A 188,951-nucleotide genomic window follows, 5' to 3' on the forward strand; every position below is an offset into this window, starting at 1 on the left:
TGGGAAAAGATCTCTAAGTCGCCGCGTCGTGCCTGATGGGGCCGACTCGTGAACACCCCACAGACACGGGAATCCCGTCCGATCGCAAGATCGGGCGGGATTTCTGCTTTTCCCGTGCGGGCCGCGCGGGCCCGCGCTCCCTGAGCGCGGGTCAGCGGCGGCGTCAGACCAGGGGCTTCGCGAAGCAGCGGCTGTTCGGGTAGTCGCGGTAGTGGCCGAACTTGGCGCAGGGCGTGTAGCCGCTGGACGTGTAGAGGGCTATGGCCTCCGGCTGGGCGCTGCCCGTCTCCAGGACCATGCGGACGCGGCCGGCGGCGCGGGCGTCGGCCTCCAGGGCGGCGAGGATGCGGCGGGCCAGGCCCAGGCCGCGGGCCTCGGGGATCACGTACATGCGCTTGAGTTCGGCGTCGCCGTCCGCGTAGCCGTGGTCGTTCTCGTCCTGGGTGCGCCAGCCGCCCGTGGCGACCGGCCGGCCCTCGGGGTCGTACGCGAGCAGGTAGAGGCCGTGCGGCGGGGCGAACATTCCGGCGTCCAGCGGTGTGACGTCGCCCTCGTCGCCGTAGCGGACGGCGTACTCCGCCTGGACCGCGTCGTTGAGTTTGACGGCGTCGGGGTGGTCATAGGGCGTGGGCTGGATGTTCATGCGGTCAAGTGTATATGTGTGCATGAGGGTGGTGTCGGTATTCTCCCGGGATGCTCACTGTGACGTCCGTGAATGTCAATGGTCTCCGCGCCGCCGCCAAGAAGGGCTTCGTCGAGTGGCTGGCCGGCACCTCCGCCGATGCCGTCTGCCTCCAGGAGGTCCGCGCCGAGGAGGCGCAGCTGCCCGAGGAGGTGCGCGCGCCCGAGGGCTGGTTCACCGTCCACGCCCCCGCCGCCGCCAAGGGCCGCGCCGGGGTCTCCCTGTACACGCGCCGCGAGCCCGACGCCGTGCGGATCGGTTTCGGGTCCGCCGAGTTCGACACCGCCGGCCGGTACGTCGAGGCCGACCTGCCCGGCGTGACCGTCGCCAGCCTCTACCTGCCCTCCGGCGAGGTCGGCACCGAGCGCCAGGACGAGAAGTACCGGTTCATGGGCGAGTTCCTGCCGTACCTGAAGGAGCTCAGGACCCGCGCCGCCGCCGACGGGCGCGAGGTCGTCGTCTGCGGCGACTGGAACATCGCCCACCAGGAGGCCGACCTCAAGAACTGGAAGGCCAACAGGAAGAACGCCGGCTTCCTGCCCGAGGAGCGGGAGTGGCTGAGCCGCGTCCTCGACGAGGGCGACGGCGGCTACGTGGACGTCGTGCGCGGGCTCCACCCCGAGCAGGAGGGCCCCTACTCCTGGTGGTCCTACCGCGGGCGCGCCTTCGACAACGACAGCGGCTGGCGCATCGACTACCAGATCGCCACCCCCGGCCTCGCCGCCAAGGCGGTCAAGGCCCACGTCGAGCGGGCCGCCACCCACGACGAGCGGTGGAGCGATCACGCCCCCGTGACCGCCGTCTACGAGATGTAGGCCGCCCCACGCGGTACCGTGCTCGGAATTGACGGGACCGGGTGGGGGCATCGTTGAGCGCGCGCATTCTCATCGCCGAGGACGACGAAAAGCAGTCACGGCTGATTCGGATCTATCTGGAGCGGGAGGGGAATTCCGTCCAGGTCGTCGCGGACGGCCGCTCCGCATTGGAACGCGTCCGATCCGTACGGCCGGATCTCGTCGTCCTCGACGTGATGCTGCCTTTCGTCGACGGCCTCGACGTGTGCCGCATTCTGCGCTCCGAGGGATCGGACGTCCCGATCCTGCTGCTCACCGCCCGCAGCACCGAGGAGGACATGCTCCTCGGCCTCGACCTCGGCGCCGACGACTACCTCACCAAGCCGTACAGCCCGCGCGAGCTCACCGCCCGGGTCCGCGCCCTGCTCCGCCGGTCCCGGGCGACCGGCGCGGCCGCCCGGGACGTGCTGCTGCGGGTCGGCGCGGTCGAGCTCGACACCGCCCGCTTCGAGGTCCGGGTCGCCGGCCGGCCGGTGGTCCTGACCTCGAAGGAGTTCTCCCTCCTGGAGGTCCTGGCCCGCGAACCGGGCCGGGTCTTCACCCGGGCGCAGATCATCGAGCGGGTCTTCGGCTTCGGCAGCGACGTCCTGGAGCGCACGGTCGACGTCCACGTCCGCAACCTCCGGCTGAAACTGGAGCCCGACCCGGCCCGGCCCCGGCACCTGGAGACCGTGTACGGGCGGGGATACCGCCTCTCCGAAGGAGAGTGACGGCGTGAGCTTCCGGCTGCGGGTCTTCTCGCTCGTCCTGCTCGTCGCCGTGGCCGCCAGCGGCGCCACCGCCTGGCTCACCCTGCGGCAGCTCACCGGACAGGTCCGCGAGTCCGCCGCCGCCGACCGCCAGTCCATGGCGGCCATCACCGAGGAGCTGCGCGCGTACGGCGCCGGGCACGGCACCTGGGACGGCGTCGCCGCCACCGTGCGCACCCTCGCCGAGGAGACCGGGCAGCGCATCCGGATCGGCACCGACCGGCAGGGCCAGATCGCCGACTCCGACACCCTCCTCGGCCGCGATCCGCGCCCCGGCGGCACCGCGCCCCCGCTGCTCGTCGACCCCAGGCCCCAGCTGGAGTTCCCCGCGGGCTGGGACGCCGCGTCCATGCGCAAGGTGACGCCCAACGTGATCGCGAGCTACACCTCCGACGTCTCCTACGCGGCCTGCCTGACCCGGCTCGGACAGCCGGTCACCGTCCTGCGCGGCAAGTTCGGCATGCCGGCCTTCCAGGACGGCGGGAAGGCCCCGGGAGGCGCACCCTGCGCCGGGACCGGCTCGGGCCCGCGCCAGGCCCACACCGCCGCGGCCGAGGCCTGCCCCCTCTCGGGGAGGGCCGGAACGCTCGCGTGCCTGCGCCGGGTCTTCACCGAGCGCACCGCCGCCGTCGCCCCCCAGCCGCTGACCGTGCGGCTCGGCGCCGTCGACGACGCCGGGCAGACCCTCGCCGCCGGCCCGACCGCGCTGGTCGCCGCCGGAGTCGCCGCCGCCGTCCTCGCCTGCGCGCTGCTCCTCGGCCGGGCCGTCCTCCGTCCCGTACGCGCCCTCACGGCGGCCTCCCGGGGGCTCGGCGAGGGCGACCTGGGCCGCAGGGTGCCCGCCTCCGGGCGGGACGAGATCGCCGAGCTGGGCCGGTCCTTCAACCGGATGGCCGGCTCCCTCCAGGACAGCGAGGAGCGGCAGCGCCGCCTCGTCGGGGACATCGCCCACGAACTGCGCACCCCGCTCGCCAACCTGCGCGGCTATCTGGAGGCGCTCCAGGACGGCGTCCTGGAGGCCGACGCCGAGCTGCTCGACTCGCTCCACGAGGAGGTGCTGCTCCAGCAGCGGATCGTGGACGACCTGCAGGACCTGGCGCTCGCCGAAGCGGGCGCCCTCACGTACCACCGCAGGCCGCTGGACGCGCGGGAGCTGGTCGAGGCCTGCCGGACCGCGCACAGCGCCCGGGCCGCGGCGGCCGGGGTCGCCCTGGAGGCCGTGGGCGCGGGCCCCGGCACCGTACGGCTGTACGGGGACCCGGACCGGCTGCGCCAGGCGCTCGGGAACCTCGTCGGGAACGCCGTGCGGCACACGGCCCCCGGGGGCGGTGTGCGGCTCGAACTGGACGAGCGGGGCGAGATGGTGCGGATCGCGGTCAGGGACACCGGCAGCGGCATCCCGGCCGCCGATCTGCCGCACCTCTTCGACCGCTTCTGGCGGGCGGACGCGGCGCGCGGGCGGGCCACCGGCGGCAGCGGGCTCGGGCTCTCGATCGCCCGGCAGATCGTGGCGGACCATCACGGGGCCGTCGAGGTGGCGTCCGAGGTGGGCGTGGGGTCCGTGTTCACGGTGGTGCTGCCGGCCCCGCGGGGCGGGGCCGGCGGCGGGGTGCGGGACTAGCAGGAGGAGCTCGCCCCGTTGTTGTTCAGCAGGCTGTCCTTGATCCAGCCCGAGACGCCCGTGCTGTTGTCTCGGACGTGCGACCACGTGCCGTTCTCGCCCGACACCCAGCAGTGCAGGGTGAGGCTGTGGCTCGCCTGGGCCTGGCCGTGCGAGACGCACTCGGTCGTCGGGCCCGAGCGGATGTTCACGTAGTTCGAGTTGGTGCTGCCGCCCGCGTTGTCCTTGTTGGACCAGCCGGGGTTGTAGCAGGCGGCGGCACCTTCCGGCGCGGCCACGGCCGCCGTGGCCGGCAGTACGAGGCCGCCGGTGGCCGCGACGGCGCCGAGGGCCACCGCGGCGAGCTTCGTCCGAAGACGCATCGATCTCTCCTGAACTCTTGGTCGTTCCCGCCGGGCGATGCGCCGGGCGGGCGGGCCGGTTCGTTCGAGTGCGGAGAAAGAATTGCCCGGAGGGGAGAAATCCTTCAATGGGTGGACGCGGTATCGGCTGCTTTTCGGCGGTGGGTTCAGGGCGGTGGTGGAGAAGTATTTCAGGACTGTTGCGCGGGAGTGCGGGAACGTCCTTTCCTCCTCCGGTCGCCGGGCCTCCGGAGCCCGTGACGGGCATGCGGAGAGAAAGGAATCGGCTTCCGTTCCGCCGGATTTCCCGATTCCGACTCCGGGGGAACGGGCGGGAAGCGGCCAACCCGCTCCGGGGCGGTGCCCGGACCAGGTTGGCCGCTTCCGGCGGGCCGCGCGTCAGGTGCCGGCCAGCGCCACCGTCGGTGCCAGCCGGCTCGCCCGTACCGCCGGATAGAGGCCCGCGATCATCCCGATCACCAGCGTCGCCCCCACCCCGGCCGCCGTCGCCCACACCGGGACGACCGTCGGCCAGCCCCGGCTCAGCGCGTAGGCGGCGGTGATCAGCGTCCCGAGGACGGTCCCGCCGAGGCCGCCGATCACCGACAGGAGCAGGGACTCCGTGACGAACTGGGTGCGGATCTGGCCCCGGGTGGCGCCGAGCGCCCGGCGCAGCCCGATCTCCGGGCGGCGTTCGAGGACGGAGATCACCATCGTGTTGCCGACGCCGACCCCGCCGACGAGCAGCGCGACCCCGCCGAGGCCGAGGAGCAGTCCGGTCAGCGCCGACTCGGTGGCCTCGCGGGCCGCGAGCGCGTCGGAGGGGCGGGAGACCTGCACCTCCCCGGGCTTCTCCGGGTTCGCCGTGGCCGGGAGCACCGCCCGTACCGCCGTGACGGCGCTGTCCTCGGTGCGGACGTAGACCGTCGAGGGATGGCCGTCGAACCGCAGGTACGTCCGGGCGGCCGGCCAGCCGACGAGCGCCGCGCCGTCCAGCTCCGGAGCGAGCGGTACGGGGTCGAGGACGCCGACCAGGGAGAACCAGCGGCCGCCGATCCAGACCCGGGTCCCCGGGGTGTACACGTCGAGCCGTCGGGCGGCCGTCGCGCCGAGCACGACCGCCGGGTAGCGCTCGGTCGCCGCGTCCAGCCAGCGGCCCCGGCGCAGCCGGCCGCCGACGGCGGGGAGCAGGCCGTCGTCCGCCGCCAGGACGGCGAGGGAGCCGGTGCGGCCGACGGCGATCCGCTCGTTGCGGTAGATCTTCGCGTCGGTGGTGCCGGTGGCGGCGACCTCGCGGACCGGCGGGATGCGGTCGATCATCGGGACCGCCTCGACGGGGAGGCGGGTCTTCTGCCCGGTCAGGGTGGCGCCGGGCGCGACCCGGAGGAGGTTGGTGCCGAGCGCGTCGAGCCGGCGGTCCACCTCCGCCTGGCCCGAGCCGGAGATGCCGACCACCGCGATCATGGCGGCGACGCCGATCGCGATGCCGAGCGCGGAGAGGAACACCCGCAGCGGGCGGGTGCGCAGCCCGGTGCCGCCGAGCCGGACGACGTCGGCGGGCCGCAGCCGGGCCGGCCGCAGGGCGGTGCTCCGCCGTCCGCCGTGCCGTCCTCGGGGGGCGGGGATCATCCGTGCGCTCCGATCGGATCCGTGGCGCTGTCCGCCACCACCCGGCCGTCGCGCATCTCGATACGGCGGGGGAGGGCGGCCGCGATCTCCCGGTCGTGGGTGATGACGACGACGGTCGTGCCCGAGGCGTGCAGTTCGCGCAGGAGCGTCAGGACGGCCGCTCCCGACGCGGAGTCCAGGTTCCCCGTCGGTTCGTCGGCGAGCAGGACCGCCGGTCCGCCGACCACCGCCCGTGCCACGGCGACCCGCTGGCGTTCGCCTCCGGAGAGCTGGTGCGGCAGGTGGTGGACGCGGTGGCTGAGCCCGACCCGGGCGAGGGCCGCCGCGGCCCGTGCCCGGCGGCGGCGCAGCGGGATCCCGGCGTACAGCAGGCCGTCCGCGACCGAGTCCAGGACCGGGACGCCGACGGCCAGGTGGAACTGCTGGAAGACGAAGCCGATCCGGGTGGCCCGCAGCGCGGAGACCTCCCGGTCCGTCAGCTCCGCCACGTCGTGGCCGTCGACCAGGACGTGGCCCGCCGACGGCCGGTCGAGGCTGCCCATCAGGTTCAGCATGCTGGACTTCCCGGAGCCCGACGGGCCCACGATCGCGACGAGTTCGCCGCGCCGGACGCGCAGGCTCACGTCGCGGACCGCCGCCACGCCGCCGGGGTACGTCTTCGAGACCGCCCGGAACTCCACCACGGCGTCGGGGGCCGTGTCCGTGCTCACTGGGGGATCCTCACCTTCAGGCCCGCGCGCAGCGCCGGGCCGCTCACCTCGACCATGCCGTCGGCGAAGAGGCCCGTGCGGGCGGTGACGAACCGGCCGTCCTCGGTCTCCAGGCCGTGGCCGCCCTCGGCGAGCGCGACCAGGGCGGCCACGGGGACGGCCAGGACGTTCTCGCGCTTCCTGCCCACGTACTCGACGGAGACCGGGCCGCTCTCCAGGCGGCCCAGGGAGCGCTGGTCGGTGATCGTGACGGTGACCGGGACCGTGGGTGCCGCGCCGCTGGTACCGCCGTCCCCCTCGGGTGCGGTCGCCTGCCTGCCGACCGAGGCGACCTGGCCCTTCACGGCCGTGCCGTCGGGCAGGCCGACGGTGACCCCGGCGCCGCGCACGGCCCAGGACGCCTCCTGGGCGGAGGCGTCGACGACGACCTTGCGGGTGGTGCCGGTGTAGCCGAGGACGTTCTCGCCGGCCGCCGCGCCCAGCCGGACGCTCGGCTGTCCGAGCCGGATGCGGCCGGAGGCGTACACGACGTCGCCGAGGCCGACCCGGCCGGTCTCGGGCAGGCCCAGGGACTTCTGCCAGCGTTTGACGGCCCGTTCGGTGCCGGAGGTGAACCGTTCGTCGACGGTGAAGCCGGTGTAGCCGAGCGCGGCGAGGTTGGACTCGAACTGGAGGACGTCCATGCCCCGGAGCGGCTGCGGGGGAGTGGACCGCGGGGGCGCGTCGGTGCCCCCGCCACCGCCCGTGTTCCCGCCTCCGCCCGTGTCCGTGCCGCCGCCCGTGCCGGTGGTCCCGCCCGAGGCCGTCCCCGTACCGCCGTCGGTACCGCCGTCCGTGCCGCCCTTGCCGCCGGCGCCCCCCGGCGCCGGCGGGGTCGGGTTCCCGGTGGTGTCCGGAGCCGCGGTCCCGGCCGTCGTGCCCAGTTCGCGGTACATCGGCAGGGTCCCGTAGAGCAGGACCACCGGCCGGTCGTCGACGCGGAGCAGGGTGTCCCCGCGCTCGGCGACGGTGCCCGGCTCCGGGAGCCAGGTGACGGTGCCGGACGCCTTGGCCGGCAGCGGGATCTCCGCCCCGTACCCCAGCGTGCCGTCCACCTTGGTGCGTTCGACCAGGGTGGCCCGGGTGACCGCGACCGTGGAGCCCGCTCTCGGCGGGGCGGCGGGGCCCTCGCCCCCGTCGCCGCCCAGGCCGAGCGCGCCGACCACGGCGACCGCCGTGACCACCACGAAGGCGGCGGTGACGAGGACGGTACGGCTCCGGCGGCGGCCCGGGGCGTGCGGGGGAGCCGTCCCCTCCTGCGTCGGCTCCACCTCCGCCCCGGCGGCCGGTGGGGCCCCGTCCCGGTCCTCGTCCCTGTCCGTGAACATCCCGCTCATCGCTCAGCCCTTGCCCGGGCCCTGCTCGACGGGGTCGCCGATGAGCGGCGCGCAGGTGCGGGCGGCCTGCTTGGCGGCGGCGGTGGTGGAGTCCCACTGGACGTCCCCGTACACGTTGCCGTCGGGCTCGGGGTCGGGGAAGTCGGGGGCGCCGTTCTTCTGCATGCAGTCGGCGTAGGCGAACTGGGTCTTGATCTGTTCGGGCGTCAGCTTGGGGGCGAGCCTGCGCTCGATCTCGGCGGGGACCGGCGGGTTGAGCGGGCCGCACTTCTCCGAGGCCTTGATGAAGGCCGGGTTCTTCTTGAGGGCTCCTGTGTCGCCGAGGTCGACCTGGCCGTTCGCGTCGGGGTCGGGGGCGTCGATGTGGTTCTCGCGCAGGCACTTCACATAGGCCCGCTTGGCCTCGACGTACGCGGCGACCTCGTCCTTGCCGCCGGCGTCGCCGCTCCCCTTCGTGGCCTTGCCCGTGCCGGTGGAGGAGGTGCCGTCGCCGGCCGTCGGGATCTTCCCGGCCCCGTCGCCTCCGCCACCGCCGCAGCCGGTCAGCGCGAAGGCCGTGACCGCCGCGGCGGCGGCCAGCAGCATCCGGTTCGTCCTCATCGGTTCTCCCGTTCCTCCTGTCGGGCCCGGCCGCGGGCGCGGCGGGTGGACCGACCGTAGGGCGGAGGTCATGAAGAACCGTTGAAGAACCTGTCAGGCGATCATGAGGGCGCCGCAGAGCCTCGGCATGAGGTCGCCGCAGGGCCTCAGGGGGTCTCGCGCAGCCGCCGGTCGAGGGCCATCGACAGCTCGGCCTCGACCACGCTCTTGGCGAGCGGGCGCAGTCGCCAGAGGTCGTCCCCGTCCGCGTGGGCGCGCAGGAGCGCGGTGAAGAGCTCGGCGAGGGCGTCGGCGTGTTCGCGGACGCGGGCGCCGGCCTTGAGGACCTCGGCGAGCGGGACGCCCTCCCGGACCAGGGCGGCGGAGACGTCGAGGAGGCGGCGGCTGATGTGGATGATCTCCTCGCCGTCGGTGAGGAGGTAGCCGAGGTCGAGCGCGGCGGCGAGGTTCTCGGCGGTGACCTCGCCGGCGAAGTGGTCGGCGAGTTCCTCGGGGGTGAGGCGGACCGGCTCCTCCTCGGAGGGGGCGGGGAGGGCGAGGACCTCGCGGACGTTGCGGCCGCTCTCGAAGGCGGTGGTGAGGTCGGCGATGCCGTTGAGGGTGTGGCCGCGCTCCAGGAGGGCGGCGATGGTGCGCAGCCGGGCGAGGTGGTTGTCGTCGTACCAGGCGATCCGGCCCTCGCGGCGGGGCGGCGGGATCAGGCCGCGTTCGCGGTAGAAGCGCAGGGTGCGCACGGTGATGCCGGCGGCGGTGGCGAGTTCCTCCATGCGGTACTCGCGGGGGGCGGGCGCGGGTGCGGGTGTGCCCTCGCCCGTGCCGCCGCCTGCCGTGTCGCGCGGGCCGTCCTGTGCGCCCGTCTCGGGACGTGATCCTTCTGCCACACCCGCCAGCCTATGTTGTACCGCCGGTAACTTTCCCTCGTCGTACCCCTACCGCTCGGTATGGAGCTGCTCTACAGTCCCGACTGTGCCAGTGATTGCTGGCGGAATCATGGCCGGGCGCACGGGAGGCGGCATGGCGAAGCACGAGCACGTAAGGGTGGCGGTGATCGGGTCGGGATTCGGCGGCATCGGGGCCGCCGTCCGGCTGCGCCGCGAGGGGATCACCGACTTCGTCGTCCTGGAGCGGGCCGACTCCGTGGGCGGCGCCTGGCGCGACAACAGCTACCCCGGCTGCGCCTGCGACGTCCCCTCCCACCTCTACTCCTTCTCCTTCGCGCCCAACCCGGACTGGCCCCGGACCTTCTCCGGGCAGCGCCACATCCGCGCCTACCTGGAGCACGTCACCGACACCTTCGGGATCCGTCCGCACCTCCGCCTGAACCACGAGGTGCTGAAGGCGCGGTGGGACGCGGAGACGCTGCGGTGGGAGATCGAGACCAGCGGCGGCAGCTTCAGCGCCGAGGTCCTCGTCTCCGCCGCCGGACCGCTCTCCGACCCGCAGATCCCCGACATCCCGGGCCTCGCGGACTTCCCCGGCAAGGTCTTCCACTCGGCGCGCTGGGACCACGACTACGACCTGCGCGGCAAGCGCGTCGCCATGGTCGGCACCGGCGCCTCCGCCATCCAGATCGTGCCCGAGATCCAGCGCGAGGTCGGGAAGCTCACCCTCTTCCAGCGCACGCCCCCCTGGGTCATGCCGCGCATGGACCGCGCGATCAGCGCCCCCGAGCGCTGGCTCCACCGCACGCTCCCGGCCACGGCCACCCTGCGCCGGGGCATCCTCTGGGGCATCCGCGAGCTCCAGGTCGGCGCCTTCACCAAGCACCCCAACGAGCTCGGCCTGGTCGAGAAGCTCGCCAGGGCCAACATCGCCCGGGCCGTCAAGGACCCGGAGCTGCGGGCCAAGCTGACGCCCTCGTACCGCATCGGCTGCAAGCGCATCCTGCTCTCCAACACGTACTACCCGGCCCTCGTCCAGCCCAACGTGGACGTCGTCGCCTCCGGACTGCGCGAGGTCCGCGGCTCGACCGTGATCGCCGCGGACGGCACCGAGACCGAGGTCGACGCGATCGTCTTCGGCACGGGCTTCCACGTCACCGACATCCCGATCGCCTCACGCGTCGTCGGCGCCGAGGGCCACACGCTCGCCGAGTCCTGGAAGGACGGGGTCCAGGTGCTGCGGGGGGCCACCGCCGGCGGCTTCCCCAACCTCGTGATGATCATCGGGCCGAACACCGGCCTCGGGAACTCCTCCATGATCCTCATGATCGAGTCCCAGCTGAACTACCTCGCCGACTACCTCCGCCAGATCGACGTGCTCGGAGGCCGGGCCGCCCTCGCCGTCCGCCCCTCCGCCGTCGGCGCCTGGAACCGCAAGGTCCAGTCCCGGATGGAGCGGACCGTGTGGAAGGCGGGCGGCTGCAACAGCTGGTACCTCGACGCCGCCGGCAACAACACCACCCTGTGGCCGGGCACCACGGCCGAGTTCCGGCGCGAGACCCGGCAGGTCGACCTCTCCGAGTACGAGGTGATCCGCGCGCCCAAGCCCGTCGCCCGCACCGCCCGGAAGAAGAAGGAGACCGCCACGTGACGCTCCAGAGCCTGCCCGCCCCCCGCGCGCTCACCGCCGTCTCCGCCGACGGCACCCCGGTGCACGTCGAGGTGTACGGCCCCGAGGGCGCGCCCGCCGTCGTCCTCTCCCACGGCTGGACCTGCTCGATCGCCTTCTGGGCCGAGCAGATACGGGCCCTCGCCGCCGACCACCGGGTCATCGCCTACGACCAGCGCGGCCACGGCCGGACCCCCGCGCCCGCCGCGACCGGCGGCGCCGGCTACTCCACGACGGCGCTCGCCGACGACCTGGAGGCGGTGCTCGCGGCCACCCTCGGCCCCGGCGAGCGGGCCGTCCTCGCCGGCCACTCCATGGGCGGCATGACGATCATGGCGGCCGCCGGGCGCCCCGCCCTCCGGCAGTACGCCGCCGCCGTCCTGCTCTGCTCCACCGGACCCTCGCGGCTGACCGCCGAGGCCACCGTCGTGCCGCTCCGGCCCGGCGGGACGCGCAGCCGGCTGACCGCGGCCGTCCTCGGCGCGAAGGCGCCGCTCGGCCCGGTCAACGCCGTCTCGAAGAAGGTCCTGAGGTACGCGACGATGGGACCGGGCGCGGCTCCGGAGCGGGTCGAGGCCTGCGCCCGGATCGTGCACGCCTGCCCGCGCGGCGCCCGCCACGGCTGGTCGCAGGTCCTGGCCGGGCTCGACCTCGAAGCGGGGCTGCGGGAGCTGCGGCTGCCGGTGGCCGTGCTCGTCGGCACCGCCGACCGGCTCACCCCGCCCGTGCACTCCCATGTGATGGTGGAGGCGCTGCCGCACTGCACGGGCCTCGTCCAGCTGGCCGGCATGGGCCACATGACACCGGTGGAGGCCCCCGAGGCCGTCACCGCGCAGATCCGTGAACTGACCCTCACGTACCTGGGCGCGAAGTCCGGGGAGCAGGAGAAGGAGAAGCAGGCATGAGCAGGGTGAGCCTGGAAGGACAGGTCGCGGTCGTCACCGGCGGGGCCCGCGGCGTCGGGGAACTCCTCGCCCGCAAGCTCTCCGCGCGCGGCGCGAAGATCGCGCTCGTCGGCCTGGAGCCGGAGCAGCTGAAGGAGGTCGCCGGGCGGCTGCACACCGAGGCCGACTGGTGGCACGCCGACGTCACCGACCACGAGGCGATGGCCAGGGTCGCGGCCGAGGTGAAGGAACGCTTCGGGAAGGTCGACATCGTCGTCGCCAACGCCGGTGTCGCGGCGGGCGGTCCCTTCGTCGACTCCGACCCGGTCGCCTGGCGGCGGGTCATCGAGGTCAACCTCATCGGCGGCGCCGTGACGGGCCGGGCGTTCCTGCCGGTCCTCATGGAGTCCCGGGGGTACTTCCTCCAGATCGCCTCGCTCGCGGCCATCACCCCGGCCCCGATGATGACCGCGTACTGCGCCTCCAAGTCGGGCGTCGAGGCCTTCGCGCACAGCCTGCGCGCCGAGGTCGCGTACAAGGGCGTGAAGGTCGGCGTCGGCTACCTCTCGTGGACCGACACGGACATGGTGCGGGGCGCGGACCAGGACGACGTGATGAAGGAGCTGCGGCAGCGGCTGCCGTGGCCCTCGAACCGCACGTACCCGCTCGGCCCGGCCGTCGACCGGATCGTGGCGGGCATCGAGCGGCGCTCGGCCCATGTGTACGCACAGTGGTGGCTGCGCGGGATGCAGTCGGTCCGCGGCTACCTGCCCTCCCTGATCGCCACGGTCGGGCAGCGCGAGATGCGCCGCTTCGAGCCGCGCCTGGGCTCGGTCTCCAAGGGCCTGGTGGGCGCGGGCGGCGCGGCCGACGAACAGGCGCGGGCCGAGGGTCCCTCCGTGCGGTAGCCGTCCGTAACTGATCGAAATGCGTGGAATGTTCGCCCGTGCAAGGCTGGTCGAGGCCCGAGGGGCACATCGCCCCCGGCCCCCCACACCCGTCGAGGAGTGAACTTCCATGGGCATGCAGGACCAGTTCAAGGACAAGGCCAAGCAGGCTTCGGACAAGGCCAGGCAGGCCGCCGGCAAGGCGAAGGACCAGGCCTCCCAGCGCGCCTCCCAGGGCCGCGAGCGGTCCGACGAGGAGACCCGCCGGGCCCAGCAGGAGGCCCAGGACCGCATGGACCTGGACTACGACGCCTGACGCCGGCCCGTCCTTGAGGAAGGCGCACCCGGAACACCGGGTGCGCCTTCGCGCGTGCCCGGGGACGATCTTGGCTCGTAACTCACGCGCGTCCGCCGCCGGATCTTCGTACCGTGGCGGGCATGGCCGTACTTGAGCGACTCCGACCCGACCACGCACCCGCGCTGCTCGCCTTCGAGCGGGAGAACCGTGCCTTCTTCGCCGCGCGCGTGCCCGACCGGGGGGACGGGTACTTCGCGGAGTTCGACGCCCGGCACCGGGAGCTGATCGAGGCGCAGGAGGCGGGCGAGATCCACTTCCATGTGCTCGTCGCCGAGGGCGGGGAGATCGTCGGGCGGGTCAACCTCGTCGACGTGGACGCCGGCGCGGGCAGCGCCGAGCTCGGCTACCGGCTCGCCGAGACGGCCACCGGGCGGGGGCTCGCCACCCGGGGGGTGCGGGAGGTGTGCCGGCTGGCCGTCGAGGAGTACGGGCTCAGCCGGCTGACCGCCTTCGTGGCCCTCGGCAACGACACGTCGAGCGCCGTCCTCGCCCGGGCCGGGTTCGGGGCCGTGGGCGGGGTGACGCTCGACGACGGCGAGCCGGGCACCGCCTACGAGCTGGATCTCGGTCTGGCCTCCTAGGGCCTGTCCGGCGGATCAGGGTCGGACAGGCCCTAGGGGTTCTCCGGCCTCGGGGGCAGTTTCGGGCGGGAGCGGTCCGGGAGGGACTCGTAGCCCGGGGGGCTCGCCGCCGGGGTCTCGTCGAGCAGCCGGAGGGCGACGTGGACCGCGTCGTCGAGCTGGGCGTGCCGGCCCTCGGCCCAGTCGAGGGGGGTGCGCAGGACCGCGAGGTCGGGTTCGACGCCGTGGTTCTCCAGGGACCAGCCGTACTCGGGGAACCAGGCCGCGTTCATCGGCACCGTGATCTGGGTTCCGTCGCCGAGCCGGTGACGGCCGGTCATGCCGACGACCCCGCCCCAGGTGCGCTGTCCGACGACCGGGCCGAGGCCGAGGAGCCTGAAGGCGGCGGTGATCATGTCGCCGTCGGAGGAGGTGGCCTCGTCGGCGAGGGCGACGACGGGGCCGCGCGGGGCGTTGGAGGCGTAACTGACGGGCTGGGCGTTCCGTGTGAGGTCCCAGCCCAGGATGCGGCGGGTCAGCTTCTCCACGACGAGTTCGCTGATGTTGCCGCCGGCGTTGCCGCGCACGTCGACGATGAGGGCCGGCCGGGAGACCTCCATGCGCAGGTCGCGGTTGAACTGGGCCCACCCGGAGCCGCCCATGTCGGGGATGTGGAGGTAGCCGCAGCGGCCGCCGCTGATCTCCCGTACCACCGCGCGCCGTTTGGCGACCCAGTCCTGGTAGCGCAGGGGCCGCTCGTCGACGAGCGGGACGACGGCGACGCGGCGGGCCCGGCCCTCGCCCTCGGCGGGGGTGAAGGTGAGCTCGACGGTGGTGCCGCCGGTGCCGGAGAGCAGCGGGTACGGGCCGGCGACCGGGTCCACGGGCCGGCCGTCGACGTGGGTGAGGACCGCGCCCTCGCGGATGCCGGTGCCGGCGAGCGGGGAGCGGGCCTTGGAGTCGGAGGACTCGCCGGGCAGGATCCGCCGCACGGTCCAGCCGGCCTCCCGGGGCACGAGGTTGACCCCGAGCAGGCCCATCGGCCGCTGGTAGTGCGGCGGTCCCTCGTTGCGGCGGGCGGGGGTGACGTAGGCGTGCGAGGTGCCGAGTTCGCCCATCACCTCGCGGAGCAGGTCGGCGAACTCGTCGGGGGACGCGACCCGTTCGACGAGCGGCCGGTACTGGTCGAGGACGGCCGTCCAGTCGACGCCGCCCATGCCGGGCTCCCAGAAGTAGGCGCGGACGATCCGGCCGGCCTCGTCGAAGGCCTGCCGCCACTCGGCGCCCGGGTCGATCTCGTGCAGGATGCGCCGCAGGTCCAGATAGACGGTGGAGTCGCCGTCCCCGGACTCGGTGGCCGGCACGGCCCGCAGCTCGCCCTCGTCGGCGACGACGAGCCGGGTGCCGTCGCCGCTGACCGCGAACCAGTCGAGGTCCTTGGCGAGTTCGCTCTTGCGGGCCTTGGTGATGGAGAAGTGCTCCAGGGTGGGCTTGCCCGAGGTGTCGGTCGGGTTGGCGAAGGTCTCGCCGAGCGCGCCCGAGATGGGCCAGCGCAGCCAGACCAGGCCGCCGCCGCTGACCGGGTGCAGCGCCGAGTACTTGGAGGCGGAGACCGGGAAGGGCGTGACCCGGTCGGGGAGCCCCTCGATCTCGACGGTGACCGTGCCGTCCGCGGTCTCGGTGTCGTCGTCGGCGGGGTCGAGGCCGCCGGCCGCCGGGCGCCCGTCGGGGAGCAGGGCGAACGGGGAGGGCGTGGCGGAGGAGAGCGGGACGAGGTAGGGGCGGCAGCCGAGCGGGAAGGACAGGTCGCCGGTGTGCACGTCGTACACCGGGTCGAAGCCGCGCCAGGACAGGAAGGCGAGGTAGCGGCCGTCCCGGGTGAAGACCGGGTTCTCGTCCTCGAAGCGCCCGTTGGTGACGTCGACGACGGTGCGGGCGCCGGGGCCGGAGATCCGGGCCATCTTGATGGAGCGCAGGGAGCGGCCGATGCCCGGGTGGGACCAGGTGAGCCAGTCGCCGTCGGGGGAGAAGGCGAGGTCGCGGACGGGCCCGTTGACGGATCTGATGAGTTCGGTGACCTCGCCGTTGGACTCCTCCGTCGCGTCGAGGAGGAGGAGCCGGCCGTCGTGGGAGGCGATCGCGAGCCGCTCGCCGTCCGGGTCGGCGATCAGTTCCTCGACCCGGCCGAGGTCGCCGGAGGCGAGCCTGCGGGGCGGCCGGTCGCCGCTGGCGCGCGGCAGGTAGGCGACCTCGACGGCGTCCTCGCCCTCGGCGTCGGTGACGTACGCGACCTGGCCGCCGCTGCCGAGCATCTCGGGGAGCCGGACCCGGACGCCGGGGGTGTCGATGATCGTGCGGGCGGGTCCGTCGCGGTGCGTGAGCCAGTACAGGCTGCCGCGCACGGAGACGGCGGAGGCCCGGCCGGTCTCGTCGACGGAGACCGCGTCGACGTGGTGGGCGGCCGGCACCTGGTAGGAGCGGCGGCCGACGCGCTGGCCGCCGAGGCGCACCTCCAGCCTGCGGGGGCGGGAGTCGGCGGTGAGGGCGTCGACGATCCACAGGTCGCCCGCGCACTGGTAGACGACCCGGTGTCCGTCGGTGGAGGCGTGCCGGGCGTAGAAGTCGTCGTGGTCGGTGTGGCGGCGCAGCCCGGTGCCGTCGGGCAGGCAGGAGTAGAGGTTGCCGACGCCCTCGTGGTCGGAGAGGAAGGCGATCCGTCCGCCGACGGCCATGGGGGCGTCGAGGTGGCCGCCGATGTCGGGCAGCAGCCGTTCCCCGTGGAGCCAGAGGCGGCCGGTGGCGCCGCCGAGGTAGCGCTTCCAGGCGGCGGGTTCGTGCGGCGGCTTCCCGGTGAGGAGGAGGCTGCGGCGCTCGCCGTCCTGGCCGGTGATCGCGGTGTCGTCGGTGACCGCTATGTCCGAGACGGGGCCCCAGGGCAGCCGGAGGCCGGGGGAGCCGTCGGTGGGGACGGTGTAGGCCCAGGAGTAGTACGAGAAGGGCTGTCCGTGCGAGGAGACGGCGAGGATGTCGGAGCGGCCGTCCTTGTCGGGGGGCGTCCAACCGCAGACCCGGGTGTCGGTGGAGCCCCAGTAGGTGAGGCGCCGGGCGGGGCCGCCGTCGATGGGGACGAGATGGATCTCGGGGTCGAGGCTGCGCCAGTTCGTGTACGCGATGTGCCGCCCGTCCGGCGAGAAGCGCGGGTGTCCGACCCGCGTCCGGTCGACGGTGAGGCGCCAGGCCCGGCCGGGGCGTTGGCCCTCGGGGGCGAGCGGGGCGATCCACAGGTCGTCCTCGGCGGCGAAGCACAGCAGGTCGTCGTGGAGGTGCGGAAAACGGAGATACGCGACGTCGTCACTCACCTGTTCATGCTTTCCGCGCGGAGGGGGCGCGGCAACTCGTACGTGTATGCGGACAGGGCGGGGAGTGTGGCCCAGGACACGTACGAAACGGTTTCGTTTCGCTGTGGGTCTGGGTATATCGTCGTGGTGTACGAAACCGTTTCGTTCGGATCGGAGACCGGCCATGGCACGCAGCAGACTCACTCCCGAGCGGGAGTCCGAGCTGTACGCGGCCGTGCTCGAACTCCTCCGCGAGGTCGGCTACGACGCCCTCACCATGGACGCCGTCGCCGCCCGCACCCACTCCAGCAAGGCCACCCTCTACCGCCAGTGGGGGAGCAAGCCCGAGCTGGTCGCCCGGGCCATGCGGCACAACAAGCCGGTCGACATCACCGAGATCGACACCGGCTCCCTGCGGGGCGACATCCAGGAGATGCTCGCCCTCACGGACGACTGCCAGATGGACAAGGACGCCGCGCTGATGCGGGGTCTCGCCCATGCCGTCCACACCCAACCCGAACTGCACCGCGCGCTGCGCGAGCTGCTCATCGAACCCGAGATGAACGGCCTCGACGAAGTGCTGCAACGAGCGGTCCGCAGGGGCGAGATCGACGCCGGGAACCCGGCGCTGAAGCTCGTCCCGCACATGCTGATCGGTGCGTTCATCGCCCGCCCGCTGATCGAGGATCAGCCGGTCGACCGCGCCTTCCTCAGCGCCTACTTCGACGCCGTGGTGCTCCCCTCACTCGGCGCCTGACCACCTGAAGCACCACCTCTCCACCTGACGACGAACCGCTCACGCCGTCGGGCCGGCTCCCCATGTCCTGTCCCGCCCCACAATGGGAGTACGCCCCCGTGGCCACGTTCCTCTACAAGCTGGGCCGCACCGCCTTCCGGCGCCGACGGCTCGTCGCCCTCCTCTGGGTGGCGCTCCTCGCGATCGCCGGCGTCGGTGCCGCCACCGCGCCCACCGCCACCTCCAGCTCCTTCTCGATCCCCGGCACCGAGGCACAGCGCGCCTTCGACCTGCTCGAAGAGCGCTTCCCGGGCGCCGGAGCCGACGGGGCCACCGCCCGCGTCGTCTTCAAGGCCCCCGAGGGCGAGAAGATGACCGACCCGGCGCACAAGGCCGTCGTCGAGGAGACCGTCTCCGCGCTGAAGTCCGGCTCGGACCAGATCGTCCAGGTCACCGACCCGTACACCGCGCACGCCGTCTCGCAGAACGGCTCCACCGCCTACGTCTCGGTCTCCTACAAGGTCAACGCCATGGAGCTGACCGACGAGACCCGCGACGCCCTGAAGCAGGCCGGGGAGAACGCGCAGGGCAAGGGGCTGACCGTCGAGGTCGGCGGCGACGCCCTCCAGACCATGCCCGAGCAGGGCGCGAGCGAGGCCATCGGCATCGTCCTCGCCGGCTTCGTGCTCGTCATCACCTTCGGCTCCCTCGTCGCGGCCGGGCTCCCGCTGCTCACCGCGGTCATCGGCGTCGGCATCGGCGTCTCGACGATCACCGCGCTCGCGAACGTCCTGGACCTCGGCACCACCACCTCCACGCTCGCGTCGATGATCGGCCTCGCCGTCGGCATCGACTACGCCCTCTTCATCGTCTCCCGCTACCGCTCGGAGCTCGCCGAGGGCCGCACGAAGGAGGACGCCGCGGGGCGCGCGGTCGGCACGGCCGGCTCCGCCGTCGTCTTCGCCGGACTCACCGTCGTCATCGCCCTGGTCGGCCTGGCCGTCGTCAACATCCCGATGCTGACGAAGATGGGCTTCGCCGCCGCCGGCACGGTCGTGATCGCGGTCCTCATCGCGCTCACCCTCATCCCGGCCCTGCTCGGCTTCGCCGGCGACAAGGTCGTCAGCCGCAAGCAGCGCAAGGGCACCGCCAAGGCGAGCGACAAGCCCAACGGCGGCACCCGCTGGGCCCGCTTCGTCATCCGCCGCCCGCTGATGGTGCTGATCGTCGGCGTCCTCGGCCTCGGCGCGATCGCCGTGCCCGCCGCCTCCCTGGAGATGGGCCTCCCGGACGACGGCGTCAAGCCGACCTCCACCTCCGAGCGCCGGGCCTACGACACGCTGTCCGACGGCTTCGGCCCCGGATTCAACGGCCCGCTGCTGGTCGTGGTGGACGGAGACAAGGCGACCGCCGACAGGACGGTCTCCACGATCAAGCGCCTCGACGGCTGGGCGGCGGTCACCCCGGCCACCCCGAACAAGGCCGGCGACGCCGCGATGATCACCGTGGTCCCGAAGGACCGGCCGTCCTCGACGGCCACCGAGGGCCTGGTCCACGACATCCGCGACGCCACCGGCGACGACGTCCTCGTCACCGGCGCCACCGCGATGAACATCGACTTCTCGCAGAAGATGAACGACGCGCTCGTGCCGTACCTGGCGCTCGTCGTGGGTCTCGCCTTCGTGCTCCTGACCCTGGTCTTCCGCTCGGTCCTCGTCCCGCTGAAGGCGGCCCTCGGCTTCCTGCTCTCGGTGGTCGCGGCCCTCGGCGCGGTCGTCGCGGTCTTCCAGTGGGGCTGGCTCGGCAGCCTCTTCGGGGTCGAGCAGACCGGCCCGATCATGTCGATGATGCCGATCTTCATGGTGGGTGTCGTCTTCGGTCTCGCGATGGACTACGAGGTCTTCCTCGTCACCCGGATGCGCGAGGCGTACGTGCACGGCGAGCGGCCCGGCGAGGCGATCGTGACCGGCTTCCGGCACAGCGCCCGGGTGGTCACCGCCGCCGCGGTGATCATGATCGCGGTCTTCTCCGGCTTCATCGGCATGGACGACCAGATGGTCAAGATGATCGGCTTCGGCCTCGCCGCCGCGGTCCTCTTCGACGCCTTCGTGGTCCGCATGGCGATCGTCCCGGCCGTCCTCGCGCTGCTCGGCCACAAGGCCTGGTGGCTGCCGAAGTGGCTGGACCGGATCCTGCCGAACGTGGACGTGGAGGGCGAGGGTCTCGCCGGGTCCACCGATGAGCCCGGTGTCGGGAAGCCGGACCTCGTGAAGGTCTGAGGCTCCCGGTCCTGAGGTCCGTACGCCGTCAGTGCGTCGTCATCGACGTACCGGCGGCGTACGTGTGCTTCAGGAAGCGCAGCAGGGCCGTGGTGTCGAACTGCACCACCGTCACCCCGTCGTCCTGGTGGAGCTCGACGACCGTCTGCACCCGGCCGCAGGGCCAGACGCCGATGTCGCCGCGGCGGGTCGGGGTGCGCATCCCCGTCTCCAGGAGCGCGCGCGGGAAGGACCACTCGACGGCGCCGGGGAAGACGAAGCGGACGGTCTCGGGGGAGAAGCCGGGGTCGTAGCGGAGGCCCACGGGGACGGGGCGGGAGAGGGGTGCGTCGCTGATGATCCGCCCCTTGGCATGGTCGTCGACTATGCGGTCATCTACGGCGGCCATGGTGACTCCTCACCTTTTATCCTCTTGTCTACCAATGTGTCACTCCTTCCCGGTGGGTGCGCGTCGCATGCGTGTCCGGTCGAGGGTGTGCGCGGAGTCACGTGCCGCCGTGCGCCGCCGTTCTGTGACCGATGCGCTCTTGCAAGCCCTTTGCAGGAGCGCCTTATCATTCCCGACGTGCATGTACCTGACGGATTCATCAACGCCCCCGTATCGGCCGCCGCCGGTGTCGTCGCCGCCGGCGCCGTCGCCGTCAGCCTGCGCGGAGCCCGCCGCGAGCTGGACGAGCGGACCGCGCCGCTCGCCGGCCTCGTCGCGGCCTTCGTCTTCGCCGTCCAGATGCTGAACTTCCCGGTCGCCGCCGGGACCAGCGGACACCTCCTCGGCGGTGCGCTCGCCGCGATCCTCGTCGGGCCCTGGACCGGCGTCCTGTGCATAGCCGTCGTCCTGCTCATGCAGGGCATCCTCTTCGCCGACGGAGGCCTCACCGCCCTCGGCGTGAACATCACGGTCATGGGCGTCGTCACCGTCGTCGTGGCCTACGCGCTCTTCCGCGGCCTGGTCCTCGTCCTGCCGCGCACCCGGCGCTCGGTGACCGTGGCCTCGTTCGTCGCCGCGCTCGTCTCCGTACCGGCCGCGGCCGCCGCCTTCACCCTCATCTACGCGATCGGCGGCACCACCGACGTCCCCGTCCCCAAGGTCCTCACCGCCATGGTCGGCGTGCACGTCCTCATCGGCATCGGCGAGGCCGTCATCACCATGCTGACCGTCGGCGCCGTGATCGCCGTCCGCCCCGACCTGGTGCACGGCGCCCGCGGCCTGACCGCGCCGCTCAAGCTCCGCGTCGACGGCGAACTGGTCGACGCCGCCCCCGCCGCCGCCCCGGCGGCCGGCGGCTCCCCGAGGAAGCTGTGGATCGGCGGCGTGGTCACCGCCCTCGTCCTCGCCGGCTTCGTCTCCTTCTACGCCTCCGCCAGCCCCGACGGCCTGGAGAAGGTCGCCGCCGACAAGGGCATCGACGCCAAGGTCGAGGACCACGCGGCCGCCGACTCCCCGCTCGCCGACTACGGCGTCAAGGGCATCGAGGCCCCCCGGCTCTCCGGCGGCCTCGCCGGCGTGATCGGCGTCGGCACGACCCTGGCCGTCGGCACCGGCGCCTTCTGGGTCGTCCGCCGCCGCCGCACCGCGGCTCCGGAAAGCGTCTGACATGGGTGCGGGGCACGCGCACAAGCTCTACCGGGACGTACGGTCGCCGGTCCACGAGCTGCCCCCGCACACCAAGCTCGCCGCCGTCCTCGGCTTCGTCGTGGTCGTCGTCTCGACGCCCCGCGAGGCCGTCTGGGCCTTCGCCCTCTACGCCGCGCTCCTCGCGGCCGTGGCGGCGAAGGCCCGGATCCCGGCCGGCTTCCTGCTCAAGCGGCTGCTCATCGAGATCCCGTTCGTGGCCTTCGCGCTGCTCATGCCGTTCGTGGTGCCCGGCGAGCGGACGGCCTTCCTCGGGGTGTCGCTGAGCGTCCCCGGCCTGTGGGGCGCCTGGAACGTCCTGGCCAAGGGAACCCTCGGCGTCGCCGCCTCCGTGCTCCTCGCCTCCACCACCGAACTGCGGGCCCTGATCCTCGGCCTCCAGCGGCTGAAGCTCCCGCCGCTGCTCGTCCAGATCGCCTCGTTCATGATCCGGTACGGCGACGTCATCACCGACGAGATGCGCCGCATGTCCGTCGCCCGCCGCTCCCGCGGCTTCGAGGCGAGGGGCGTCCGCCACTGGGGCGTCCTCGCCAAGTCCGCCGGCGCGCTCTTCATCCGCTCTTACGAGCGCGGCGAACGCGTCCACCTCGCCATGGTCAGCCGCGGCTACACGGGCACCATGCCGGTCATCGACGAGGTCACCGCCACCCGCGCCCAGTGGGCGTACGCCGCCGCGCTGCCGCTCACCGCACTCCTGATCTGCCTCCTGGGATGGACCCTATGACCGCCGCCCCCGCCCCCTCGCTGGACGTGCGCGGCCTCGCGTACGCGTACCCCGACGGCCACCAGGCCCTCTTCGGCGTGGACCTCACCGTCGGGCACGGCGAACGGGTCGCCCTCCTCGGCCCCAACGGCGCCGGCAAGACCACCCTCGTCCTCCACCTCAACGGCATCCTCACCGGCGGCGCGGGCACCGTCACCGTCGCCGGGCTGCCGGTCGGCAAGAAGCACATGGCCGAGATCCGGCGCAGGGTCGGCATCGTCTTCCAGGACCCCGACGACCAGCTCTTCATGCCGACCGTCCGCGAGGACGTGGCCTTCGGCCCGGCCGCCGCCGGAGTCCGGGGCGCCGCGCTGGAGGCCGTCGTCCGGCGGGCCCTGGAGCGCGTCGGCATGGCGGAGTTCGCGGACCGGCCGCCGCACCACCTCTCCTTCGGGCAGCGCCGCCGCGTCGCCGTCGCCACCGTCCTCGCCATGGAGCCGGAGATCCTCGTCCTCGACGAGCCGTCCTCCAACCTGGACCCGGCCTCGCGCCGCGAGCTCGCCGACATCCTCCGGACGCTCGACGTCACCGTCCTCATGGTCACCCACGACCTGCCGTACGCCCTGGAGCTCTGCCCGCGCTCGGTCGTCCTCAGCGAGGGCGTCATCGCCGCCGACGGGCGGACCGGCGACATCCTCGCCGACGAGGAGCTGATGGCCCGGCACCGCCTGGAGCTGCCGTTCGGCTTCGTGCCCGGCTCGGTGGCCTGAGGCCCCCGGAATCCGCCCCTCACCCGCCGCGTTGCACCATGGAGAGTCGGATCGGCGAGTGAGGAGTGGGGACGTGGACGTCCAGGGCACGGTGGCGGCGGGCTGGGAGCCGGTCAGGGACGCGTTCCTGCGCAACTTCGAGCAGCGGGGCGAGCGCGGCGCGGCGGTCGCCGTCCACCGCGACGGCGAGAAGGTCGTCGACCTGTGGGCGGGCGCGAAGGACGTCGACGGCACGGAGCCGTGGACGGCCGACACCGCACAGGTCGTGCGCTCGGCCACCAAGGGCGTCGCCGCCACCGTCCCCCTGCTCCTGCACCAGCGCGGGCTGCTCGACCTGGACGCCCCCGTCGCCTCGTACTGGCCCGAGTTCAAGGCGCACGGCAAGGACCGGGTGACCGTACGGCAGCTCCTCGCGCACCGGGCCGGCGTGCCCGTCCTCGACCGGCCCCTCAGCCTCGCGGAGGCGGTCGACCTGCCGACGGCGACGGCCGCCGTCGCCGCCCAGGCCCCCGTCTGGGAGCCCGGCACCGCCCACGGCTACCACGCCCACACCTTCAGCTGGCTGCTCTCCGGCCTGGTCCACCGGGTCACCGGCCGCACGATAGGCGGCTGGGTCGCCGAGGAGATCACCGGGCCCCTCGGCCTCGACCTGTGGATCGGCCTGCCCGACGCCGAGGCCCACCGGGTCGGCCGGCTCGGCCCCGTCGAGGAGATCGACCCGCCCGGCAGCGGCGCCCTCAGGCTCCGCCCCAAGCGCTCCGTCACCGAGGCCTACCAGGACCCGGCCTCCCTCACCCGGCGCGCCTTCGGGGTCATCGACCCCAAGCCCGACGAGAACGACCCCGTCTACCGGGCCGCCGAACTGCCCGGCTCGGCGGGCGTCGCCACAGCCCGTGCCCTCGCCCGCTTCTACGCCGCCACCCTCGGCCCCGTCGACGGCGCCGAGCGCCTCCTCGCCCCCGCCACCCTGACCCTCGCCCGCACCGAGGAGTCCGCGGGCCCGGACCGGGTGCTGCTGGTCGGCACGCGCTTCGGCCTCGGCCACATGCTGCACGGCCCGGCCTCCCCGCTCCTCGGCCCCTCCTCCTTCGGCCACCCCGGCCGCGGCGGCTCCCTCGGCTTCGCCGACCCGGACGCCGGGATCGCCTTCGGGTACGTCACCAACGGCATGCGGAAGACGGTCACCGCCGACCCGCGCGCCCAGGCGCTGGTGCGGGCGGTGCGGTCGGTGACCGGCTGAAAGAACGCCCCGACCGGCCGAAAAACGTTTCCCCGCAGGCGACTTGACATTGTGAGCGGCCGCCGGGCAGTTCCCCGGCCACCTGGCCGATACCGTGTGCCCGCTCCATAGACCGATGGAGCGGGCGCGGGGGTGCGTGGTGATCGACATTCCGCTGCGGCGGTCCGGACACGGGACGGTCCGGATCGCCGACAGCCGGCTCTGGGAGACGTACGGCAGCATCGGGCTGCTCTCCACACGGCGCGGACTCGCGCCCTGGCCGTACACCAACTGGGACCGGGCGGCCCGCCGTTCGCTGACCCGGGCCGAGGTGACCGTCCCGGGCTGGCTCGCCCCCCTGTACCGCGCCCGCGGCGGCGCGCTGCCGTCGTTCCTCCTCCCCGTCCCGTCCCCCTCCCGGGGCGACCTGACGGCCGGCCTCGCGGCACTCGCCGCCGTTCCCCCGGCCCGCGTCCGCGGAGAGCTGGAGCAGTGGTTCCCGCGGGGCGTCCCCGCCGAGGTGCGCCCCCTGTACGCCGATCCCCGCGCCCGCCTCGCCGAACTCCGCGAGTTCCTGCCCCGGTACTGGCACGCCGCCCTGGCCCCGTACGCGGCGCCCCTGCGGGTGGCCACGGAGGAGGACATCCTGCTGCGCGCCCGGATCCTCGCCACCCGGGGCCCGGAGCGGCTGCTCGGCTCCCTGCGCGGGCGGCGGATCACCCGTCACGGTGACATCCTGCGGCTGCACGTCGGCACCGCGGTGTACGCCCGGACCGCGGTCCCGGACATCTCCCGGCTCGTCCTCGTCCCCCTGGTGTTCGGCAAGGGGGCCCCGTACTCCGGGTCCGCACCGGACGGCACGACGGCCGTCGCCTACCAGGCCGAGGGCGCCGCCGTGCTCCTGGGGGAGAACCCGCCGCCCGGCCGGCGGGACGCCGCCGAGGGGCCCGCGCGCGGCGACCGGCTGGAGATTTTGCTCGGCCGCAGCCGTGCGGGCGTCGTCCGCGGCCTCGTGGCGCCCACCACCACCTCGGACCTGGCCGCGGCGCTGGGCCTCGCCCCCAGCACCGTCTCCGAGCACCTCACCGCCCTGGTCGCCGCCGGCGTGGTGCGGCGGCGCAGGGACGGCGTCCGCGTCCTGTACGAGCTGGACGGCCCGGGTGTCGCGCTGCTCCGGCACATGGACAGCAGGCGTAGGGTCAACGCGCCCGAGTTCTGAACCAGTTGAAGTCCTTTGAAAGCAGGAGGAATCGCATGACCACGGACGGCACGAGCGTCGTGAACGACACCTACGAGAAGCTGCTCGCCCTGCTCGACGAGCGCGGCGCGGCCTACCGGGTGATCGAGCACGCCCCCGAGGGCGCCACCGAGGCGGTCAGCGCGCTGCGGGGCCACACGCTCGACCGGGCGGCCAAGTGCATCATCGCCATGGTGAAGATCGGCAAGAAGGAGAAGCGCTTCGCGCTCGTCGTCGTGCCGGGCGACCGGCGCATCGACCTCAACGCCGTGAAGGCGCTGTACGGCGGCACGTACGTCTCCTTCGCCTCACCGGAGATCGCGGAGGAGCTCGCGGGCTCGCCGAGCGGCACGATCCTCCCCTTCGCCTTCGACGAGCGCCTGGAACTGATCGTGGACCCGGACCTGCTGGTCCACCCGGAGTTCTTCTTCAACGCGGCCCGTCTCGACCGCTCGCTCGCCCTCTCCGCCGAGGACTACCGCACGATCGCCGAGCCGCGCGTGGAACGGGTGTCGACCGTCTGAGCTCCGGGCTCAGGCCACGGACGGCGTCAGGGCGAGCACCATCCCGAGCCCGACCAGCACGGTCCCGATGACCTTGTTGAGCACGCTCTGCCGCTGCAGCAGCCGGGTGCGCAGGCTCTGGTTGGAGAAGAGCACCGCCGCCAGCGCGAACCAGACCAGGTGCGCGAGCGACATGAACAGGCCGTAGCCGATCTGCTGGAAGACCGGGGTGTCGGCGCTGACGACCTGGGTGTACGTGCTCAGCACGAAGAGCATGGTCTTCGGGTTGAGCGCGTTCGTCAGGAATCCGGTGCGCAGCGCCCCCGCCTTCGAGAGGCCGGCGTCGCTCGACAGGTCGATGTCCACCTGCGCCTTGGTGACGAACGTCTTGTAGCCGATGTACACCAGGTACGCGGCGCCGATCAGTTTCATCGCCGTGAAAAGCATCGGGGTCCGGGTCACCAGAAGACCCACGCCGAGCATCGTGTAGGTGACGTGGACGAGCACGCCCAGAGAAATTCCGACGGCAGCGAGAACGCCGGCGGTCCGCCCGTACAGATAACTGTTCCGGACCGTCATCGCGAAGTCCGCGCCGGGACTGATGACTGCCAGAATGGTGATGACCGCCACGGCGATTAGCTGACCCATATTCCCGTCTTCCCACTCGGGTGGTGAACGGACGCGGGGGGCGCCGTCGTGGCCGCCCCCCGCGCCGCACCGGACACTTACGGCTTGTGACGGTAGGTGATCACCAGGACGTCGCGCGAGGCCGGGACGGCGGGGTCCACCTGCTCGATGGGCGTGACGCCGTGGTAGACCCGCTCGTCGTTGACGAGCGCCACGTCGAGCGGGTCGGTGAGGGAGAACTTCTCCACCGGCTGCTTGTCCAGGTTGAAGACGGTGCTCTCGCCGCCGATGGCGTTCGAGCGGCCGATCATCGCCATCAGGACGAACGTGACGCCGTCGCGGTGGACGCCCTCGGGGGTCGGCAGGCCGACCTCCTCGCCGTTCACCTCGATGCGGAACTGGTGCGCCTCGATGTGCCAGCCCGAGTACGGGGCGAGCCGGCCGAAGATGTCGCAGCCCAGGGTCAGCAGGCTGTCCATGGTGCGGCCGCGCAGGATCTGGTCCTCGAACGGCTCGTAGTGCCGGGCCACGCCACCGTTGAGGTTGTTGTAGTCGAGGCCCTGGTAGTGCGGCTGGTGGGCCTCGACGTGGTAGTCGGCGCTCGCCCGGGGCGCGCTCAGCGTCGCGTGCCGGCGGCGCGGTAGCGCCCGCCGTCCGCCATGTATCCGTCGAGCGGCATGCGGGACCAGCTGTCGCGGAACGGCTCCAGGTCGTCGAGCGCGGTCTCGGAACGCCGGAGGAGGAGCGACTTCACCTTGTCGCCGGAGATCAGGTCGAAGCTCCGGGAGGAAAGCGATTCGCAGATCTCCTCGACGCCGGACTCGTACGACTCGGACGCGCGCTGCTGGGCAGCCATTTCTTCCCCCTGGTTCGAAAAGTGATCGTCGGCGGTATCGATCGTGGTATTCGGGCCGGAGGCGTGTCAAAGGCTTTCGGCCCTGGCCGAATGGCCGCGAGTCCGCGTTCTCTGGTCATTCGTCCATGAATTCCGTGAACAATGTGTTGCGAAAAGGTTTCACGGGATGCTGGGATCGCCCCATGGATCTCAGGAAGCGGTTCGAGGGGTACGCGGTACTGGTCACGGGCGCGGCGCGCGGCATCGGCGCGGCCACCGCCCGGCGGCTCGCGGCGGAGGGCGCGCGGGTCCTCGTCACGGACATCGACGAGGAGGCGGCCCGCGGGACGGCCGCCGCACTCCCCGGCGCGGTGGCACTGCGCTGCGACGTCGGCGACCGGGCGTCGGTCGACGCGGCCGTCGCCCACGCCGTGGAGACCTTCGGCGGCCTCGACGTCCTCGTCAACAACGCCCTCGCCCCCGTCGCCGCCGACCGGGACCGCTTCGAGGACGAACCCGACGAGGGCTGGACCGGCCAGCTCGACGTCACGCTCATGGGCGCGGTCCGCTGCTCCCGCGCGGCCATGCCGCACCTCGCGGCGGCCGGCGGGCGCGGGGCGATCGTCACGATCGGCTCGGTCAACGCGGAGGCGGACTTCGGCAATCACGCGTACAGCGCCGCCAAGGCGGGCCTCGCGTCCCTCACCCGCACCCTGGCGGGCGACGCGGCGCCGCGCGGAGTCCGGGTCAACCAGATCAACCCGGGCACGATCGCGACCGCGGCCTGGGCGGGACGGGAGGCCGACCTCACGGCCCTGGCCACCCGCGTCTACCCCCTGGGCCGCGTCGGCACCCCGGAGGACGTGGCGGCGGCGGTGGCCTTCCTGGCCTCCGCGGACGCCGCCTGGATCACGGGCACGACGCTCCGCGTGGACGGCGGCCTGCTGGCGGTGAACACCCACTTCGCGGAGGTGCTGTCCCCCTGACGGGATGTCGCGCCGCTCAGCCCGCGTGCAGCATCAGCCCGATCCCCACCACCATCAGGCCCGCCGCCGCGACCCTCGGGGCGCCGAAGCGTTCCTTGAAGAAGAGGGCTCCGATGGCCGCGCCCACGATGATGGAGGACTCGCGCAGGGCGGCGATCGGGGCCAGGGGGGCCTTCGTCTGGGCCCACAGGACGAGGGCGTACGCCGCGACCGACAGGGCCGCGCCGATCAGGCCCCGGGCCGCGTACGGGCGGAGCTGGGGGAGGAGGGCCGCACGCCGGGTCCACAGGGCGTACGCCGGGATCACGAGGCCCTCCAGGATCATCAGCCACGCGATGTAGCCCAGCGGGGTGCCGGAGGCGCGGACGCCTACGCCGTCGACGACCGTGTACAGGGCGATCGACAGGCCCGTCGCGCCCGCCGCCAGGAGCGCCGGCCAGTGCGGGCGGGCGCCCTTGCCCCGGATGCCCCACAGGGCGAGGCCGGTCAGGCCCGCGCAGGCCACCGCCACCCCGAGCAACTGCCGGCCGCCGGGCGCCTCGTGGAGGAGGACCGCCGCCAGGACGGTCACCACGAGCGGGGCCGTACCCCGTGCGATCGGGTACATCTGGCCGAAGTCGCCGAGCGAGAACGACCGCATCAGCAGGACGTAGTAGCCGATGTGGAGGAGCGCCGAGAGGATCAGGTACGGCCACGCCCCCGCCGCGGGCAGCGGTACGAAGCAGGCCACGGCCAGACCGATCAGCGCCCCGCCGCCGGAGATCAGCGTGAAGGAGAGGAGCTGGTCCTTGATGCCGTGCGCGATCGCGTTCCAGCCGGCGTGCGTGACGGCCGCGACGAGGACCGCGGCCGTGACGAGCGGGGTCACTCCGAGGGCTCGCGGACGTCCACCAGGGTGCCGCCCGCGTGCGCGACCAGCGTCTTCGGATCCATCGCGAAGACCGTGTGCGGGGTGCCCGCCGCCGCCCACACCACGGTGTGGTCGAGGATGCCCCGGTCGGCCAGGACCCGCGTCCGGGTGCGGTGCCCGAACGGCGGCACGCCCCCGATCGCGTACCCCGTCGTCTCCCGGACCGCCTTCGCGTCCGCCCGGGTGACCTTCTCCGCGCCCAGCTCCTCGCGCACCCGCTCGACGTCCACCCGCGAGGCGCCGTCCATCAGGACGAGGACGGGCACCCCGTCCGCCGCGAAGATCAGCGACTTCACGATCTCGGCGACCTCGCAGCCGATGGCCTCGGCGGCCTGGAGGGCGGTGCGGGTCTCGTCGGGGAAGCGGCGGATCTCGACGTCGAGACCCAGCTCCCGGAGGGCTGCGGCGAACTGGGGGTGGGCGGCGGAGGCGGTGTCCTCGTCAGGCGTCATGGCCCGCACGGTAGCGGTCGGTGTACGGGCCACGCGACAGGGTTCCGGAACCCGGTCACCCCGCCTTGAGGACCCGTGCGACGACCGGGCCCGCCGCGTCGCCGCCGTGGCCGCCCGCCTGGACGACGGCCGCCGCCGCGAGGTCGCCCGAGTAGCCGGTGAACCAGCTGTTGGACGTGGCCTGGCCGTCGATCTCGGCGGAGCCGGTCTTGGCGCCCTTGGGGGAGGGGACCCCGGCCATCGCGTTCGTGGCGGTGCCGTCCCGGCGCGTCGCCGCCGCGCGCATCATCAGCCGCAGCCCCGAGGCGACCTCGCCGGGCAGCGGCTCGGCCTTCGCGAACTCGCGGTCGTCGAGGTCCTGCGCGACCAGGTACGGCTGGAGGAACCGGCCGTTCTTCGCGGTCGCGGAGAGCGAGGCGACGTTCAGGGCACTCATCGTGATCTTGCCCTGGCCGATGTACGAGGCGGAGGTCTCGCTCCCGGCCGACTCGGGCACGGAGCCGTCCCACGCACCGACGCCGATGTTCCACTCCTGGCCGATGCCGAACCAGCGCCGGGCGGTCGCGCCGAGCGCGGTGTCCGCGACGTGCTTGTCGGCGAGGGGGCTGATCGCCTTGATGAAGGCGGTGTTGCAGGAGCGGCTGAACGCGTCGGTGAGGGTGGCGTTCGGGATGCTGAAGTCCTTGAGGTTGTGGAAGGTCCTGCCCCGCGACAGGACGTCCGGCGGACACTCGACCCGGCTGCCCGGCCCGGCCACACCGTGTTCCATCATCATCGCCGCCGTGACGATCTTCATCGTCGAGCCGGGGGCCTGCTGCCCCTGGAGCGCGGTGTTGAACTCGGTGGCCGGGTTGTTGGCCACCGCCCGTATCGCCCCCGTGGACGGCTCGACCGCGGCCACCGAGGCATGCCCGAACCCCTTGACCGCCTTCTCGGCCGCCGCCTGGACCCCCGCGTCGACGGTGGTCCTCAGGGTGCCCGGCTTCCCCTTCCGCAGGACGAGGAGCGGCGTGTCGACGGCGGCCTCGCCGCCCGACTCGATCCAGGTCTCGACGCCGGCGGTGCCGTCGACCTTCGACCCGTACCGCTTGCGCAGCTCGACCAGGACCGGCCCGAGCGAGGGGTACTTCGCCGCCGTCAGCTCCACGCCGTCGCGGTCGACGGCCTTCACCTCGGCGGTCTTCGCGACGCCCGTGCGCAGGGTGCCGGCGGCGGTCAGCTTCGGGTGGAGGACGCCCGGCCGCCACTTCACGAGCGGGCGGCCGGTGGTCTCGCCGCGCACCACGGTCAGTTCGGAGGCGTACGTCCACTCCTTGGAGACGTCCTCGTACGTGATCGTCGCCTTCACCGTGAACGGCACCGTCGCCCCGACGGCGGTCCCCGGCGTGATCACCGCCTTCGAGATCTTCCCGCCCTCGCGGTACGCCGCGACCGCGGGTCCCGCCGTGACCGGGTCGTTCGTCAGCTGGCCCGCCCGCTCGGGCTCCCCGGCGGCCCAGGCGGCCAGGAACTCCTTCGCGGTGGCCGTGACCTCGTCGGGAGTGACGGGACCGGTCTTCGGCGCGGCCTCGGAGCGGGTCCCGACCTCACCGCCCGTGACCCCGTTCCAGAGGTTGTAGCCCCCGTACCCGACGCCGCCCGCCACGACGACGAACACACCCCCGACGATCGCGACCTTGGCTCCGCTGCGCATGGCTGCGCCTCCCCTCCCCAGGTGGACCCACGAGTGAATCAGCGTCACCCGGGGAGTGTCGAGTCACTTCCGCCACATCTGTCAGACGTGGGGGTCGGTCAGAAGATCAGGTCGTAGGTGTTCCAGCCGCCGCCGACGAGGGAGCGGGAGGAGCCGGGGACGAGGCCGGACAGGGGCTTGTACACGCCCTGGTAGAGCCAGAGCTTGCCGTCCCTGTCCCGTGCGACGAGGTCGGGGCGATCGTCACGTCCGAGTTCGGCGGTGCCCGCGATCGCCGTGTACGTGTTCCACCCGCCGCCGACGCGCTGGCGCTGCTGGAAGGGCGGGGAGGGATAGGGGCCATAGCGGTTGTACTTCCACAGCACGCCGTCCTTGTCACGGCCCAGGGCCCCGTCGTGGGCGCCCGACATGGTCAGGGCGGTGTACGCGCTCCAGCCGCCGCCCACCCGCTGCCGCGGTCCGTACAGCGTGTTGTGCTCCGCCTTGTAGCGCCACAGCACGCCGTCCCTGTCCCGGGCGACCAGACTGCCGTCACCGACGCCGACGAGGGCCGTGTAGGCGTTCCAGCCGCCGCCGACCCGCTGCCGCGGAGCGAAGGGCGCGGAGGGCTTGCCGGTGCCCGCGTAGTACCAGAGGACACCCGCCTTGTCGCGGGCGACGAGGTCGCCCCGGCCGTCCGCCGTGGCGGTCGTGAGCGGGACGACGGCGGTGTACGCGTTCCAGCCGCCGCCGACGCGCTTCCGCGCGGCGAACGGACGGGAGACGTCGCCCGTGCCCTCGTACCGCCACAGCGCGCCGTCCTTGTCCCGCGCGTGGACGGCACCGCGCTCCGCCGCGGGGGGCGTTCCGACGACGAAGTCGAGCCCGAGCTTGCCACTGGCCACGGTCGCGCCCGTGCCGTCCGTCAGCTCGACCAGGACGTCCGGGCGGCCCAGGACGGCCGCGGTCCGGTCGGCGTCCAGGGTGACGGTGTAGGTGAGGGTGCCGGCGGCCGGCACCTCGGGAAGGTCGAGGGAGGGCCGGACGGGCGGATCCGGCAGGGACGGCGGGAAGTAGGGCATGTCCCACGCACACGCGCCGTACGAGACGCCGTTGACCGAGCAGGTGGAGCGGATCACGTCCTCGCTCACCGGCGAGCCGCCCGCCTCACCCTCCGCCAGCCAGGTGTCCAGCTGGAAGGACGCGGACACCGGCCCCTGGACGCCCGCCGGCAGTGTGGCCGTGAACCGCAGCGTCACCGGCCCTTCCTCGCCCGCCGGAACGGTCAGCCGGCCGCCCTCCTGGACGATCGTCCCGGCCTCGGCGGCCGTCCCGGCGGCCGCCGCCGGGGACGCGGCGAACGCCGCCGCCCCCCCGAACGTCACCGGCGCCAGGGCGGCGGCCAACGCCGCCGCCACCACGGCCGTACGCACACGCGTCACGGAAAACCTCCTCGCCCCGGATGCGGGACACCAGATGCCGTCGGAGGCGCGGACACGCCTCCTTCTTGCACCCGTTCGACCCCGTGACGTCGCGAAAGGTTGTACGGCACCTGGGCGAGAGCAGGACGTCAGCCCTGGGGCACCGCGATGAACGCCTCCCTGGGTATCGCGGGCGGCTTGAAGGCCAACGCGGCGGACGCGGCCGGGAACAGGTCCCGGTGGATCACCTTGGACACGGCCTGGATCGTGCCCACGCCGTAGTTCATCGTGCTGTTGCCGTCGGTGAGCACGGTGATGGTGTAGTCGTGGCCGCCGCCCGAGAACGTGCCGACGCTGTGCACGCGCCAGCCGCGCGTGGCGCGCTGCAGCCAGCCGTTCTTGACGTGCTTGGACACGACGGAGGGCGCGCCGGCGGGGGTCCCCCACCGCTGCGAGGTGACGACGTTCCCCATGAGCTTGAGGATGTAGGCGCGGGCGTTGTCGCTCAGCACGGTGTTCCTGGCGGTGATCAGCGAGAGCAGCCGCTGCTCGTCGGTGACGTTGATCTGGGTGAGCCCCCAGTAGCCGCCGGATCCCGGCACTGTCCGCGTCATGCCGGCGGCCGTCAGGAAGCCCTTCACCTTGGTGACGCCGAGCTGGTTCCACAGGGAGGTGGTGGCCGCGTTGTCGGACTTGGTGATCATGGCCGTGGCGAGGGTGGTCTCGCGCGAGGTCAGAAGCCGGTTGGTCTTCTTGGCGTCCCAGAGGAGCGTGGCGAGGACGGTCACCTTCACGACGCTGGCCGAGTCGTACGCGGTCGTCGCGCGCAGGGTGCAGGTGGTGTTCGTGGTGCGGTCGCGCAGGCCGACGGCGACGGTACCGGAGCGCGTGGCGAGGGCGGCGGTGATGTCCCGCTGCAGCTTGGCGGCGAGCCCGGCCTTGCCCGACGTGCAGCTGACCTGCGGCGCGGTGGCGGCGGAAGCGGGTGCCGCGCCCGCGACGACGGGTACGAGCATCCCGGCGGCGGCCACGGCCGTGAGCGCGCGGGCGCGCAGGGTTGTGCGGTGAGTCATGTGGGTCCCCCTGAAAACGAAACGAACGCGCCTTCGGCGCACTCGTCCTGCATGACTCCCGGTGGGTGCGGATGGTTGTACGAATCCATTGAGAAATCCGTTCGGGCCGCCGCGGGGCCGCCGACGGCAGACGAGAGGGCGCGACCGCCGGCCGCGCCCTCTCGTCTCGATTCGCCCGCTACACCCAGGTGTCGAGCCACATCCGGTTTCTCCACTGGTCCATCGGAATGGGGGAGCCGGTGTAGATGGGCCAGAAGTAGATGAAATTCCAGACGATGAGCAGGACGAGACATCCCGCCGCCACCGCGCCGAAAGTCCGGCGTCTTTCCGAGGAGCCGCGGGGGCCGATGATCGCGCCCAGCATCATGGCCACCGCCAGGCACAGGAAGGGCACGAAGACGACCGCGTAGAAAAGGAAGATGGTGCGTTCCTGGTAGAGGAACCAGGGGAGCCAGCCGGCCGCGATGCCGCAGGCGATCGCCCCCGCGCGCCAGTCGCGGCGGAAGGCCCAGCGCCACAGGACGTACAGGACGGCGAAGCAGGCGGCCCACCAGAGGAGCGGGGTGCCGAGGGCGAGGACCTCCTGGGCGCACTTCTCGGTCGCGGTGGCCGGGCAGCCGTTCGTGCCGGGCGCCGGGGACTCGTAGAAGTACGAGACGGGGCGGCCCAGGACGATCCAGGACCAGGGGTTCGACTGGTAGGTGTGCGGCGAGGTCAGGCCGACGTGGAAGGTGTACACCTCGGACTCGTAGTGCCAGAGGCTGCGCAGCCAGTCCGGGAGCCAGCCCCAGGTGCCGGCGCCGACCGCCTTGTCGTGGTCCTCGGCCCAGTGCCGGAAGTAGCCCTTGTCGCTGACCAGCCAGCCGGTCCAGGTCGCCAGGTACGTGGCCAGGGCCACCGGCACCACCGACACGAACGCCGGGACCAGGTCCTTCCTGATCACCGCGAGGTACGGGCGGACGGCGCCGGCCGTGCGCCGGCCGCCGACGTCCCACAGGACGGTCAGCAGGCCGAAGGCGACCATCACGTAGAGGCCGTTCCACTTGGTCGCCGCCGCGAGGCCGAGGGACACGCCGGCCGCGATCCGCCACGGCCGCCAGCCCAGACGCAGGGTCTCCGCGATCTCCGCGTCGGGCCGCAGGACGCCCTCCTCGTCCTCGGGGAGGGCGGCGGCGAGCCGCTTCCTGGTCCGGTCCCGGTCGAGGACGAGGCAGCCGAAGGCGGCGAGCACGAAGAACATCAGCACCTGGTCGAGGAGCGCGGTGCGGCTCATCACGAAGTGCAGTCCGTCGACGGCGAGCAGCAGGCCCGCCAGGCAGCCGAGGAACGTCGAGCGGAAGAGACGGCGGCCGATCCGGCACAGCATCAGCACCGACAGGGTGCCGAGGAGCGCCACCATGAAGCGCCAGCCGAAGGGCTCGAAACCGAAGAGCTTCTCGCCGACGCCGATCATCCACTTGCCCATCGGCGGGTGGACGACGTACCCGGGGTCCGTCGGCACCAGGACCGAGCCGGGGTCCGTGAGGATCGTCTTGTCGATGTCCTTCGGCCAGGCCCCCTCGTACCCCTGGTTGATCAGCGCCCAGGAGTCCTTGGCGTAGTACGTCTCGTCGAATATCACCGCGTGCGGCTTGCCCAGGTTCCAGAACCGCAGCAGGCCCGCGACCGCCGTGACCAGCAGCGGACCGCCCCAGGCGAGGAGGCGCCACAGCCGCTCGGCGCGGTCGGGGCCGATGCCGAGGAGCGACCAGGTGCGCTCGGAGGGCCGGGTGTACGAGGGGACGAGCCGCTCGCGCAGCCCGATGGGGGCGGTGTCCGGGGCGGGCGGCGTGTAGCCGAAGCGCCGCAGCCTCAGCTGCCACGAAGAGGGCTCTGCCACGGGCGCCGCCATGGGGTGCTGGCCCTCCAGGGCCTCGGGTGCGGTACGGGTCACCGCGCCATCGTAGGGAACGCGCCTGTGCGCGTCGCCTGTCCGGGCTGGGAGGATGGTCCGTGTGACAGGAACGCTGGTACTCGCAGGGACCCCCATCGGTGACATCGCGGACGCGCCGCCGCGCCTCGCCTCCGAACTGGAGAGCGCGGACATCGTGGCCGCCGAGGACACCCGGAGGCTGCGCGGCCTCACCCGGGCGCTCGGCATCCACACCACGGGCCGGGTCGTCTCGTACTTCGAGGGCAACGAGTCCGCCCGTACGCCGGAACTGGTCGAGGCCCTGGTCGGCGGGGCGCGGGTGCTGCTGGTGACCGACGCGGGCATGCCGTCCGTCTCGGACCCGGGCTACCGCCTCGTCGCCGCCGCCGTCGAGCAGGACATCAAGGTGACGGCCGTCCCCGGCCCGTCCGCCGTGCTCACCGCGCTCGCCCTCTCGGGTCTCCCCGTGGACCGCTTCTGCTTCGAGGGCTTCCTGCCGAGGAAGGCGGGCGAGCGCCTGGGCCGCCTGCGCGAGGTCGCGGACGAGCGGAGGACCCTCGTCTACTTCGAGGCCCCGCACCGGCTCGACGACACCCTCGCCGCGATGGCCGAGGTCTTCGGCGCCGAGCGCCGGGCCGCCGTCTGCCGCGAGCTGACCAAGACCTACGAGGAGGTCAAGCGCGGCCCGCTGGCCGAGCTCGCCGCCTGGGCCGCCGAGGGCGTACGGGGCGAGATCACCGTCGTCGTCGAGGGCGCCCCGGAGACCGGCCCCGCCGAACTCGACGCGGAGGAGCTGGTGCGCAGGGTGCGGGTGCGCGAGGAGGCGGGGGAGCGCCGCAAGGAGGCGATCGCCGCCGTCGCGGCGGAGGCGGGACTTCCCAAGCGGGAGGTGTTCGATGCCGTGGTGGCGGCAAAGAATGCGGACGCGTCGGGCCCCGGAAAGAGTAAAGGACTAACCTGAAAGGCAAAGCCGAACCCGGCGCCGGGACTCTTCGCAGGGCGCTTGGCAAGGGAAGAGCCAAAAGCCTTCCATGGTTCGTCCGCCGCTGATGCGCTCCGGCCCGAAAAGGCGTCCACTGATCAGTGGAGAGGAGCTGGCATGAGCGAGATCACCGGCACCGGCATATCCGTCGCCCATGAGGCGTACGCCTTCGCCTGCATGCGCTGTGGATACGGCTGGGAGCAGGCGTACGACATCGAGCACCACGTCGACGCCGCCGGCCATGAATTCGTCGTCTACAAGGCCGACGGGGAGCGGGTCCCGTCCCCGCTGTCCAGTCCCACCTGCATGAACTGCGGCGGCCACGTCGTCCGCATCATGCGCGCGGGGCAGGTGTCGTCGGTGCTCGACCTGATCGCCGCGACCGAGAAGCACCAGCACGGGGCGCGGGCGACGAAGCCCGTCTCGCCGGCCGGACCCATCGGCCAGGAGCTGACCGAGGACACCCCCGAGAAGCCGCCGGTGCCGCACCACTGGCACCTGTCGGACCTCTTCCACCGCAGGCGTCACCAGTAGGTCGCCGGTAGGTCACCGGTAACCCCGCGCGGCGGCACTCATGGCACTCGTACGATCGGGGCCATGAGTGCCAAGGACGCCCCGCCCCCGCTGCCCGAACCCCTCCTCGTGGAGGTCGCGGACTCGCACACCCACATGGACCTGCAGTCCGGGACCGTCGAGGAGGCCCTGGTCAAGGCCGCCGCCGTCGGCGTGACCACGGTCGTCCAGGTGGGCTGCGACGTGAAGGGCTCGCAGTGGGCCGCCGAGACGGCCGCCGCCCACGAGAACGTGCACGCCGCCGTCGCGCTGCACCCCAACGAAGCCCCCAGGATCGTCCTCGGGGACCCCGACGGCTGGTCCCGCCAGGGCGCCCGCGAGGGCGGCGGCGACGCGGCCCTCGACGACGCCCTCACCGAGATCGACCGGCTCGCCGCCCTGCCGTACGTCCGCGGGGTCGGCGAGACCGGCCTCGACTTCTTCCGTACGGGACCGGAGGGCATCGCCGCGCAGGAGCGTTCCTTCCGCGCCCACATCGAGATCGCCAAGCGGCACGGCAAGGCGCTCGTCATCCACGACCGCGAGGCCCACGCCGACGTGCTGCGCGTCCTGGACGAGGAGGGCGCCCCCGAGCGGACCGTCTTCCACTGCTACTCCGGCGACGCCGCCATGGCCGAGATCTGCGCCGCCAAGGGCTACTACATGTCCTTCGCCGGCAACGTCACCTTCAAGAACGCCCAGCCGCTGCGGGACGCCCTCGCGATCGCCCCGCTGGAGCTGGTCCTCGTCGAGACCGACGCCCCCTTCCTCACCCCGGCGCCCTTCCGGGGCCGCCCGAACGCCCCCTACCTGATCCCGGTCACCGTCCGGGCCATGGCGGAGGTCCGCGGCATCGGGGAGAACGAGCTGGCCGCCGCGATCGCCGTGAACACGGCCCGAGCCTTCGATTACTGATCCGTAACGGTTACACCATGTAGCCGGGTCGTCGTGGAGCGTGACCGGGGCCGGGACTAGGGTCCCGGCCTCGTGAGCACTTCCCAGGGCAGTCACCGAGCCGGACGGCGGGGCGCGGGCGCGACCCTGCCCGTGCACGAGCAGCCGACGCAGGCGGCACCCCTCGTCATCCCCGCCGTCGTGCCCGGCACCGTCCCCGGGCAGGGCTCCCGGGCCGGGGCCCGCCGTGCCGCCCGCCGCCGCAAGGCCTCCGGGAGCGCCGGAGCCGCCGCCGGAGGGCTGCGGAAGCTCGTCCCGCAGGCCCTCGTCGTCGCCTTCCTGGCCGGCGGCACCAGCGCCTTCGTCGCCGACGACAAGGCCGTCGAGCTCACCGTCGACGGCGTCCCGCGCACCCTCCACACCTTCGCCGACGACGTCGCCGAGCTCCTCGCCGACGAGGGCGTCGCCGTCGGCGAGCACGACATCGTCGCCCCCGGCCCCGCCGAGGCCCTGGCCAGCGGCGACGAGATCGTCGTCCGGTACGGCCGACCGGTCGCCCTCACCCTCGACGGGCAGCGCCGCCAGGTCTGGACGACCGCCGGGACCGTCGAGGGGGCGCTGCGCCAGCTCGGCGTCCGCGCGGAGGGCGCCTACCTGTCGGCGTCCCGCGGCGCCACGATCTCCCGCCAGGGCCTCGCCCTCGACGTCCGCACCGAGCGGGCCGTCACCTTCCTGGCGGACGGGCGCGAGCGGACGATCCGTACGAACGCCGCCACCGTCCGCGAGGCCCTCGCCGAGGCCGGGATCACCCTCTCCGGGCAGGACGTCACCTCCGTGCCCGCGGGCTCCTTCCCCCGCGACGGACAGACCGTGAACGTGCTGCGGATCACCGGCTCCCGGCAGGTGCGGGAGGAGTCCGTCCCGTACGCCGTCGAGCAGGTCCGCGACCCCCTGCTGTTCGCCGGCACCGAGGTCGTCGAACGCCAGGGCGTCCCGGGCGTCCGCCGCGTCACGTACAGCCTGCGCACGGTCAACGGCGTCAGGCAGCGGCCGCGCAGGACCGGCGAGGAGATCGTCCGCGAGCCCGTCAGCCGCAAGGTACGGGTCGGCACCCGGCCGCTGCCCACCTCCGTCAGCGGCGCCGACGGCCTCGACTGGGGCGCGCTCGCCGCCTGCGAGTCCGGCGGCCGCCCGAACGCCGTCGACCCCTCGGGGACCTACGGCGGGCTCTACCAGTTCGACCCCGGCACCTGGCGCTCCCTCGGCGGCAGCGGCACCGCCCAGAACGCGCCCGCCGCCGAGCAGACCTTCCGCGCGAAGAAGCTCTACGTGCAGCGGGGGGCGAGCCCGTGGCCCCACTGCGGCCGACGGCTCCACCGGTGAGTCCGCCGGCCGGGCCCGGGCCGGAACGGTGAGCCGTAGGTCGGCCGCACCCGGGCCCCGTAGGCTGTACCGGTGAGCACCACCACCGGCCCCGAAAGCCCCGACGCCCTCCTCGGCCCCGCCGACATCCGTGAGCTGGCCGCCGCCCTCGGCGTGCGCCCCACGAAGCAGAAGGGCCAGAACTTCGTCATCGACGCCAACACCGTCCGGCGGATCGTCCGCACGGCCGAGGTGCGGCCCGAGGACGTGGTCGTGGAGGTGGGTCCCGGACTCGGCTCCCTCACCCTGGCCCTCCTGGAGGCCGCCGACCGGGTGACCGCCGTCGAGATCGACGACGTGCTCGCCGCCGCGCTGCCCGCCACGATCGCCGCCCGCATGCCCGCCCGCGCCGACCGCTTCGCGCTCGTCCACTCCGACGCGATGCACGTCGAGGAGCTCCCCGGCCCGCCGCCGACCGCGCTCGTCGCGAACCTGCCGTACAACGTGGCCGTCCCCGTCCTGCTCCACATGCTGGAGCGGTTCCCGACCATCGAGCGGACCCTCGTCATGGTCCAGGCCGAGGTCGCCGACCGGCTCGCCGCGAAGCCCGGGAACAAGGTGTACGGAGTCCCCTCCGTCAAGGCCAACTGGTACGCCGAGGTCAAGCGCGCCGGAGCCATCGGCCGCAACGTCTTCTGGCCCGCGCCCAACGTCGACTCGGGCCTCGTCTCCCTCGTCCGCCGCACCGAGCCCCTCGCGACCAGCGCCACCCGCCAGGAGGTCTTCGCGGTCGTCGACGCGGCCTTCGCGCAGCGCCGCAAGACCCTGCGCGCGGCCCTCGCGACCTGGGCGGGCTCGCCGGCGGCGGCGGAGGAGGCCCTGGTGAAGGCCGGGATCTCGCCGCAGGCCCGGGGCGAGTCGCTGACGGTCGAGGAGTTCGCGCGGATCGCGGAGGCGAAGCAGCAGTGAGCGTCACCGTACGCGTACCCGCCAAGGTCAACGTCCAGCTCGCGGTCGGCGCCGCCCGCCCCGACGGCTTCCACGACCTGGCGAACGTCTTCCTCGCCGTCTCCCTGTCCGACGAGGTGACCGCCACCCCCGCCGGGGAGCTGACGGTCACCTGCGAGGGCCCGGACGCCGACAAGGTGCCGCTGGACCGCACCAACCTCGCCGCGCGCGCCGCCGAGCTGCTCGCCGCCCGGCACGGCATCTCCCCGGACGTCCACCTGCACATCAGGAAGGACATCCCGGTCGCCGGCGGCATGGCGGGCGGCAGCGCGGACGGCGCGGGCGCCCTGCTCGCCTGTGACGCCCTGTGGGGCCTGGACACGCCCCGCGACGTACTCCTGGAGATCTGCGCCGAGCTCGGCTCGGACGTGCCGTTCAGCCTGGTCGGCGGGGCGGCGCTCGGCACCGGGCGGGGCGAGCGGCTGACGGAGCTCCCCGTCGGGGGCACCTTCCACTGGGTCTTCGCCGTCGCCGACGGCGGACTCTCGACCCCTGCGGTGTACGGCGAGTTCGACCGCCTCGCCGAAGGCGTCGACGTGCCCGAGCCGGCCGCGTCCCCGGTGCTCCTGGAGGCCCTGCGCACCGGCGACACCACCGCCCTCGCGGGCGCCCTCGCCAACGACCTCCAGGCCCCGGCGCTCTCCCTGCGCCCCTCGCTGGCCGCGACGCTGACGGCCGGCACCGAGGCGGGCGCGCTCGCGGCGCTCGTCTCCGGCTCGGGCCCCACGACGGCGTTCCTGGTGAAGGACGCGGAGACGGCGGAGGCCGTCGCCGCGGCCCTCGTCGCCTCCGGCACCTGCCGCACCGCCCGCACGGCGACGTCGCCGGCGGCGGGCGCGACCGTCCTCTAGAGCTTGTTCTTGGAGATCCGGGCCAGGAGCAGGTTCGGGTCCGGGTTCTGCGCGGTGAAGAAGGCCGCGCTGTTCACGTAGACGGTCTTGGCGCGCACCGCCACGGAGGTGGGGTTGTCGAGGCCGTCCGCCGCGGTGAGGACGGTCTTGTGGGTGCCGTCGGGCCGTACGAGTTCCAGCTTGTCGTCCATGATCAGCGCGGCGAGGACCGTGTCGCCGTGTCCGGTGAACGCGAAGTCGTCGATGAAGGTCAGCCCGGTCGCCCGGGTCTCGACGGGGCCTGCGGTCCGGTCCTCCCGGATCGGGATGCGCAGCAGGGACGCCGTGGCGGTGTTGGACACCCAGACGGCGCCGTTGTGGACCTTGAGGCCGTTGGCGCCGAAGGGGATCTCGGTGGTGGGTTCGAGCGCGGTCCCGGTGGCCCAGGCCGTGGGCTCGCCGCCGGTCACCGGCAGGCTCCACACCGTGCCGAGCCCCGCGTCGGCCGTGTAGAGGGTGCCGCACTTCTCGTCGAGGGCGAGCCCGTTGGGGAAGGCGTTCGCCGGGAAGAAGCCGATCTGCTCCGGCTCGCCGCCGGGCGCGATGCGCCAGACGCCCGTCTTCTCCGTGCCGGTGACGTAGTTGACGTACAGGGTGCCGTCATGGGCGCGGGCGATGCCGGAGGCGACGGGCCCTCCGACGGGCGTCTGCCCGCCCGGCACGTCGGGCAGGGTGGCGACGGGCGTCGTGACGCCCTCCTTGGTGACGCGGGCGACCTTGTGGGCGAAGGCGAAGGTGATGTCGGCGGAGCCGTCGGGCTCCAGGGCGATGTTCTCCGGCGTCTCGCCGGCGCCGAAGTCGAAGTGGGCGACGATGCGGGGATCGGTGACGGTCGGATCGGCGGCCGACGCGGGGCCGGCGGCGAGCACGGTGAGGGCGGCGGTGGCGCCGGCGACGGCGGCCAGGCGCGGGTGTCTCGACATGGGCTTCTCCTCGGGGGTGGGGGTCCGAGGAGAAGATGACGGCCTGCCGGTCCGGGGGTCCGGCAGTCGTGGCCGGGAGGTCGCCCGCGTGGCCGACGGCATGGGGCCGGTTGGCAGGCGCGCGCGGGGCGGCGGACGTCCGTGGTCGCGCCCCCCCCGGGCCGCCGATGCCCCGTACTCAGCCGCCGGTTGAGTATCCGCGCCCTGACGGCGGGCCGGGCGGCCGCGGGACCGTACCCGTATGGGAATCAGCGCGCGTGAACTCGCCGCCGCCACACCGGCGACACGGGACCGGTACGTCGACCTGCTCCGGGTCGCCTCGCTCGCCGTCGTCGTCCTCGGCCACTGGCTGATGGCGGCCGTCACCGCCGACGGGCAGGTCGGGAACCTGCTCGCCGTCGTGCCGGAGCTCCAGGCGGTGACCTGGGTGTTCCAGGTGATGCCGGTGTTCTTCTTCGTCGGAGGCTTCTCGCACGCCCTCGCCCACCGCTCGCGCCCGCGGTACGCGGCCTTCCTGCGGGCCAGGCTCCAGCGGCTGCTGCGGCCGACGATGGTGTTCGCCGGGGTGTGGGGCGCCGCCGCGCTGGTGCTCCAGCTGACCGGAACGGACACGGGGCTCACCGGGGTCGCGCTGCGGCTCGTCACCCAGCCGCTGTGGTTCATCGGGATCTATCTCGCGATGGTGGCGTTCACACCGCCTCTGCTGCGCCTGCACGAGCGGTGGGGATGGGGAGCGTTCGGCGCGCTCGTGGGCGGGGCGGTCGCGGTGGACGTGCTGCGCTTCGCGGCGGACGTCCCCTTCGTCGAGTTCCTGAACTTCGCGTTCGTGTGGCTCGCGGTCCACCAGCTCGGCTTCCTCCGCGCCGACGGCATGATCCGCCGCCCGGCCCTGCTCGCCGGCGCGGGCCTCGTCGGCGCCGGCACGCTCGTCGCCCTCGGCCCGTACCCGCTGTCGATGGTCGGAATGCCCGGGGAGGAGGTGTCGAACATGGCCCCGCCGACGCTCGCCCTGCTCTGCCACGGGCTGTGGCTGGTCGGCGCGGTCGAGCTGCTCAAGGGCCCGGGCGCGCGGTTCGTGGCCCGCGCCGGGGTGTGGCGGACGGTGGTCGCCGCCAACGGGATCGCGATGACGGCGTTCCTGTGGCACCTGACGGCCATGCTCGGGGTGTACGGGGCGATGCTCGGCCTCGGCGCGGGGCTCCCGGCCCCGGCCTCCGCCGCCTGGTGGGCGCAGGTCCCGCTCCGGTTCGCGGCGGCGGCCGCGCTCACGGCCCTGCTCGTCGCCGTGTTCCGCCGCTTCGAGGCCCCGGTCCCGGCCGCCCCCGCGACCGGCGACGGCGGCCCTCTCGCAGCCCTCGGCATCACGCTCGCGCTCTTCGGTGTCCTGGGACTGTCCCTCACGGGCTTCGCCGGGCTCCTCGACGGCCACACGGCGACGCTGATCGCCGTCCCCGTCACGGCCCCGGTCGCCGTCGGCCTGGCCCTGGCGGGCTGGCTGCTCGTGGAGCGGGCCGGCCGGGGCTCCGGGGGCTGACGGCGGGCGCCGGGGGCGGGGCGCGCGGCGACGTACCCTAGGACGTCGATCGATCCCCCGTACAGGAGTCAACGTGGCCGTCAACCTGGTCAATGTCGAGGCCGTCAGCAAGGTGTACGGCACCCGTGCCCTGCTCGACGGGGTCTCGCTGGGTGTCTCCGAGGGGGACCGGATCGGGGTCGTCGGACGCAACGGCGACGGCAAGACCACCCTCATCCGGATGCTCGCGAAGCTGGAGGAGGCCGACACCGGCCGTGTCACCCACAGCGGCGGGCTCCGCCTCGGGGTGCTCACCCAGCACGACTCCCTCGACCCGGAGGCCACGATCCGGCACGAGGTCATCGGTGTCATGGCCGACCACGAGTGGGCGGGCAGCGCCAAGATCCGCGACGTGCTCACCGGGCTCTTCGGCGGGCTCGACCTGCCCGGCTTCGAGAAGGGGCTCGACACCGTCATCGGCCCGCTCTCCGGCGGTGAGCGGCGGCGCATCGCGCTCGCCAAGCTCCTGATCGAGGACCAGGACCTGATCGTCCTCGACGAGCCCACCAACCACCTCGACGTCGAGGGCATCGCCTGGCTCGCCAAGCACCTCCAGGAGCGCCGCTCGGCGCTCGTCTGCGTCACCCACGACCGCTGGTTCCTCGACCAGGTCTGCACCCGCATGTGGGACGTGCAGCGCGGTGACGTGCACGAGTACGAGGGCGGCTACTCCGACTACGTCTTCGCCCGTGCCGAGCGCGAGCGCATCGCGGCCACGGAGGAGACGAAGCGGCAGAACCTGATGCGCAAGGAGCTGGCCTGGCTGCGGCGCGGCGCCCCCGCCCGTACCTCCAAGCCGCGCTACCGCATCGAGGCCGCGAACGAGCTGATCGCGGACGTGCCGCCGCCGCGCGACACCAGCGAGCTGATGAAGTTCGCCAACGCCCGCCTCGGCAAGACGGTCTTCGACCTGGAGGACGTGTCCGTCACCGCCGGTCCCAAGGAGCTGCTCAAGCACCTCACCTGGCAGCTCGGGCCCGGCGACCGCGTCGGCCTCGTCGGCGTCAACGGCGCGGGCAAGACCTCACTCCTGCGGGCGCTGGCCGAGGCGGCCGTCAGCCAGGGCGAGAAGCAGCCCGCCGCCGGCAGGATCGTCGTCGGCAAGACCGTCCGGCTCGCCTACCTCTCGCAGGACGTCACCGAACTCCCCGCCACGCTGCGCGTCCTGGAGGCCGTCCAGCAGATCCGCGACCGCGTCGACCTCGGCAAGGGCCGGGAGATGACCGCCGGTCAGCTCTGCGAGCAGTTCGGCTTCTCCAAGGAGAAGCAGTGGACGCCGGTCGGCGACCTCTCCGGTGGTGAGCGCCGCCGTCTCCAGCTGCTGCGCCTGCTGATGGACGAGCCGAACGTCCTCTTCCTCGACGAGCCCACCAACGACCTCGACATCGAGACGCTGACGCAGCTGGAGGACCTCCTCGACGGCTGGCCGGGCTCCATGGTCGTCATCTCCCACGACCGGTTCTTCATCGAGCGCACCACGGACCGGACGTTCGCGCTGCTCGGCGACAGGACCCTGCGGATGCTGCCGCGCGGCATCGACGAGTACCTGGAGCGGCGGCAGAAGATGATCGAGGCGTCGGTGCCGACGCCCGCCGCCGCGCCCGCGCAGCAGAAGCCGGGCGTCTCCGCCGCCGACGCGCGCGCCGCCAAGAAGGAGCTGCAGAAGGTCGAGCGGCAGCTCGACAAGCTCTCCGACAAGGAGGCGAAGCTGCACGCGCAGATCGCCGACAACGCCACCGATTTCGAGAAGGTGGCGAAGCTCGACGCGGAGCTCCGGGAACTCGCGGGGGAGCGGGAGGAATTGGAGATGCGGTGGCTGGAGCTGGCCGAGGACGCCTAGCACCGGTCCCCCGGGACGCATAACGAGGGCATCACAGGCCGGTCCTCCCTTGGGTACAAGGGGCGGACCGGTCGCTTTTGCGCCATCGCGTGAGTGGTAGAAAGAAAACCCGTTCACGTCAAGGGGGAAACCGCTGATGACCCAGCCGCCCAGCAACCAGCCGCCGGGGGGCTTCGGATCCCCTCAGGACCCGAACCAGGTCCCCGCTCAGGGTCCGGGCATGCCGCCCGTGCCGCCCGTCCCGCCGCAGGCACCGCCGACCCCGCCCGCGCCGCAGTCCCCGCCGCCGGCCGCGCCGGGTCCGTACGGGCAGGCGCCGCAGCCCGGTTACGGGTATCCGCAGCAGCCGGGGCAGCCTCCGTACGGTCAGCAGCCGGGGCAGGCCCCGCAGCCCGGTCCGTACGGCCAGCCCGGCCAGCCCGGTCCGTACGGGCAGCCGGCGCAGCCCTACGGCTACCCGCAGCAGGGCCAGCCGGGCCAGCCGGGTCCGTACGGTCCGGGGGCACCTCCCGGGCCGCAGGGCCCAGGGGGACAGCAGAACCCCTACGGCGGCTACCCCACCCAGCCCATGTACCAGGGCGCCCCCACCCCGCCCCCGGCCTCCGGCGGCGGTCCGTTCAAGGGCCGCACCGGTGTCGTGGCCGCCGTGGCCGCCGCGGCCGTCCTGGTCGCCGCCGTCACGACCTGGGCCGTCGTCGGCGGGGACGACGAGAAGGACCCGGTCGCCAAGCCGACCGCCACGGCCACCTCCTCCGGCGCCCCCAAGCCCACCGAGTCGGTGGACCAGGGCGACGGCTCGGGCGACGGGGAGAACGGCGAGGAGGACCTCAACGCGGGCCGCCAGGCCGGCGAGGCGAAGATCAACTGGCTGCTCAAGAACAACATCGACCTGCCCCGCAACGGCTCCGACGTCTTCGGCCCGTGGATCGTCGGCGACACCGTCGTCAAGGCGATGTACAAGGGCGTCGACGGCTACGGCCTCAGTGACGGCAAGCCCAAGTGGCACGTCGACCTGCCGTTCGAGCTGTGCGCGGTCCCGCCGGAGCCCGCCGCCGACGGGACCATGGTCTTCGGCTACGCCGAGAGCGCCAAGGACGGCGCCAAGTGCACCCAGCTCCAGAAGATCGACCTCAAGACCGGCAAGGCCGGCTGGAAGAAGGCGATCCCCAAGGCCACGGGCCTCTTCGCGTTCTCCGACAACACCCTGGCCATCAGCGGCAACACGGTCACCGCGGCCGGCTCCAGCAGCGCGTACGGCTTCTCGCTGGCCGACGGGCGGCAGCTCTTCAAGGGCGCCACCACCGGCTGCAAGCCCTTCGCCTTCGCGGGCGGCAGCAAGCTGATCGCCGCCATGGACTGCCCGTCGGGCAGCACGAGCAAGAAGATCCAGGCGGTCGGCCAGGTCGACCCCAACACCGGCAAGCCGAAGTTCACCTTCCAGCTGGAGGCGAACTGGGAGGTCGACAAGGTCTACTCGGTCGATCCGCTGGTCGTCTCGGCCACCCAGCGCGAGCAGAAGAAGTGGACCATCTTCGCGCTCGACGCGAACGGCAAGCTCCGCTCGCAGATCCAGGGCGGCAACGACAAGTTCGCGCCCTCGTGCGGCGGCAGCTTCGTCATCTTCGGCAAGAACCTCCAGGGCTGCACGGGTGTCGCGGCCGACGCGAACACCTTCTACATGTCCACCGAGACCAGCTACGGCAAGCCCAACGAGGTCGTCGCCTTCGACCTGAAGACGGGCAAGGCCAAGTGGCGCTCCAAGGCGCCCGGCGAGCAGTCGATGACGCCGCTGCGGATGGAGGGCGGGCAGGTCCTGCTGTACGTGGACCCGTCGTACGACAAGGGCGGCGCCGTCGCCACCCTCGCCCCGACCGGCGGTGCGCCGAAGATCCTGCTCCAGCACCCGGCGGGGACCGCCCAGGTCGAGAGCAGCTTCTACAGCGCGGGTTACGCCTACGGCAGCGGCACCTTCGTGGTGGCGGCCGGACGTGTGTCGGCGTCCAACGACAAGGACGAGATGCAGGTCAAGACGATGATGGCCTTCAGCAAGTGAGGTACACGGACCGATGACGCAGCCACCCCCTCCGCCGCCGAACCAACCCCCGGACCCGCAGGGCGGCTTCGGCGCCCCGACGCCGCCGCCGCAGCAGCCGGACCCGGGGTACGGCTACCCGCAGCAGCCGCCGGCCCAGCCGGACCCCGGCTACGGCTACCCGCAGCAGCCGGCCCAGCCCGACCAGGGCTACGGCTACCCGCAGCAGCCGCCGTACGGCTACCCCACGGCGCCGCAGCAGCCCCAGCAGCCGCCGCAGTACGGCGGCTACCAGCAGCCTCAGCAGCCGGTCCAGCCCCCGTACGGCTACCCGACCCAGCCGCAGCAGGCCTACGGCCACCAGCAGCCCGTCGCGGCTCCGGCCCCGGGCGGCAAGAAGCTGTCGGCGCAGCTCCAGATCGTCATCGCGGCGGTCGTCGCCGTCGTCCTGATCGTCGGCGCCGGCATCTGGTACGCGAACTCCGGCGGCGGTGACGACGAGGCGAAGGGCTCGGGCGGCACCTCGCAGGGTTCCGCCACGGGCGGCGACACCGGCGGCACCGGCGGCAAGGGCATCGGTGGCGGCGGCAAGGAGAAGCCGTCGGCCGACACGAAGGCGAAGATGGTCTTCCAGGTCGGGCAGCCGAAGGTCTCGGACGTCACCGACGTCTCCGGTTCCTGGATCACGGACAAGGCGTTCGTGAAGCCCGGCGTGAACTCCATCGTCGGCTACGACGTGGACAAGGGCGGCGTGCTGTGGACGCTGCCGCTGACCGGCCAGGTCTGCGGCGCCTCGCGCCACATCACGAAGGACAACAAGGCGCCGATCCTCTTCGAGGCCACCAAGCGGGTCGCGCCGCGTTACTACCAGCCGTGCACCGAGGTCGGCCTGGTCGACCTGAACACCGGCAAGCTGCTGTGGTCGACCTCGGTCACCGGCGGCACCGCCGGCGACCAGAAGGCCCGGTTCAGCGAGGTCACGCTCAGCGGCACGACCGTCGCGGCCGGCGGGACCGATGGCGGCGCCGCCTTCGACCTCGCCAACGGCAACCCGCGCTGGAAGCCGCAGGCCAACGACCAGAACTGCTACGACATGGGGTACGGCGGCGGGGAGGGCCTCGTCGCGGTCCGCAAGTGCGGGGCGTACGACAGCCCGAAGGTGCTGATCCAGAACCTCAACCCGACCACGGGCGCCCCGCTCTCGCAGTTCCAGATGCCGGCCGGCGCGAAGTACGCCTCGGTCATCTCCACCAAGCCGCTGGTCGTCGCGGCCGACGTCGGCGAGACCGCCGGTGACGGCAGCGGCATCTCGGACTTCTTCTCCATCGACGAGAAGACCGGGAAGCTGAAGGCGAAGATCACGGCGGACGCGGACCAGTACGCGGCCCGCTGCCGTGCGACCGAGGTCGAGTCCTGCACCCAGGCGCTCGTGGGCAACGGCCGGCTGTACGTGCCGACCGAGGAGCACGAGGGCAGCACCGGCGAGTACGGCGACGAGACGAACGAGATCATCGCCTTCGACCTGGCCACCGGGCGCACCGTGCCGGAGAAGGCCGACGCGGGCGACAAGTACACCTACGTCCCGCTGCGGATGGACGGTGGCAATCTCATCGCCTACAAGGCCCCGCCCTACGACCAGGGCGGCCGGATCGTCTCGATCGACGGCGGCACCATGAAGGAGACGCTGCTCCTGGAGAACCCGGTCGACAAGACGGTCCACAACGCGGAGAGCAGCTTCAGCCTCAACGGCGCCGAACTCCTCTACCAGGACGGCCGGTTCTTCATCTCGGAGACGCTGATCAGCAAGCCCCGGGAGAACGCCTCGCCCAACGACATCAAGGAGTACCTGATCGTCTCCTTCTCCGTCGGGCACTGACGACCCGCCGCGCGTCCGTGGGCCCCTCCGGTGATCCGGAGGGGCCCACGCGCATGTCGGCGGCCGGGGCGGGGGAGCGTGTAGCTTGCCGGGTCAGGCCGTCGGGGCGTCCGGCCGGCCAGGAGGAGGGGATGACCGGGATGGGCGTACGCCTCGTGGTGGTGGACGACCACCGCCTGCTCGCGGAGGCGCTCGCCTCGGCGCTGAAGCTGCGCGGGCACCGGGTGCTCGCGGCGGCGCCGGTGGCGGGGGCCGCGGAGCTGGTGGTGGGCCGGGCGCCGGAGGTCTGCCTGCTGGGCACGGCGGCGCCCGACGCGCCGGGGACCTTCGACCCGGTCGTACGGATCAAGCGGGAGCGGCCGCAGGTGGCCGTGGTGGTGCTGGGTCCGGTGCCGTCGCCGCGCGGGATCGCGGCGGCGTTCGCGGCCGGGGCCTCGGGGTACGTGCGCCACGACGAGCGCATCGAGGGCGTCGAGCGCGCCCTGGTGAAGGCGCGGGCGGGGGAGTCGGCGGTGGCGCCGCAGCTGCTTCAGGGGGCCTTCGCGGAGCTGCTCCATCCCTCGGCGCAGCCGGACGACGAGGCGCAGCGGCTGCTGCGGCTGCTGACCCACCGGGAGGTGGAGGTCCTGGTGCGGGTCGCGGAGGGCGAGGACACCCGGCTGATCGCGGCGGGGATGGGGATCGCGCCGAGCACGGCGCGGACGCATGTGCAGCGGGTCCTGATGAAGCTCGGGGTGGGGTCGCGGCTGGAGGCGGCGGCGCTCGCGGCCCGTACGGGGCTGCTCGACCGGGCGGTGCCGGGGCAGCGCGGCTCCTTCTGAGGCTCCTTCTGGGGCCCCTTCTGGGGTGATGTGTGCGGGTCCCGGGGTTCGGGGCCGCTTCGTCATTGACGGCGATGTTGGAATGTGATTCTTTGTGGGTGGTTCTGTTTGATCCGCCCGGAGGGCACCCCCGTGAAGAAGACCGTCACCACGCTCGCCGACGGGCGCGAGCTGATCTACTACGACACGCGCGACGACACCGTCCGCACCGCCGTCGACCCGCGTCCCCTCGCCCCCGTCGTCTCCCGCTCCGAGATCCGGTACGACGAGCTCACCGGCGACCCCGTCGCCATCGCCTCGCACCGGCAGACCCGCACCCACCTCCCGCCGGCCGACGCCTGCCCGCTCTGCCCCGCCAGGGCCGGCCGGGAGAGCGAGATCCCCGAGGAGAGCTACGAGGTGGTGGTCTTCGAGAACCGCTTCCCGTCCCTCTCCGGCGGCGTCGGCCGCTGCGAGGTCGTCTGCTTCACCGACGACCACACGGACTCCTTCGCCGACCTCACCGAGGAGCGCGCCGCGCTCGTCCTCGACGCCTGGACCGACCGCACCGCCGCACTCTCCGCCCTGCCCGGCGTCGAGCAGGTCTACTGCTTCGAGAACCGCGGCGCGGAGATCGGCGTCACCCTGCCCCACGCGCACGGCCAGATCTACGCCTTCCCGTACGTCACGCCCCGGACGGCCGCCATGCGCCGCCGCACGGACGAGCACCGCGCGGCGACCGGACGGAACCTCTTCGACGACCTCGTCGCCCGCGAGCGGGCCGACGCCGAACGCGTGGTCCTGGAGACCGAGCACTGGATCGCCTTCGTGCCGTACGCCGCCCACTGGCCGTACGAGGTGCACCTCCACCCCAAGCGCCGGGTGCCCGACCTGCTCGCCCTCGACGGCGCGGCCCGCACAGAGTGCGCACAGGTCTACCTGGAACTCTTGAGGCGCTTCGACCGGATCTTCGGCCCGGACGAGCCGCCGACGCCCTACATCGCCGCCTGGCACCAGGCGCCGTTCACGGACGAACGGCGCGAGGACCTCGGACTGCACCTGGAGCTTTTCACCGTCCGACGGGCCTCTGGCAAGCTGAAGTTCCTCGCGGGCACCGAGTCCGGCATGGGCGCGTTCATGAACGACGTACGGCCGGAGGACGCGGCCCGACGACTCCGAGAGGTGGCAGGCGCATGACGTCGAGATATCTGGTGACGGGCGGGGCGGGCTACGTGGGCAGCGTCGTCGCCGCCCACCTCCTGGAGCGGGGCCACCGGGTCACCGTCCTCGACGACCTCTCCACCGGCTTCGCCGAAGCCGTCCCCGAGGGCGCCGAGTTCATCGAGGGCCGCATCCAGGACGCGGCGCGGTGGCTGGACTCCGGCTACGACGGCGTCCTGCACTTCGCCGCCTTCTCCCAGGTCGGCGAGTCGGTCGCGAAGCCGGAGAAGTACTGGGAGAACAACGTCGGCGGCACCATGGCGCTGCTCGCCGCGATGCGCGCCGCCGGGGTCCGCAAGCTGGTCTTCTCGTCCACCGCCGCCACCTACGGCGAGCCGGAGACCGTGCCGATCACCGAGACCGCGCCGACCGCCCCCACCAGCCCCTACGGGGCGAGCAAGCTGGCCGTCGACCACATGATCGGCGGGGAGTGCGCCGCCCACGGCCTGGCCGCCGTCTCGCTGCGCTACTTCAACGTGGCCGGGGCGTACGGCTCGCTCGGCGAGCGCCACGAGCCCGAGTCCCACCTGATCCCGCTCGTCCTCCAGGTCGCCCTGGGCCGGCGCGAGGCGATCTCCGTGTACGGCGAGGACTACCCGACCCCGGACGGCACCTGCGTCCGCGACTACATCCACGTCGCCGACCTCGCCGAGGCCCACCTCCTCGCGCTCGACGCCATGACGCCGGGCGAGCACCTGATCTGCAACCTCGGCAACGGCAACGGCTTCTCCGTCCGCGAGGTCGTCGAGACCGTCCGCAAGGTCACCGGCCACCCCGTCCCGGAGACCACCGCGGCGCGCCGCCCCGGCGACCCCGCCGTCCTGGTCGCCTCCGCCGAGGCCGCCCGCGAGCGGCTCGGCTGGACGCCGTCCCGCCCGGACCTGGCCGATGTCGTCGCCGACGCCTGGGCGTTCGCGCGCCTCCGGCACGAGGAGGCGGGCGCGTGACCGTCGCCGACGACTTCGAGGCGCTGTACGGCGCCGCGCCCGACGGGGTCTGGGCCGCCCCCGGCCGGGTCAACCTCATCGGGGAGTACACCGACTTCAACGACGGCTTCGTGCTGCCGCTCGCGCTGCCGCACACCACCGTCGCCGCCGTCTCCCGGCGCGAGGACGGCGTCCTGCGCCTGCACTCCGCCGACGCCGACGGCGGGATCGTCCAGCTGGACACCGACGCCCTGGAGCCGCTCTCCGGCGGCGGCTGGGCGGCCTACCCGGCCGGTGTCGTCTGGGCGCTGCGGGAGGCCGGACACCCGGTCACCGGGGCCGACGTCCACCTCGCCTCGACCGTGCCGACGGGCGCCGGGCTGTCCTCCTCGGCGGCCCTTGAGGTCGTCACCGCGCTCGCCCTGAACGACCTGTTCGGGCTCGGGCTCTCCCGCGCCGAGCTCGCCCGGCTCGCCCAGCGTGCCGAGAACGCCTTCGTCGGCGTGCCCTGCGGGGTCATGGACCAGATGGCCTCCGCCTGCGCCGAGGAGGGGCACGCCCTCCACCTGGACACCCGTGACCTCTCGTACCGTCAGGTCCCCTTCGACCTGGCGCGCGAGGGGCTCCGGCTGCTCGTCGTCGACACCCGCGTGAAGCACGCGCTCGGAGACGGCGCGTACGCGGAGCGGCGCGCCGGGTGTGAAGCGGGTGCGCGGGCGCTCGGTGTGCGCACCCTGCGCGAGGTGAGCGCCGAACATCTCCCGGAAGCGCTCGGACGTCTGAGCGACGAGACGATTCTGCGGTACGTGCGGCACGTCGTCTCCGACAACGCCCGGGTGGAGCGGACCATCGCGCTGCTCGACGCCGGCGACACCCGCGCCGTCGGCCCGGTCCTCACCGAGGGCCACGCCTCCCTCCGGGACGACCTGCGGGTCTCCTGCCCCGAGCTGGACCTCGTCGTCGAGGCGGCCGGCGCCGCCGGGGCGCTCGGCGCCCGGATGACCGGCGGCGGCTTCGGCGGATCGGCCGTCGTCCTCGTCGACACCGAGCGGGCGGAGGCGGTGTCCGCCGCCGTCGGGAAGGCCTTCGCCGAGGCCGGGTACGCGGCCCCGGGGATCTTCCCCGCCGTGCCGGCGGCGGGTGCGCGCCGCCTCTGAAGCCACCGCTCGCGTTCACACGACTTCGGACAGTTCCGCGAATCGGCCCCCGCCGCGGCGCCCCGCCCCTACTCTGAGGGGCAGCGCCGGTGGGGGCCGGTGCTGTTCAGGGGGCGTGACCCGTCGGGTACGGCGCCAGAAGCGGGGTAACAGTCAACGCACGGCGGCGGCCGTGCCTTCGACGGACCCGCCTCCGGCGCCGTACCCGCGTCGGTCCGTTCCTCGACACTTGGGAGTGTCCGTGGCACGCATCCGCGTCCTGGTGGTGGACGACCACCGCATCTTCGCCGAATCACTGGCCGCCGCCCTCGCGGCGGAGCCCGATGTCGACGTCGCCGCCGCCGGCAGCGGCCCGGCGGCCCTGCGCTGTCTGGAGCGCGGCGCGGCGGAGGGCCGCAGGTTCGACGTGCTGCTCGTCGACGCCGAGCTGGGCGCGGTGCCCGCCGGATCGGCCGCGGCCCGCGCGGTGCCCGACGACGCCGAGGCCGCCGTGGACGGGATCTCGCTGGTCACGGGCGTACGACGGATGCAGCCCGCGCTCCGTACGGTCGTCCTCGCGGAGAAGGACGACCCGCGCCGGGCCGCGCTCGCGCTCCAGGCCGGGGCCTCCGGCTGGGTCGCGAAGGACTGCTCGCTGCAGCGGCTGCTCGCGGTGGTGCGGGGGGTGCTGCGGGACGAGACGCACCTGCCGCCCGCGCTGCTCACGGGTGTCCTGCGGGAGCTGACGGAGGTCCGCAAGCACCGGACGGACAGCGAGCGGCTCGTGGAGTCGCTGACCCCGCGCGAGCGGGAGGTGCTGCGCTGCATGGTCGCGGGCCTGGGCCGCAAGGCGGTCGCCGAGCGCCTCTTCCTCTCCCCGCACACCGTCCGTACGCACATGCAGAACGTGCTCGGGAAGCTGGGCGTGCACTCGACGCTCGCGGCGGTGGCGCTGGCCCGCCGGGCGGGCGTGGGTCCCGCGGAGCCGGTGCTACCCGGGGATGTTGTCGAACGGGGCGGTCAGCCGGCGTAGCAGCGCGGCCAGTTCGCCGCGCTGGGCGCGGGAGAGCTGGGCCAGGATCGCGCGCTCCTGGGCGAGGAGTCCGGCGAGCGCCTCGTCGGCGCGGTCGCGGCCCTCGGGGGTGAGCCGGACCAGGACCCCGCGGCGGTCGCTGGGGTCGGGGAGCCGCTCGACGAGGCCCTTCTTGGTGAGCCGGTCGATGCGGTTGGTCATGGTGCCCGAGGTGACCAGGGTCTGCGTGAGGAGCTGGCCGGGGGAGAGCTGGTACGGGGCTCCGGCGCGGCGCAGGGAGGTGAGGACGTCGAACTCCCAGGGCTCCAGCTGGTGCTCCGAGAAGGCGAGCCGACGGGCGCGGTCGAGGTGGCGGGCGAGCCGCGAGACCCGGCTGAGCACCTCGAGCGGTTCCACGTCGAGGTCGGGGCGCTCGCGGCGCCATGCTGCGACCAGTCGGTCGACCTCGTCCTCCATGTCGATCAGTGTAGAGGGTCTGTTGACATAAAGTCTCTTGTATTCGAGCTTCTCGACATCGAGTATCTTGGTTTCAAGATATATTTCCCTGGACTATGGGGAAGGGACCCCGCCGGAACGCCGTTCCGCTTCGGCAACTCGTGCCAGCAAGGGGGCTTCGAACATGCATTCCGTGCACTCCGCCGCACCGACCTGGGATCCGCAGCAGTACCTCCGTCACTCCGGCCACCGCACCCGCCCGTTCCTCGATCTGCTCGCCCGAATACCGGGCCTGCCCGCCCAGGACAGGCCCGCCCGCATCGCCGACCTCGGCAGCGGACCCGGCAACGTGACGGTCCTCCTCGCCGACCGGTGGACCGACGCGCACATCACCGGGTTCGACCTGTCCCCCGAGATGCTGGAGCGGGCCGAGAAGGACTGGGCGGGCACCACCCAGGGCGGCGGCTGGCTCGACTTCCGGCCCGCCGACGCCGCCCACTGGACCCCCGACGAGCCCTACGACCTGATCGTCTCCAACGCGGCCCTCCAATGGGTGCCCAACCATCCGGAGTCCTTCGCCGCCTGGATCGACGGACTCCATCCGGGCGGCACCCTGGCCTTCCAGGTACCGGGCAACTTCACCTCGCCCAGCCACGCCCTGCTCGGCGAGCTGTGCGAGACACCGGAGTGGCGGGCCCGCCTCGGCGACCAGGGCCGCCGCTTCGTCCACGTCCTCGACACCGAGGACTACCTCACCCGCCTCACCGGCCTCGGCTGCGAGGCGGACGTCTGGGAGACCACGTACTGCCAGCTGCTCCAGGGCGAGGACCCCGTGCTCGACTGGGTCAAGGGCACCGCGCTGCGGCCCGTCCTCACCACCCTGGGCGACGACGAGGAGGCGGTCGACCACTTCCTCGCCCAGTACCGCGCGCTGCTCGCCGAGGCCTACCCGCCCGGCCCGTACGGCACGGTCTTCCCCTTCCGCCGCCTCTTCGCCGTCGCCCGCAAGAGGCCCTGAACGCACCTGTGCCCCGCACCGGACGTCCGGTGCGGGGCACCCGCGGAGCCCTCGGGCCGTCACTGGACGGAGTTGTAGATCCCGTAGCCCGTGCCGATCCTGGCGCGGGCGGTGAACTTGCCCGCGGAGGTGTTGAGGTAGCGGTAGAGGTCGCCGCCGGAGGTGATGCCGAGGAGGTCGGCCTTGCCGTCGGCGTTCAGGTCGCCCGGGGCGACGATCTTGGAGTACGTGTTCCAGCCGGTGCCGATCCGCAGGCGTGCCTTGAAGGGCGCCGTGGCGACGCCGGTGCCGGCGTACAGGTACAGGTCGCCGCCGGGGGTGCGGGCGACGAGGTCGGTGCGGCCGTCGCCGGTGTGGTCGCCGGCGCCGACGAGCCGGTCGTACGCGCCCCAGCCGCCGCCGACCTTGACGCGGGCGGAGACCGCGGTGCCCGCGCCGTTGCCCTTGTACAGGTAGAGGACGCCGGAGCGGTCGCGGGCCAGCAGGTCGCCCTTGCCGTCGCCGGACAGATCACCCGGGCCGACGACCGTGTTGTAGATGTCCCAGCCGCCGCCGATGAGGGCGCTGTCGATGTACAGGCGGCCCTGGTAGATCTCCGCGAGGTCGGACGAGGCGTCCGCGTCCATCGACGACAGGTGCGCGAAGTTCGCGCCCCGCCACTCGGCCGTGCCGCCGACCTGGCCGCGGGCGGAGAGCCGGCCGCCGTTCGTGCTGCCGTACCAGAACAGCGTCCCGGCCGTGTCCCGGGCGAAGACGCCCTCCTTCTCGCCGGTGACCGGGTTGTTGCCCGCCCCGCCGAACTGCCGGACCGAGGCCCAGTCGCCGACGCCGCCGAGCTGCTGACGGGGCGCCAGCGTGCCGTCGCCCCTGCCCGTGTAGTACCAGAGCGTGCCGCTCAGGTCGCGGGCGATCAGCTCGCCGTTGCCGTCCCCGTCGTCGTCGCCGACGGGGAAGACCTGGTTGTAGGTGCCCCAGCCGTTGCCGACGGCCTTGCGGGCGGCGAACGGCGTGGACTTGTCCCCCGTGCCGGCGTAGAGCCAGAGGGTCCCGGCGGTGTCGCGGGCGAGCAGGTCCGCCCAGCCGTCGCCGTTGTTGTCGCCGATGCCGAAGAGCTGGTCGTAGACGTTCCAGCCGCCGCCGAGACGCACCCGCGAGGCGAACGGCGCGGTGCGGTCACCGGTGGCGTAGTACAGCCACAGGACGCCGTCGCGGTCGCGGGCCACCAGGTCCGCCCGGCCGTCGTCGTTCACGTCGCCCGGCGCGACGACCTTGCTGTAGACGCCCCAGCCGTTGCCCCGCCACACGAGCGTCGCGGCGGTCGGCGTGGCGTCCGCGTACAGGCTGAGCACGCCCTGCGCCGAGAGCGTCAGGATCTCCGGACCGCTCGCGTTCCCGTCCTGGTTGCCGACCGGGACGATGTCCTTCGGAGGCTCCGGGAAGGAGACGAACCGGCCGCCCTGGCCCGAGGTCGTGGTCGTGTAGACCTTGCCGTCCGGGTCGCGGTAGATCAGGTCGCCGCCACCGTCGCCGTCGAAGTCCGACAGCTGCGGGGAGGCGCCGACCCCCGCGGCGGCCGCCGCACCCTGACGGAACGCGCCGCTCGCCGGCCGCGTCGCCGCGTGCGGGGCGGAGCGGACCACCGGCTTCTCGGCGGCCGGACGCGGCGCGGGCGCGCCGGCGGAGGCCGGGCTCGCGAGGAGCGTGCCGGCGGCGAGGGCGAGCGCGGTGCACGCGCCGAGGCGCGCGCGGGTGAAGTGCACAGAACGCAAGAGATCCCCCCCAGGGATCAGAAAGTCTTCGGGTCGGGGACGGTCCGCGGCGCCTCGCCGTGGCGGAGGGCGCGTACGAAGGGCGGACCCCCCGGGTGTGGGGGGAGCATACCTTCCGTCCATGACAAGGCCCCGGCGCACGGGGGACGCCCCGCACCGGAGAACCGGTGCGGGGCGTCCCGTCGGGTGCGCGGTCCGACTAGTACAGACCGTTGTAGATCTGGTAGCCGGTGCCGATCGAGGCGCGCGGCTTGAAGGCGTAGCCCGCCTGGCCGGTGCCGCTGTAGCGGAACAGCTCGCCGCCCGCGTTCACCGCGAGGAGGTCGCCCTGGCCGTCGCCGGTGAGGTCACCGGGCGCCACCAGCTTCGGGTACGCGTTCCAGCCGCCGCCGATCTTCACGCGGGGCTTGAACGGGTAACCGGCCTGGCCGGTGCCCTGGTACAGGTAGAGCGTGCCGTCCTTGGCACGGGCCACCAGGTCGTTCAGACCGTCGCTGGTGTAGTCGCCCGAACCGAGGATCTGGTTGTACGCGTTCCAGCCGCTGCCGATCTTCACGCGGGCGTGCAGGGCGGTGCCGTCGTAGTTGCTCCGGTACAGCCACAGGACGCCGTCGCGGTCACGGGCGACGAAGTCGCCGGTGCCGTCGCCGTTCAGGTCGCCGGGGCCGGCGATCAGGTTGATCGAGCTCCAGCCGCCGCCGAAGTCCGTGTCGTTGCCGTAGAGGTGGCCCTGGTAGATCTCCAGCGTGTCGGAGACCGCGTCCCGGCCGAGCGAGTTGACCTCGAAGATCGTCGAGCCGGCCCAGCCGCCGTCGTCGCTGATCTGGGCGCGGGCCGCGAGCCGGCCGTTGTTCACGGCGTCGTACCAGAAGAGCGTGCCGGCCTTGGTGCGGGCCAGCATGCCCTCCTTGCCGTGCGTCGGGATGTTGCCCGCGCCGGAGAACTGGTCCACGTCCTTCCACACGCCGGCCGTGCCGACCTGCTTGCGGGTGGTGAAGTGGCCGCTGCCGGTGCCGAAGTACTCGAACAGCGTGCCGTCGACGGAGCGCGCGAGGACGTCGGGGATCCCGTTCGCGTTGTCGTCGTCGATGCCGATGATCTGGTTGTACTGCTGCCAGCCCTGGCCGACCTGCTTGGCGGGCTTCACCGAGTACGGGCTGCCGGTGCTCCCGTAGTAGTAGAGGCCGCCCGCGGGCGTACGGGCGAGGAAGTCGCCCCGGCCGTCGCCGTCGCTGTCGCCGAGGCCGATCAGCTGGTCGTACGCGGTCCAGCCGTTGCCGACCTTCTGGCGCGCGTGGAACGGGGCGTTGGGCGTGCCGGTCGACACGTAGACCCACAGCTCGCCCGCGGGCGTACGCGCCAGGACGTCGGCGCGGCCGTCGCCGCTGATGTCGCCGGGCGAGAAGACCTTGTTGTAGATCTGCCAGCCCGGGCCGGACCAGCGGTAGGTGCCGTAGGTCGGCGTGGAGTCGCCGTACAGGGTCAGCCAGCCGAACTTCGAGAGCGTCAGGATCTCGGGACCGCTGCCGTTCTTGTCCTGGTCGCCGATCGGGATGACGTCCTCGATGAAGGAGTCGTCACCGTCGCCGCGGTAGAACTCGCCGCCCTCGGAGCCGGTCGTCGCCGTCAGCAGCGTGCCGCCGATGCGCAGGACCATGTCGCTCTGACCGTCGCCGTCGAGGTCCGAGCGCGACGGCGGACGCTCCGCCGTGGCGCCGGCGGCCCCGGCGGAACGCGCACCGTCGGCCTGCGGGACGACCCGCTTCGACGGCGCGGCGGGCGCCTGCGAGGGCTTCTCCGCGGCCGGGCGCGGCGCGGGCGACTCGGCGGAGGCCGGGCTCGCGAGGAGCATGCCCGCGGAGAGGGCGAGGGCGGTGCAGCCCGTGAGGCGACGGGCGCGCTTGGAACGCATGAAGAACAAAAAGATCCCCCCCAGGGATCAGAGGTTCGACAGAACCAAACAGGGGGGCTCGCACATCATCGAACGGCGTCAGCGCAGCGCACAGCGCAGGCGAAGACGGCCTCGTTCGAAGGTCGGAACACCCCCCCGGATGTTGAACACGAGTCTACTCACGGGGGAGCGGAGCGCCAGATGTTTACCTCGCGAATCCGACCGTCCGGTCAGTTCTTGCGGTGCCCTATCAACCGCGGCTTCTGCTCCAGACCGTCGAGGCCGTGCCACGCCAGGTTCACCAGATGCGCCGCGACCTCCGCCTTCTTCGGCTTGCGGACGTCCAGCCACCACTGGCCCGTCAGCGCCACGCTCCCCACCAGCGCCTGCGCGTACAGCGGCGCCAGCTTCGGGTCGAACCCGCGGGCCTTGAACTCCAGACCCAGGATGTCCTCCACCTGGGTGGCGATGTCACTGATCAGCGACGCGAACGTGCCCGTCGACTGCGCCACCGGCGAATCCCGCACGAGGATCCGGAAACCGTCCGTGTAGTTCTCGATGTAGTCGAGCAGCGCGAACGCCGCCTGCTCCAGCAGCTCCCGCGGATGCCCGGCGGTCAGCGCCCCCGTCACCCCGTCCAGGAGCTGCCGCATCTCCCGGTCGACGACGACCGCGTACAGCCCCTCCTTGCCCCCGAAGTGCTCGTACACCACCGGCTTGGAGACCCCGGCCTTCGCCGCGATCTCCTCCACCGACGTGCCCTCGAAGCCCTTCTCGGCGAAGAGCGTGCGACCGATGTCGAGCAGCTGCTCCCGGCGCTCCGCGCCCGTCATCCGCACCCGGCGGCCCCGCCGGGGTTTCTGCTCTCCGCCGCTGCTGCCGGTACCGCCGGTCCTGCCCTCGATCGCCACGTCTTCCATCATGCCGCGTCGGCGGGCATGCTCTGGCGGCGGGCTTCGATGCGGGACTTCGCCGGCCAGCGCACATCCGTCGCCCAGCCCAGCAGCTCGAACCAGCGGATGAGGCGCGCGCTGGAGTCGACCTGGCCGCGCAGCACCCCGTGCCGGGCCGAGGTCGGGTCCGCGTGGTGCAGGTTGTGCCAGGACTCGCCGCAGGACAGCACCGCCAGCCACCACACGTTGCCCGAGCGGTCACGCGACTTGAACGGACGCTTGCCCACCGCGTGACAGATCGAGTTGATCGACCAGGTCACGTGGTGCAGCAGCGCCACCCGCACCAGCGAACCCCAGAAGAACGCCGTGAACGCGCCCCACCACGACATCGTCACCAGACCGCCCACCAGCGGCGGGATCGCCAGCGACACGACCGTCCACAGCACGAACTGGCGCGAGACCGCCCGGATCGCCGGATCCTTGATCAGATCGGGGGCGTACTTGTGCTGCGGCGTCTGCTCCTCGTCGAACATCCAGCCGATGTGCGCCCACCACAGGCCCTTCATCAGCGCCGGAACCGTCTCGCCGAACCGCCACGGCGAGTGCGGGTCACCCTCCGCGTCCGAGAACTTGTGGTGCTTCCGGTGGTCCGCCACCCAGCGGACCAGCGGGCCCTCCACCGCGAGCGAACCCATGATCGCGAGCGCGATCCGCAGCGGCCGCTTCGCCTTGAAGGAACCGTGCGTGAAGTACCGGTGGAAACCGATCGTGATCCCGTGGCAGCCGATGTAGTACATCGCCACCATCAGCCCCAGATCCAGCCAGCTCACCCCCCAGCCCCAGGCCAGCGGAACCGCCGCGAGCAGCGCCAGGAACGGCACCGTGATGAACAGCAGCAGGGTGATCTGCTCGATCGAACGCTTGCTGTCCCCGCCCAGCGTGGCGGAGGGCAGGGCCGCGGAGTCGTCCGGCGCGGTGGACGCCGTCGTCATCTCGGGGCTCATGGTCATGGGTGTCCCTGGTGAGTGAAGGGGAGAGGAAACGCGTCGAAGCGCGAAGTCGTGGCTACGCCTCCGTAACCTACGGCGTCGTAAGTATGGCAGCGCCGTGGCGCGCGGCAAGAGGGCACAAAGAGGGGCCTCCCCGCCGCCCACCATGTGGACACCTATCCTGGGGGCGTCGGACAGCGCGGTCCGCAAGCCTCCAGAACCCTCCAGAGTGCTCGAACACTGCAAGGAGCCGCACCTGTGAGCAGTGCCGACCAGACCCCCACCGCCAGCACCGAGCTGCGCGCCGACATCCGCCGACTGGGCGATCTCCTCGGCGAGACCCTCGTACGCCAGGAAGGCCACGAACTCCTCGACCTCGTCGAGAAGGTCCGCCGCCTCACCCGCGAGGACGGCGAGGCCGCCGCCGAGCTGCTCCGAGGCGTCGAACTCGAGACGGCCGCCAAGCTGGTGCGCGCCTTCTCCACCTACTTCCACCTCGCGAACGTCACCGAGCAGGTCCACCGCGGCCGCGAGATGCGCGAGAAGCGCGCAGCCGAGGGCAGCCTCCTCGCCCGCACCGCCGACATGCTCAAGGACGGCGACCCCGACCACGTCCGCGAGACGGTCAAGAACCTCAACGTACGGCCGGTCTTCACCGCGCACCCCACCGAAGCGGCCCGCCGCTCCGTCCTCAACAAGCTCCGCCGGATCGCCGCCCTCCTGGAGACCCCGGTCATCCAGGCCGAGCGCCGCCGCACCGACCTGCGGCTCGCCGAGAACATCGACCTCATCTGGCAGACCGACGAGCTCCGGGTGGTCCGCCCCGAGCCCGCCGACGAGGCCCGCAACGCGATCTACTACCTCGACGAGCTGCACGCCGACGCCGTCGGCGACGTCCTGGAGGACCTCGCCGCCGAGCTGGAGCGCGTCGGCGTCGAGCTGCCCTCCGGCACCCGCCCCCTCACCTTCGGCACCTGGATCGGCGGCGACCGCGACGGCAACCCCAACGTCACCCCCCAGGTGACCTGGGACATCCTGATCCTCCAGCACGAGCACGGCATCACCGACGCCCTCGAACTCGTCGACTTCCTCCGCGGACTGCTCTCCAACTCCATCCGCTACACCGGAGCCACCCAGGAACTCCTGGACTCCCTCCAGCGCGACCTGGAGCTCCTCCCGGAGATCAGCCCCCGCTACAAGCGCCTCAACGCCGAGGAGCCGTACCGGCTCAAGGCCACCTGCATCCGGCAGAAGCTCGTCAACACCCGCGAGCGCCTCGCCCACGGCACCCCGCACCAGGAAGGCCGCGACTACCTCGGCACCGCCGAGCTCATCCGCGACCTCACCCTCATCCAGACCTCGCTGCGCGAGCACCGCGGCGCGCTCTTCGCCGACGGCCGCATGGACCGGGTCATCCGGACCCTCTCCGCCTTCGGCCTCCAGCTCGCCACCATGGACGTCCGCGAGCACGCCGAGGCCCACCACCACGCCCTCGGCCAGCTCTTCGACCGCCTCGGCGAGGAGTCCTGGCGGTACGCCGACATGCCCCGCGACTACCGGCAGAAGCTGCTCGCCAAGGAGCTGCGCTCGCGCCGCCCGCTCGCCCCGACCCCGGCCCCGCTGGACGCCGCCGGCGAGAAGACCCTCGGCGTCTTCCACACCATCAAGGAGGCCTTCGAGCGCTTCGGCCCGGAGGTCATCGAGTCGTACATCATCTCGATGTGCCAGGGCGCCGACGACGTCTTCGCCGCCGCCGTCCTCGCCCGCGAGGCCGGCCTGATCGACCTGCACGGCGGCTGGGCGAAGATCGGCATCGTGCCGCTCCTGGAGACCACCGACGAGCTCAAGGCCGCCGACGTCATCCTCGACGACATGCTCGCCGACCCCTCCTACCGGCGTCTCGTCTCGCTCCGCGGCGACGTCCAGGAGGTCATGCTCGGCTACTCGGACTCCTCGAAGTTCGGCGGCATCACCACCTCCCAGTGGGAGATCCACCGCGCCCAGCGGAGGCTCCGCGACGTCGCCCACCGCTACGGCGTCCGGCTGCGCCTCTTCCACGGCCGCGGCGGCACCGTCGGCCGCGGCGGCGGCCCCTCCCACGACGCGATCCTCGCCCAGCCCTGGGGCACCCTGGAGGGCGAGATCAAGGTGACCGAGCAGGGCGAGGTCATCTCCGACAAGTACCTGATCCCGTCCCTGGCCCGCGAGAACCTCGAACTGACCGTCGCCGCCACCCTGCAGGCCTCCGCCCTGCACACCGCGCCGCGCCAGTCCGACGACGCCCTCGCCCGCTGGGACGCGGCCATGGACACCGTCTCCGACGCCGCCCACACCGCGTACCGCAAGCTGGTCGAGGACCCCGGCCTGCCGGCGTACTTCCTCGCCTCCACCCCCGTCGACCAGCTCGCCGACCTGCACCTGGGCTCACGGCCCTCCCGCCGCCCCGGCTCCGGCGTCTCCCTCGACGGACTCCGCGCCATCCCCTGGGTGTTCGGCTGGACCCAGTCCCGCCAGATCGTGCCCGGCTGGTTCGGCGTCGGCTCCGGCCTCAAGGCCCTGCGCGAGGCGGGCCTCGACGCGGTCCTCGGCGAGATGCACGAGCGGTGGGGCTTCTTCCGCAACTTCCTCTCCAACGTGGAGATGACGCTCGCGAAGACGGACCTGCGGATCGCCCGCCACTACGTCGACACCCTCGTCCCCGACGACCTCAAGCACGTCTTCGACACCATCGAGGCCGAGCACGCGCTGACCGTCGCCGAGGTCCTCAAGGTCACCGGCGGCGAGCAGCTCCTCGACTCCAACCCGGTCCTCCAGCAGACCTTCGCCATCCGCGACGCCTACCTGGACCCGATCTCCTACCTCCAGGTCGCGCTCCTCGCCCGCCAGCGCGCGGACGCCGAGCGCGGCGAGGACCCGGACCCGCTGCTCGCGCGGGCCCTGCTCCTCACGGTGAACGGCGTGGCGGCGGGTCTCCGCAACACCGGCTGACATCTCTTCCGTACGCATGACAGGGCCCCCGCCGGATTCCCCGGCGGGGGCCCTGTCGTACTTCGGGGTACGTCAGTTCTGCGCGGCCTTGCGACGGCGGGTCACCAGGACCGCGCCGGCGGCCGCGAGGGCCAGGGCGGCGGCGGCGAGGAGGCCGACCGGGGCGCTCGAACCGGTCTCGGCGAGGTTGCCCTCGCCCCCGGTCTCCGAACCGCCGGTGGCGGAGCCGCCCGTGGAGGCGGTCTCACCGGTGGTGGAGCCGCCGGTCGTGGTGGTCCCGCCGGTGCTCGTCCCACCGGTGGCGGAGCCGCCCGTGGAGGTGGCCTCGCCCGTGGTGGAGCCACCGGTCGTGGTCTCACCCGTGGTGGTCTCGCCCGTGGTGGAGCCGCCGGTGGTCTGCTCGCCGGTGGTGGAGCCACCCGTGGTCTGCTCGCCGGTCGTCGTCCCACCGGTGGTCGAACCGCCGGTGGTCTGCTCACCGGTGGTCGAACCGCCCGTGGTCTGCTCGCCGGTGCTGCCACCGGTGGTCTGCTCGCCCGTGGTGCCACCCGTGGTGTCGGTGGCCGGGCAGGTGTGGGACAGGTTGAACCAGCCCTGCTTGATCACACCGTTGACCTCGGCCTCGGCCGACGTCAGCTTGGCGCCCGGGGCGGAACCCACGTACGCGTGCTTGGCGTTCGGCGGACCGAACGAGGTGATGACGATCGGCGCGCCGTTGTCGAAGGTCACCGTCAGCTTGGTGAAGTCCACGCCGTTGCCGGGGATGACGAAGTGCCAGCCGTCCTGGCTGGCCGGAATCGTCTTGCAGTCACCGTCGTGGGACGCCTCCGACGCGGCGATCGGCGTCTGCTGGTGCAGCGGGTACGTGTGCGTGCCGTCCGACGCGAAGGCGGTCGGCGCCAGGATCACGGAGCCCGCCATGGCCGCGACAAGCGCGGCTGCGGGAATGAGGGAGCGTCGCATGTGCAGTCGTCCATCTGTGGAATGAGGATGCCGTGGGAGGTGGCTGGGGCAGCCTATCCATCGCTTTAAGTCAGTCTTAAGCCAGAGGTCCATAACGATTGCCCCGGGAACCCGGCCGTTCCCGGACGGAACACGGACGGAACACGGACGACGGTCCGGCCGACCGCCCCGCTCAGAGCGCGAAGAACGCCGCCACCAGCACCGCCCCGCCGACCCCCGCCAGCGACCACGCCGTCCGCGGCAGCCGCATCCCGCCACCGACCAGCGGCGCCGCGAGCAACAGCGCCCCGCCCAGCGGGAGCCACGCGTGCAGCCCACCGCCCCAGCCCGTCCGCACGCCCTCGTCCGTGCCCGGCTTCACCACCACCGGGATCGTCGCGCCCTTCTCCGCCGCGACCGAGCGCGCGATCGTCAGCGTGCGGCGCGACGAGGACGGATCCTCCGGGACATAACGACCGCTGCACGTCTCGTCCGTGCAGGCGGTCACCGACAGCGTCCCGTGCTCACGACCCTTCGCGAGCAGAACGTGCTGGGCGGAGTTCCACGAGGCCCAGGCGCCCGCGACGACGAGAAACAGGGCGACCAGGGCCATGGCTGCGGTACGGACGTGCGTCATGACCCGCGATCGTACAGTCGTACGTCCCGATCGCCAGGCCCTACGAGTTGTACGCCGACTGGGCCCGCTCCAGACCCTCCGCCACCAGACACTCCACCGAATCCGCCGCCCGGTCCACGAACCAGTCCAGGTCCTTGCGCTCCGCCGACGAGAAGTCCTTCAGGACGAAGTCCGCCACCTGCATCCGGCCCGGCGGACGCCCGATCCCGCACCGCACCCGGTGGTACTCCGCGCCCATCGCCTTCGTCATCGACTTCAGACCGTTGTGCCCGTTGTCGCCGCCGCCCAGCTTCAGCCGCAGCACCCCGTAGTCGATGTCCAGCTCGTCGTGGACCGCCACGACATGCGCCGTCGGCACCTTGTAGAAGTCGCGCAGCGCCGTCACCGGACCGCCCGAGAGATTCATGTACGACATCGGCTTCGCGAGGATCACCCGGCGGTTCTCCGGCCCCGGAGGCCCCATCCGGCCCTCGACGACCTGCGCCTGGGCCTTCTGCGCCCGCTTGAACGAGCCACGGATCCGCTCCGCGAGCAGGTCCACGACCATGAAGCCGATGTTGTGCCGGTTGGCCGCGTACTCGGGCCCCGGATTGCCGAGACCGACGATCAGCCAGGGGGCGTTCGCGTCGTCCGTCATGTGCGCAGCTCTCCTCGTATCCGCGTATCCGTACAAGAGAAACGGGGTGACGGGCCCGTACGGCCCATCACCCCGTCACGTCAGGCAGAGCCTACGGCTCAGGCCTCGGCACCCTCGGTGGCCGCGGCCTCGGCGGCCGGCTCCTCGGCCTGCGCGGCCAGGACCTGGAGGACGACGGCGTCGGCGTCGGTCACCAGGGTCGCACCCTTCGGGAGGGTGATGTCCTTCGCGAGGACGGAGGCACCGGCCTCCAGGCCCTCGACGGAGACCGTGACGGCCTCGGGGAGGTGGGTGGCCTCGGCCTCGACGGAGAGCGTGCCGAGCACGTGCTCCAGCAGGTTGCCGCCGGCGGCGAGCTCACCCTCGGCCTGGACCGGGATCTCGACCGTGACCTTCTCGCCGCGCTTCACGAGAAGCAGGTCGACGTGGATCAGGAAGCCCTTGATGGCGTCACGCTGGACGGCCTTCGGGATCGCCAGCTCGTTCTTGCCGTCGATGTCCAGGGAGAGCAGGACGTTCGGCGTACGGAGCGCGAGGCCGAGCTCGTGGGCCGGGAGGGTGATGTGGGCCGGCTCCGAGCCGTGGCCGTAGACGACCGCGGGAACCTGGGAGTCACGGCGGATGGCACGGGCGGCGCCCTTGCCGAACTCGGTACGGACGGCAGCGGCGAGCTTGACCTCGGACATGGTGCACTCCTCGTAGAAGGTGACGAACAGACGTGGTCACCCGGCCACGACTGGCGATGGCCTGCTACGAAGAGCGCGTCGATAACGGACCGCCGTGACCCTTACGGGTACGGCCTCCCTCGCCGAGCAACTACGGCAGTCTACCCGCCGCCCCCGACGCGCCCAAATGGATCAGCTCCCGGACAGACGGAAGGGCCCTCCCCCGGTGGGGGAAGGGCCCTCCTCGGTCACTGCCTACGGGGCTCAGTGCTCCTCGAAGAGGCTCGTCACCGAACCGTCCTCGAACACCTCGCGCACCGCGCGCGCGATCGTCGGCGCGATCGACAGCACCGTGATCTTGTCCAGCTCCAGCGCACCCGGCACCGGCAGCGTGTCCGTGAACACGAACTCGCTCACCTTGGAGTTCTTCAGGCGGTCCGCGGCCGGACCCGACAGGATGCCGTGCGTGGCCGTCACGATGACGTCCTCCGCGCCGTGCGCGAACAGGGCGTCCGCGGCGGCGCAGATCGTGCCGCCCGTGTCCACCATGTCGTCGACGAGGACACAGACGCGGCCCTTCACGTCACCCACGACCTCGTGCACGGTGACCTGGTTGGCGACGTCCTTGTCACGACGCTTGTGCACGATCGCCAGCGGCGCGTCCAGACGGTCGCACCAGCGGTCGGCGACCCGCACGCGGCCCGCGTCCGGGGACACGATCGTCAGCTTGGCGCGGTCGACCTTCGCACCCACGTAGTCCGCCAGGACCGGAAGGGCCGACAGGTGGTCCACCGGACCGTCGAAGAAGCCCTGGATCTGGTCCGTGTGCAGGTCCACGGTCAGGATCCGGTCCGCGCCCGCCGTCTTCAGCAGGTCCGCCACCAGACGCGCCGAGATCGGCTCACGGCCGCGGTGCTTCTTGTCCTGACGGGCGTAGCCGTACGACGGGATGATCACGGTGATGCTCCGGGCCGAGGCCCGCTTCAGAGCATCGATCATGATCAGCTGTTCCATGATCCACTTGTTGATCGGAGCCGTGTGGCTCTGGATCAGGAAGCAGTCCGCGCCGCGCGCCGACTCCTGGAAGCGGACGTAGATCTCACCGTTGGCGAAGTCGAACGCCTTGGTGGGAACGAGACCGACGCCCAGCTGGTGCGCGACCTCCTCGGCCAGCTCGGGGTGGGCGCGGCCGGAGAAGAGCATCAGCTTCTTCTCGCCGGTCGTCTTGATCCCGGTCACAGCACTGTCTCCTCAGACGTGTTCTCTGGCCGCGATCCCGCGCCTGTCGAGCGCATGTGCGTGCCAGCCGAATTTGTGTGCACGTATCACGGTACGCCGAGTTCGACGTACCCGTTTCCGGTCAGCTTTCGCCGGCGGACTCCTCAGAGGAGGCCTGAGCGGCCTGCGCGGCAGCACTGCCGGGCCGCTTCCGGGCCACCCAACCCTCGATATTCCGCTGCTGGCCCCGGGCCACGGCGAGCGAACCGGCCGGCACGTCCTTCGTGATCACGGACCCCGCGGCGGTGTAGGCCCCGTCCCCGATGGTGATGGGAGCCACAAACATGTTGTCCGAACCCGTACGGCAGTGGGAGCCGATCGTGGTGTGGTGCTTCGCCTCGCCGTCGTAGTTCACGAAGACGCTCGCGGCGCCGATGTTCGTGTACTCGCCGATCGTCGCGTCACCCACGTACGACAGATGGGGGACCTTCGTGCCCTCGCCCACCGTCGCGTTCTTCATCTCGACGTACGTACCGGCCTTCGCCTTCTTGCCGAGGTTCGTCCCCGGACGGAGGTACGCGAAGGGACCCACGGAGGCGCTCTCGCCGATGACGGCGGAGAAGGCGACCGTGTTGTCCACCCGGGCGCCCTTGCCCACGGTGACGTCCGTCAGGCGCGTGTTCGGGCCCACCACGGCGTCCTCGCCGATGTGCGTGGCACCGTGCAGCTGCGTCCCCGGCAGGATCACCGCGTCGGCCTCGAAGGTCACGGTCACGTCCACGAGCACGGACGCGGGGTCCACGACGGTGACACCGGCCATCATGGCCCGCTCCAGGAGCCGCCGGTTCAGCAGGCCGCGGGCCTCGGCGAGCTGCACCCGGTTGTTGATCCCGAGGATCTCGCGGTGGTCGCCCGCGAGCGACGCCCCGACCCGGTGCCCGGCCTCGCGCAGGATCGACAGCACGTCGGTGAGGTACTCCTCGCCCTGGCTGTTGTCCGTACGCACCTGCGTCAGCGCCTCGGCGAGCAGCTTCCCGTCGAACGCGAACACACCGGAGTTGATCTCCCGGATCGCGAGCTGCGCGGCGGACGCGTCCTTGTGCTCGACGATCTCGGTCACGGCGCCGGAGCCGTCCCGGACGATCCGCCCGTACCCGGTGGAGTCCGGGACCTCGGCGGTCAGCACGGTCACGGCGTTGCCGTCGGCCGCGTGGGTGTCCGCGAGCGCGCGGAGCGTCTCACCGGACAGCAGCGGAGTGTCGCCGCACACGACCACGACGGTCCCCTCGGGCGCCTGGCCGAGCTCCTCCAGGGCCATCCGCACGGCGTGCCCGGTGCCGTTCTGCTCCTCCTGGACGGCGGTCCGGGTCCCGGCGTAGTGCTCGCCGAGATGCCCCTTGACCTGCTCCCGGGCGTGCCCGACGACCACGACGAGGTGCTCGGGCTCCAGCTCGCGGGCGGCGGACACGACATGCCCGACGAGCGAGCGTCCGGCGATCTCGTGCAGGACCTTGGGGGTCTTCGACTTCATGCGGGTGCCCTCACCCGCTGCGAGGACGACGACGGCTGCCGGGCGGTTGGCGCTCACAGGAATGCCCTTCGGCTTTGGGTGGTGGACCCACGAAGGATACCGGGGGGCAAGCGGGCGGACATGAGTGCGGGTCCTGACCTGGACGGTCAGGACCCGCGTCGCGTGGCTCCCCTGCCAGGACTCGAACCCGGACATAGGACTCCAAAGGTCCCAGTGCTGCCGATTACACCACAGGGGATGGTGTATGCCTCAAAGCGGACAAATCGCTAGTCCGTCGATCTGGCGGCCTCCACTATGCCGTACCAAGACCCTTTGATGCGACGGTACAGGCGGGAGCTCGCGGCCACCCGGAGGCTGTCGCGATCGGTTGTCGCGCGAGCCCCATCGTCCGGAATGCGGACGTCCGGATCGAATATGCGGTCGATTCAACAGTTCGAGGGACGCGTTTATCCAGCATTGACGTGGGGGCCCACCCGTAGGGTGGTGGGTATGACCACAACGGGGGCGGACCGGGACGCCGAGGGCGTCGGGACTTGGTGGTGGTGGGGGAGACGGCGGAGCGCCGTCCTGGACATCGGGCTCGCGCTCGTCTCCGCGCTGGAGTGCGCGGTCGAGGGCATCGGCTTCGCCGACAAGGCTTCGCTGCCCGTGCCCGTGGGGGTGCTGTTCGGGCTGATCGTCGGGTCCACCCTGCTGTTCCGGCGCCGGTGGCCCATCGCCGTCGTCCTCGTGTCGATCGCCGTCGCGCCCGCCGAGATGGGCTTCCTGATGGGGATCGTCGGGCTGTACTCGCTCGCCGCCTCCGACGTGCCCCGGCGGATCACCGCCGTCCTCGCCGGCATGTCGACGCTCGCCGTGTTCGTGGTGACCGTGGTGCAGATGCGGCAGGACGTCGCCCAGGTCGACGAGGGCCCGCCGGACATCGACCCGAGCGGCTGGTACGTGCCGAGCGTCGCGCTCTTCATGACGCTCGGGCTCAACGCGCCGCCGGTGCTCTTCGGCCTCTACATAGGGGCGCGCCGCCGGCTCATGGAGAGCCTGCGGGAGCGCGCGGACTCGCTGGAGCAGGAGCTGTCGCTGCTCGCGGACCGGGCCGAGCAGCGGGCGCAGTGGGCGCGGCAGGAGGAGCGGACGCGGATCGCGCGGGAGATGCACGACGTGGTGGCGCACCGGGTGTCGTTGATGGTGGTGCACGCGGCGGCGCTGCAGGCGGTGGCGTTGAAGGATCCGCAGAAGGCGGTGAAGAACGCGGCGCTGGTCGGGGACATGGGCCGGCAGGCGTTGACGGAGTTGCGGGAGATGCTGGGGGTGCTGCGGGAGGAGAGGGTTCCCGCGGCTCCGTCGGTGGTGCCGCTGGCCGCGGTGGGGCGGGCGGCGGCGGCCGCGGCGGAGGCGGCGGCGGAGGACGGGCCGTGCCTGGACGCCGTGGAGGCGTTGTGTGAGCAGTCGCGGCTGGCGGGGGCGGTCGTGGAGCTCGTGGTGATCGGGGAGGCGCGTCCGTATGCCCCGGAGGTGGAGCGGACGGCGTACCGGGTGGTGCAGGAGGCGTTGACGAACGTCCACAAGCACGCGGCGGGTGCGGAGGTCGTGGTGCGGCTCGCGCATCGGGGTGGCGAGGTCGCGATGCAGGTGGAGAACGGTCCTTCGGACGCGGCGGTGGCGGATGTCGGGCTGCCGAGCGGTGGGAACGGGCTGGTGGGGATGCGGGAGCGGGTGCTGCGGCTCGGGGGTGTGTTCGTGTCGGGGCCGACCGACCCGGGTGGTTTCAAGGTGTCGGCGGTGCTGCCGACGGGTGAGTGGCCGGTCCTCAGCCGGCCGTGAGGCGGGTCGGCTGGGCTCCGGTGATGAGGGTGGAGAGGGCGGCGTCGATGTCCTTGCCGAGGTACCAGTCGCCGGCGTGGTCGAGGCTGTAGACGCGGCCTTCGGCGTCCATGGCGAGGACGGCCTGGTGTTCGCCTTCCTCTCCGAGGGGGGCGAGCTCGGTCTCCAGGGCGCGGCCGAGGTCGGCGAGGGTGCGGGAGAGGTGCAGTCCGGCGAGCGGGTCGAAGCGGACGGCGGCGGGCGCTATCTGCCGCCCGTGGCCGGGCGCGGTGATCCGCAGGCCGCCGAATTCGGCCCAGGCCTCGACGGCGGCGGGGAAGACGCTGTGCCGGTGTCCGGCGGGGGAGACGTGGGCGCGCAGGGTGTCGGCCCACTCTTCGGCGAGCTTGATGTCCCAGCGGCCGGGCTGCCAGCCGGCCTCGCGGAGGGCGGCGTCGACGTTGACCGGGAAGCGTGTGGTGCTGAGGTGGTCGGGCATGGGGTGCGGTCAGCCGTTCTCGACAGGCGTGGTGGGGTCGACGGTGCGGACACCGAAGTGGGCGAGCATCGCCGTACAGGAGCGACAGGGTGCCGCGTAGCTGCCGTGGAGCGGGTCGCCGTCCTCCCGGATGCGCCGGGCGGTGAGTTTGGCGTGCTTGAGGGAGCGGCGGGCCTCGCTGTGGGTGAGCGGCTTGCGCTGGGCGCGCTTGGAGCGGCCGTTCTCGGTGGCGGTGAGGTGGCGGGAGAGCAGGATCGCCTCGGGGCAGCGGCCGGTGAAGCGTTCGCGCTGGCTGCTGGTGAGGGTGTCCAGGAAGTCCTGGACGAGGGCGTGCAGGGCGGGGGGCCGGTCGCCGCGGCCCGCGGTGCACGTGAGGGTTTCACCGCGGACGGAGAGGGCGGCTCCGACGGTGGGGAGGATTCCGTCGCGGCGGTGACGCAGTAAGGGTGCGCGCGTCGCCTCGGCGCTGCTGCTCCAGTTGAGGCGTGGGTCACCCTGTGTGGGCGTCGTTGCTGTGTGCATGGTGCTCGTCTTCCCCTCCTGCAATCCCCCGAGTTGCGTGGACAGCCTGCCAAATAGGGAGCCATATGGGGAAGCTGGGGCGGCGTAACGCGTCCCCGGTGTGTCGGAATCATGGTGCACCTGTCATGGCGTCGTGACAGTTGGTCACGGTCGGTGGTCGTCGGTTCGGGTCCGGTTCGGGCTCTTGTGGCAGCGCATAGGCTGTGCGGAATCAGGCTGTGCGAATCAGCCGGTAGCAGCAGTCAGTGACGCCATGCAGGGGGCAACCGCCATGACGACAGGTCGGCTCGGGCAGGACACCGCGCCACCGAACGCGGCCTATGCCGGGCAGGTCGTGCATTTCCCGGATCCGGTGCGTGCCTCCCGTCACCCCAGGGGGGTACGGGTGGACGAGTTCGGTCATCCGGACTTCTCGCCGTATGCGCGTGCGGCGGCGGAGATCGCCGATCCGCCCGAGGGTTTCGGTGTCGACGAGCTGCGTCTCACGGACTATGTGTCGGCGAACGCGGCGATGGCGGCGACCGGGCACGAGCTGTGGGACTCGATTCCGTCGGTGGCGACCCCGCACGGCTGGACGTGGCACCACGTGGCGCGTTCGCGGCGGATGGAGCTGGTTCCGGTCGAGGTGAAGGCGCTGCTGCGTCATCACGGCGGGGTGGCGACGGCGGCCGTGGACCAGTCGAAGCGGGGGACGCGTCCGCTGCAGGAGACCCGGCCGGTGCACTTCGGGCTGCCGAAGGGCCTGGTGTCGGTGTCGGAGCAGCAGCTTCAGGGCGTCGAGGAGGATCTCGGCTATCGGCTGCCGGGGGCGTACCGCACGTTCCTGAAGGCGGCGGGCGGGTGCGCTCCGGTGGGCGCGGCGCTGGACGCGGAGCTGGGGCTGCTGGTCGACCAGCCGTTCTTCACGGTGCGGGAGGAGGCGGGGGTCAATGACCTCGTCTACGTCAACAAGTGTCTGCGTGACCATCTGACGAAGGACTATCTGGGCGTGGCTTTCGTCCAGGGCGGTCTGATCGCGCTGAAGGTGCGGGGTGCGGCGGTCGGTTCGGTGTGGTTCTGCGCGTACGACGACGCGCGGGACTCCGGCGAGGTGGCGGCCGGCTGGACGGTGAACGAGCGGGTGGAACGGCTGTTGCTGCCCTGTGGTGCGGACTTCGACGCGTTCCTCGGGCGTCTGGCGGGCAATCCGCCGGAGCTGGAGACGGTGGCGAACCTGATGGTGGACGGTGGCTTCGCGCGTGCCGTGCCCGTGGTCCCGGTGGGGGAGTGAGCTGGCTGTGGTGACGTTCGCGCAGGCGCAGGAGCGCGCCGAGGAGTGGATCAACGGTGACCTGCCGGCGTATCAGCACCGTGAGGTGCGGGTGCGGGAGTTCGAGCTGGGGTTCGTGGTGTGGGCGGAGGACCGCGAGGGCGGTCCGACGTCGGACGGCGGGCGCCAGCGGCTGGTGATCGCGCGCAGTGGTGAGGCGACGCTGTGGCCGGGGCTGCCGGTGGGTGAGGTGATCCGGCGGTACGAGGAGGAGTACGGGGCGACGGACGAGGTTCCGGCGCAGGCGGCGGTGCCGGCGGCCCGGATCGATCTGAATCAGACGTCGTTCCTGCTGAGTCCGCCGGAGTGGCTGCAGGACGCTGCGGACAAGATCGGGCTGCCGAGGGAGGAGTCGCACGCCTCGCAGGAGAGCGCGAGCGGGTCGGCCCGGGTGGACGACGTGTCGGACGCGGTGGGGGCGGGGGAGTCGGGGCCGTCGGCCTCGGTGGCTTCTTCGGCTTCTTCGCCGTCCTTGGGTTCGATGGAATCTTCGGCTTTGTCTGCTCCGTCTGCTCCGTCTGCTCCGTCTGCTCCGTCCGCTTCGGTGGCGGCGTCGGAGGCGGCGACGGCTCCGGTCCGGGCCGCTGAGCCCGCTCCGGTCGCGGAGGCCGACGCGTACGAGCCGACGGCGATGGACGGCGTACCGGCGGCGACGCCTGCGACTCCGGCGGCGCCGCCCGCCCCCGCCCCCGCGCCCGTGCCTGCCCCTGCTCCCGCACCGGCCGCTGCTCCCGTTCCCGCTCCCGCGCCTGCTCCCGTTCCCGCGTCCGACAGTCCGTGGGTGGACGCGAACGCGAGTTCCGGGGGTGCGGACGGGGCGGTGCCGCTGCCCGCGACCGTCTTCGCGCCGGCGCTGTCGGGTACGGACGACGAGGACACCCCGCCGCCCTCGGTGGGCGCGGACGCGCCGACCGCCCTGATGAAGGGGGGCAGCGCGCTGCCCCCGACCGCGATCGCGCCCCGCCTCGACCCGGCGGCCCCGGCCCCGGCTCCTGCCCCGGGCGCGGTTCCGCAGGCTCCGCCCGCGCCGCCCGTGCCGCAGCCTTCGCCGGCCGCCGCGCAGGCCGGTCCGGGGACGCCGCCGCCTCCGTCGCCCACGCCCGTGGCGCCGGGCGCCGGGGACATCGCGGACGCGGCGACCAGCAAGGCCGCCCTGTCGCCGAAGGCCGGGCGCGGGCCGACGCCGCCTCCGCCGCCGGGAGCGCCGGGGGTCCCGGGTGCTCCGCCCGCTCCGGGTGTCCCGGGTGGTTCGTCGGGCTCCAACGCGTACATCCCCACGCAGCTCGTGTCGCAGCTCGGGCCGGAGGGGCCGAAGCCGCCCGCGCAGCCGGGTCCGCCCGGGCCGCCTCCGCCGGCCCCGCCGGGTCCCGTGACGCCGCCGCAGCCGGTGCACCACGCGGCGACGATGCTGGCGCACCCCAACCAGGGCGGTCCGGGCGCGCCTCCGCCGCCCCCGCCGCCGCCGGGTGTGCCCGGCACGCCTCCGGGCGGTGTCGCGCACGCGGCGACGATGCTGGCGCATCCCGGTCCGGGTGGTCCGGGCACTCCGCCGCCCCCGCCCGCTCCGGCGCCGCCGGTCGGCGGTCACACGCCGCCGCCCGCGCCCGGTCCCGTTCCTCCGGGTCCCGTGGCGCCGGGTCCCGTGCCCCCCGCGTACGGCTATCCGCATCCGGCGGGTCAGCCGACGGTCGGCCCCGGCTACCAGGCGGTGCTGCGGTACCGGGCGCCCGACGGTTCCGAGGCGCAGATCATCCGGCGTTCGGCGCCGGGCACTCCGCACCCGGAGTGGCAGATCCTGCACGAGCTGCGGGCGATGAACGTGCCGCCGCAGCAGGTGCTCGAACTCCACACGGAGCTGGAGTCCTGTGAGCTGCCGGGTGGTTACTGCGCGCGGATGATCCGGGAGACGTGGCCGCAGGCGCGGATCACGAGCATCGCCCCGTACGGCCGTGATCACGCGGGCCGGCAGCAGGGCATGCGGCAACTCCTGACCCATCAGGGCGAGTTGCACCAGGTCGCGGACGGTCCGGCGCGCCCGGCTCCGGTGCGGGCGCCGCTGCCGCAGGTGCAGCCCGCCCCGCCGATCCCCCCGGAGGGGATCGCGCAGGAGCTGGCCGGGGCGTTCGGGCCCGGTGTGCTCCGGTTCGACCAGCGGGCGGTGTCCCGGCAGGGTGTGCCGGAGATCGTGGCGCGCACCCTGGTGTGGGCGGGGCTGCCGGCGGACTTCGGTCCGTTCTTCTGGGCGCAGCCGGCGATGCCGGTGGTGCCGACGCTGGCGGAGCTGGCGGCGCAGCGGCAGGTTCCGGCGGCGCCGGACGCGAGCTCGTACCTGGTGCTCGGTTCGGACTTCGGCCGGGCGGTCTGTGTCCAGTACGGGACCGCGCACATCGTGGCGGTGCCGGTGGAGGCCGGTCCGGGCGGGCAGTCGGTGCCGCCGCAGTTCGTGAACACGGGGCTGCCGGAGTTCACGCGGTCGATGGCGCTCCTCGGCCGGATGTGGCGGCTGCGGTTCGGGCTGAACCCGGAGCAGGCGGGCCGCTGGACGGTCGATTTCCAGGCGCAGTTGGCGATGCTGGACCCGGCGGCGCTGTCGTCGCCGGAGAACTGGTGGTCGGTGCTCCTGGAGCAGATGTGGGACGGCCTTCTGTAGGCGGAACCGAACCGAATGTGACGAAAGGCGCTCGACGTGCGTGCACGTTGGGCGCCTTTTGTCCGTTCTGATGGCGCATCCTTGAGGGTCGAGGCCACAGGGAAGGGGCGTCAGGGATGAGTTTCGCCGTCGGACGGGGGCGCGGGTACCGCCCCGAGCAGGTCGACCGCCACCTCGCCGCGCTCTCCGGGGAGCGCGACGCGGCCTGGGAGCGGGCGGCGCGGCTCACGGTCCTGGCCAAGGAGATGGAGACGGAGGCCGCCGGGCTGCGGCTGGCCGTCAGACAGCTCGCGCCGCAGCGGTACGAGTCCCTCGGCGAGACCGCGCAGAGGATCCTGGCGCTGGCCGAGCAGGAGGACGAGCGGCTCGTACGGGGTGCCGAGGCGGAGGCGCAGGCCCTCGTGGAGGCCGCCGAGCAGGCGGCCCGGGAGGCGACGGAGGCCGCCGCGGCGTATGCGGAGGGCGTCAGGACGGCGGCGGACGCGGCGGCCCGGGCGGCCCTGGAGGAGGCCCGTGCGCGGTCCGAGGAGAGGGTGACGATCGCCCGCCGGGACGCCGAGGGGGCCAGGGAGGCCGCGCGGGAGGCCTTCGAGGAGACCGAGAGGCGGGCGGAGGCCCTGCGGGCGGAGCAGCGCGCGGAGCAGACGGCGGCCCGGGACGAGGCGGAGCGTACGGCCGAGGCGGAGGCGGCGGCCCTGGACGCCCGCCACGTCGAACTGGTCGCGGCGGCGGAGGCGGGGCTCGCGGAGACGCAGCGGGCCCTGGCCGCGACGGAGGAACAGGCCCGGCACGGCCAGGAGGACGCCGAGGCCCGCGCGGAGGAGCTGCTGGCCGAGGCCAGGATGAAGGCGGAACGGGTCGAGCGCGAGACGGAGCGGGTGCTGCGGGAGCACGAGGAGGCGCGGGACGAGATCCACTCCCACATGGAACACATCCGCAACTCCCTGGCGGCGCTGACGGGCCGCCCGACGGCCGCGGAGAAGCCGGAGAGGCCGACGCCGGAGTCCGACGCCGGCCCCGCCTAGGCCCCGAACTCCCCCGTCATCCCCGCCCGCCTCGCCGGGCCGGTCGTCACTCGCCCCGGACGCGGGCGTGCAGGTGCATGTCGTGTCGGCCGTCGTCGTGCAGGGCGGCGCTCCGCTTGGTGCCTTCCAGGGCGTAGCCGCACTTCACGGCGACCCCGCACGACGCCGGGTTGCGCGTCGAATGGTCCAGTTCCAGGCGGTGGAAGCCGATCTCGTCCAGGGCCCAGACGGAGAGCGCCGACAGCGCGCGCGAGGCCACGCCGGCGCCCCGCGCGTCCGGCAGCACCCAGTAGGCGACGTCGGCGACGCCGTCGTCGAAGTCCAGGCCGCGCAGCGCGATCCGGCCCAGGACCTCCGTCCCGTCGCGGGTGATCGCCCAGTGGCCGCCCTTCTCCCGCTCCCAGTCCTGGCGGTACGCGTCGAACCACTCCAGGACCTGGGTCCCGGTGGAGGGCCGGCGCGTGTGCCAGCGGCGGAGCTCCTCGTCCTGGTACGCGGAGAGGAAGACCGGCGCGTCGGCCGGCTCCCAGGGGCGCATCAGCAGCCCCCCGCCGGCGGGAAGCACGGGCTGGGGGAAGCCGGACAGGACGCCGGAGGCGATGACGGGCGGTGTGGAGAGCGCACGGGTCATCCTCCATGGTCGCCCCTCCGCGACTCCGCCTGTCGAGACCCCGGGCGACAACTCCGGCCGGGGGACGCCGAGTAGGCTCCCCGCCCATGCTCATGAAACTGACGGCGATCACACTCGACTGCGCCGATCCCCTGGCCCTGGCCGCGTTCTACCGGCGGGCCACCGGGCTCCCGCTCGCCGACAGGTCCGACGACGAGTTCGCGGGACTCCGCGGCGAGGACGGCCTGTTCCTCGGATTCCAGCGCGTCGACGGCTACCGTCCGCCGTCCTGGCCCGACCAGGAGGTCCCGCAGCAGCTGCACCTGGACTTCGACGTCGACGACCTGGAGGAGGCCACGGCCCGCCTGGTGGAGTGGGGCGCGACCGTCCCCGCCGACCAGCCCCGCCCGGACCGGTGGCGGGTGCTCCTGGACCCGGCCGGGCACCCCTTCTGCCTGTCGCTGCCGCGCCCGCCCGCCGCCTAGTCCCGCCCGCCGCCTAGGAGGCCCGCCCGAGCAGCGCCTGACCGAGCTCGCTCGCCCGGTAGTACACCTCGCGCCGGTACCGGTGCGAGGTCACCAGGCCCGCGTCCCGCAGCACGGCGAGGTGCTGCGACACCGCGCCGGCACTCAGCCCGGTCTGGTGGGCGAGGCCCGTGGTGGTGGTCGGCGTGCGCGTACGCCCCAGAAGCCCGGCCCGGCTGCGCCCGAGGAGCCGCGCGAGCCCGTCGCCCGGCTCCGCGGACCGCTCCCACAGGGTGCCGACGGCCCGCGCGGGATAGACGAGACACGGCGGTACGGTCTCCCGCCCGGGCAGCAGGACGCACCGGGTCGCGAAGGCGCTCGGGGCGAGGGTGATCCCGCCGCCGTCCAGGACCAGGCCCCCGGCCGGGAGGCCCGCCCCGCCGAGCCGGTCCTCCGCCCACCGCAGGCTGGGATGGAGGTGCGCGAACACCTCCCGGATGCCGTCCTCGGCGAGCTGCCGGGTGCGGTGCGCGAGATCGGCCTCCAGAACGGCCCTGATCCGGGGCCAGTACGGGCGCACCCCCGCCTCCCACCAGGCGAGGACGGCCTCCGCGCGTCCGGGCGGCCCCGCGAGGGCGGCCAGCTCCTCCCCGATCTCGGCGAGGGGGCAGCGCGGGGGAGGGGCGAGGGCTTCGAGCTCCGGCAGGTGCGGGAGCAGGGCGGTGCGCTCCCGGCCGACGGTCAACGCCGTTTTGATCCAGGGGAGATGGAGGGCGTGACGGCCCGGGTCGGCGGAGGCGCGCAGCGCGGCGACGGACTCCCAGAGGGGTGACACGGCGAACCGGAGCTGCGCCAGGTCGTCGACCCCGAACCGTATCTCTCCCACCGGTCCCCCTCCGTGCGAGCCCACCGGTCCCCCTCCGTACGAGCTTTTCGCCCAGACTAAAACAATGGTCGCCCCGAGCCGTCGGTGATGGTGTTCGCCGACATGACCACCACCTCCCTCGACACCCCTCCTCGGCGCGCCCTCTTCCGGCTGCCGGACTTCCGCCGGCTGTGGATCGGCGACACCGTGAGCCAGGCCGGCACCGCCGTCACCGTCCTCGCGCTCCCGCTCGTGGCGATCGGCCCGCTCGACGCGTCCCCCTTCGAGGCGGGGCTGCTCGTGATGTGCGAGTACCTGGGCTTTCTGCTCCTCGGGCTGCCCGCCGGGGCGTGGGTGGACCGGATGCGCCGCCGTCGCGTGATGATCGTGGGCGATCTCGGCCGGGCCGCTCTCCTCGCCACCCTGCCGCTCGCCGCGTGGCTCGGCGTGCTGACGCTCCCTCAGCTGTACGCGGTGGCCTTCGGGCTGTCCGTCTGCACGGCCTTCTTCGACATCGCGTACCAGAGCCATCTGCCGCGACTCGTCGACGAGGAGCGACTGGTGGAGGCGAACGTGGCCCTCGAAGCGACCCGTACGGTCACGGCGGCGGGCGGGCCCGGAGCGGGAGGCGCGCTCGTCGCGGCGGTGACGGCCCCGGTGGCGCTCGCCGTCGACGCCGTCAGCTTCCTCGTCTCCGCGCTCCTCCTCTCCCGCATCCGCCGCCCCGACCCGCGGCCCGCGCGGGCTCCCGGGGCGCGACTGCGGGAGGAGATCGCCGAGGGGCTCAGGTTCGTGTTCCGGGACCGGCTGCTGCGGGCGCTGACGCTGACCGCCGCGGTCTCCAACCTGTGCGGCACGATCGGCACCTCCATGCTCCTCGTGCTGCTCGCGGGGGACCTCGGGCTCTCGCCGTTCCTGTGCGGGCTGGTGTTCACGGCGGAGGCGGTCGGCGGCTTCCTCGGCAGCCTCCTCGTGACCCGGATCTCCGCCCGCCTCGGCGAGGCGCGCGCGATGTGCGCGTCCGTCGTGGCCGCCGCGGTGCTGTGGCTGCTCGCGCTGCCGTTCTTCCACGCGGACGGGCGGTACGCGGTGGCCTGCCTGCTCCAGGGGCTCGGCTGGACCGCCTTCATGACCTTCAAGATCAACTCGGTGGCGCTCCGCCAGCGCCGCAGCCCCGCCCCGCTCCTCGGCCGGGTCACGGCGACCTTCCGCTTCGTGGTGTGGGGCTGCATGCCGCTGGGCGCCCTCGTGGGCGGAGTCCTCGGCGAGTACGCGGGCGTGCGGACGGCGCTGTGGACGGGCGCCGTGGGCGAACTGCTCGCGGTGGTGCCGCTGCTGGTGGCGGTGCGCGGCGGTGCCGGGCGGGACCGGGTCGCCGGGTGACGCCGCTCCCGCGGGGGACGCTCGTGGCCTCCCGGCCCCTGCCCGTGAACGTCCTGGCCGGCCCCGGCGCACTCCCCGTGTCCGAGCTCGCCGCAGCGGGAGCCGCCCGGGTCAGCGGCGGGGTCCGCCATCGCCGAGGCGGCGTACGGGCTGGTCCGGCGGGCCGCCCGCGAACTGCTGGAGAAGGGCACGACGACCACGCCGGAGGGCGGATTCGACTACGCCACCCTCAACGCGCCGCTCCTGGACGGACCCGCCGACTGAGACACGGTCGGGAACGCGGCCGCTCTCACCGGGCACCCGCCTCCTGGCCGCTCCGGCCGTCCCCCGCCGCCTCCTCCAGGACCGGGAAGCGGCGGGGCGCCAGCGTGAGGAGGGCCAGGAGGGCGAGGGCCGCCGCGCCCGCGGCCCCCACGTACACGTAGTCGACCGCCGCGTCGACCGCCCGGCGGATGCCGTCGGTGGCGGCCAGGGCCGGGGCCAGCGTGTCGAGGTCCGTGCCGGCGCCGAGGCGCGCCGCCAGGACCCCGTTGGCGATCGCGCCGAAGAGCGCCGCGCCGATGCTCTGGCCGACCTGGCGACAGAAGAGGACGGAGGCGGTGGTGGTGCCCCGCTCCCCGTACGGGACGGTCGACTGCACGCCGACGATCAGCGGCAGCTGGAAGAGACCGAGGGCCGCACCGAGCAGCAGCATCAGGAGGGCGGGCTGCCAGGGCTCGCCGGGGAACGGCAGGAACGGGAACGCGAGCAGGAGCACCAGCGCCAGCGAGATGCCCAGGACCGCCGTGAGCCGGAAGCCGATGCGGGTGTAGACCCGGTTGGAGAGCGCGGCGCTGATGGGCCAGCTCAGGGTCCACGAGGAGAGGACGAAGCCGGCGGCGATCGGGCCCAGGCCGAGGACGGACTGGGCGTACGTGGGCAGGAAGACCGTCGGGGCGACCATGAGCAGGCCGAGGGCGCCGAGGGAGAGGTTGACGGCGGCTATCGTGCGGCGGCGCCAGACCCAGCCGGGGATGATCGGCTCGGCCGCGCGCCGCTCGATGACGACGGTGAGGGCCGCGAGGGCCGCGGCTCCGCCGAGGAGACCGAGGGACGGGGCGGAGAGCCAGGGCCAGGCGACGCCGCCCTGGACGAGCGCGGTGATGAGTACGGCCCCGGTGGCGAAGATCGCCAGGGCTCCGGCCCAGTCGATGCGGACGCGCTCGCGCGGTGCGGTGCGGGCCGGTTCGACGAGGTGGCGGCCGACGAGCCAGAGGGCGAGCAGGCCGACGGGCAGGTTGATGAGGAAGATCCAGCGCCAGTCGGCGTACCCGGCGAGGAGGCCGCCGAGGGCCGGTCCGGCGATCGAGGCGGTGGCCCACACGGACGACAGCTTCGCCTGGATCTTGGGGCGTTCCTTCAGCGGGTAGAGGTCGGCGGCGATGGTCTGGACGGTGCCCTGGAGGGCGCCGCCGCCGAGGCCCTGGACGACGCGGAAGGCGATCAGGGAGGCCATGTTCCAGGCGGCGGCGCAGAGCAGGGAGCCGACGAGGAAGAGGACGGTCCCGGCGATGAGGACGGGCTTGCGGCCGAAGGTGTCGCTGAGCTTGCCGTACACGGGCAGGGTGACGGTCACGGCGAGCAGGTAGCCGGAGAAGAGCCAGGAGAAGACGGACAGTCCGCCGAGGTCGCCGACGATCTGGGGGACGGCGGTGGACACGATCGTCCCGTCGAGGGCGGCGAGCCCCATGGCGAGCATCAGCGCGAGCACCACGGGGCCACGGCGTGCGCCCGGGCCACCGTCCGGGGCGGACACCGCGGCGGACCCGGCCGTTCCGGCCGATGTCGGGGAGGACTCGGTCACCGCGCCATTCCTTTCTTCGTACACCTAAATGTGCGCGGCCAGCGTCTCACTCGACCCTGGGGTGGAGGAACCCCTAGGGGCCCCTCCCCCATGCGGGCCAGGGGTCGTTCGTACCGGCGGAGGAGGTGAAGTGCCGTTCGCTCTTCTTAACTTGAACCTACAAACCCACCCACCGCTCCAAGGAGAGAACCGTGACTTCGGCTGTGACCATCCCCAGGCACGGGGGTACTGGAGGGCTTACGGCTGTCGCGGCGCGGGCGCGTCAGGTCGTCAAGGCGTACGGCTCGGGGGAGACCCGGGTCGTCGCGCTGGACCACGTCGACGTGGACATCGCCCGTGGCCGGTTCACCGCGATCATGGGGCCCTCGGGTTCCGGCAAGTCGACCCTGATGCACTGCCTCGCGGGGCTCGACACCGTCACCGGCGGGCAGATCTTCCTCGACGAGACCGAGATCACCGGCCTCAAGGACAAGAAGCTCACCCAGCTGCGCCGGGACCGGATCGGCTTCATCTTCCAGGCGTTCAACCTGCTTCCCACCCTGAACGCCATCGAGAACATCACGCTGCCGATGGACATCGCCGGGCGGAAGCCGGACGCCGAGTGGCTGCGCCGGGTCGTCGACACCGTCGGGCTCTCCGAGCGCCTCAAGCACCGGCCGAACCAGCTCTCCGGCGGTCAGCAGCAGCGCGTCGCCGTGGCCCGCGCGCTCGCCGCCCGGCCCGAGATCATCTTCGGCGACGAGCCGACCGGAAACCTCGACTCGCGGGCCGGCGCCGAGGTCCTCGGCTTCCTCCGCGCGTCCGTGGACGAGCTGGGGCAGACGATCGTCATGGTCACCCACGACCCCGTCGCCGCCTCCTACGCGGACCGGGTGCTGTACCTCGCCGACGGGCGGATCGTGGACGAGATGGAGCGGCCCACCGCCGAGGCCGTCCTCGACCGGATGAAGGACTTCGACGCGCGCGGGCGGACGTCATGACCGTCCTCAAGACCTCACTGCGCAACTTCTTCGCGCACAAGGGCCGGATGGCGCTCTCCGCCGTCGCCGTCCTGCTCTCCGTCGCCTTCGTCAGTGGGACGCTCGTCTTCACCGACACCATGAACACGACGTTCGACAAGCTCTTCGCGTCGACCGCCTCCGACGTCACCGTCAGCCCCAAGGCCGCGGCGGCCGATGACGAGATCCCGCAGAACGGCCGCCCCGAGTCCCTCCCCGCCTCGCTCGTCGAGCAGGCCAGGAAGGTCGAGGGCGTCAAGGACGCGCAGGGCTCGGTCGCGTCGACGAGCGTCACCGTCGTCGACGCGAAGAACAAGAACGTCGGCCCGACCGGCGGCGCCCCGACGATCGCCGTCAACTGGACGCCCAACGAGCTGCGCTCGGTGGAGATCGCCTCCGGCCACGAGCCGCGCGGCCCCACCGAGGTCGTCGTCGACGGCGCCACCGCCGAGAAGCACGGCCTGAAGCTCGGCGACGAGCTGCGGACCATCGCCGTCACCGGCGACTTCACCGCGAAGATCGTCGGAACCGTCGAGTTCAAGGTCACCAACCCCGGCGCCACCGTCGTCTACTTCGACACCGCCACCGCCCAGCGTGAACTCCTCGGCAAGACGGGCCTCTTCACCCAGGTCTCCGTCGACGCGAAGCCCGGCGTCTCCGACGACGCGCTCAAGGCGGACCTCGCCGCCGCCCTCGGCGGGGGCTACAAGCTGCAGACCGCCGCCGAGGTCGCCGACGCGGGCCGCGAGAGCATGGCCGGCTTCCTCGACGTCATGAAGTACGCGATGCTCGGCTTCGCCGGGATCGCCTTCCTCGTCGGCATCTTCCTCATCGTCAACACCTTCTCCATGCTGGTCGCCCAGCGCACCCGCGAGATCGGCCTCATGCGGGCCATCGGATCGAGCCGCAAGCAGGTCAACCGTTCCGTCCTCGTCGAGGCGCTCCTCCTCGGCCTAGTCGGCTCGGTCGCCGGTGTCGCCGCGGGCGTCGGCCTCGCCGTCGGACTGATGAAGCTCATGTCCTCGATGGGCATGGAGCTCTCCACCCGCGACCTCACCGTGGCGTGGACGACCCCGGCCGTCGGTCTCGCCCTCGGCATCGTCGTCACCGTCCTCGCCGCGTACATCCCCGCCCGCCGCGCCGGGAAGGTCTCCCCGATGGCGGCCCTCCGCGACGCCGGCACCCCCGCCGACGGCAGGGCCGGCCGGGTACGGGGCGTGCTCGGTCTCGTCCTCACCGGCGCCGGAGCGGCCGCCCTGGTCGCCGCGGCCCGCGCCGCGGAGGCCGGCCCCGGCTCCCTCTGGCTCGGCCTCGGCGTCGTCCTCACCCTCCTCGGCTTCGTCGTCGTCGGCCCGCTCCTCGCGGGCGGCGTCGTGCGCGCCCTCGGCGTCGTCGTCCTGCGGATCTTCGGCCCGGTCGGCCGGATGGCCGAGCGCAACGCGCTCCGCAACCCGCGGCGTACCGGTGCCACCGCCGCCGCCCTGATGATCGGCCTCGCGCTCGTGGCCGGCCTCTCGGTGGTCGGCTCCTCGATGGTCGCCTCGGCCACCGAGGAACTGGACCGCTCCGTCGGCGCCGACTACATCGTGCGGTCCGCGACCGGGCAGCCGATCGTGCCGCAGGCGCAGGCAGCCCTGGAGAAGGCCCCGGGCCTGGACCACGTCACCGAGTACAAGTGGGTCGACGCCAAGGTCACCGACCCGCGCGGCAAGGTCTCCACGGCCGACCTGGCCGCCACCGACCCGACGTACGTGAAGGACCTGCGCCGCGAGACGACCGCGGGCACCCTCACGGACGCGTACGGCGAGAACGCGATGTCCGTCGGCAGCGACTACGCCACCGAGCACGGCGTGAAGGTCGGCGACGTCCTGACCGTCGCCTTCAAGGGCGGCGACACGGCGAAGCTGAAGGTCGCGGCGATCACGGCGGACGTCGGTCAGGTCGACAAGGGCGCGATGTACACGAGCGTCGCCACCGTCGCCCGCCATCTGCCCGCCGAGCGGGTGCCGCACAGCCTGCTGATCCTGGCCAGCGCGAAGGACGGCCAGGAGACCCAGGCCTACCAGGCCCTCAAGGACGCCCTCGCGCCGTACCCGCAGTACAAGGTGAGCAACCAGGCCGACTACAAGGAGGAGCTGCAGGACCAGGTCGGGCAGCTGCTCAACATCGTGTACGGGCTCCTCGCCCTGGCGATCATCGTCGCGGTCCTCGGTGTCGTGAACACCCTCGCGCTCTCGGTGGTCGAGCGGACCCGCGAGATCGGCCTCATGCGGGCGATCGGCCTCTCCCGCCGGCAGCTGCGCCGCATGATCCGTCTGGAGTCGGTGGTCATCGCCCTCTTCGGCGCCCTCCTCGGCCTCGGCCTGGGCATGGGCTGGGGCACGGCCGCGCAGAAGCTCCTGGCGCTGGAGGGCCTCGGGGTCCTGGAGATCCCCTGGCCGACGATCGTGACGGTCTTCATCGGCTCGGCCTTCGTGGGTCTCTTCGCGGCACTGGTCCCGGCGTTCCGGGCGGGCCGGATGAACGTCCTGAACGCGATCGCGAGCGAGTAGCGGTCGCGGGACGGAACGGGGGAGCGCGGCCCCGGTGGACCCTGCCAGGTCCACCGGGGCCGCGCTGCTGTCCGGCCGGTCGGGCCGGTCCGGTCGGTCCGGCCGGTCGGGTCGGGGCGTTCCGTCCGGACCGTGGGGAGGGGTGCGTCTTCGTGGGGGAGTGTCATTCGTCGACGCCGAAGGCCTGGTCGAAGGCCTCGGGTGCGTCGTCGAAGTCGTCGGTGGCGGCGGCGCGGCCCCTGACGGGGCCGTAGTCGCCCCGGCGGCCCCTGCCGGCCAGCGGGATCACCTTCGCCACCGGTTCGCCGGACTTGCTGATGATCACCTCCTCGCCGGTGGCGACCGCATCCAGGATCTTGGAGAAGTGGGTCTGCGCCTCGTGGACGTTGTACTGCCGGGCTGCTTCCATGGCGGCCTCGCACCGTGGGGAGGGCTCACAGCGGGGTGTGTGCGGGTGGACCGGGTACTGGACTAAAGCGTAGTGCGAGGAGCCGTCCCGCGGCCTGCCCGGTCACCCGTTCCGAACGCCTGACTGGCCCCTTTTCCCGGGGTGGGTGACAGTGGCACGTCGTAGGCTGGGGGACGCACCCGGCCCACGCGGCCGGGACCACCCGGCCCGTGAGACGTGTCGGGCTGTTCGCGTTGCCCGCCCCCGTCGTACGAACCCGGGATGGAAGCCCCCATGAGCCTGCACGGTCTGCTCGATGTCGTCGTCAAGGACGCCGCCCTCGCCGAGGCGGTGAAGGCCGCCGGTGACGGGAACCGCCCGCACGTGGACCTGGTCGGACCGGCGGCCGCGCGGCCGTTCGCCGTGGCCGCGCTCGCCCGGGACTCGGGGCGGCCGGTGCTCGCGGTGACCGCGACCGGCCGGGAGGCCGAGGACCTGGCCGCCGCGCTGCGGTCGCTCCTGGACCCGGACACGGTCGCCGAGTACCCCTCCTGGGAGACCCTGCCGCACGAGCGGCTCTCGCCCCGGTCCGACACCGTCGGCCGCCGGCTCGCCGTGCTGCGGCGGCTGGCGCACCCCAGGGACGACGATCCCGCCGCCGGTCCCGTCAGCGTGGTCGTCGCGCCCATCCGTTCCGTGCTCCAGCCGCAGGTCAAGGGCCTCGGGGACCTGGAGCCCGTGGCGTTGAGGAGCGGGCAGACCGCCGACCTGAACGAGGTCGTCGAGGGCCTCGCGGCCGCCGCGTACTCCCGGGTGGAGCTGGTCGAGAAGCGCGGTGAGTTCGCGGTGCGCGGCGGCATCCTGGACGTCTTCCCGCCGACCGAGGAGCACCCGCTCCGGATCGAGTTCTGGGGCGACGACGTCGAGGAGATCCGGTACTTCAAGGTCGCCGACCAGCGGTCCCTGGAGGTCGCCGAGCACGGTCTGTGGGCGCCGCCCTGCCGTGAGCTGCTGCTGACCGACGAGGTGCGGGAGCGGGCGGCGGCGCTCGCGGAGGAGCACCCGGAGCTGGGCGAGCTGCTCAACAAGATCGCCGAGGGGATCGCGGTGGAGGGCATGGAGTCCCTCGCGCCGGTCCTCGTCGACGACATGGAGCTGCTGCTCGACGTGCTGCCCGAGGGCGCCATGGCCGTCGTCTGCGACCCCGAGCGGGTGCGGACCCGGGCCGCCGATCTGGTGGCCACCAGTCAGGAGTTCCTGCAGGCCTCCTGGGCCGCCACGGCCGGCGGCGGCGAGGCTCCGATCGACGTCGGCGCGGCCTCGCTGTGGGGGATCGCGGACGTGCGGGACCGGGCGCGCGAGCTGGGCATGGCCTGGTGGTCGGTGTCGCCGTTCGCGGCGGACGCGGCCGACGCCGACGGGGACACCCTGACGCTCGGCATGCGGGCCCCGGAGTCGTACCGCGGCGACACGGCCCGGGCGCTCGCCGACACCAAGGGCTGGCTGGCCGACGGCTGGCGGACGGTGTACGTGACGGAGGCCCACGGCCCGGCGTCCCGTACGGTCGAGGTCCTCGGCGGCGAGGGCATCGCCGCCCGCCTCGACGCGGACCTGGCGGAGATCTCCCCGTCCGTGGTGCACGTGTCGACCGGTTCCATCGACTACGGCTTCGTCGATCCGGCGCTCCGGCTGGCCGTGCTCACGGAGACCGACCTGTCCGGCCAGAAGGCGGCGGGCAAGGACGGCCAGCGGATGCCGGCCAAGCGCCGCAAGACGATCGACCCGCTGACGCTGGAGGTCGGCGACTACATCGTGCACGAGCAGCACGGTGTCGGCCGGTACGTCGAGATGGTCCAGCGGACCGTGCAGGGCGCGACCCGCGAGTACCTCCTCGTGGAGTACGCGCCGGCGAAGCGCGGCCAGCCCGGTGACCGGCTGTACATCCCGACCGACCAGCTGGAGCAGGTCACGAAGTACGTGGGCGGCGAGGCGCCGACCCTGCACCGGCTCGGCGGCGCGGACTGGACGAAGACGAAGCAGCGGGCGAAGAAGGCCGTCAAGGAGATCGCGGCCGACCTGATCAAGCTGTACTCGGCCCGGATGGCGGCTCCCGGTCACGCCTTCGGCCCGGACACGCCGTGGCAGCGGGAGCTGGAGGACGCCTTCCCGTACGCGGAGACGCCCGATCAGCTGTCCACCATCGCCGAGGTGAAGGAGGACATGGAGAAGACGGTTCCGATGGACCGTCTGATCTGCGGCGACGTCGGTTACGGCAAGACGGAGATCGCGGTGCGGGCGGCCTTCAAGGCCGTGCAGGACGGCAAGCAGGTCGCGGTCCTGGTGCCGACGACGCTGCTCGTGCAGCAGCATTTCGGCACGTTCGGCGAGCGGTACTCGCAGTTCCCGGTGAAGGTGCGGGCGCTGTCCCGGTTCCAGACGGAGACCGAGTCGAAGGCGACCCTGGAGGGGCTGCGGGAGGGCTCGGTCGACGTCGTCATCGGCACCCACCGCCTCTTCTCCTCGGAGACGAAGTTCAAGGACCTGGGTCTGGTCATCGTCGACGAGGAGCAGCGCTTCGGCGTCGAGCACAAGGAGCAGCTGAAGAAGCTCCGGGCGAACGTCGACGTCCTGACGATGTCGGCCACCCCGATTCCGCGAACCCTGGAGATGGCGGTGACGGGCATCCGCGAGATGTCGACGATCACCACGCCGCCGGAGGAGCGGCACCCGGTCCTCACCTTCGTCGGTCCGTACGAGGAGAAGCAGATCGGCGCCGCGATCCGGCGTGAACTCCTGCGCGAGGGGCAGGTCTTCTACATCCACAACCGGGTGGACTCGATCGACCGGGCCGCCGCCCGGCTCCGTGAGATCGTCCCGGAGGCGCGGATCGCCACGGCCCACGGGCAGATGAGCGAGAGCGCCCTGGAGCAGGTCGTGGTCGACTTCTGGGAGAAGAAGTTCGACGTGCTGGTGTCGACGACGATCGTCGAGTCCGGCATCGACATCTCCAACGCGAACACCCTGATCGTCGAGCGGGGCGACAACTTCGGCCTGAGCCAGCTCCACCAGCTGCGCGGCCGTGTCGGACGAGGGAGGGAGCGCGGTTACGCGTACTTCCTCTACCCGCCGGAGAAGCCGCTCACGGAGACCGCGCACGAGCGGCTCGCGACGATCGCCCAGCACACCGAGATGGGCGCCGGCATGTACGTCGCGATGAAGGACCTGGAGATCCGCGGCGCGGGCAATCTGCTCGGCGGCGAGCAGTCCGGGCACATCGCGGGCGTCGGCTTCGACCTGTACGTGCGGATGGTCGGCGAGGCCGTCGCCGACTACCGGGCGCAGATGGAGGGCGGTGTCGAGGAGGAGGCCCCGCTGGAGGTGAAGATCGAGCTCCCGGTCGACGCCCACATGCCGCACGACTACGCGCCGGGGGAGCGGCTGCGGCTCCAGGCCTACCGTTCGATCGCCTCCGCGAACTCGGAGGAGGACATCAGGGCGGTGCGCGAGGAGCTCACCGACCGCTACGGCAAGCTTCCCGAGCCGGTGGAGAACCTGCTGCTGGTCGCGGGCCTGCGGATGCTGGCGCGGGCGTGCGGGGTCGGCGAGATCGTCCTCCAGGGCTCCAACATCCGCTTCGCGCCGGTGGAGCTGCGGGAGTCGCAGGAGCTGAGGCTGAAGCGCCTCCACCCGCGCTCGGTGATCAAGCCGGCGGTCCACCAGATCCTGGTGCCGCGCCCGACGAGCGGCAAGATCGGCGGGAAGCCGGTGGTGGGTCGTGAACTCCTCGCGTGGACGGGTGAGTTCCTGACGACGATCCTCGGGGGCTGAGGACGGGGACGTGGTGCGGCGCCCCCGCCGAGGGGGTGCCGCACCACGGGTCCTACAGCGCGTCGAGGTCGAGGGCCTCGGCCATCGCGGTGTAGCCCGCGTCGTTCGGGTGGAGGCCGTCGCCCGAGTCGTACGCGCGGAGGATGCGGTCCGGGTCGGACGGGTCGGCGACGGCGCGGTCGAAGTCGACGACGGCGTCGTAGGCGCCCGAGGTGCGGATCCAGTGGTTGACGGCTTCCCGCTTGGCCTCGTTGACGGGGGTGTCGTAGAAGGAGCCCTTGATGGGGGTGAGGGTGGCGCCGACGACCTTGAGGCCCTTGGCGTGGGCCTCGCGGATCAGGGTGCGGTGGCCGGCTATCAGCTTCTCGGCGGAGACCTCGGGGGTGGGGCCGCCGGGGAAGGACGGGCCGCTGCCGCCGATGTCGTTGATGCCTTCGAGGATGACGACGGTCCGTACGCCGGGCTCGGTGAGGACGTCCTTGCGGAAGCGGCTGAGGGCCTTCTCGCCCGCCCAGGTGGTGTCGTTGACGACCTCGTTGCCGCCGATGCCGTGGTTGAGGACGGCGCGGGGCCGGCCGGAGGCGGCGAGCCGTTCGGCGAGTTCGTCGGGGTAGCGGTGGTCGGTGTCCGCCGTGGAGCCGACGCCGTCGGTGATGGAGTCGCCGAAGGTGACGACGCCGTCGCGGCGGGCGGTGTCGCGGCCGCCGGTGACCTCGACGCCGGAGAGGAAGTACCAGGAGGTGCTGGTCTCCTGGAAGGCGGTGCCGGAGAGGTCGGCGCGGTGGTCGCCGCGGGCGAGGTAGCTGGTGGCCGAGGCGAAGGAGTGGAAGGTCGCGGGGCCGGTCGGGTCCGCGAGGTAGAGGGTGACGGTCAGCGACTCGAAGGCCTCGACGGGGAGGTTCACGGCGTCGCTGTGGAGGGTCTCGCCGGCGGGGATGGTCACGGACGGCCGGTGGCCGAAGCGGAGGGTGCGCACGGAGCCGGGTTCGACGGCGCCTCCGCCGGCGGTACGGGCGACGGTGGCGCCGGTGATGCGCAGCGGTCCGGTGCCGTAACGGTTCGTCAGCTCGATCCGGGCCCGGGTGCCGGCGGCGGTGACGCGGACGACCTGGCGGACCGTGTGGTTGTCGAAGCCCTGCTGGGACCAGTTGGGGCCGAGCGGCGCGGCGGCCGACTGCGGGGAGGCGGCCCAGGCGCCGCGCCAGGCGGGCCCCTTGGGGCCGTGGTGGCCGCTGTCGGCGAGCGCGGCGGGGGTTAAGGCGAGGGCGGCGGTGGTGAGCAGGGCCAGGGCGGAGCGGCGGAGGGTGTTCGTGGTTCGCATGCCTTCGTCAATTACGGGCTGACGCGGGCTATTCCCCTTCCGTGGTGAGTTGTTGGGAGAACAGCAGGCCGGTGAGGGAGCGGAAGTACTCCTCAGGGTCCCGGTCGCCCAGCGCCCCGTCCACGTTGTGGGTGAGGAGCAGGGTCGCGAAGCCGTGGGCGAGCGACCAGGCGGCGATGCCGGCCGTACGGGCGTCGGGGACGTCCCGCAGGTCGGCGACGCCCGCGCGGAGTTCGGCGGAGGCGCGCTCCTTCGCGGCGAGGAGGTCCGGGTCGTCGGCGCGCAGGAGCTCCGGCTGGAACATGACCTGGAAGTGGGCCGGGTGTTCCACGGCGAAGCGGACGTACCGCACTCCGCGTTCGCGGAGCCGGGCCGTCCCGGCGAGGTCGGCGGCGAGGAGTGCGTAGCCCTGGGCGGCGATCGCGGTGAGCAGGCCCGTGCGGTCCTTGAAGTGGTGGGCGGGGGCGGCGTGCGAGACGCCCGCGCGGCGGGCGAGGTCGCGCAGGCTGAGCGCCCCGGGGCCGTCGGTGGCGATCACGTCGAGTGCGGCGGCGAGGACGGCCTGCCGCAGCTCGCCGTGGTGGTAGGTGCTCCGGCTCGTCGTCATGGCAGCAGCCTAGCCGTCATCTAGTCATTGACAAGTTTCCGTTCCGGCGTGCAATCTTGTCACTGGCAAGATGTGGATGGGTGAGGGAGGACGCCGTGGACACCGCTCGCGTACGCCAGATGTGGCACCTGCTCGAACCCCTGCACGCCCTGCTCTACTACGCCCCCGAGGCCTTCGACGAGGCCGCCGCCCTCGGGTACGACACCAGCGAGCGCTGGCCCTCCTACTTCGCCTGGCGTGCCGCACCCCTCGGCGCCGCCGGCCCGGTCCGGGTCGCCTCCGCCTTCTACAGCTTCAGCCCGGCGATGGTCTCCCGGTACGTCCCCGCCGCCCGGGGGACCGCCGCCCCGGCCGACGTCCTCGCCGCCCGGCTCCGCGCCGTCGACCGCGCCTACCGGTCCGTCCTCGGCGAGGAGACCGTCACGGGCCCCGCGCTCGCCGAGGCCGCCGTGCTCGCCCGCCGCGCCGCCGGGGAGGCCCGGACCGAGGGCCGGCCGCTCGCCGCCGCCAACGCCGAACTCCCCTGGCCCGAGGCCCCGCACCTCGTCCTCTGGCAGGCCGCGACGATCCTGCGCGAGCACCGCGGCGACGGCCACCTCGCCGCGCTCCTCGCCGCCGGTCTCGACCCGGCCGAGGCGCTCGTCTCCTTCGCCGCGATCGGCGCCGCCCCCGAGCCCGTCTTCGGGAGCCGCGGCTGGACGGCGGCGGAATGGGCCGCCGCCCGCGCCCGCCTGACCGCCCGCGGCCTCCTGGACGCGGAGGGCGCGCCCACCGACGCCGGGCGCGCCCTCCGCGCCGAGGTCGAGCGGCACACCGACGAACTCGCCGCCGCTCCCTGGGCCGCCCTCGGCCCCGAGGACACCGCCCGGCTCGCCGAACTCCTCGGCGGCCCCTGGCTCGCCGTCATCGGCTCCGGCCTCCTCCCCGCCGACAACACCCTGGGCATCGGCAAGGTGTGACGCCCCGGCAGGAAGGCCGCCGGGGCCTTCGGCCCGTCCGATTCGGGACCATCGGTACGAAGGCGGCATAACCGCCCGGCCTAGGATTCCAGGGTGCTGACGTACCGAAGGACCCTCGCCGCCTCGACGCTCGCCGTCGCCGTGCTCACCGCCACCGCCTGCACCCCCGGGACCGACGCCCCGGGGGGCGGGGGCGGGACGGGCGGGAAGCCCGCCGCCCGCGGTACGGCGCTCGCCGCCGTGGACACCCTCACCGTCAAGGGCCGCGCACCGAAGACCGGTTACGAGCGGGAGAAGTTCGGCCGCGCCTGGGTGGACGTCGACGGCAACGGCTGCGGCACCCGGGACGACATACTCAAGCGCGACCTGACCGGCGTCCGCTTCGCGGACGGCCACTGCAAGGTCGCCTCCGGCACCCTCACCGACGACCCGTACACCGGCACCACAGTCCGCTACGTCCGGGGCCGCTCCAAGGTCGACATCGACCATGTCGTCGCGCTCTCCGACGCCTGGCAGAAGGGGGCGCAGAAGTGGGACGGCGAGACCCGGCGCCGCTTCGCCAACGACCCGCTCAACCTCCTGGCCGTCGACTCCGCTACCAACCGCCGCAAGTCCGACGGCGACGCCGCGACCTGGCTGCCGCCGAACCGGGCCTACCGCTGCACCTATGTGGCCCGGCAGATCGCGGTGAAGAAGAAGTACGGGGTGTGGGTGACGGCGGGGGAGCGGGACGCGATGAAGCGGGTCCTGGGCGCCTGCCCGCAGCAGAAGCTTCCGTAGCGCCGGGGCCGGGGCGAAAAAACGTTTGGGCGATCGGGTGAACGATCTTTAACCTGACCGCATGGACCTGAACATCACCACCCTCGCCGAACGACCCGAGCTCGAAGGGGCGATGTGGTCCATGAAGGACCTGTGGCCCGAGTTCATGATGTACGACCCGGTCGGCTGGGCCAACATGGGCCGGATCGTCCGGGAGTTCCCGGAGTTCGTGCTCGTCGCCACCGACGCCGGGGGCGCGGTCGTCGCCCGCGGCTTCAGCGTGCCCTTCCGGCTCGACGTCGAGGGCCGCCGCGAGCTGCCCGCCCGCGGCTGGGACGAGGTCCTCAACTGGGCCTTCTCCGACCTGCGGCACGGCCGGGAGGCCGACATCGCGAGCGCGATCGAGATCACGGTCGACATCGAGCACCTCGGCAAGGGCCTCTCGCACCGGATGCTCGCCGCCATGCGGGAGAACGCCGGAAAGCGCGGCTTCGCCGAGCTGGTCGCCCCGGTCCGCCCCAACGGCAAGCACCTGGAGGCCGCGGCCTCCATCCACGAGTACGCCTTCCGTACGCGGGAGGCCGACGGCCTGCCGCAGGACCCGTGGCTCCGCGTCCACGTGCGCGCGGGCGGCGTGATCGAGGCGGTGGCCCCGGCCTCGATGACCGTCTCCGGCTCCGTCGAGCAGTGGCGCGAGTGGACCGGTCTGCCCTTCGACACGGACGGCCCGGTCGAGGTCGAGGGCGCGCTGGTCCCGGTCCACTGCGAGGCCTCGCGCGGCTACGCGGTCTATGTCGAGCCCAACGTATGGGTCCGTCACCGCACCTGACGCACCGGTGAGCGCAGCCGTGAGGGGGGGGCCGTCACGGGGGTGCGGCCCCCCTCGCGCGTGTCGCCGCCGCCGGCGGTCAGCCGACGTCGAGGACGTCCTTCGCCGCCGGGGCCTTCGCCACGACCGGCTTGCCGTACTTGGAGAAGGTGATCGTCCCCGGCTCCTCGCCGCCCTTGGTGACGATCTTCAGCACGTACGGAGTGCCTTCCGTGGCCACGTAGACCGTGTTGGTCTCGCCGTCGTCGCCCGGCTCCGTCAGGGCCAGGGCCTTCTGCCCGCCGACGGTGGTCTCCGCGCCCCTGACGATGCCGCTCGCACCCGGCTCGAACCCGTCCAGGAGCTCCTTGAGGTCGCAGAGCTCCAGCATGCCCTTGGAGTCGGGATCGTCCATGGACGACTTCACCCAGCGGCCCCCGGCCTCCTTGACGACGGCGTCCTGTGCCTCCGGGCCGTCCTCCTTGACCTGCTCGCGCAGGAAGGCCTCGTCGAAGCGCAGGTAGACGTTCTTGTCGTCGGTCTTGAGCAGTTCGGCCGTGCCGATCGCGCCCAGGGTCATCGTGCCCGTGCACCGTCCCCGGGTGTCGAGGGACAGATAGGCCTTGAGCGGTTCGACGGCTCCCCGCGTGTCGACGTCCACGGCCAGGGACTTCGCGGTCCTCGTCGCCGCGAAGGCCTTGTCGACGATCTGTGAACCGGTCAGCCCCGGGAAGGGGCCGGCCGGCGCCGCGTCGTCCGCGAGCGGACCGCAGGCGGCGGTCCCGAGGGCGGCGGCGCACAGGACGGCCGCGAGGGCGGTGCGGCGGGGGCGGGGGGCGGACTGCATGGTGATGGTCTCCGAGAGGTCGTACGGGGGAGGGGCCCCGAAGGGCCCCGGCCTTGTGGTGCCTTGTCCGGCCCGGGTCAGCCGACCTTCAGCTCCCACTGGGAGGCGTCGTAGGTGAAGCCCGGGTTGACCTCGACGGTCAGGTCCTTGGCGTCCTTCGGCGCGTCGAACGCGACCGTGACGGTGGCCTTCTTGCCGGGCATGACGGTGCCCTCGAAGCCCGCGCCGACCTTGCCGTCGAAGATCTGCTCGGCCGTGACTCCGTTCGTGCCGGCCGTGGCGCTGAAGGACACGAGGGCGGTGTCGAACTTCTCCTTGCCGCCGTTCTCGATGACGACGGTCACCTGGTACGCCTTGTTGCCCTTGGTGTGGCCCACCGCGTACTCGCCCGGGGTGAACGGCTTCGGGTCCGAGACCGTGACCTTGAGGTCGTCGTCGTAGACCACGCTGTCGCCGTCCTCCAGGCCCTGGCCCTTCTGGTCGGCCTTGCCGGCGTCGCCCGCCGGGGCCTTGCTCGACGGAGCGGCGCTCGGGTCCTTCGGGGCCGTGTCCTTGATGGACTTGTCGATCTCGTCGACCGCGTCGCTGACGGCCGTGACCGTGATGACCAGGCCGACGACCGAGAGGACCAGGGACGCGAGGCCCAGGATCGCGCCGGTGAGCGCCACTCCCTTGTTGTTCGCCTCGCCGCGCTTCACGCGTCCCTTGCCGACGAGGCCCAGGATCAGGGCGATCAGGCCGAGGATGCCCGCCAGCCAGAAGAAGAGCGGGATCAGCCCGGACAGCGTGCCGATGATGCCGAGGATCAGGGCCGCGGTGCCCAGACCGTTGCGCATGACCTGCGGGGCGGCGGCAGGCGGGACCTGGGTGTCGTACGACATGGGTGTGTCCTCCCGGACGGAGACGATGTCTGGTGCGATGGGTCAATCACAGCAGAGCCTGTGAACCGAGTCAACACGGTTCACGGAAAATGGATCGACTCACACTGTGAAGTGGTGCGGCACGCGTTCGTCGCTAGGATTGGTGTCACAGCCAGAGGGCGAGCCAGGGGAGTTGGGTCACGTGCCGGAGAACGCGGCGGAGACGGGTGCGGAGCAGCCGGGTGGTGCGGCGGAGAAGCGCGCCGGGGCGGAGACCGACGCCGGGGCGAAGACCGACGCCGGGGCGGAAGCGACCGGCGGGGCGGAAGTGACCGGCGGGACGGAAGTGGCCGGTGCGGCGGAAGCGGCCGGCGTGGGGGAGGCCGGTGTCGCCGAGGTGACCGCCGCCGGGATCGCCCGGCTCGCCGGGGTCGGCCGGGCCGCCGTCAGCAACTGGCGCCGTCGCCACCCCGACTTCCCCAAGCCCGTCGGCGGCACCGAGACCAGCCCGTCCTTCGCCCTCGCCGACGTCGAGCGGTGGCTCCGGGCCCAGGGCAAGCTGGCCGAGGTCCCGCTCAAGGAGCGGGTCTGGCAGCAGATCGCGGGCCACCCGGCCGGCGCCGTCACCGCCCTCGTCCACGCGGGCTGCGCCCTCCTCCTCGTACGCGACCGGTCCGCGGCCTGGCCCGCGCTGGCCGAACTCCCCGACGAGCGGCTCGCGGAGGTCCTGCCCGTCGCCCTGGAGGAGACGCTCACCGAGCGGCTCGGCCCCGAGCGGGCCGTCCTCACCCCCACCGCCGCCGCGCTCGCCGCCTCCGTCCCGCTCCTGCGCGGGGCCGCCGAGCTCGCCGCCGGGACCGGGGTCCGCCCGGCCTTCGAGTTCCTCCTCGGCCGCCACCTCGACGCCAACCCGCGGCAGTACACGCTCACCCCGCCCGGCCCCGCCGCCCTCATGGCGGCGCTCGCGGCGACCCCGACGACGGGCCGCGGCGGCGTCCCGCTCACCGTCCTCGACCCCGCCTCCGGGACCGGCGGCCTGCTGAGCGCGGTCGAGCAGCCCGGCGCCGTCTGCGGCCAGGACGCCGACCCCGACCTCGCCGCGCTCACCGCCCTGCGCCTGGCGCTCGCCGGCGACGCCGACATCCGCGTCCGGTCCGGCGACAGCCTGCGCGCCGACGCCTTCCCGGCGCTCGCGGCGGACGCGGTCCTCTGCCATCCGCCGTTCAACGAGCGGAACTGGGGGCACGACGAGCTGGCCTACGACCCGCGCTGGGAGTACGGCTTCCCGGCCCGCACGGAGTCCGAACTCGCCTGGGTCCAGCACGCCCTGGCCCGCCTCCGCCCCGGCGGCACCGCCGTCCTCCTCATGCCGCCCGCCGCCGCCTCCCGCCGCTCCGGCCGCCGCATCCGCGCCGACCTGCTCCGCCGGGGCGCCCTGCGCGCGGTCGTCGCCCTCCCGGCCGGCGCCGCGCCGCCGTACGGCATCCCGCTCCACCTCTGGGTGCTGCGCCGGCCCGTCCAGGGCGAGCGCCACGCCGCCGAACTCCTCCTCGTCGACGCCGCGTCCGAGCACACGGGGCCGGGCCGGGAGGGCCGCGACCGGCTCGACTGGCCGGCCGTCCACTCCGCCGTACTGGACGCCTGGACGCCCTTCGACCGGGACGGGACCCTCGCCGGGACCCCCGGCGCGAGCCGCTCCGTGCCGGTCATCGAGCTCCTCGACGACGACGTCGACCTCGCCCCCGCCCGGCACCTCCCGCCGCCCGCCGCCGCCGAGGGCGCGGTCCAGCTGGCCGGAGTGCGCGAGCGGCTGACCGAGACGCTGCGCAGGACCCGTGAACTGACCCCGCCGCCCGTGACCGACCCGGCCTCCGGCGGCGCCGGGCTCGGCCGGCCCACCACCACCGTCGGCGAACTCGCCCGCGCCGGAGCGCTCGCCCTGCGCTCGGGCGGCGCGGGCACCGCCCCCGCCTCCGCCCCGGTCGCCGTCCTCACCGACCACGACGTGCTGGCCGCCCAGCCGCCCTCCGGGGCGCTGCCCGACGGTCCTCCCGAGGAGCCGGTCCTCCTCGCGGCCGGGGACGTCGTCGTCCCGGTCCTCGGCGGCGGCGCGGCCGTCCGTGTCGTCGACGCCTCCGCCGAGGGCGCCGCCCTCGGCCGCAACCTCCAGCTGCTCCGCCCCGATCCGGCGGCGCTCGACCCCTGGTTCCTGGCCGGCTTCCTCCGGGCCACCGCCAACACCCGGCAGGCCAGCAGCTACGCCTCCACCGCGACCCGGCTCGACGTGCGCCGCCTCCAGCTGCCGCGCCTGCCCCTGGCCGAACAGCGGCGGTTCGGGGAGCGGTTCAGGGCGCTCGCCGAGTTCGAGGAGTCGCTGCGCCTGACCGCCCGCCTCGGCGACCAGCTGGTCCAGGGTCTGTACGACGGCCTGGCGGACGGCACGGTCGCTCCGTAGGGCCCGCTCGCGATCGGTTCGGCAACGGTTCCGGGTATCCCGGAACCGTTGTCCGCGGGGGTGTATACGCTCGTCTCCGCACCCGATCCGTCCGAGCAGGAGCAGCAGGATGTACGGCCCGCCGCAGGCCCCGCAGGTTCCCCAGCCGCCGAAGAGCCCCGTCTCCGGCGGCCGGATCGCGCTGCTCGTCCTCTTCTCCGCCCTCGCGTTGCTGAGCTGCGGCTTCCTGGCCTGGGCGCCGATGCTGCGGCTCGCGGTCGTCACGCGCAGGGCGCTGGACTGGGTGCTGTTCGGCGCGACGTTCCTGCTGTCGGCGGGCCTCTTCACGTACGCGGGCGTCACCGGCGACGAGGAGCCCACCACCGCCGAGTCCTTCATCGGCGTCGGTGTCATCGTGCTCCTGGTGGCGGGCTCGATCTCGTACTACCTGGTGACGGAGATCCGGCACCTGGACCGGAGCGGCGCGGCTCCCGCGTACCGTCCGGCGGGTTACGACCACGGCACCGCCGTCACGGTCCCGAGCGCGGTCCCGAACCCGAACCCGTACGCCCGCCCGGTCGTTCCGCAGCCGCCGACCGCGCCCGGACCCCGGATCGACCAGGTCCGCGCCGAGCTCGACGAGCTGAGCGACCTGCTCAGGAAGGACACCGGGAACACCGGCGAAGGCGAAGGCGGCAGGTGAACGGGCGGGTCATCGGAGGGCGTTACGAGCTCTCCACCGTCATCGGCCAGGGCGGGATGGGCCAGGTCTGGACGGCGTACGACGGACGCCTCGACCGCCGGGTCGCGGTGAAGCTGCTCCGGCCCGCCACGATGACAGGCCCCGCCACCGCCGCCGAGGAGCTGCGGCGCCGCTTCGTGCGGGAGTGCCGGGTCACCGCGCAGGTCGACCACCCCGGCCTGGTGACCGTGCACGACGCGGGCAGCGACGGCGACGACCTCTACCTCGTCATGCAGTACGTGGAGGGCGCGGACCTCGCCGACCATCTCGCCGAGCACGACCCGTACCCCTGGGAGTGGGCGGTCAGCGTCGCCGCGCAGCTCTGCGCGGTGCTCGCCGCCGTGCACGCGGTGCCGATCGTGCACCGCGACCTCAAGCCGCGGAACGTGATGATCCGCCCGGACGGAGCGCTGACCGTCCTCGACCTGGGCGTCGCCTCCGTCCTGGACACGGACACCACCCGGCTCACCCAGACCGGTTCGCCCATCGGCAGCCCGGCGTACATGGCGCCGGAGCAGGCCATGGGCGGCGCCGTCGGCCCGTCCACCGACCTGTACGCGCTGGGTGTCCTGCTCCACGAACTCCTCAGCGGGAACGTGCCCTTCGCCGGATCCACCGCGCTCGGCGTGCTGCACCGCCATCTGTACGAGCCGCCCGCGCCCCTGCGGCAGCTGCGGCCCGAGGTCCCTGAGGCCCTCGAAGCGCTGGTCCTGCGGCTGCTCGCCAAGGACCCGCAGGCGCGGCCGTCCGGTGCGCACGAGGTGTACGAGCACCTGCTGCCGCTGCTCCCCGCGCGCGGCGCCCCGGCGGGGCCGATGGACCCGACGCGGCCGTTCCTGCGCCCGCACGCGCCCTGGCCGGACCGTGCGACACCGCGGGCCGCGCACGTCCCGCCGGTCCCGCCGGTCCCTCCGGTTCCCCCGGCCCGGGGGGCCGATCCCCGTACCGACCCCCGGGTGTACGCGCACGAGGCGCCGCCCGCGCGCCCCGACGTCGCCGCGGCCGTCGACGAGGTGAAGCGGCTGCTCGGGGAGGGCTCGCTCACGCAGGCCGTGGACCTGCTGGGCAGCATCCTGCCCGCCGCGGCGGCCGAGCACGGCGAGCGGTCGCCTGTTGTCCGCATCCTGCGCAAGCAGTACGCGTCGACGCTGATGGACGACGGCCAGTACCGGCGCGCGCTGCCGGAGCTCCGCCGGCTCGCGGAGGACCGCGGCGCGGAGGCGGGCCAGGCGGACCCTCAGTTCCTGCAGTTCCGCTACGACGCGGCCCTGTGCCTGGAGCAGGTGGGGGAGACGGCCGCCGCGCTCGCGGAGTTCCGCGCGGTCCTGCCGTACTACGAGCGGGACCTGGCGCGGGCCTTCGACATCCGGCAGCGGATCGGGCTGCTGCTCCTGGCGGCGGGCGAGCACGCGGCCGGGCAGGACGAGCTCCAGCGGCTGCTGTTCGACGCGGAGCGCGCGTACGGCCCGTATCACCCGCTTCCGGTGGACCTGCGCAGGGCGCTCGACCACCAGCGGCAGATGGGGCCGCGGCCCTGAGAGGCGCCCTGGGGGCTTACGCGTCCGTGACCTTGACGGGGTGACAGGGTCACGACTCGGCAACTGATCACCTAGTGGATCTTCATGATCCTTTTTGACCGTTTTGGCGCATGTAACGTTCGCGTCTGATCATGTCCGCGTCCCCAAGGAATCCCACATGACGACGCCGTCCGCTCCCCTGACTCCCGAGCAGCAGCCCGCCGCCCCCGCCAAGAAGGGTGGCGCCCTCCTCAAGAAGGTCGGCGGCATCGTCGTCGCGATCATCGTCGCCGTCGCGGTGAAGGTCGGCCTCCCGCACCTCACGGGCGACGCGGTGGTGCACGCCGAGGCCGGCGAGTGCGTCACGGTCACCGGTCCCGACAACGAGCCGAAGGTGGACACCGCGGACTGCTCCTCCGGCAAGGCCGACCTCTTCAAGGTGGTCAAGGTCGTCGACGACACCTTCGACGTCGAGAAGTGCGCTGACGCGGGTGAGATGGCGCTCGCGCAGCAGCTGAACTCGGACAAGTTCGTCCTCTGCCTCGACAAGGTCGCCAAGTAGAGACCCCAGCACCGCGAGAAGGGCCGGAACCCCGACGGGTTCCGGCCCTTCCCCATGTCCTGCTCCGCCCTACGGCGACCCCACCGGCCGGGGTGCCGAGACGGACGGGGCGGCCGGCGGGGCCGGGGCCGGGGTGGGCACCGCGGGTGCGCCGGTGTGCGCGGGGCTCGGGCTACGGGCGGGCAGCACCGGATCCGGGGTCGCCGTGCCGCCCGGGAGCAGCGTGAGGACGCACACGGCGGCCACGGCGGCGGCCGCCCCGAGCACCGCGAACGCGACCGCGCGGACCCGGTGCGTCCCCCAGCGGCGCCCCTGCGGAGGGGCGTCGCGGCGCAGGTCGCGGTAGGTGACGAGGGCGGCGCGCGCGGCGAGCGCGGCGCGCAGCCGCTCCTCGACGGGGGAGGTCATCGATCCGCCTCCGCTCTCTTCTCCAGTTTCCGCTCCAGGGCGTCCAGGGCGCGGCTCGCGGTGGACTTCACCGTGCCGCGCGAGAGGCCGAGTGTCTGGGCGATCTGCGCCTCCGTCAGCTCCGACCAGTAGCGCAGCACGAGCACCTCGCGCTGCCGGCGCGTCAGCTCCGCCAGCGCGTCGAGCACATGTCGGTGCTCCTCGGCGAGCAGCAGCCCCTCGTCGACGGGCGCGCCGGAGCCCGGGTGGGGCGGGGTGTACGCGCGCGCGGTACGGCGTCGGCGCAGCACGGAGCGGGCCGCGTTGACGACGGCGGTGTGCAGGTACGCCCCGGGGTCCTGGAGCCCGTCGAGGGAGGTGCCGTAGGCGCGGCAGACGGCGGCGAACGCGTCCTGCACGACGTCCTCGGCGGTCGGCAGGTCGTCCACGAGGAAGAGCGCGAGCCGCACCATGTCGAGCCGCCGCGCGCGGTAGAGCTCGGTGAGGGTGGGCGTGGGCCCGTCGTCGTACGGGGTGGCGACGGCGCGCAGATGCCGCTCCCGTACCGGCGCGCGCTCGTCCCGGGCCGCACGGGACACGCGCGCGAGCAGCCGGGACCACCAGGGCGGTGCCGCGGTCGGGGGAAGGGCGTACGACATGGGCCTCGATCCGTCGGGGTCGGGGGGGGCCGGCGGGCGGGCCCGGGGGAACGGACCCGCCCGCCGGCCCGGCGCCGCTACTTGCCGGGCGCGATCACACGGGGCGCGTCACCGGCGGGTGCGGGGACGGGGGCGGGTGCGGGCTTCGGCGCGGTGACGACCTTCGGCGCGGCGGGTGCGGGCCGCGGCGCGGCGGGCGCCGGCTCGGGCGCGCCGGCCTTCGGCGCGGCGGGTGCCGGAACCGGCTTCGGAGCCGCGGCCGGCTTCGACGCGGGCGCGGGCTTCGGCGCGGTGACGACCTTCGGCGCGGGTGCGGGCGTCGGCGCGTTCACGGCCTTCGGCGCGGCCGGGGCGGCGGGCGCGGCCTCCGGGGCGACGGGGGCCGGCTTCGGGCCCGAGTCGGCGAAGGCCTGCGCGGCGAAGCCGCCGCCGAGGAGCAGCGCCGCACCGGCGACGACGCCCAGGAGCCGGGGACGGGGGCGGTGGTTCCGCCTGGCGTGGCTGGACATGGGGATTCTCCCGAGGAAGTGTCGGAACACGGTCTGGAACATCAGCTGAAGGGCGCCTTCAACCCACCAGACGTGCGGCACCGCCCGAGGTTGCGGCTCGCGTCCGAGAAATTTCCCCCGAGACGGACGAGAAGGGGGAGGCGGGGGAGGCGGGCAGAGCCCGGGAGAGGGATCGAGAGGGAAGTACGCACCTCTCGCACTCTCAACGTATAGCGCACAGGGGGGCTTGCGGCAAGGCCCCCTCCGTGGCGCAGAATCACTCCTCGAAACCCCAGACGATGCGAAAACGGGAGCTTTACGACGTGACGTCCCTTATTGCCGGTGTGTTCGACCTCTCCGGCAACCTCTCTCCCAAGGCGGACCCGGCGCTCATCGCCGCGGACGAGCGGCACTTCGCCGACATCGCCCGGTGCGTCGACGAGACGATCGCCGAACTGTCCGAGCGGCTCGACGCCGAGCGGAGGGCGCCCGGCGGCGTCGGCCGGGAGGCGATGGACCGGGACGCGGAGATCCACCGCCTGAGCGGCCGCCTGCGGACGCTGCGCCGCTTCGGCCTGGACCTGTGCCTGGGACGCGTGGTCGGTACGGACGACCCCGAGCCCGTGTACATCGGACGGCTCGGCCTCACCGACAGCACCGGCCGCCGGCTGCTCATCGACTGGCGTTCCCCGGCGGCGGAACCGTTCTTCGCGGCGACGCACGCCCGGCCGATGGGTCTGGCGAGCCGCCGCCGCTACCGCTGGTCCGGCGGCCGGATCACCGACTACTGGGACGAGGTGTTCACCGCCGAGGGCCTGGAAGGGCATGCGGCGCTCGACGACCAGTCCGCGTTCATCGCCAGCCTGGGCGGCAACCGCTCGCCCCGGATGCGGGACGTGCTCGCGACGATCCAGTCCGACCAGGACGCCATCATCCGCGCGGGTTCACGCGGGGCCCTCGTCGTCGACGGCGGCCCGGGTACGGGAAAGACGGTCGTCGCGCTGCACCGCACGGCGCACCTCCTCTACTCCGACCCGAGGCTCGGGCACCGCCGGGGCGGCGTGCTGTTCGTCGGCCCGCACCAGCCCTACCTGAACTACGTCGCCGACGTCCTGCCCAGCCTGGGCGAGGAGGGCGTACGGACCTGCACCGTGCGGGACCTGGTCGCCGAGGGCGCGAAGGCGCCGGCGGAGGCCGACCCGGAGGTGGCCCGCCTGAAGTCCTCTGCGGACATGGTGAAGGCGATCGAGAAGGCCGTGGCGTTCTACGAGGAGCCGCCGACCGAGGGGATGACCGTCTCCACGCACTGGACGGACCTCCGGCTGACCGCCGCCGACTGGGCGGAGGCCTTCGACGCGGTGGAGCCGGGCACCCCGCACAACGAGGGGCGCGACCAGGTCTGGGAGCACCTGGTGTCGATCCTCTTCGACAAGTACGACGGCGAGGAGATCCCGGAGGAGCAGTTCCGGAAGTCGCTGCGCCAGGACCGTGAGCTGACCGGGGCCCTCAACAGCGCGTGGCCGATGCTGGAGGCCGCCGATCTCGTCGGTGACCTGTGGACGGTCCCCGCGTACCTGCGGATGTGCGCGCCCTGGCTCACCCCCGACGAGGTGAGGACGCTGCGCCGCGCGGACGCCCAGGCGTGGACGGTCTCGGACCTGCCGCTCCTGGACGCGGCCCGGCAGCGGCTCGGCGACCCGGAGACCGCCCGGCTCAAGCTCCGGCGCAAGGCCACCGTCGCCGCCGAGCGCGAGCGCATGGCGGGCGTCATCGACAGCATCGTCGCGGCCGACGCGGACGGCGAGGGCGCGGTCACGATGCTGCGCGGCAAGGACCTCCAGGACAGCCTGATCGACGAGAGCGCCCTGCCGACCGCCGAACTTGAGCCGCTGGACGGTCCGTTCGCGCACATCGTGGTGGACGAGGCGCAGGAGCTGACCGACGCCGAGTGGCAGATGCTGCTGCTGCGCTGCCCGTCGCGCAGCTTCACGATCGTCGGCGACCGCGCCCAGGCCCGGAACGGCTTCACCGAGTCGTGGCGGGAGCGCCTGGAGCGGGTCGGGTTCGACCGGATCGACATGACGTCCCTGAGCATCAACTACCGCACGCCGGAAGAGGTCATGGCGGAGGCCGAGCCGGTCATCCGCGCCGCGCTGCCCGACGCGAACGTGCCGACGTCCATCCGCGGCAACGGGATCCCGGTCGTCCACGCCCCGGTGGCGGAGCTGGAGGAGATCCTCGACGGCTGGCTCGCCGCGAACGCCGAGGGCGTCGCGTGCGTCATCGGCGCGCCCGCCTTCCGCGAGCGCCCCCGCGTCCGCTCGCTCACCCCGTCCCTGTCGAAGGGGCTGGAGTTCGACCTGGTGATCCTGGTCGACCCGGACTCCTTCGGCGAGGGCGTCGGGGGCGCGGTCGACCGCTATGTGGCGATGACCCGCGCGACGCAGCGCCTGGTGGTCCTGGAGAGCGTCTGAATTGCCGTCCCTGAAAAGGGAATGATCGCCGTCGGGCCCCTTGCTACGGTGGCCCGATGGCTGCGATCAAGGAAATCCAGGTCACCCTCGACTGCGCGGAGCCCGGGCGCCTCGCCGAGTTCTGGTGCGAGGTGCTGGGGTACGTCGTTCCGCCCGTCCCGGAGGGCTTCGCCACCTGGGCGGAGTACCACCGCTCGCTGCCGGCCGAGGAGCGGCCCGTCTACTTCGCGTGCTCCGACCCCACGGGCGCCGGCCCGCGCGTGCTGTTCCAGCGAGTCCCCGAGGGCAAGGCCGTCAAGAACCGGGTCCACCTCGACGTGCGCGCCGGCAAGGGCCTCGTGGGCGACGAGCGCCTCGCCGTCCTGGAGGCCGAGTGCGAGCGCCTGGTCGCGCTGGGCGCGACGCACCTGAAGACGCTGTACGCCGACGGGGAGAACGAGTCCTGCATCAACATGCAGGACATCGAGGGCAACGAGTTCTGCCTCGACTGAGCGCCTGACGACGTACGAAGCGGCCTCCGCCCCTGACGGGCGGAGGCCGCTTCCGCGTACGACCGGATCGGGCGGATCCACGACCTGGCGGGTCCCGACGTCCCTGAAAGTACCGGGGGAAAGTACCCACCACACCCCACCTGCTCTGAGTGGTCACAGCTGAGGAGGGGGTCACCCACACGAGGGAAGTCTGCCAACTGGACTGGATTCCAGGCCGGTTGCCTGGCATATGCTCCGGCTCGACAGACCAGAAAATGCTCGGCCCCCGGCGGGAGTGCAATCCCGGGCGGGGGCCTGGCCATCGAGGAAGCAAACCCTTCCCCATGGATACCCAGCACCTTAGCGCGCCCGGTTCCGGCGCGGGCGTCATCCACGCGAACGTGACCCACAAGAGTCACTTCACCGTCGTCGGCAACCACCTCGCGCAGCACGAGCACCTCTCGCTCACCGCGATCGGTCTCGCCGTCCACATCCAGTCGCTGCCCGCCGGTTCGCGCATCGGCGTCAAGCGCCTCGCCGAGCGCTTCCCCGAGGGCGAGATCCGCATCGCCGCCGCGCTCCGCGAGCTGGAGACCCACGGCTACCTGTCCCGGACCCGCGAACGCCTCCCGAGCGGCCGGATCGTGACCCGCACGGTCTCGTACGGCACCCCGGACGCGACCCCCGACCCGGACCCGGACCCGGACCCCGACCCGGACTCGGACCGGGACTCGGACCCTGACCCCGACCCGGCTCCCGCCCCCGCCCCGGACCCGGTACGGGGCGAGCCCCCGGCCCTCCCGCGAACCCCGGCCACCGAGCTGCTGCTCGACCTCCGCCGCCACGACGCCCGCTTCCTGCTCTCCGAGCGGGACGTCCGGCACCTGGCCCCGGCCGTGGACGCCTGGTTCGCCCGGGGCGCCACCCCGGACGCCGTCCGCCGCACGCTGCTCGCGGCCCTCCCGGACACCCTCAGACACCCGGCGGGCATCCTGTCCCACCGCCTGAGAGCGCTCCTCCCGCCGCCGCTCCCGGCTCCCGCCCAGGGCCCGCCACCGATCCAGACCTGCGTCACCTGCGAGGAGGTCGCCTTCCGCGCCTGGGAACCGGGCCGCTGCCCCGACTGCGAGGCGGACGCGGACGCGGACGAGGCGGCGGCGAGGGCCTGGCTCGCCGCCGACGCGGCTTAGGGCCCGTCCGGCGGCTCAGGGCCGGACGGGCCCTGATGCGGCACCGGTCTTCGTCGTGATGGTCCGGACGGGTCGTTCGCCGGTCTGCTCAGGGAGAAGACGTGCCGGGCAGAGGCGAGCCCGATCGCGCTCCTACGACTGGTTCCACTGCTGGCTCTTGCCACCGTGGCAGTCCCACTGGCGGGCGGGCGCGCCGTTGTCCGTGCGCCAGTCGGCGATCTCCAGGCACTTGCCGCTGTTGCGGTTCACGAGCAGCGTGACGTTGCTGGTGTCACTGAGCCACACGTGGTCCCACTGCTGGTTCTTGCCACCGGTGCACTCCCACTGGCGGGCGGGCGCGCCGTTGTCCGTGCGCCAGTCGGCGATCTCCAGGCACTTGTTGCTGTTCACGTTCTTGATGGTGAGGCCCGTCTCCGTCGTGGCGTAGTACATCTCCCACGACTGGTTCGGGCCACCGGTCACGGCCCACTGGTTGGCGGTCGCGCCGTTGGCGGTGGACCAGCCGCCGATCTCCAGGTACTTGCCGCTGTTGGCGTTCTGGAGCGTCCACCCGCTTGCGGCGCTCGCGCTCTGCACCTGGACGGTCGTGACCAGCGCACCCGTTGCCAGGGCGGATCCGACCAGGCGCATGACGGCAGTCTTCTTCTGCATGAATGGTCCCCCGTTGTCTCCCGGGCCGCCGTGTGGCCGGCGGCCTGTTCGCCACGGAAGTTAGCACGATCATCAAGTCCCCAGCCGTGCGAGCTTGGGTGGCGGCTCGTCCCGTCAACTCCCGTGCAGGAACCGGACCGATGGGGAAGGTCGACCCTTCCCGGCTGCTCCAGATCCTCGTGCCGAGCGCGACGGGGGATGCCCCAGGCGGTCGGACGGTTCAGGCGCTGAGCCGCCCGCCCTTGACCCCGGCGACGAACGACGACCACGCACCGGCCTCGAAGACGAGGGCGGGGCCGGTGGGGTTCTTGGAGTCGCGGACGGGGACGAGGGGGTGGTGGTCGGCGACTTCCACGCACTGGCCGCCGTCCTGGTTGCTGTAGGAGCTCTTGCGCCATGTGAGGGTGCTCAGATCGATGGCTCGCACGACGCTTCCTCCAACATCCGCAGGATGAACTTCCTTGAATCGGCCGGGGAAAGGGCCAGATCACGGGCCAGATCGTATCGGACCTGGAGTCTTTCGACTGCGGCCGATTCCTCCACCAGCTCGCCCGAGTATCCGGTCTCCACCCAGGCCACCGGGCGGCCGTCCGTGGTGCGAAGGAACATCACGTCGGTATTCGTCAGCGCGTGCGGTCCGACCGAGTTCAACAGGACTTGGATCGTGATGTTGCGGTGCTCGCTCATCTCCAGCAAGTACTGCAACTGCTCCTGCCACTCGTCGGGATCGGGCAGCGCCGTGCGCAGCACGGTCTCCGACAGGATCGTGCGGAACGGCGGCGCGTCCTCTCCCGACAGCAGTTCGCGACGTCCTATCCGCGCCTCGACCTGAGCGGTCAGCTCGTCCCCGTGCATGCCGCCCGCCGCCAGCAGGGCTCGGGCGTAGCCCGCCGTCTGGAGGAGGCCCGGCGGTGCGGTCACCGCGTAGTGCCACAGGCTGATCGCCTCCGCCTCCAGCGTCATGTACCGCCGGTACCGCTCCTTGAACTGGGTCGGGTCCGCCACCGCCAGTTCCCACAGGGTCAGCAGCAACTTCGGGGTCCCGTAGTACTGGTCCAGCGCCTGGATGACCTCCGGGCCGCCCAGCGTCTCGCCCTTCTCCATCTTCGAGAACAGCGACCAGTCCCAGCCGAGCACCTCGCCCTGCTTCCGCAGACTGAGCCCCCGCTCGGTGCGGAGTGACTTCAGCTCCTCCGCGAACCGCTTCCTCGGCTCCTGGCTGCGGCCCGTGACCACCCGTCTCGCCGGCATCGCGCGACCTCCCTTGTGGAAGATGTGGAACTACCCGCGCGACCTGGGGAGGTACGGCCCGCCACCGCTCCGGGATCCCTGTTCCCCGGTCCATTCTCGTAGCGCCGGGATTACAGAGGGTAGTTCACGGAGAGGGGTGGAATCCATGGAACGCGGGGCGTGGGTCTACGACCAAGTGGCGGGTGCGGTCGGTGAGTTCAAAGGGAACGCCGGGCCCTATGCGATGGTTCGCCCGGTCGGCGGCGGGCGGGAGTGGCAGGCGGATCCGGCCGACCTGCGTCCGGCCACCCCTGCCGAGCGGCTGAGCGCGGGGGTGAGGGTGGCGAATGACCGGGCTCGCGCGGGGGTCGCGCAGCCCGTGCCCGATCTGAGCCGCCCACCGGAACCCGTACCGCACTGTGTCGCGTGTGCGCTGCTCGCACGGGAACGGCGCAAGGCCCAGGGGCGGTTCGACCACAGTGCGGTGACGGACGCGAACGTGCTGCTCCGGCGCCACCTGTGGCAGGACCACCCGTGAGGTGTCGGGCGGTCCCGGGTTCGCGCTTCATGGGCTTCTGCCCGTCCGTGCCGGTCAGGCCGCCTTGGGGCGGGTGCGAAGCAGGCGTACCGCTGCCGTGGCCGGGAGGGCGATGCCCACGACGAGGATGGTCAGCAGTTCCGTCGGGCCGAAGCGGGCGGCCAGGAAGAGTCCGCCGAGGGCGACCACGATCGGTGTCGCGAGGGTGAGGGCGGTGGCCAGGACCTTGGTGCCGCGGTCCCACGCGTCGGACGTCCACAGCAGGACCAGGCCCACGATCAGGGCGGCCACGGCGGGGAGGGAGCCGCCGAGGCCGGCGAGGCCGGTGATGCCGAGCAGGACCGCCGTGATGACGGTCCGCGTCCGGGGCTGCTCCTTCGGGGCGTCGGCCGCGGTGGGGGTCTCCGGTTCCTCCGCGCGGGCGGCGGCCACGATGGCGGAGGGGCTGCCGAGCCGTTCGAGGGCGGTACGGACGGTCTCCGGGTCCTCCTCGTCCCCGACGGCCACCGCGAGGTGTTCGCGCAGGTCGGCGAGGAGTTCCTCGCGGCGCCCCGCGGGCAGGAAGGACGCCTCGCGCTCGATCGTGGCCAGGTAGTCGGTCACGAGGGGGTGTTCAGTGCCGGTCATGCGGAGCCTCCGTGAGATGCGGTCAGGAAGTGGTCGACGCCGTCGCGGAAGCGCGGCCAGCTGTCGGCGAACTCGGTGAGCGCGGTCCTGCCCGGCGCGGTGAGGGTGTAGTAGCGGCGGGCGGGGCCGGTGGCCGACTCGCGCAGCTCGGTGTCGACGAGCCCGTCGCGGCGGAGCCGGGACAGCAGGGGGTAGATCGTTCCCTGGCTGGTGGTCATGACGCTGACCGCGGCCAGCTCGTCGAGGATCTCGACGCCGTAGCGCGGGCCGTCGCGCAGCAGGGCGAGGACGCAGTACTCCAGTACGCCCTTGCGCAGCTGACTGGCGACCTTTCCGGTCGCCTCGAATCTTGCTTCGCCAGGAACCATGTAATGCAAGATACCTCCGAGGGGGCCGTCGATCAACGGCGAACCGCGTGCGACGATGCCCGGATGCGAGAACTGCGTGGACTGAGCGAGCTGACCGAGGTCGAGGAGCCGGCGTGGCCCCAGCTCGAGGCGGAGCTGCGGGCGGCGAAGGTGCCCGTCGAGGTGCTGGACCCCGACCCCGGGCAGGCGGCGGCCACGCTCGTCCAGACGCAGGTCACCGTCCGCTCGTACCTGGGGGCGTTCGTCCTCCACACCGGCGGGGCGCTCGTCGACGACGGCTGGCTGCGCGTCTACGGCGGCCCGGCCGCCCACAACCCCCGGCGCCTGCCCGGCCTCGCCCGGGTCAACGGCTACCCCGCCGAACCCGACCCCGCCTGGCGTCCCTCCGCCGGTCTCGTCGTCGCGCACGACGTGCTCGGCGGTGCCTTCGCGATCCAGGCCGGCACGGAGGAGGAGACCGGACTGCCGGGCCGGCCCGGCGAGATGGTCTACTTCGCGCCCGACTCGCTGCGCTGGGACGCGACCGGCGCCGGATACGGCGCCTGGCTGTCCTGGATGCTCGCCGGGGGCACCGAGGAGTTCTACGAGGGCCTGCGCTGGCCCGGCTGGCGCGACGAGGTGCCCGGACTGACCGGCGGGGAGGGCCTCAGCCTCTACCCGCCGCTGTGGTCCGCCGAGGCGCACCAGGACCTGGCCGGGACCAGCCGCGCGGTCGTCCCCCTGGAGGAACTGCTCGGGTTCGGGCGGGACACGGCCCTTCAGCTCGACGGAACCGACCCCGGCTTCCTGGGGACCCCCTGACCGTGAACGCCGCACCGGACGGCCTCGCGGCCGCCACCGCCACGACGCGGCGCCTCGACCTCGTGCCCCTCGCCGTCGCGCACGCCGGCGAGATGGCCGGGGTCCTCGCCGACCCCGCCCTCCACGCCTTCATCGGCGGCGCCCCGCTCGCCGCGCCCGAGCTGCTCGCCCGGTACGAGCGGCTGGTCGCCGGCTCGCCGGACCCGGCGGTCGTCTGGTGCAACTGGGTGGTGCGGCTCCGCGCCGAGGACCGGCTCGCCGGGACCGTGCAGGCGACGGTCACCGACGGCGGGCGGACCGCCGAGGTCGCCTGGGTCGTCGGCACGGACCTGCAGGGGCGGGGGATCGCCCGCGAGGCGGCCGAGGGCCTCGTCGGCCTGCTCCTGGAACGGGGAGTACGGACCGTCGTCGCCCACGTCCACCCCGGCCACGCGGCCTCCGCCGCCGTCGCCCGCGCGGCCGGGCTCACGCCGACGGACGGGGAACAGGACGGCGAGGTCCGCTGGGAGCTGCGGCTCCCCTCCGGGACCGAGGGGCCGTGAGCGCGGAGACCTTCCTCTTCCGGTTCGTGGACGGCGAGCTCGCCGCGCTGGACGTCGAGCGGTTCCGCCGGGTGGTCGAGCCGTACGTGGTGGCGGGCGCGCCGGACCTCGGCGAGGTCCTGCTGCGCGCGGAGGACGGGGGGACGGCGGAGTTCTCCGTCCCCGCCGACGGAGCCGGCGGGGTGACGTCCCTGACGGCGACGCACCTCTCCACCGGCGCCGCGCTCGACCTGCTCGCCCGGCTCGCCGAAGAGCTCGGGGCCGTCATCCTGCCCGTGGGCGGCGCCGCGCTGATCCTCCACGAGGAGGGGCGGCGGCACCTCCCCCCGGGGCTCCGGGAGGAGGCGATCGTCATCGCCCCCACGGGCGCCGCCGTCACCGAGGCGATCGCCCGGTCCTGACCCCCCGGCGCCCGGCCACGGCCACGCCCAGGAGCCCCAGCGCGGCCACCGCCCCCGCCGCCAGGCCCGCCCGCAGGCCCGGCGGCCGGAACGAGCAGGAGAGCGTGCTGCCCGCCGGTACGGCGAGCAGGCCGCCGTACGCGACCGGTGCGGCGCCCTCGCAGTGCCAGCCCGCGATGCGCGGGGCCGCCACGACCGCGGTGCCCGTGGAGCCCGGCGGGAGGGTGGCCCGTATGCCGTCCCCGGTGACGTGGACCGAGGTCGCCGCGCGGGCGCGGAGGGTCGCCACCGCCGCGCGGAGACGGTCGTGGTCCAGGCAGCCGAGTTCGCCGGGTCCCGGGAGGACCGGCCTCAGGCCGGGGACCCGCTGCACGCCCAGCGAGGTCAGCGCCGCGCGGCGCTTCGGGCCGCCGCCGAGGAGCCGGACCGGGGCGTGATCGCCCAGGCGGGCCGTGCCCGTGCTCTCCGGGGACCAGAGGAAGACCTCCGTACCGACCGGGCAGGCGCCCGCGCGCGGAGCCTCGTACACCCGGGCGCCGAGCAGGAGTTCCTGGTTGCGGAAGGGCGACGGGCCGTAGGCCGGGGGCGGGCCCGGGGGCCGCACCGTCACCAGCGGGAGGTGCGCGTCCGTGCGGACGACGGCGCCGTCCCGCCAGCGCGCGCCCACCCCGAACAGCGCGTCCGTCACCGGGTTGTCCAGGCTCAGCAGGTTCCGGCCGCGCGAGGTCCAGCCGCCGCCCAGCGCGGCCAGGGTCTCCGTCAGGACCGCCGGGGTGTGGCTGCTGTAGTAGGCGGCGCCCTGGCCGCCCAGGAGCAGCGGATCGTTGCCCGCGACCCGGGGCAGCCCGGGGTCCGTGCGGTACGCGGGCCAGCCGTCGGCCGCCGCGAGGGCCGCCGCCCGCCGCGCGTGCTCCGCGCCCCACGGCGGGTAGTCGTCGAGCCGGGCGAGCCGCTCCCGGTCCGCGTACGCCGTCGTCGCCGCGGCCTGCCCGAGCAGGGTGCCGGTGACCAGGAGTGCGGCGAGCAGCCCGTACCGGCCCCGGCGGGGCAGCAGGAGCGCGCCCGCCACCGCCGCCAGTCCCGCGCCCGCGAGGAGCAGCGACCAGGGGGTGAGCAGGCGGCTGGGCAGGGCCCCGGCCGTGAGGGCGAGGACGACCGCCGCCCCGCCGAGCAGCGACCTCCGGTCCGGGAGGCCGTGCGCGAGGCCCGTCCAGGCGGCGAGGACGAGCACGCCGGACAGGACGAAGGTCTGGCGGTACGGGCTGCCGTTCGGGGTGGCGAAGACGTGCCAGACGAGATGCGTGGGGCCCCACTGCATCGACACCGCCACCGCCGCGCACAGCCCTCCCCACAGCCACCGCTCCCGGCCGGGCGCGTCCCGGCGGAAGAGCAGCGCCCCCGCGAGCAGCGGCACCGCCGTGCAGACGAAGGCCGCCGGGGTCGCGAAGCTGTACGTCACCGGGAGCAGCCGGGCCAGCACGTCCGTACCGGCCGCCGGGTCGAAGTCCCGGACCACGCCCGGATAGGCGTGCCGGGAACCGAGGAGGACGGGGACGAGGACGGGGGCCGCGAGGCCGATGCCGAGCGCCGTCGTCACCACCGCCCGGAGCAGCGTGCGCCACCGGTGGGAGTCCGTGACCGCCAGGCGGACCAGGAGCACCAGGGCGGCGCCCAGGGTCGCCATGTACGCCGTGTAGAAGTTCGCGAGCCAGCAGACCGCCACCACCAGCGGGCCCAGAAGGGGCCGCCGGCCCTCCCGTACCCACTCGCCCACCAGGCAGAGCAGCGGGAAGGCGATCAGGCCGTCCAGCCACATCGGGTTGTACGTGCCCTCCGCCAGCGACCAGCCGCACAGCGCGTACGAGGCGCCCAGGACCGCCGCCCACCACCACACGCCCGACGGGCCGGTCCGGCGCAGCAGGAAGGTCATCGCCGCCGCCGCGACCGCCGTCTTCAGGACGGTGATCGCGTACACCGCGTACTCGATGTCCCCGCGCGGGAAGAGCGCGACCAGCGGGGCGAAGGGGCTCGACAGGTAGGTGCCGTAGTCGGGCAGGAAGCTCGTGCCCCAGCCGCCCTGCCAGTCGAGCAGCGGCCCGCCGTCCGCCCGGCCCCGCAGCAGGTCCCACAGGTGCGCGTGGAACGGCACGAACTGGTTGGCGAGGTCGTTGACGGCCCGGCGGCGCGGCCCGAAGGGGAACACGCTGGCGACGGCGTCCCCGCCGCAGACGGCGAGGGCGGACAGGACGGCGGCGAGCAGGTACGAGCGTGTGGTGTGCGAACGCGTGGTCTTCGGCATGACGGATCGAATATGACAGCGAACGCACGGGAAACGGCGGGTCCGACGGGCCAGTTCACGCGATGGTCGCCTGAAGGTCACGCACCCGGACCGGCGGGGACACCGGGCTCCGTTGTCGTGGTCGGCGTGCTGCTCTCGATCGTCGTCCCGTGCTTCAACGAGGAGGACGTCCTCGCCCGCTTCCACGACCATGTGACCGCCGAACTCGCCCGCCTCGACGGTGAGTTCGAGCTCGTCTACGTGGACGACGGAAGCCGGGACGGGACCCTCCCGCTCCTCCGGGAGCTGTCCGGCCGCGACCCGGACCGGGTCCGCCACCTCTCCTTCAGCCGCAACTTCGGCAAGGAGGCCGCGATGCTCGCCGGGCTCCGCCATGCGGCCGGCGACGCCGTCGTGATCATGGACGCCGACCTCCAGCACCCGCCGGAGCTCGTGCACCGCATGGTCGCCCTGCACGCCGAGGGGTACGACCAGGTCGTCGCCCGCCGCACCCGCGAGGGCGACCGGGTCACCCGCACCCTCACCGCCCGCCTCTACTACTGGGCGATCAACCGGCTCGTCGACGTCGAGCTCGTCGACGGCGTCGGCGACTTCCGGCTCCTGTCGCGGCGCACCGTCGACGCGGTCCTCGGCCTCGGCGAGTACAACCGCTTCTCCAAGGGCCTCTTCTCCTGGGTCGGCTTCCGCACCACGACCTTCTCCTACGAGAACGCCGTCCGGGAGCAGGGCCGCTCCAAGTGGACCTTCGGCAAGCTCCTCAACTACGGCCTCGACGGGCTCCTCTCCTTCAACAACAAGCCCCTGCGGGCCGCGGTCCACCTCGGCCTGCTCCTCACCGTCGTCGCCCTCGGCTACGCGGCCTGGATCGTCGGCGACGCCCTCGTCAACGGCGTCGACACCCCCGGATACGTCACCCTCCTCGTCGCCGTCACCGCCCTCGCCGGCGTGCAGATGGTGATGGCCGGACTGATCGGCGAGTACGTCGGACGCATCTACTACGAGGTGAAGCGGCGGCCGCACTACCTGCTGAAGGAGACGAGCACGGGTCCGGAGACGGGCCCGGAGGCGGGCCCCGAGACGGGCCTGGTGCGGGCCGACACCCGGGTGACGGGTGAGTCGTTGTGGGAAACAGTCGCTCCGAAGTAGTGGCTCCGGCCCCGGCGACTCCCTACCATCGATCACCGCAAGGTCGTTCAACTGACGCACGACCAGCCCGGGAGGCTCCTTTGCACCGCCGCACTGCGCTCACCGTCTCCGCCGCACTCCTCGCCGCGGCCCCGCTGCTCACCGCCTGCGGCAGTGACGCCCACCCAGGAGCGGCGGCCGTCGTCGGCGGCGAACGGATCGAGGTCTCCAGCCTCCAGGCACAGGTCGAGGACGTGCGGGCCGCGCAGGCGGCCTCGCCTCAGTCCGCCCAGCTGGTCGCCGCCACCGGTGACCTCGGCCGCCGCAAACTCAACGTCATGATCTTCGACCGGGTCGTCGACAAGGTCGCCCGGGACAACGGCGTCAGCGCCACCCGCGCCGAGCTCCAGAAGACCAGGGCCTCCTTCGTCCAGCAGGCCGGCGGCGAGGACCAGCTCAAGGCCGTCCTCCTCCAGGAGCAGGGCGTGGCACCCGACCAGATCGACGACTTCGTCCGCCGCAACGTCCTCATGAACAAGATCGCCGAGAAGCTGGGCGTCACCGACAACGCCGAGGGCCAGAAGAAGCTGACCGAGGTCTTCTCCGCCGCCTCCAAGGACCTCGCCGTCGACGTGAACCCGCGCTACGGCCGCTGGGACGACGCCCAGGTCCGGCTCGACACCGGCTACGACGGCGCGCCCTGGCTCCGCCAGATCAGCCAGGACCCGGCCGCCGTCCCGGCCGGAGCGTGAGTCCGGGTAAGTTCGAGGGGTGACATCTGAGAGCCCCGGCCGCATCGTCCTGCTCACCGCCAGCCACCGCGTCGCCCCCGGACTCCTGTCCTGGCCCGCCTGGCAGGCGCTGGGCGCTGCCGACCGGGTGCTCTGCCCCGACGAGGACCACCCCCAGCTGCCGTACCTGCGGGAGGCCGGCGTCGCCGTCGAGCACGCCCGGCCCACCGCCGAGGAGCTCGTCGAGGCCTGCGCCGGAGGCCGCACGGTCCTGCTGCTGCCCTCCGGGGAGGGCGACCGGGCGCTGACCGACGGCCTCGCCCGGCTCGCCGGCTCCGGCCGTGTGTCCATGCCCGACCTGGAGCTGCTGCCCGGCTCGTACGACCTGCCCGGCGCCCGCCTCCTCGACCTCGTGCAGATCATGGACCGGGTCCGCCGCGAGTGCCCCTGGACCTCGCGCCAGACCCACCGGGGGCTCGCCAAGTACGCCATCGAGGAGGCGTACGAACTCGTCGAGGCGATCGAGGAGGGCGACCGGGGGGAGCTGCGCGAGGAGCTCGGGGACGTCCTGCTCCAGGTCGTCTTCCACGCCCGGATCGCCGAGGAGGACCCGGAGGAGCCGTTCTCCGTGGACGACGTCGCCGGGGCGCTCGCCGAGAAGCTGATCCACCGGCACCCGCACGTCTTCGGGGACGCGACCGCCCTGACCCCCGAGGACGTCCAGGAGCACTGGCAGCGCACCAAGGCGATCGAGAAGCAGCGGGAGTCCGTGACGGACGGGGTGCCGCTCGGGCAGCCGGGGCTCGCGCTCGCCGCGAAGCTCGCGGGGCGGGTCCGGACGGCGGGCCTCGACGTGAAGCTCCCCGCGGGCGAGGGGATCGGGTACGAGCTGCTCGCCCTCGCCGCGCGCGCGGAGGCCTCCGGCGTCGACCCGGAAGCGGCGCTGCGGGCGGCGGCCAAGACGTACCGGGACGCGATCCGCGCGGCGGAGGGCCTCGCGTGAACGGTGCGCCGACCATGAGCGAACCGGGCGCGAGTGAGCCGACCACGAGCGCGCCGGAGCCGGCCGAGGCGGGCGCGAGCGTGCCGATCACGAGCGCGCCGGACCGGACCGGGCCGGACCCGTCCGAGGCGGGCGCGGGTGCCGCGGATCCCGGTGCGGCGACGGCTCCGCGGAAGAAGGCGCGGAAGTCGTCCTCCGACGACGCGCCCGGCCTCACGGCCATGATGGTCGCGTTGTTCGGCTGGGAGGCGGTGAGCGACGGCAACGCGCTCTGGATGCGGATCGTCTCCGCGCTGCTCCTGCTCGTGGGCGTCGCAGAGCTGGGACGGCTCGCCGTGCGGCGGTGGCGCGCGAAGCGCTGACGCCCGCCCGGGGTCACGGCTCGCGCGGTGCCCGGGCCTCCGGGTTGTGCCAGAGCGGGGCCGGCGGGCCCAGGAGGCGTTCGGCGGCGGTGTTCGGGCGGGTGGTGAAGCGGCCCACGGGCGGCAGGGTGTCGTGGTGGATCCGTGCCGGGTCGGTGCCCAGCTCCTCCAGGACCTCGGAGACCTCCGCCACGAAGGCCGGCGGTCCCGCGAGGTACACGTCGTGCGCGGACCAGTGGACGCACGCCCGCAGGGCCTGGAGCAGCCGCTCCGTCGCCTGGTCCCTGCGCTGCCGGGGCGCGGCCGTGATGTAGGTGACGTTCAGCTTGGGGAGGCGTTCCTTCAGGAGCTCGGCGTCCCCCCGCCCGTACAGGTACTCCTTGGCGCGGGCCACCACGAAGAGCCGGCCCTCCAGCTCCGGCTCGGCCTCGGCGGCCTCCGCGAGCAGCGCCCGCACCGGGGCCCAGCCCGTACCGCCGCATATATAGGTACGGAGTCCGCCCGCCGGCGTCCGCGCGGTGAGCCCGCCGCCGGGGGCGCTGAGCCGCAGCACCTCGCCGGGACCGGTCTCCTCGACCAGGGCCGTGCTCATCGCGCCGCCCGCGATCCGGCTCACGTGGAGCTCCACCGTGCCGTCCGGGCGGGGCGCGTCCGCGAGGGAGTAGGTGCGCCAGACGCGCGGGACCCGCAGCGAGCTGACGCTGACGTACTGACCGGGGCGGAACGGCAGCGGCTGACGGGGTCGCAGGGTCAGGACGGCGAGGTCCTCTCCGTACCGCTCGTGGCGGACGACGTCCGCGTCCCACCAGGCGGGCTCCCCGGCGCCGGCCGCCGCGTCGGCGCCCGCCAGCATCAGATCCGCGACGTGCCCGTACGCCTCGCCCCAGGCCTTCTCCGCCTCGATCGTCCACACGGCACCGGCGGCGTGCGCGAAGGCGGCGAGCAGGCTCTGGCCGACGGCCGCGTACAGCGCGGGGGAGGCGAGGAACTTGCGGTGGTCGCGGCCCAGCTGCCCCAGGTACCCCGCGAGCCCGGGGTCCTCCAGGTGGGTCACCACATGGGTGAGCGCGGCGAAGAGCCGGTCCCGCTGGGGGAGCATGTCCTCGGGGAAGAGCTCACGCACACCGGGGTTGTTCCAGAAGAGGTGCGAGTAGAAGAACGTGACGGCGTGCTCGGCGCGTCTCTCGACGACCGCGAACGTGCTTCTGAGCAGCTGAGGATCCACCGGCAAGAATCTAGGGCACGAGCCACACCGTTTGATCACATCTTCTCCGCGAATGCTCCTCCGGAGTCGCCCTGTACGGTCGTGGCGTGAGCACCACCCCCACCCCCCAGCCCGCCCCCACGCTCTTCACCTGGGAGTTCGCGAGCGACCCGTACCCCGCCTACGCCTGGCTGCGGGAGCACGCGCCCGTCCACCGGACGACGCTGCCCAGCGGGGTCGAGGCCTGGCTCGTGACCCGGTACGCGGACGCCCGGCAGGCCCTCGCCGACCAGCGGCTCTCCAAGAACCCCGCGCACCACGACGAGTCCCCGCACGCGAAGGGGAAGACGGGCATCCCGGGGGAGCGCAAGGCCGAGCTGATGACGCATCTGCTCAACATCGACCCGCCGGACCACACCCGGCTGCGCCGGCTGGTGTCGAAGGCCTTCACCCCGCGCCGGGTCGCCGAGTTCGCGCCGCGCGTGCAGGAGCTGACGGACCGGCTCATCGACTCCTTCGTGGCGAGGGGGAGCGCCGACCTCATCCACGAGTTCGCCTTCCCGCTGCCGATCTACGCGATCTGCGACCTGCTCGGGGTGCCGCCGGAGGACCAGGACGACTTCCGGGACTGGGCCGGGATGATGATCCGGCACGGCGGCGGGCCGCGCGGCGGGGTCGCCCGGTCGGTGAAGAAGATGCGCGGCTATCTCGCCGAGCTGATCCACCGCAAGCGCGAAGAGCCGGGGGACGATCTGATCTCGGGGCTCATCAAGGCCTCCGACCACGGCGAGCACCTCACCGAGAACGAGGCCGCCGCCATGGCCTTCATCCTTCTCTTCGCCGGCTTCGAGACGACCGTCAATCTGGTGGGGAACGGACTTTACGCGCTTCTCCGGCACCCTGAGCAGCGTGCGCGGCTCCAGGCCTCGCTCGCCGCCGGGGAGACCGGGCTCCTGGAGACCGGTGTCGAGGAGCTGCTGCGGTTCGACGGGCCGGTGGAGATGGCGACCTGGCGGTACGCGACGCGCGCGCTGACCATCGGCGGCCAGGAGATCCCGGCGGGCGACCCGGTGCTGGTGGTGCTCGCCGCCGCCGACCGGGACCCGGAGCGGTTCGACGGGCCGGACGTCCTCGACCTCGCCCGGCGCGACAACCAGCACCTCGGCTACGGGCACGGCATCCACTACTGCCTGGGCGCCCCGCTCGCCCGCCTCGAAGGCCAGACGGCGCTCGCGACCCTGCTGACTCGCCTTCCGGACCTGCGACTTGCCGCCGATCCGGCCGAACTGCGGTGGCGTGGCGGGCTCATCATGCGCGGTTTGCGCACGCTTCCGGTGGAGTTCTCCCCTTCCGTGCCCCTCTTGGCCACTGACGATCCATCAGAAATGTGATCTTCACGTGATCGCGGGGCGATCGACTTGTGACGGACGTTCGAATGCCGCTACGTTTCCCGGCAGTCTCAGCCGTCACGCGAAAGGCCCCTCCTATGCGTTCCGGGAACGGACGACACCGTCGCCCCCGTCAGGCCCCCGCCATCGTCGTCGCCGCGGGCGTGACCGGATCCGCCATGGCGCTGCCCTTGCTCGCCACCGGGTCCGCGTCCGCCGCCGACGCCGCCACGTGGGACCGCGTCGCCGAGTGCGAGTCCGGCGGCCAGTGGAGCGCCAACTTCGGCAACGGGATGTACGGCGGCCTCCAGTTCACCCAGGACAGCTGGGAGCGGAACGGTGGCCTCGCGTACGCGCCCAGCCCCGACCTGGCCAGCCGCGCCCAGCAGATCGCGGTGGCCGAGAAGGCCCTTGCCAAGGGCAGCAACGAGTGGGCCACGTGCGCGCCGATCGCCGGCCTGAAGAACGACGGCAAGGCCACCGGCGTGAACCCCGGTCCGACCGCCGTGCCGACGACCCCCACGGGGCCCCGCCCCGAGTCCGACCGCACCGCGGGCGTGCCGACCGCCCCCGCGAGCTCCACGGGGACGCCGGAGCGGTCCGCCACGTCGGCGGCCCCCGTGACGCCGGCCACGCCGAGCGCTCCCGGGAGCTCCGCCGCCACGGCCGTGCCGACCGTGCCGGGCGCGCCCACCACTCCGGCGGCCCCGGTCACGCCCGACACGTCCGCTACGCCCGGTACGCCGGTTTCGCCCGATGTGCCGAAGGATGACGTGTCGTCGGCCACGCCCGGCACCGGCAAGCACCGGGGCGAGGCCGCCCCGGAGGAGTCGGGCACAACGGACAGTTCGGCCGAATCGGGCCGCCACGCGTCCGGTGCGGGCAAGCCCGCGGAGAAGGTCGACGCCGAGCCGGTGACGGACAAGGCGAAGAATTCGGACGTAACGGACGGTCAGGGCACTTCGGGCGAGTACACCGTGCGGCCGGGTGACAGCCTGTCCGACATTGCGCAGGAGAACGAACTCCCCGGAGGGTGGACCGCCCTCTATGACGCCAACCGGCAGACGGTGGGCACCGACCCGGACCTCATCCTGCCTGGTCAGAGCCTTGACCTGACGGCGGGTTCGACGGCGGCGGAAGGTTAGTTCGCGGGCTTATGTCCGGTTCTGGGCAAGTGAGACATGGGTCTCTTCGCCCCAACTGGCGTGTCACGTCCGCAAACTTTGCTCCCGTCACCTCTCACCTGCGCAAACACCGCCCACCGGAGGGCAAGCAGGGGCGAAATTTCCGCAATGAGCCTCTTTGAACTTCCGGTGGGTCTGTGTCTACGGTCGTGACCGCTCGCCACCGCGGGCCCCGTCGACCGAAACGCCGAATCCTGCCGTCGGCCGATGGGAACAGTCGTCGCGCAAGCGCCGAAGGCAGGAGTGGGGGACCCAAGGTAAGTGCCGGTCCCGGCCGTTGAGACAGACGGCCGACGATCGGCTTGGGGTGAAGCCGCGTGCAAGGACACGCGGCCGGGCAACTTTCCGGCCCGAACCCGACAGCTCACCTCACAGGCGTCGGTGAGGAGAATCCCCATGCTGTTTTCCGCCAAGGGCAAACACCGTCGTCCCTCCAAGGCCACCCAGGTCGCCACGCTCGTCGGCGTCACCGGTGTCGCCGTCGCCGCCCCGCTGCTGACCGCGGGCACCGCCTCGGCCGCCACCACCGCCGAGTGGGACACCGTCGCGGCCTGCGAGTCGGGCGGCAACTGGTCCATCAACACGGGCAACGGCTACTACGGCGGCCTGCAGTTCTCGGCCTCCACCTGGGCCGCGTACGGCGGCACCGCCTACGCCGCGACCGCCGACCAGGCGTCGAAGTCCCAGCAGATCCTCATCGCCGAGAAGGTCCTCGCGGGCCAGGGCAAGGGTGCCTGGCCGAGCTGCGGCGTCGGCCTCTCCGGTGCCGCCTACGACGGCGGCGCCGCCGAGAGCGCCCCGAAGCAGAGCGCGCCCCAGCAGGCCGCCCCGAAGCAGCGCGAGGCCGAGCAGCCGACCACCCGCAGCCAGCAGCGCCAGGCCCCGAAGCAGGCCACGCAGCAGCAGGCCGCGCCGAAGGCCGCCAAGAAGACCGTCACCACGCCGACCGGCAAGAAGGTCAAGAAGGGTGACGGCGAGTACAAGGTCGTCGCCGGCGACACCCTCTCCAAGATCGCCCAGGCGCACGGCGTCAAGGGCGGCTGGGCCGAGCTCTTCGAGCTGAACAAGGACGTCGTCGAGAACGCCGACCTCATCTACCCGGGTCAGCAGCTCCACCTGAAGTGAGCCCGGCGGCTCGCGTGAGTCCGGCGGCTCACGCGGCCCCGACGACCCTCCCGCGGTGACCACCCCGGTCCGGCGTGCCCTTCCCCCGTGCGCGCCGGACCGGGGTTTCCCCGTTCCGGCGAGGAGCGTTTCGCCGCGGATCTACGGTTACCACCCAGTAGATACGGGGTCCTTCGTCCCGGGATGCGTGCCCTTGGGTCCTTTTTCGTCCCAGGGGGCGGGCGCACGGCGGGCCGGACCCCCCGGGCCGGTTAGGCTCTTGTCGCAAGGCCAAGCGACCCTGCACCGACCTTGCGTCACATCCAGCGTCACATCCCAGAAGGAGATGCTCGTGCCGTCCATCGACGTCGTCGTAGCCCGGGAAATCCTGGACTCCCGAGGCAACCCCACGGTCGAGGTCGAGGTCGGCCTCGACGACGGCAGCACCGGCCGTGCTGCTGTTCCGTCCGGCGCCTCCACCGGTGCGTTCGAGGCCATCGAGCTTCGCGACGGTGACCCCAACCGCTACCAGGGCAAGGGTGTCGAGAAGGCCGTCCTCGCCGTCATCGAGCAGATCGGCCCGGAGCTCGTCGGCTACGACGCCACCGAGCAGCGCCTGATCGACCAGGCGATGTTCGACCTGGACGCCACGGAGAACAAGGGCTCGCTCGGCGCCAACGCCATCCTCGGCGTCTCCCTCGCCGTCGCGCACGCCGCCTCCGAGGCCAGCGACCTCCCCCTCTTCCGCTACCTCGGCGGCCCGAACGCGCACCTGCTGCCCGTTCCGATGATGAACATCCTCAACGGTGGGTCGCACGCCGACTCCAACGTGGACATCCAGGAGTTCATGATCGCCCCGATCGGCGCGGAGTCCTTCTCCGAGGCCCTCCGCTGGGGTGCCGAGATCTACCACACGCTCAAGGGCGTGCTGAAGCGCAAGGGCCTCTCCACCGGCCTCGGCGACGAGGGCGGCTTCGCCCCGAACCTGGAGTCGAACCGCGCCGCCCTCGACCTCATCGTCGAGGCCATCAAGGAGGCCGGCTACACCCCGGGCAGCGACGTCGCGCTCGCGCTCGACGTCGCCGCGTCCGAGTTCTACAAGGACGGCAAGTACGAGTTCGAGGGCAAGTCCCGCTCGGCCGCCGAGATGACCGAGTACTACGAGGAGCTCGTCTCCGCGTACCCGATGGTCTCCATCGAGGACCCGCTGTTCGAGGACGACTGGGCCGGCTGGAAGGTCCTCACCGACAAGCTGGGCGCCAAGGTCCAGATCGTCGGCGACGACCTCTTCGTCACCAACCCGGAGCGCCTGGCCCGCGGCATCGAGGAGGGCACCGCGAACGCCCTCCTGGTCAAGGTCAACCAGATCGGCTCGCTGACCGAGACCCTCGACGCCGTCGAGCTCGCCCAGCGCAACGGCTTCAAGTGCATGATGTCCCACCGCTCCGGCGAGACCGAGGACGTCACCATCGCCGACCTCGCGGTCGCCGTGAACTGCGGTCAGATCAAGACCGGCGCCCCGGCCCGCTCGGACCGCGTCGCCAAGTACAACCAGCTCCTGCGCATCGAGGAGATCCTCGACGACGCCGCGGTCTACGCCGGCCGCAGCGCCTTCCCGCGCTTCAAGGGCTGAGCTTCTCGCTGAAGCAGCCTCCGTACGTCCCCGCACTCGGTCCCGTACCGTGTGCGGGGACGTCCGCGTGAACAGGGGAGGCGACACGACATGGCCGCGAAGGACCGGGACCGGTTCTCCACCGCGACCCGGATCAGACTGCTCGGCGAGCAGACCGCCGCCCGTGTCTACCGCTCCCAGACCCGCCGCCAGGCCCGCCGCTCCCGGCTCACCGGCCGCGCGGCCTTCCTCGCCCTCGTCGTCTGCTCCCTCGTCGTGGCACTCGCCTATCCGATGCGGAGCTACGTCTCCCAGCAGGGCGAGATCGCCGAGCAGGAGCGCAGGGCCGCCGAGGCCGCCCGGCGGGTCGAGGAACTGAAGGACGAGAAGGCCCGCCTCCAGGACCCGGCCTACGTCCGCCGCCTCGCCCGCGAGCACCTGCACTACGTGCTCCCCGGCGAGACCGGCTTCACCGTGAACGACCCCGACGCGGAGCAACGGCCCCGCGCCGACCAGGGCGCGGCGGACCGCCCCTGGTACGACAACCTCTGGGACGGCGTCGACCACGCCGACCGCCCCTGACCCCTCCTCCGCGACACGAACAAGGCAGACATGGAAACGCCCCCTCCGCAGACCGAACGCACCGAGCCCACCGAGAAGGACATCGCCGCCTTCGAGCTCCAGCTCGGCCGCCCGCCCCGCGGCCTGCGCGCCATCGCGCACCGCTGCCCGTGCGGCAACCCGGACGTCGTCGAGACCGCGCCCCGGCTTCCCGACGGCACGCCGTTCCCGACGACGTACTACCTGACCTGCCCCCGGGCGGCCTCGGCCATCGGCACCCTGGAGGCCAACGGGGTCATGAAGGAGATGCAGGCCCGGCTCGCCACCGACCCGGAGCTCGCCGCCGCCTACCGGGCCGCGCACGAGGACTACATCGCCCGCCGCGACGCCATCGAGGTCCTGGAGGGCTTCCCGAGCGCCGGCGGCATGCCGGACCGGGTCAAGTGCCTGCACGTCCTCGTCGGCCACTCGTTGGCCGCCGGCCCGGGCGTCAACCCGTTCGGCGACGAGGCGCTCGCGATGCTGCCGGAGTGGTGGGCCAAGGGCCCCTGCGTCACCCCGTGCGCGGAGAAGAAGGAGGGCGAGGAGTGACCCGGGTCGCCGGAATCGACTGCGGTACGAACTCCATCCGCCTCCTCGTCGCCGACGTCCACCCCGAGACGGGCGACCTGATCGAGCTGGACCGGCGGATGACGATCGTCCGGCTCGGGCAGGGCGTCGACAAGACCGGCCGGCTCGCCCCCGAGGCCCTGGAGCGGACCTTCGCGGCCTGCCGCGCGTACGCCGAGGTCATCAAGGAGCTGGGCGCCGAGAGGCTCCGCTTCGTCGCCACCTCCGCCTCCCGCGACGCCGAGAACCGCGCGGACTTCGTGAACGGGGTCGTGGAGATCCTGGGCGTCGAGCCCGAGGTCATCACCGGCGACCAGGAGGCCGCGTTCTCCTTCACCGGCGCCACCGGCGAGCTGCACGGCGACGACCGGCGCCTGGTCGTGGACATCGGCGGCGGCTCCACCGAGTTCGTGGTCGGCAACCAGCACGTCGAGGCCGCCCGCTCCGTCGACATCGGCTGCGTCCGGCTCACCGAGCGGCACGTCCGCCACGACCCGCCGACCGCCGAGGAGGTCGCCGCGATCCGCGCCGACGTCCGTACCGCGCTCGACCTGGCCGCCGAGACCGTGCCGATCGACACGGCGGAGACCCTCGTCGGGCTCGCCGGCTCGGTCACCACGGTCGCCGCGATCGCCCTCGGGCTCCCGGAGTACGACTCCGAGAAGGTCCACCACTCCCGGATCTCCGCCGCACAGGTCGCCGAGGTGACCGAGCGGCTGCTCGCCTCCACCCACGACGAGCGGGCCGCGATCCCGGTGATCCACCCCGGCCGGGTCGACGTGATCATCGCCGGGGCGCTCGTCCTGAGGGAGATCGTGGAGCGCGTCGGAGCCCGCGAGGTCGTCGTCAGCGAGCACGACATTCTCGATGGGATCGCTCTATCCGTGGCATAGCGGGCGGCTATCGACCCCTCCGGCGACACCCTGTCGGAAAAGGTTCGTGAAGTTCTTCACAAGGAAAAGGGCCCCGATGGCGCCCGAGGAGGGTCTTTAGGCCCTTCGAGGGGCGTCGCGGGGCCCTTTCGCAGGTGCGGAGCCTGATTCGCTCGATGTTTCCATCGTGTGAACCTGGGCTCCGGTTCAGCGTTAACGGGCGCTCTCCAGGCCAGTTCACGGGGGGTGAACAACGTTCACCAGTGCACCCCGGTTCCTTTGCAGCACCATGATGTGGATCACGTGGGCGGCGGAGTGTAGCAGAGGTGTCCAGAGACCTTGTGAAGGGGCGCACGAGCACCCCCCTGAGGAGGGGTGGATACTCGATCCCATGAGCACCACGGAGCGTCCCAGGATCCTCGTAGTAGGCGGCGGGTACGTAGGCCTGTACGCAGCTCGGCGCATCCTCAAGAAGATGCGCTACGCGGAGGCGACCGTCACGGTCGTCGACCCGCGGTCGTACATGACCTACCAGCCCTTCCTCCCCGAAGCCGCCGCCGGCAGCATCTCGCCGCGCCACGTCGTCGTCCCGCTGCGACGCGTCGTGCGCGGAGCGGAGGTGCTCACCGGCCGGGTCACCACCATCGACCAGGACCGCAAGGTCGCCACGATCGCGCCGCTCGTCGGCGAGGCGTACGAGCTGCCGTTCGACTACCTGGTCATCTCGATGGGCGCCGTCTCGCGCACCTTCCCGATCCCCGGCCTCGCCGAGCAGGGCATCGGCATGAAGGGCATCGAGGAGGCCATCGGCCTGCGCAACCACGTCCTCGAGCAGCTCGACAAGGCCGACTCGACCACCGACGAGGAGGTCCGCCGCAAGGCGCTGACCTTCGTCTTCGTCGGCGGTGGCTTCGCCGGCGCCGAGACCATCGGCGAGGTCGAGGACATGGCCCGCGACGCCGCGAAGTACTACCAGAACGTGTCGCGCGAGGACATGCGCTTCATCCTGGTCGACGCCGCGGACAAGATCCTTCCCGAGGTCGGCCCCAAGCTCGGCCAGTACGGCAAGGAGCACCTGGAGTCCCGCGGCATCGAGATCTACCTCGAGACCTCCATGGACTCCTGCGTCGACGGTCACGTCGTGCTGAAGAACGGCCTCGAGGTCGACTCCAACACGATCGTCTGGACCGCCGGCGTGAAGCCCAACCCGGCGCTCTCCCGCTTCGGTCTGCCGCTCGGCCCCCGCGGCCACGTGGACTGCAACGAGAAGCTCCAGGTCAACGGCATGGACTACGTCTGGGCCGCGGGCGACAACGCCCAGGTTCCCGACATGGCCGCGATCAAGGCCGGCGTCCCGCGCGAGCGCGCCTGGTGCCCGCCGAACGCCCAGCACGCCCTGCGCCAGGCCAAGGTCCTCGGCGACAACGTGGTGGCCGGCATGCGCGGCTTCCCGCAGAAGGAGTACAGCCACGCCAACAAGGGCGCGGTGGCCGGCCTCGGCCTGCACAAGGGCGTCGCGATGATCGTCATGGGCAAGGTGAAGATCAAGCTCAAGGGCCGTCTCGCCTGGTACATGCACCGTGGCTACCACGGCATGGCGATGCCGACCTTCAACCGCAAGATCCGCGTCTTCGCCGACTGGACCCTCGGCATGTTCCTCAAGCGCGAGGTCGTGTCGCTCGGCGCCATGGAGACGCCGCGCGAGGAGTTCTACGAGGCGGCCAAGCCCGCCCCGGCGCCGGCCGCCCCGGCGCAGGAGAAGGCCAAGGCCTCCTAAGCACCACCCGCAGTACACGCAAGGCCGTAAAAGGGCCGTCCGCCATCCGTGGTGCGGACGGCCCTTCGCGTGTTTTGCCGACTTGTTGCGCGGCGGCGGGACTGTAAACGCCTACGGACGGTGTTCCCTTGGTGACGAGCATTTCTGGGGCACGAGATCACGGAGGTGTGCACCATGGCCGACGCCGCGTCGCGGCTGACGACTCTCGCCGAGGAACTCCTCGGAGGACCGCTCCCGGTCCGCCTGCGAGCCTGGGACGGCAGTGAAGCCGGCCCCGCGGGCGGCCCCGTCCTGATCGTCCGCGACCGCCGGGCCCTGCGGAGGATGATCTGGAAGCCCGGCGAACTGGGCCTGGCCCGCGCCTGGGTGGCCGGCGAGATCGACGTCGAGGGGGACCTCTACGAGCTCCTGGACCGGCTCTCGGGCCTCCTGTGGGAGCGCGGCGGGGAGAGCAGGGGCCTGCTGGAATCCGTACGCGACCCCAGGCTCCGCGCCGCCGCCCGTGCCCTGCTGGGGCTCGCCGGGCCCCTGCCGCCGCCGCAGCCCCCGGCCGAGGAGATGCGCGGCCGCAGCGGCAGCCGGCACAGCAGGCGCCGCGACAAGCAGGCGATCAGTCACCACTACGACGTGGGCAACGACTTCTACGCGCTGGTCCTCGGCCCCTCGATGGTCTACTCGTGCGCGTACTGGCCCGGTCCTGCCGCTGACGGCACCCTGGAGGAGGCCCAGCGCGACAAGCTGGACCTCATCGCCCGCAAGCTGAACCTGAAGGAGGGCGACCGGCTCCTCGACGTCGGCTGCGGCTGGGGCTCCATGGCCATCCACGCGGCCCGCGAGTACGGCGCCAGGGTCGTCGGCGTCACCCTCTCCCGCGAACAGGCCGCCTTCGCCCGCAAGAGGATCGCGGAGGAGGGCCTCACGGACCTGATCGAGATCCGGGTCCAGGACTACCGGGACGTCACGGACGGCCCGTACGACGCGATCTCCTCGATCGGCATGGCCGAGCACGTCGGCGCCGTGAAGTACCGGGAGTACGCCGACACCCTGTACGCCCTCCTGAAGCCCGGCGGGCGGCTCCTGAACCACCAGATCTCCCGGCGTCCCGAGCCCGACGAGGAGGCGTACGAGGTCGACGTCTTCATCGACGCGTACGTCTTCCCCGACGGCGAACTCGCCCCCATGGGCCGCACCCTGTCGACCCTGGAGGACGCCGGCTTCGAGGTCCGGGACGTGGAGGCGATCCGCGAGCACTACGCGCTCACGCTGCGCCGCTGGGTGGGCAACCTGGAGCGCGACTGGGACCGGGCGGTCCGGCTCACCTCGCCCGGCCGGGCCCGGATCTGGCGGCTCTACATGGCGGCTTCGGCGGTCTCCTTCGAGCGCAACCGGATCGGCGTGAACCAGTTCCTCGCGGTGAAGACCCCGGTCTCGGGCGTGAGCGGCACGGCGCTGCGGCCGCGCGTCTGGAACGAGAAGGTCTGACACGTGCGCGAAGGGCCGGATCCCCCGCGGGGATCCGGCCCTTCGCCTCGTGCGGGTGGTGCTACTCGGCCTTGATCGCGGAGAGCATGTTCAGCTTGGCCGCGCTCCGGGCCGGCCACAGGGAGGCGAGGACGCCGACCAGGGCGGCCAGGACCAGGAAGATCCCGATCCGGTCCCAGGGCAGGACCAGGACGTAGCCCGGGATCTCCTCCCTGATGGTCTCGCCGATCGCCCAGCCGAGGAACGATCCGAGGCCGATGCCGACGAGGGCGCCGAACACCGAGATGACCACGGCCTCCAGACGGACCATCCGCTTCACCCGGCGCCGGTCGAGGCCGATCGCCCGCAGCATTCCGATCTCCTGCTGGCGCTCGAAGACGGACATCGCGAGGGTGTTGACGACACCGAGGACCGCGATGATCAGGGCCATGCCGAGCAGGCCGTACATGATGTTGAGCATCAGGTTGATCGGGCCGCCGAAGGAGTCACGGATGTCCTTGTGGTCCATCACCGTGATCGCCGGGTTGTCGCCCATGGCCTTGGCGAGGGCCCGCTCGTTGGCCGCGGTCGCGCCGCCGTCGGCCGAGACGAAGATCTGACGGATCTCGGCCTGCTCCTCGTGCGCGGTGACCAGCTCGTGGTCGGCCAGGACCGGCGAGACGAACTCGTTGGCCTTGTAGACCGCGCCGACGGTCAGCTTGCCCTTCTGCTTGTCGAGGTACTCGACCGGGACGGAGTCGCCGACCTTCAGGCCGCGCTTCGTGGCGACGTCGTCGTCGACGGCGATCGTGTTCCCGCCGAGGGAGGACAGCGAGCCCTTCACGACGTCCAGCCTGAGGACCTTCTCGATGGCCCCGGGGGTGACGCCGGAGACCGAGGTGTAGTCGCCCTTCAGGTCGAAGGCGCCCGCCTGCTGGGGGGAGATCGCGGTGACGCCCGGTGCCTTCTCCAGGGCGGCCAGCGCCTCCGGGCTCAGGCTGTTGCCGCTGGCCATGGTGACCATGTAGTCGGCCTTGATCTGGTCCGTCGTGGCCTTGTCGAGGGCCGTGCCGACCGTGGCGCCGAGCACCGAGAGGCCGGTGACGAGGGTCAGGCCGATGGCGAGCGCGGAGGCGGTGGCGCCGGTGCGGCGCGGGTTGCGGACCGCGTTCAGGCCGGCGAGCTTGCCGGAGACCCCGAAGAGGTTCACGAAGACGGGGCGGATCACGGCGATCACGGGCCTGGACAGGAACGGGATCAGCACGATCACGCCGATGAGGGCGAGGAAGGCGCCGCCCGCGATGAGCATGCGGCCCTCGTCGCCGCCCTGGCCGGCGCCGAGGACGATGAGCACGGCACCGAGGGCGCTGAACGCCGCACCGATGGAGTTCCGTACGACGAGCGACTTGGTGCTCTCGGTGGCGTGGACGCTGCTCATGGCGGCGACCGGCGGGATCTTCGCGGCGCGGCGGCCGGGCAGCCAGGCGGCGAGCATCGTGATGAGGACGCCGACGGCGAAGGCGCTGACGGCCGGGGTGGCGGTGAGGACCAGACCGCCGCCGGGGACCTTCATCTCGAAGGCGCTCATGGCCGAGCGGAGCGAGACGGCCAGGCCGATGCCGAGCACGTAGCCGACGGCGGAGGCGAGCAGGCCGACCAGACCGGCCTCGGCGAGGACGGAGCGGGTGATCTGCTTGCGCGAGGCGCCGACGGCGCGCATCAGCGCGAGTTCCTTGGTGCGCTGGGCGACCAGCATGGTGAAGGTGTTGGAGATCAGGAAGATCCCGACGAAGAGCGCGATGCCCGCGAAGCCGAGGAGCACCTGGTTGAGCGCGCCGAGACCGGCCTCGATGTCCTTGGCCTGCTGCTCGGCGAGGGCCTTGCCGGTCTGCGCGGTGGCCGACTTCGGGACGACCTTCAGGACCTCGTCGAGGAGCTTGCCGTCGTTCGCGCCGGGGGCGGCGGTGACGGTCATGTCCCGGTAGAAGCCGGGCTTCAGGTAGAGCTTCTGGGCGACGGCGTTGTCGAAGACGACCAGGCTGCCGCCGGCGTTGACGGCGCCGTCCTCGGTGGTGAAGACGCCGGAGAGCTCGTACTCCTTCACCGGGCCCGTGGTCGCGACGCGGACGGTGTCGCCGACCTTGTAGCCGCCCTTGTCGGCGGTGTCCTTGTCGAGCGCGATCTGACCGGCGGAGGCCGGTCCGTTCCCGGAGGTGAAGGCGTACGCGCGGTCCTTGCCGTCCTTGCCGGGGGCGAAGTTGGTGCCCTTGTTGGACCAGCCGACGCCGATCAGCCTGCCGTTCTGGTCGGGCACGCCGGCGAAGCCGTCGACGCGGGGGGTGACGGAGGCGACCCCGTCGAGCTTCGCGACCTTGTCGACGTCCTGCTGGGAGAGGCCGGGGGTCTTCCGGGCCTCCTCGGCGGACGGGTACATCGTGACGGCGACGGCGACGTCGTCGTAGCTCTTGGCCGACTGGTTGCGGAAGGCCTGGCCGAGGGTGTCGGTGAAGACGAGCGTGCCGGAGACGAAGGCCACGCCGAGCATCACGGCGAGGACGGTCATCAGCAGTCTCGCCTTGTGCGCGAGCACGTTGCGCAGGGCGGTACGGAACATGGGTGTGTCCTGAACGGAAGGTGGGGCGGAGGTCGGGGCGGGGCTGCGCTGTGGCGTCAGCTCGTGCGGCCCTTGGCGTCGAAGGCCTTCATGCGGTCGAGGACGCCGTCCGCCGTCGGGCGGAGCATCTCGTCGACGATCCGGCCGTCCGCGAGGAAGATCACGCGGTCCGCGTAGGAGGCGGCCACCGCGTCGTGGGTGACCATGACGACGGTCTGGCCGAGCTCGCGCACCGAGTTGCGCAGGAAGCCGAGGACCTCGGCGCCCGAGCGGGAGTCCAGGTTTCCGGTGGGCTCGTCGCCGAAGATGATCTCGGGGCGGGAGGCGAGGGCGCGGGCCACGGCCACGCGCTGCTGCTGGCCGCCGGAGAGCTCGGAGGGGCGGTGGCTGAGCCGGGCGGAGAGGCCGAGCATGTCGATGACCTGCTGGACCCACTGCTTGTCGGCCTTGCGTCCCGCGATGTCCATCGGGAGCGTGATGTTCTCCAGGGCGGTCAGCGTCGGCAGCAGGTTGAAGGCCTGGAAGATGAAGCCGATCTTGTCCCGGCGCAGCTGGGTGAGCTGCTTGTCCTTCAGGGTGGAGAGCTCCGTCTCGCCGATCCGGACCGAGCCGGAGGAGAAGGAGTCCAGGCCGGCGACGCAGTGCATGAGCGTCGACTTGCCGGAGCCGGAGGGGCCCATGATCGCGGTGAACTCGCCCTGGCGGAAGTCCACGGTGACGTGATCGAGCGCGACGACCTGGGTCTCGCCGTGTCCGTAGACCTTCGAGAGATCCGTGGCGCGGGCGGCCACCGCGGTGGCGCGGGACACGGTGGGGGTGGTGGTCACGGGGGGACTCCTGTCACTGCGACGGCGATTCGGGAACCCCTCCATCGTGTCGAGCGTTCTGCTCCGGGTCGTCCGCCCACGTGCCCGTTCCGGGGGCCGTCTGGAGTCTGATCGGAGGTCCGGTCCCTCCTCCTTTGGGATGACGGGACCCCTGAGTCCGTCCGGCGGTGAAGCCGCCGGACGGAGGTGACAGACCTGCGACGACTTTTCGTCATTCCGGGGGGTGCGGCTTTGCGCCTGCGACCCCTGTCACAGTTTGACGAAAGGCCCCCCACCTGCACTGACGCACCCTCAGACGTCAATAAAATAAGACAACATCGGGCCGAGGTTCCGCTGATCGGGGGAAACCGTCCCGATAGGCTCATGTGCCAACGCGGAGCTTCGCGGCGACGCCCGGATGGTGGAATGCAGACACGGCGAGCTTAAACCTCGCTGGCCTTCGGGCCGTACCGGTTCGAGTCCGGTTCCGGGCACCACGGCTTCGCTAGTGGGCCAGGTTCCCCAGCAGCCAGGAGCCGTACTCCTCGGAGAGGAGCGGGCCCGCCTCGCCCGCTCCGCCGGTGATCGTGTCGTCGGCGATCTCGTCGCCCAGGCCGTCGTCCACGCCGCCGTCGACCAGGCGCAGGAAGCGGGGGATCAGGGGCCGGCCGCCCGCGCGGCTCAGCTCGGCCTCGTCCTCCAGCGCCGGTGCGGCGCCGTTGTGGGAGAAGTGGACCCCGCTCCGGTGGTCGATCGCCATCCGTTCCATGCTCGCGAGGGCGTAGCGGGCGGCGAGGGCGCCCTGCCCGGTGCCGCCGACGGTCAGCGGGTCCGAGCCGTACTGCTCCGCGAGCGCGCGCGTGACGACGTTCTGGACGGCCCCGCCGGCGCCGGTCATGGTGCTGTCGTCGGGGAGGCCGAACAGGACCAGGTCGTAGCCGCGCGCGTGAAGCTCCGAGAGGAGGGAGTACGCCGCGTGGTCGGCGCTCCCGGCGAGTTCCGCGAGCCCGGTGCCGGCGTCGCCGACGAGGATGACGGGTCTGGTGAGGTGCTCGCCCGCGGTGAACACCCAGGCGCTTCCGTGGCGGGGGACGTCCCAGACGGCGTTCGGTTCGGCGGTCATGCGGCTCTCCTGTGGAAGGGGCGGTTCCTGGCAGGGGCGAGCCTCGCGGAGTGGACCCCTCCGCCGCCGACGAAGATCGAAAACTTACGGGAAAAGATCCTCCCCGAGCACTAGGGAGTTTCTTTTGCCTACGCATTACCCTTGACGCAAGGCCGCGCCGTGCGGTCCGCCATGGAGGAGTGAGATGAGGAGCAGCAACCCGGTCTTCTCGCGACGGGGGTTCAGCCGCGACGCCGGCTACGCGGGCTTCAACGCGCAGCAGCCGCAGGCCGGGGGCCCCGCCGTCGGAACCAACCCGTACGCCACCGGCAACCCGTATGCCGAGGGCGCGACGAACCCGTACGCGACCAACCCGTACGCCCCGCAGGACACCGCGCTCGGCGCCCCGCAGCAGGCCCGCGGCAACGTGATGACGATCGACGACGTCGTGAGCCGTACGGCCATGACGCTCGGCACGGTCGTGCTCACCGCCGTCCTGTCCTGGCTGCTGCTGCCGGTCGACCCGGCGAACCTCGGCAAGTCCTACGGCATCGCCATCGGCGCCGCCCTGGTCGCGCTCGTGCTGTCGCTCGTGCAGTCCTTCAAGCGCAAGCCGTCCCCCGCGCTGATCCTGGGCTACGCCGCCTTCGAGGGCGTCTTCCTCGGTGTGATCTCCGCCGCCGTCTCGACGTACATCGCCGACGGTGTGGTCATCCAGGCGGTCCTGGGCACGATGGCGGTCTTCGCCGGTGTGCTCATCGCCTACAAGATGGGCTGGATCCGGGTCAACCGCCGCTTCTACGGCTTCGTGATGGCCGCCGCGATGGGCTTCATGCTCCTCATGGTGACCAACCTGCTGTTCGCGGTCTTCGCCGGCGGTGACGGCCTCGGCTTCCGCAGCGGTGGTCTCGGCATCCTCTTCGGTGTCATCGGCATCATCCTGGGCGCCTGCTTCCTCGCCCTCGACTTCAAGCAGGTCGAGGACGGCGTGACCTACGGCGCGCCGCGCGAGGAGGCCTGGCTGGCCGCCTTCGGTCTCACCATGACCCTGGTGTGGATCTACCTGGAGATGCTGCGTCTGCTGTCGATCCTGCAGGGCGACGACTGACGCACCCCCTGACTCGGGGGGAAGGGCCCGTCCGGCTTCGCGCCGGGCGGGCCCTTCCGCGTGTCCGGGGCCTGTCCTAGGAGGCGGGGGCCGCGTCCAGCAGGACCCTCGCCGCCGCCTTCGCCTGGGCGGCCGGTTCGGGGGAGCCGGTGATGCCCGCGACGGCCATGGCGCCGTTGGCGAGCAGGGCCAGCTGGTCGGCGAGGACGGGCGGCGCGCCGAGGGCGTCCGTCTGCTCGGCGAAGTAGGCCCGCAGGGCCTCCTTGTGGTCGCGGGCGATGCCGGCGACGACCGGGGTGACCCCGCCGAGCTCCCCGAAGGTGTTGATGAACGCGCAGCCCCGGAACCCGGGCTCCGCGAACCAGCCGGCCAGCCAGTCGAAGACCGCGAGGGCCCGCTCGTACGGCCCCTCGGCGGTCCGTGCGCCGTGGCCGGTGAGTGCGGCCCGTACGGCCTCGTCGCGGCGCCGCAGGACGGCCTCGACCAGGAGGTCCTTGGACGGGAAGACCTGGTAGAGCCGCTTCAGGGAGACCCCCGAGGCGGTGCGGATGGCGTCCATGCCGACGGCCTGCACCCCCCGCTCGTCGAAGAGCCCCTCCGCGGTGTCGAGCACCTTCCGCTCGGCGGTTTCCGCGTCCATCGTCCGATCACCCCTTGCGTGGAGAACCATCGTTCTCGTAGTCTACAGGGCATCGGGAGAACGCTCGTTCTCTCGGTCGGAAACCGAAAACGGGGAGTCAGTCATGTCCGCATACGCCCTGCGCGCCCGCACCGTCACCGTCGACGGGCTCGACGTCTTCTACCGGGAGGCCGGCGATCCGGCGAACCCCACCCTCGTCCTGCTGCACGGCTTCCCGTCCAGCTCGCACATGTACCGGGGGCTCATCGCCGACCTCGCCGACGCGTACCACCTGATCGCCCCCGACCACATCGGCTTCGGTGCGTCGGCCGCACCGGCCGTCGAGGACTTCGCGTACAGCTTCGAGAGGCTCACCGAGATCACCCTGGGACTGCTCGACAAGCTGGGCGTCGAGAGGTTCGCGCTCTACATCCAGGACTACGGCGCGCCGATCGGCCTGCGGATCGCCTCCCGGCACCCCGAGCGGGTCACCGCGATCGTCAGCCAGAGCGGCAACGCCTACCTGGAGGGGTTCACGCCCTTCTGGGACGTGCTCTTCGCCCACGCCCGGGACCGGGCGGCGAACGAGGCCGGCGTGCGGGAGCTGCTGACCGCCGGGGCCACCCGCTGGCAGTACACCCACGGCGTGCCCGCCGACCGGCTCGACCGGATCGCCCCCGAGACCTGGACCCTGGACCAGGCCGGCCTCGACCGGCCCGGCAACAAGGAGATCCAGCTCCAGCTCTTCTGGGACTACCAGTTCAACCTGGACGGCTACCCGGCCTTCCAGGAGTACTTCCGCACCCACCGGCCGCCGCTGCTGGCGGCCTGGGGGCGCGGCGACGAGATCTTCGGGCCGGCCGGTGCGGAGGCCTTCGCCCGTGACCTGCCGGACGCCGAGATCCACCTCCTGGACGCCGGGCACTTCGCCCTGGAGACGCACGGCGAGGAGATCGCCGGACTCGTCCGCGACTTCCTCGGCCGGCACGTGGGGTGACCGGGGCCGGCGGGGCTCAGAGCAGTCTGCGCGCCGCCCGCCGCAGGTCGTACTCGTGGATGATCGCCTTCGCGTGGCCGTACGCCAGCTCGTGCGCCCCGCGGAGCCAGCTGACCCGCTCCTCGAAGCGGAGGAGGGAGGGACCCTCCTCGACGGTGCGCATCCAGTCGGCGATCTCACGACCGGTGCGGCGCGGGATGCGGGCCAGCAGGTTGCGGTGGGTCTCTTCGGAGAATGTGTGCGACATCGGCGCCTCCGGACGCGTCGTACCGTGTGCTCCTCGTACTCCTTCCCGTCACCGTGCCGAAGCCTGAGGCCGTTGGCAAGGGCGCCGGGAGGGCGCGTAGGGTCGCCGGGTGCGCGATACGAGTGAACTGACCGCCGCCGTCGAGCGGTTCGCCGACCGGCTGCGGGCGGCCCCGCAGAGCCGCCTCAAGCAGGCCGGGGCGGCCGAAGGGCTGGCGCTGGCCAGGGAGTTGTCGGTGCGCGCCCAGCGTGCCGAGGACCCGGAACGGGAGCCGCGGATCATGCCGGACGCGGGCCTGTTCGCGGTGGGCGACCAGCTCGCCGTCGCCGGGAACGACTTGGCCGAGATCCTGCGAACGGCCCCGGCCGGCTCCCACGAGGGGGAACTGGGCGAGGCCGTGAGACTGGTACGGGAGGCGGCGGAGCGCGCGGGGCTGTAGCGCCCCCTGCGCGGGCCTACAGGGAGGCGATCACGCGGTCCGCGAGGATGTAGACGTTCTCCTCGTCCGCGTCGCCGTACGAGAAGGTCAGGGCGAAGGCGCCCGAGACGCCCGAGCCGCCGAGCAGGACCGGGGTGCGGCCGGCGCGCAGGGCCTCGGCCAGGCGCTCCGCCGTCTCGCGGTGGCCCGGGGTCATACAGAGCGTGGTGCCGTCCGCGAAGACGTACACGTCGAGCGTGCCGAGCGGGCCCGGGCGCACGTCGGTGAGCGCGGTACGGGTGTCCGCGAGCTCCTCCAGGCGGGCCACCGTCCGCTCGTGGTCGGTGACCACGGGCGTCTGCACCGGCACGAAGTCCGGGTGCGAGGGGTGCCGGCGGCGGGCCGCGGCCAGCTCCGCGGAGTCCTCGGGGTACTCGTCGAAGGAGTCCAGCGCGTCGGGGCCGTCGAGCGCGGCCGCCTCCGCCTCCATGGCCTCCAGGGCCATCGCCTCCAGGCCCACGAAGTCGGCCTGGCGCGGCACGAAGAAGGTGCCGTCGTCGACCGGGCCGCCCAGACCGCCCAGCAGGGACGGGGCGTCGGCCGCGTCACGGGCCTCCTGCGCGGCCCAGAAGGCGCGCGCCTCGGCGAGCTCGCGCTCGCGCTCCTCGGCCAGCGCCTCGGCGACCGCGGCCCGTATCTCGGCGGCCGGCGTGGCGCGCGCCGCCGGGACCGTGACGCCGTGACCGGCGGCCAGCTCGCCGCGGAGGGCGGTGACCTCCTTGCGGAGACCGTGGACGGCGTGCAGGGCAGCAGCGCCCACGGCCGTGGCGGCGGCCGTGGTCAGCAGCAGGGCAAGAGACATGGCGCTCACTGACGTACTCCCGATTCCGAGTCGATCCCCCGACTTCCTACATCAGCTTGTCCCGGGGTGGTGCCCGCTGTCAGTGCATTACGTCACGAATTGGACAGGTATTTCTGCCAGGTGTTTAGTCCCGAAACCGCTCTGACCTGGGAAAACGAACTCCCCCGGGACGTAGGTCACATCCTGGGGGAGATTCGGTCACGGCTCGGACGCGGAGCGGTTGACGCGCTCGGTCCCTGGAGAGCGGGGATCCGGGCGGGGCCGCCCCGGGCGGGCGGCCCGGACGGGTCAGCTCAGGCGCTCGATGACCATCGCCATGCCCTGGCCGCCGCCGACGCACATGGTCTCCAGGCCGAACTGCTTGTCGTGGAACTGGAGGCTGTTGATCAGCGTGCCGGTGATCCGGGCGCCGGTCATGCCGAAGGGGTGGCCGACGGCGATGGCGCCACCGTTGACGTTCACCTTGTCCAGGTCCAGGCCCAGGTCCTGGTAGGACGGGATGACCTGGGCGGCGAAGGCCTCGTTGATCTCGGCGAGGTCGATGTCGCCGATGGTCAGGCCGGCGCGCTTGAGGGCCTGCTTCGAGGCCTCGACCGGGCCGAGGCCCATGATCTCGGGGGAGAGGCCGGAGACGCCGGTGGAGACGATCCGGGCCAGCGGGGTCAGGCCGAGCTCGCGGGCCTTGGTGTCGGACATGATCACGAGCGCGGCGGCGCCGTCGTTCAGCGGGCAGCAGTTGGCGGCCGTGACCAGGCCGTCGGGGCGGAAGACCGGCTTGAGGCCCTGCACGCCCTCCAGGGTGACGCCCGCGCGCGGGCCGTCGTCCGCGGAGACGACCGTGCCGTCCGGCAGCGTCACCGGGGTGATCTCGCGCTCCCAGAAGCCGTTCTTGATGGCCTGCTCGGCGAGGTTCTGCGACCGTACGCCGAACTCGTCCATCTCCTGGCGGCTGATGCCCTTGAGGCGGGCCAGGTTCTCCGCGGTCTGGCCCATCGCGATGTACGCGTCGGGGACGATGCCGTCCTCGCGCGGGTCGTGCCAGGAGGAGCCCTCGGAGGCGGCGACCGCGGCGGTGCGGGCCTCGGCCTCGGCGAAGAACGGGTTGTGCGTGTCGGGCAGCGAGTCCGAGTTGCCCTTCACGAAGCGGGACACCATCTCGACACCGGCCGAGATGAAGACGTCGCCCTCGCCCGCCTTGATCGCGTGCAGCGCCATGCGGGAGGTCTGCAGCGAGGAGGAGCAGTAGCGGGTGATCGTGCAGCCCGGCAGGTGGTCCATGCCCATCTGCACGGCGACGATCCGGCCCAGGTTGTTGCCCTGCTCGCCGCCGGGGAGGCCGCAGCCGAGCATCAGGTCGTCGATGTCGCGCGGGTCCAGCTCGGGCACCTTGGCCAGGGCGGCCTGGACGATGGTCGCGGTGAGGTCGTCCGGCCGCAGGTCCTTGAGGGAGCCCTTGAAGGCCCGGCCGATGGGCGAGCGGGCGGTCGAGACGATCACGGCTTCGGGCATCACGGCTCCATGAGGGTGCGGAGTGGGCGGACTGAAAGGGAAGTTACCCGTACGTACCGCCGGGGTCACCGTTGCCGGTATGTGATGCGGACCTCTTTTCTAAGCGAGCGCTCAGTCGGACCCGGCCCGCGCCTCCGCGTTCCGCGCCCGGACCCGCACCTCAAGGGTGCCGCCACTGGTGGCGCGGGTCCAGGCTCGCGAGCCTCTGGCGCCGGCAAGGGGCGCCGTCCGTTGTGCCCACCCCCCCCCAAGCTCTCGGCTTCGCTCGAACAGGGGGACCCCCATCGCCCTGCGGAACGATTGCCCACAACGGCCGGGCGCGGCCCGCAGCGGGGTGGGCACCGCCCAGCGGAACGATTGCCCACAACGCGTGGGCGCGCGTCACGTCTGGGCGTCCTCCGGCGTAGGGGTCTCCGTCGGGACGGGCAGGCGCCGGCGTCTGCGGTGCTTCAGGAGGGCCCACGGCGCACGGGCCCCGGTGACCTCCGTGCCCGCCTCCTTCGCGGCCTCCGCCGCCGCCTTCGCCACCGGCAGCATGTTCTCCCGCCGGGCCGGCTCCAGCCGGTCCGTTTCCGGCCACACGCCGAGCGAGGCGCACAGCGTCGGCAGCATCGCCATCGCGGCCGTCGCGTACCCCTCCGCCGAGGGGTGGAAGTTGTCGATCCCGAACATCTCGCGCGGGTTCGCCGCGAACTCCGGCCCCAGCATGTCCCCCAGCGACACCGTCCGGCCGCCCTGCTCGACCACCACGATCGTCTGGGCCGCCGCCAGCTGGCGCGAGGCCCGCCGGGCCAGCCGGCGCAGCGGCTGGTAGACCGGCTCGATCGTGCCCAGGTCCGGGCAGGTCCCGACCACCACCTCCGCGCCGGCGGTCCGCAGGCGCCGGACGGCCGAGGCGAGCAGCCGTACGGACTCCGTCGGCGGCAGCCGGTGCGTGACGTCGTTCGCCCCGATCATGATCACGCACACGTCCGGCGGCCCGAGCGGCTGGGCGAGCAGGAGCGACACCTGGCGCTCCAGGTCGTCCGAGCGTGCCCCCGACAGCGCCACGTTCCGCAGGACCACCGGCCGCTCCGCGACCGCCGCGAGCCCGGAGGCGAGGAGGGCGCCCGGTGTCTGACCCGAGCGGCGCACCCCCTGGCCCGCCGCCGTGGAATCACCCAGAAGGGCCAGCCGCAGCGGGTCGTCCGTGCCGAACGCGCGGCCGTAGAGGCCGTCGGCCACCGGCGGCAGCGGTGCCGGCACGCCGTAGACCGTGCGCTTCGCCAGCTGTGCCTCGGCCAGGAGGACCCCCACCGCCGCCACACCGATCAGTCCGATGCTCCCGCCGCCGTACGCCGCACCCGCGGCGATCCGCCGCGCCACCCTCGCCCTCGACATGGGGCCGTCACCTCCTTCAAGCCGTTCAGGGTCTAACTGCCCCGTAACCCGCTCCGACTACGCATACGCTGGCCACACCATTACGGAGACCCCGGAGATTACGGTGCAATTCCACGACTCGATGATCAGCCTCGTCGGCAACACCCCGCTGGTGAAGCTCAACAACGTCACAGCGGGTATTCAGGCGACCGTTCTGGCCAAGGTCGAGTACTTCAACCCCGGAGGCTCGGTCAAGGACCGGATCGCCGTGCGCATGATCGAGGCGGCCGAGCAGAGCGGTGAGCTCAAGCCCGGCGGCACCATCGTCGAGCCCACGTCCGGCAACACCGGCGTCGGCCTGGCGATCGTGGCCCAGCAGAAGGGCTACAAGTGCATCTTCGTCTGCCCCGACAAGGTGTCGCTCGACAAGATCAACGTGCTGCGGGCCTACGGTGCCGAGGTCGTGGTCTGCCCCACGGCCGTCGACCCCGAGCACCCCGACTCGTACTACAACGTCTCGGACCGGCTCGTCCGTGAGACGCCGGGCGCATGGAAGCCCGACCAGTACTCGAACCCGAACAACCCGCGCTCGCACTACGAGACCACCGGTCCCGAGCTGTGGGAGCAGACGGACGGGAAGATCACCCACTTCGTCGCGGGTGTCGGCACCGGCGGCACCATCTCGGGCACCGGCAACTACCTCAAGGAGGTCAGTGGCGGGAAGGTCGAGGTCATCGGCGCGGACCCGGAGGGTTCGGTCTACTCGGGCGGTTCCGGCCGCCCGTACCTGGTCGAGGGCGTGGGCGAGGACTTCTGGCCCACCGCGTACGACCGGAACGTCACGGACCGGATCGTCGCGGTGTCCGACAAGGACTCCTTCCAGATGACCCGCCGCCTCGCGAAGGAGGAGGGCCTCCTCGTCGGCGGCTCCTGCGGCATGGCCGTCGTGGCGGCCCTGGAGGTCGCCAAGGAGCTCGGTCCCGACGACGTCGTCGTCGTGCTGCTCCCGGACTCGGGCCGCGGCTACATGTCCAAGATCTTCAGCGACGAGTGGATGGCCGGACACGGCTTCCTGGAGGACACCTCCACCGCCACCGTCGCCGACGTCCTGCGTCACAAGGAGGGCGGCCTGCCCTCGCTCGTCCACATGCACCCGGACGAGACGGTCGGCCAGGCCATCGAGGTGCTCCGCGAGTACGGCGTCTCCCAGATGCCCATCGTGAAGCCCGGGGCCGGCCACCCGGACGTCATGGCCGCCGAGGTCGTCGGCTCGGTCGTCGAGCGCGAGCTCCTCGACCACCTCTTCACCAAGAAGGCCTCCCTGGAGGACCCGCTGGAGCAGCACATGAGCGCGCCGCTGCCGCAGGTCGGCTCCGGCGAGCCGGTCGCCGACCTGATGGCCGTCCTCGGCGAGTCGTCCGACGCGGCGATCGTCCTGGTCGAGGGCAAGCCGACCGGTGTCGTCAGCCGTCAGGACCTGCTGGCCTTCCTGGCCAACGGCGGCTCGAAGTAGCCGGTACGCGGCAGTTCGCGCAACTGGTACGAGGGCGACACGTACCCGCAGCACCCGCTTAACACGCGTCCGGCACATTGGTGGTCGTCGGCGTCACGGACTTCCGGAGCGGCTCCCGGGCCTCCACAGACGCCGCGGACGCGGTGACCGGCCCTGACCCGGGCCCGTGTCCCTCGCGGGGACCGCCGTCGTCCCGCCCCCCGGTGACGGGGGTGCGGCGGTCCCCGCGCCGACCGCCTCGCACGACACCGTCGGGCCCTCCGCTTCCGCGGGGGGCCCGACGGCGTGCGGGCACCGGACACGGGCTGACGATCATGCTCTGGTCAACCGGGCGGCCGGGCACTACTGTCGCAACGCGCCTGAGGATCACCTGGGTCGCGCGGGGAAAAGGTGCCGTCGTGCCGGGAGTTCCCGGGACGTCCCGACTCCGCCGGGCACCCTTGACCGCCACCGCTGTCATGATCATGATCACGTGTGGCGTGGGAGCACGGCCACCGTTTCCGGGGGGAGGCATCCGCGCCGTTCGAGCCTCTAAGGAGCGACGTTGAGATTCCTCCGTACGACGCGAGCACCCCTGGCAGCGGTGGCTGCCGGGGCCCTGCTCGCGGGACTGACCCAGGCCGCGGCCTGGGCACAGCCCGGGCCCGCCGCCCCGCCGGCGCCCGTCACCACCGCGACCACCCCGGCGCCGGACAGCGTTCCGCCCGCCGACAGGGCCGAAGTCCTCGGCAAGGACTGGCAGAAGTCCGCCGACATCGCCTGGACCACCACCGGCGACGCGCAGGGCTTCCACCTGCTGACCGCCACCGAACAGAGCGGCTACGCCTGGAAGACGCTCGCGTCCCTGGCCGAGCCCGGCTTCGACGTGGACCAGTGGATCGGCAACGCCTGCGTCACCGGTTCCGGCAAGCGCGCCGTCGTCGTCTACGCCCCGCGCACCTTCACCAACGACCCCCGCCTGATGGCCCGCGGCGGCTTCACCGCCGTCGTCGACCTCACCAGCGGCGCCGTGACCAAGCTGAAGGTCAACGCCTCGCTGTCGTACTACAACCCCGGCTGCGGCGCGGACGAGGAAGCCGTCCTCACCCAGTCCCCGGGCGAGGACAGGAAGCAGACCCGCCTCTTCCGCGTGAACACCGTGACGGGCCAGGTCGGCGAGCCCGTCGTCGTCGACGGCCAGATCACCTCCTCGGTCCCGGCCGGCGCCGGGAAGATCGCCGCCGCCTCCGGGCGCACCCTCGTCGAGATCGACGGCAAGGGCAAGAAGAAGAAGCTCGCGACGACCGGCACCGTCCCGTACCGCATCAGCAGGGACAACGACGGCGGCTACGTCTTCCTGGAGCGCGACCAGCGCGACAGCCTCCAGGAGAAGGAGACCGCGTTCGTCCGCCGCTGGGCGGACAAGAAGGTCTCCAAGCTCGGCCACGGCTCCCTCGCGAACGCCGGCCTCACCCGGGTCGGCGGACAGGTCTACCTGACCGGCGACGTCGCCCCGGAGACCGGCGCGAGCCTGCCGAAGTCCGTCACCCGGCTGTCCGGGGTCCACAAGGACGCCACGCTGTCCACCAAGGGCCAGGCGATCGTCCAGCACACCGTCTGGGCCGACAACATCGGCTCCCCGAAGTACCTCCAGCGGGAGAAGGCCTCCGACGTCCGCCCGGTGAACATCGACACCACCCTGCGCGACACCGGCAGGAGCGTCGACTTCACCGTCACGCCCATGGACGCCACCTCCCCGAAGTGGGAGACCTCCCGGACCCCGTCGCCGCTCCTCGGCACCTCCCGGGGCGGCGGCACCGACGGCGACGCGGGCGGCCCGACGGCCCAGACCGCCGGCGCCCGCGCCCTCACGGCCACGGCCGCCGCCGACACGGCCGGCTCGTCCAACGAGATCGTCGAGTCGGAGCGCACCTGCTCCGTGCCCCGCAACGACCCCCGCAACCAGGCCATGCAGCCCAAGCCGCGCCAGGTCGAGTGGGCCGTCGACAAGGCCATCACCGGCAAGCTGAACATCGGCGCCTCGCGCCCGGCGAACTGGAAGAACCTCGGGATGCCGGCGTACGCGCCGCAGAGCCTCTTCCCGAACCCGGTCCTCGAAGGCGGCGGCCGCGTCCCCGCGCAGGTCCTCCTCGGCATCACCGCCCAGGAGTCGAACATGTGGCAGGCCTCCCGCTCCGCGGTGCCCGGTGTCACCGGCAACCCGCTGATCGGGAACTACTACGGCGTCGACTACTACGACGGCAACTCGGCCAACGACTGGGACGTCAACTGGTCCAAGGCCGACTGCGGTTACGGCGTCACCCAGGTCACCGACCACATGCGCTACGCCGGCCGTGAGCACGGCAAGGGCGGCACCGCCTGGGACTACCAGCAGCAGCGCGCGGTCGCCCTGGACTACGCGGCCAACGTCGCCGCCGGCATCGGCATCCTCGTCGACAAGTGGAACACGACCCGGCGCGCCGGACTCCAGGTCCACGACGGAAACCCCGCCAAGCTGGAGAACTGGTTCTTCGCCCTGTGGGCGTACAACTCGGGCTTCTACGAGAACGTCAACGGGAACGACGCCTGGGGCGTGGGCTGGGCCAACAACCCCGCCAACCCCGAATGGGACGCCGGCCGCCTGCCGTTCATGGAGGACCGCCTCGGCAACGAGGACGCCTCCGCCGCCGCGCGCCCGCAGCACTGGCCGTACCCCGAGAAGGTGCTCGGCTTCGCCGCCCACCCGCCGTCGTTCCTGGAGTCCCCGGGCGTCCTGGTCGCGGCGTTCCGCGCCGCCTGGTGGAACGGCACCACCGAGGACGCCACCGTGGTGGGCTCCGCGAAGTACAACCGCGCGCGCGTGAAGCCGCCGGAGGACCTCTTCTGCGGCGTCTACAACTGGTGCGAGCCCTCCAAGATCTCCGACGGCGCGAAGAACGAGCCCGGAGCCGGCCCCTGCACGCGGGACGACTTCCACTGCTGGTTCCACCTGTCCGTGCAGTGGAAGACCGACTGCTCCTACTCCTGCGGCAACGAGCTCTTCCGCTTCACCTCGCCGGACTACGACGCCGAACAGGCCGACGGCACCGCCTACCCGCCGAACTGCAGCCGCTCCGGTCTGCCGTCCGGCGCGCTGATCGTCGACGACCTCCCCGGAGGCACACCGGCGGTCAGGACGGGCTGCGGCAACAGCGACTGGTCCAACTCCGGCACCTTCACCGCCAGTTTCCCCGGTGAGTCCGGCGTCGCCCACGACGGCACCGGCGCCACGGTCTACCCCGGCAAGATCGACATGCACCAGCTCGGCGCGGGCTTCGGCGGCCACTTCTACTTCGGCCACACCCGGGACCTCACCGCGAAGGGCGACCGCCTCAACTTCACCGGCACCTGGACGCTGAACCAGGGCCGCACCGACTGGATGCGCGTCCTGGTCCACCTCCCCGACCACGGCGCCCACACCCAGCAGGCCCGGTACGACATCGACACCGGCAGCGGTTCCTTCAACCGCCACCGGTACGTCAACCAGAAGCGCGGGACCAACGGCTGGATGTCCCTCGGGGCGTACCAGATGAACGGCGTGCCCCGCGTCAAGCTCACCACGGAGAGCGAGGACGGCACCGGGGACGACGACGTCGCCTTCGACGCCGTCGCCTTCCAGCCGCTGCCGGGCAAGCCCCAGCAGGTCGTGCAGATGGGCGACTCGTACACCTCCGGCGAGGGCGCGGGCTCGTACGCCAAGGAGTCCGACAACGACATCGACGTCAAGTCCCGCTGGAACGCCTGCCGGCGCAGCGCCAACTCCTGGGTCCGCAAGACCACCCTGCCGGGCCGGTCGGCGTCGATCGGCACCCTCGCGGACAACTTCTCGTCCGAGCTGGAGCTCCAGAACGTCTCCTGCTCCGGAGCGCGCTCCTGGCAGATGACGACGGGCAACGCCGTCGACGGCAACGGCAACGAGGTCTGGGGCACCGACGGCAACTTCCACGAGCGGTTCCAGATCGACTCCGGTGTCCTCAGCGGGGACACCGACCTGGTGACGCTCACCGTCGGCGGCAACGACGCGGGCTTCCCGCAGGTCATGCAGGAGTGCGCCCTCACCGGCTGCCCGGCCGAGGCGGACGTCCACAAGGACATCGACGACGCCATGGTCGGAGTCGAGGACCTGCTGCGGAAGATCCACACCGAGGCGTGGGGGGCGAAGATCGTCCTGCTCGGCTACCCGCAGATCTTCAACGAGGACTCGCTCACCTGCGTGAGCGGCGTCGGCGGCGCGGGCATGATCCGCATCAACGACAACGCCGTCTACATGGAGGGCAAGCAGCGGGCCGTCGCCGACAAGCTCAAGGCGGAGGGCCTGCCGGTCTTCTTCGAGTCCCCCGACGGGGACTTCGCGGGCAGGCGGGCGTGCGACTCCCCCGAGGGCATCAACAAGATCGTCACCGCGGGGAAGGGTCCCGGTGACTTCAAGTGCGAGCTCGGCGGCACCTGGTGCATCAGCCGTGAGAGCTACCACCCCAACACCACCGGTACGACGGCCTACTCCCAGGCCTTCCGCCGTGCGGTGGACAAGCTGCCCAAGTAACCTCGGGACACAGTGAAAGCAGAACGCAGAGGCGGAACCGCACCCTGGGCCAAGGTCCTGGGTGCGGTTCTGCTCGTCCCCGTCGTGGCGCTCGTCGCCCTCTTCGCCCTCTCCCGGGTCCGCGAGTCCGGCCGGGAGCACGACGCCTTCGAGGCCACCCGCGCGGACGCGACACGGTTCGCCGACACCCTCGTCGCCACCAAGGGCGTCACCCCCTCCGACCAGGACGTCCGGGACGCCCTCGACGGCTTCGCCGGCCACGGCCCGCGCCTCGGGCTGCTCGTCGGGGTGCGCCCCGCGGAGCACGGCACCCGGGTCTTCGTCCACTTCTCCCGCCCGTACGAGCGGGGCATGTCCCTCTTCGGCCCGTCCGACGCCATGGCCGTCCGCTGCTTCACCATCGAGCTCCCGGAGGCGACCCGGGACCGGCCCCGGGTCACGGCCCACGGACCCGACGTGTCCTGCACGACCCTGGCCGCCTCCACCCCGAACTGACCGGGAGAGCCCCATGGATCCCGCACACGACGTCGTCTCCGCCTGGACCCGGATCGTCCACCGGCTGGAGGAGCACGTGCCCGCCGCCGCGCGGACGCTCAACCCGCCGGCCACGGACGCCGAGCTCGGTCGCCTCGCGAACGCGCTGGGGCGTCCCCTCCCCGGGGAACTGGAGGCCTGGCTGCGCCTGAACAACGGCAGCACCGCCCTGGACACCCGCACGCCGATCCCCGGGGGCGACCGTCTCGACCCTCATCCGGACTCCCGGCTCCTCCCCGGCGGGGAGGTCTTCCTCGACTGCGCGAGCATCGCCGAACGGCACGCCCAGCACCTGCGGATCGCGACGGACATCGGCGACGAGGACTGGTGGCCGCCGGCGTGGATCCCCGTCCTCGCCGAGGCCGACGCCCACTACGGGCTGCTCCTCGACACAGGCGGCCGCCGTGAGGGCGCCGCGCCGGTCCTGTTCTACAGCGAGACCGACTACGCCAAGGTCTACGCCCCGTCCCTGGGCGCCGTCCTGACCGCCGTGGCCGACATGCTGGAGCACGGCGGGGGAGACTCCGCGCTCACGCACGGGCGGTACCCGTCCGTCCAGGACGGACACCTGGTCTGGGACTGACGGGTCCGGGGCCGTACACGGGCGGGGGCCCGGTGAGGAATCACCGGGCCCCCGCCGTCGTGCGGTGCGCGTGTCACGGCTTGGGCGAGTGCACCCAGTAGTTGTCGCCCTCCAGGACCCGGTTGTCCTTGCGGAACGTCGGGAACAGGCTCATCGCCTGCGTGTTCTGGTTGTTCGACATGCTGGAGCGGCCGCAGGGCTCGTTCCAGGTGGGCAGGTGGCCCCGCGGGTCCGGGATGAGGTGCCAGAGGCCGGTCGTCGTGTCCTTCTGCGCGACCGTGGTCAGGCACTGCTCGCCCTGGGTGATCCCCGGGCTGAGGTTCTTGCCGCCCCAGGTCCCCTTGATCGGCGCGCTCTGCCAGCTCGCCGCGAAGGGGAACTCGTCACAGCTGGGCACGTCGTTGGCGCCCAGCTCCGGCGACATCGTGGCCAGCGGGCTGCGCACCCAGGACGTCGGGCAGACGGTGTCCCGGTTGTAGGACACCAGGGTCTTGTTGCTCGTCGGGGGATCCGGCAGGTAGACGTCGTTGGACAGGAACGTGAGCGGCTCCTTGCCCTTCAGGCCGTATCCGCCGGGCAGCTTGGTCTGCATCAGGTAGATGTGGGCCGCCACCGCGGGGAACTTCTTGGTGTTGATGCTGTAGGTCGGCCGGAAGCGGGAGAAGACACAGCCCGGGGTGGTCTTCACCTCGACGTCGCAGCGGACGTCCAGGTCGCCCTTCTCCACCTCCAGCGGGATGCGGACGGCGGCGCCGTTGATCGAACCGCTGAACCTCCAGTACGGCGTGAGCAGGTTCCGCTCCGTGCCGGCGCTCGGGGTCCACTTCATCCGGGACACCTTGATGGCCGAGTGCTGGTCACCCGGCACCCAGGTGTTGAGGCCGGTCCACGGGGTGTCGTTCATCTGGCAGTAGCCCCGGCACAGGAAGTCCAGGTTGACCGTGGCCGTCGTGATGTCCGCGTCCATGGACTTGAGGCGCAGGGACGCCGTCTCGGTGACCGTGTCGGTGTTCACGTCGGTGTCCACCTCCAGCCGGTAGATGAACGTGGCGCTGCCCCGGGGGACGTCGTTCACGAGCCACGTCACGATGAGGTCGTCGACGACGCACGAGTCGGTACGGGTGTACGTGATCGACTTCTCGGCCACGGAGCAGCTCGCGGTCTCACCCGTGGTGGCCATGGTGGTCGCCGTGGTGGCGGCCCCGGCCCTGGGGCCGGCCGTGGGCGGGCCGGTCCGCGCCGTGCGGGTGGGCTCCGCGGAGGAACTCAGCGTGGCGGTCGTCGTCGTACCGGTGCGCGGCGCCGCCGTCCCGCGGCCCGACGCCGCCGAGGCGGTGCCCGACTGGGCGGAGGCCGCGTTCAGGATCGGGAAGAACGAGTCGCTCGCGGACTGCGGGTCCTCGACCTTCGGCGGCTCCGGGGCGTTCGGGTCCGGGTCGCCGAAGGTCAGGTCCGCCGGGATGCCGGAGTAGTCGCCGGGGACGAAGGCGATCGCGTCCCACGCGATGTCCTTGTCGCCGTTCCCGTCGCTGGTGAAGTTCGACAGGCTGACCTGGGGCAGCGTGTCGCCGAACTGGTAGGCGCCGAGGTCGACCCACTTGTTCGAGGCGTTGTCCGACTGGGAGATCGTCTTGGTGACGGTGCCCTCGACGGTCTCGATCCGGTAGTCGGCGATCTTCGTCTGCGCCCCGTGGTCCGGGATGTGCGCGTAGACCTTGGCCTGCCCGCCGGGGACCGTCCTGTTCAGCTTCCAGACGCCGTCGATGTACAGCCGGTGGCCGTAGTCCGGGTCCGGCTTGCGGGTGTGGGTGAACCAGAAGTGGTTGCCGTACGCGGCACCGATCTGGTGGGTGTCCATCTTGCTGGGGTAGGTGCCGTCGGCCCAGATGTAGTAGTTCAGCTTGAACGATCCGTCGGACTTCACCGGCCCACAGGTCCGCGCGTCCGAGCCGGCCGGGATCACACCGTTGGCGACGTCGTCGACGATCAGCGCGTTCGCCGGCAGGCCGCTGGAGCAGCGCGGCGGGTACGAGTTGGCGTCCGGCTGCTCCGGGTAGCTGGTGTTGAAGCGGTGGACCTGGTTGCCGCACTGGGCTCCGGAGCCGCAGTTCTTCCAGGTCACCGGCTTGTTCCACCAGCAGTGCAGCCAGTGCGCGTTGGTGTCCTTGTTGCCGCTGTCGAGGGTGCAGGCACCCTTGCCCTGGTCGTTGGAGTCGCCGTCGCCGATCTTCGAAGCGTCGCAGGAGTTGGACGCGTCGCAGAAGAGGTCGATCGGCGGCTTGGCGCGGGTGCGGTCGTAGGCGGTGGTCCAGTTGGCCGCGCGGTAGCCGGCCTGCATGTCACCGGGGGCGAACATGGCCGTGATGGGCCGGGCGGCCCAGCCGATGACCTTCTCCTCGTACGGCCAGTCCTGCGGGTGCGCGGCGTCGGCGTAGTTGTCGCCGCCGAGCGCGTTCTCCAGGAACGGCAGCCGGTTCGCCTTCCACAGCGGGTTGGCCGGGTTGTTCGTCCAGCCCACGCCCCAGTGGCCCGCCGCGTCCGCCTGGGACTGCGGGTAGAAGCCGGAGTTGTACGCCCACAGGGCGAAGAACCAGCTCTCGATCCACTTGGGGTGGCCGTCGTTGACCTTCATCCCCGCGTTGTACGTCTGGTTCCACTTGTCCGAGAGGATCTGCGCGCCGGCCGCGATGTTGGCGGTGTAGTCGAGCGCGATGGCCTCCTGCTGGAGGACCGACTTGGTCGGCTGGTCGTGGCCGGGCAGCCGCATGCCGTCGGTGGCCTGCGTGATGCCGTAGCCGCAGTCGGCGTCCTTCCAGTCGATCGCCCACGGGTCGACCTGGGTGCCGCTCGGGTTGTAGTCGACGCCGTAGTAGTTGCCGATCAGACTGTTGGAGGTGACGCCGGGCACCGCGTACCGGGTGGCCTGCCACATGTTGGACTCCTGGGCGGTGACGCCGAGGAGGATCTGGGCCGGGATGTGCCAGCGGTCGTTGGTGCCGTCCTCGGTGTCGAGCTGCCCGTTCGGGTCACCCGCGAGGACGATCGGCGGGAACAGGCCCTGCGGCTGGTAGCCGCCGGTGCCGGTGTTCTTCCAGTTCGGGTTCCGGTAGAAGTCCAGCCGGCCGACGACCGCCTGGTCCACCGCCCACTCGACCTGCCGCGGAGTCGGCTGGAACGCCTGCTTCCGCACGTCGTTGCGGGGCACCGCGCAGGTGCGCTCGGACTCGTCCTCGCTCGGGTCGTCCGGAGCGGAGGCGGCCGAGAGGTTCGTGGGCGCGGAGGCCGCGGTCCTCGTGCCGGCGGCCGTCCTCCGGGGCTGCGGGAGCGCCGGGGACGTCGTACGGCCCTGCTCGGCGGCCTTCTCGCCGCCGATCCGGTTCTGGCCGGGCACCGCGTCCAGGGTGACGGTCCGTGCCGTCCCCAGGAGCCGCAGGGTGGTCCGGGCGGTGCGCTCGGTCAGCGCCTCCTCGGGCCGGATCCGGCTGTCCTTGCCGTCCGCCCAGGCGGTGGTGACCGCGGCGTGGCCGTGGCTGGAGAGCAGGGCTCCCTTGGCGATGCCGCCGGGGTTCCGCACCTGCCGCGGCGGCGTGCCCGTGGTCGTGGCCCGGCCGGTGACGTAGACCGTGCCGTCGGCGGAGGACGCGAGGTCCCACGCGGCGAGGTCGCCGGAGGCCACCGTCCTGGCCCGGGACCCGGACCGCAGGAGCTGGAGCGGGTCCAGGTAGCGGGCGTAGCTCGTCGACGCCTTCCTGGCGTCGGTGCCCCTGGCGCGGTCGATGTAGGTGAGACCGCCCGTGGCGTCCACGGTCAGCTGGAAGGGGACCGCCTGGCTGCGGGCGATCTCCCGGAGCCGGCCCTGGGCGCCCGCGGCGACCAGCCGGTTGCCGTGCGCGGCGACGACGCCGGTCCTCGTCGGCACGGCCGAGGTCAGCTGCCCGGGGTACGCGACCGGGGCGCCGGCCCTGCCCGAGGCGGCGTCCACCGTGATCAGCCGGGTCCGCTGGGCGGTGTCGGCCTCGTACGAGAGCTGGGTGAACACGGCCTTCTCGCCCGCGCCGCAGCCGGGGCTGAAGTAGGCGAGCGAGGCCTGGAACGGGAGCTTGGTGACCTTGCCGGTGGTGAGGTCGACGGTCGCCGCGAAGGCGCCGCGGGCCATCAGCTCCGGCTTGTTGGTGAACGTGCGGGGCGCGTACGCCACGGCCGCCCGCTTGCCGGAGGCGGTGAGACAGGCGTTGCCGATCCAGGTGTCGGCCTCGAAGCCCGGCTCGGACAGCGTGGCCGCGGTCTTCCAGGCGTACCCGTTCTTCTCGTCGGCGACCAGGAGGTGGAAGCCCGTGCCGTCACCGGAGGTGGTGAAGGCCGTGTCGGTGGACTTCGCGTGGCCGCGGCCGAGGAGGGCGGAGCGGTCGGCGGGGGCGACGGCGTGGGGCCGCCCGGCCCGGGTGGGGGCCGGGGCCGCCTTCGGGGCGGTTCTCTGCGGGGGTGCGGGCTCGGATGCCATCGCCGGCATCGAGAGGGGCACGGCCAGCGCTGTGGCCAGCGCGACCGTGAGCGGCGCCGTGCGCCGCATGCGTATGGACTTCACGCTCTTCCTTCGTCGGTGGTGCTCGCGCACCGGGGGACCTTCCGGCGGCACGGCCCGGGGCGACGGCCCCGCGCGTCGGGCGCACGGGCGCTCCGGACCGCGACGAATGGGGGGAGGGGCGGATGCCGGACGTCAGCGGCGCAGCGCTTCGACGGGCTGGATGCGGCTCGCGCGCCAGGCCGGGTAGAGCCCGGCCAGCAGGCCGGTCACGAGGCCGATGACCGGGGCGGCGACGACCGTGGTGGGCTGGATGACGGGGGTCCACTCGCGGGCCATGGCGACACCGACGACGACGGTCACCCCGAGCGAGGTGCCGATGAGGCCGCCGAGCGCCCCCAGCACCCCCGACTCGGTGAGGAACTGGGCGAGCACGTGCCGCCCGCGGGCGCCGAGCGCGCGGCGCAGCCCGATCTCGCCGGTCCGCTCCATGACGGCGACGAGCGTGGTGTTGGCGATGCCGACCGAGCCGATGAACAGGCAGACGGCGGCGAGCACCAGGAACAGCTGCCCGAGGTCGCCGCTGACCCCGCTGCGCAGGGTGCGCGGGTCGGGCGGCGGAACGGCCCTGAGGTACTCGGGGTGGTCCGGGCGCACCGCGACCGGCACCTCGCCCGCGACCTGCTGCGCGGCGCCCACCCTCGTACTGACGAGCATCTCGGCCCCGTCCTTGGGCGGGCCCCAGATCTCCTGCGCGGTGCTGCGCGGCACGATCACCGACAGCAGCAGATCGGCCTTGCGTTCCGTGTCGTCGAGGATGCCGATGACGGAGAACGCCTCGTCGCCGATGAAGAGCGCCGGCTGGGTCTCCAGCGTGGTGATGCCGAGCCGGGCCGCCATGCCCACGCCGATCACGGCGACCCGCTGCCGGGTCGTGTCGTGCCAGCGGTCGTACACCCGCCCTTCCCGTACGGAGGGGCCGGCCGCGAGCAGCGCGCCCGACGAGGCGGCGACGACCTGGATCTGGCTCGCCGCGCCGGCGCCGGCGACGGGCGCGGAGCGCACCTCCTGCCCCTCGCCGAGCTGCACCGTCCACAGCACGCCGCCGTGCGCGACGCCGTTGAGCCGCTCGACCCGCTGGTCGGCGTCGCCCGGGAAGGCGAGGTCCTCGAACTCGGTGTGCTCGCCGCTGATGTCCTGGACGGTCACCTCGGTGGCGCTCAGGTCGCTGAAGCGGGCGTCGATCTGCGAGGCCGCGGTGGCGGTGAGACCGAGCACGGCGACGAAGGAACCGACGCCGAGCACGGTGCCGAGGGCCGTGAGCGCCGCGCGCGCCGGGCGCTGGAGCAGACCGGCGGTGGACTCGGAGACGAGGTCCCGCCAGTGGAAGCGGGACGGCTCGATGCCGTCGGTACGGCGACGGATCCGCATCTTCACGCCGCCCGTCCCTCGGTCAGCACGCCGTCCCGGATGGCGAGGGTGCGCGCACCCCGCCGTGCCACGGCGGGATCGTGCGTGATGATCAGGACGGTCATGCCGTCGCGGTGCAGGTCCTCCAGGAGTTCCATCACGGTGGCGGCGGTCGCCGTGTCCAGGTTTCCCGTCGGTTCGTCGCACAGCAGCAGCGAGGGACGCGCCGCCAGTGCCCGCGCGATCGCCACGCGCTGCCGCTCGCCGCCGGACAGGGTCGTCGGGATGGCCTCCAGACGGTGCCCGAGGCCGACGCGGACGAGGGCGTCGCGGGCCGCGGCGATCCGGTCCTTGCGGTGGGCACCGCCGTACACCATGGACAGCGTCACGTTCTCCACGGCCGTGCGGTGCGGCAGCAGGTGGAAGGCCTGGAAGACGAAGCCGATGCGGCGCCCGCGCAGCGCCGAGCGGTCCGCGTCGCTCAGCGAGCCGGTGTCGATGCCGTCGAGGAGGTACTGCCCCTCGGTGGGGGAGTCGAGCAGTCCCGCGATGTTGAGGAACGTCGACTTGCCGGAGCCCGAGGGCCCCACGATGGTCACGAACTCGCCCTTGCGCACGGTCAGTTCGCAGGGCTTGAGGGCCGCGACCGCGGGCGGCCCGGGGTAGGTGAGCCCGGCCCCGCGCATCTCGATGACGGGCGGGGCGGTCGCCTCGTCCGCCGGCCGGTCCACGGCGGTCGCCGTCGTCCCGGTCACGACGCGCCGAAACCGGAGGAGGCGGCGCCCGCGCCGGCGCCCGCGGCGACCCCGGTGATGACCTGGTCGCCCGCGGACAGCCCGCCCTCGCGCGCGGGCCGGATCTCCACGTAGCCGTCACCGGTGCCGCCGGTGCTCACGGGGACCCGGAGCCGCTTCCCGTCGGCGCGGACCACCGTCACCGCGGTCCTGCCGTCGGCGCCCGCCGAGATGGCGGTGACCGGGACGACGAGCACCGCGCCCTCGGTGGCGGCGGTCTGCACCGTCAGCCGGACGTCCTGCCCGGCCATGGACGCGTCCAGCGGCCTGTCGGGGGCGACGACCATGGCGTACCCCTGGGCGGCGGACTTGTCCTGGGCGCCCTCGCCCGCCCCGGTGGCGGGCTGGGGGCGGGCGAGCCCGGTCGCGACGGAACGCACCGTCGCCCCGGCCGACTTGCCCTCCCACTCGGAGAAGATCTCCACCCGCTGGCCGGGCCTGACCAGGCCCCGCTGGTGCTTCTGCAGGAAGCCCTCGACCACCAGGACGCCCGCCGACACGGTCAGCGCGTTCCCCTCGGCCTTGCCTCCGACGCCGGCCGCCACCGCGTCGACGCGGGCCGGGAAGCCCTTCAGGTACACGACCTCGGAGGCGGGCAGCATGGGGCCCGTCTTCGCCTTGATCCGGTCGAGACGGTCCTGGGTCTTCGCCAGGTCCTCACGGGCGCGGCGGAGTTCGACGGCCGCGTCGGTCCGCTCCCCGGGGCCGGCGGCGTCCGCGCCGCTCCTGCCCTCGGTCGCCGGCGCGCTCGGGGCGCGCCGCGCGGCGGCCTGGATGTCCTCGACGCGGCGGGCCGCCTCGGTCACCGCCTCCTGCGCGCCGGTCAGTTCCTCCTCGCCGCCGTCCTCGGCCGGCAGCGGGTCGTATCCGACGCTCCGGTAGAACGCCGTCAGGGCGGCCTTCGTCCCCGGCCCGAAGAGCCCGGAGCGGTCGCCGCCCGTGTTCTGGCCCCGCTCCCGCAGCGCGCTCTGGAGCTGGGCGACGTCCTCGCCCTCGGCGCCGGGCTTGAGGTCCCGGTACACCGGCACGTCGCCCTTGAGCGCGATCACGGGCCGCCCGGACACCTCCATCAGGACGCGTCCGGAGCGGAAGGTGTCCCCCGCCTTCACGTTCATCTTGGTGATGACGGGCGCGCCGCCCGCGCCGCCGGAGACGGCGGCGGCGATCGCCACGGTCTGCGAGGCGCGCACGGATCCGCGGAGGATCACCGCCTCCTTGAGCACGCGGTGCTCCACCGGGGCGGTGATGACGCTGGGCGGCGGCGCGGCGGTGTCGGCGGCGGCCTGGGCGGGCGACTTGATGACCCGGGCGGCGACGATGCCGAGGCCCGAGACCAGGACCGCGGCGGCGGTCACGGCTCCGAGCAGGCGTCGGCGGCGGGCCAGGGCGTTGCCCGGTCCGCCCGCTCCCGGGTGCGGTTCCCGCGGTGTTCCGGCGTGCTCCCACTCCTCGTCGACGGACGGCGGAGCCTCGGGTCCGTTACCCACGTCTGTTCCCCCTCTTCTGCGCGGCGCCCGCCCGGCGGCGGCGCGAGGCCATGGGGCGCCGGCGCGGCCGCACCGGCGCCCCCACGGGCGGTTCAGCCGCGGAGTGCCGCCTCGGCGGCCTTGACCGCGGCGGCGTTCTTCTCCTTGAGCTGCTGCAGGGCGAGCTGGTTCTGCTCGACCTGCTGGGTCTGGATCGCGGCTTCCGCCGTGTGCCAGACGCGGACGAGGTCCGTCTCCTTCTTGCAGTCGATGTCCGCCACGGCGGCGGAGATCTCCTTGCCGGACGTCTCGGCTCCCTCGACGCGGGGGATGAGATCGATCGCGGCGTAGGGGTCCGCCACCGCGTACCCCTTCTTCTTCATGCAGCCGGACCACGCCCTGATGCCCGCCTGGACCTCGGGGGTCTCCTGGGACTTCACGAGGCTGTCGTGGTCGAGCCGGCTGGAGAGCGCGAAGTCGATGCGCGCGCCGATCCTGTCGAAGGACGCGCCCTGGCAGCCGTCCTTGGGGATCTTCTTCCCCTGGTACGTGGCCGGTGCGGGTTCGGCCCGGGGGTCGAGGCCCTTGCGGCCGGTCAGGACGGCGACGGCGGCGGCCGTCAGCTTCGGCGGGGGCGGGTGCTCGACGGTGTCCGGCGGGATGCCGAATCCGTACTTCTCCGCCATCGCGCGGTCGGTGATCCCGTACCGCCGGGACATGTTGGCGTCGTCCGCGTTCGGCGGCGGGTTGGTGCCGACGGGCGGGAAGGCGACGGTGAAGCCGAAGTCGGCCATGCACTGCGTCTGGAGGCTGCGCGCGGCCCGCTCGATGACGACCGAGTCCTGGTACGTCTGCATGTACTGCTGGAGCGGCAGGACGAGCCCGCGGGCGAGTCCGGTGTCGGGCGTCACCTTGGGCCACTTCGACTCGTCGACTTCGGCGGCGGCCGCGCCGGCCCGCGGCGGTGCCTGTCCGGCGGGGTCGGTGTCTCCGCAGCCCGTCAGGGCGGTCAGGGCGAGACCGGCCCCGGCCAGGGCCGCCAGGGACCGCGCGAGCGGTCCCGGCGTGCCCGGCCGGAGCCGTCCCGGCTCACGCGAAGTGCGACGAGGCATTGTTGTTCTTCAGGGTGGCGTCCAGGTTGGTGCTGGAGGCGCAGGACCAGTAGTGCGGGATGGACTGCGAGTGGCCCGCGTAGCCCGAGTTGTAGTAGACGCGGTAGCCGTCCACCGTCGAGCAGTTGTTGGCCGAGGCGGCGTTGTTCTTCACCAGCTGGCCGGAGCCGTCGCCCTGGCCGGAGGCGAAGACGAAGACGTAGTTCACGGTGCCCGCGTCCGTGCCGTTGTACGAGATGGTCTCGCCGGCGTGGTTGTACTGGTTGCCGTAGAACGCCGCGAAGCTGCCGCTCGGGTTGCCGTTGCCGGAGCTGGCGACCGAGTGGTAGTTCATGTAGAGGTCGCCCTCGGTGCAGTTCCGGTAGTCGCAGTTGTCGCTCACGTACTGCGTCGTGACGGCGGCGGCGGGCGTGGCGGCGTACACCATGGTGATGCCGGCGGCAGCGGCGGCGGCGGCCGTGGCGCCCATGCGCGTACGAAGAGAACGGACCTTCATGGCTCCCCCAGAACTCGACGAATTCCCTGTTCCCGGAGCCGGTGGCTTCCGGACGCGCAGACGTTAACCGGCGGCCGGGGCGGGGGTCTAGGCCAATTCTCGGAGGTCCCGGGTGTCTGCTTTTTCTGACCTTGTTGTGATCATGACGGATGCGTTACGCCGGGACGACGGGGCGCCCGAAAGGGCTGACGACTCATCAATTGACGCTCTGGCCAGGTAGGTTGGATCACCTGACGAGGGGTCACGCCTCCCAGGTGAGGGGGTGATGCGGAGGGGGTCGATCGCCCGTCATGTGACGCAGGTCACTGCAACCGTCTTGCGATGCGAACCCTCCGGGGCCGGTGGTCCGGCCGGCGGTCGAGGGGTGTCGCGCCCCGCCCGATATGCATATCCTTATGCAGAAGCTTCGTGAATGAATAGACGGAAGGGGGCGGCATGAGCGACAGCCCGGCCGGTCGGCTGCAGGCGCTCTTCGAAGGGCACCGGCTGACGCCGACGCAGCGACGGATCGCCCACTGCATGGTGCGGCGCGCCGGCGACGTGCCGTTCCTGTCCAGCGTCGAGCTCGCCGAGCTCGCCGGGGTCAGCCAGCCGTCCGTCACCCGCTTCGCCGTCGCCCTCGGCTTCGACGGCTACCCGGCGCTCCGCAAGCACCTCCGGGAGAGCATGCCCGCGGCCGCCGAGGAGAACTCCGGCCACAACGAGTACCAGCAGGCCGTGCTCGCCGAGATCGAGAACCTCCAGCACCTCGCCGGCCTCCTCGCCGACCCCGCGCCCGTCGAGCGGGCCGGACGGCTCCTCGCCGGGTCCCGGCCGCTGCCCGTGCTCGGACTGCGGGCCGCGTCCTCACAGGCGCGGGGCTTCGCCTACTTCGCCGCCAAGGTGCACCCGGACGTCCGGCTCCTCGACGAGGGCGGCTCGATGCTCACGGACCGCATCGACGCGGCCGTACGGGCCGGGGCCGCGGCCCTGCTCTGCTTCGCGCTGCCCCGGCACCCCCGGGAGGTCGTCGAGGCCCTGGAGTACGCGCGGGCGGCCGGGCTCGCCGTCGTGACCGTCGCCGAGTCGGCCTTCGCGCCCGTCGCCGCCCACAGCGACCTGCTGATCCCGGCCGCCGTCGGCACCGGGCTCGCCTTCGACACCGCCTGCGCGCCGATGCTCCTCGGCCGGGTCCTCCTGGAGGCCATGGCGGACGAACTCCCCGACGCACAGGCGCGCCTGGAGGAGTTCGACACGAAGGCGGCGGCCCGGGGCCTGTTCGTCGAATAGGCCCCGCGCGCCGCTCCGGCTCAGACGTCCAGCTCGGCCTCGATCTTCTTCAGCTGGTGGCGGGCCATCGCCAGGTTCGCCCGGTTCTTGTCGAGCGCCAGGTAGAGGAAGAGGCCGTTGGTGCCGCGCCCCTTGAGCAGCCGGATCAGGTGGTACTGGGTACCGAGGGTGATCAGGATGTCCTCGATGTCCTCCTGGAGCCCCAGCATCTCCATCGTCCGGACCTTGGCCCGGACGACGTCGGTGTTGCCCGCCGCGGCCATGTTGAGGTCGAGCTCCTTGCCGCCGCCGATGGTGCCGAGCGCCATGCCGCTGGTGTAGTCGACGAGGGCCGCGCCGATCGCGCCTTCGATCGTGGCCGCTTCCTTGAGGGAGGTCTCGGTGTTCGCCATGGTGTCGTAACTCTTCCTTGTCGGTGCTGATCGGACGGATTCAGTTCAGGTCTCTGCGTTCCAGCGCGCCGTCGACGAGTTCGCCTATCCGGGCGCTGGACCTGCGGGCCTCCAGGTGGAGCCGGCCCACGTTGATCCGGGGTTCGGCGAGCAGCGTCAGGACGGCCGAGCCGCCCGCCGCGTACGTCGCCACGTAGCCGTTCTCGCCGCGGACGAGCAGCTCACGGAAGCGTCCCTGCCCGGTGGAGTCGGTCAGCCGCTGCCCGACGCCGAGCGCCGCCGCGGTCAGCGCGGCCACGCTCTCCGCCTCGCCGTCCACCGTGTCGTGGGCGAGCACGAGTCCGTCGGCGCTGGCCGCCAGGGCTCCGGTGAGCTGCGGCAGCCGCGCCCGCAGCCGTCTGAGCTCGCCGAGGACCTCGGCTTCTGCCGTCATGAGCTGTCTCCTCTCGGCGCGCATGCGCAGGGCACGCCTCATCACAGGTGTGCCTCCAGGGCGTCACGGAGCCGGCGCAGCAGGGCGATGTCGGGATCGGCCACCGGCAGGGTGGCCGATAAGGGCGGCGGCACGGGGCCGGGTTCCGGTTCGGGGGCGAGCGGCGTCTCGACGAGCCCGGCGGCGGCGAGGCGCCGCACGTCGAGCAGCGTGTGGAAGGCGGGCCGGCCGAGCAGCCGGGCCAGCTCCGCCGGGGTCCGCTCCCCGTCGGCGGCGGCGAGCAGCGCGCGCTGCCGCGCCCCCACGGTCTGACCGGGGGCGGCCGGACGCGGCACGACCGGGGAGGTGTCCACGGCGGCGTACGGCCAGACGGCGTCGAGGAGTTCGCGGCGGCGCACGGTCTCGCGCTCGACGGCCTCGGCGGAGACCGGCCGCACCGTCCCGAACCAGTGCCCCACCCCGTACCGGAAGCGGGTCGGCCCGCTGGTGGGGGAGAGGGCGAAGAAGGCCGCGTCGAAGACGGCGCCGAGGTGGCAGATCTCCAGCTCGCCGTCGTGCAGCCGGCCGCTGTCGACGAGGAAGCGGCCGACCGCGCGGTGTGCCCCGGCCCGGTCGACGGCCTCGTCCCAGCCCTCGCGGGGCAGCCGGCCGCCGGTGGTGAGGAGGACGTCGACGCCGGGGGCGGCGGGGGACTCGGCGTGCACGACCCGGCCGTCGACGAGGTAGAGCGTGCCGTGGTCGCGGAGCAGGGCGCCGGTGGCCTTCTCGGCGGCGAGCCGGACCAGCATCGGGGAGACGGCCGCTCTGCTCATCCGAGGACCAGCCGTTCGGCGAGGTCGCGGAGCCGGAGCCGGGCGAGGGCGAGGTTTCCGGCGTCGCGGTCGAGCCAGAGATGGAGGAAGACGCTGCTGTCGAAGGAGGTCTCGACGAAGCGGAGGACGTGGTAGCCGGCGCGGGTGGTGACGATCAGGTCCTCGACGGGCGGGCCCTCGCTGTCCCCCGCCGCGGTGAAGGAGTCGAACTCGGCCGCCGAGCGGGCGAGTTCGGCGGTCTCGGCGGCCGTGGTCTCGTGGTCGCCGACCGGTGAGTCGCCCGCCGTCCCGAGCGCGAGCCCGCTGGTCCAGTCGACCAGGGAGGCGCCCCGGGCCCCGGGCAGGGCCATGGCCTCCAGCAGGCACTCGTCGATTCCGGGCACGCGGATTCCCCTCCCGATGCGGCGTGCGAACGTGCGGCAGTGACGGTGACGCTACTGAACGTTCCGGTCCGGGGGAGGCGTTCTGGCATTTTCCATCGGAACATGCCGCTGTCTGACTCGAATTGATCCGAAGAGATCCGGTATCCGGGCGATCAGCCGCGCGACTCCACCGCGGTCGCGATCTCGGACAGGTCCTTCGCGAGCGCCTTCGCGACCGCCTTCGCCCCGAAGCGGGCGAGCAGCCGGGCGACGATCCCGGGGGCGCGGCCGCCGGCGGGCCGCGCGGAGAAGGCCATCCGCAGGGTGGTGGCCCCCTCGCCGTCGGGCGTCAGGGTGATCGCGGAGACGTAGTGCATGCCGTGCGATTCGGCGACCGTGACGTACCGGTCGGGCGGCTCGCACTCGGTCACGGTCATCTCCTCGGTGGCTTCCTTGCCCAGCATCCGCCGGGTCTCGCGCCAGCGCGTGCCCACGCCGAAGCCGCCTTCGGTGAGTACCTCCACCCGTTCGACGCCGGAGAGGACCCGGGGCATGTCCCGCAGGTCGGTGATCGCCTCCCAGACCCGCCCGGGGGAGGCGGCGACCCGGCGCTCGACGACGACGGAGGTGGTGTCCGAACCCGTTCCAGTCATGGCTTCATCGAAACCGGGCCGCCGCGCCCGCGCTACCGGAGACACCGCGTCACCGGAGGACCGCGGCCTGCCGGACCAGCGCGTCCGCCCGGGCCCCGCCCGCCTCGGCGACGATCTCGTCGAGCGTCTGGGCCTTCCGTACGGTCGTGAACGTCACCGCCCCGTCGTCGGCGACGGTGAAGCCGTGGATCCCGGGCCGGGGGAGGCTGTTGTACGCGTAGTGGTGGGCGAAGTAGTACGCGCCGGTGTCCGGGACCGCCACGACGTCCCCGGGGCGCAGCAGCGGCAGCGCGCGGCCCGTGGCGAGCAGGTCCCCGGCGAAGCAGGCGGGGCCCGCCACGTCCTGGACGGTGACGTCCCCGGTGCGGGGGCGGCCCTCGGAGTCGTACGCGAGGACGCGCAGCGGCCAGGAGTCGGGGGCGTAGACCGTCCGGGTGGCCAGCTGCACGCCCGCGTGGGTGACGGCGATCGGGCGGCCGCCGGAGGTCTTCGTGTACTCCACCCGGGCGAGGACCGTGCCGTGCTTGGCGAGCAGGGAGCGCCCGAACTCGGTGACGAGCCGGTAGCGGCCGTCGAGGAGTCCGGGGACGGTGTCGGCGAGCAGCCGTGCGTACTCCGCGTACGTCGGCGTCTCCTCGTCGGAGGTGAAGTTCACCGGCAGTCCGCCGCCGATGTCGAGGGTGTCGATCTGCTGCCGGCCGGCCGCCCGGTTGATCTCCTCGGCGAGCGCGTACGCCTTCCCGACCCCCTCGGCCATGAGCGCGAGCGGGATGCCCTGGGAGCCGGTGTGGGTGTGCAGCCGGGTCAGCCAGGGCCGCTCCAGGTACGCCTGGACGACGGTCTTGCGGGCGCCCTCGTCGCGGAGCGCCACGCCGAACTTCGAGGTGGCGGTCGCGGTCGAGAGCGCGCCGATCGAACCGGCTCCGACCTGCGGGTTCACCCGGAGCCCGAGCGGTGAGGCGGTGGGCGCGGAGGCGACGAGCGCGTCGAGGCGGGCCAGCTCCTGGAGGTTGTCGGCGTTGACGGCGATCCCGAGCGCGAGGGCCTGGCGGAGCTCGGCCGGGGTCTTCGCGGGGGAGTCGAGGACGGTGTGCGAGGGCGGGACGCCGGCGGCGCGGGCGAGGGCCAGCTCGCCGGGGCTCGCGACCTCGACGCCGAGTCCCGCCTCGTGGAGCAGGCGCAGGACGGGGACGAGCGGGGTGGCCTTCACGGCGAAGGCGTGCAGCACGTGGGCGTCGGTGACGGCGGCGAAAGCGCTGGTCAGAGCGGCTGCGGAGGCGCGGATGCCGGCGGTGTCGAGGAGGGCGACGACGGGTTCGGCGGGGGAGAGGAGTCCTTGATCGACGGTGGCTCGGACGGCGAGATCGCGACGGGAGGAGGCCATGCGGCCCAGTCTCGTCCATGCCTCGTCGGCGGCGTGGCCGGTACGCCCTGTTGACTACAACTATTCAGCAAGTCAGGATGTGAATATCTGAACGACATTCGAGGAGGCACCCCCATGTCAGGACCCCGCCCCGTGCGAGCAGCCCGCGGTACGGAACTGAGCGCCCTGGGATGGCAGCAGGAAGCCGCCCTCCGGATGCTCCAGAACAACCTCGACCCCGAGGTCGCCGAGCACCCCGACAAGCTCGTCGTCTACGGCGGCACCGGCAAGGCCGCCCGCGACTGGCGCTCCTTCGACGCCATGGTCCGCACCCTGCGCACCCTCAAGCAGGACGAGACGATGCTCGTCCAGTCCGGCCGCCCCGTCGGCGTCATGCAGACCCACGAGTGGGCCCCCCGCGTCCTCCTCGCCAACTCCAACCTGGTCGGCGACTGGGCCAACTGGGAGGAGTTCCGCCGCCTGGAGCACCTCGGCCTCACCATGTACGGCCAGATGACCGCCGGCTCCTGGATCTACATCGGCACCCAGGGCATCCTCCAGGGCACGTACGAGACCTTCGCGGCCGTCGCCGCCAAGAAGTTCGACGGCACCCTGGCCGGAACGATCACCCTCACCGCCGGCCTCGGCGGCATGGGCGGCGCCCAGCCCCTCGCCGTGACCATGAACGACGGCGTCGCCATCTGCATCGACGTCGACCCGCGCGCCATCGAGCGCCGCATCGAGCACCGCTACCTGGACGTGAAGGCCGACAACCTCGCCCACGCCCTCCAGCTCGCCGTCGAGGCCCGCGACGCCCGCCGCCCGCTCTCCATCGGCCTCCTCGGCAACGCCGCCGAGCTGCTCCCGCAGATGCTCGCCGAGGGCGCCCCGATCGACATCGTGACCGACCAGACCTCGGCGCACGACCCGCTCTCGTACCTCCCGGTCGGCGTCGCCTTCGACGACATGGCCGACGCCGCCGCCAAGGACCCGGCCGGCTTCACCCAGCGCTCCCGCGAGTCCATGGCCAAGCACGTCGAGGCCATGGTCGGCTTCATGGACGCGGGCGCCGAGGTCTTCGACTACGGCAACTCGATCCGCGGCGAGGCCCAGCTCGCCGGCTACGACCGCGCCTTCGCCTTCCCCGGCTTCGTCCCCGCCTACATCCGCCCGCTGTTCTGCGAGGGCAAGGGTCCGTTCCGCTGGGCCGCCCTCTCCGGCGAGGCCTCGGACATCCACAAGACCGACAAGGCGATCCTCGACCTCTTCCCGGAGAACGAGTCCCTCCACCGCTGGATCAAGATGGCCGGCGAGCGCGTCCACTTCCAGGGCCTCCCCGCCCGCATCTGCTGGCTCGGCCAGGGCGAGCGCGACAAGGCGGGCGACATGTTCAACGACATGGTCGCCGACGGCACCCTCGCCGCTCCCCTCGCGATCGGCCGCGACCACCTCGACTGCGGCTCCGTCGCCTCCCCGTACCGCGAGACCGAGGCCATGCTCGACGGCTCCGACGCCATCGCCGACTGGCCGCTGCTCAACGCCATGGTCAACGTCGCCTCCGGCGCCTCCTGGGTCTCCATCCACCACGGCGGCGGCGTCGGCATGGGCCGCTCCATCCACGCCGGCCAGGTCTCCGTGGCCGACGGCACCAAGCTCGCCGGCGAGAAGATCCGCCGCGTCCTCACCAACGACCCCGGCATGGGCGTCATCCGCCACGTCGACGCGGGCTACGACATCGCCGAGCGCGTCGCCGACGAGAAGGGCGTCCGCGTCCCGATGCGCGAGGGTGACTCCGCGTGACCCCGTCCCACGACGCCGCCGAGGCGCCCCGCGGCTCCGCCCGGGCCGCCTCGGCGGCGGCCGGGCGCCCCGACTCCCCCTCGTTCCACGCGATGTGGCGCAGCCTCGCCCCCATCGGCCGCAACGCGGCCTCCGGCGGCTACCGCCGCTACGCCTGGACCGAGGCCGACGCCGACTGCCGGCTCTGGTTCCGGATGCAGGCCGAGGCCCGCCGCCTGGACGTCGAGACCGACCGCAACGGCAACCAGTGGGCCTGGCTCGGCGACCCGACCGCGGGCGACGCGGTCGTCACCGGCTCCCACCTGGACTCCGTCCCCGACGGCGGCGCCTTCGACGGCCCCCTCGGCGTCGTGTCCGCCTTCGCCGCCCTCGACGAACTCCGCGCGCGCGGCGTCTCGTTCAAGCGGCCCCTCGCCATCGTCAACTTCGGCGACGAGGAAGGAGCCCGCTTCGGCCTCGCCTGCGTCGGCTCCCGCCTCACCGCCGGCCGGCTGACGAAGGAGCAGGCGTACGAGCTCCGCGACGCCGACGGGATCACCCTCCCGCAGGCCATGGAGGCCGCCGGGTACGACCCGGCCGCCATCGGCGCGGACCCCGAGCGGCTCGCCCGCATCGGCGCCTTCGTCGAGCTCCACGTCGAGCAGGGCCGGGCCCTGGACCTCTCCGGGGACGCCGTCGGCATCGCCTCCTCCATCTGGCCGCACGGCCGCTGGCGGTACGACTTCGCCGGCGAGGCCAACCACGCGGGCACCACCCGCCTGGTCGACCGCCGCGACCCGATGCTCACCTACGCCGAGACCGTCCTCGCCGCCCGTCGCGAGGCCGAACTCGCGGGCGCCGTGGCCACCTTCGGCAAGATCGCGGTCGAGCCGAACGGCGTCAACGCCATCCCGTCGCTGGTCCGCGGCTGGCTCGACGCCCGCGCCGCCGACCAGGGCTCCCTGGACAAGGTCGTCGCGGGAGTCGAGACGGCGGCCCGGGAGTACGCCGAACGCCACGGCATCGACCTCGCCGTCGTCCAGGAGTCCTACACGCCGATCGTGGACTTCTCGCACGCCCTGCGCGACGAGCTCTCCCGGATCCTGGGCACCTCGGGCAAGGTGCCGGTCCTCGGCACGGGAGCGGGCCACGACGCGGGCATCCTGTCCGAATCGATCCCGACCGCCATGCTGTTCGTACGGAACCCCACCGGCGTCTCGCACTCCCCGGCCGAATCCGCGGCCGAGGACGACTGCGTCGCCGGGGTCCTCGCACTCGCCGACGTACTGGAGGAGCTGGCGTGCCGCTGACGACGTACTGGCTGGAACACGCCTGGCTCGACACGAACGTCGAGCCGGGCGTGGCCCTGGAGGTCTCCTCGGAAGGCCGGATCGAGGCGGTCCGCACGGGGGTGGAGACGCCCCCGCCGGGCGCCGTCGTCCTCCGCGGCCTCACCATCCCCGGCCTCGCCAACGCCCACTCGCACGCCTTCCACCGCGCCCTGCGCGGCACGGTCCAGGTCGGCTCCGGCACCTTCTGGACCTGGCGCGAGGTCATGTACACCGTCGCCCAGCGCCTCACCCCCGACAGCTACTTCGCGCTCGCCCGCGCGGTGTACGCGGAGATGGCGCTCGCCGGCATCACCTCCGTCGGCGAGTTCCACTACCTGCACCACGCGCCCGGCGGCAGCGCCTACGCCGACCCCAACGCCATGGGCGAGGCCCTGATCGCGGCGGCGGCGGAGGCGGGCATCCGCATCACCCTCCTCGACACCGCCTACCTCTCCGCCGGCTTCGGCGCCGCCCCCGAGCAGCACCAGCTCCGCTTCACCGACGGCACGGCGGAGAAGTGGGCGGAGCGGGTGTCGGCCCTCAAGGAGCGCGACGGCGTACGCATCGGGGCGGCGATCCACTCCGTACGGGCCGTCCCCGCCGACCAGCTGTCCACGGTGGCCCGCTGGGCACAGGACCGGCAGGCCCCCCTCCACGTCCACCTCTCGGAGCAGACGGCGGAGAACGAGGCCTGCCTCGCGGCCCACGGCCGCACGCCGACCCAGCTCCTCGCGGACCACGGGGTCCTCGGCGCGCGCACGACCGGTGTCCACAACACGCACATGACCGAAGGGGACATCGCGCTCATCGGCGGGTCCTCCACCGGCACGTGCATGTGCCCGACCACCGAACGGGACCTCGCGGACGGCATCGGCCCCGCCGTCGCCCTCCAGCGCGCCGGCTCGCCGCTGTCCCTGGGCAGCGACAGCCACGCCGTCATCGACCTCCTCGAAGAGGCGCGGGCCATGGAGCTGAACGAGCGGCTGCGCACCCGCACCCGCGGCCACTGGACGGCCGCCGCGCTGCTCCGCGCCGCCACCGCCGACGGCCACGCGGCCCTCGGCTGGGCCGACGCGGGCACCCTGGAACAGGGCGCCCTGGCCGACTTCACGACGATCACCCTGGACTCGGTCCGCACGGCCGGCCCGGTACCGCGCCTGGCGGCCGAGACGGCGGTCTTCGCGGCGACGGCGGCGGACGTGCACCACGTGGTGGTGGGCGGCCGGGCCGTCGTGCGGGACGGAGCCCACGTCTCCGTCCCCGACGTCGGCCAGGCCCTCGCGGACGCGATCGCCGCCCTCAGGAGCTGAGCCCCGGGGGGTGTGGGCCATCGTTCCGCAGGACGGAACGGGTGGGCACACCCCCCGGGCCACCGGCCCGCACCCGACCCGCCCGCCCCCACCGGAGAGCACCATGACGACGACGCTCATCACGAACATCGCCACCCTCGTCACCAACGACCCCGCCCTCGGCGAAGGCCCCCTCGGCCTGATCGCGGACGCCGCCCTCGTCCTGGAGGGCGACCGCGTCGCCTGGGCGGGCCCGGCGGCCGCGGCCCCGGCGGCGGACCGGGCCGTCGACGCGGGCGGCCGCGCCGTCATCCCCGGCTTCGTCGACTCCCACTCGCACCTCGTCTTCGCCGGCGACCGCACCGCCGAGTTCAACGCCCGCATGTCCGGTCAGCCGTACAAGGCGGGCGGCATCCGCACGACCGTCGCGGCCACCCGCGCGGCGAGCGACGAGGCCCTCTCGGCGAACGTGGCCCGCTACCTCCGCGAGGCCCTCACCCAGGGCACGACCACCTTCGAGACGAAGTCCGGCTACGGCCTGACCGTCGAGGACGAGGCCCGCGCCCTGCGCATCGCGGCCGAGCACACGGACGAGGTGACGTACCTCGGCGCGCACATCGTCTCCCCGGACTACGCGGACGACCCGGCGGCGTACGTGGAACTGGTCACGGGCGAGATGCTCGACGCCTGCGCCCCGTACGCCCGCTGGGTGGACGTCTTCTGCGAGAAGGGCGCCTTCGACGGCGACCAGGCCCGCGCGATCCTCACCGCCGGCAAGGCGAAGGGCCTCCACCCCCGGGTGCACGCCAACCAGCTCACGTACGGCCCCGGCGTCCAGCTGGCGGTGGAACTGGACGCGGCGAGCGCGGACCACTGCACCCATCTGACGGACGAGGACGTCGACGCGCTGGCGAACTCGGCCACGGTCGCGACGCTCCTCCCCGGGGCGGAGTTCTCCACCCGTGCGCAGTGGCCGAACGCCCGCCGCCTCCTGGACGCGGGCGCGACGGTGGCGCTGTCCACGGACTGCAACCCGGGCTCCTCCTTCACCTCCTCGGTCCCCTTCTGCATCGCCCTCGCGGTACGGGACATGGGCATGACCCCCGACGAGGCCGTCTGGTCCGCCACGGCGGGCGGCGCGGCGGCCCTCCGCCGCACGGACGTCGGCCGTCTGACGCCGGGCGCCCGCGCGGACCTCGCCGTCCTGGAGGCCCCCTCCCACGTGCACCTGGCCTACCGCCCGGGCGTCCCGCTGGTGACGGAGGTCTGGCGCGCGGGCGTGCGGGTGGTCTGAGCGGGAGCCCGCGTCCGGACGGCCTGAAGCGCCGCCACCGAACGCCCGGGAGGCCTACCCTCAGGCGCCATGACGACCACCACCGCGCTCTGGTCCTTCGCCCTCGTCGTGGGTCTCCTGACCCTCACCCCGGGCCTCGACACCGCCCTGGTCCTGCGCACGGCGGCCCTCGGCCACCGGGCGCGGGCCTGGGGCGTCGTCGTGGGCATCCAGACGGGTGTCCTGGCCTGGGGAGCGCTCACCTCCCTGGGCGTGACGGCACTCCTCACGGCCTCCCAGGTGGCGTACGAGGCCCTGCGCTGGGCGGGAGCGGCGTACCTGGTCTGGATGGGAGTCCAGATGCTGAGGAAGACGGCCCGGGAGACCCCGGAGAGCGGCACCGACCCGGCGACCCGGGACACCTTCGCGTCCGGCTGGCGCCAGGGCACCCTCACGAACCTCCTCAACCCGAAGGTGGGCGTGTTCTACGTGGCGGTCCTCCCGCAGTTCCTCCCGGCGGACACGAACCACCTGGCGATGGGCCTCCTCCTCGCCACCGAGCACATCCTCCTCGGCCTCCTCTGGTCCACCGCCCTGATCGCCGGCGCCCGCCTCCTCTCCACCTGGCTCCGCCGCCCCGCCGCCCGCCGCACCCTCGACCGCCTCACGGGCACGGTCATCACCGCCTTCGGCCTCCGACTGGCCTTCGGAGACTGAGAGTTCGCCGAGCCCTTACGTCGCCCGTGTCAGTCCCGGTGCCCCAGCACGTTGACCACGCGGCCGTCCGGGTCGCGGACGAAGAAGCGGCGGACGCCCCAGGGTTCGTCGGTCAGGGGGTGGACGATCTCGGCGTCCGTCGCGCGCACCGCCTCGTACGCCGCGTCGACGTCCTCGACCTCGACGCTCAGGTCGGGGACGACGGGCGCGGTCAGGTCGGCGGACATCAGGCTGACCTGGGCCGTCGGGGCGGACGGCGAGGCGAGTGTCGTGATCCAGCCGTGGTTCATGACCTCCTCGAAGCCGAGCAGCCCGTAGAACGCGCGGTTCTCGGCCGGGGCGTGGGTCCGGAGGTTGGGGACGACGCGACGCACGCTCATCGGGGCTCCTGAGGGACGGCAGCGGTTCGTACGGCTCGTTCTCGGGGATCGCGGCGGGCGGGGATCCCCTGGCCCGCACCCTAGGCGCTCTCAGCGGAACTCGTGGACGACCCGGATCTCGCCGACGATGTGCGTGTTGAACTCGGCCAGCTCCTCCGCCGGCACCCACAGCTCCAGGATCGTCCGGCCGCCCGCCTGCCGGACCGGGTACCTGCGGAGGAACTCCGTGTCGACCTCGAAGCGGGTGACGTACCCGGCGCCGTCGTGCTTCACGTTCCAGTCGCGTGCGATCCGCACCGCGTAGTCCTCGTCGAGCACCGGGTAGAAGATCGGCTGCTCCGGCAGCCGCGGCGGCCAGGCGCGCCACCCCGACTCCCGCACGAGCTCCAGCTCGACGGGGCCGGTGGGGCGCCACAGGGTCGTCGTCGGGCGGGGGCTGCTGGTCATGGTGATGCGCTCTCCGTGTGCGTGCGGCGGATGACGGGAGCTGACGGTATCGACGGCCGCGGCCCGGCGGCCACCGGGTTATCCGGTGGCCGGGGGCCGGGCGGCCGTGAACGGGCCCGTTCCGCAGGCGCTTCGGCGGCGCGGGCGCGGCCCGGGGTGCCGATGGAGGTCACTCCTCCAGCGTCAGGCCCCGGCGCAGCCGGCCGAGGGTGCGGGCGAGCAGCCGGGAGACGTGCATCTGCGAGATGCCGAGCTCGGCGCCGATCTCCGACTGGGTCAGGCCGGTGACGAAGCGGAGGGAGAGGATCTGGCGCTCGCGGGCGGGCAGCGAGGCGATCATCGGCTTCAGGGAGGCGATGTACTCGATCCCGGTGAGCCCGTTGTCCTCGTAGCCGAGGCGGTCGGCGAGCGCGGCCTCGCCGCCCGCGCCGTCCTCCTCGTCGGGCTGCGCGTCGAGCGAGGCCGCGGTGTAGGCGTTGCTCGCGGCCATGCCCTCGACGACCTCCTCCGGCGTGATGCCGAGCTCCTCGGCGAGTTCGGCGACGGTCGGGGCGCGGTCGAGGCGTTGGGCGAGCGCGTCACCGGCCCTGGCGAGGTCGAGCCGGAGCTCCTGGAGCCTGCGGGGCACGTGCACGGACCACGAGGTGTCGCGGAAGAAGCGCTTGATCTCGCCGATGATCGTCGGCATCGCGAAGGTCGGGAACTCGACGCCGCGGGTGAGTTCGAAGCGGTCGATCGCCTTGATGAGGCCGATGGTGCCGACCTGGACGATGTCCTCCATCGGTTCGCTGCGGGTGCCGAAGCGGGCGGCGGCGAACCGGACCAGGGCGAGGTTGAGTTCGACCAGGGTGTTGCGGACGTACGCGTGGTCGTGGGTGCCCTCCTCCAGCTCGGAGAGCCGGGCGAAGAGCTGCTTCGACAGGGCGCGGGCGTCGACCGGGCCGATCCGGTCGAGAGGTGTGTCGAGCAGGCGATCGGGCAGGTCGACGACAGGGGGGAGGGGGACTGCTGCCGACGGCGCGTCGGGGGTACGCGGGGCGTCGAGCCGGGGTGACATGGGTCTCCTTCGGGTGCTTCTCGCTGCGGTTTGCGGCGCCTCCAAAGCCGGTTGGGTCGGATGTTCTCTTCTAGCCCTACCCGCTCGACCCGGATGGTTGCAAGTGGCAATAATCCGTTTCATGCCGGTTTGTGGGGTACCTCGTGTGCATCGGAGGGTGCCCCGCTTGTAGGGTTCGGGGCACGTCAGTCGGCATCCGCGAGAGCGAGAAGAGGCACGGCCATGGACCGCGAACACATCGGCAGCGCGCCGCCCGGGCGGCTGCGGGTCGAGGTCCGGGACGTGGCCGGGAGCGCGCTGCTCACGCCCGTCGGTGAGCTCGATCACCACACCGCCGAACTGCTGCGCACCCCTCTGGACGGCGCCCTCGACGCGGGCCGCGCGCGGCTCGTCGTCGACTGCTCGGGCCTGGAGTTCTGCGATTCGACCGGGCTCAACGTGCTGCTCGGCGCCCGGCTGAGGGCGGACGCCGCCGGCGGCGGTGTCCATCTGGTGGCGATGCGGCCCGCGGTGGCCCGGGTGTTCCACATCACGGGCGCGGACGCCGTCTTCACCGTCCACGAGACGCTCGCCACAGCGCTCCCCGGCTGAGACCGAGGCCCCACACCCCCGCACGGCTCCCCCCCCGTACGTCCTGTCCCCTCTGTCCCGTCGATCGGTGAGGTGAAGCGTTGATGGACCAAGCTTCCGACGTCCGGACGCTCGCCCTCGGCGAGACCAGCGGCACCGTGCCGCTCGCGCGTGACTTCACGCGGTCGGCGCTCCACGAGTGGGGCTGGCTCCCGGCCGCCACCGCCGACCGCCGGGCCGCCGCCGAGGACGTCCTGCTCGTCGTCTCCGAACTCGTCACCAACGCCTGTCTGCACGCCGAGGGTCCCGAGCGGCTGCGCGTCCTGCGGATGCCCCGGACGCTGCGCCTCGAAGTCACCGACCGCGGCGCCGGACAGCCCGCGCCGCGCACCCCGCACCGCTCCGGACGGCCGGGCGGACACGGCATGTTCATCGTGCAGCGGCTCTGCCTCGACTGGGGCATCGACCGCACCCCGGGGGCCCCCGGCAAGACGGTCTGGGCCGAACTGGCCGCACCGGCATAGGACTTTCACAAGTCCACGCGTTCCCCTGCCTTCCCTCCTCAAGGTCTCGGGCGTACCTTGACGCCCAATCTGAAAGACCGTCAGTTACGTTGCGGTGAGGGGTGCTCGGGGTGTCCAAGGTGCCGAACCGGAGGAGAACGACCGCCGCGCTCACGGCCGCGGTCGCGGTGGCGGGCGCGGCCGTGCTGGCCGGCGCACCGGCCGCCCAGGCGGCCGTCGTCGACGTCAACTACGCCTGCGAGACGAAGATCGGGCCCAAGAGCGCCGTCTCGCCCGTCGACATCAAGGCCGTCAAGGGCGGCAGCGGCTACACGATCACCATGTCGTTCGAGAAGGGGGTCTCCGACAGCCCGGTCGAACTCCCCAAGGGCGTCATGACCCCGCGCGCCGAGCTCGTCCTCGGCGGTGACGCGAGCGGCACGGTGAAGGTCAAGGGAACGCCCAACACGGCCGCCATCCCGCCGGACACCCCGATCAAGATCGGCACGCTGACCGGCACGTTCACCCCGAAGAAGAACGGCAAGGTCACCTTCACGGCGGGCACCCTCACCGTGCACGCCCTCGGGATGGACGCGGCCGTCTGCACCCCGAAGAACAACCCGAAGCCCTCCCTGGAACTCCAGGTCACGGGCGTCTCCGGAGGATCCGACACACCACCGCCCGCCGACGACGGCGGAGGCTCCGACGAACAGCTGCCCAAGACCGGCCCGCTCGACTCCGCCGTGGCGCTCGGCACCCTCGGCGGCACCGTCCTGCTGACCGGCGCCGCCGGAGTCCTCTGGCTCACGCGGCGCACGGCACGCTGATGCGGACGGCGGACCGTCCCGGGACGCGGCGGGCGGCACCCCCCGCACGGCGCACGGCGGCACGCTCCGGACTCGTGGCCGCCGCGACCGCCCTCCTCGGCGCGGTCGCGGCGGCGCCCCCCGCCGCCCGGGACTGGACGGCGGCGCCCGCCGCCGGACGGCCCTACGCCTACCTGGAGGGACCCGCGGGCAGCGTCCTCCAGGACACCCTGTCGGTCACCAACCCCGGCACCGCACCGCTCACCGTGCGCCTCAGCGGACAGGGCGCCCCGGTGTCCTTCGCCGCGCGGACCGTGACCGTGCCCGCCAGGACCCGGGCCGACGTGCCCTTCGCCGTGACCGTCACCGCGGACACCCCGCCCGGCGAACACCGGGGCACCGTCCGGGCCGCGACCGCCGACCGGGAGGTCCGCGTCGACCTGCGGCTCCGGGTCAGCGGACCGCACCTCGCCGCGCTCACCGTCGAGGACGTCCACGTCGACGCGGACACCGGAGCCCTCCGCTACACCCTCGTCAACCGCGGCACCACGGTCCTCGCCCCGCGCCTCGCGGTCCGCGCCGAGGGCCTCCTCGGCACCGTCCTCGACCGGCCGGACCGCGCCCTGCCGCTGACCCTCCGCCCCGGCGAGCGGGCCACCCGGACCGAACCCTGGCCCGACCCGCCCGCCCTCGACTCCGTCACCGTCCGGCTGACGGCCACCGCACCGGGCGCCGCGCCCGCCACCGCCCGCGCCGAGGCCGCCTTCGCCTCGGGCCCCGCGCTCACCGGCACGGCCGGGCTGCTCCTGGCGGCCGCCGCCGGCGTCGTACACGTGGCACGGCGGCGCCGGTCCCGTACCCAGCGCGCCCCGGAGGGAGCGACACCATGAGGACGATCCGTACGGCCGCCGCCCTCCTCGCCGCCCTCGCCCTCGTCCTGCTGCCCGCCGCCCCCGCGGCGGTGGCGGCCCCGGGGCCCGTGGTCGAGCTGTCCAAGACGGAGGGCGGCAAGGGCGGTGAGATCACCGTCAGCGGCAGCGGCTGGAAACCCGGCGCGCTGCTCATGCTCCTGATCTGCGGCCAGGGCGCCCCCGGCAAGGGCGTCATCGGCGGCACCAACTCCTGCGCCAACACCGAGGGACGGGCCGCGACCGTCGACAGCCGGGGAGCCTTCAGCACGAAGCTCCCCGTCGCCGAACCGCCCAAGCCCTGCCCCTGCGTGGTGCACGTCGCCGGGGTCACCGGCCGGCAGGACGCCGTCGACAAGGAGTTCACGGTCGCCGGGCATCCCACCGCCCCGCTCCCCGAGGCCTCCGGCGACGGGCGCCTCGCCGTCCTCGCCGCCGTCCGCCTCGACGGTTCGAGCGGCCTCCTCGTCTGGTTCGGCGCGCCCCCGAGCCGCGAGGTCGTCTTCACCGTCGGCAACCTCGGCCCGGCCGCCGTCAAGGACCCCGTCTTCCAGGTCGGCACCAGCCACGGCGTCTTCGCGCCCCAGTACGAGGAACGCCAGTGGCGCGGCACGATCGAACCGGGCCGGAAGGCCCTGATCCGGCTCCCCGCCGAGCTCACGGCCGGCGCGCACGGCGACTACCAGATCTCCGTGAAGTACGCGGGCAAGGTCCTCGTCGAGCAGCCGTGGGGCGTCGGCAGGCCCTGGGGCGTGACCCTCTTCTGGGTGCTCCTCGCCGTCGTGGTGCCCGCCGCGCTGTTCCGGATCGGCATGGCCGTGGTCGACCGCGTGCGGCCCGCTTCCGGAGCCGGCCGGGCCCGAGCCACCAGGACCCGGACGGGGCCGCGCGTACGGCGCCGCGCCCCGGCCCGTACACCCGCTTCCACCCCCGCCTCCGCCGCGCCGGCGGGCCCGGGGGACGAGGAGACGACCGCGGCCCTGCCGTGGTTCAGCCCTGACTCCGCACCGTCAGCGCCAGAGAGCAGCAGCCCGACGACGAAGGGACATGCGTGAGTACGCAACGGAGGATGAGCGCGGCCGGGGTCGCGCTGATGCTCGGCGGCGCGGGAATCCTGTATGCCGCCGGCCCCGCCCAGGCCGCCGAGACCAGCTACGCGACGGAGTGCATCCCGCCGTCGATCTCGGGGCTTCCGCCCGTGCGGGGCACGACGAAGGTGCTGATCACCGCACCGGCGGAGGCCAAGGTCGGCGACGAGGTCGAGATCGTCTGGAAGACGGTCCAGGCCGCCTCGAAGAACCCCGACGTGCTCGACCTCGACAAGGACACGGTGAAGCCGACCGGCGTCCTCACCGTGGGCGGCGCCGGGAGCGGGACCGTCGCGATGGCGGGACCGCGGCAGAACCCGGCGATCCCCAAGAACAGCCCGATGGTGCTGCCCGACATGAAGGGGAAGCTGAAGCTGGACAAGGCGGGCGAGATCACGCTGACGCCCGGCAAGTACACGATCAACGTGTCCAAGCCCCTGTCGACGGACACCAAGTGCTCCCCGAAGGAGACGGTGCCGGTCGGCGCGACCATCAAGGTCACGGACGGGGGCGGCGGGACGACGACGTCCGGCGGCACGACGACCTCGGGCGGGACCACCACGTCCGGCGGGACCACCACGTCCGGCGGTACGACGACGTCCGGCGGTACGGCCTCGGGCGGGACGACGACCACGGCGGGCGGGACCACGGCCTCGGGCGGGACCACGGCCTCGGGCGGCTCGTCGGACTCCGGCGGTACGAGTTCCACCGGCGGCGGCTCGAACAACACCGGCGGTGCCGCGACCAGCTCCTCCGGCGGGACCGGCGGCGACGCCGGGAGCTCGGGCGGGAGCTCCGGCGGTGGCGGCGGGCAGACCGACTTCCCCGGCAAGGAGGTCACCGTCGCCTTCGCCTGCCAGAGCCCCGGCCCGGCCGCGATCAACTCCAAGGTGACGATCGACGCCAGGAAGAACGGCGAGGTCTACGACCTGACGGTCAAGACGGCCAAGGGCGTCATGAAGAGCCCCGCCGCCCTCCCCAAGGGGGCCCTGAAGCCCTCCATGGCGGTGAAGATCGGCGGGGCCGACAGCGGCACGGTGACGGTCACCGGCGCGCCCAACCCCACCGCCCTCGCCATGGACGCCCCGGTGAGCCTGGAGGACATGAAGGGCACGTACCGGCCCGGCGCGACGGGCAGGTCGACGCTCAGCCCCGGCACGCTCACCATCAAGGTCACCCTCGGCTCCGTGAAGATGGAGATCCCCTGCCAGGTCAAGGGCGCCGTGCAGGCCTCCCTCGAACTGGACACCAGCAAGCAGGCCGGAGGTGCCTCCGGCGGTGACGCCGGCGGCACGGACACGGCCACCGGCTCGGGCTCCGGCTCCGGCGGTTCCGACGGCGGGAACCTCGCCCACACCGGCGCCGAGAACGACGGCGCCCTGCGCGCCCTCGCCCTCGTCGCGGGCACGGTCATCCTGGTCGGCGGCGCGGTCTTCACCTTCACCCCCTGGGCCCGGCTCAGGCGCTGAGGAAACGGCGAAGGCCGCCGCACCGAACCGGTGCGGCGGCCTTCGGCCGTGCGGGAGGCAGGGTCAGTGGACGCTGCCCATGAGGCCCTGGACCTTCTTGCGGTACATGTAGATCGCGAAGCCCGCGAGGACGGCCAAGGCGGCCTGCATCGCGATGATCCCCGTTCCGTTCAGGTCCACACCGGCCAGCGACAGCAGACCCGTGGTGCAGTCACCGGCGGTGACGGCGAGGAACCAGACGCCCATCATCTGGGAGGCGTACTTCTGCGGCGCCATCTTCGTGGTGACGGAGAGGCCGACGGGGGAGAGGCACAGCTCACCGATGGTCTGGATCATGTAGATCGTGACCAGCCACATCGGGGAGACCTTGGTGCCGTCGCCCGCCATGTTCATCGGGACGATGAAGACGAAGAAGGACGCGCCGACCAGGACGAGGCCCATCGCGAACTTCACGATGGTGTTCGGCTCCTGGTTCTTGCGGGCCAGCCACAGCCACAGCCAGGCGAAGACCGGGGCCAGCGCCATGACGAAGAGCGGGTTCAGGGACTGGTACCAGGTGGCCGGGAAGCCGAAGCCGAAGACGGTGTCCGCGGTCTTGTCGTCGGCGAAGAGCGACAGGGTCGAGCCACCCTGGTCGTAGATCATCCAGAAGACGGCGGCGGCGACGAAGAACCAGATGTAGCCGGTCATCTTCGACTGCTCGGTCTTGTCGAGGTCCTTGTCGCGCTTGATGCGGACCAGGACGGCGACCGGGATGATCAGACCGGCGAGGGTGATCGGGACGAGCGCCCAGTTCAGGGTGTAGACGCCGAGGCCGACGATGACGCCGTAGAAGGCGGCGGCGAGGACGAACACCAGCGCGACCTTGACCAGGACGCTCTTGCGCTCGGCCTGGCTGAGCGGGTTCGGGACGACGTTGCTCTTCGGGCTGAGGTTCTTCGTGCCGATGAGGAACTGGACCAGGCCCAGGCCCATGCCGACCGCGGCGAGCGCGAAGCCGAGGTGCCAGTTGACCTTCTCGCCGACGGTGCCGACCACGAACGGCGCCACGAAGGCACCGAGGTTGATGCCGACGTAGAAGAGCGTGAAGCCACCGTCACGGCGCGGGTCGTCCGGGCCGTCGTAGAGGTGGCCGACCATCGTGGAGATGTTGGCCTTGAGCAGACCGGAGCCGGCGGCGACGAGCGCCAGGCCGACGAAGAACATCGCCTGGCCGGGGATGGCCAGCGAGGCGTGACCGGCCATGATCACGAAACCGGCGATGGTGACGGTCTTGCGGGCGCCCCAGACGCGGTCGCCGAACCAGCCGCCGGGCATGGCCATCAGGTAGACCATCGAGACGTACACCGAGTAGATGGCCGTCGCCGTGGCCGCCGTCATGGCGAGGCCGCCACCCTGGCTGCCGGTCGCCGCGTCCGCGCCGCCGGAGACCAGGTACAGAACGAGAAGGGCCCGCATGCCGTAGTAGGAGAAACGCTCCCACATCTCGGTCATGAAGAGGGTGGCCAGGCCACGGGGGTGGCCGAAGAACGTCTTCTCGGAACCAGAGGTTCCGGTCGAAGCCGTCGTCAGGCTGGACGCCATGTCGATCCTTGCTCTGTCGGGACGCACGCCTTGTGAGCGTGATGCGCCCGGTGGGGGAGGCCGGCACCGGCGGAGTCGTGGAACTCCACCGGGATCCACGCCCCGGGAGATGCGTCTTCGCGTCCCGGAACCCGGCCCACAGGTCATTCACCGTCTCAAGGTTCGGCTGAGCCGACCTCACGCAGAAAGAGGACCTTGGCGCGCGAAGCTGGCCAAAGGTCCCCGATTACCGCTACTGACGTCTCGCCACCATACGACACGACAGTGCCGGATATGGAAGGACTTGAGAGATGGATCACAGGCGGGGATGCAACCGCGCAAGGCCATTCGAAGGTCATGTGCAGGATGACCACAAGATCCCCAGGGGGCGTCCGGGCCGTACGGATCCCGCCCCGGCCCGGGCGCCGTGCGGACTACCATCACCCCATGACCCGTGTACTGCTCGCCGAGGACGACGCATCCATCTCGGAACCGCTGGCCCGCGCCCTGCGGAGAGAGGGGTACGAGGTCGAGGTCCGCGAGGACGGCCCCACCGCCCTCGACGCCGGACTCCAGGGCGGCGTCGACCTCGTCGTGCTCGACCTGGGCCTGCCCGGCATGGACGGCCTGGAGGTCGCCCGCCGGCTGCGCGCCGAGGGTCACACGGTCCCGATCCTGGTCCTCACCGCCCGCGCGGACGAGGTCGACACCGTCGTCGGGCTCGACGCGGGCGCCGACGACTACGTCACCAAGCCCTTCCGGCTCGCCGAGCTGCTCGCCCGGGTCCGGGCCCTGCTCCGGCGCGGCTCCACCGAGCCCGCCGTCGCCCCCGCGACCCACGGCGTACGGATCGACGTCGAGTCGCACCGGGCCTGGATGGGCGACGAGGAGCTCCAGCTCACCGCGAAGGAGTTCGACCTGCTCCGGGTCCTGGTCCGGGACGCCGGCCGGGTCGTCACCCGCGACCAGCTGATGCGCGAGGTCTGGGACACCACCTGGTGGTCCTCCACCAAGACCCTCGACATGCACATCTCCTGGCTGCGCAAGAAGCTCGGCGACGACGCGGCGAACCCCCGCTACATCGCGACGGTCCGAGGAGTCGGCTTCCGCTTCGAGAAGAGCTGAGCGCAGCCGCCGAGGCTCGGGCGGGGGCGGGGCGTGCCGGCGCCCCAGGGGGTGTCGCGGCCGCCGGCCGTCGTGGGCCGGTCGCGCGGTTCCCCGCCCCCTGATGCCGTCCGGCAGGGCGTTGCCCCCTCGTCGCCCTCAAGCCGCCCTCCGGAGAAACCATGCGCCGCCGCCTGATCAACTCCACGCTCGCCGTCGTCCTCGTCGTCATCGCCGTCTTCGGCGTCTCCCTCGTCCTCGTCGAGACCCGCACCATCTCCAGCAGCGCCCAGGAGAGCGTGGACTCGGAGGCGCTGCGGATCGTCTCCATCGTCGACAGCCGGCTCATCGGCGGCGAGCCGGTCAACCCGGACATCCTCGCCCAGCAGAGCGGCGCCAAGCGCTACGCCCAGATCCGCATCCCCGGCCGGGACGCCATCGAGATCGGCACCCGCCCCGAGGGCGACGTGATCCGGGGCCTCGCGGAGGGCGAGCGCGGCGAGACCGTGCTCGTCGAGGAGTCCCGCTCGGCGGTGACCGCCGAGGTCGGGCGCACCCTGTTGATCATCGGCGCGGTGGCCCTGCTCGCGGTCGTCGCCGCCGTCCTCCTCGCCGTACGGCAGGCGAACAAGCTGGCGTCCCCGCTCACGGACCTCGCCGAGACCGCCGAGCGCCTCGGCTCGGGCGACCCCCGGCCCCGGCACAAGCGGTACGGGGTGCCCGAGCTGGACCGCGTCGCGGACGTCCTGGACGCCTCGGCCGAGCGCATCGCCCGGATGCTCACCGCCGAGCGCCGGCTCGCCGCCGACGCCTCCCACCAGCTCCGTACGCCCCTCACGGCGCTCTCCATGCGCCTGGAGGAGGTCGCCCTCGCCGACGACCTGGACACGGTCAAGGAGGAGGCGACGATCGCGCTCACCCAGGTCGAGCGGCTCACCGACGTCGTCGAGCGGCTCCTCACCAACGCACGGGACCCCCGCACGGGCTCCGCCGTCGCCTTCGACCTGGACGAGGTCGTCAAGCAGCAGATCGAGGAGTGGCGCCCGGCCTACCGCAGCGCGGGGCGGGCGATCGTGCACTCCGGCAAGCAGGGGATGCGGGCCGTCGGCACCCCGGGCGCGGTGGCCCAGGTCCTCGCCGCCCTGATCGAGAACTCGCTCATGCACGGTGGCGGCACGGTCGCCCTGCGCACCCGCGTCACCGGCAACCAGTCGGTGATCGAGGTCACCGACGAGGGCCCGGGCGTCCCCGCCGACCTCGGCGCGCGGATCTTCGAGCGGGCGGTGAGCGGCCGCAGCTCCACGGGCATCGGCCTGGCCGTGGCCCGGGACCTGGCGGAGGCGGACGGGGGCCGGCTCGAACTGCTCCAGCAGCAGCCGCCGGTCTTCGCGCTCTTCCTGAGCCGGGAGGTCAGGAGCGTCGCGGAGGCGCCGCAGGAGCGACCGGTGCGATGAGCGCGGGGAGGAAGCGGGGAGAAGGGGTCAGACGCGGTCGGGCTGGCGGCGGGTCGCCTGCCGCGGGGCCTGCTCCAGGAACGATTCGGCGGTCTGCACGGCCTCCTTCGCCGGCAGCGCGCGGAACACCCACGTGCGGTAGGACCAGAAGCGGAACAGGGTCGCGACGCCGATGCCGAAGAACTTGAAGAAGTTGCTGGCCAGCGGGCCGTCCCAGCCGAAGCCGTACGTCGCCGCGTAGAGGACGCCGTTCTCGATGACCAGGCCGACCAGGCTGAACAGCAGGAACAGCGTCAGTTCCTTGGTCCGCCCGGACTTGTCGCGGTCGCGGTACGTGAAGTAGCGGAAGCCCACGTAGTTGAAGGCGATCGCGACCACCGTGGCGATCAGACTCGCCCGCACCACCGGAATCTCCGTGGTGTGGCGCACCAGATTGAAGACGCCGAGGTTGACCAGGACGCCGAGACCACCGACCACCCCGAACTTGGCGACCTCCCGGAAGAGCCCCTGGAGTCGCATGCGCAGCGCGCCGGGTTCACTCATGGTGATCGCTCTGTCCGTCCGTCCGGATGACGTCCGGGCGACGTCAACCCAACCATGCTAACCAGCGCCCCTGTCACCCGCCTGTGTACCTCGGAAACCCGTGGAGAACCCGTATCCCACCCGCGTCGCGCTTGTGCCAAACCACAGCCGGACGAGTGTTCTCCGATGGTGCGGATACCCTAAGAGGGTGACGTTCCCCGTAGTAGGCATGGTCGGAGGCGGGCAGCTCGCCCGTATGACCCACGAGGCGGGTATCCCCCTCGGCATCAAGTTCAAGCTCCTCAGCGACACCCCGCAGGACTCCGCGGCCCAGGTGGTGAGCGAGGTCGTCATCGGCGACTACCGCGACCTGGACACGCTGCGTGACTTCGCGCGCGGCTGCGACGTGATCACCTTCGATCACGAGCACGTCCCCACCGAGCACCTGCGCGCCCTGGAGGCCGACGGCATCCCCGTCCGGCCCGGTCCGGACGCGCTCGTGCACGCGCAGGACAAGGGGGTGATGCGCGCGAAGCTCGACGAGATCGGCGCGCCGAGCCCCCGCCACCGCATCGTCGCGGACCCCGCCGACGCGGCGGCCTTCGCGGCCGAGGTCGGCGGCTTCCCGATCATCCTCAAGACCGTGCGCGGCGGCTACGACGGCAAGGGCGTCTGGTTCGTCCGGACGCCCGAGGACGCCCGCGACCCCTTCCTCGCCGGGGTCCCGGTCCTCGCCGAGGAGAAGGTCGACTTCGTCCGCGAGCTCGCGGCGAACATCGTCCGCTCCCCGCACGGCCAGGCCGTCGCCTACCCGGTCGTCGAGTCCCGTCAGGTCGACGGCGTCTGCGACACGGTCATCGCGCCCGCGCCCGACCTCGACGACGAGCTGGCGGGACGGGCCCAGGAGCTGGCGCTGCGGATCGCCAAGGAGCTGGGCGTCGTCGGCCACCTCGCCGTCGAGCTGTTCCAGACCACGGACGGCCGCATCCTCGTCAACGAACTGGCGATGCGCCCGCACAACTCCGGCCACTGGACCCAGGACGGGGCGGTCACCTCGCAGTTCGCCAACCACGTCCGGGCGGTTCTGGACCTGCCCCTCGGCGATCCGCGTCCGCGCGCGACGTGGACCGTGATGTGCAATGTCCTGGGCGGCGACTACCCGGACATGTACTCCGCGTACCTGCACTGCATGGCCAGGGACCCGCAGCTCAAGATCCACATGTATGGCAAGGACGTGAAGCCCGGTCGCAAGGTGGGCCACGTCAACACCTACGGCGACGACCTCGACGACGTGCTGGAGCGCGCCCGTCACGCCGCCGGCTATCTGCGAGGAACCATCACCGAATGAGCACCGCCACCGCCCCCGTCGTCGGTATCGCCATGGGGTCCGACTCCGACTGGACCGTCATGGAGGCCGCCGCGCAGGCCCTCGACGAGTTCGAGATCCCGTACGAGGTGAACGTCCTCTCGGCGCACCGGATGCCGCGCGAGATGATCGCGTACGGCGAGGAGGCCGCGGGCCGCGGGATCCAGGCGATCATCGCGGGCGCGGGCGGCGCCGCCCACCTGCCCGGCATGCTCGCCTCCGTCACCCCGCTGCCCGTCATCGGCGTGCCGGTGCCGCTGAAGTACCTCGACGGCATGGACTCGCTGCTCTCCATCGTGCAGATGCCGGCCGGCATCCCCGTCGCCACGGTCTCCGTCGCCGGCGCGCGGAACGCGGGCCTGCTCGCGGCCCGGATCCTCGCCGCGCACGACGCCGAGCTCCGCGCCCGGATGACCGAGTTCCTGCAGGAGCTCAACGACCAGGCCACGGAGAAGGGCAAGCGGCTCCGGGCCAAGGTCGAGGGCTCGGCGTCCTTCGGCTTCGCCAAGTGAGCGCCGCTCCGAGCGCGGCTCCGAGCGCGGCGGACCGTCTGGAGGAGGCCCGCGAGCTGCTCGCGGGCCACCCCGTCGTCGACGGTCACAACGACCTCCCGTGGGCGCTGCGCGAGCACGTGCGCTACGACCTGGACCGGATGGACATCGGCGCCGACCAGACCGGCGCGCTCCACACCGACCTCGCCCGGCTCCGGGCCGGCGGCGTCGGCGCCCAGTTCTGGTCGGTGTACGTGCCCTGCCGGCTGGCCGGCGACGACGCGGTCAGCGCGACCCTGGAGCAGATCGACATCGTCGACCAGCTCCTCGGCCGGTACGCCGCCGACCTCGCTCCGGCCCTGACGGCGGACGACATGGAGGCGGCCCGGAAGCAGGGCCGTATCGCCTCGCTCAAGGGCGCCGAGGGCGGCCACTCGATCAACAACTCCCTCGCCACCCTGCGCGCGCTGCACGCCCTGGGCGTGCGCTACATGACGCTCACGCACAACGACAACAACGACTGGGCGGACTCGGCGACCGACGCGCCCGGCGTCGGCGGGCTCTCCGCCTTCGGCCGGCAGGTCGTCCGGGAGATGAACCGGTCCGGCATGCTCGTCGACCTCTCGCACGTCGCCGCGACGACGATGCGGGACGCGCTCGACGCCACGGCGGCGCCGGTGATCTTCTCGCACTCCTCGGCGCTCGCGGTCTGCGACCACCCGCGGAACATCCCGGACGACGTCCTGGAGCGGCTCCCCGCGAACGGCGGCGTCGCGATGGCCACCTTCGTGCCCAAGTTCATCCTCCCCGCGGCCGTCGAGTGGACCGCCCGGGCGGACGAGAACCTGCGGGCGCACGGCTTCGACCACCTCGACACCACCGCCGAGGCGATGAAGCTGCACCGCGCCTTCGAGGAGGCGAACCCCCGCCCGATCGCCACCGCGGCCACGGTCGCCGACCACCTCGACCACATGCGCGAGGCCGCCGGCATCGACCACATCGGCATCGGCGGCGACTACGACGGCACGGCCTTCACCCCGGCCGGTCTCGACGACGTCTCCGGCTACCCGAACCTGATCGCGGAGCTCCTGCACCGCGGCTGGTCCCACCCGGACCTCGCCAAGCTGACCTGGTCCAACGCGGTCCGCGTGCTGCGGGACGCGGAGGCCGTCTCCCGCGATCTGACGAGCCGTACGGCCCCGTCGAACGCCACGATCGAGGCGCTCGACACGCCGTAGGCGCCGTCACCGGTTCCTCACCCGGACGGCGTAGCCCACCGGGCCCCGGGCGGGGGCCGGTGGCACGGTGGACGGTACTGCCCCGCTGCTCTCGGCGGGGCGGTACTGCATCGCCGAGTTCGGAGTAACACCATGGCGGAACTGCTAGACGACCATCCCACTCTCTCCACCGTCCCTGCCGCCGCCGGCGAGCCCGACCCGCCGGAGTCACCGCCGCCGCTCGACGAGACGGCCCGCGCCCGCGCCCTCCTGGCCGCGCAGCCCGTCACCGAGGGCCACGCCGAACTCCCCGGGTCGCTCGACCCCGAGGACCTGCCGCCCGTCCGCGCCGCGGAGGCCGGGGCCCAGCTCTGGTCCCTGCACACCGAGTCGGACGAGGGCGTCGTCGGGACCCTGCGGCGGATCGACTCCGTCCGTGCCCTCGTCGCCGCCTGCCCCGAGGACCTGCGCCTCGCGTACACCACCTCCGAGCTGGCCCACGCCCGCAACTGCGGCCGCGTCGCCGCCCTGCTCGGCCCGGTCAGCTGGACGGCGCTCGGCGGCTCGGCCGCCACGCTCCGGGCCTACCACGCCCTGGGCGTACGGGCCGTGAACCTCCCCCGCTTCGACCGCTTCGCCCGTGACGCGGTACGGGAGATGAACCGCATCGGCCTGGCCGTGGACCTCTCCGGCGCCGACCAGGACACGGTCCGCCGCGCCCTCGCGGTCACCCGCGCCCCGGCCCTGCTCACCCGGGCGGCCCCGGAGGCCCTGCCGGACGACGTCCTCGGCCTCCTCGGCGAGAACGGCGCCGTCCTCATGGTCACGGTCACCGACGACCCGGCCGCCGTCGCCGACGTCCTCGACCGGGTACGGACGGAGGCGGGACCGCACTGCGCGGGCGTCTCCCACACCACCGCCCCGGCCCTCGGCTACGTACCGCTCTTCGCCGAGCTGCTCCGCCGGGGCTGGACCGCCCAGGAACTCGTCGGCCTCGCGCACGCCAACGCCACCCGGGCGCTGCGCGAGACGGAGTTCCTGTCCCGGGCGAACCGGATCCGGCCGGCCGCGGCCTGACCACAGGTGGACGAGAGGGGCGCACCGCGCGGCGGTGCGCCCCTCTCCGTCGTCTCTCAGGCCGTCGGCCGGCCCATGGCCCGGTAGGTCCAGCCGGCCGCCCGCCAGCGCTCGCCGTCGAGGGCGTTGCGGCCGTCGAGGATCACCCGGGACGTGGCGACCGCGGCCAGCTCCGCCGGGTCGAGCTCGCGGAACTCGCGCCACTCGGTCAGGTGCAGCACGACGTCCGCCCCGCGCACGGCCTCCAGGGCCGAGTCGGCGTAGCCGAGGGTGGGGAAGACGCGGCGGGCGTTCTCCATGCCCTTCGGGTCGTAGACGGTCACCTGGCCGCCCTGGAGGTGTATCTGTCCGGCCACGTTCAGGGCGGGGGAGTCGCGGACGTCGTCCGAGTCCGGCTTGAAGGTGGCGCCGAGCACGGCCACCCGGCGGCCGAGGAAGGTGGAGCCGCCGAGGGCCTCGCGGGCCATCTCCACCATCTGCCCGCGGCGCCGCATGTTGATCGAGTCGATCTCGCGGAGGAAGGTCAGGGCCTGGTCGGCGCCCAGCTCGCCCGCGCGGGCCATGAAGGCCCGGATGTCCTTGGGCAGGCAGCCGCCGCCGAAGCCGATGCCGGCGCGCAGGAACTTGGCGCCGATCCGGTCGTCGTGGCCGATGGCCTCGGCGAGCTTGACGACGTCGCCGCCGGCGGCCTCGCAGACCTCCGCCATCGCGTTGATGAAGGAGATCTTGGTGGCGAGGAAGGAGTTCGCGGAGGTCTTCACCAGCTCGGCGGTGGGGAAGTCGGTGACCACGAAGGGCGAACCGTCGCCGACCGGCCCGGCGTACACCTCGCGCAGCAGCTTCTCGGCGCGCTCGCCCTGTACGCCGACGACGATCCGGTCCGGGTGCAGGGTGTCCTGCACGGCGAAGCCCTCGCGCAGGAACTCCGGGTTCCAGGCCAGCTCCACGCCCTCCGGGAGCAGGCCCGCGAGCCGCTCGGCCGAGCCGACCGGCACGGTCGACTTGCCGACGACCAGGGCCCCCTCGCGGACGACGCCGGCGAGGGAGGCGAAGGCGGCGTCGACGTAGCTCATGTCGCAGGCGTACTCGCCGTGCTTCTGCGGGGTGTTCACGCAGACGAAGTGCACGTCGCCGAAGGCGCCGACCTCCTCCCAGGAGGTGGTGAAGCGCAGCCGGCCGCTCGATCCCTCGATGCCGGCCACGTGCTGCGCGAGGAGTTCCTCCAGGCCGGGCTCGTACATGGGGACGCGTCCGGCGGACAGCATCTCGATCTTCTCGGGGACGACGTCGAGCCCGAGGACCTCGAAGCCCAGCTCCGCCATGGCCGCGGCGTGGGTGGCGCCGAGGTAGCCGGTGCCGATCACAGTGATCTTGAGGGCCATGCGGGACTCCAGGGAACGTCGGGCGGAATGCCTGCCCGAGCATAGTCGTGCCCTGGTCCGGGGCCCGGTCCACGCCCTACCATTTGGGTTACTTAACGGTAGTTAGCAAGCGTGGGAGTGAGTGAACGTGGCGGGTTCTGCTGATTTCGACCTGTACCGGCCTTCCGAGGAGCACGACATGCTCCGGGAGTCGGTGCGTGCCCT

General features: G+C 72.7%; 171 protein-coding genes, 2 tRNA genes and 1 riboswitch. Of the genes, 96 read left to right on the forward strand and 77 right to left on the reverse strand.

All coding sequences use genetic code 11. The features are described from left to right. Positions 1-163: 163 nt before the first annotated feature. Positions 164-643 (reverse strand): GNAT family N-acetyltransferase, encoded by a 480-nt coding sequence (locus IE237_RS31325; protein ID WP_189805519.1) that lies wholly within the window; start codon positions 641-643, stop codon positions 164-166. 50 nt (positions 644-693) lie between these two features. Between IE237_RS31325 and IE237_RS31330 the strand changes: the two genes are divergently transcribed. From IE237_RS31330 to IE237_RS31340, 3 genes are read left to right on the forward strand one after another with little or no spacing between them, the layout of a single operon-like run. Continuing rightward, the gene (locus IE237_RS31330) at positions 694-1,497 is read left to right on the forward strand and encodes an exodeoxyribonuclease III (RefSeq protein WP_189805520.1); all 804 of its coding nucleotides are present in this window, start codon (positions 694-696) and stop codon (positions 1,495-1,497) included. A gap of 53 nt (positions 1,498-1,550) precedes the next feature. Then, positions 1,551-2,246, forward strand: coding sequence for a response regulator transcription factor (locus tag IE237_RS31335; RefSeq protein WP_189805521.1), 696 nt, complete (start codon positions 1,551-1,553; stop codon positions 2,244-2,246). Positions 2,247-2,250: 4 nt separating this feature from the next. Beyond that, complete coding sequence (locus IE237_RS31340) at positions 2,251-3,906, forward strand: sensor histidine kinase (RefSeq protein ID WP_189805522.1); 1,656 nt, start codon at positions 2,251-2,253, stop codon at positions 3,904-3,906. On the opposite strand, the gene IE237_RS31345 is transcribed toward IE237_RS31340, so the two are convergent. From IE237_RS31345 to IE237_RS31370, 6 genes are all read right to left on the reverse strand, one after another. Then, entirely contained in the window at positions 3,903-4,268 is a 366-nt protein-coding gene (locus tag IE237_RS31345; RefSeq protein WP_189805523.1) for an SH3 domain-containing protein, read from the reverse strand. The two genes, IE237_RS31340 and IE237_RS31345, sit on opposite strands and share 4 nt — an antisense overlap. Positions 4,269-4,646: 378 nt before the next feature. Then, positions 4,647-5,876 carry an ABC transporter permease gene (locus IE237_RS31350; RefSeq protein WP_189805524.1) on the reverse strand — a complete coding sequence of 410 codons (1,230 nt, stop codon included), beginning with the start codon at positions 5,874-5,876 and terminating at the stop codon, positions 4,647-4,649. Then, positions 5,873-6,586: an ABC transporter ATP-binding protein gene (locus IE237_RS31355; protein WP_229843002.1), complete on the reverse strand. Its 714-nt coding sequence runs from the start codon at positions 6,584-6,586 to the stop codon at positions 5,873-5,875. The genes IE237_RS31350 and IE237_RS31355 overlap by 4 nt, the downstream gene beginning before the upstream one ends. Next, on the reverse strand, positions 6,583-7,962 hold the full coding sequence (locus IE237_RS31360; RefSeq protein ID WP_229843003.1) for a peptidoglycan-binding domain-containing protein: 1,380 nt from the start codon (positions 7,960-7,962) through the stop codon (positions 6,583-6,585). Before IE237_RS31360 ends, IE237_RS31355 begins: the two co-directional genes overlap by 4 nt. Positions 7,963-7,965: 3 nt before the next feature. Next, positions 7,966-8,562, reverse strand: coding sequence for a hypothetical protein (locus IE237_RS31365; protein WP_189805525.1), 597 nt, complete (start codon positions 8,560-8,562; stop codon positions 7,966-7,968). Between the two features lie 146 nt (positions 8,563-8,708). Continuing rightward, the gene (locus IE237_RS31370) at positions 8,709-9,329 is read right to left on the reverse strand and encodes a MerR family transcriptional regulator (protein ID WP_189805668.1); all 621 of its coding nucleotides are present in this window, start codon (positions 9,327-9,329) and stop codon (positions 8,709-8,711) included. 247 nt (positions 9,330-9,576) lie between these two features. On the opposite strand from IE237_RS31370, the gene IE237_RS31375 reads away from it, so the two are divergent. From IE237_RS31375 to IE237_RS31395, 5 genes are all read left to right on the forward strand, one after another. Continuing rightward, a complete protein-coding gene (locus IE237_RS31375) occupies positions 9,577-11,094 on the forward strand; it encodes a flavin-containing monooxygenase (protein WP_189805526.1) in 1,518 nt (505 codons plus the stop codon). After that, on the forward strand, positions 11,091-12,017 hold the full coding sequence (locus tag IE237_RS31380) for an alpha/beta fold hydrolase (RefSeq protein ID WP_189805527.1): 927 nt from the start codon (positions 11,091-11,093) through the stop codon (positions 12,015-12,017). The genes IE237_RS31375 and IE237_RS31380 overlap by 4 nt, the downstream gene beginning before the upstream one ends. Beyond that, the gene (locus IE237_RS31385; RefSeq protein ID WP_189805528.1) at positions 12,014-12,904 is read left to right on the forward strand and encodes an SDR family oxidoreductase; all 891 of its coding nucleotides are present in this window, start codon (positions 12,014-12,016) and stop codon (positions 12,902-12,904) included. The genes IE237_RS31380 and IE237_RS31385 overlap by 4 nt, the downstream gene beginning before the upstream one ends. 109 nt (positions 12,905-13,013) lie before the next feature. Further along, the gene (locus tag IE237_RS31390; RefSeq protein ID WP_189805529.1) at positions 13,014-13,199 is read left to right on the forward strand and encodes a hypothetical protein; all 186 of its coding nucleotides are present in this window, start codon (positions 13,014-13,016) and stop codon (positions 13,197-13,199) included. A gap of 122 nt (positions 13,200-13,321) precedes the next feature. After that, positions 13,322-13,822, forward strand: coding sequence for a GNAT family N-acetyltransferase (locus IE237_RS31395; protein WP_189805530.1), 501 nt, complete (start codon positions 13,322-13,324; stop codon positions 13,820-13,822). A gap of 32 nt (positions 13,823-13,854) precedes the next feature. Here the strand turns inward: IE237_RS31395 and IE237_RS31400 are convergent, their stop codons facing one another. Then, positions 13,855-17,160: a S41 family peptidase gene (locus IE237_RS31400; protein ID WP_189805531.1), complete on the reverse strand. Its 3,306-nt coding sequence runs from the start codon at positions 17,158-17,160 to the stop codon at positions 13,855-13,857. Between the two features lie 163 nt (positions 17,161-17,323). Here IE237_RS31400 and IE237_RS31405 point away from each other — a divergent pair, with 163 nt between their 5' ends. Both IE237_RS31405 and IE237_RS31410 read left to right on the forward strand, forming a co-directional pair. Next, positions 17,324-17,896, forward strand: coding sequence for a TetR/AcrR family transcriptional regulator (locus IE237_RS31405; RefSeq protein ID WP_189805532.1), 573 nt, complete (start codon positions 17,324-17,326; stop codon positions 17,894-17,896). Between the two features lie 98 nt (positions 17,897-17,994). Then, positions 17,995-20,154, forward strand: coding sequence for an MMPL family transporter (locus IE237_RS31410; RefSeq protein ID WP_189805533.1), 2,160 nt, complete (start codon positions 17,995-17,997; stop codon positions 20,152-20,154). 28 nt (positions 20,155-20,182) lie between these two features. On the opposite strand, the gene IE237_RS31415 is transcribed toward IE237_RS31410, so the two are convergent. After that, entirely contained in the window at positions 20,183-20,542 is a 360-nt protein-coding gene (locus IE237_RS31415) for an SsgA family sporulation/cell division regulator (protein WP_189805534.1), read from the reverse strand. A gap of 177 nt (positions 20,543-20,719) precedes the next feature. Between IE237_RS31415 and IE237_RS31420 the strand changes: the two genes are divergently transcribed. The 6 genes from IE237_RS31420 (at position 20,720) to IE237_RS31445 (ending at position 26,240) form a co-directional block, all read left to right on the forward strand. Then, positions 20,720-21,748, forward strand: coding sequence for an energy-coupling factor ABC transporter permease (locus IE237_RS31420; protein WP_189805535.1), 1,029 nt, complete (start codon positions 20,720-20,722; stop codon positions 21,746-21,748). A 1-nt stretch (position 21,749) separates the two neighbouring features. Next, a complete protein-coding gene (gene cbiQ / locus IE237_RS31425) occupies positions 21,750-22,511 on the forward strand; it encodes a cobalt ECF transporter T component CbiQ (RefSeq protein WP_189805536.1) in 762 nt (253 codons plus the stop codon). Beyond that, positions 22,499-23,260 (forward strand): energy-coupling factor ABC transporter ATP-binding protein, encoded by a 762-nt coding sequence (locus IE237_RS31430; RefSeq protein WP_189805537.1) that lies wholly within the window; start codon positions 22,499-22,501, stop codon positions 23,258-23,260. The genes cbiQ and IE237_RS31430 overlap by 13 nt, the downstream gene beginning before the upstream one ends. A 73-nt stretch (positions 23,261-23,333) precedes the next feature. Further along, positions 23,334-24,500 (forward strand): serine hydrolase domain-containing protein, encoded by a 1,167-nt coding sequence (locus tag IE237_RS31435; RefSeq protein WP_189805538.1) that lies wholly within the window; start codon positions 23,334-23,336, stop codon positions 24,498-24,500. 139 nt (positions 24,501-24,639) lie between these two features. Then, positions 24,640-25,698, forward strand: a complete 1,059-nt coding sequence (locus tag IE237_RS31440; RefSeq protein ID WP_189805539.1) for an ArsR family transcriptional regulator — start codon at positions 24,640-24,642, stop codon at positions 25,696-25,698. A 35-nt stretch (positions 25,699-25,733) separates the two neighbouring features. Then, positions 25,734-26,240 (forward strand): YbaK/EbsC family protein, encoded by a 507-nt coding sequence (locus tag IE237_RS31445; protein WP_189805540.1) that lies wholly within the window; start codon positions 25,734-25,736, stop codon positions 26,238-26,240. A 9-nt stretch (positions 26,241-26,249) separates the two neighbouring features. Here the strand turns inward: IE237_RS31445 and IE237_RS31450 are convergent, their stop codons facing one another. The 3 genes from IE237_RS31450 to IE237_RS40990 all read right to left on the reverse strand — a co-directional run bounded on the left by IE237_RS31450 (position 26,250) and on the right by IE237_RS40990 (position 27,702). Further along, the gene (locus IE237_RS31450) at positions 26,250-26,867 is read right to left on the reverse strand and encodes a LysE family translocator (protein WP_189805541.1); all 618 of its coding nucleotides are present in this window, start codon (positions 26,865-26,867) and stop codon (positions 26,250-26,252) included. A 77-nt stretch (positions 26,868-26,944) separates the two neighbouring features. Next, positions 26,945-27,535: a 2OG-Fe dioxygenase family protein gene (locus IE237_RS31455; protein ID WP_229843017.1), complete on the reverse strand. Its 591-nt coding sequence runs from the start codon at positions 27,533-27,535 to the stop codon at positions 26,945-26,947. After that, entirely contained in the window at positions 27,463-27,702 is a 240-nt protein-coding gene (locus IE237_RS40990) for a 2OG-Fe dioxygenase family protein (RefSeq protein ID WP_229843029.1), read from the reverse strand. The genes IE237_RS31455 and IE237_RS40990 overlap by 73 nt, the downstream gene beginning before the upstream one ends. Positions 27,703-27,884: 182 nt before the next feature. Here IE237_RS40990 and IE237_RS31460 point away from each other — a divergent pair, with 182 nt between their 5' ends. Then, positions 27,885-28,667: an SDR family NAD(P)-dependent oxidoreductase gene (locus tag IE237_RS31460; protein WP_189805542.1), complete on the forward strand. Its 783-nt coding sequence runs from the start codon at positions 27,885-27,887 to the stop codon at positions 28,665-28,667. 16 nt (positions 28,668-28,683) lie between these two features. Here the strand turns inward: IE237_RS31460 and IE237_RS31465 are convergent, their stop codons facing one another. The 6 genes from IE237_RS31465 to IE237_RS31490 form a co-directional block, all read right to left on the reverse strand. Next, entirely contained in the window at positions 28,684-29,535 is an 852-nt protein-coding gene (locus IE237_RS31465; protein WP_189805543.1) for an EamA family transporter, read from the reverse strand. Next, positions 29,532-30,029: a YbaK/EbsC family protein gene (locus IE237_RS31470; RefSeq protein ID WP_189805544.1), complete on the reverse strand. Its 498-nt coding sequence runs from the start codon at positions 30,027-30,029 to the stop codon at positions 29,532-29,534. The genes IE237_RS31465 and IE237_RS31470 overlap by 4 nt, the downstream gene beginning before the upstream one ends. Positions 30,030-30,084: 55 nt before the next feature. Continuing rightward, positions 30,085-31,722, reverse strand: a complete 1,638-nt coding sequence (locus IE237_RS31475) for a penicillin-binding transpeptidase domain-containing protein (protein ID WP_189805545.1) — start codon at positions 31,720-31,722, stop codon at positions 30,085-30,087. 98 nt (positions 31,723-31,820) lie between these two features. After that, entirely contained in the window at positions 31,821-33,143 is a 1,323-nt protein-coding gene (locus IE237_RS31480; protein ID WP_189805546.1) for a DUF8189 domain-containing protein, read from the reverse strand. Positions 33,144-33,271: 128 nt separating this feature from the next. Continuing rightward, positions 33,272-34,195, reverse strand: a complete 924-nt coding sequence (locus tag IE237_RS31485) for a serine hydrolase (RefSeq protein WP_229843007.1) — start codon at positions 34,193-34,195, stop codon at positions 33,272-33,274. 178 nt (positions 34,196-34,373) lie between these two features. After that, positions 34,374-36,128 (reverse strand): dolichyl-phosphate-mannose--protein mannosyltransferase, encoded by a 1,755-nt coding sequence (locus IE237_RS31490; protein WP_370468321.1) that lies wholly within the window; start codon positions 36,126-36,128, stop codon positions 34,374-34,376. A 52-nt stretch (positions 36,129-36,180) separates the two neighbouring features. On the opposite strand from IE237_RS31490, the gene rsmI reads away from it, so the two are divergent. The 6 genes from rsmI to IE237_RS31520 all read left to right on the forward strand — a co-directional run bounded on the left by rsmI (position 36,181) and on the right by IE237_RS31520 (position 41,756). Next, positions 36,181-37,068: a 16S rRNA (cytidine(1402)-2'-O)-methyltransferase gene (gene rsmI, locus IE237_RS31495; RefSeq protein ID WP_189805547.1), complete on the forward strand. Its 888-nt coding sequence runs from the start codon at positions 36,181-36,183 to the stop codon at positions 37,066-37,068. A 138-nt stretch (positions 37,069-37,206) separates the two neighbouring features. Beyond that, positions 37,207-37,623 (forward strand): hypothetical protein, encoded by a 417-nt coding sequence (locus IE237_RS31500; RefSeq protein WP_189805548.1) that lies wholly within the window; start codon positions 37,207-37,209, stop codon positions 37,621-37,623. A gap of 63 nt (positions 37,624-37,686) precedes the next feature. Further along, the gene (locus tag IE237_RS31505; RefSeq protein ID WP_189805549.1) at positions 37,687-38,556 is read left to right on the forward strand and encodes a TatD family hydrolase; all 870 of its coding nucleotides are present in this window, start codon (positions 37,687-37,689) and stop codon (positions 38,554-38,556) included. A 72-nt stretch (positions 38,557-38,628) separates the two neighbouring features. After that, positions 38,629-39,918, forward strand: coding sequence for a resuscitation-promoting factor (locus IE237_RS31510; RefSeq protein ID WP_189805550.1), 1,290 nt, complete (start codon positions 38,629-38,631; stop codon positions 39,916-39,918). 72 nt (positions 39,919-39,990) lie between these two features. Further along, complete coding sequence (gene rsmA, locus IE237_RS31515; protein WP_189805551.1) at positions 39,991-40,866, forward strand: 16S rRNA (adenine(1518)-N(6)/adenine(1519)-N(6))-dimethyltransferase RsmA; 876 nt, start codon at positions 39,991-39,993, stop codon at positions 40,864-40,866. Continuing rightward, positions 40,863-41,756 (forward strand): 4-(cytidine 5'-diphospho)-2-C-methyl-D-erythritol kinase, encoded by an 894-nt coding sequence (locus IE237_RS31520; protein WP_189805552.1) that lies wholly within the window; start codon positions 40,863-40,865, stop codon positions 41,754-41,756. The genes rsmA and IE237_RS31520 overlap by 4 nt, the downstream gene beginning before the upstream one ends. Here IE237_RS31520 and IE237_RS31525 read toward each other — a convergent pair. Beyond that, on the reverse strand, positions 41,753-42,718 hold the full coding sequence (locus tag IE237_RS31525; protein WP_189805553.1) for an NHL repeat-containing protein: 966 nt from the start codon (positions 42,716-42,718) through the stop codon (positions 41,753-41,755). The genes IE237_RS31520 and IE237_RS31525 overlap by 4 nt on opposite strands. A 241-nt stretch (positions 42,719-42,959) precedes the next feature. Here IE237_RS31525 and IE237_RS31530 point away from each other — a divergent pair, with 241 nt between their 5' ends. The 9 genes from IE237_RS31530 (at position 42,960) to IE237_RS31570 (ending at position 55,155) form a co-directional block, all read left to right on the forward strand. Then, the gene (locus IE237_RS31530) at positions 42,960-44,252 is read left to right on the forward strand and encodes an acyltransferase family protein (RefSeq protein WP_189805554.1); all 1,293 of its coding nucleotides are present in this window, start codon (positions 42,960-42,962) and stop codon (positions 44,250-44,252) included. A gap of 73 nt (positions 44,253-44,325) precedes the next feature. Then, the gene (locus IE237_RS31535; protein ID WP_189805555.1) at positions 44,326-46,131 is read left to right on the forward strand and encodes an ABC-F family ATP-binding cassette domain-containing protein; all 1,806 of its coding nucleotides are present in this window, start codon (positions 44,326-44,328) and stop codon (positions 46,129-46,131) included. Between the two features lie 136 nt (positions 46,132-46,267). Beyond that, a complete protein-coding gene (locus IE237_RS31540) occupies positions 46,268-48,184 on the forward strand; it encodes an outer membrane protein assembly factor BamB family protein (protein ID WP_189805556.1) in 1,917 nt (638 codons plus the stop codon). A gap of 13 nt (positions 48,185-48,197) precedes the next feature. After that, positions 48,198-50,039 carry an outer membrane protein assembly factor BamB family protein gene (locus tag IE237_RS31545; protein WP_189805557.1) on the forward strand — a complete coding sequence of 614 codons (1,842 nt, stop codon included), beginning with the start codon at positions 48,198-48,200 and terminating at the stop codon, positions 50,037-50,039. A 140-nt stretch (positions 50,040-50,179) separates the two neighbouring features. Continuing rightward, a complete protein-coding gene (locus IE237_RS31550) occupies positions 50,180-50,860 on the forward strand; it encodes a helix-turn-helix transcriptional regulator (protein WP_189805671.1) in 681 nt (226 codons plus the stop codon). A gap of 132 nt (positions 50,861-50,992) precedes the next feature. Continuing rightward, on the forward strand, positions 50,993-52,036 hold the full coding sequence (galT, locus tag IE237_RS31555; protein WP_189805558.1) for a galactose-1-phosphate uridylyltransferase: 1,044 nt from the start codon (positions 50,993-50,995) through the stop codon (positions 52,034-52,036). After that, on the forward strand, positions 52,033-53,007 hold the full coding sequence (galE, locus tag IE237_RS31560) for a UDP-glucose 4-epimerase GalE (RefSeq protein ID WP_189805559.1): 975 nt from the start codon (positions 52,033-52,035) through the stop codon (positions 53,005-53,007). The genes galT and galE overlap by 4 nt, the downstream gene beginning before the upstream one ends. After that, positions 53,004-54,143 carry a galactokinase gene (gene galK / locus IE237_RS31565; RefSeq protein ID WP_189805560.1) on the forward strand — a complete coding sequence of 380 codons (1,140 nt, stop codon included), beginning with the start codon at positions 53,004-53,006 and terminating at the stop codon, positions 54,141-54,143. The genes galE and galK overlap by 4 nt, the downstream gene beginning before the upstream one ends. Before the next feature lie 229 nt (positions 54,144-54,372). Continuing rightward, positions 54,373-55,155: a response regulator transcription factor gene (locus IE237_RS31570; RefSeq protein WP_189805561.1), complete on the forward strand. Its 783-nt coding sequence runs from the start codon at positions 54,373-54,375 to the stop codon at positions 55,153-55,155. Here IE237_RS31570 and IE237_RS31575 read toward each other — a convergent pair. Continuing rightward, positions 55,114-55,611 (reverse strand): MarR family winged helix-turn-helix transcriptional regulator, encoded by a 498-nt coding sequence (locus tag IE237_RS31575; RefSeq protein WP_017241145.1) that lies wholly within the window; start codon positions 55,609-55,611, stop codon positions 55,114-55,116. The genes IE237_RS31570 and IE237_RS31575 overlap by 42 nt on opposite strands. A 163-nt stretch (positions 55,612-55,774) precedes the next feature. Between IE237_RS31575 and IE237_RS31580 the strand changes: the two genes are divergently transcribed. Beyond that, positions 55,775-56,608 (forward strand): trans-aconitate 2-methyltransferase, encoded by an 834-nt coding sequence (locus IE237_RS31580; protein WP_189805562.1) that lies wholly within the window; start codon positions 55,775-55,777, stop codon positions 56,606-56,608. 59 nt (positions 56,609-56,667) lie between these two features. On the opposite strand, the gene IE237_RS31585 is transcribed toward IE237_RS31580, so the two are convergent. The 4 genes from IE237_RS31585 to IE237_RS31600 form a co-directional block, all read right to left on the reverse strand. After that, positions 56,668-58,368 (reverse strand): FG-GAP repeat domain-containing protein, encoded by a 1,701-nt coding sequence (locus IE237_RS31585; protein ID WP_229843019.1) that lies wholly within the window; start codon positions 58,366-58,368, stop codon positions 56,668-56,670. Between the two features lie 208 nt (positions 58,369-58,576). Next, positions 58,577-60,289: an FG-GAP repeat domain-containing protein gene (locus tag IE237_RS31590; RefSeq protein WP_189805564.1), complete on the reverse strand. Its 1,713-nt coding sequence runs from the start codon at positions 60,287-60,289 to the stop codon at positions 58,577-58,579. A 209-nt stretch (positions 60,290-60,498) separates the two neighbouring features. Next, entirely contained in the window at positions 60,499-61,191 is a 693-nt protein-coding gene (locus tag IE237_RS31595; RefSeq protein ID WP_189805565.1) for a TetR/AcrR family transcriptional regulator, read from the reverse strand. Further along, a complete protein-coding gene (locus IE237_RS31600) occupies positions 61,188-62,165 on the reverse strand; it encodes an acyl-CoA desaturase (RefSeq protein ID WP_370468323.1) in 978 nt (325 codons plus the stop codon). The genes IE237_RS31595 and IE237_RS31600 overlap by 4 nt, the downstream gene beginning before the upstream one ends. Positions 62,166-62,408: 243 nt before the next feature. Between IE237_RS31600 and ppc the strand changes: the two genes are divergently transcribed. Beyond that, positions 62,409-65,138, forward strand: a complete 2,730-nt coding sequence (gene ppc, locus IE237_RS31605) for a phosphoenolpyruvate carboxylase (protein ID WP_189805567.1) — start codon at positions 62,409-62,411, stop codon at positions 65,136-65,138. A gap of 72 nt (positions 65,139-65,210) precedes the next feature. On the opposite strand, the gene IE237_RS31610 is transcribed toward ppc, so the two are convergent. From IE237_RS31610 to IE237_RS31640, 7 genes are all read right to left on the reverse strand, one after another. Then, on the reverse strand, positions 65,211-66,101 hold the full coding sequence (locus IE237_RS31610) for an LAVTG motif-containing sortase-dependent surface protein (RefSeq protein ID WP_189805568.1): 891 nt from the start codon (positions 66,099-66,101) through the stop codon (positions 65,211-65,213). Between the two features lie 172 nt (positions 66,102-66,273). Continuing rightward, on the reverse strand, positions 66,274-66,717 hold the full coding sequence (locus IE237_RS31615) for a hypothetical protein (protein ID WP_189805569.1): 444 nt from the start codon (positions 66,715-66,717) through the stop codon (positions 66,274-66,276). A 40-nt stretch (positions 66,718-66,757) separates the two neighbouring features. Next, positions 66,758-67,354, reverse strand: coding sequence for an aminoacyl-tRNA hydrolase (pth, locus tag IE237_RS31620; RefSeq protein WP_189805570.1), 597 nt, complete (start codon positions 67,352-67,354; stop codon positions 66,758-66,760). A gap of 98 nt (positions 67,355-67,452) precedes the next feature. Further along, entirely contained in the window at positions 67,453-68,040 is a 588-nt protein-coding gene (locus tag IE237_RS31625; protein ID WP_189805571.1) for a 50S ribosomal protein L25/general stress protein Ctc, read from the reverse strand. A gap of 243 nt (positions 68,041-68,283) precedes the next feature. Next, positions 68,284-69,258 carry a ribose-phosphate diphosphokinase gene (locus IE237_RS31630; RefSeq protein WP_141302919.1) on the reverse strand — a complete coding sequence of 325 codons (975 nt, stop codon included), beginning with the start codon at positions 69,256-69,258 and terminating at the stop codon, positions 68,284-68,286. Between the two features lie 121 nt (positions 69,259-69,379). Then, positions 69,380-70,825 (reverse strand): bifunctional UDP-N-acetylglucosamine diphosphorylase/glucosamine-1-phosphate N-acetyltransferase GlmU, encoded by a 1,446-nt coding sequence (gene glmU, locus IE237_RS31635; RefSeq protein WP_189805572.1) that lies wholly within the window; start codon positions 70,823-70,825, stop codon positions 69,380-69,382. Positions 70,826-70,931: 106 nt separating this feature from the next. Next, positions 70,932-71,006: transfer RNA gene (locus IE237_RS31640), tRNA-Gln, on the reverse strand. Positions 71,007-71,257: 251 nt separating this feature from the next. Between IE237_RS31640 and IE237_RS31645 the strand changes: the two genes are divergently transcribed. Further along, positions 71,258-72,589, forward strand: a complete 1,332-nt coding sequence (locus IE237_RS31645; RefSeq protein WP_189805573.1) for a sensor histidine kinase — start codon at positions 71,258-71,260, stop codon at positions 72,587-72,589. Here IE237_RS31645 and IE237_RS31650 read toward each other — a convergent pair. Further along, positions 72,576-73,067, reverse strand: coding sequence for an SUKH-3 domain-containing protein (locus IE237_RS31650; RefSeq protein WP_189805574.1), 492 nt, complete (start codon positions 73,065-73,067; stop codon positions 72,576-72,578). The two genes, IE237_RS31645 and IE237_RS31650, sit on opposite strands and share 14 nt — an antisense overlap. A 9-nt stretch (positions 73,068-73,076) precedes the next feature. After that, entirely contained in the window at positions 73,077-73,589 is a 513-nt protein-coding gene (locus IE237_RS31655) for a YwqJ-related putative deaminase (protein ID WP_189805575.1), read from the reverse strand. Between the two features lie 271 nt (positions 73,590-73,860). Here IE237_RS31655 and IE237_RS31660 point away from each other — a divergent pair, with 271 nt between their 5' ends. The 3 genes from IE237_RS31660 to IE237_RS31670 all read left to right on the forward strand — a co-directional run bounded on the left by IE237_RS31660 (position 73,861) and on the right by IE237_RS31670 (position 78,573). Next, positions 73,861-74,859, forward strand: a complete 999-nt coding sequence (locus tag IE237_RS31660; protein WP_189805672.1) for an SMI1/KNR4 family protein — start codon at positions 73,861-73,863, stop codon at positions 74,857-74,859. Positions 74,860-74,866: 7 nt separating this feature from the next. Further along, entirely contained in the window at positions 74,867-77,548 is a 2,682-nt protein-coding gene (locus IE237_RS31665; protein ID WP_189805576.1) for an SUKH-4 family immunity protein, read from the forward strand. A gap of 116 nt (positions 77,549-77,664) precedes the next feature. Further along, positions 77,665-78,573, forward strand: a complete 909-nt coding sequence (locus IE237_RS31670) for a coiled-coil domain-containing protein (protein ID WP_189805577.1) — start codon at positions 77,665-77,667, stop codon at positions 78,571-78,573. Between the two features lie 46 nt (positions 78,574-78,619). Here the strand turns inward: IE237_RS31670 and IE237_RS31675 are convergent, their stop codons facing one another. Further along, on the reverse strand, positions 78,620-79,204 hold the full coding sequence (locus tag IE237_RS31675) for a GNAT family N-acetyltransferase (protein ID WP_189805578.1): 585 nt from the start codon (positions 79,202-79,204) through the stop codon (positions 78,620-78,622). Positions 79,205-79,290: 86 nt separating this feature from the next. Here IE237_RS31675 and IE237_RS31680 point away from each other — a divergent pair, with 86 nt between their 5' ends. After that, entirely contained in the window at positions 79,291-79,668 is a 378-nt protein-coding gene (locus IE237_RS31680) for a VOC family protein (RefSeq protein WP_189805579.1), read from the forward strand. 13 nt (positions 79,669-79,681) lie between these two features. On the opposite strand, the gene IE237_RS31685 is transcribed toward IE237_RS31680, so the two are convergent. After that, positions 79,682-80,533, reverse strand: a complete 852-nt coding sequence (locus tag IE237_RS31685; RefSeq protein WP_189805580.1) for an ArsR/SmtB family transcription factor — start codon at positions 80,531-80,533, stop codon at positions 79,682-79,684. Between the two features lie 102 nt (positions 80,534-80,635). Between IE237_RS31685 and IE237_RS31690 the strand changes: the two genes are divergently transcribed. Next, complete coding sequence (locus IE237_RS31690) at positions 80,636-81,895, forward strand: MFS transporter (protein ID WP_229843009.1); 1,260 nt, start codon at positions 80,636-80,638, stop codon at positions 81,893-81,895. 289 nt (positions 81,896-82,184) lie between these two features. On the opposite strand, the gene IE237_RS31695 is transcribed toward IE237_RS31690, so the two are convergent. Continuing rightward, a complete protein-coding gene (locus tag IE237_RS31695) occupies positions 82,185-83,738 on the reverse strand; it encodes an MFS transporter (RefSeq protein WP_189805582.1) in 1,554 nt (517 codons plus the stop codon). A 191-nt stretch (positions 83,739-83,929) separates the two neighbouring features. On the opposite strand from IE237_RS31695, the gene IE237_RS31700 reads away from it, so the two are divergent. Together IE237_RS31700 and IE237_RS31705 are read left to right on the forward strand one after the other, a co-directional pair. Then, on the forward strand, positions 83,930-84,718 hold the full coding sequence (locus IE237_RS31700; protein WP_189805583.1) for an ABC transporter ATP-binding protein: 789 nt from the start codon (positions 83,930-83,932) through the stop codon (positions 84,716-84,718). Beyond that, complete coding sequence (locus IE237_RS31705; RefSeq protein ID WP_189805584.1) at positions 84,715-87,288, forward strand: ABC transporter permease; 2,574 nt, start codon at positions 84,715-84,717, stop codon at positions 87,286-87,288. Before IE237_RS31700 ends, IE237_RS31705 begins: the two co-directional genes overlap by 4 nt. A gap of 163 nt (positions 87,289-87,451) precedes the next feature. Here the strand turns inward: IE237_RS31705 and IE237_RS31710 are convergent, their stop codons facing one another. After that, the gene (locus tag IE237_RS31710; RefSeq protein ID WP_189805585.1) at positions 87,452-87,697 is read right to left on the reverse strand and encodes a type II toxin-antitoxin system Phd/YefM family antitoxin; all 246 of its coding nucleotides are present in this window, start codon (positions 87,695-87,697) and stop codon (positions 87,452-87,454) included. A 273-nt stretch (positions 87,698-87,970) separates the two neighbouring features. Between IE237_RS31710 and mfd the strand changes: the two genes are divergently transcribed. Then, positions 87,971-91,504 carry a transcription-repair coupling factor gene (gene mfd / locus IE237_RS31715; protein ID WP_189805586.1) on the forward strand — a complete coding sequence of 1,178 codons (3,534 nt, stop codon included), beginning with the start codon at positions 87,971-87,973 and terminating at the stop codon, positions 91,502-91,504. Positions 91,505-91,556: 52 nt separating this feature from the next. Here mfd and IE237_RS31720 read toward each other — a convergent pair whose 3' ends face one another. Together IE237_RS31720 and IE237_RS31725 are read right to left on the reverse strand one after the other, a co-directional pair. Further along, positions 91,557-92,825 (reverse strand): SGNH/GDSL hydrolase family protein, encoded by a 1,269-nt coding sequence (locus IE237_RS31720; RefSeq protein ID WP_189805587.1) that lies wholly within the window; start codon positions 92,823-92,825, stop codon positions 91,557-91,559. A gap of 28 nt (positions 92,826-92,853) precedes the next feature. After that, a complete protein-coding gene (locus tag IE237_RS31725) occupies positions 92,854-93,432 on the reverse strand; it encodes a TetR/AcrR family transcriptional regulator (RefSeq protein ID WP_189805588.1) in 579 nt (192 codons plus the stop codon). A gap of 119 nt (positions 93,433-93,551) precedes the next feature. Here IE237_RS31725 and IE237_RS31730 point away from each other — a divergent pair, with 119 nt between their 5' ends. The 3 genes from IE237_RS31730 to IE237_RS31740 all read left to right on the forward strand — a co-directional run bounded on the left by IE237_RS31730 (position 93,552) and on the right by IE237_RS31740 (position 95,979). Continuing rightward, positions 93,552-94,391 carry an SCO6745 family protein gene (locus IE237_RS31730; RefSeq protein WP_189805673.1) on the forward strand — a complete coding sequence of 280 codons (840 nt, stop codon included), beginning with the start codon at positions 93,552-93,554 and terminating at the stop codon, positions 94,389-94,391. 93 nt (positions 94,392-94,484) lie between these two features. Then, entirely contained in the window at positions 94,485-95,171 is a 687-nt protein-coding gene (locus IE237_RS31735; RefSeq protein WP_189805589.1) for an HNH endonuclease family protein, read from the forward strand. A gap of 61 nt (positions 95,172-95,232) precedes the next feature. Continuing rightward, the gene (locus IE237_RS31740; protein ID WP_189805590.1) at positions 95,233-95,979 is read left to right on the forward strand and encodes an N-acetyltransferase; all 747 of its coding nucleotides are present in this window, start codon (positions 95,233-95,235) and stop codon (positions 95,977-95,979) included. A gap of 79 nt (positions 95,980-96,058) precedes the next feature. Here the strand turns inward: IE237_RS31740 and IE237_RS31745 are convergent, their stop codons facing one another. Further along, positions 96,059-96,805, reverse strand: a complete 747-nt coding sequence (locus tag IE237_RS31745; RefSeq protein ID WP_189805591.1) for a hypothetical protein — start codon at positions 96,803-96,805, stop codon at positions 96,059-96,061. A gap of 77 nt (positions 96,806-96,882) precedes the next feature. Beyond that, a complete protein-coding gene (locus tag IE237_RS31750) occupies positions 96,883-97,686 on the reverse strand; it encodes a DUF4190 domain-containing protein (RefSeq protein ID WP_189805592.1) in 804 nt (267 codons plus the stop codon). 376 nt (positions 97,687-98,062) lie between these two features. Here IE237_RS31750 and IE237_RS31755 point away from each other — a divergent pair, with 376 nt between their 5' ends. From IE237_RS31755 to IE237_RS31770, 4 genes are all read left to right on the forward strand, one after another. Continuing rightward, on the forward strand, positions 98,063-100,120 hold the full coding sequence (locus IE237_RS31755; protein WP_189805674.1) for an N-6 DNA methylase: 2,058 nt from the start codon (positions 98,063-98,065) through the stop codon (positions 100,118-100,120). Between the two features lie 109 nt (positions 100,121-100,229). Next, positions 100,230-100,802 (forward strand): hypothetical protein, encoded by a 573-nt coding sequence (locus IE237_RS31760; RefSeq protein ID WP_189805593.1) that lies wholly within the window; start codon positions 100,230-100,232, stop codon positions 100,800-100,802. Next, positions 100,799-102,379, forward strand: coding sequence for a serine/threonine-protein kinase (locus tag IE237_RS31765; RefSeq protein WP_189805594.1), 1,581 nt, complete (start codon positions 100,799-100,801; stop codon positions 102,377-102,379). Before IE237_RS31760 ends, IE237_RS31765 begins: the two co-directional genes overlap by 4 nt. A gap of 157 nt (positions 102,380-102,536) precedes the next feature. Next, on the forward strand, positions 102,537-102,920 hold the full coding sequence (locus IE237_RS31770) for an LppU/SCO3897 family protein (RefSeq protein WP_189805595.1): 384 nt from the start codon (positions 102,537-102,539) through the stop codon (positions 102,918-102,920). Between the two features lie 69 nt (positions 102,921-102,989). Here IE237_RS31770 and IE237_RS31775 read toward each other — a convergent pair whose 3' ends face one another. The 3 genes from IE237_RS31775 to IE237_RS31785 form a co-directional block, all read right to left on the reverse strand. Beyond that, on the reverse strand, positions 102,990-103,328 hold the full coding sequence (locus IE237_RS31775; protein WP_189805683.1) for a hypothetical protein: 339 nt from the start codon (positions 103,326-103,328) through the stop codon (positions 102,990-102,992). Continuing rightward, positions 103,325-103,966, reverse strand: coding sequence for an RNA polymerase sigma factor (locus tag IE237_RS31780; RefSeq protein WP_189805596.1), 642 nt, complete (start codon positions 103,964-103,966; stop codon positions 103,325-103,327). The genes IE237_RS31775 and IE237_RS31780 overlap by 4 nt, the downstream gene beginning before the upstream one ends. A 77-nt stretch (positions 103,967-104,043) precedes the next feature. After that, on the reverse strand, positions 104,044-104,475 hold the full coding sequence (locus IE237_RS31785; protein WP_189805597.1) for a hypothetical protein: 432 nt from the start codon (positions 104,473-104,475) through the stop codon (positions 104,044-104,046). 278 nt (positions 104,476-104,753) lie between these two features. On the opposite strand from IE237_RS31785, the gene helR reads away from it, so the two are divergent. From helR to IE237_RS31800, 3 genes are all read left to right on the forward strand, one after another. Next, positions 104,754-106,928, forward strand: coding sequence for an RNA polymerase recycling motor ATPase HelR (gene helR / locus IE237_RS31790; RefSeq protein WP_229843027.1), 2,175 nt, complete (start codon positions 104,754-104,756; stop codon positions 106,926-106,928). A 56-nt stretch (positions 106,929-106,984) separates the two neighbouring features. Then, positions 106,985-107,419 carry a VOC family protein gene (locus IE237_RS31795; RefSeq protein WP_189805599.1) on the forward strand — a complete coding sequence of 145 codons (435 nt, stop codon included), beginning with the start codon at positions 106,985-106,987 and terminating at the stop codon, positions 107,417-107,419. Between the two features lie 380 nt (positions 107,420-107,799). Beyond that, positions 107,800-108,588, forward strand: a complete 789-nt coding sequence (locus tag IE237_RS31800; RefSeq protein WP_308433136.1) for a helix-turn-helix domain-containing protein — start codon at positions 107,800-107,802, stop codon at positions 108,586-108,588. Positions 108,589-108,720: 132 nt separating this feature from the next. On the opposite strand, the gene IE237_RS31805 is transcribed toward IE237_RS31800, so the two are convergent. From IE237_RS31805 to IE237_RS31815, 3 genes are all read right to left on the reverse strand, one after another. Continuing rightward, positions 108,721-109,239: an RICIN domain-containing protein gene (locus IE237_RS31805; RefSeq protein ID WP_189805601.1), complete on the reverse strand. Its 519-nt coding sequence runs from the start codon at positions 109,237-109,239 to the stop codon at positions 108,721-108,723. A 220-nt stretch (positions 109,240-109,459) separates the two neighbouring features. Then, positions 109,460-109,666 carry a DUF397 domain-containing protein gene (locus tag IE237_RS31810; protein WP_189805602.1) on the reverse strand — a complete coding sequence of 69 codons (207 nt, stop codon included), beginning with the start codon at positions 109,664-109,666 and terminating at the stop codon, positions 109,460-109,462. Next, the gene (locus IE237_RS31815) at positions 109,648-110,490 is read right to left on the reverse strand and encodes a helix-turn-helix domain-containing protein (protein ID WP_189805603.1); all 843 of its coding nucleotides are present in this window, start codon (positions 110,488-110,490) and stop codon (positions 109,648-109,650) included. Before IE237_RS31815 ends, IE237_RS31810 begins: the two co-directional genes overlap by 19 nt. Before the next feature lie 145 nt (positions 110,491-110,635). Between IE237_RS31815 and IE237_RS31820 the strand changes: the two genes are divergently transcribed. Further along, positions 110,636-111,007 (forward strand): hypothetical protein, encoded by a 372-nt coding sequence (locus IE237_RS31820; protein WP_189805604.1) that lies wholly within the window; start codon positions 110,636-110,638, stop codon positions 111,005-111,007. A 54-nt stretch (positions 111,008-111,061) separates the two neighbouring features. On the opposite strand, the gene IE237_RS31825 is transcribed toward IE237_RS31820, so the two are convergent. Both IE237_RS31825 and IE237_RS31830 read right to left on the reverse strand, forming a co-directional pair. Further along, entirely contained in the window at positions 111,062-111,634 is a 573-nt protein-coding gene (locus IE237_RS31825) for a DUF1700 domain-containing protein (protein ID WP_189805605.1), read from the reverse strand. Then, positions 111,631-112,002, reverse strand: coding sequence for a PadR family transcriptional regulator (locus tag IE237_RS31830; RefSeq protein ID WP_189805606.1), 372 nt, complete (start codon positions 112,000-112,002; stop codon positions 111,631-111,633). Before IE237_RS31830 ends, IE237_RS31825 begins: the two co-directional genes overlap by 4 nt. Positions 112,003-112,065: 63 nt before the next feature. On the opposite strand from IE237_RS31830, the gene IE237_RS31835 reads away from it, so the two are divergent. Genes IE237_RS31835 through IE237_RS31845 form a run of 3 tightly spaced genes read left to right on the forward strand, consistent with a single transcriptional unit; the run spans position 112,066 to position 113,746 of the window. Continuing rightward, the gene (locus tag IE237_RS31835) at positions 112,066-112,803 is read left to right on the forward strand and encodes a DUF2625 domain-containing protein (protein ID WP_308433137.1); all 738 of its coding nucleotides are present in this window, start codon (positions 112,066-112,068) and stop codon (positions 112,801-112,803) included. A 2-nt stretch (positions 112,804-112,805) separates the two neighbouring features. Continuing rightward, on the forward strand, positions 112,806-113,345 hold the full coding sequence (locus IE237_RS31840) for a GNAT family N-acetyltransferase (RefSeq protein ID WP_229843011.1): 540 nt from the start codon (positions 112,806-112,808) through the stop codon (positions 113,343-113,345). Then, the gene (locus IE237_RS31845; RefSeq protein WP_189805607.1) at positions 113,342-113,746 is read left to right on the forward strand and encodes a hypothetical protein; all 405 of its coding nucleotides are present in this window, start codon (positions 113,342-113,344) and stop codon (positions 113,744-113,746) included. The genes IE237_RS31840 and IE237_RS31845 overlap by 4 nt, the downstream gene beginning before the upstream one ends. Here the strand turns inward: IE237_RS31845 and IE237_RS31850 are convergent. Continuing rightward, complete coding sequence (locus IE237_RS31850) at positions 113,721-116,045, reverse strand: YfhO family protein (RefSeq protein WP_189805608.1); 2,325 nt, start codon at positions 116,043-116,045, stop codon at positions 113,721-113,723. The genes IE237_RS31845 and IE237_RS31850 overlap by 26 nt on opposite strands. 126 nt (positions 116,046-116,171) lie before the next feature. Here IE237_RS31850 and IE237_RS31855 point away from each other — a divergent pair, with 126 nt between their 5' ends. The 4 genes from IE237_RS31855 (at position 116,172) to IE237_RS31870 (ending at position 119,266) form a co-directional block, all read left to right on the forward strand. Next, a complete protein-coding gene (locus IE237_RS31855) occupies positions 116,172-117,191 on the forward strand; it encodes a glycosyltransferase family 2 protein (protein ID WP_229843013.1) in 1,020 nt (339 codons plus the stop codon). Positions 117,192-117,271: 80 nt separating this feature from the next. Beyond that, complete coding sequence (locus tag IE237_RS31860) at positions 117,272-117,922, forward strand: SurA N-terminal domain-containing protein (protein ID WP_189805610.1); 651 nt, start codon at positions 117,272-117,274, stop codon at positions 117,920-117,922. Between the two features lie 19 nt (positions 117,923-117,941). Beyond that, positions 117,942-118,904, forward strand: a complete 963-nt coding sequence (locus IE237_RS31865) for a nucleoside triphosphate pyrophosphohydrolase (protein WP_189805611.1) — start codon at positions 117,942-117,944, stop codon at positions 118,902-118,904. Between the two features lie 14 nt (positions 118,905-118,918). Continuing rightward, positions 118,919-119,266: a hypothetical protein gene (locus IE237_RS31870; RefSeq protein WP_189805612.1), complete on the forward strand. Its 348-nt coding sequence runs from the start codon at positions 118,919-118,921 to the stop codon at positions 119,264-119,266. 13 nt (positions 119,267-119,279) lie between these two features. Here the strand turns inward: IE237_RS31870 and IE237_RS31875 are convergent, their stop codons facing one another. Next, the gene (locus IE237_RS31875; RefSeq protein WP_189805613.1) at positions 119,280-120,491 is read right to left on the reverse strand and encodes a globin domain-containing protein; all 1,212 of its coding nucleotides are present in this window, start codon (positions 120,489-120,491) and stop codon (positions 119,280-119,282) included. Positions 120,492-120,577: 86 nt separating this feature from the next. Here IE237_RS31875 and IE237_RS31880 point away from each other — a divergent pair, with 86 nt between their 5' ends. The 9 genes from IE237_RS31880 (at position 120,578) to IE237_RS31920 (ending at position 131,059) form a co-directional block, all read left to right on the forward strand. Continuing rightward, positions 120,578-121,861 carry a cytochrome P450 family protein gene (locus IE237_RS31880; protein WP_189805614.1) on the forward strand — a complete coding sequence of 428 codons (1,284 nt, stop codon included), beginning with the start codon at positions 120,578-120,580 and terminating at the stop codon, positions 121,859-121,861. Positions 121,862-122,022: 161 nt separating this feature from the next. Beyond that, a complete protein-coding gene (locus IE237_RS31885; protein WP_308433138.1) occupies positions 122,023-123,003 on the forward strand; it encodes a transglycosylase family protein in 981 nt (326 codons plus the stop codon). A 258-nt stretch (positions 123,004-123,261) separates the two neighbouring features. Next, a riboswitch (cyclic di-AMP (ydaO/yuaA leader) is annotated at positions 123,262-123,435 on the forward strand. A 3-nt stretch (positions 123,436-123,438) separates the two neighbouring features. Beyond that, positions 123,439-124,167 carry a LysM peptidoglycan-binding domain-containing protein gene (locus tag IE237_RS31890; RefSeq protein ID WP_189805616.1) on the forward strand — a complete coding sequence of 243 codons (729 nt, stop codon included), beginning with the start codon at positions 123,439-123,441 and terminating at the stop codon, positions 124,165-124,167. Between the two features lie 325 nt (positions 124,168-124,492). Then, positions 124,493-125,779 (forward strand): phosphopyruvate hydratase, encoded by a 1,287-nt coding sequence (gene eno, locus IE237_RS31895; RefSeq protein ID WP_189805617.1) that lies wholly within the window; start codon positions 124,493-124,495, stop codon positions 125,777-125,779. 90 nt (positions 125,780-125,869) lie between these two features. Further along, a complete protein-coding gene (locus IE237_RS31900) occupies positions 125,870-126,340 on the forward strand; it encodes an FtsB family cell division protein (RefSeq protein ID WP_189805618.1) in 471 nt (156 codons plus the stop codon). A gap of 30 nt (positions 126,341-126,370) precedes the next feature. After that, a complete protein-coding gene (locus IE237_RS31905) occupies positions 126,371-126,910 on the forward strand; it encodes a DUF501 domain-containing protein (protein WP_189805619.1) in 540 nt (179 codons plus the stop codon). Next, positions 126,907-127,821: a Ppx/GppA phosphatase family protein gene (locus tag IE237_RS31910; protein ID WP_189805620.1), complete on the forward strand. Its 915-nt coding sequence runs from the start codon at positions 126,907-126,909 to the stop codon at positions 127,819-127,821. Before IE237_RS31905 ends, IE237_RS31910 begins: the two co-directional genes overlap by 4 nt. Positions 127,822-128,191: 370 nt before the next feature. Continuing rightward, complete coding sequence (locus IE237_RS31915) at positions 128,192-129,577, forward strand: NAD(P)/FAD-dependent oxidoreductase (RefSeq protein WP_189805621.1); 1,386 nt, start codon at positions 128,192-128,194, stop codon at positions 129,575-129,577. 174 nt (positions 129,578-129,751) lie between these two features. Then, positions 129,752-131,059, forward strand: a complete 1,308-nt coding sequence (locus tag IE237_RS31920; RefSeq protein WP_189805622.1) for an SAM-dependent methyltransferase — start codon at positions 129,752-129,754, stop codon at positions 131,057-131,059. 61 nt (positions 131,060-131,120) lie between these two features. Here the strand turns inward: IE237_RS31920 and IE237_RS31925 are convergent, their stop codons facing one another. Beyond that, entirely contained in the window at positions 131,121-133,652 is a 2,532-nt protein-coding gene (locus IE237_RS31925) for an ABC transporter permease (protein WP_189805623.1), read from the reverse strand. A 56-nt stretch (positions 133,653-133,708) separates the two neighbouring features. Next, positions 133,709-134,479 carry an ABC transporter ATP-binding protein gene (locus IE237_RS31930; RefSeq protein ID WP_189805624.1) on the reverse strand — a complete coding sequence of 257 codons (771 nt, stop codon included), beginning with the start codon at positions 134,477-134,479 and terminating at the stop codon, positions 133,709-133,711. Between the two features lie 391 nt (positions 134,480-134,870). Here IE237_RS31930 and IE237_RS31935 point away from each other — a divergent pair. After that, positions 134,871-134,955 (forward strand) — tRNA-Leu (locus IE237_RS31935). Positions 134,956-134,963: 8 nt separating this feature from the next. On the opposite strand, the gene IE237_RS31940 is transcribed toward IE237_RS31935, so the two are convergent. After that, a complete protein-coding gene (locus IE237_RS31940) occupies positions 134,964-135,581 on the reverse strand; it encodes a hypothetical protein (RefSeq protein WP_189805625.1) in 618 nt (205 codons plus the stop codon). 184 nt (positions 135,582-135,765) lie between these two features. On the opposite strand from IE237_RS31940, the gene IE237_RS31945 reads away from it, so the two are divergent. Continuing rightward, the gene (locus tag IE237_RS31945) at positions 135,766-136,668 is read left to right on the forward strand and encodes a Bax inhibitor-1/YccA family protein (protein WP_189805626.1); all 903 of its coding nucleotides are present in this window, start codon (positions 135,766-135,768) and stop codon (positions 136,666-136,668) included. A gap of 76 nt (positions 136,669-136,744) precedes the next feature. Here IE237_RS31945 and IE237_RS31950 read toward each other — a convergent pair whose 3' ends face one another. Then, positions 136,745-137,308: a TetR/AcrR family transcriptional regulator gene (locus IE237_RS31950; RefSeq protein ID WP_189805627.1), complete on the reverse strand. Its 564-nt coding sequence runs from the start codon at positions 137,306-137,308 to the stop codon at positions 136,745-136,747. Positions 137,309-137,411: 103 nt separating this feature from the next. On the opposite strand from IE237_RS31950, the gene IE237_RS31955 reads away from it, so the two are divergent. Next, complete coding sequence (locus IE237_RS31955; protein ID WP_189805628.1) at positions 137,412-138,284, forward strand: alpha/beta fold hydrolase; 873 nt, start codon at positions 137,412-137,414, stop codon at positions 138,282-138,284. 16 nt (positions 138,285-138,300) lie between these two features. On the opposite strand, the gene IE237_RS31960 is transcribed toward IE237_RS31955, so the two are convergent. Continuing rightward, entirely contained in the window at positions 138,301-138,531 is a 231-nt protein-coding gene (locus IE237_RS31960; RefSeq protein ID WP_189805629.1) for a DUF4287 domain-containing protein, read from the reverse strand. A 109-nt stretch (positions 138,532-138,640) separates the two neighbouring features. Between IE237_RS31960 and IE237_RS31965 the strand changes: the two genes are divergently transcribed. Beyond that, complete coding sequence (locus tag IE237_RS31965; protein ID WP_189805630.1) at positions 138,641-138,970, forward strand: hypothetical protein; 330 nt, start codon at positions 138,641-138,643, stop codon at positions 138,968-138,970. A 16-nt stretch (positions 138,971-138,986) separates the two neighbouring features. Here the strand turns inward: IE237_RS31965 and IE237_RS31970 are convergent, their stop codons facing one another. From IE237_RS31970 to IE237_RS31980, 3 genes are all read right to left on the reverse strand, one after another. After that, on the reverse strand, positions 138,987-139,811 hold the full coding sequence (locus tag IE237_RS31970) for a hypothetical protein (protein ID WP_189805631.1): 825 nt from the start codon (positions 139,809-139,811) through the stop codon (positions 138,987-138,989). A 288-nt stretch (positions 139,812-140,099) separates the two neighbouring features. Then, positions 140,100-141,320, reverse strand: coding sequence for an acetyl-CoA C-acetyltransferase (locus IE237_RS31975; RefSeq protein WP_189805632.1), 1,221 nt, complete (start codon positions 141,318-141,320; stop codon positions 140,100-140,102). Positions 141,321-141,701: 381 nt separating this feature from the next. Beyond that, positions 141,702-142,700: an SGNH/GDSL hydrolase family protein gene (locus tag IE237_RS31980; protein ID WP_189805633.1), complete on the reverse strand. Its 999-nt coding sequence runs from the start codon at positions 142,698-142,700 to the stop codon at positions 141,702-141,704. Between the two features lie 103 nt (positions 142,701-142,803). Between IE237_RS31980 and IE237_RS31985 the strand changes: the two genes are divergently transcribed. The 4 genes from IE237_RS31985 (at position 142,804) to IE237_RS32000 (ending at position 149,870) form a co-directional block, all read left to right on the forward strand. Next, entirely contained in the window at positions 142,804-144,192 is a 1,389-nt protein-coding gene (locus IE237_RS31985) for a cystathionine beta-synthase (RefSeq protein WP_189805634.1), read from the forward strand. A 544-nt stretch (positions 144,193-144,736) separates the two neighbouring features. Next, positions 144,737-148,753, forward strand: coding sequence for a GDSL-type esterase/lipase family protein (locus IE237_RS31990; RefSeq protein ID WP_189805635.1), 4,017 nt, complete (start codon positions 144,737-144,739; stop codon positions 148,751-148,753). Between the two features lie 12 nt (positions 148,754-148,765). After that, positions 148,766-149,248, forward strand: coding sequence for a hypothetical protein (locus IE237_RS31995; RefSeq protein ID WP_189805636.1), 483 nt, complete (start codon positions 148,766-148,768; stop codon positions 149,246-149,248). Positions 149,249-149,261: 13 nt separating this feature from the next. After that, complete coding sequence (locus tag IE237_RS32000; protein WP_189805637.1) at positions 149,262-149,870, forward strand: SMI1/KNR4 family protein; 609 nt, start codon at positions 149,262-149,264, stop codon at positions 149,868-149,870. Between the two features lie 73 nt (positions 149,871-149,943). Here IE237_RS32000 and IE237_RS32005 read toward each other — a convergent pair whose 3' ends face one another. The 6 genes from IE237_RS32005 to IE237_RS32030 all read right to left on the reverse strand — a co-directional run bounded on the left by IE237_RS32005 (position 149,944) and on the right by IE237_RS32030 (position 159,670). Further along, a complete protein-coding gene (locus tag IE237_RS32005; RefSeq protein WP_440862298.1) occupies positions 149,944-154,371 on the reverse strand; it encodes a golvesin C-terminal-like domain-containing protein in 4,428 nt (1,475 codons plus the stop codon). 216 nt (positions 154,372-154,587) lie between these two features. Then, positions 154,588-155,823, reverse strand: coding sequence for an ABC transporter permease (locus IE237_RS32010; RefSeq protein ID WP_189805678.1), 1,236 nt, complete (start codon positions 155,821-155,823; stop codon positions 154,588-154,590). 2 nt (positions 155,824-155,825) lie between these two features. Further along, positions 155,826-156,488, reverse strand: coding sequence for an ABC transporter ATP-binding protein (locus IE237_RS32015; protein WP_189805679.1), 663 nt, complete (start codon positions 156,486-156,488; stop codon positions 155,826-155,828). A gap of 65 nt (positions 156,489-156,553) precedes the next feature. Further along, positions 156,554-158,083, reverse strand: a complete 1,530-nt coding sequence (locus tag IE237_RS32020) for a permuted SH3 domain-containing protein (RefSeq protein ID WP_229843015.1) — start codon at positions 158,081-158,083, stop codon at positions 156,554-156,556. 92 nt (positions 158,084-158,175) lie between these two features. Further along, positions 158,176-159,174: a hypothetical protein gene (locus tag IE237_RS32025; protein WP_189805638.1), complete on the reverse strand. Its 999-nt coding sequence runs from the start codon at positions 159,172-159,174 to the stop codon at positions 158,176-158,178. Beyond that, positions 159,152-159,670 (reverse strand): hypothetical protein, encoded by a 519-nt coding sequence (locus IE237_RS32030; RefSeq protein WP_189805639.1) that lies wholly within the window; start codon positions 159,668-159,670, stop codon positions 159,152-159,154. The genes IE237_RS32025 and IE237_RS32030 overlap by 23 nt, the downstream gene beginning before the upstream one ends. Before the next feature lie 435 nt (positions 159,671-160,105). Between IE237_RS32030 and IE237_RS32035 the strand changes: the two genes are divergently transcribed. After that, positions 160,106-160,939, forward strand: a complete 834-nt coding sequence (locus IE237_RS32035) for a MurR/RpiR family transcriptional regulator (protein WP_189805640.1) — start codon at positions 160,106-160,108, stop codon at positions 160,937-160,939. Positions 160,940-160,959: 20 nt separating this feature from the next. Here the strand turns inward: IE237_RS32035 and IE237_RS32040 are convergent, their stop codons facing one another. The 6 genes from IE237_RS32040 to IE237_RS32065 all read right to left on the reverse strand — a co-directional run bounded on the left by IE237_RS32040 (position 160,960) and on the right by IE237_RS32065 (position 164,975). Further along, on the reverse strand, positions 160,960-161,331 hold the full coding sequence (locus tag IE237_RS32040; protein ID WP_189805641.1) for a hypothetical protein: 372 nt from the start codon (positions 161,329-161,331) through the stop codon (positions 160,960-160,962). A gap of 40 nt (positions 161,332-161,371) precedes the next feature. Then, on the reverse strand, positions 161,372-161,806 hold the full coding sequence (locus IE237_RS32045; RefSeq protein ID WP_189805642.1) for a roadblock/LC7 domain-containing protein: 435 nt from the start codon (positions 161,804-161,806) through the stop codon (positions 161,372-161,374). Then, entirely contained in the window at positions 161,806-162,576 is a 771-nt protein-coding gene (locus IE237_RS32050; RefSeq protein WP_189805643.1) for a transcriptional regulator, read from the reverse strand. The genes IE237_RS32045 and IE237_RS32050 overlap by 1 nt, the downstream gene beginning before the upstream one ends. Continuing rightward, positions 162,573-162,959: a roadblock/LC7 domain-containing protein gene (locus IE237_RS32055; RefSeq protein ID WP_189805644.1), complete on the reverse strand. Its 387-nt coding sequence runs from the start codon at positions 162,957-162,959 to the stop codon at positions 162,573-162,575. Before IE237_RS32055 ends, IE237_RS32050 begins: the two co-directional genes overlap by 4 nt. A 152-nt stretch (positions 162,960-163,111) precedes the next feature. Continuing rightward, the gene (locus IE237_RS32060) at positions 163,112-163,591 is read right to left on the reverse strand and encodes an SRPBCC family protein (RefSeq protein WP_189805645.1); all 480 of its coding nucleotides are present in this window, start codon (positions 163,589-163,591) and stop codon (positions 163,112-163,114) included. A 49-nt stretch (positions 163,592-163,640) separates the two neighbouring features. After that, positions 163,641-164,975 (reverse strand): type III PLP-dependent enzyme domain-containing protein, encoded by a 1,335-nt coding sequence (locus IE237_RS32065; RefSeq protein WP_189805646.1) that lies wholly within the window; start codon positions 164,973-164,975, stop codon positions 163,641-163,643. A 114-nt stretch (positions 164,976-165,089) separates the two neighbouring features. Between IE237_RS32065 and hutU the strand changes: the two genes are divergently transcribed. The 5 genes from hutU to IE237_RS32090 all read left to right on the forward strand — a co-directional run bounded on the left by hutU (position 165,090) and on the right by IE237_RS32090 (position 171,343). Further along, complete coding sequence (hutU, locus tag IE237_RS32070) at positions 165,090-166,754, forward strand: urocanate hydratase (protein WP_189805647.1); 1,665 nt, start codon at positions 165,090-165,092, stop codon at positions 166,752-166,754. Positions 166,755-166,846: 92 nt separating this feature from the next. After that, positions 166,847-168,043 (forward strand): allantoate amidohydrolase, encoded by a 1,197-nt coding sequence (locus IE237_RS32075; protein WP_189805681.1) that lies wholly within the window; start codon positions 166,847-166,849, stop codon positions 168,041-168,043. Beyond that, positions 168,034-169,374, forward strand: a complete 1,341-nt coding sequence (locus tag IE237_RS32080; RefSeq protein WP_189805648.1) for a formimidoylglutamate deiminase — start codon at positions 168,034-168,036, stop codon at positions 169,372-169,374. The genes IE237_RS32075 and IE237_RS32080 overlap by 10 nt, the downstream gene beginning before the upstream one ends. Before the next feature lie 103 nt (positions 169,375-169,477). Beyond that, positions 169,478-170,647 carry an imidazolonepropionase gene (gene hutI, locus IE237_RS32085; protein WP_189805649.1) on the forward strand — a complete coding sequence of 390 codons (1,170 nt, stop codon included), beginning with the start codon at positions 169,478-169,480 and terminating at the stop codon, positions 170,645-170,647. A 69-nt stretch (positions 170,648-170,716) separates the two neighbouring features. Next, positions 170,717-171,343, forward strand: a complete 627-nt coding sequence (locus tag IE237_RS32090; RefSeq protein WP_189805650.1) for a LysE family translocator — start codon at positions 170,717-170,719, stop codon at positions 171,341-171,343. Positions 171,344-171,372: 29 nt separating this feature from the next. Here the strand turns inward: IE237_RS32090 and IE237_RS32095 are convergent, their stop codons facing one another. The 3 genes from IE237_RS32095 to IE237_RS32105 form a co-directional block, all read right to left on the reverse strand. Further along, positions 171,373-171,723, reverse strand: a complete 351-nt coding sequence (locus IE237_RS32095; protein ID WP_189805651.1) for a VOC family protein — start codon at positions 171,721-171,723, stop codon at positions 171,373-171,375. Between the two features lie 90 nt (positions 171,724-171,813). After that, entirely contained in the window at positions 171,814-172,170 is a 357-nt protein-coding gene (locus tag IE237_RS32100) for a hypothetical protein (protein ID WP_189805652.1), read from the reverse strand. A 169-nt stretch (positions 172,171-172,339) separates the two neighbouring features. Then, positions 172,340-173,227: an RNA polymerase sigma factor SigF gene (locus IE237_RS32105; RefSeq protein WP_189805653.1), complete on the reverse strand. Its 888-nt coding sequence runs from the start codon at positions 173,225-173,227 to the stop codon at positions 172,340-172,342. A 222-nt stretch (positions 173,228-173,449) separates the two neighbouring features. Here IE237_RS32105 and IE237_RS32110 point away from each other — a divergent pair, with 222 nt between their 5' ends. The 6 genes from IE237_RS32110 (at position 173,450) to IE237_RS32135 (ending at position 178,571) form a co-directional block, all read left to right on the forward strand. Further along, positions 173,450-173,818 (forward strand): STAS domain-containing protein, encoded by a 369-nt coding sequence (locus tag IE237_RS32110; RefSeq protein WP_189805654.1) that lies wholly within the window; start codon positions 173,450-173,452, stop codon positions 173,816-173,818. An 83-nt stretch (positions 173,819-173,901) separates the two neighbouring features. Then, positions 173,902-174,321, forward strand: a complete 420-nt coding sequence (locus IE237_RS32115) for an ATP-binding protein (RefSeq protein ID WP_041129544.1) — start codon at positions 173,902-173,904, stop codon at positions 174,319-174,321. 119 nt (positions 174,322-174,440) lie between these two features. After that, positions 174,441-175,127, forward strand: coding sequence for a peptidase (locus IE237_RS32120; protein WP_189805682.1), 687 nt, complete (start codon positions 174,441-174,443; stop codon positions 175,125-175,127). Between the two features lie 74 nt (positions 175,128-175,201). After that, positions 175,202-175,996: a COG1470 family protein gene (locus tag IE237_RS32125; RefSeq protein WP_308433139.1), complete on the forward strand. Its 795-nt coding sequence runs from the start codon at positions 175,202-175,204 to the stop codon at positions 175,994-175,996. Continuing rightward, complete coding sequence (locus tag IE237_RS32130; protein ID WP_189805656.1) at positions 175,993-177,069, forward strand: hypothetical protein; 1,077 nt, start codon at positions 175,993-175,995, stop codon at positions 177,067-177,069. The genes IE237_RS32125 and IE237_RS32130 overlap by 4 nt, the downstream gene beginning before the upstream one ends. 14 nt (positions 177,070-177,083) lie before the next feature. Then, positions 177,084-178,571, forward strand: coding sequence for a hypothetical protein (locus IE237_RS32135; protein ID WP_189805657.1), 1,488 nt, complete (start codon positions 177,084-177,086; stop codon positions 178,569-178,571). Between the two features lie 63 nt (positions 178,572-178,634). On the opposite strand, the gene IE237_RS32140 is transcribed toward IE237_RS32135, so the two are convergent. After that, the gene (locus tag IE237_RS32140; RefSeq protein WP_189805658.1) at positions 178,635-180,155 is read right to left on the reverse strand and encodes a peptide MFS transporter; all 1,521 of its coding nucleotides are present in this window, start codon (positions 180,153-180,155) and stop codon (positions 178,635-178,637) included. A gap of 426 nt (positions 180,156-180,581) precedes the next feature. Between IE237_RS32140 and IE237_RS32145 the strand changes: the two genes are divergently transcribed. After that, the gene (locus IE237_RS32145; protein ID WP_030690380.1) at positions 180,582-181,259 is read left to right on the forward strand and encodes a response regulator transcription factor; all 678 of its coding nucleotides are present in this window, start codon (positions 180,582-180,584) and stop codon (positions 181,257-181,259) included. Positions 181,260-181,420: 161 nt separating this feature from the next. Then, positions 181,421-182,692, forward strand: a complete 1,272-nt coding sequence (locus IE237_RS32150) for a sensor histidine kinase (RefSeq protein ID WP_189805659.1) — start codon at positions 181,421-181,423, stop codon at positions 182,690-182,692. Positions 182,693-182,719: 27 nt separating this feature from the next. Here IE237_RS32150 and IE237_RS32155 read toward each other — a convergent pair whose 3' ends face one another. Next, a complete protein-coding gene (locus IE237_RS32155; protein ID WP_189805660.1) occupies positions 182,720-183,235 on the reverse strand; it encodes a GtrA family protein in 516 nt (171 codons plus the stop codon). Between the two features lie 187 nt (positions 183,236-183,422). Between IE237_RS32155 and IE237_RS32160 the strand changes: the two genes are divergently transcribed. The 4 genes from IE237_RS32160 to IE237_RS32175 all read left to right on the forward strand — a co-directional run bounded on the left by IE237_RS32160 (position 183,423) and on the right by IE237_RS32175 (position 187,365). Then, a complete protein-coding gene (locus IE237_RS32160; protein ID WP_189805661.1) occupies positions 183,423-184,562 on the forward strand; it encodes a 5-(carboxyamino)imidazole ribonucleotide synthase in 1,140 nt (379 codons plus the stop codon). Then, complete coding sequence (gene purE / locus IE237_RS32165) at positions 184,559-185,092, forward strand: 5-(carboxyamino)imidazole ribonucleotide mutase (protein ID WP_189805662.1); 534 nt, start codon at positions 184,559-184,561, stop codon at positions 185,090-185,092. Before IE237_RS32160 ends, purE begins: the two co-directional genes overlap by 4 nt. Beyond that, complete coding sequence (locus IE237_RS32170; RefSeq protein ID WP_189805663.1) at positions 185,089-186,309, forward strand: dipeptidase; 1,221 nt, start codon at positions 185,089-185,091, stop codon at positions 186,307-186,309. Before purE ends, IE237_RS32170 begins: the two co-directional genes overlap by 4 nt. Before the next feature lie 132 nt (positions 186,310-186,441). After that, positions 186,442-187,365, forward strand: a complete 924-nt coding sequence (locus tag IE237_RS32175; RefSeq protein WP_189805664.1) for a membrane dipeptidase — start codon at positions 186,442-186,444, stop codon at positions 187,363-187,365. Positions 187,366-187,421: 56 nt separating this feature from the next. Here IE237_RS32175 and IE237_RS32180 read toward each other — a convergent pair whose 3' ends face one another. Next, positions 187,422-188,747 carry a UDP-glucose dehydrogenase family protein gene (locus IE237_RS32180; protein WP_189805665.1) on the reverse strand — a complete coding sequence of 442 codons (1,326 nt, stop codon included), beginning with the start codon at positions 188,745-188,747 and terminating at the stop codon, positions 187,422-187,424. Positions 188,748-188,951 lie beyond the last annotated feature (204 nt).

It is taken from the genome of Streptomyces tanashiensis (assembly GCF_014648895.1).
GTDB lineage: Bacteria > Actinomycetota > Actinomycetes > Streptomycetales > Streptomycetaceae > Streptomyces > Streptomyces tanashiensis.

Coding starts and splice junctions, on each gene's coding strand:
- IE237_RS31730 (WP_189805673.1), top strand. CDS start 93,552: ATGTGGCACCTGCTCGAACCCCTGCACGCCCTGCTCTACTACGCCCCC.
- IE237_RS31365 (WP_189805525.1), bottom strand. CDS start 8,562: ATGAGGACGAACCGGATGCTGCTGGCCGCCGCCGCGGCGGTCACGGCC.
- IE237_RS31900 (WP_189805618.1), top strand. CDS start 125,870: ATGGCCGCGAAGGACCGGGACCGGTTCTCCACCGCGACCCGGATCAGA.
- purE (WP_189805662.1), top strand. CDS start 184,559: ATGAGCACCGCCACCGCCCCCGTCGTCGGTATCGCCATGGGGTCCGAC.
- IE237_RS32050 (WP_189805643.1), bottom strand. CDS start 162,576: ATGAGCAGAGCGGCCGTCTCCCCGATGCTGGTCCGGCTCGCCGCCGAG.
- IE237_RS32140 (WP_189805658.1), bottom strand. CDS start 180,155: ATGGCGTCCAGCCTGACGACGGCTTCGACCGGAACCTCTGGTTCCGAG.
- IE237_RS32175 (WP_189805664.1), top strand. CDS start 186,442: ATGGCGGAACTGCTAGACGACCATCCCACTCTCTCCACCGTCCCTGCC.
- IE237_RS32035 (WP_189805640.1), top strand. CDS start 160,106: ATGAGCGACAGCCCGGCCGGTCGGCTGCAGGCGCTCTTCGAAGGGCAC.
- IE237_RS31760 (WP_189805593.1), top strand. CDS start 100,230: ATGTACGGCCCGCCGCAGGCCCCGCAGGTTCCCCAGCCGCCGAAGAGC.
- IE237_RS31475 (WP_189805545.1), bottom strand. CDS start 31,722: ATGCGCAGCGGAGCCAAGGTCGCGATCGTCGGGGGTGTGTTCGTCGTC.
- IE237_RS31445 (WP_189805540.1), top strand. CDS start 25,734: ATGACCACGGACGGCACGAGCGTCGTGAACGACACCTACGAGAAGCTG.
- IE237_RS32015 (WP_189805679.1), bottom strand. CDS start 156,488: ATGCGCGGGGCCGGGCTCACCTACCCCGGGCCGCCCGCGGTCGCGGCC.
- IE237_RS31815 (WP_189805603.1), bottom strand. CDS start 110,490: ATGCCGGCGAGACGGGTGGTCACGGGCCGCAGCCAGGAGCCGAGGAAG.
- IE237_RS31780 (WP_189805596.1), bottom strand. CDS start 103,966: ATGTCGTACGCCCTTCCCCCGACCGCGGCACCGCCCTGGTGGTCCCGG.
- IE237_RS31795 (WP_189805599.1), top strand. CDS start 106,985: ATGGCTGCGATCAAGGAAATCCAGGTCACCCTCGACTGCGCGGAGCCC.
- IE237_RS31610 (WP_189805568.1), bottom strand. CDS start 66,101: ATGCGACGCTCCCTCATTCCCGCAGCCGCGCTTGTCGCGGCCATGGCG.
- IE237_RS32145 (WP_030690380.1), top strand. CDS start 180,582: ATGACCCGTGTACTGCTCGCCGAGGACGACGCATCCATCTCGGAACCG.
- IE237_RS31390 (WP_189805529.1), top strand. CDS start 13,014: ATGGGCATGCAGGACCAGTTCAAGGACAAGGCCAAGCAGGCTTCGGAC.
- IE237_RS32045 (WP_189805642.1), bottom strand. CDS start 161,806: ATGAGGCGTGCCCTGCGCATGCGCGCCGAGAGGAGACAGCTCATGACG.
- IE237_RS31670 (WP_189805577.1), top strand. CDS start 77,665: ATGAGTTTCGCCGTCGGACGGGGGCGCGGGTACCGCCCCGAGCAGGTC.
- IE237_RS31830 (WP_189805606.1), bottom strand. CDS start 112,002: ATGGTTCCTGGCGAAGCAAGATTCGAGGCGACCGGAAAGGTCGCCAGT.
- IE237_RS31750 (WP_189805592.1), bottom strand. CDS start 97,686: ATGTCGTACGACACCCAGGTCCCGCCTGCCGCCGCCCCGCAGGTCATG.
- IE237_RS31460 (WP_189805542.1), top strand. CDS start 27,885: ATGGATCTCAGGAAGCGGTTCGAGGGGTACGCGGTACTGGTCACGGGC.
- IE237_RS31625 (WP_189805571.1), bottom strand. CDS start 68,040: ATGTCCGAGGTCAAGCTCGCCGCTGCCGTCCGTACCGAGTTCGGCAAG.
- IE237_RS31525 (WP_189805553.1), bottom strand. CDS start 42,718: ATGTCGAGACACCCGCGCCTGGCCGCCGTCGCCGGCGCCACCGCCGCC.
- IE237_RS32110 (WP_189805654.1), top strand. CDS start 173,450: ATGGACCGCGAACACATCGGCAGCGCGCCGCCCGGGCGGCTGCGGGTC.
- IE237_RS32150 (WP_189805659.1), top strand. CDS start 181,421: ATGCGCCGCCGCCTGATCAACTCCACGCTCGCCGTCGTCCTCGTCGTC.
- IE237_RS31500 (WP_189805548.1), top strand. CDS start 37,207: ATGAGCGAGATCACCGGCACCGGCATATCCGTCGCCCATGAGGCGTAC.
- IE237_RS31430 (WP_189805537.1), top strand. CDS start 22,499: ATGGACCCTATGACCGCCGCCCCCGCCCCCTCGCTGGACGTGCGCGGC.
- IE237_RS31575 (WP_017241145.1), bottom strand. CDS start 55,611: ATGGAGGACGAGGTCGACCGACTGGTCGCAGCATGGCGCCGCGAGCGC.
- IE237_RS31660 (WP_189805672.1), top strand. CDS start 73,861: ATGACGACAGGTCGGCTCGGGCAGGACACCGCGCCACCGAACGCGGCC.
- IE237_RS31395 (WP_189805530.1), top strand. CDS start 13,322: ATGGCCGTACTTGAGCGACTCCGACCCGACCACGCACCCGCGCTGCTC.
- IE237_RS31370 (WP_189805668.1), bottom strand. CDS start 9,329: ATGGAGGAACTCGCCACCGCCGCCGGCATCACCGTGCGCACCCTGCGC.
- IE237_RS31915 (WP_189805621.1), top strand. CDS start 128,192: ATGAGCACCACGGAGCGTCCCAGGATCCTCGTAGTAGGCGGCGGGTAC.
- IE237_RS31890 (WP_189805616.1), top strand. CDS start 123,439: ATGCTGTTTTCCGCCAAGGGCAAACACCGTCGTCCCTCCAAGGCCACC.
- IE237_RS32065 (WP_189805646.1), bottom strand. CDS start 164,975: ATGGCCTCCTCCCGTCGCGATCTCGCCGTCCGAGCCACCGTCGATCAA.
- hutI (WP_189805649.1), top strand. CDS start 169,478: ATGACGACGACGCTCATCACGAACATCGCCACCCTCGTCACCAACGAC.
- IE237_RS32095 (WP_189805651.1), bottom strand. CDS start 171,723: ATGAGCGTGCGTCGCGTCGTCCCCAACCTCCGGACCCACGCCCCGGCC.
- IE237_RS32135 (WP_189805657.1), top strand. CDS start 177,084: ATGAGCGCGGCCGGGGTCGCGCTGATGCTCGGCGGCGCGGGAATCCTG.
- IE237_RS31835 (WP_308433137.1), top strand. CDS start 112,066: ATGCGAGAACTGCGTGGACTGAGCGAGCTGACCGAGGTCGAGGAGCCG.
- IE237_RS32105 (WP_189805653.1), bottom strand. CDS start 173,227: ATGTCACCCCGGCTCGACGCCCCGCGTACCCCCGACGCGCCGTCGGCA.
- hutU (WP_189805647.1), top strand. CDS start 165,090: ATGTCAGGACCCCGCCCCGTGCGAGCAGCCCGCGGTACGGAACTGAGC.
- IE237_RS31360 (WP_229843003.1), bottom strand. CDS start 7,962: ATGAGCGGGATGTTCACGGACAGGGACGAGGACCGGGACGGGGCCCCA.
- IE237_RS31850 (WP_189805608.1), bottom strand. CDS start 116,045: ATGCCGAAGACCACGCGTTCGCACACCACACGCTCGTACCTGCTCGCC.
- IE237_RS31920 (WP_189805622.1), top strand. CDS start 129,752: ATGGCCGACGCCGCGTCGCGGCTGACGACTCTCGCCGAGGAACTCCTC.
- IE237_RS31970 (WP_189805631.1), bottom strand. CDS start 139,811: ATGTCTCTTGCCCTGCTGCTGACCACGGCCGCCGCCACGGCCGTGGGC.
- IE237_RS31980 (WP_189805633.1), bottom strand. CDS start 142,700: ATGTCGAGGGCGAGGGTGGCGCGGCGGATCGCCGCGGGTGCGGCGTAC.
- IE237_RS31955 (WP_189805628.1), top strand. CDS start 137,412: ATGTCCGCATACGCCCTGCGCGCCCGCACCGTCACCGTCGACGGGCTC.
- IE237_RS31405 (WP_189805532.1), top strand. CDS start 17,324: ATGGCACGCAGCAGACTCACTCCCGAGCGGGAGTCCGAGCTGTACGCG.
- IE237_RS31975 (WP_189805632.1), bottom strand. CDS start 141,320: ATGCCCGAAGCCGTGATCGTCTCGACCGCCCGCTCGCCCATCGGCCGG.
- IE237_RS32075 (WP_189805681.1), top strand. CDS start 166,847: ATGTGGCGCAGCCTCGCCCCCATCGGCCGCAACGCGGCCTCCGGCGGC.
- IE237_RS31345 (WP_189805523.1), bottom strand. CDS start 4,268: ATGCGTCTTCGGACGAAGCTCGCCGCGGTGGCCCTCGGCGCCGTCGCG.
- eno (WP_189805617.1), top strand. CDS start 124,493: ATGCTCGTGCCGTCCATCGACGTCGTCGTAGCCCGGGAAATCCTGGAC.
- IE237_RS31505 (WP_189805549.1), top strand. CDS start 37,687: ATGAGTGCCAAGGACGCCCCGCCCCCGCTGCCCGAACCCCTCCTCGTG.
- galE (WP_189805559.1), top strand. CDS start 52,033: ATGACGTCGAGATATCTGGTGACGGGCGGGGCGGGCTACGTGGGCAGC.
- rsmI (WP_189805547.1), top strand. CDS start 36,181: ATGGTCCGTGTGACAGGAACGCTGGTACTCGCAGGGACCCCCATCGGT.
- IE237_RS31825 (WP_189805605.1), bottom strand. CDS start 111,634: ATGACCGGCACTGAACACCCCCTCGTGACCGACTACCTGGCCACGATC.
- IE237_RS31740 (WP_189805590.1), top strand. CDS start 95,233: ATGGACCTGAACATCACCACCCTCGCCGAACGACCCGAGCTCGAAGGG.
- IE237_RS31655 (WP_189805575.1), bottom strand. CDS start 73,589: ATGCACACAGCAACGACGCCCACACAGGGTGACCCACGCCTCAACTGG.
- IE237_RS31385 (WP_189805528.1), top strand. CDS start 12,014: ATGAGCAGGGTGAGCCTGGAAGGACAGGTCGCGGTCGTCACCGGCGGG.
- pth (WP_189805570.1), bottom strand. CDS start 67,354: ATGACGGACGACGCGAACGCCCCCTGGCTGATCGTCGGTCTCGGCAAT.
- IE237_RS32040 (WP_189805641.1), bottom strand. CDS start 161,331: ATGGCGAACACCGAGACCTCCCTCAAGGAAGCGGCCACGATCGAAGGC.
- IE237_RS31905 (WP_189805619.1), top strand. CDS start 126,371: ATGGAAACGCCCCCTCCGCAGACCGAACGCACCGAGCCCACCGAGAAG.
- helR (WP_229843027.1), top strand. CDS start 104,754: ATGCGAAAACGGGAGCTTTACGACGTGACGTCCCTTATTGCCGGTGTG.
- IE237_RS31690 (WP_229843009.1), top strand. CDS start 80,636: ATGACCACCACCTCCCTCGACACCCCTCCTCGGCGCGCCCTCTTCCGG.
- IE237_RS32100 (WP_189805652.1), bottom strand. CDS start 172,170: ATGACCAGCAGCCCCCGCCCGACGACGACCCTGTGGCGCCCCACCGGC.
- IE237_RS31325 (WP_189805519.1), bottom strand. CDS start 643: ATGAACATCCAGCCCACGCCCTATGACCACCCCGACGCCGTCAAACTC.
- IE237_RS31680 (WP_189805579.1), top strand. CDS start 79,291: ATGCTCATGAAACTGACGGCGATCACACTCGACTGCGCCGATCCCCTG.
- IE237_RS32025 (WP_189805638.1), bottom strand. CDS start 159,174: ATGCCTCGTCGCACTTCGCGTGAGCCGGGACGGCTCCGGCCGGGCACG.
- IE237_RS32115 (WP_041129544.1), top strand. CDS start 173,902: ATGGACCAAGCTTCCGACGTCCGGACGCTCGCCCTCGGCGAGACCAGC.
- IE237_RS31645 (WP_189805573.1), top strand. CDS start 71,258: ATGACCACAACGGGGGCGGACCGGGACGCCGAGGGCGTCGGGACTTGG.
- IE237_RS31530 (WP_189805554.1), top strand. CDS start 42,960: ATGGGAATCAGCGCGCGTGAACTCGCCGCCGCCACACCGGCGACACGG.
- IE237_RS32030 (WP_189805639.1), bottom strand. CDS start 159,670: ATGAAGGTCCGTTCTCTTCGTACGCGCATGGGCGCCACGGCCGCCGCC.
- IE237_RS31775 (WP_189805683.1), bottom strand. CDS start 103,328: ATGACCTCCCCCGTCGAGGAGCGGCTGCGCGCCGCGCTCGCCGCGCGC.
- IE237_RS31550 (WP_189805671.1), top strand. CDS start 50,180: ATGGGCGTACGCCTCGTGGTGGTGGACGACCACCGCCTGCTCGCGGAG.
- IE237_RS32010 (WP_189805678.1), bottom strand. CDS start 155,823: ATGCGGATCCGTCGCCGTACCGACGGCATCGAGCCGTCCCGCTTCCAC.
- IE237_RS32005 (WP_440862298.1), bottom strand. CDS start 154,371: ATGGCATCCGAGCCCGCACCCCCGCAGAGAACCGCCCCGAAGGCGGCC.
- cbiQ (WP_189805536.1), top strand. CDS start 21,750: ATGGGTGCGGGGCACGCGCACAAGCTCTACCGGGACGTACGGTCGCCG.
- IE237_RS31375 (WP_189805526.1), top strand. CDS start 9,577: ATGGCGAAGCACGAGCACGTAAGGGTGGCGGTGATCGGGTCGGGATTC.
- mfd (WP_189805586.1), top strand. CDS start 87,971: ATGAGCCTGCACGGTCTGCTCGATGTCGTCGTCAAGGACGCCGCCCTC.
- IE237_RS31615 (WP_189805569.1), bottom strand. CDS start 66,717: ATGACGCACGTCCGTACCGCAGCCATGGCCCTGGTCGCCCTGTTTCTC.
- IE237_RS31710 (WP_189805585.1), bottom strand. CDS start 87,697: ATGGAAGCAGCCCGGCAGTACAACGTCCACGAGGCGCAGACCCACTTC.
- IE237_RS31600 (WP_370468323.1), bottom strand. CDS start 62,165: ATGAGCCCCGAGATGACGACGGCGTCCACCGCGCCGGACGACTCCGCG.
- IE237_RS31805 (WP_189805601.1), bottom strand. CDS start 109,239: ATGCAGAAGAAGACTGCCGTCATGCGCCTGGTCGGATCCGCCCTGGCA.
- IE237_RS32130 (WP_189805656.1), top strand. CDS start 175,993: ATGAGGACGATCCGTACGGCCGCCGCCCTCCTCGCCGCCCTCGCCCTC.
- IE237_RS31870 (WP_189805612.1), top strand. CDS start 118,919: ATGAGCGAACCGGGCGCGAGTGAGCCGACCACGAGCGCGCCGGAGCCG.
- IE237_RS31725 (WP_189805588.1), bottom strand. CDS start 93,432: ATGACGACGAGCCGGAGCACCTACCACCACGGCGAGCTGCGGCAGGCC.
- IE237_RS31925 (WP_189805623.1), bottom strand. CDS start 133,652: ATGTTCCGTACCGCCCTGCGCAACGTGCTCGCGCACAAGGCGAGACTG.
- IE237_RS31470 (WP_189805544.1), bottom strand. CDS start 30,029: ATGACGCCTGACGAGGACACCGCCTCCGCCGCCCACCCCCAGTTCGCC.
- IE237_RS31595 (WP_189805565.1), bottom strand. CDS start 61,191: ATGATGGAAGACGTGGCGATCGAGGGCAGGACCGGCGGTACCGGCAGC.
- IE237_RS31705 (WP_189805584.1), top strand. CDS start 84,715: ATGACCGTCCTCAAGACCTCACTGCGCAACTTCTTCGCGCACAAGGGC.
- IE237_RS31785 (WP_189805597.1), bottom strand. CDS start 104,475: ATGTCCAGCCACGCCAGGCGGAACCACCGCCCCCGTCCCCGGCTCCTG.
- IE237_RS31485 (WP_229843007.1), bottom strand. CDS start 34,195: ATGACTCACCGCACAACCCTGCGCGCCCGCGCGCTCACGGCCGTGGCC.
- IE237_RS31745 (WP_189805591.1), bottom strand. CDS start 96,805: ATGCAGTCCGCCCCCCGCCCCCGCCGCACCGCCCTCGCGGCCGTCCTG.
- IE237_RS31330 (WP_189805520.1), top strand. CDS start 694: ATGCTCACTGTGACGTCCGTGAATGTCAATGGTCTCCGCGCCGCCGCC.
- IE237_RS31350 (WP_189805524.1), bottom strand. CDS start 5,876: ATGATCCCCGCCCCCCGAGGACGGCACGGCGGACGGCGGAGCACCGCC.
- IE237_RS32180 (WP_189805665.1), bottom strand. CDS start 188,747: ATGGCCCTCAAGATCACTGTGATCGGCACCGGCTACCTCGGCGCCACC.
- IE237_RS32090 (WP_189805650.1), top strand. CDS start 170,717: ATGACGACCACCACCGCGCTCTGGTCCTTCGCCCTCGTCGTGGGTCTC.
- IE237_RS31580 (WP_189805562.1), top strand. CDS start 55,775: ATGCATTCCGTGCACTCCGCCGCACCGACCTGGGATCCGCAGCAGTAC.
- IE237_RS31450 (WP_189805541.1), bottom strand. CDS start 26,867: ATGGGTCAGCTAATCGCCGTGGCGGTCATCACCATTCTGGCAGTCATC.
- IE237_RS32060 (WP_189805645.1), bottom strand. CDS start 163,591: ATGACTGGAACGGGTTCGGACACCACCTCCGTCGTCGTCGAGCGCCGG.
- IE237_RS40990 (WP_229843029.1), bottom strand. CDS start 27,702: ATGGCTGCCCAGCAGCGCGCGTCCGAGTCGTACGAGTCCGGCGTCGAG.
- IE237_RS31540 (WP_189805556.1), top strand. CDS start 46,268: ATGACCCAGCCGCCCAGCAACCAGCCGCCGGGGGGCTTCGGATCCCCT.
- IE237_RS31950 (WP_189805627.1), bottom strand. CDS start 137,308: ATGGACGCGGAAACCGCCGAGCGGAAGGTGCTCGACACCGCGGAGGGG.
- IE237_RS31650 (WP_189805574.1), bottom strand. CDS start 73,067: ATGCCCGACCACCTCAGCACCACACGCTTCCCGGTCAACGTCGACGCC.
- IE237_RS31945 (WP_189805626.1), top strand. CDS start 135,766: ATGAGGAGCAGCAACCCGGTCTTCTCGCGACGGGGGTTCAGCCGCGAC.
- IE237_RS31960 (WP_189805629.1), bottom strand. CDS start 138,531: ATGTCGCACACATTCTCCGAAGAGACCCACCGCAACCTGCTGGCCCGC.
- IE237_RS31820 (WP_189805604.1), top strand. CDS start 110,636: ATGGAACGCGGGGCGTGGGTCTACGACCAAGTGGCGGGTGCGGTCGGT.
- IE237_RS31770 (WP_189805595.1), top strand. CDS start 102,537: ATGACGACGCCGTCCGCTCCCCTGACTCCCGAGCAGCAGCCCGCCGCC.
- IE237_RS32155 (WP_189805660.1), bottom strand. CDS start 183,235: ATGAGTGAACCCGGCGCGCTGCGCATGCGACTCCAGGGGCTCTTCCGG.
- IE237_RS31545 (WP_189805557.1), top strand. CDS start 48,198: ATGACGCAGCCACCCCCTCCGCCGCCGAACCAACCCCCGGACCCGCAG.
- IE237_RS32000 (WP_189805637.1), top strand. CDS start 149,262: ATGGATCCCGCACACGACGTCGTCTCCGCCTGGACCCGGATCGTCCAC.
- IE237_RS31940 (WP_189805625.1), bottom strand. CDS start 135,581: ATGACCGCCGAACCGAACGCCGTCTGGGACGTCCCCCGCCACGGAAGC.
- IE237_RS31590 (WP_189805564.1), bottom strand. CDS start 60,289: ATGCGTTCCAAGCGCGCCCGTCGCCTCACGGGCTGCACCGCCCTCGCC.
- IE237_RS31720 (WP_189805587.1), bottom strand. CDS start 92,825: ATGCGAACCACGAACACCCTCCGCCGCTCCGCCCTGGCCCTGCTCACC.
- IE237_RS31415 (WP_189805534.1), bottom strand. CDS start 20,542: ATGGCCGCCGTAGATGACCGCATAGTCGACGACCATGCCAAGGGGCGG.
- IE237_RS31675 (WP_189805578.1), bottom strand. CDS start 79,204: ATGACCCGTGCGCTCTCCACACCGCCCGTCATCGCCTCCGGCGTCCTG.